Raw genomic sequence first — 230,686 nt, forward strand, 5'->3', positions numbered from 1 at the left:
AGACTTCCTCCACACCTACAACCACCACCGCTGCCACACCGCACTCGAAGGCAAGCCACCGATCAGCCGCGTCAACAACGCTGCGAGTCAATACACCTAGCCGCCGCGGCGCTCTTGTTCCTCGGGCGGCGGCCACCGGTCCGGCGTACTCCCCGGCGCGATCTGGTCCACCACCTCCGCCAGCTCCAGGCACACCCGCTCGATCCTCAGCCGGATGTTCTGCTGCTCGGTCACCACGGCCGCCAGCAACAGACCCGTCAGCGCCACAGACCCGTTGAGCGCCTGCAGATTGACCATGACCTCCAGCAGCGTGTGGTGCGCGAACGGCCCGGCACGGTCGGTCGCCGCCCAGATCGCCAGGACGGAGACGAGCAGCGCACAGGGCGCGCTGCCGCCGAGCTGGAAGCGCAGGGCCGCCCAGATCACGAGCGGGAAGCAGAGGAACAGCAGGGCGAGGGAGCTCCTCGTGGCCAGCAGGGTGACGGAGACAGCGACGATCGCCAGCACCGCGGCCTCCGCCGCCCGCGAGATGTCCTGCGGCGGCCGCGCCCTGGGCAGGACCAGGAGCAGCGGGGTGACCACGATGACGCCCATCGCGTCGCCGGCCCACCACGCGGACCAGACCGGCCAGAACGCGTTCGCCGCCAGGCTGCCGGTCGCCACCAGCACACCGGTTCCGACTGTCGCGCTGATCAGCATCGGCACCAGGCCGCCCAGAAAGACCAGCGACAGCCCGTCCCGCAGCCGGTCCAGTTCGGTGCGGAAGCCCACCGCGCGGAGCATCAGGCAGGCCGCCATCGGCGCGAGGGTGTTTCCCGCGACGATCGCCAGACCGGAGAAACTGAATGAACCGAGCGTCATGATGACGAAGAACGCGCCGAGAGCGATCCCGGGCCAGATCCGCAGGCCCATCCACAGGAGGCAGCTCAGGGCGATGCCCGTGGACGGCCACAGCGGCGTGACGATCGCACCCTCGACCACCACCCGCCGCAGGAGACCGAGCCGTCCGGTCACGTAGTACGCGGCGGTGACGGCGAGGATCCGCAGCAAGGCTCCGGAGAGACGTCGGAAATCCTCGGTGCGCACCTCGTCATCAGACAACAGGGCTCGCCCCGCGAGGGGCCGACACGCGCCTTTCACCCGCCTTCGTCCGCTCGCCCGCCCCTCACCCGTCCGTAGCCCCGTCCCTCACCCGTCCGTCTCCCCGTCATGGCGCAGCACGAGAACCGCGGCGTCGTCCGCGTGGCCGGTGGAATCGGCGACCTTGATCACTTCGGCGGCCAGTTCGCCGGGCTCGGCGCTCACGCCCGCCGCGACCACGCGGGCCACCCGTTCCAGCCCCACCTCGATCGGGAAGGACGGCCCCTCGACGACACCATCGGTGACCAGGACGAACGCCCCCGCCTTCGCCAGCCGTCGCCTGGTCACCGGGAAGGCCGCCCCGGGCACCATCCCGAGCGGCGGACCGCCGTCGTCCTCCTCGACGCCGTGCTCCCCGTCGGCGGTCGCCCAGAGCGCGGGAACATGGCCGGCGCGGGCGCTCGCGAGCTCCCGGGTGGCGGGGTCGAAACAGAGAAAACTGCACGTCGCGAAGAGATCACGGTCCACCGACAGCAGCAGGTCGTTGGCCAGCCTCAGCACCTCGCCCGGATCGCCGGCGGTGGGGGCCACGGCGCGCAGACCGATGCGGACCTGGCCCATGAACGCAGCCGCCTCCACGTCATGGCCCTGCACGTCGCCGATGGAGAACGCCAGAGCGCCCCCCGGCAGGGGGAAGCCGTCGTACCAGTCGCCGCCGACGTCCAGGCCGTGACGGGCGGGCGCGTACCGGGCGGCGGTCCGAAAGCCGGGCAGGCCCGGCAGCGAAGCCGGGAGCATCTCGCGCTGGAGCGCCTCGGCCAGCTCGACCCGGGCCCGCTGCAGCGCGGCCCCTTGCCGCGCCTGGGCGGTGAGGGACCCCAGTCTGGTCAGGAGGTCGTCCGCGCTCTCGGGTCGTAGGGCACGACGCCAGGTCATGGGGCGCTCCGAGCAATGGCTGTTCCGGGGGCCGCCGCGTGAGGTTCCACGACTCATCGTATTTCCGTGGCGCGCCCGCCGCCTCGCGAGACGGCCGGGCGCTCCCCGACGACCCCCTGTGACGGCGCGGGCCCCACCGCTAGCGGGCGGCGGTCTCGGCCTCCCCCTCGGTGTCGACGTGCGGCAGGATCCTGTCGAGCCAGCGAGGCGTCCACCACGCGGACCTGCCGAGAAGGGTCATGGCCGCCGGGACGAGCAGCAGCCGGACGATCGTCGCGTCGATGAGCACGCTGGCGGCGAGGCCCAGGCCCAGCATCTTGACCACGATGTTGTCGCTGAGGATGAAGGCCGCGAAGACGCTGACCATGATCAGCGCCGCGCAGGTGATCACCCGCGCGGTGATCTCCAGCGCGTGCGCGACGGCGGCCTTCGGGTCGCCGGTGCGCAGCCATGCCTCGTGGACCCGGGAGAGCAGGAAGATCTCGTAGTCCATGCTCAACCCGAAGACGATGGCGAACATCATCATCGGTACGTAGCTCTCGATCGGTACGTCGCCGGAGACGCCCAGCGCCGGGCCTCCCCAGCCCCACTGGAAGACGGCCACGACGACGCCGTACGAGGCGGCGATCGACAGCACGTTGAGCACGGCCGCCTTGAGGGCGACGAGCACGCCGCGGAAGACGACGAGGATGACGAGGAAAGCGAGTCCGACGACGACGGCGATGATGAGCAGCAGTCGGCTGGAAACGATGTCCAGGAAGTCGACCTGGGCGGCGGTCGTGCCCGTCACGTACGTACGGGCCTCGGTGCCGGACACGGCCTGGGGCAGGACGTCGTCCACGAGACGGTTGACCAGCCGGGTCGTCCGCTCGTCCTGGGGACTGGCCACGGAGTACGCCGTAGAGAGGAGCGCATCGCCGTCCGACGTGGGGTTGGGCGGGGTGATGACCGCCGCGTCCGGCACGTTGGCCAGGGCGTTGCGCACCGAGGTCGCGAGGGCGGCGCGGTCGGCCTGCGGGACGGCGCTCTGGTCGACGACGAGGGTCATCGGCCCGTTGGAGCCGGGCCCGAAGGCGGAGGCCATCAGGTCGTATGCGCGCCGGTCCGTGAAGGACTTCGGATCGGCGCCGTCGCCGATGTGGCCGAGCTGGATGGAGAACAGCGGGATGGCGAGGACCGCCAGGACCACCACGCCGGACGCCATGAACCACCAGGGGCGGCGCTCCACGCGCAGGGCGTACCGGTGCCAAGTGCCGTGTGCCTCCTGGCCCGGCTCCGCGTCGGTCTCGGCGACGGGCTTGCGGACCCGCAGTCTGTCGATCCGCCGGCCGATCATCGCGAGGACCGCCGGGACCAGGGTGAGCGCGCCGAGCACGGCCGTGACCACGGTGACGGCGGCGGCCAGCCCCAGCTTGCCGATGAAGCTGATGCCGGACACCCACAACCCGGACAGGGCGATGACGACCGTGCAGCCGGAGACCAGCACGGCGCGGCCGCTGGTGGCCGTCGCGAGGCCGGCCGCGGTCACCGGGTCCTGGCCGTTCATGAGGTTCTGACGGTGCCGGGTGATCAGGAAGAGCGCGTAGTCGATGCCGACGCCGAGACCGATCATCGTGGCGAGCGTCGGGGAGACCGTCGCGAAGGTGAACGCCGCCGCCAGCAGCCCGAGGAGACCCAGCCCGCAGATCACCGCGACGAGCGCGGTCACCAGCGGCAGGACCGCCGCCACCACGCTGCCGAAGCCGAGCAGCAGCACGAGGATCGCCACCCCGAAACCGATCGCCTCGCTGGTGCGGTCGTCGGCCTCGGGACGGGCCAGCTCACCGAGTGGCCCGCCGTACTCGACCGTCACATCGGCGGCACGCAGGGGCTGGACGGCCGTGTCCACCCCGTGCAGGTAGTCCGGCTCCAGCGTGGCGGGCTGTACGTCGAACCGGACGGTGATGTAGGCCGTCTTCTTGTCGGTGGAGAGAGGGCCGACGTTCTGGGCCCCGGCAGGGGGCGGGGGCGCGGCGAGCGGGTTCTGCGCGCTGAGCACATGGGGCAGCTTCTGCAGGTTCGCCACCGCGGTCGCCATCTGGCCGCCGACGTCGGTGAGCGGCTTCGCGGTGTCGTGGAGCACGATCTGGGCGCCGTATCCGCCGGCGGCCGGTTCGTGGGCCTTGAGGACGTCGAGCCCGTCCTGGGACTGGGAGCCGGGAAGGGCGAAGTCGTCCGAGTACTCGCCGCCGTACGTGCGGTCCAGCACCTGCAGGCCGACGACGGCGGCCAGCCAGAGGACGATGACGGTCACGAAGTGGCGGCCGCACCACTCTCCGAGGCGCCGGAGCGTTCCCCTGGGCCGCGGCGCGGTCGCGCGCTCGGCTGCGGGCTTGGACACTGTCACGCGTACTCCCGACGGCCGACGACGCACCGGATCAACGCCATTGAAGGTGGCTCCGGCCGCCGCGGCATCCCCACGCGGGGGAACGGGTGACGCGGGGAGTGTCTAGGAGGAGTGATGGGCCAGGGCGCCGTGCGGATCCTGGCCCGCCGCGGGGGCGTGGTCCACATGGACGGTCGCTCCCGCGAGCCTCGGCACGGCGTGCAGCAGCGCGTGCTCCGCCGCCACGGCCACCGCGTGGGCCTGGACCACCGTCAGTTGCGGGTCGACCACGATGGACGTCTCCGCGCGCAGCGTGTGGCCGAGCCAGCGCATCCGTACGGTTCCCACGTCCCGGACGCCCTCGACATGTGACAGCGCGTGTTCGGCGGCGTCGACCAGGGACGGATCGACGGCATCCATCAGCCGGTGCCACATGTCACGCGCCGCGCCGCGCAACACCAGCAGGATCGCGGCGGTGATCGCGAGGCCGACGACCGGGTCGGCCCACCGCCATCCCAGGGCGGCGCCGCCGGCGCCCAGGAGCACCGCGAGCGAGGTGAAGCCGTCGGTGCGGGCGTGCAGGCCGTCCGCGACCAGGGCCGCCGATCCGATGCGCCGCCCCGTACGGATCCGCGCCCGGGCCACCCATTCGTTCCCGGCGAAGCCCACCAGCGCAGCCGCCGCGACCGCACCGAGATGCCCGACGTCCCCCGGCTCGACGAGCCGCCGCACCGCCTCGTATCCGGCGAAGGCCGCCGACGCGGCGATCACCAGGACCACGAAGACCCCGGCCAGGTCCTCCGCACGCCCGAAGCCGTAGGTGTACCGGCGGGTGGCCGCCCGCCGGCCCAGCACGAAGGCGAGCGCCAGCGGCAGCGCGGTCAGGGCGTCCGTGGCGTTGTGCACGGTGTCACCGAGCAGGGCCACGGACCCCGAGAGCCCGGCGACGACCGCCTGGACGGCGGTGGTCGCGGCGAGTACCGCGAACGAGAACCACAGGGTCCGCAGACCCTGCGCCGACCCCTCGAGGGCCCGGTCGATCCGGTCGTGCGTGTGGTGACGATGAGGATGGCGATGGTGGTGTCCACGACCCGTCATGGACACCAACATGGCACTCCAACCCCTTTGCGGCTACTGCCGAGATACGGCCTGTGACCAGCTGCGAAGGGGTCGCGACTACTGCCCCGAGGCGATAACCGGGTAGTGGTCGGAAAGGTTCGTGTACGTGTACTTCGTGCCCCAGCTGGAGACCGTCCAGGGCGCGCTCTGCTCCTTGATCACGGCATTGGCCCACCCGGCGGGCCGGGCGTGGCCGGTGCGGTGAAGCACGTAGTCCAGATCCTCGCGCGGGTCGTCCGGATAGCGCTCGGAGGCTATCGAGTTCTGGTCGGTGTCGAAGGAGTACGGGTGCCCGGTGCGCGCGTCCGCGCCCATCAGTCCGCCGTCCGCCAGCATCGAGGCGTACTCCTGGGTGCGTGAGTCCACATTGAAGTCGCCCGCCACCATCACCTGCTCGGACGCGGGAATGTTCTTCGCGTCAAGGAACGCGTCGATCGCCTTGAACTGGCGGCTGCGCATCTGCGCCGCCTCGCCCGCCGAACAGCCCGGGTCGGTCGACTGCGCGTGGGTCCCGACCACGTGGACCCTGACGCCGTTGACGTTCAGGACCACATACGCGAAGCCCTTGTTGGAGTACCAGTCGGAGCCGCAGGCGTCCTTGTAGACGTACTGCTCCTTGCGCAGGATCGGCCACTTGCTCAGGACGGTGACCCCGCCGTCCTCCGGAGTGGTCGCCGAGTAGGAGCCGCCGGTCGCGTCCCACCCGTCCTTGGCGCGCCCCACCACGGGGGTCTGGTACGGGTACTGGGCCGAGGAGTTCCGCTTCAGCGCGTCCGACGTGGCGTTGTCGAACGCCTCCTGGAGCACGACCACGTCATTGCCCTGGTAGAACGACGTCTTCGGGATCTCGGAGGCCCGGTGGTCCTGGCCCCAGTTCGGGTACAGGGTCTTGCTGAACAGGAACACGTTGTACGTGAGCACCTTCAGCCGCGGGGTCTCCGCGGCGGAGGCGGCCGAAGCCGGCGGCGCGGCCGCGGCCAGGCCGGCGGCGGCGAGCACGGTGGACAGGGCCGTGGACACGACCGCACCGGACATCCGGCGGTGGAGCGGGGCATGCGGCACAGGAACTCCCGTTTCTGGTGGGGGGTTGGACCGGCGCCGCACATCAAATCAGCCACGGTTACCTTCCGGTAGCCTCCGGATGCCGGGAATCTTGCCGGGTCACGTCCGACCCGGGAACTCTTCCTGGCCGGCCCCTCGCATACTGGAGGGGCACGAGCGAGGGGAGCACCGATGACCAGGGCCGAACACCCCGTACCTCCGCCGACCGGCGGGGTCCTGTGGAGCGTCGCCGGAGACGTCCGCGCCCTGCTGATGCTGCCCGCCGCCCTCACCATGCAGGTCGCCCACCCCGCCGTGGGCGCCGGTGTCGACGAATACTCCGTCTTCCGCACCGACCCCTGGGGCCGTGGAGAGCGCTCCCTGCGGTCGGCGCAGCTCTGGGTGTACGGGGGCGAGGCCGCGGCCGAGGAGGGGCGCCGCCTGCGCCGGCTCCACCGGACCATCCGGGGCACCGACACCCGTGGCCGCGCCTACCACGCGCTCACCCCCGCGAACTACGCCTGGGTCCACGCCACCGGCTTCCCCGTCTACCAGCACGGGCTGCGCTACCTGGCCAGGCCCCTCACCCCGGCGCAGGAGCGCCAGTTGTACGCGGAGTGGCTCCAGGTCGGCCGCATCCTGGGCATCCACGACCGCGACATGCCCCAGACGATCGAGGAGTTCTGGCCGTACTACCGCAAGGTCCTCGCCGACGAACTGGAGCCGACCGCCGTCGTCCGGGAGCTGATCGCGACCGACCAGCCCGTGCCCCCGCCCAGCGGGGGACCCCAGCCGGTGAGGCTCCTGCTGAAGGCGCTCTGGCCGCTGATCCTGCCGCCGCTCGCCCGCTTCCGCGCCTTCGTCACCGTCGGCTTCATGCCGCCCGACGCGCGCGAGGCGATCGGGCTGCCGTGGACGGACGGGCAGGAACGCAGACTGCGCCGGTTCGCCCGGGTCGTACGGGCCGTGGTTCCCGTACTCCCCGAGCGCCTGCGCTATCTGCCGCTCGCCCGCGAGGCGCGTCGCCGCGAGCGGCTCAGCCGGTCGGGCCACCCCGCGCGATGACGTCCGCGTACCATCGCGCACTGTCCTTCGGGGTGCGGCGCTGGGATGCGAAGTCCACATGGACGATCCCGAACCGCTTGCCGTACCCGTAGGCCCACTCGAAGTTGTCGAGCAGCGACCACAGGAAGTAGCCCCGGACATCGGCGCCGTCCCCGATCGCCCGGTGCACGGCCGCGAGGTGGGCGTGGAGATAGGCGACCCGCTCCGGGTCGTGCACCGCGCCGGACGGGTCGGCGTAGTCGTCGTAGGCCGCGCCGTTCTCCGTGATCACCAGCGGAGTGCCGGGCAGTTCGTCCCGTAGCCGGGTCAGCAGCTCGTACAGCCCGTCGGCGTCCACCGGCCAGTCCATCGCGGTGCGCGGACCGGGGGCGGGCAGGAAGCGGACATGGTCCTCGGCGGCCGGCCACGGCGAGGGGGTCTCGCAGCTCCCGGCCCCGACGACCGTGGGGGAGTAGTAGTTGATGCCCAGCGAGTCGATCGGCGTGGAGATCACCTCCACGTCGCCGTCCCGGACGAAGGACCAGTCGGTGAGGGACGAGGTGTCCGCCACCAGATCGGCGGGCAGCCGGCCGTGGAAGACGGGGTCGAGGAAGATCCGGTTGCCGAGTGCGTCGATCCGGCGGGCCGCGTCACGGTCCGCGTCGGAGTCCGAGCGAGCCCGTACGGCATGGAGGTTGAGCGTCAGCGAGATCTCGGCGGACGACGGCAGGACCGCCCGCAGTACCTGGGCGGCGCGGCCGTGCGCGAGATTGAAATGGTGGGCCGCGCGCAGGGCGGCCGCGGGCTCGGTGCGGCCCGGGGCGTGGACACCGGAGCCGTAGCCCAGGAAGGCCGCGCACCACGGCTCGTTGAGCGTCGTCCAGGTCGCGACGCGGTCACCCAGCGCCTGCGCCACGATGCCCGCGTAGGCGGCGAACCGCTCGGCGGTCTCCCGGTGCGGCCAGCCTCCCGCGTCCTCCAGCTCCTGTGGGAGGTCCCAGTGGTAGAGCGTCGCGACCGGCCGGATGCCGCAGGCCAGCAGCTCGTCCACGAGCCTTCGGTAGAAGTCCAGGCCCTTCTGGACGGCCGGCCCTCGCCCTGTCGGCTGGACGCGCGGCCACGCGACCGAGAAGCGGTAGTCGGTGACCCCGAGCTCCTTCATCAGCGCGACGTCCTCGCGCATCCGGTGGTAGTGATCGGCGGCGATGTCACCGGTGTCGCCGTTGCGGACCCGGCCGGGTGTGCGGCTGAAGGTGTCCCAGATGGACGGGGTGCGGCCGTCCTCGGCGGCCGCCCCCTCGATCTGGTACGCGGCGGTGGCCGTGCCCCAGCGGAACCCGGCCGGAAAGGCCAGGGTGGGGGCCGCGGGGCGTGCGTCGAGCGCTGTCATCAGGTGGAGGCTCCCAACAGGCGTGAGTAGGAGGGAAGGTGAGGGTCGGTCAGCCCTTGACGGCGCCCTGCATGATGCCGCCGACGATCTGCCGGCCCAGGAGACCGAAGACCAGCAGCACCGGCAGGGTGCCCAGCAGCGTGCCCGCCATGATCACGGACTGGTCGTGGACATAGCCGCCGCCCAGCTGGCGCAGCGCGACCTGAACGGTCGGCTCCTGCGAGGAGAGCGCCACGATGGGCCAGAAGAAGTCGTTCCAGGCCGCCATGAAGGTCAGCAGCCCCAGCACGGCCATCCCGGGACGGGCGATCGGAACCACGATGGACCAGAAGATCCTCGCCGTGGAGGCGCCGTCCACCCGGGCCGCCTCGATCAGCTCGTCCGGCAGCGACTGCACCAGGAACTGCCGCATGAAGAAGACACCGAACGCCGACACCAGACCGGGCAGGATGACCGACTGGAGCTGGTTCACCCACTCCAGCTTCGCGATCAGCATGAAGAGTGGGATCACCCCGAGCTGCGGCGGGATCATCATCGTCCCCACTGTGACCGCGAGCAGCGCGCCCCTGCCGCGGAAGCGCAGCTTGGCGAAGGCGAAGCCGGCCAGCGTGCAGCACAGCACCGTACCGACGGTGATGGACCCGGAGACGATGAGGGAGTTGAGCAGGGCCTTGCCGACGTCCGCCTCCTCCATCACCGCCTCGAAGTTGCGGATCAGATCCGGTCCGGGCAACAGCGTCGGAGGGACCTTCGCCAGATCGGCGTTGGAGCGGCTGGCGGCGACGACCGTCCAGTAGAAGGGGAACGCCGAGACGAGTACGGCGACGGCGAGGAACGCGTACGCCAACTTCCCGCCGTGCAGGGTGCGTCCTGCGCGCGAGGTCATCGGGAGCCCTCCCCACGGTCCTTGGGCGCGCTGTCGCTCAGGGAACGGCGGCGCGCGATCAAAGCGTTGACGCCGACCAGCACCAGGATCAGCAGGAACATCACCCAGGCGATCGCGGCGGCCCGCCCCAGGTGGAAGAAACCCCACCCCTGTTCGTACATGTAAAGACCGAGCGTCTGGTACTGGTGCGAGATGCCGCCCGAGATCGACCCCTCGAAGAGCAGGGGCTCACCGAAGAGCTGGGTCGCACCGATGGTGGAGACGACGGTGGTGAAGACGATTGTGGGACGCAGCCCGGGCAGGGTGACATGGAGGAACTGCCGCCATCGCGAGGCCCCGTCCATCTCCGCCGCCTCGTACAGCTCGGACGGGATCGACTGCATCCCCGCCAGATAGATCAGCGCGTTGTAGCCGGTCCAGCGCCAGACGACGATCGAGGAGACGGCGATCTGGGAGGCGACCGTGCCCGTCTGCCAGTCCACCGGGCCGAATCCCACGAGCCCCAGCAGGTAGTTGATCAGCCCGAAGTCGCGGCCGAAGAGCTGGGCGAAGACGAGCGTCGCGGCGGCGACGGACGTGGCGTACGGCAGCAGCATCGCCGTGCGGAAGAAGGTCCGCCCGCGCAGCTTGTAGTTGAGCAGATGGGCGAGGCCGAGGGCCATCACCAGCTGGGGGACGGTCGAGATCACCCCGATGGTGAAGGTGTTGCGCAGCGCGATCCAGAAGAACTCGTCGGTGAAGAGCGCGGTGTAGTTGCCCAGTCCCCGCCACCGCATGTCACCGGGTGTCTGGAGCTCGACCCGGTAGAGCGAGACGAAGGCGGTGTAGATCAGCGGGAAGAGACCGAAGGCGGCGAACAGGGTGAAGAACGGGGCGATGTAGGCGTACGGCGAGAGCGTGCGCCAGGCGCGGTGTGCGGCGGGCACGTGGCGCACGGGGCGCGGGGGCGGCGAGGTCGCCGCTTCGGCCGGTGCGGTGAGGGTCATCGTGCGGCCCTTCGGGAGTCGGTACGGGGGTGTTCGGGACCGGAGCGGGGAACCGGGGGCCGAAGAGGCCCCCGGCACCCGGGTCAGCCGGTGGCGTTCTCGACACCCTTCTTCGCGTTCGACCAGGCCTTCTCCGGCGAGGTGCCCTTCCGCTCGACCTCGCTGAGGGCGTTGGTGATCTGGTCGGCGACGTTCTTGTCGTGGACGCCGAGAACCTGCACCGGGGCGGTCTTCGCCGCGTCTCCGAAGATCTGCCCGATCGGCGCGCCCGAGAAGTACGGGTCCTTCGCGTCGGCGACCTTGGCGATGGCGCCGGTCGACGAGGGGAAGTTGCCCTGCTTCCGGAAGAGTGCGGCCTGCTGTTCGGGGGCGGTGAGCCACTGGATCAGCTCGTACGCCTCCTTCTTGTGCTTGGCCGCGCGCGGGACGGTCAGATACGAGCCGCCCCAGTTGCCGGCGCCGCCGGGCAGCTTGGCGATGTCCCACTTGCCCTTGCCCGCGTCACCGGCCTGGCCCTTGATGTACCCGAGCATCCAGGCGGGGCAGGGGAGGGTGGCGAAGGAGCCGGAGGAGAAGGCCTGGTTCCACTGTGGTGACCACTGGTCGAGCTTGGCGCTCAGGCCTTCCTCCGCCGCCTTCGCCGAGGCGTCCCAGGCGGCCTTCACCGCCGGGTTCTTCTCGTAGACCAGCTCGCCGGAGGCGTCGTAGTACCGCTCCTTCTGCTGCCCGATCATGATGGTGAAGAGGCTGCCCACGCTGTCGATCCAGGCGCTCTTGGCGGGAGCCTTCGCCTTGTACTGCCTGCCGAGTTCCAGATAGCCGTCCCAGGTCGACCACTTGGCGGCCAGTTGCGCGCGGTCGGTGGGGAGGCCGGCCTGCTGGAACAGATCGCTGCGGTAGCACATGGCCTCGGGGCCGACGTCCGTGCCGAGGCCGAGGACGCGGCCGTCCTTGGTGGTCGCCGCGGACCACTTGGCCTCGGCGAACTCACCCTTGAGCTTGTCGGCGCCGTACTTCTTCAGGTCCTCGAACCTGTCGGCCTGCTGCTGGGTGACCGAGGCGATCCGGCCGACCTCGACGGCCTGGACGTCGGCGAGGCCGCCGCCGCCCGCGAGGCGGGTCTGCAGCGACTTCCAGTAGTCCTGCTCGTCCTCGGTGTCGGTCTGCTTGATGGTGACGCCGGGGTGGAGCTTCTCGTACTGCGCGTAGAGCCCGGCCTCCTTGTAGCCGAACGAACCGAAGAGGTCGACGGTGAGCGTGACCTTGCCGCCCGCGCCGTCGGACGCGCCGTCCGAGGAGCCGGATCCACAGGCGGCGAGCAGGGCCCCGCTGAGGGCGACCGCGCCGAGGCGCACGGCGGCCCTCTTCACGGCGGCTCTCTTGGCGGCTCGGGCTATGGGCATGGGAAGCCTCCCTTGGCTTCGTGCGGGAGCGAAAGCGCGCCCTGACCGGGCGAACAGGGTTTGAGAGCGCTCTCAGGAATGCGTCTGGAGCGTGCCCCGCGCGGCACCCTCCCGTCAAGAGTCGAACGCGTAACGGCTTGGCTTTCGGACCAACTCCCGCTCTTGCCCGGCGTATTGACAGGTGTGTTTCAGGAGTTTTACGTTCCTCGCCATCTGAGAGCGCTCTCGGACGCCCTTTCCCCCACCCCTTCGAGGTGCCGTCCATGCCAGCCAACCGCGCCCCATCAGCCGCCCGCGGCAGACCCACCGCCGCGATCCTCCTGGTCACCGCCCTGGCCACCGCCGGACTGGCCGGTCCCGCCGCGGCCCCGGCCGCCGCCGCAACCGTCCCCGTCGGCTCCGGCAGTTACTCCGACACCCGCCCCGCCGGAACCTCGGGCCCCACCACCAACACCGGCGCGCCCGTCCTCCCCAAGGTCACCCCCGCCGCCCAGGGCAAGCCCGTGCCGACCAACGACTGGTGGTCGTCACTGGCATTCCAGCGCTACGGCGACAATCCGTACTCCACCCCCATGTACGGCCATCCCCTCACCTACCAGGCCACCGCCGCCGGCCTGGACATCGGCTACCCGACCACCGCAGCCGTCGTCGGCGACGGCCGCCAGTACGAGTACGCCCACAAACGCGATCTCACCCTCGGCCTGAGCGGGCTCAACTCCCCGGACACCAGGGCCGACGCATGGTCCGACTGGACCGTCACGCCGTACTGGTCCGACGGCAGCCGTACCCTGCGCACCACCATCGGCCACGGCCTGCCCTTCGTATACGCCAAGGGCACCGGCGGCAGCGCCCAGATCACGACCGCCAGCGCACCCACCGTCTTCGCCGACCAGGGCAACGTCCTCGGCGTCACGGTGGCCGGCCACCACTACGCCCTGTTCGCCCCGACCGGCAGCGACTGGAACATCTCCGGCTCCACCCTCACCGCGGGCCTCGGCGCCAAGGACTACTTCTCGCTGGCCGTGCTGCCCTCCACGGACGCCCTCGCCACCTACCGGAAGTACGCGTTCAGCTTCGTCACCGGGTCGAAGGCGAGCTGGAGCTACGGCGGCGGGCAGGTCGGCGCCACCTACACCCTCACCACCCAGGCCCAGGAGGGCGGCGAGACGGGCACGCTCCAGGCCCTCTACCGCCACCAGTGGCTGCACAGCACCGATGCGCTCACGCCGTACACCTACGTCTCACCGCGCGGCACCATGAAGGTCCGCGCGTCCACCACCTTCACCACCACGCAGAAGGCCGCGGCCGTGCTGCCGGGGCTGCCCGGGCCGGCCGGCACCGACACGGCCCGGCTCAGGGGCTATCTGAACGAGGCAGCGAACGCCGCCGACCCCTTCTCCGGCGCGACCGACACCTACTGGACCGGCAAGGCGCTCGGCCGCCTCGCACAGCTCGTTCCGGCCGCCGACCAGCTCGGCGAGAGCGCGACCCGCGACAAACTGCTCGGACTGCTCAAGGGGCGGCTGCAGGACTGGTTCACGGCGGGCGGCGCGAACGAGTTCTCCTACGACAGGAACTGGAAGACGCTCACCGGCTACCCGGCGTCGTACGGCAGCGACACCGAACTCAACGACCACCACTTCCACTACTCGTACTACGTCTACGCGGCGGCGATCGTCGCCCAGTACGACCCGGCGTGGGCCGCCGACTCCGCCTGGGGCGGCATGGTCAAGACGCTCGTACGGGACGCCGCCAACCCCAGCCGCACCGACACCGCCTTCCCCTTCCTGCGCGGCTTCGACGTCTACGCCGGCCACAGCTGGGCCTCGGGCCACCAGGGCTTCGCGGCGGGCAACAACCAGGAGTCCTCGTCGGAGTCCACCAACCTCAGCGCGGGACTGGTGCTCTGGGGCTCGGCCACCGGTGACACCGCGCTGCGCGATCTCGGTGTGTACCTCCTCACCACCGAGTCCGAGGCGATCGCCCAGTACTGGTTCGACGCCGACCAGCAGGTCTTTCCGTCGTCCTTCGGGCACGACACGGTCGGCATGGTGTGGGGAAGCGGCGCCGCCTACGCCACCTGGTGGACGGCCAACCCCGAGGAGATCCACGGCATCAACGTGCTCCCGGTGACGGGCGGATCGCTCCATCTGGCCAGGGAGAAGGCCGCCATCCGTCGCAATCTCGCCGAAATGGAGCGGGAGAACGGCGGCCCGGCCGTCGAGTGGCGCGACATCCTCTGGGAGTTCCAGGCGCTCGCCGACCCGGCGGCGGCGAAGGCGAAGTGGGACGCCGGAAACGCCGGATACACCCCTGAGCAGGGCGAGTCCAAGGCCCACACCTACCACTGGATCTCCACCCTGGACACGCTGGGCGCCCCCGACGCGACCGTGACCGGTGACCTCGCCACGTCGGCGGTGTTCACCAAGGGCACGGTACGGACGTACGCGGCGCACAACCACGGCTCGACCGCGCGTACGGTCACCTTCTCCGACGGCGCCAGGCTCACCGTGCCGGCCCGCTCCGCGGCCACCGGCACCGGAACCGGCGGCGGCGATCCCGACCCGGGCCCCGGCCCGTCCACCGGCAACACCTTCCAGCTGCGCACCGGCGGTGTCCTCACCACGGCCACCGGCGCCACGGCCGGCAGCGACACCCTCGCCTCCGCCGGTGGCGCGAACTACGACGGCACACCCCACCAGCCCCTGGTCTACGAGGTGAAGAACGTCAACGGCACCCTGAAGGCCGGTACGGCCACCGCCTTCCGCCTCCAGGTCGACGCGGGCTCCACGGTCGGTCTCGGCCAGCAGGCCAGGGTCAGCTACGACCTCACCGGCGACGGCGTCTTCGACCGGACGGAGACGTACCACTACTTCGCGACCGACCCGGTGACGGGATGGGAGGAGTACAACCAGTCCCGCGGCCTGAAGTCGGCGACGGGTGCGCCGGGGGACCTGCGGGGCGGCACCGTACGCCTCGAGGTGTGGCACGCCATCGGCAACGGTACGGCGAAGCTCCAGACCGGCACGGACCGGTCCGTCCTCGTCATTCCGTACCAATAGTCGGCAGCGGCAGCGGTCAGGGGCGGCGGTCAGGGGCGGCGGCCGGCCGGCAGTGACCGGGCACCAATGACCGCCGGCTTCAGGCCGAGGCCCGGCGGATCAGTTCCGTCGGAGTGATCACCGAGCCCGGGGCGCCCGCCCCGGGCTCGTCCTCGTCGCCGTTCAGTACGCGCATCAGCAGCCGCACCATCAACCGGCCCATGCCCTCGATGTCCTGACGGACCGTCGTCAACGGCGGCAGGGCCGACTCCGCGACCGGAACCATGTCGTCGAAGCCGACCACCGCGACATCCTCCGGCACGCGCAGACCGCGCTCGCGCAGCACCCGCAGGGCTCCGCACGCCATCAGGTCGTTGGCGGCGAAGACGGCGTCCGGCGCGGGATCGCGGTCCAGCAGTTCCGCCATCGCCCGCGCGCCGCTCTCCTCGGTGAAGTCACCGTGGGCGATCAGCCCGGAACCGGCGTCCAGGAGGACGTCGCGGTAGCCGTCGATCCGGTCGATCGCGGAAGTCTGGTCGCGGGGGCCCGCGATGTGCGCGATGCGCTCACGCCCCAGGGAGAGCAGATGGCGCACCGCCCGGCGGGCGCCTCCCCGGTTGTCGCAGTCGACGTACGGCACCGCGAGCTCGGCGTCGGCTCCGGGCCACCCCGGCCGGCCACCGAAGACCGTCGGTACGTTGACCCGGCGGATGATCGAGGGCAGCTCGTCGTCGTTGTGGAGGGAGAAGGCGAGCGCGCCGTCGACATGGCCGCCGCCCAGATAGCGGGCGATCCGGTCGTAGTCGCCCGGTCCCTCCACCCAGAGCAGGACCAACTGCGCGTCATGAGCGGTCAGTTCGCGACTGATGCCACGGACCTGCTGCTCGAAGAACGGGTCGGAGAAGATCCGGAACTCGGGCTCCGCGATGATCACGGCGACCGCGCCGTTCCGTCGCGTGACCAGGGAGCGGGCCGCGTGGTTCGGGACATAGCCGAGTTCCTCGACGGCCCGGCTGACCTTCTCCACCAGGGGTCGGCGGACACCCGCGCCGCCGTTCACGACACGGGAGGCCGTCGCCCGGGAGACTCCGGCGCGCGCCGCGACGGCTTCCAGGGTGGGACGGGACCCAGAGGTCGGATCGGACAACGGATGCTCCTCGTCGGGCGCGGCGGGCGGACCGTACGGGCGGCCGGGACCTCCGTACACCAGAGAGGGTATCCGGTTCCGCGTGCGGTGAGAGCGCTCTCACGCCGATGCCCGGCCTCACCCCGCACGCAAGCGCCGCCCGCCCCTGGCGGGGCGGACGGCGCAGGTGGCGTCGGTCCGGACGCCGGCGCGGACCTCAGTGACCGTGGCCGTGCTCGTGGACCGTGTTCGTCGCGGCGATCTTCTTCCACGACTTCGGCGGGACGGGCTTCGCCGACGGGCCGGCCGACGGGCCGGAGCGCGTCGCCGCCCCCGACCCGGCGATCCTCGCCCCGGCGGCAGCCGACGCGGCCGGCTTCTCCGGCTGGTACAGCCAGGTGTCGAAGAGCCCGGCGAGCGGCTTGCCCGACACCTTCTCCGCGTACGTCACGAAGTCGGAGACCTTCGCGTTGCCGTAGGCGCGCTCGGTCGGCCAGCCCTTGAGGATCGCGAAGAAGTCCTCGTCGCCGATCTCGTTGCGCAGCGCCTGGAGGGCGAGCGCTCCGCGGTCGTAGACGGCGATGTCGAACTGCTTGTCCGGACCCGGGTCGCCAGGCTTGACCGTCCAGAACGGGTCGTCCGCCGCCCGCTGCGCGTACACGTACTGGGCGAGCTCCTGGGCCGTGCCCTCGCCCTCCTTCTCCGACCACAGCCACTGGCTGTAGCGGGCGAAGCCCTCGTTGACCCAGATGTCCTTCCAGCCGTCGACGGAGACGCTGTCGCCGTACCACTGGTGGGCGAGCTCATGGACGACCACGGAGACGTTCGCGCCGTTGGCGAACTGGCGCGGGCTGTAGAACGGCCTGGTCTGCGTCTCCAGCGCGTAGCCGCTGGTCACGTTCGGAACGTAGCCGCCGAGCGCGTTGAACGGGTACGGCCCGAAGACCTCCTCCAGCCACTCCGCCACCTCGGTGGTGCGCTCGACGGAGGCGCGCGCCGCGCCCGCGTTGTCGCCGAGGTCCCTGCTGTACGCGTTGAGGACGGGGAGGCCACTCGCGGTCTTGTCGGTGGTGATGTCGAACTTGCCGACGGCGAGCGTGGCGAGATAGGTGGCCTGGGGCTTGTTGGAGCGCCAGTTGTAGCGGGTCCGGCCGAGCTTCGACGACTGCGACTGCAGGGTGCCGTTGCTGATCGCCTGCGTACCGTCCGGCACCGAGACCGAGACGTCGAAGGTGGCCTTGTCCAGCGGGTGGTCGTTGGACGGGAACCACCAGGCGGCCGAGTCCGGCTCCTGGGCGGCGACGCCGCCGTCCGGGGTCCGGTGCCAGGCCGTCCAGCCGTCGATCTTCAGCTCGGAGGGCTTGCCCGCGTAGCGGACGACGACCGAGATGGTCTTGCCCTTCTCGAGTGGGGTCACCGGGGTGACCTCCAGCTCATGGGCCCCGGAGGCGGTGAACGCCGCCTTCTTGCCGTTCACCCGCACCTCGCTGACCTTCAGGCCGAGGTCGAGGTTGAAGCGGGAGAGGTTCTGCTTGGTGGTGGCGACGATCGTCGCCGTGCCCTCCAGCAGATCGGTCTGTGGCTGGTACGTCAGCCGGAGGTCGTAGTGGGATACGTCGTATCCGCCGTTGCCGCTGGCCGGGTAGTAGGGATCGCCGATGCCCGGGGCGCCCGGAACGTAGTCGGCGGCCGATGCCGGGATCGCCAGCAGCAGGGAGGCCGCGAGAGCGCTCGGGACGATCAGTCTGCGGTGCACGGAAGCTCTCCAAGTGGTAGGACCGGAAGATCTCTTGAAGGCTATTCAGCCCCTACGCCCGCAGTCATGTCCATGGTCCCTTCTGTCACGCGATCGCCATTTGGCGGACATGAACCGCCATCGGCCCGGGTGTCCCTTCAGTCGCGATGGTCCGCCGACTGCCCTCTTTTGCACGGGAGTTCACTCCAGTACGTTCCGCCCATGCCGATATCCGTGCGGAGAACCCCGTTGTCGTGCAGAACGCTGGTGGTGGCGGCCGTGGCCGCCCTGATGTCCGCACTGGCCCCGTCGTCCGGCGCGCTCGCCGCGACCGGTGTCCCCCCGGGCCACGCCGGGGAATCCAGGCCCGTCTACTCCTACGGCGACGCCGTCCGTGAGTCCGTCTGGGTGGACACCGGCCTCGACGGGGACGCCGACGGCCGCGCCGACCGGGTCGCCGTCGACATCGTGCGCCCGCGCGAGGCCGCCGCGAGCGGCCGCAAGGTACCCGTGATCATGGACGCGAGTCCGTACTACGCCTGCTGCGGACGAGGCAACGAGAGCCAGAGGAAGACCTACGACAGCAACGGCGACCCCGTGCAGTTCCCGCTCTTCTACGACAACTACTTCGTCCCGCGCGGCTATGCCTTCGTCGCCGTGGATCTGGCCGGAACCAATCGCTCCGACGGCTGCGACGATGTCGGAGGGCCCTCGGACATCCAGTCCGCCAAGGCCGTCGTCGACTGGCTGAACGGCCGCGCACGCGGCTACACCACCCGTACCGGCTCCGACCGCGCGCGGGCCGCGAGCTGGTCCACGGGCAGGACCGGCATGATCGGCAAGAGCTGGGACGGCACCATCGCCAACGGCGTCGCCGCGACCGGGGTCGAAGGCCTCGAGACGATCGTCCCCATCGGCGCCATCTCCTCCTGGTACGACTACTACTTCGCCCAGGGCGCACCGCTCTACGACTCCGGACCCGAGTGGCTCTCCGACTACGTCAACAGCCCGGACGCGCACGGGCGTTGCTCGGCCGTACAGCAGCGCCTGATCGACGGCGCCCCGCGCACCGGCGACCGGACCCCGCTGTGGGACACGCGCGATTACGTGCGCCACGCCGCCAGGGTCCGGGCCAGCGTCTTCGTCGTCCACGGCATGCAGGACCTCAACGTCCGTACCAAGCACTTCGGTCAGTGGTGGGACGCCCTCGCCGGACGGGGCGTCGAACGCAAGATCTGGCTCTCCCAGACGGGGCACGTCGACCCGTTCGACTTCCGCCGCGCCGCGTGGGTCCCGACCCTGCACCGCTGGTTCGACCACTACCTCCTCGGCTACGACAACGGCATCGACCGCGAGCCGATGGCCGACATCGAGAGGTCCCCCGACCGGTGGACCACCGACCGTTCCTGGCCGCCGAGGACCACCGCGGCCACCCCCCTGCGACCCGGTGAGGGAGCCGCCGCCGGTGTCGGCACGCTCGGCCTGGCCCCGGCGAGGCCGGGCGCCGCCGAGACCTTCACGGACGACCCGAGGCTGGGCGAAACCGACTGGGCGGCCGGCGTCGATCTGACGACTCCCTCGAAGGCCGGGTTCATCACCCGCCCGCTGACGAAGGACCTGCGCCTGTCCGGGTCCTCGAAAGTCACGGTCACCGCGACTCCGACCACCACCAGCGCCCACCTCTCCGCCGTGCTCGTCGACCTCGGCCCCGACACGATCCGGGACTACACAGCCTCCGGCGAAGGCATCACCACGCTCCCCGAGCGCACCTGCTGGGGGGCGAGCACGACCGGCGACAGCGCCTGCTTCAAGGAGACGAGGGCCAAGGCCGCCGCCGTCGGTCACACCGTCTTCAGCCGCGGCTGGGCCGATCTCGGCACCTGGGCCGACCCCCGCAAGGGCCGCCCGCTGACCCCCGGCAGGGCCTACACGCTCACCATCGACCTCGCGGCGAGCGACCATGTCGTCCCGGCCGGGCACCGGCTCGCCCTGATCATCGGCGGCACGGACAAGGACCTCATCGACCCGCCCGCCTCCACTCCCACGCTGACGCTGGACCTCGCCCGCACCACGGCGCGGCTGCCGCTGGTCGGCGGTGCGCCCTCCTTCGTACGCGCCACTTCCGGCGCCGCGGCCCCGCGCCCCGGCCGCCTCGACAGCGGCGTGGCCGCACCGCGCTCCCACCGTCCGATCCCCGGAGGAACGCGATGAGGCCCCTCGCCCGCACGCTCGCGCTCGCCGTCACCGCCGCCGCGCTCGCCCTGCCGATGGTCACCGCTCCCGCCCGGGCGGCCGGCTCCGTCCCGCCGCGCACCGGCTTCGAGATCACCGCGGGCGCCCGCTGGACCACCCAGCCCGAGGAGCAGGCCTTCCTCGCGGCCGTCGACCGTGGCAGCGACCGCGTCTCGACGCGGACCATCGGCTCCACCGGCCAGGGCAGGCCGCTCCAGCTCGTCACCGTCGGCACCGCCCGTACCGAGAACGTCCTCCTGCTGATCTGCAGCCAGCACGGTGACGAACCGTCCGGCCGCGAAGCGTGCCTCACCACCGTCCGCGACCTCGGCTACGCCAAGGACAGGGAAACGCGCCGCTTCCTCTCCCGTACGACCGTCCTCGTCGTCCCCACCGCCAACCCCGACGGCCGGGCGGCGGACACCCGCGGCAATGCCGACGGCATCGACATCAACCGCGACCACATCGCCCTCAGGACCGCCGAGGGCCGGGCCGTGGCCGCCGTCATCCGCGACCGACGGCCCGACGTGATCTACGACCTGCACGAGTACGGAGGCACCACGCCGTACTACGACAAGGATTTGCTCGCGCTCTGGCCGCGCAACCTCAACACCGACGACCGTGTCCACGCCGAGGCCCGCACACTCTCCGAGAGTCATGTGCGCCCCGCGGCGAAGGAGGCGGGCTTCAGCAGCGGAATCTACGGAATCTGGACCGACCCGGTCACCGGCGAACCCCTCAAGCAGATCGCGGGCGACGGCCAGGAGCGCATCCTGCGCAACACGGCCGGCGTCAAGCACTCCGTCGGCCTGCTCGTCGAGACCCGGGTCGAGCCCCTGACGGAGGCGGACAAGAAGGACCCGGCGCTCAACAACAAGCGGCGGGTCGGCTCCCAACTGGCCGCCTTGGACGGCGCCTTCTCCTACGTCGACGAGCGGCGGGCCGGGATCGAGGCGGCCACTTCGGCCGCCCGGCGCGCCGGGTTCACCGACAGCGGTCCTGTCTATCTGGGCGGCGCCGACAACGACCCGGCGGAACCCGCCGAGATCCTCCAGGACCCGCCCTGCGGATACCGGCTGGACGCCGCGCAGTACGCCGACGTCAGGGACGAACTCGCGCTGCACGGCGTGATCTCCCGGCCCGCCGGGGACGGGGCGTTCGTACCGCTGCGGCAGTCGCGGCGCGCCCTCGTGGCGCTGCTGCTCGACGAGCGCGCGGCCTACCGTCTCACCACTGGTCAGCCGGTCACCGCCTGTTGAGACGAGTGAGGTGAATCACATGTGGTAGGGGAGTGGAGTAGAAAACTCCGCTTCCCTCTCCATGTGAAAGGTGCCGCTCGTGTCGCAGGAGGAACAGCAGCCGGCCGACCGGGGAAAGCTGCCGGTGACGGCATCTCTTCCGGGGCGTCACCCGCATGAGACCAAGCGCCCCGTGACCGACCGGATCGTGTTCGGCGTCACGGCGGTGCTCACCGTGGCCTTCGTCGTCTGGGGCGCGGTCGCCACCGACTCGCTGGAGAGCGTCTCCAGCTCCATGCTGCACGGCCTGATCCACAACGGCGGCTGGGCGTTCATGCTGGCCGCCTCCGGCTTCGTCGTCTTCGCGCTCTGGCTGGCGATCAGCCGGTACGGACGGATCACCCTCGGTCAGGAGTCCGAGGCGCCCGAGTTCCACACGGTGTCCTGGGTCGCGATGATGTTCAGCGCCGGCATGGGCATCGGCCTCATGTTCTACGGAGTCAGCGAACCCCTCGCGCACTTCGGCACCCCGCCGCCCGGCACCCACCCCGCCGACGCGGCGGACCGGATGCAGACCGCCATGGCCACCACCCTGTTCCACTGGACCCTGCACCCCTGGGCCATCTACGCGGTGGTCGGACTGGCGATCGCCTACTCCACCTTCAGGCGCCGCAGGCGCCAGACGATCAGCGCCGTCTTCGTCCCCCTCCTGGGCGAGAAGCACGCGTACGGCGCCCCGGGCCGCGTCATCGACATCCTGGCCATCTTCGCCACGCTCTTCGGCTCCGCGTGCTCCCTCGGCCTCGGCGCCCTGCAGATCGGCAGCGGATTCCACGAACTGAACTGGATGGAGAAGGCGAGCACCGGCCTGCTCGTCGCCATCATCGCCGTCCTCACCGTCTGCTTCGTCCTGTCCGCCGTCTCCGGCGTCGAGAAGGGCATCCAGTGGCTGTCCAACACCAACATGGTGCTGGCGGTCGTGCTCGCCCTCTTCGTCTTCATCGCCGGCCCGACGATCATCGTGCTCGACCTGCTGCCGACCTCGATCGGCGCCTACCTGGCCGACCTGCCACAGCTCGTCGGGCGCACCGAGGCCACCGGCGGCAAGGCCGTCGCCGACTGGCTCGGCGCCTGGACCGTCTTCTACTGGGCCTGGTGGATCTCCTGGACGCCCTTCGTCGGCATGTTCATCGCCCGGATCAGCCGTGGGCGGACGATCCGCCAGTTCGTGGGCGGAGTCATCCTGGTCCCCAGCACCGTCAGTCTCGTCTGGTTCGCCATCTTCGGCGGCACGTCGATGAAGCTGGCGGAGCGGGGCGAGCTCGCCAAGGAGACGACACCGGAGGGCCAGCTCTTCGGTCTCCTCCAGGAGTTCCCCATCTCCACCGCCATGAGCCTGCTGGTGATGATCCTGGTCGGCATCTTCTTCGTCTCCGGCGCGGATGCCGCGTCCATCGTGATGGGGACGCTCTCCCAGAAGGGCGCGTTCGAACCGGCCCGGCCCGTCGTCGTCTTCTGGGGCGTGGTCACCGGCGCCGTCGCGGCCGTCATGCTGCTGATCGGCAACGGCAAGGGTGACGCCCTGGCCGGCCTCCAGAACCTCACCATCCTCGCCGCGGCGCCCTTCGTGATCGTGATGGCCGCCATGTGCGTCGCGCTGATGCGGGACCTGCGGGACGACCCGCTGATCGTGCGGGGCGAGCGCGCTGAGGAGGCGGTCGAACTGGCGGTGATCGCGGGCCACGAGAAGTACGAGGGCGACTTCCAGCTGCGGATCGAGCCGGGGTCGCCGGACCAGGAGCCCAAGGGAGAGTGACCCGGTGGGCCGCGCCCACCCTCCCGGCGCACCCCCACCCCGCAGCCGCCTAGAATTCGTCCCCTGATGACTGCAACCCTCGTCGCGAAGAACCTCGCCGCCGGCCACGGCGAGCGCTCCCTCTTCTCCGGGCTCGACCTCGTCGTCGCGCCCGGAGACGTGATCGGCCTCGTCGGCGTCAACGGTGCCGGCAAGTCGACCCTGCTGCGGCTGCTCGCCGGACTCGACACCCCCGAGGAGGGCGAGCTGCGGCTCTCCCCGCCGGCCGCCACCGTCGGCCACCTCCCCCAGGAGCCGGAGCGCCGCGAGGGCGAGACGGTACGGGAGTTCCTGGCCCGGCGCACCGGCGTGGCCGCCGCGCAGCGTGCGATGGACGAGGCCACCCAGGGCCTCGTCGACGGCACCCCGGGGGCCGACGACGCCTACTCCACGACCCTGGAGCGCTGGCTCGCCCTCGGCGGCGCCGACCTCGACGAGCGCGCGGAGGAGGTCGCCGGCACCCTCGGTCTCACCGTCGGCCTCGACCAGCCGATGACCTCGCTCTCCGGCGGCCAGGCCGCCCGCGCGGGGCTCGCCTCCCTCCTCCTCTCTCGCTACGACGTCTTCCTCCTCGACGAGCCGACCAACGACCTCGACCTGGACGGCCTGGAGCGGCTGGAGAGCTTCGTCCAGGGACTGCGCGCCGGCACCGTGGTCATCAGCCACGACCGCGAGTTCCTCACCCGCACGGTCACCAAGGTCCTCGAACTCGACCTCGCCCAGCAGCAGATCACCCTCTACGGCGGCGGCTACGACGCCTATCTGGAGGAGCGCGACACCGCACGCCGGCACGCCCGCGAGGACTTCGAGGAGTTCGCGGGCAAGAAGGCCGCGCTGGAGGCCCGCGGCCATATGCAGCGCTCGTGGATGGACAAGGGCGTCAAGAACGCCCGCCGCAAGGCCGGCGACAACGACAAGCTGGGCCGCAACGCACGCAGCGAGGCGAGCGAGAAGCAGGCCGCCAAGGCCCGCCAGACGCAGCGCATGATCGAACGCCTCGACGTGGTCGACGAGCCCCGCAAGGAGTGGGAGCTGCGGATGGAGATCGCCGCCGCCCCCCGCTCCGGCTCGGTCGTCGCCACGCTGCGGGACGCCGAGATCCACCGGGGCGACTTCCACTTCGGACCGGCCTCGCTGCAGATCGACTGGGCCGACCGGGTCGCGATCACCGGCGCGAACGGCGCGGGCAAGTCCACGCTCCTCGGCGCCCTACTCGGCCGAGTCCCGCTCGACGCGGGCCACGCCACGCTCGGATCGGGGGTCGTCGTCGGTGAGGTGGACCAGGCCCGCAAGCTGTTCCACGGCTCGCAGACGCTGCTCGACGCGTTCTGCGCGGCCGTACCCGAGACCGAGCCGGCCGAGGTCCGTACGCTGCTCGCCAAGTTCGGCCTGAAGGCGGAGCACGTGCTGCGCCCGGCCACCACCCTGTCCCCGGGCGAACGCACCCGCGCCGCGCTCGCGCTCCTCCAGGGCCGGGGCGTGAACCTCCTCGTCCTGGACGAGCCCACCAACCACCTCGACCTTCCGGCGATCGAACAGCTGGAGTCGGCCCTCGACACGTACACCGGCACGCTGCTCCTGGTCACCCACGACCGCCGGATGCTCGACGCGGTCCACACGACCCGTCGCGTCGAGGTCGCGGCGGGCAAGGTGACCGAGCACTGATGCTCACGGTCCACTTCGCGTGGGGCCCGGTCGGCGCCCGGCACCTGGCGGGGGCACTGCGCCCGGAAGGCGGACCGTACGACCTCTCACCGGAGGCGGCCGTGGCCGTCGCGGCCTGGGACTCCACCGCGGACCCGGTGCCCGTCCTGCACACCTGCGAGTCGGGCCGCGAGCTGCACGACTACGGCTTCGCGCAGGACGTCGCCGTCGCGGCCGAACTCGACACCTCGACCACCGTCCCGGTCCTGCGGGACGGCGCCTTCAGGGAGCACGCATGATCGACCGGCTGATCCGGCTGCTGGACGACCTCGACGCCGACGTCGACGAGACGATCGACCTCGCCGACGAGATCGCGGGGTCGGGCGACCGCTCCCTGATCCCGCGGCTCGAAGCCGAACTGGACCGCGCCATCGGCGAACGCAACGCCTACGCGCGGGAGCTGCTCGGCGGGGTGCTGGCCGCCATCGCCGGGGCCGAGGCGCTGCCGGTGCTGATCCGGGCCTCGGCGGTCGACCTCGGCGACGACCAGGACGCCCTGGCCGCCGAGATCGTCGACCTGGTCCAGTCGAACCCCACCGAGGCCCGCGCCCAGCTCCAGCCCCTGACGAAGGACCCCGACTTCGCGACGGCCTCCCGCGCGGAATGGTCCCTGCGCTTCCTGCCGGCGCCGTAACCCCCGGGCCCACGAGGGGGGCTGCGCCACGCACGGGTCCTCGCGGTGCCCGGCCGCGATGCCCGGCCTCCACGCGGTCCGAAAGACGGACGTTGCGCCCGGGTCGCCCGCCGCCGGGTCGGGGGCCGTCCCGCGGGGGATGTCGGAAGCGATCCTTCCCCGCCCTGCGGGCCGGTGTCGGCAAGGCCCCGACGGTGAGCCGGAGCCCTGCCGCCGACGGCCGGTGGGCCCCCGCAAGAGGGCCCACTCGCCAAGTACCCGCCAAGCACCAGGCTACGGAGCTACCGCCCCCCGCGTCCCTTCTCGTTCAGCAGACCCGCCTTGCGCAGGGCGTCGGCCATCGCGCTGTTCGAGGGCGCGGGGGCCTGGGCGGCGCGCTCGCGGCCGCCCCCGGAACCGCCGCCGCCCCGCCGCTCACGGCCGCCGCCGCCCTGCCGCTGCTGCGGAGGACGTCCGCCGCGCTCCCGCTCCCGCTTCGGGGCGGCCTCGGCCGCCTCGTCGTCGAGGCGCAGCGTCAGCGAGATCCGCTTGCGCGGGATGTCGACGTCCTGCACCTTCACCTTCACGACGTCACCCGGCTTCACCACGTCGCGCGGGTCCTTGACGAAGGTCTTCGACATCGCCGACACATGGACCAGACCGTCCTGGTGGACGCCGACGTCCACGAAGGCCCCGAACGCCGCCACGTTCGTGACGACGCCCTCCAGGATCATCCCCGGCGCCAGGTCGCCGATCTTCTCGACGCCCTCCTTGAAGGTGGCGGTCTTGAACGCCGGACGCGGGTCCCGCCCCGGCTTCTCCAGTTCGCGCAGGATGTCCGTGACGGTGGGCAGGCCGAACGTCTCGTCCACGAAGGTGTCGGGCCGCAGCGACCGCAGGACCGCCGTGTTGCCGATGAGGGAGGCGACCTCACCGCCCACCGTCTTCACCATCCGGCGCACCACCGGGTAGGCCTCCGGGTGCACCGAGGAGGCGTCCAGCGGATCGTCACCGCCGCGGATCCGCAGGAAGCCCGCGCACTGCTCGTACGCCTTCGGGCCGAGCCGCGCCACGTCCTTCAGCGCCCTGCGGGACCGGAAGGGCCCGTTGGCGTCGCGGTGCGCCACGATGTTCTCGGCGAGTCCCGCCCCGATGCCGGACACCCGCGAGAGCAGCGGCGCGGACGCGGTGTTGACGTCGACGCCGACACCGTTCACACAGTCCTCGACGACCGCGTCCAGCGAGCGGGAGAGCTTCACCTCGGACAGGTCGTGCTGGTACTGGCCGACACCGATCGACTTGGGGTCGATCTTCACCAGCTCCGCGAGCGGGTCCTGCAGCCGCCGCGCGATGGACACGGCTCCACGGATCGACACGTCGAGGTCCGGCAGCTCCTGCGAGGCGAACGCCGACGCCGAGTACACCGAGGCGCCCGCTTCCGAGACCATCACCTTGGTGAGCCTCAACTCGGGGTGCTTCTCGCACAGTTCGGCAGCGAGCCTGTCGGTCTCGCGGGACGCCGTGCCGTTGCCGATGGCGATCAGCTCGACCGCGTGCTCCTTGGCGAGCCGCGCCAGCTTCGCCAGCGACTCGTCCCACTTGTTCGCCGGGACGTGCGGGTAGATCGTGTCGGTGGCGACGACCTTGCCCGTCGCGTCGACCACGGCGACCTTCACACCCGTACGGAAACCGGGGTCGAGCCCCAGCGTCGCCCGGGTCCCGGCCGGCGCCGCCAGCAGCAGATCGCGAAGGTTCGCCGCGAAGACACGGACCGCCTCGTCCTCGGCGGCCGTCCGCAGCCGCAGGCGCAGATCGATGCCGAGGTGGACCAGGATCCGTGTCCGCCACGCCCAGCGGACCGTGTCGGCAAGCCACTTGTCGCCCGGCCTGCCCCGGTCCGCGACGCCGAAGCGCCGCGCGACCATACCCTCGTACGTCGAGGGCCCGGGCGTGTCCGAGGGCTCCTCGGGCTCCAGCTCCAGGGTGAGGACGTCCTCCTTCTCGCCGCGCAGCATCGCGAGGACGCGGTGCGAGGGCAGCGCCGTGAACGGTTCGGCGAAGTCGAAGTAGTCGGCGAACTTCGCGCCCGCCTCCTCTTTGCCTTCGCGCACCTTGGCGGCGAGCCGTCCCCGTGTCCACATCCGTTCGCGCAGCTCGCCGATCAGGTCGGCGTCCTCCGAGAACCGCTCGGTGAGGATGGCCCGGGCGCCGTCCAGCGCGGCCTGGGCGTCCGCGACGCCCCGGTCCGCGTCGACGAAGGCGGCGGCCGCCGCGAGCGGGTCCACCGACGGATCGGAGAGCAGGCCCTCGGCCAGCGGTTCGAGCCCCGCCTCGCGCGCGATCTGCGCCTTCGTGCGGCGCTTGGGCTTGAAGGGCAGGTAGATGTCTTCCAGCCGCGCCTTGGTGTCGGCAGCCCGGATACGCGCCGCCAGCTCGTCGCTCAGCTTCCCCTGCTCGCGCACGGAGTCGAGGATCGCCGTCCGGCGCTCCTCCAGCTCCCGCAGATAGCGCAGCCGCTCCTCGAGCGTGCGCAGCTGCGCGTCGTCGAGCATCTCGGTCGCTTCCTTGCGGTAGCGCGCGATGAACGGCACGGTCGAACCGCCGTCGAGCAGCTCGACGGCCGCCTTCACCTGCCGCTCCCGTACGCCGAGCTCCTCGGCGATCCTGCCTTCGATGGACGTCGTCACGTGTCCCGACTCGCCTTCTCGTGCCTCAAGCATGAGCCTGCATTCTGCCGGTTCGGCGCCGGAAGTGCCGCAAGCCCCCCACCGCGCGGCGCTCAGCCCTTGCCGATGAGGTCTCCCGGGAAGGCGCCCGCGGCCACCGCGGCGCCCAGGAAGCCGCGGCCCAGCTCGGTGAGCCGCTCGACGCCGGTGGCGCCCAGGTGCTCGTACGGGGCGGAGTCCAGCCGGTCCGTGTGCTCCTCGACCTCGTCGCGCAGGGCAGCGCCCTCAGGGGTCAACTCGCCCTCGGCGTCCAGGAGTCCGCGCTCGCGCAGCCGCTCCACCGCCGCCTCCCAGTCGGCGCGTCGCCAGCCGCGGGTGCCGAGGATCCAGCGCGGCGCCATGCCCTTGCCCGTCGCGGTGTGGCTGGCCAGGGCCTCCACCGGGTCGAGCCCGGCGGACAGCAGGGCGACCAGGTGGCCGTCGCCGCGGTGCTCGCGCAGCAGCGTGGTGGCGTGCCAGTAGGCGAGGTGCGGGGCTTCGGGCACCGGCAGATCGGCGTGCGCGGAGTACAGCGGCCTGGCGTGGCGGGTGCACGCCTCGGTGGCGCGCAGGGCGAGACCGGCCGCCTCCTTCATCTCGGCCGACTCCACGGCGTCGCCGAGCAGCCGCCGCAGGGTGGTGTCGACGACCCGCAGCCGCGCCTCCAGGACCGTCGCGGGCGAGGCCGCCTCCCACACGGCCGGCAGATAGCGGGAGAGGAGCTCGTGGTTGTAGTTGTAGAAGGCGGCGGCGACCGTGCCGGGCCCGACCGCCCCCAGCGCGGCGCTGCGTGCGGCGATCCGGGCCGCGGCGGTGTCCTCGACGCCGATCGCGGCGAACTCGCGCTCGCAGTCGGGCGAGAAGTAGTGCGTCGAGTGGAACGGGTTCAGGACGTGGTGGCAGCGGCGTCCGGCACGCGCGGGCAGAGAAGTCATGACCGCACGTTACCGACTGGTCGGTACGGCGGGAACCCCCGGGATCCCCATGGCAGAAAAGGTGGGGTGCTCGTCATTGCGGCCATCCGCCGTCCGGCGAAGGATGAACGGCATGACGCGGCGACCCGTGCTCGTCGTCCTCTTCGAGGGCGTCCAGAGCCTTGATGTGACCGGACCGGTGGAGGTGTTCGCCGGCGCCGGCCGGCTCGGCGGGGACCTCCCGGCGTACCCGATCCGTACCGCCTCCCTCGACGGCGCGCCGGTGCGCACCCAGAGCGGCCTACGGCTGCTGCCGGACTCCGCACTCGCCGACGCGGAGGAACCGCACACCCTGCTCGTCCCGGGCGGCCAGGGCACGCGGTACCCCGACCCCCGGCTGATCGACTGGCTGCGGGAGCACGCCCCGCGCGCCGAACGGCTCGTCTCGGTGTGCACCGGCGCCCTGCTGCTCGCCGAGGCGGGACTCCTCGACGGTCACCGGGCGACCACCCACTGGGTGGTCTGCGACCACCTCGCCCGCTGCTACCCCGAGGTCGACGTGGACCCCGACCCCATCTTCGTACGGGACGGAAAGCTCTCGACCTCCGCCGGGGTGACCGCCGGCATCGACCTCGCGCTCGCCCTGGTCGAGGAGGACATGGGCCGGGAGGTGGCCCTCATCATCGCCCGTCACCTGGTCGTCTTTCTGCGCCGGCCGGGCAATCAGGCCCAGTTCAGCGCCCAGCTCGCCGCCCAGACCGCCCGGCGCGAGCCGTTGCGTGAGCTCCAGGCATGGATCACCGAACATCCCGACGGCGATCTGTCCGTCGACGCCCTGGCCGCCCGCGCCAGGCTCTCACCGCGCCACTTCGCCCGCGCCTTCCAGGCGGAGACCGGCACCACGCCGGGCCGGTACGTCGACCGCGTCCGGCTGGAACACGCCCGCCGCCTCCTGGAGGAGACCACCGACGGAGTCCAGGAGGTCGCCAGGGCGGCCGGCTACGGCACCCCGGAGGCGATGCGCCGGGCCTTCGCCAAGGCGCTCGGCACCGCGCCCGCCGAGTACCGCCGCCGCTTCCACGCACCCCTGCGATCCACGCGCTGACCCGCGATCCACCCACCGAAACGAAAAGGGATCCCATGCAGATCGCCGTCCTGCTCTACGACCGCTTCACCACCCTCGACGCCGTCGGCCCGTACGAGCTGCTGGCCCGGCTTCCCGGAGCCGAGACCGTCTTCGTCGCGAAGGAGGCCGGCCCAGTGCGGGGCGACCAGGGGAGCCTCGCCCTCGTCGCCGACAGGACCCTCGCCGAGGTGCCCGACCCCGACATCCTGCTGATCCCCGGCGGTCCCGGCTCCCGCGAGGCCATGAAGGACGCGGCGATCCTCGACTGGGTCCGCGCGGCCGACGCCGGCAGCACCTGGACTGCCTCGGTGTGCACCGGGTCCCTGATCCTCGCCGGGGCCGGACTTCTCAAGGGCCGCCGGGCCACCACCCACTGGCTCGCCCTCGACGAGCTGGTGCCCCACGGGGCCGAGCCGACCGGCGAGCGCGTGGTCTTCGACGGCAAGTACGTCACGGCCGCCGGGGTCTCCTCCGGCATCGACATGGCGCTCCACCTGCTCGGCCGGATCAGCGGAGACGCGGTCGCCCAGACGGTCCAGCTGCTCACCGAGTACGACCCGCAGCCGCCGTACGACGCGGGCTCGCCGGAGAAGGCCCCGGCCGAGATCGTCGCCCAGTGGCGCGGACAGGCGGAGAAGGTCCTCGCCGAGTAGGACGGTCCCGGCGCGTCAGCCGTCGTAGGTGAAGCGCGGAGCCCGGCGCTCCAGGAAGGCGGCGACACCCTCGGCGGTGTCGCCGCTGCCGCGTGCCCGCTCCGACCAGTACGCGTCCCGGTCCGTGCGGCCCGACGCGAACTCCTTCGCCGCGGCCTGCGTCAGCAGCGAGCGCGACACCAGGACCCGGACGAACTCGGCCACCCGCTTGTCCAGTCCGCCCCCGGGCAGCACCTCGTCCAGCAGGCCGGTCCGCAGCGCCCGCTCACTGTCGATCAACTCACCCGAGAAGAGCAGGTACTTGGCGACCGACGGTCCCACCAGCGACACGAGCCGCCGGGTGGAGGAGGACGGGTAGACGATGCCGAGCTTCGCCGGAGTGACCCCGAAGAGAGAACCTTCCTCGGCGAAACGGAGGTCGCAGGCCGCCGCCAGCTGGCTGCCGCCGCCCACGCAGTAGCCGCGGATCGCCGCGAGCGTCGGCTTGGGGAAGGCGGCGAGGGCCTCCTCGGCCCGAACCGCGAGGGTCTGCTGCTCGTCGCCGGGTTCGCGGAGCGTGGAGATGTCGGCCCCGGCGCAGAAGGTGTCGCCGGCGCCCGTGAGGACCAGGGCGCGTACGGCGTGGTCGGAGGCGAGCGCGGCGAGCAGCTCGGGCAGCGCCCGCCACATGCCCGCCGTCATGGCGTTGCGCTTGGCGGGGTTGCTGATCACGACGGTGGCGACGCCGTCCGCGACGGTGTGCTCCAACTGCGGCTCCATGCGCGGGATGCTATCCGGGCGCCTCGAACGAGGACCGGTGGGGGCGCCGGGTCGCAGCGCGGCGAAGGGACCGCGAAGCCGTCAACAGAAGGGCAGAACCAGTCGCCTATCTGATCCTCTTGTGCGTACTCGGTCAGAATCCATCGATACGTGTCGACTTCTGGTCAGTAGGTCGGTACGGACCAGCCCATTCCCAACACTCGGTCCGTGGCGACAATCGAGCACGAGGGTGGGAGCCGGACTATGGAGAGCGGCGGGAGCGTCCCCGCACGACCGCCGTCGTACGAAGGGGTCTGGCGCTTCACCGCTCCCGCGGTCGACGTCTCGGTGCCGCAGGCCCGGCACGCCGTACGGGACCTGTTGAACCGCCAGGGGGTGCCGGCCCACGACGACCTCGTCCAGGGGCTGCTGCTGATCGTCTCCGAGCTGGTGACCAACGCCGTACGGCACGCGGCCCTGCTCTCCCCGGAGATCGCGGTCGAGGTGGCGATCGGCGCGGAGTGGATCAGGGTGTCCGTCGAGGACAACCACCCGTACCGGCCGAAGGCGCTCGAGGCGGACGACGCCCAGACGGGCGGCCGGGGTCTGCTGCTGGTACGGGAGACCACCCTGGAGGCGGGCGGCACGTGCGACGTCGAGCACACCGCGAGCGGCGGCAAGATCATCTGGGCGGCGCTGCCGCTCAAGGTCGCCGGACCACCCCCTCCGCCCTATCTGGTCACCAGCCCCCGGCCGGCCCCGTGAGCTCCTTGATGGCGGGGCGCGCGGCGTCCAGTACGGTCATGAACCAGGCCGAGAACGGCGCCGCGGCGTGCCGCTCGGCCAGCTCCTGAGCCGTCACGAACGCCGTCTCGCCGACCTCCTCCGGATCCGGCCGCAGCGGGGCCTGGACCATGCCCACGAAGAGATGGTTGAACTCCTGCTCCACCAGGCCCGACGCCGGGTCCGGGTGGTTGTAGCGCACGGTCCCCGCCTCGGCGAGCAGCGACGGCGAGATCCCCAGCTCCTCCTGCGTACGCCGGGCGGCGGCCGCGAACGGCGCCTCGCCGGGGTACGGGTGGCCGCAGCAGGTGTTCGACCAGACCCCGGGGGAGTGGTACTTGCCCAGCGCGCGGCGCTGGAGCAGCAGCCTGCCCGACTCGTCGAAGAGGAACACGGAGAACGCCCGGTGCAGCTGCCCCGGCGCCTGATGGGCGGAGAGCTTCTCCGCGGTGCCGATGGTATTGCCGTCCTCATCGACCAGTTCGAGCATGATCGACGGCTGGATTCCGTTCGACGAGCTGTGCGCCGCGGTAGCTGATGTGGTCGGCATAACCATCCTTCGCATCGGTCCTCGGCCCTGTGGGGCCACCTCAGTCTGCCGTACAAACCCGGCTTGTCCGTACTTCGCCCGCCGGGCATGTCCGCTCCCGTCGCGCCGGAGCGCGGCGGGAGCGGACGTCGGTTCAGACTCCGAAGGCGTCCGGATAGAGGATCGTGCCCTGCGGCCCAGGCCCGGAACCGTCGAGGAACAGCGCCATCATGGCCTCGTCCGGCACCTCGAACGGCGCCCGGATGCCGTATGTCGAAGCCGGTACGAAACCGAACCTCGGGTAGTACTCCGGATGACCGAGTACCAGGACCAGCCGCTCACCCGCGAGCCGGGCTGCGTCCAGCACCGCCCGGACGACCGCCTGCCCCGCGCCGGCGCGCTGATGGGCGGGGGCGACCGCGACGGGGGCCAGCGCCGCGGCGGGCACGCCGCCGACATGGCACCGGGTGATCAGGGCGTACGCCGCGACCGTGCCGTCCGGCGCCTCGGCGACGTACGACAGGCCCGGCAGCCAGGCGGCCGCGTCGGCGCGCAGGGCGTCGACGAGAGCCGCCTCCTGAGCCGTCTCGAAGGCGGCGGCGTTGACCGCCCGTACGGACGGGATGTCCGCCCCGGTCTCCGGCCGGGTGCTCCAGCGGTCGTCCGCCGGCCGCAGCACATAGCCGGTGTAGCCGTACTCGGAGCCGTGGTCACGGCGCATGGCGATCTCCGCCCGGGCGGCGGCGAGCGCCTCGGCCATGCCGGGAACCGACGGATCGGCGGCGTCGGCCCGCTCGCCGAGCGGCCCGTAGTACTCCTCCCAGTCGCTCTCCGGCTGGGGAACGACCCCGAGGACGTGATAGCCGGCCGCGGCCGCCGCCGCCATGTCGGCGGCGGAGGTACGCAGCGGACAGTGCTGTTCCCAGAACGCGCGCGCGTCCGGGCTCGGCTCCTCCACCGTCCACTCGCACTCGGTGAGCACCAGCGTCCCCCCGGGGGCGAGCAGCCGGCGCCAGGAGCGCAGGGCGGTGTCGAAACCGATGCAGTAGGCGGAGCTCTCCGCCCAGACCAGGTCGAAGGACCCGTCGGGGAAGGGAAGATCCGCCATGTCCGCGTTGACGGTCCTGATGGCGTCACTGAGCCCGCGAGCCTCGGCGGCGCGCCGCAGCTCGTCCAGGAACGGCTCGTGGCGATCCACCGCCGTCACCTCCGCGCCGGCCTCGGCGGCGAGCAGCAGCGAGGCACGGCCCGGGCCGCAGCCCAGGTCGAGGACGCGCGCACGCGGCGGCAGCGGCCCGGCGAGGGAGAGCAGCCGACGGGTGGTGTCGTCGGAGCCGGGGCCCTGCCGCGGAAGACCGTGGTGCAGGGTGAAGAAGGCGTCGACGGAGGAAGAAGAGGGAGAAGGGGAGGAGGAGGAAGAGGTGGTGTCGGACAACGTGGGAGACCCTTGGTGTGAGAGGGTCGCGGCCGACGTCTGGGATCAGGTCGGCCGAGGACCCGGGAAGCTGAAGCCGGACCGGGCGCTGCTGTGGGCAGCCTCCATCGCGACGGTCATCGACCCAGCTCCTCTCCACACATCCGAGACCCGAGTGTCTCCGCGAAAAACGTAGCAGCGATCAGTGACAGAGATGGGCCTCATGCGCGGCATGGCCGCTCGGCTCCAGCTGGAACGTGCAGTGCTCGACGTCGAAGTGGTCGCCGAGGCACCCCTGGAGGTCGTGCAGCATCTTCTCGTGCCCTATCGAGTCCAGTACGTCCTGGGCCACGACCACGTGCGCGGAGAGCACCGGCATCCCGGACGTGATGGTCCAGGCGTGAAGGTCGTGGACGTCCTCCACACCGGGCAGCGCCAGTATGTGGGCGCGCATCTCCGCCATGTCGACGCCCTTGGGGGCCGCCTCCAGGAGCACGTCGAGCGTCTCGCGCAGCAGCTTCACCGTACGCGGCACGATCATCAGGCCGATGACCAGTGAGGCGATCGGGTCGGCCGCCTGCCAGCCGGTGGCGAGGATGATGCCCGCGGCGATCAGCACGGTCACCGAGCCCAGGGCGTCCGCGAGGACCTCCAGATAGGCGCCGCGCACATTGAGGCTCTCCTTCTGGCCGCGCATCAGCAGCGAGAGGGAGACCATGTTCGCCGCGAGGCCGACCAGGGCGAAGACGATGGTCGGACCGCCCTTGGTCGCGGCCGGCTCGATGAACCGCTGCACCGCCTCGTAGAGCACATAGCCGCCCACTCCGAGGAGCAGCAGACAGTTCGCGAGCGCGGCGAGGATCTCGGCCCGGGCGAATCCGAAGGTACGGTTCGCGGTCGCCGGGCGGTTGGCGAAGTGGATGGCCAGCAGGGCCATCGCGAGGCCCACCGCGTCGGTCGCCATGTGGGCGGCGTCGGCGATCAGGGCGAGGGAGTCGGCGACGACACCGCCGACGATCTCCACGACCATCACGGAGAGCGTGATGGCCAGCGCGACCCGCAGCCGCACGCGATAGGCGTGGGCCGCGGTGCCGGTGGGCGGCGGCCCGCCGTGCGTATGCCCGTGATCGTGCCCAGCCCCCATGAGGACGCCTCCCGCTTTCTTCGTGGCTCGGTTCGCCCTTTCGCTCGCGCCGCCAAGTGAACTACGGGTGGGGGGTATCTGCAAGCCGGCACTGAACACCGTTGTCATATGCTCTGACCTGCGGTGATGGCTCTCGGTCGAGCCGCAGGCCAGAGCACGTGCCGTCTGCTCGGACTCACCCGGACAGGGTCAGACCCCGGCCCTTGGGTGGTGCAGGCACCAGCCCTCCCACGCCGACTCGACCATCTCGCGCACCCCGCGCGACGCGGTCCAGCCGAGCTCCTTGGCGATCCGCTCCACCGAGGCGACCGCCTTCGCCGCGTCCCCCGGCCGCCGTTCCGAGACCACCGGAGCGTGCGGGGAGCCGGTGACCTCGGCCACCAGGTCCGCCAGCTCCCGCACCGAGACCCCGTCGCCGCGCCCGATGTTGACCGTCAGGTCCCCCGCGCCCCGCTGGGCCGACAGGCGCCGCGCGATCGCGAGATGCGCGTCGGCGAGGTCGGCGACATGGATGTAGTCCCGTACGCAGGTGCCGTCGGGCGTCGGATAGTCGGCGCCGAAGATCCGCGGCGCCTCCCCGCGCGTGATCCGGTCGAAGAACATCGGAATGATGTTGAACACCCCGGTGTCCGCGAGCTCCGGATGCGCCGCGCCGGCCACATTGAAGTACCGCAGACACGAGGTCGCGATCCCGTGGGCCTGCCCGGTCGCCCGGACCAGCCACTCACCCGCCAGCTTCGTCTCGCCGTACGGATTGATCGGCACGGCCGGAGTTTCCTCGGTGATGAGGTCCACGTCGGGCACCCCGTACACCGCCGCCGAGGAGGAGAACAGGAACCGCTCGACCCCGGCCGCGACCACGGCCTCCAGCAGCACCGTCAGCCCGTGGACGTTCTCGCGGTAGTAGAGCAGCGGGCGCTCCACGGACTCACCCACCTGCTTCTTCGCCGCCAGGTGCACCACACCCGTCACGGCGTGCTCGGCGAGCGTGCGGTCGAGCAGTTCCCGGTCGGCGATCGAGCCCCGGACCAGCGGGACACCGGCGGGCAGCCGCCCGGCGACCCCCGACGATATGTCGTCGAGCACGACGACCCGCTCGCCCGCCTCCGTCATGGCTCGCGCCACATGGGCACCGATGTAGCCCGCTCCACCCGTGATCAGCCAAGTCATGACAGTCACCCTAAGGCCCGCGAGCCCTCGCGGTTTGTGGGTCGAGGTGTTGATCACCCATGATGATCCCGCCGGGCCCGGCACGATCCGGCCCGGGCCGGGGGGAAGCGAACGGACCGTGCCGCTCATCGGAAAACCTCGGTGAACTCGACCTTCCGTTCATCCGATAGCCTCAGCCGACGCGCCGCCGCCCGGGCCCCCGGGCCGAGCCGCCGTGCGCCAGCCCTGTCAGCTCCAAGGAGTGAGTTCGTCTGTCGACCGCCATCCTCACCGGCCCGCCGGTACCCGGATCGCCGCTCGAGGGCGATCTGCGGTCGCTGGGATTCGATGTCCGGATCGCCTACGGTCCCTGGGAGATCGGCACGCTGCTCTCCGCCGTCCCCGCCGATGAGCGGGTCGCCCTGGTCGATCCCCGCTTCGTCGGTCACGTCCACGCCCTGCGCCTCGCCCTCACGGACCCCCGATTCCCGGCGGCCTCCGCGAGCGGCGCGCTCACCGCCCAGAGCGAGGCCCGCCCCGCCCTGGCCCGCGCGATGGCCGCGGCTCCGGCCGTGGGCTGGGAGAACGCCCCGGACACCCTCGCCGCCGCCCTCGACGCCGACGGCGTCGCGGTGCACCGTCCCGAGCTCGGCTCGCTCGTCGCCGCCGTGCCCGAGGACGACGAGAGCCGGCGGCGGACCGGCGAGGCCGTCGCCGCCGTCGACGACGAGGCGGTGCGGCTGCGTTCCGCCGTGAAGGCCCACGACGGGTTCTTCACCACCTTCTTCATCAGCCCGTACTCCCGCTACATCGCCCGCTGGTGCGCGCGCCGGGGGCTGACTCCCAACCAGGTCACCACCGCCTCGCTGATCACCGCCCTCGTCGCGGCCGGCAGCGCGGCCACCGGCACCCGGGGCGGCTACATCGCCGCCGGCCTCCTGCTCCTCTTCTCCTTCGTCCTGGACTGCACCGACGGGCAGCTCGCCCGCTACTCGCTCCAGTACTCGACGATGGGCGCCTGGCTGGACGCCACCTTCGACCGCGCCAAGGAGTACGCGTACTACGCGGGGCTCGCGCTCGGCGCCGCGCGCTCCGGCGACGACGTCTGGGCGCTGGCCCTCGGCGCGATGGTCCTGCAGACCTGCCGGCACGTCGTGGACTTCTCGTTCAACGAGGCCAACCACGACGCCACCGCCAACACCAGCCCCACCGCGGCGCTCTCCGACAAGCTCGACAGCCGTGGGTGGACGGTCTGGGCCCGCCGCATGATCGTCCTGCCGATCGGCGAGCGCTGGGCGATGATCGCCGTCCTCACCGCCGTGACCACCCCCCGCGTCGTCTTCTACGCGCTGCTCGTCGGCTGCGCCTTCGCCGCCTGCTACACCACCGCCGGCCGGGTGCTGCGCTCGGTGACCCGCAAAGCCCGCCGCACCGACCGCGCCGCCCGGGCCCTCGCCGACCTCGCGGACTCCGGCCCGCTCGCCGAGCTCACCGGCCGCGCGCTGCGCGGGCTGCGGCTGCCGGCCCGGCCCGTGATCGCCGCCCTGGGCGCGGCGCTGCTCGTGGCCGTGGCCTGGACGCAGCCCTTCGGAAGCACCTGGACCGTCGGCGCCGCCCTGATCTACGCGCTGACCTCTGGCCTGGCCGTCGCCCGCCCCCTCGAGGGCCCCCTCGACTGGCTCGTCCCCCCGGTCTTCCGGGCCGCCGAGTACGGCACCGTGCTGCTGCTGGCCGCCCGGTCCCAGGTGCCCGGGGCGCTGCCCGCGGCTTTCGGCCTGGTGGCGGCGGTCGCCTACCATCACTACGACACGGTGTACCGGATCCGCGGCGGCACGGGGGCGCCGCCCGCCTGGCTGGTGCGGACGATCGGCGGCCACGAAGGCCGGACGCTGATGGTGGCGGTGCTCGCCGCCGTCCTGTCGACACAGAACGACCACTTCACCCTCGGGCTCATCGCACTCGCGGTGGCCGTGGCGATCGTGGTGCTCGTGGAGTCCATCCGATTCTGGGTGTCCTCCGGAGCACCCGCCGTACATGACGAAGGAGAACCCGCATGATCGGCCTCGTATTGGCAGCCGGTGCCGGACGGCGTCTGCGTCCCTACACCGACACGCTCCCGAAGGCCCTCGTGCCCGTCGATGGCGACACCACGGTGCTCGACCTCACGCTCGGGAACTTCGCCGAGATCGGCCTCACCGAGGCCGCCGTCGTCGTCGGCTACCGCAAGGAGGCCGTCTACGAGCGGCAGGCGGCGCTGGAGGCGAAGTACGGCCTCAAGCTCACCCTCGTCGACAACGACAAGGCCGAGGAGTGGAACAACGCGTACTCCCTGTGGTGCGCCCGTGACATCCTGAAGCAGGGTGTCATCCTCGCCAACGGCGACACCGTGCACCCCGTCTCCGTCGAGCGGACCCTGCTCGCAGCCCGGGGCAACGGCCAGAAGATCATCCTTGCCCTCGACACGGTGAAGCAGCTCGCCGACGAGGAGATGAAGGTCATCACCGAGGACGGCAACGGCGTCCGGAGGATCACCAAGCTGATGGACCCGGCGACCGCGACCGGTGAGTACATCGGCGTCACCCTGATCGAGCCCGAGGCCGCCGAGGACCTCGCGGACGCCCTGAAGGCCACGTTCGAGCGCGACCCCGACCTCTACTACGAGGACGGCTACCAGGAGCTCGTCAACCGCGGTTTCCAGATCGACGTGGCACCCATCGGGGACATCAAGTGGGTCGAGATCGACAACCACGACGACCTCGCGAAGGGCCGTGAGATCGCGTGCCAGTACTGACCCGGCTCATCCCGTCCCCGGTCGTCGTCGACATCAGTCGCGGCGCCATGGACGACCTGGCCGGCCTCCTGGCCGACCAGCGGATCTCCGCCTCGGGCAAGCTCGCCTTCGCGATCAGCGGCGGCTCGGGCCAGGCGCTGCGCGAGCGGCTCTCGCCGGTTCTGCCGGGCGCCGACTGGTACCCGGTCGCCGACGGCACGATCGACTCGGCGGTGAAGCTCGCCGACGACATAAAGGGCCAGCGGTACGACGCGGTGGTGGGCCTCGGCGGCGGGAAGATCATCGACGTGGCGAAGTACGCCGCGGCGCGGGTCGGCCTGCCGATGGTCGCCGTCGCCACGAACCTCTCGCACGACGGCCTGTGCTCGCCGGTGTCCATCCTGGACAACGACAACGGGCGCGGCTCCTACGGCGTGCCGACGCCCATCGCGATGGTCATCGACCTCGACTGCATCCGCGAGGCGCCGGTACGGTTCGTCCGCTCCGGCGTCGGCGACGCGATCTCCAACATCTCCGCGATCGCGGACTGGGAGCTCTCGCACCGGATCAACGGCGAACAGGTCGACGGCCTGGCCGCCGCCATGGGGCGTACGGCCGGCGAAGCCGTACTGCGCCACCCCGGCACCGTCGCGGACGACGAGTTCCTCACCGTCCTCGCCGAATCGCTGGTGCTCTCCGGCATCGCCATGTCGATCAGCGGGGACTCCCGCCCGTCGTCCGGCGCCTGCCACGAGATCAGCCACGCCTTCGACCTGCTCTACCCCCGGCGGGCCGCCAGCCACGGCGAGCAGGTCGGCCTCGGTGCCGCCTTCGCGATGCATCTGCGCGGCGCCCGTGAGCAGTCCGGGCTCTTCGCCGAGGTGCTGCGCCGGCACGCGCTGCCGGTGCTGCCCGAGGAGATCGGCTTCTCCGTCGACGAGTTCGTCAGCGCCGTGGAGTACGCACCGCAGACCCGGCCAGGACGCTTCACGATCCTCGAGCATCTCGACCTCTCCACCGACCAGATCAGGGACGCGTACGCCGACTATGCCAAGACCATCAGTAGCTGAACTCCGTCCGGTCGTTCACCCGGCAGGAGTGAAGGACCGGCGTAGCGGAGAGCACTGGGCCGGGCGCATGTACATGCGGGAGATCTCGCTGCGCATCACCCGCCACCTGGTGAACACCCGGGTCACGCCGAACCAGCTGACCTACCTGATGACCCTCGCGGGCGTCCTCGCCGCCCCGGCCCTGCTGGTGCCGGGCGTGTGGGGTGCCGTCCTCGGAGTGGTGGCGGTCCAGCTCTACCTGCTGCTCGACTGCGTCGACGGGGAGGTGGCGCGCTGGAAGAAGCAGTTCTCGCTGTCCGGCGTGTACCTGGACCGGGTCGGCGCCTACCTCTGTGACGCGGCGGTGCTGGTCGGCTTCGGCCTGCGCGCCGCGGACCTGTGGGGCAGCGGCCGGATCGACTGGCTGTGGGCCTTCCTCGGCACCCTCGCGGCGCTCGGCGCGATCCTGATCAAGGCCGAGACGGACCTGGTCGGTGTCGCCCGCCACCAGGGCGGACTGCCGCCGGTCAAGGAAGCGGCGGCCGAGCCGCGCTCCTCCGGCATGGCGCTCGCCCGCCGGGCCGCCGCCGCCCTGAAGTTCCACCGGCTCGTCCTCGGCATCGAGGCGTCGCTGCTCATCCTGGTTCTGGCCGTCCTGGACGACGTCCGCGGGGATCTGTTCTTCTCCCGCCTCGGCGTCGCCGTGCTGGCCGGCATCGCGCTGCTCCAGACGCTGCTGCACCTGGTGTCGATCCTCGTGTCGAGCAGGCTGAAGTGAGTGCCATGAAGCTCGGTGCCGTCATCATCACCATGGGCAACCGGCCCGACGACCTGCGCGCGCTGCTCGACTCCGTGGCCAAGCAGGACGGCGACCCGGTCGAGATCGTCGTCGTCGGCAACGGCGCCCCGGTCACCGGTGTCCCCGAAGGCGTGCGCACGGTCGACCTGCCGGAGAATCTCGGCATCCCCGGCGGCCGCAACGCCGGCATCGAGGCGTTCGGCCCGGGCGGCACCGATGTGGACGCCCTGCTCTTCCTCGACGACGACGGTCTGCTCGCGCACACGGACACCGCCGAGCTGGTCCGCCAGGCCTTCACCGCCGACCCGAAGCTGGGCATCATCAGCTTCCGGATCGCGGACCCGGAGACCGGGCTGACCCAGCGCCGGCACGTGCCCCGGCTGCGCGCCTCCGACCCGATGCGCTCCTCGCGCGTGACGACCTTCCTGGGCGGCGCCAACGCCGTCCGGACCAAGGTCATCGCCGAGGTCGGCGGGCTGCCGGACGAGTTCTTCTACGCCCATGAGGAGACCGACCTCGCCTGGCGGGCACTGGACGCCGGCTGGATGATCGACTACCGCTCCGACATGGTGCTGTTCCACCCCACGACCCCGCCCTCCCGGCACGCGGTCTACCACCGCATGGTGGCCCGCAACCGGGTCTGGCTGGCCCGCCGCAATCTGCCCGCGCCCCTGGTGCCGGTCTATGTCGGCGTCTGGCTGCTGCTGACCCTGGCCCGACGGCCCTCCGGGGCCGCCCTCAAGGCCTGGTTCGGCGGTTTCAAGGAGGGGTGGACCACACCGTGCGGTCCCCGCCGGCCCATGAAGTGGCGTACGGTATGGCGCCTGACCAGACTGGGCCGACCTCCCGTCATCTGACAGGCTCGGATCTGAGAGCATCGGGCGTACTCCGGGATCTGGCGCCACCGGTCCCCGCCGCCCGCCCTGCCGCGCATCTTGAACACGAAAGTTTCAACTTGTGAGTGACACGACCCACGACGGCGCGATCGCCATGAGCGCTCCGCCGTCTCCCGACGACGGCCTGTCCCCGGCGGACCTGGCCGCCAAATACGGCCTGTCGGTGAGCGGTGCCCGGCCGGGGCTCGTCGAGTACGTCCGCCAGCTCTGGGGGCGTCGCCACTTCATCCTGGCGTTCTCCCAGGCGAAGCTGACGGCCCAGTACAGCCAGGCGAAGCTCGGCCAGCTGTGGCAGGTGGCCACGCCGCTGCTCAACGCGTTCGTCTACTACCTGATCTTCGGGCTGATCCTGGAAGCCAGCCGCGGCATGCCGAAGGAGGTGTACATCCCCTTCCTGGTGACGGGTGTGTTCGTGTTCACCTTCACCCAGAGCTCCGTGATGGCCGGCGTGCGCGCGATCTCAGGCAATCTGGGCCTGGTGCGGGCGCTGCACTTCCCGCGCGCCTCCCTGCCGATCTCGTTCGCGCTCCAGCAGCTCCAGCAGCTGCTGTTCTCGATGATCGTGCTGGTGCTCGTCGCGGTCGGGTTCGGCAGCTACCCCTCGCTGAGCTGGCTCCTGATCATCCCCGCGCTGGCGATGCAGTTCGTCTTCAACACCGGTCTCGCCATGATCATGGCGAGGCTGGGCAGCAAGACGCCCGACCTGGCGCAGCTGATGCCGTTCATCATGCGGACCTGGATGTACGCGTCCGGCGTGATGTTCTCCATCCCGGTGATGCTCAGGGACAAGCCGGCGTGGATCGCCGACGTCCTGATGTACAACCCGGCGGCCATCTACATGGACCTCGTCCGGTTCGCCCTGATCGACGGCTACGTCTCCGACAACCTGCCGTCGCACGTCTGGCTGGCGGCCCTCGGCTGGGCCCTGTTCATCGGTGTCGCCGGCTTCATCTACTTCTGGAAGGCCGAGGAGAGGTACGGCCGTGGCTGATCCGAACCAGGGGCGCGTCCCCACCGTCATCGCGGACAACGTGCACATCGTCTACCGCGTCCACGGCGCGGCCGGCGGCAAGGGCAGCGCGACCGCCGCCCTCAGCCGCATGGTCCGCGGCAACAAGGGCGAGTCCCGCGGAGTGCGCAAGGTGCACGCGGTACGCGGTGTCTCCTTCACCGCCTATCGCGGCGAGGCCATCGGCCTCATCGGCACCAACGGCTCCGGCAAGTCGACCCTGCTGCGGGCCATCGCCGGCCTGCTCCCCACCGAGAGCGGCAAGGTCTACACCGACGGCCAGCCGTCGCTGCTGGGCGTCAACGCGGCACTGATGAACGACCTGACCGGTGAGCGCAATGTCATTCTCGGTGGTCTCGCCATGGGCATGTCCCGCGAAGAGATCCGTGAGCGCTACCAGGGCATCGTCGACTTCTCGGGCATCAACGAGAAGGGTGACTTCATCACCCTGCCGATGCGCACGTACTCCTCCGGTATGGGCGCCCGGCTCCGCTTCTCGATCGCGGCCGCCAAGGACCATGACGTCCTCATGATCGACGAGGCCCTGGCCACCGGCGACAACAAGTTCCGGATCCGCTCCGAGGAGCGGATCCGCGAGCTGCGGAAGTCGGCCGGTTCGGTCTTCCTGGTCAGCCACAGCAACAAGTCGATCCGGGACACATGCGACCGCGTCCTGTGGCTGGAGAAGGGCGAGCTGCTGATGGACGGCCCGGCGGACGAGGTCCTGAAGGCCTATGAGCGCGAGACCGGCAAGTAGTCACCGCCGGTGAGACGGGCCCCCGCCGGAACGCTCCGGCGGGGGCCCGTCTCCGTGGGCGCCGGCCCCGGCCCGGGCGGTGACGGGACCCGGAGGGTGCATGTTCCCGCAGTCAACATCGGGCAGGATGCCGCACATGGCAGCGATCTTGGGCGGCAAGTCCGGCTACCACCACGGCGACCTGCGCAACGCGCTCATCGCGGCAGCCGTCGCGCTCGCGACCGACGGCGGACCCCAGAAGGTGGTCCTCCGGGAGGCCGCGCGCCGGGTCGGTGTCTCGCCCACCGCCGCGTACCGGCACTTCGCGGGACAGGGCGAGCTGCTCCGGACCGTGAAGGCGCACAGTCGGCAGGTGCTCGCGGACGCCATGGAGAAGGCCGCCGCCGAAGCCCCGGGGGCGGACGACCCGGGCCGGGCCGCCGAGCTGCGGCTCGGCGCCATCGGCCGCGGCTACGTCGGCTTCGCCCTCGCCCAGCCCGGCCTCTACCGGGCGGCCTTCTGCACCCCGCGCCCGCCCGCCGGGGACGAGCGTGCCTGGATCGAACCGGAGTGCGAGGAGGTGGGTGAGGAACCCCGGGCGCTGCGGCTGCTCTCCGAGGCGCTCGACGACCTCGTCGAGAGCGGCCGGATGGCCGCGGCGACGCGCCCGGGCGCGCAGGCCGCCGTGTGGTCGGCCCTGCACGGCCTGTCGCTTCTGCTGCTCGACGGCCCGCTGGACCATCTGGCCCACGGCGAGCGGGGCGCGGTCCTCGACCGGACCCTGGCCATGGTCGTCTCGGGCGTGCGGACCGGCTGAGCACGGCCCGAACCCCAAGCGTCGGTCAAGTCCCATGACGCAGACGAACGTTGGCGTGCAAAAGGAGTGTTCTTGCCGTGCGGCGAACACCCCGACGCGGCACCCGGCGTTGTACAACGTAAGCTGTACCGGTGCTGATTCGCGGCAAGTGGGGCGATACTCCCCGGCTTTTTCGTCCCCGGCGGGCGCTCCACTTGGGAGGACCGGCGGCGTGTCCGAAATAGGATGTATTGGGTCAGCAGTGTAGAACGGGAGATGTGACGGCAATGACGGAAAGTCTCCAGCTCCGCGAGCGTTCGGCCGTCCCCGCAGCGGGCAGCGCACAGTGACAGGTACCCGGCAGGTGCGCCCCGACGCCTCCTCGCGCGCCACCCTCGACAAGGCCGCACAAGAGAACTTTCCTGTGGCGCCCTTCTTCCTGCCGCGCGCCTGGCGCGACGACCTCATGGCCGTCTACGGCTTCGCCCGTCTCGTCGACGACATCGGCGACGGCGATCTCGCCCCCGGCGGCGCGGACGCCCGCCATCTCGGTGTCGACCCCGGGCGCGCCGACGACCGCATCGCGATGCTCGACGCCTTCGAGGCCGACCTCATGCGCGTCTTCGCCCCGTCCGGCAGCCCGCGCCACCCGCTGCTGCGCGCCCTGGAGCCGACCGTGCGCCGCCACGCGCTGACGCCCGAGCCGTTCCTCGGCCTCATCGCGGCGAACCGTCAGGACCAGCTGGTCGACCGCTACGAGACCTACGACGACCTCGTCGCCTACTGCGAACTCTCGGCCAACCCCGTCGGCAGGCTCGTGCTCGGCATCACCGGCACCGGGAGCCCCGAGCGAATCCGGTGCTCCGACGCCATCTGCACCGCCCTGCAGATCGTCGAGCACCTCCAGGACGTCACCGAGGACCTCGGCCGCGACCGCATCTACCTGCCCGCGCAGGACATGAAGCGCTTCCATGTCACCGAAGCCGATCTGGCCCGGCCGACCGGGGGCGCGTCGGTGCGTGCCCTCATCGCGTTCGAGGCCGCGCGCGCCCGGCAGCTGCTGCATGAGGGCACCCCGCTCGTGGGTAGCGTCCACGGCAGGCTCCGCCTGCTCCTCGCGGGGTTCGTCGCCGGAGGGCACGCCGCCCTCGACGCCATCGCCACAGCCGGACACGACGTACTGCCCAGGCCGCCCAAGCCCACCAAGCCGAGCCTGATGCGCGAAGCGGGCGCCGTCCTGCGACGAGCGCGGAGAGAGGGGTGATCCGGACCGTGGAGGCACAGACGGACATGACCGCGCCGGTACAGGCCGCGTACAGCTACTGCGAGGCCGTCACCGGGCAGCAGGCGCGAAACTTCGCCTACGGAATCAGGCTCCTGCCGACCGAGAAGCGGCAGGCCATGTCGGCCCTGTACGCGTTCTCGCGGCGCGTCGACGACATCGGCGACGGCACCCTCGCCCCTGACGCCAAGCGCGAGCGGCTCGAAACCACCCGGGACCTCCTCGAACGCATCCGCAAGGGCGCGATCGAGGACGACGACACCGACCCGGTGGCCGTGGCGCTCGCCGACGCGGCCCGCCGTTTCCCCCTCCCGCTCGACGGACTCGACGAGCTGATCGACGGCGTCCTGATGGACGTGCGCGGCGAGACCTACGAGACCTGGGACGACCTCAAGGTCTACTGCCGCTGTGTCGCCGGCGCCATCGGCCGGCTCTCGCTCGGCGTGTTCGGTACCCAGCCCGGCGCACCCGGAGCCGAGCGCGCCGCCGAGTACGCCGACACGCTGGGCCTCGCGCTCCAGCTCACCAACATCCTGCGGGACGTCCGTGAGGACGCGGCCGGCGGGCGGACCTATCTGCCGGCCGACGACCTCGCCAAGTTCGGCTGCTCCGACGGCTTCCACAGCTCCACCCCGTCGGCCGGAGCCGACTTCACCGGCCTCGTCCACTTCGAAGTCCGGCGCGCCCGGGCGCTGTTCGCCGAGGGCTACCGGCTCCTGCCGATGCTCGACCGGCGCAGCGGTGCCTGTGTCGCCGCCATGGCCGGGATCTACCGGCGCCTGCTCGACCGCATCGAGCGCGACCCCGAAGCCGTGCTGCGCGGCCGTGTCTCGCTGCCCGGCCGGGAGAAGGCCTACGTGGCGGTACGCGGCCTGTCCGGCCTCGACGCGCGCACCATCTCGCGACAGACCGTCAGGAGGAGAGCCTGATGCGCCCCCAGCACGGCCCGCGGCGACGGGCGACCCTCCGTCCCGGACCCGCGTCCCTGACTGCGACGACCCGTGGGGAGGCCGCATGACGGACAGCGTCTTCGGCGACGACACACCGTCCCGGCACGCAGTGGTCGTCGGCGCGGGACTCGCCGGCATCACCACAGCCCTGCAGCTCGCCGACGCGGGCGTCCGCGTGACCCTGCTCGAAGGACGGCCCCGCCTCGGCGGTCTCGCCTTCTCCTTCCGCCGCGGTGACCTCACCATCGACAACGGCCAGCACGTCTACCTGCGCTGCTGCACCGCCTACCGGTGGTTCCTCGACCGCGTCGACGGCGCTGCCCTCGCCCCGCTCCAGGACCGGCTCGACGTACCCGTCCTGGACGTGGCCCATCCGCGCGGCCCCCGGCTCGGCAGGCTGCGCCGCACCGCCCTGCCCGTACCGCTGCATCTCGCCGCGAGCCTCGCCACCTATCCGCACCTCTCGCTCGCCGAGCGGATCGGTGTCGGGCGCGCCGCCCTCGCGCTGGGCAGGCTCGACCCCGCCGACCCCGCGCTCGACGGCATCGATTTCGCCACCTGGCTCGGCCGCCACGGCCAGTCCGAGCGCGCCGCCGAGGCCCTCTGGGACCTCATCGGCGTTGCCACCCTGAACGCCACCGCCGCCCACGCCTCCATGGGCCTGGCCGCGATGGTCTTCAAGACCGCCCTGCTCTCCGACCCCGCCGCCGCTGACATCGGCTGGGCGCGGGTCCCCCTCGGCGATCTGCACGACGGGCTCGCCCGCAAGGCCCTCGACTCCGCCGGGGTCCGGACCGAACTGCGCACCAGGGCGGACCGCGTCTCCCGTGCCGGAGACGGGCGGTGGAACGTCGAGGTCACCGGCGAGACACTGGAGGCCGACACCGTCGTCCTCGCCGTACCGCAGCGCGAGGCCCACGACCTGCTGCCCGAGGGCGCGCTGGACGACCCCGGCAGCCTCCTGGACATCGGCACCGCGCCCATCCTGAACCTGCATGTCGTCTACGACCGCAAGGTCCTGCGGCAGCCCTTCTTCACCGCGCTCGGCTCGCCCGTGCAGTGGGTCTTCGACCGCACCGACTCCTCCGGGCTGAAGGACGGCCAGTACCTCGCCGTCTCCCAGTCCGCGGCACAGGACGACATCGACAGACCGGTCGCCGGCCTGCGCGCACGTTATCTCCCCGAGCTGGAACGGCTGTTGCCCGCCGCTCGCGGAGCCGTCGTACGCGACTTCTTCGTCACCCGGGAGCGGACAGCGACGTTCGCCCCCACCCCCGGCGTGGGGCGCCTGCGCCCCGGCGCCCATACCCGCGCGCCGGGCCTGTACCTGGCCGGCGCGTGGACCGCCACCGGCTGGCCCGCCACCATGGAGGGCGCCGTACGCAGCGGCTTCAGTGCCGCCGGCGCCGCGCTCTCGGCCCTCGGCCGCCCCCACGAACATCCCCTCAAGGAGGCGGCATGAGCCTGAGCAGTGGAACACGTACGGCAAATAGAGGAGAGACCGTGCCGACTGTGCCCCCGGTGAAACCGGCTGTCGACACCGCGGATGTCACCGCACTGCTGGAGCGCGGGCGGACGATGTCGACGCCCGTGCTGCGCGCCGCGGTCGACCGGCTCGCGCCGCCCATGGACACCGTGGCCGCCTATCACTTCGGCTGGATCGACGCCCACGGCCGTCCCGCCGACGGCGACGGCGGCAAGGCCGTACGGCCGGCGCTCGCCCTGCTCTCCGCCGAGGCGGCCGGCGCCGCTCCCGAGGTCGGCATCCCGGGCGCCGTCGCCGTGGAGCTGGTCCACAACTTCTCGCTGCTCCACGACGACCTCATGGACGGCGACGAGCAGCGCCGCCACCGCGACACCGTCTGGAAGGTGCACGGCCCCGCCCAGGCGATCCTCGTCGGCGACGCGCTCTTCGCGCTGGCCAACGAACTGCTTCTGGAGCTCGGCACCGTCGAGGCCGGGCGCGCCACCCGCAGGCTCACCACCGCCACCCGCAAGCTGATCGACGGCCAGGCCCAGGACATCTCCTACGAGCACCGCGAGCGGGTCACCGTCGAGGAGTGCCTGGAGATGGAGGGCAACAAGACCGGCGCCCTGCTGGCCTGCGCCGTCTCCATCGGCGCCGTACTCGGCGGAGCCGACGACCGGACCGCCGACAAGCTGGAGGAGTACGGCTACCACCTCGGCCTCGCCTTCCAGGCCGTCGACGACCTCCTCGGCATCTGGGGCGACCCCGAGTCCACCGGCAAGCAGACCTGGAGCGACCTGCGCCAGCGCAAGAAGTCCCTCCCGGTCGTCGCCGCGCTCGCCGCCGGCGGATCCGCCTCCGAGCGCCTCGGAGAGCTGCTCGCGGCCGACGCCAAGAGCAATGACCTCGACTCCTTCTCGGAGGAGGAGTTCGCCGCCCGAGCGGCCCTCATCGAGGAGGCCGGCGGGCGCGCGTGGACCTCGCAGGAGGCCCGCAGGCAGCACGCCATCGCCGTCGAGGCCCTCGACGGTGTCGACATGCCGTCCCGGGTGCGGGCGCAGCTCACCGCGCTCGCCGACTTCGTCGTCGTACGGAAGAGATGATCCCGATCACCCTCATATGAGTTCGCAGTCGCCGGCCGGTGCCACTCGGCACCGGCCGACGGCAGACCCGCAGGAGCAGAATCCAACTGCACGAAGGGGAAGCCATGACAGCGACGACCGACGGAAGCGCCGGGGCCGTGGGCCCCCGGGCAGCCTCGGCCAGCGAAACAACCGGCGTCACACCCGTCGCGGAGGACGTGCGCCAGGCCGCCGCGCGGGCCGCGGAGCGCTCCATCGACCATCTCCTGGGGCGGCAGGACGCCGAGGGATGGTGGAAGGGCGACCTGGAGACCAACGTCACCATGGACGCCGAGGACCTGCTGCTCCGTCAGTTCCTCGGCATCCAGGACGAGAGGATCCTCCACGCGGCCGCCCTCCACATCCGGGGCGAACAGCGTGAGGACGGCACCTGGGCCACGTTCTACGGCGGGCCCGCCGAGCTCTCCGCCACCATCGAGGCGTATGTCGCCCTCCGGCTGGCCGGGGACCGGCCCGACGACCCGCACATGGCCCGCGCCTCCGCCTGGATCAGGGGACAGGGCGGAATCGCCGCGGCCCGGGTCTTCACCCGTATCTGGCTGGCGCTCTTCGGCTGGTGGAAATGGGACGACCTCCCCGAACTGCCACCCGAGCTGATCTTCCTGCCCCGCTGGTTCCCGCTGAACATCTACGACTTCGGCTGCTGGGCGCGTCAGACCATCGTCCCGCTGACCGTGGTCTCGGCGAAGCGGCCCGTCCGCCCCGCGCCCTTCCCGCTGGACGAGCTGCACACCGACCCCCTCGTCCCCAATCCCCCCAAGCCCAGCGCTCCGGTGGTCAGTTGGGACGGAGTCTTCCAGCGGCTCGACAAGGCCCTGCACGTGTACCACAAGGTCGCCCCGCGCCGGCTGCGCAGGACCGCGATGAACGCCGCCGCCCGCTGGATCATCGAGCGCCAGGAGAACGACGGCTGCTGGGGCGGAATCCAGCCGCCCGCCGTCTACTCGATCATCGCGCTCCATCTGCTCGGTTACGACCTCCAGCACCCCGTGATGCGCACCGGGCTCGAGTCGCTCGATCGTTTCGCCGTGTGGCGCGAGGACGGCTCGCGCATGATCGAAGCCTGCCAGTCGCCCGTGTGGGACACCTGCCTCGCCACCATCGCCCTCGCCGACGCGGGCGTGGCGCCCGACCACCCGTCGCTCGTCAGGGCCGCCGACTGGATGCTCGGCGAGGAGATCGTCCGGCCCGGCGACTGGGCGGTCCGCCGACCCGAACTGCGGCCCGGTGGCTGGGCGTTCGAGTTCCACAACGACAACTACCCGGACATCGACGACACCGCCGAGGTCATCCTGGCCCTGCGCCGGGTCCGGCACCCCGACCCGGACCAGTCCGAGGCGGCCATCCGCCGGGGTGCCCGCTGGACCCTCGGCATGCAGTCCGCCAACGGGGCCTGGGCCGCCTTCGACGCGGACAACACCAGTCCGTTCCCCAACCGGCTTCCCTTCTGCGACTTCGGTGAGGTCATCGACCCGCCGTCGGCCGACGTCACCGCGCACGTCGTCGAGATGCTCGCCCACGAGGGCCTCGCCCATCACCCCCGTACCCGCAGGGGCATCGAGTGGCTCCTCGCCGAACAGGAGACGACTGGCGCCTGGTTCGGCCGCTGGGGCGTCAATCACATCTACGGAACCGGCTCCGTCGTCCCGGCCCTGACCGCCGCCGGACTGCCCACCTCCCACCCGGCGATCCGCCGGGCCGTGGGCTGGCTCGAATCCGTCCAGAACGACGACGGAGGATGGGGGGAGGACCTGCGCTCGTACCGGCAGCCGGAGTGGATCGGCCGCGGCGCCTCCACCGCCTCGCAGACCGCCTGGGCGCTCCTCGCGCTGCTTGCGGCGGGGGAGCGGGACACCGGGGCCGTCGAACGCGGCATCACCTGGCTCGTCGTGATGCAGCGCCAGGACGGCTCCTGGGACGAACCCCACTTCACCGGCACCGGCTTCCCCTGGGACTTCTCCATCAACTACCACCTGTACCGGCAGGTGTTCCCGCTGACCGCTCTCGGCCGGTACGTCAACGGGGAGCCCGTCCTCGGCCTCGCCGCCGGCAAGGAGGCCCGGTGACAGGGAGGGCGGACCCGCCCGGTTCCGTGCCGCCGCTGCTGATCGCCTGCGCGCTGGGCATCGAGCGGTTCGCCCTGCGCGGGGCAGAGAGCGCGGGGGCCCCGGGGACGGTGACGGTGCTGCGTACCGGCATGGGGCCCGACAACGCGCGGCGCGCCGTGGCGGAGAAGCTCGCCGACCCCCGGCTGCGGGGCGCCGCCGTCATCGCGTCCGGCTTCTGTGCGGGCCTCGCGCCCGGGATGCACCCCGGAGACCTGGTGGTCGCCGAGGAGACCCGGGGCCCGGACGGCAGCACGGCGTGCGACGCCGCCGACCTGCTCGTGAAGGCCCTGAGCCGCGCCCTGCCGGGGCGCACCGTCCACACCGGCCCGCTCAACGGTTCCGACCACGTCGTGCGCGGGCCCGAGCGGGCCCAGCTGCGCGGCACCGGGGCGATCGCGGTCGACATGGAGTCCGCCGCCACGCTCCGCACCGCGCTGAGCACCGGACGGCGTCCGGTTGCGGCCGTACGGGTGGTCGTGGACGCTCCGGAGCATGAACTGGTCCGGATCAGCACGGTACGCGGTGGAATATCTGCCTTCCGCGTTCTTCGTGCCGTCCTTCCTGCTTTCTTCGAATGGCACCGTTCTTTGCTGCTCCCCTGGAGGTGAGCAAGTCATGGCCATGCCGCTTCGTCAGTCCATCCGGGTCGGGACCTATCTCTTCGAGCAGAAACTTCGCAAGCGAGAGAAGTTTCCGCTCATCGTCGAACTCGAACCGCTCTTCGCCTGCAACCTGAAATGCGAGGGCTGCGGAAAGATCCAGCACCCGGCCGGCGTGCTGAAGCAGCGCATGCCGGTCGCCCAGGCGGTCGGCGCGGTGCTCGAATCCGGAGCACCCATGGTGTCCATCGCGGGTGGCGAGCCCCTGATGCACCCCCAGATCGACGAGATCGTCCGGCAGTTGGTGGCCAGGAAGAAGTACGTCTTCCTGTGCACCAACGCCATGCTGCTCCGCAAGAAGATCGGGGACTTCACGCCGTCGCCCTACTTCGCCTTCGCCGTGCACATCGACGGGCTGCGGGAGCGGCACGACGAATCCGTGGCCAAGGAGGGCGTGTTCGACGAGGCGGTGGAGGCCATCAAGGAAGCCAAGCGGCGCGGCTTCCGGGTCACCACCAACTCCACCTTCTTCAACACCGACACCCCGCAGACCATCATCGAGGTGCTCAACTACCTCAACGACGACCTCAAGGTCGACGAGATGATGATCTCGCCCGCCTACGCCTACGAGAAGGCGCCGGACCAGGAGCACTTCCTGGGCGTGGAGCAGACCCGCGAGCTGTTCAAGAAGGCCTTCGCGGGCGGCAACCGGCGCCGCTGGCGCCTGAACCACTCGCCGCTGTTCCTGGACTTCCTGGAGGGCAAGGCCGACTTCCCCTGCACGGCGTGGGCGATCCCGAACTACTCGCTCTTCGGCTGGCAGCGGCCCTGCTATCTGATGAGCGACGGGTACGTCCCCACGTACCGCCAGCTCATCGAGGACACCGACTGGGACAAGTACGGACGGGGCAAGGACCCGCGCTGCGCCAACTGCATGGCCCACTGCGGCTACGAGCCGACCGCCGTCCTCGCCACCATGGGCTCCCTGAAGGAGTCGCTCCGCGCGGCACGCGAGACCGTTTCGGCGAACCGCGGGTGACGTGATGCCGACAGGAGGGATCCGGAAGGGGGCCCGAGCGTGACGATTCTGGAGAACATCCGAGGACCGCGCGACCTCAAAGCGCTGATCGAACCGGAGCTGGACGAACTGGCCGAGGACATCAGGGAGTTCCTGGTCCAGGCGGTGGCCAGAACCGGAGGTCATTTGGGGCCCAACCTCGGGGTGGTGGAACTCTCCATCGCCCTGCACCGGGTCTTCGACTCACCCGCCGACCGGATCCTCTGGGACACCGGCCACCAGAGCTACGTCCATAAACTCCTCACCGGCCGGCAGGACTTCTCGAAACTGCGCGGCAAGGGCGGGCTCTCCGGATACCCGTCCCGCGAGGAGTCCGAGCACGACGTCGTCGAGAACTCGCACGCCTCGACGGTCCTCGGCTGGGCCGACGGCCTCGCCAAGGCGCAGCAGGTGCGCGGCGGCTCCGACCACGTGGTCGCCGTCATCGGTGACGGCGCGCTCACCGGCGGCATGGCCTGGGAGGCGCTGAACAACATCGCCGCGGCCAAGGACCGCCCGCTGATCGTCGTCGTCAACGACAACGAGCGGTCCTACGCCCCGACGATCGGCGGCCTCGCCCGCCACCTCGCCACCTTGCGTACCACCGACGGTTACGAACGCTTCCTCGCCTGGGGCAAGGAGGTGCTCCAGCACACCCCGGTCATCGGGCAGCCGCTGTACGGGTCGCTGCACGGAGCCAAGAAGGGGTTCAAGGACACCTTCGCGCCCCAGGGCCTCTTCGAGGACCTGGGGCTCAAGTACGTGGGGCCGGTCGACGGGCACGACATCGCGGCCGTGGAGTCGGCGCTGCGGCGGGCGAAACGGTTCCACGGGCCCGTACTGGTCCACTGTCTGACCGAGAAGGGCCGGGGCTATCCGCCGGCCCTCCGGGACGAGGCCGACCGGTTCCACGCGGTCGGCGCGATGGACCTGCTGACCTGCGCGCCGCTCGTTCCCGCCGACGGGCCCTCGTGGACCTCCGTCTTCGGCGAGGAGATCGCCGCCCTCGGGGCCGAGCGGCCGGACATCGTGGCGATCACCGCCGCCATGCTGCACCCGGTCGGGCTCACCGCGTTCGCCGAGCGCTTCCCCGAGCGGGTCTGGGACGTCGGGATCGCCGAGCAGCACGCCGTGGTGTCGGCGGCCGGTCTCGCCACCGGCGGGCTGCACCCGGTCGTCGCCGTCTACGCCACCTTCCTCAACCGCGCGTTCGACCAGCTGCTGATGGATGTGGCACTGCACCGGTGCGGTGTCACCTTCGTACTCGACCGTGCGGGTGTGACCGGCGCCGACGGGGCGTCGCACAACGGGATGTGGGACATGTCCGTCCTCCAGGTCGTGCCCGGGCTGCGGATCGCCGCGCCGAGGGACGCCGACCAGCTGCGGGGGCAGCTGCGCGAGGCCGTGGAGGTGGCCGACGCGCCGACCCTGCTGCGCTTCCCCAAGGAACCGGTGGGAGAGGCCGTGCCCGCCGTCGGCCGCATCGGCGGGATGGACGTACTGCGGCAGGCAGAGGACCCCGATGTGCTGCTCGTGGCCGTCGGCGTCATGGCGCCGGTCTGCCTGCACGCCGCCGAGCTGCTGGCCGGGCGCGGCATCCGGTGCACGGTCGTCGACCCGCGCTGGGTGAAGCCGGTCGACGAACAGCTCCCGCCGCTCGCCGCCGGGCACCGGCTCGTCGCGGTCGTCGAGGACAACAGCCGTGCCGGCGGGGTCGGTTCGGCGGTGGGGCAGGCGCTGCGGGACGCGGATGTGGACGTGCCACTGCGCACCTTCGGCATCCCGGAGCAGTTCCTCGCACACGGCAAGCGCGGTGAGGTCCTGGCCGACATCGGACTGACCCCGGTCGAGATCGCGGGACGGATCAGCGCCGCCCTGGCACGCAGGAGGCCCGGCGAGGCCCCCGAGGACCAGGGGGCGCCGGAGCCCACGGAGTACGAGAGGTCGCCGTCCCCGGAGGCCGGCGACATGAAGGAATCCGTGGTGCCGAAGCAGCCGCGGGAGCCCAAGGATCCCGGGGAACCCGGAAAGCCCAAGGAGAACGGTCGATGACGACGCCGATGGGGACGCCGACGGGGGCGCCGACCAGCAAGGATTTCGACCTGGGTCGGCTGCTCGCCGAGCGCGGCGCGGAGCGCTACGAGCTGCACACCCGACACCTCAACCACCAGCTGCCGCGCATGCTCCACACCCTCGGGTTCGACAAGTACTACGAGCGGGCGCAGGGCGCCCACTTCTGGGACGCCGACGGCAACGACTACCTCGACATGCTGGCCGGCTTCGGGGTGATGGGCCTCGGCCGCCACCATCCGGTCGTCCGCAAGGCCCTGCACGACGTCCTCGACGCTTCGCTCGCCGATCTGACCCGGTTCGACTGCCAGCCGCTGCCCGGGCTGCTCGCCGAGAAGCTGCTCGCCCACAGCCCTCACCTGGACCGGGTCTTCTTCGGCAACAGCGGTACGGAGGCGGTGGAGACCGCGCTCAAATTCGCCCGCTTCGCGACCGGGAGGCCGCGGATCCTCTACTGCGCCCACGCCTTCCACGGCCTGACCACCGGCTCGCTGTCGGTCAACGGCGAGAGCGGCTTCCGGGACGGCTTCGCACCGCTGCTGCCCGACACGGCGATCGAGCTCGGAGACCTCGCCGCCCTGGAGCGGGAGCTGCGGAAGGGGGACGTGGCCGCGTTCGTCGTGGAGCCCATCCAGGGCAAGGGCGTGCGCGAGGCCCCGCCGGGGTTCCTGGGCGCCGCCCAGGAGCTGCTGCGCCGGCACAAGGCCCTGCTGATCGCCGACGAGGTGCAGACCGGCCTCGGCAGGACCGGCGACTTCTACGCCTACCAGCACGAGATGGGGGTCGAACCGGACCTGGTGTGCGTCGCCAAGGCGCTCTCCGGCGGCTATGTGCCCGTCGGCGCCACCCTCGGCAAGGACTGGATCTTCAAGAAGGTCTACTCGTCCATGGACCGTGTGCTCGTCCACTCGGCCAGCTTCGGCTCGAACGCCCAGGCCATGGCCGCCGGGCTCGCCGTCCTCTCGGTGATGGAGAACGAGGAGACCGTGGCCCACGCGCGCCGTACCGGTGATCTGCTGCGCTCGCGCCTCGCCGCGCTCGTACCCCGGTACGAACTGCTTCACGACGTGCGCGGACGCGGGCTGATGATCGGGATCGAGTTCGGCAGGCCGTCGTCGCTCGGTCTGCGCAGCCGCTGGACGATGCTCCAGGCGGCCCGCAAGGGACTCTTCGCCCAGATGGTCGTCGTGCCGCTGCTCCAGCGGCACCGGATCCTCACGCAGGTGTCCGGCGATCACATGGAAGTGATCAAGCTGATCCCGCCGTTGGTGATCGACGACGCGGACGTGGACCGGTTCGTGGAAGCCTTCACCGCCGTGATGGACGAGGCCCACGGCGGGGGCGGGCTGATGTGGGACTTCGGCAGAACGCTGGTCAAGCAGGCCGTCGCACAGCGCTGAACCCGGCGGACCGCCGACGGTCGGGTTTGCCTCTGGGGCAAGAAAATTGCCCCAGAGGAAAAACCCTGGCGCAATGGACCCATGAGCGATTCTGCCGCAGGAGCGGACGGGGCGGCGTCGTCCGCGGAACTCCCGGACCGGGCGCCGGGCACTGTGGTGTCCGACGGCGCGGTCGACGACACGTTCGACGGCGACGTGATGCCGGACGCCCTCCCAGACGTGGCGCCCCGGCTGAGGGGCCTGCGCCGGCGCCAGGGGCTCACCCTGGAGACGGCCGCCCGTCGCGCCGGACTCTCCCCGGCCCACCTCTCCCGGCTGGAGACGGGCCGTCGGCAGCCCTCGCTGCCCATGCTGCTCGCCCTTGCCCGCATCTACGGCACCACGGTGTCCGAACTGCTCGGGGAGGTGCCGCCCGAGCGGGATCCCATCGTCCGCGCGGGGAGCGCCGAGCCCGCCGAGGCGGACGGATGGATCTACCACCAGGCCGGCGGGCCCGGACGGGCCATGCAGGCGCTGCGTGTCCAGGTCCCGTACGCCACCCGGGACGACCTGGTCCGTGTCCACCCGGGGGAGGAGTGGCTCCACGTACTGGAAGGCCGGGTGCGTCTCGCCCTGGGCGACGCCGTGCATGTCCTCGAGCCGGGGGACAGCGCGCACTTCGACTCGCTCACCCCGCACCGGATCGGCGCCGCCACGCGCGGCGGCGCCGAGCTGCTCTTCGTCCACACCCTGCTGCAGAGTCCCGCCGCCGAGCTGTGCCTCGGTGGCGGAGCCCCTCGCCGCTGACCCGCCCTCGCCGCCGCCGTCCTCACGAAAAGGACCCTCGAATGTCCGACAAATCAGCATCCGTACCGTCCACCGAGGAGAAGAAGTTCCCCCGGGGGCTGGTCATCCGCCTCTTCGCCTACCTGGTCGCCGGACACCTCTTCGCGGCGTTCCTCTATCTGCTGTTCCTGCTCGGCGGTCAGAACCAGTAGGGCCGGTTCCCCGCCGGTTCTGGGCTCCCGCTAGTCCTGGAGGAGGGCGAAGCGCAGCCGCTCGCGGGTCTCCGGGGCGAGCTTGAGGCCCTCGGAGAGGTACCGCTCGACGCTGCCCCAGTTCGTCTCGATGGTGTCGAAGGCGGCGGAGAGGTACTCCGCGCGCGCGTCGAAGAGGGGGCCGAGCAGTTCCATGACCTCCGGGGACATGGCCTCGGCCGACGTGCTGCTGCGGCGGACCTTGTAACGGCGGTGGGGGTCGTTGGACTTGAGGTAGTCCGTCTCGATCGCCTCGCGCTCGACGCCGACCGCGAGCAGGGACACGGCGATGGAGAGGCCCGCACGGTCCTTGCCGGCCGCGCAGTGCATCAGCGCGGGGACGCTGTCCTCGGCCATGGCGTGCAGGACACGGCTGTGCTCGGCGGTGCGGTCCGTGATGATCTCGCGGTACGTCCGCGTCATGCGGGCGGCGGCCTTGCCGTCGCCGAGGAGGGAGCGCAGCTGGGCGAGGTCGCCACCGCTGACCATCTTCCAGAACTCCTTGCCGTCCGCAGGGTCGTTGAGCGGGATGTTCACGTTCCGTACGCCGGGCAGGGCGACGTCCGGGCCCTCCACCTTCTGGTCGGCGGCGTTGCGGAAGTCGAAGATCGTGTGCAGCCCGAGACCGGCGAGGAAGGCCGCGTCGTCATCGGTGGCGTGGGCCAGATGCCCGCTGCGGAAGAGCCGCCCGTACCGCACGGTCCGCCCGTCCACGGTCGGCAGCCCGCCCACGTCCCGGAAATTCCGGACTCCGGTCAGCTCGGGTTCGGTCGACGGGACCTGCGGCAGCTGCTGCGTCACGAGAGCTCCTGAGGTGTTCTGCCGTCGGCGCTGATCGCCGACGCGGCGCGGCCTCGACGATACGACATCGGTTCCTGAGGCAATCATCTCGGCGGGAGCCTTCCGACACACCGGTTCCTGAGGAACTGGCGGCAATCGGTAGAACATTTGCTGTTGAGTGCAATGCGCATGGAATGACTGTTCTGTCCGTATTAAGTGATTCGAGATGACGTGCCCCGGTAATGCGGGAGATGGGTGCGGGCACGTGAGCAGCGTCATAAACGTGACAGTCCGTGGCGGAACTCGGAAGTCGAATTCCTTGCTCACAACGGAGATCGATGATCCGGAGTCGACGGAGTGTGACCGGAATTCAGCGCCGATATCACAGCGCCCATTGCCGAATGAATGCGATGGCTTGTTAGCGCCGAGCGGCTCGTCTACGGTCACCGTCAATCCGGATGGACCGCCGAATCCTGCCACCGTCCGGAATTCACACCCACCCACGTGTGGCAGGAGCGGGGGACCCAGGTAAGAACGCCGATTCCGGATTTCCGGAGGCGGCTCGGGGTTAAGGCGCGCCACAGCGCGACCGGGCATCTCCAGCCCGAACCCGACAGCTCACCTCGCAGGCGCCGGAGAGGAATTCGCCATGCCCGCGAAGGGTAAGCATCGCCGTCCCAAGGTCAACCCGATCACGCGTGGATTCGTCGCAGCCGGAACGGGTGGCGCCGTCGTCGCTCTGCCGCTCATCGGCGCGACCGGAGCGCACGCCGCCGAGGCGAGCGCCCCGGCCGTGACGCAGGGGACCACCGTCGCCGCCGCCGCGAAGTCCGCGGCACAGCAGGCTGCCGCGCAGTCCGCCAAGGCCGCACCGAAGACGTACTCCGTCGTCGCCGGTGACTGCCTCTCGACGATCGCCGCGGACCACCACCTCGCCGGTGGCTGGAAGAAGCTCTACCAGGACAACCGCCAGGTCGTCGGCGAGAACCCCTCGCTGATCATCCCCGGCATGAAGCTCACGCTGGGCGCGAAGTCCACCGCCAAGGCCAAGCCCGCGCACAAGGCGGCCCCCAAGGCCGCACCGAAGGCGGCTCCCAAGGCGGCCCCCAAGGCCGACGACTCGACGCGCAGCTCCCGCAGCAGTGACCGCGCGTCCGCCCCGTCGACCTCGACCCCGGCGTCCACTCCGGACTCCACGTCGGCCTCCGGCTTCACCGCCCCGGTCAGCGGCCCGAGCGTCACCACCCCGTACCACGCCTCCGGCTCGATGTGGTCCTCCGGCTACCACACCGGCGTCGACTTCGCGGCCTCCACCGGCACGACCGTCAAGGCCGTCGGCCCGGGCACCGTCGTCTCCGCCGGATGGGGCGGCGCGTACGGCAACGAGATCGTCATCCAGCACACCGACGGCAGCTACTCGCAGTACGGCCACCTCTCGTCCCTCTCGGTCTCCTCCGGCCAGAGCGTCACCGGCGGACAGGAGATCGGCCTCTCCGGCTCCACCGGCAACTCCTCCGGCCCGCACCTGCACTTCGAGATCCGTACGGGTCCGGGCTACGGCTCCGACATCGACCCGCTCGCGTACCTGCGTCAGCACGGCGTCTCCATCTGACCCGGCGCACCGCGCGAATCCCGTACCGAGGCCCGGCACTTCTGTGCCGGGCCTCGGTCTATTCCGGCTTGGGCGAATCTTGACCGGTGGCATATGTCACGCCCCGTCAACCACTCCTTACGGTCGCGTAGGTCACATCCGTAAGGGAAGGATGTGGTCCCGTGGCAGACCGTTCGAGAGCAATAGACAGTGGCACAGGCGTATTCGGTTCGTACGCGGCGATCGGCGACAGCTTTACCGAAGGGGTGGGGGACCCGGGGCCCGGGGGAATGTACGTCGGCTGGGCGGACCGCCTCGCGGTTCTCCTCGCCGACCGGCTTCCGGAGCAGGACCACGACGGCTTCCGCTACGCCAACCTCGCCGTACGCGGACGCCTCCTCGACCAGATCGTCGAGGAGCAGGTCCCCCGGGCGAAGGAACTCGCCCCCGATCTGGTGACCTTCTGCGCGGGCGGCAACGACATCATCCGGCCCGGCACCGATCCCGACGAGGTCGCCGAACGCTTCGAGCGCGCCGTCGCCGACCTCACCTCGGCCGTGGGCACCGTGATGGTCACGACCGGTTTCGACACACGCGGTGTGACCCTGCTGCGTCATCTCCGCGGCAAGATCGCCACGTACAACGGCCATGTGCGTGCCGTCGCCGACCGGTACGGATGCCCCGTCCTCGACCTGTGGTCCCTCAAGTCCATTCAGGACAGGCGGGCTTGGGACAACGACCGGCTGCACCTGTCGGCCGAGGGCCATACCCGGGTCGCCCTGCGCGCCGGCCAGGTCCTGGGCCTCGAGGTGCCCGCCGACCCCGACCAGCCGTGGCCGCCGCTGCCTCCCCGGGGTGCCCTCGAAGTGCGCCGCGACGACATCCAGTGGGCGCGCGAGTATCTGGTGCCCTGGATCGGCCGCAGGCTCCGCGGCGAATCGTCCGGCGACCACGTCGAGCCGAAGCGCCCCGATCTGCTGCCGCTGTGACCTCGGGGGCCCGGCGGGGCGCGGACCGCCGGGCCGCAGGGCGCCGGGGCTCGCGCCACGGCGGCTCGGGCCGCTCGGGCTCGAGCCACCGGAGCCCATGCTCTCGGGCTCCTGCCACCGGAGCTCAGGCTCTCGGGTTCGCGCCACCCCCCCGGGCTCAGGAGCTCTCGGGCTCCTGCCACCAGAGCTCCAGGCGCGGGCTCGCGTCGCCGGGGCGGGCGACGGCCCGCCCCGGGCGCGGCAGTCTCAGTGCGAACCAGCGCCGGCCGCCTCAGGGACGCCACCGGTCCCACTGGTCCCACCGTTCGCGCTGGTTCCACCGGCCTCGGCGACCCCACCCCTTGTGGGGGCCTCGCCGATCTCGCAGTGGTCCTTGAAGCCCTGGCTCGTCAGCCCCAGCGCGGCGTTCATCCGCGAGCGCAGGTTCTCCACCGCCACCATCGCGGTCAGCTCCACGAACGCGGCCTCGCCCAGCGCTCCCACCAGCCGCGCGGCGAGTGCGTCCTCGACCGTCGGAGGGTTGGCGGTCATCGCCTCCGCGTACTCGAGGACGTCGCGCTCCAGCGGGGTGTACGCGTCACTGTCGCGCCAGAGCGGGATCTCGTGCAGCTTGCGCGCGTCCATGCCCCGCCGCTGGTTCTCCCAGTGCCCGAAGTCCATGCACCAGCTGCAGCCGATCGAGGCGGCCGCCGCCATCACGGCCAGGGCCTTGAGATCCGCGTCCAGCGTGTTCCACTTCCCGACCGCCAGCTCGAAGCGCAGGTCCGCGCGGAGGACGCGCGGGTTGTGGCTGAGGGCGAGAGCCGGTTCGAGGATCTTGCCGTAGGTCCGCTTGCAGTACCACTCCATCGCACGGAAGAAAAGCGTGCGGGGCGGGGTGAGCGAGATACGGGCCATGACGGGCCTCCCTGGGTGTCGCGTGGTGACGTTTCACCGAGGAGACGGACGAGGCACCGTCAGATGTGACATCGCGGCCGAAAAATCACCGACTGTTTTCCCTCTCCCTGTCCCCCGCCCTGTCACACGGCTCTCACCTGCGACAACGCCACCGGCGGCGTCCGCGGCCATAATGGAACGACCCCGAACACCAGGAGGTGCTGTGACCGGCGCTGGCTCTGTTCATCCGCTGCGTGCCCGGCTTCGCTCGCTGCGGTCCGCGGCCTTCGGCGCGGACCCCACGGGAGAGCGGATGGAGCGGATCCGCCGCTCGCCGAACTTCGCCGACGGGGTCTTCCAGAATCCGGTGGCCGCCAGCCACAGGCCGTCGGGTTCCTCGGTCGAATTCGCGAAGATCTACTTCCAGAAGGAAGCCCGGTCGCGGCGCTCGCCCCTCGGCGTGATCCCCGTGCACACCACCACGCTCGCCGAACTGGCGAAGCCTCCGGCCTCGGGCCTGCGGATCACGTGGATGGGGCATTCCAGCGTCCTCGCCGAGATCGACGGCGTCCGCGTGCTGTTCGACCCGGTCTGGGGCAGGCGCTGCTCGCCCTTCTCCTTTGCCGGGCCCCAGCGCCTCCACCCGGTGCCCGTACCGCTCTCCACCCTCGGCCCGGTCGACGTCGTCGTCATCTCCCACGACCACTACGACCACCTGGACATGCCCACCATCCGCGCCCTGGCCGGCACGGAAACGGTCTTCGCCGTGCCGCTCGGCGTCGGTGCCCATCTGGAGCGCTGGGGTGTCGCCCCCTCCCGTCTGCGTGAGCTGGACTGGAACGAGTCCACCGAGGCCGCGGGCCTGCGCCTGACCGCCACCCCCGCGCGCCACTTCTGCGGCCGCGGCCTGCGCAACCAGCAGCACACCCTCTGGGCGTCCTGGGTCGTGGCCGGACCCGAGCACCGGATCTACCACAGCGGCGACACCGGATACTTCCCCGGCTTCCAGGAGATCGGCGCCGCGCACGGTCCCTTCGACGTCACCATGATCCAGATCGGCGCGTACAGCGAGTACTGGCCCGACATCCACATGACCCCGGCCGAGGGCATGCGGGCCCACCTGGATCTGCAGGGCGGCAGGCCGACCGGAGTCATGCTGCCCATCCACTGGGCCACGTTCAATCTGGCGCCGCACCCGTGGGCCGAGCCCGGCGAGGGCACGGTCGCCGCGGCGGCCGAGACGGGGTCCCGGATCGCCCTGCCCCGTCCCGGTGAGCCTTTCGAGCCCACCGCCGCGAAGGTCCCGGACGCGCCGTGGTGGCGTGAAATCGCGCACGAACCGGCGGGCGGCTGGGCCCCGGCGGGTGACAGCCGGCCCGCCCCGTCCGAGGCCGGTGCGTCCGTGGAATCCGTACCCGGCGAGGGCAGGGACACCCAGGAGACGGCGCAGACACCCTGACCCGCGCCACCCTGGCCGGCGGCTCGCGAGCGCCGACCCGGCGGCGGCGCCGGCCGGCTCGCGGCGCTGACGGTCGAGGAGGCCGGGCGGCCGGTGTTGCTGAGGCCGGTCGAGGTCGACGCGCGGACGGCGGCCAAGGAGGATCCACTGGTCCTCGACCCCAACCGCTGAGCGGGCGCGCGGCGTTGCGCCCCGGGCCGGTGGGAGCGGGCGCGCGGCGGGGATGACGGCGGGCGCCGCGAACGCGGTTCAGCTCCCGTACTGCTCTGCCCCGTCCCGGTGAGCCCACCGGGCCCATCCGCGAAGGTCCCGGACGCGCCATCGTGGCGCGAAGTCGCGCTCGAGCCGGCAAGGGGCCGGGTTCCGGCAGGTGACAGCCGGACCACCATGGCTTCGGCCGGTGCGTCGGTGGAAAGCGCCCGCGACGAGGGCGGACGAACCGGGAAGCCGCGCGCGCCCGCCGACCGGTAGCGCGTCAACGTGGCGTTTTCGCTCTGTCGTACGAGGCCTCATACCAGAGCGGGACGCTTGGTGGGCAACTTTGTCAACTGCCCGCCGCACATGAACGGTTCGCGACTACCGTGTGTGTCCGGTGATCAACGGTGGGCTCATCGGACTCGCTCCGGGCCCATCGATGCGCCGAAGCCGAACACCCGTATGACGCCGATTCCTGGGGCCCACGTACCAAGGACGCTGATGTCTCAACTTCGCGCACCCGTCGCGCGGCCGGACCGCCGCGAGGGCGGGCGGCACGGCCGGCCAGGCGCCCGTTCCCTCTCCAGCTCGGGGAGGCCCGCGCCGCTCGTTCCGGAAGCCCGTATACGCCCCCAACTCCTGCGCACCTCGGTGCTGCCGTCCGTCGTCGTCGCCCTCGGTGGCGCGGCAGCCGTGCTCTTCACCATCCGCTCCACCGGAGCCACTCCGTCGACGGGCCTGTGGGCCGCGCTGACCGGCTCCGCCGCGCTCGCCGTGGCAGGCGTGGCCGCCGCCGTACTGGGAGCGGACCGCGCCGCCAAGTCCGTCCTGGACCGGTGCCACGCACTGCGCCGCTCCAGCGCGCGCGCCCAGAGCGACCTGCGCACCGTCGTCGAACAGCTCCGCCGGGGAGAGGGGCCGCCGGCCCGCTCCCAGACCGCGCCGCCCGCGCTCGGCGGAGACGAGTTCGACCTGCTGGCTCAGGAGCTCAGCCGCTCCCACGACGCCGCCGTGGCGGCCGTGGTGCAGGCGTCCCGGCTCTCCAGCAGTGTCGGCAACGAACAGAAGGTGGAGGTCTTCGTCAATCTGGCCCGACGGCTGCAGTCGCTCGTCCACCGTGAGATCCAGCTGCTCGACGAGCTGGAGAACGACGTCGAGGACCCCGAGCTGCTCAAGGGACTCTTCCATGTGGACCATCTGGCGACCCGTATCCGCAGGCACGCCGAGAATCTCGCCGTCCTCGGCGGCGCCATCTCACGGCGCCAGTGGTCCCGTCCCGTCACCATGACGGAGGTGCTGCGCTCCTCCATCGCCGAGGTCGAGCAGTACCCCCGGGTCAAGCTCGTACCGCCGATCGACGGCACCCTTCGCGGGCACGCCGTCGCCGACGTGATCCACCTGCTCGCCGAACTGGTCGAGAACGCCACGCTGTTCTCGGCGCCGCACACCACCGTGCTGCTCCGGGCCCAGCACGTCACGGCCGGGCTCGCGGTCGAGGTCGAGGACCGCGGCCTCGGTATGCCGGTCACCGAGCAGACCAAGATGAACGCGCTGCTCACCGACCCCGACCAGGTCAATGTGGCCCATCTGCTGCAGGACGGCCGGATCGGGCTCTTCGTGGTCTCCGCGCTCGCCCGGCGCCATGGGATCGCCGTACGCCTGCAGTCGAACATCTACGGCGGAGTGCAGGCCGTCCTCGTCCTCCCGCAGGAACTCCTGGGCGACGAACCGGAGGGACTCGCCCAGGGCGAGGGCCAGACCGGCCAGACGGCCCAAGCGGTTCAGACGGCCCAAGCGGTTCAGACGGCCCAAGCGGTTCAGGCGGGTCAAGTCGGGCACGCGGGGCAGCCGGTGGGGCAGTCCGTACCGGCCGCCGACACCACAGCCGCTCCCATGCCGGCGTACGCGGCCCCCGCGCACGTACAGGCGCGGCCACCCGCCCCCGAACCGGTCCACCGGTCGTTGACGTACACCACGTCGGCCCCCGGCATACCCGTCCAGGCGGCGCCACACCGCGCCGAGCCCCCGGCGGCCCCGCCCGCTCCGCCCGCCCCCGTGAACGGCGGTGCGTACCCCGCGCCGCTTCCCGTCCGCGGTGAGCAGAGCGACCGGCCGAACCCGGCGTCCGCGCTCCCCGGAGCCGGACCGATGCACCGCGCGCCGTCGCCCCTGCCTCCGGACCAGGCGTACCCCCCGGCGGACGATGTCGTGCGCGGCACCATGAGCCGGCCCCAACTGCCCAAGCGGCGCGCCCAGGAGCATCTCGTTCCACAGCTCCGCGACGAACCGGTGGCACGCAGGCACGAGGAGTACGCGGTGCACGACCACGGCCTGATGGCCGCATTCCAGCGCGGCATCGGGCTGGCCGAGTCCCAGCCCGCGCGCGTGGACACCCCCTACGAAGCACCACTCGAACCGCAGCGACACGACGATTCCCACAAGGAGTAGATGCACCATGGCGAGCGATGCGCCGAACGGCCATTCCTCGGATCTCGACTGGCTGCTCAGCGGCCTGGTCCAGCGGGTCCCGTACACCCGCAACGCGGTTCTGCTCTCCTCCGACGGCCTGGTGAAGTCGGTGCACGGGATGGACACCGACAGCGCGGACCACATGGCCGCGCTGGCCTCGGGCCTGTACTCACTGGGCCGCAGTGCGGGTGCGCGCTTCGGCGACGGCGGAGAGGTGCGCCAGGTGGTGGTCGAGCTCGACTCCACCCTGCTCTTCGTCTCCACCGCCGGATCCGGCACCTGTCTGGCCGTACTCGCCGGCCGGGAGGCCGATGCCGCCGTCCTCGGCTACGAGATGGCGATGCTGGTCAAGAGCGTCCGGCCGTATCTGATCACCCCGGCCAGGCAACCGGCCGCCGCCCCCGGCGCGAGGGGGCGCTGAACGTGCCGTCCCCCAAGGACGGGCCGTGGCTCGACGACGCGGCCGGCCGGCTGATCCGCCCGTACACGGTGAGCGGCGGCCGGACCCGGCCGACGGCCGCGTTGGATCTCCTCTCCATGGTGATGGCCACGGGGTCGGCGCCGCAGGCCCAGCTCGGTCCGGAGCACACCCTGGCTCTGGGGCTGTGCGACGGGCCGACCTCGGTCGCGGAGATCTCGGCGCACTTACGGCTGCCCGCGGTCGTCACCAAGGTGCTGCTCTCCGATCTCGTGGACTGCGGGGCGCTCACCGCACGGGCGCCCCGCCTCCACGGCAACCCCACCGACCGTTCCTTGCTGGAGGCAGTGCTCGATGGCCTACGACGACGGCTCTGAGCGCCGAAACGACCACCACGAACCACATCACGACACTCGTCAGCCACACGACGAACACGCGACCGACCTGTTTCCCACCGCGCTGAAGATCCTCGTCGCGGGCGGCTTCGGGGTCGGCAAGACCACCTTCGTCGGGGCCGTCAGCGAGATCGAACCCCTGAGCACCGAAGAGTTGCTCACCCAGATCAGCGTCGGAACCGACAGTCTCGAGGGTGTCGAGTCCAAGACCACGACCACGGTGGCCATGGACTTCGGCCGCATCACCCTGGACGACCGGCATGTGCTCTATCTTTTCGGCACACCCGGCCAGGAACGCTTCTGGTTCATGTGGGACGAGCTGTCGGAGGGCGCGCTGGGCGCCGTGATCCTCGCCGACACGCGCCGCCTCCAGGACTCCTTCTCCGCCGTCGACTTCTTCGAACGGCGCGACATCGGATTCGTCGTGGCCGTCAACGAGTTCGACGGCTCCTATCACTACGAACCGGACGAGGTCCGCGCCGCGATCGACCTCAAGCCCGAGGTCCCGGTCGTCCTCTGCGACGCCCGGATCGCCGGCTCCGGCATCCAGACCCTGGTCACCCTCGTCCAGCATCTGCTCACCACCACCCCGGCCCCGACCCCGGCGCCGAGCTATGGAGCACCGTCATGACGTACGACCCGACCGGTCACCTGCTGCTCACACCCGTCGACCGGGAGGCGCCCGCGCGGGTGCGCCGACTGCGCCAGCTGGGCCTGGGCGAGCGTCCCGACCCGGCTTTCGACGAATTCGCCCACAAGCTCGCGGAGGTGACCGCCGCCCCCTACTCGATGGTCAACTTCATCGACGAGAACCGGCAGTTCTTCGCCGGGCTGCACACACCCGAGGGCACGCACTCCGGCGCCGACCTCGGTGCCGCGGCCGGTGCGGACGTAGGCCGCTTCATGGCCCGGGACCACGGTTACTGCCCGCATGTGGTGGTGCGCCGCAAGGCCCTCGTACTGGAGGACGTCTGCGACTACCCCCGTTTCGCCGGCAATCCGGTGGTCGACGAGATCGGCATCCGCTCCTACCTCGGCGCGCCGCTCATCGACCGTACGGGCACGGCCCTGGGCACCATCTGTGTCGTCGACACCGAGCCGCGTCCCTGGGGGCGGGCCGGCCTGGAGACCATCAAGTCCCTTGCGGCGGAGCTGGTGGAGCAGATCCACCGCCGCGAGGACGGTGGTCTCTGAAGCGGTCGCTTCCCGTCGTCCCATGACGCCCCAGGGTGAAACACCCACCCCTGGGGCGTCATCCGTGTCCGCCGGGCCCCGCGGTGGCCCCTTCGGGCGCGGGTCCCGCCGAGGCCCGGGCCGCTAGAGCGCCGGTGCCATCCTCACCACATCGGCGAGCCGCTCCGACCACTGCCCCTTCGCCGCTCCGAGGGCGACCTCGGCGAGCCGGAGCAGCTGCACGTCGGACGTCCCCGCCGGTGCGAAGATGTGGTGCGCGTCGCGCAGGTACCGTTCGATGGGACGGTCGGTGAAGAGCCCGGCCCCGGCGTGGATCTCCATGGAGTTACGGGCCGAATCGAGCGCCGACTCCACGTTGACCAGCTTGGCGTTCATCAGCTCGGCGTCGCAGGGCAGGCCCTGGTCGAGCAGGTGCACCGCGTGGTACGCGGCGAGCCGGGCGGTCATCAGCCGGGACTGCAGTTGTCCCAACTTGAGCTTGACGGACGACAGTTCGTACAGCGGCTTGCCGTACCGGATCCGCTCGGCGCAGAACGCGGTGGTCTCCTCCACGATCGCCTGATGGATCCCCAGCGACACGGCGGTGAGGTTGGCCCGGCCGTAGAGCACGCTGGAGGAGTACGCGACCGCCAGGCCGTCCCCCTCTTCGCCGAGCCGGTTCTCTGCGGGCACACGGCAGTTGTCGAAGACGAGCTCTCCGAAGCCGAAGCCGTGCAGCCCCATCGCCGGCTGCTGGGCGCCCACCCGCAGGCCCGGCGTGCCGGCTTCGACCAGGAAGGCGGTGAGGCCCCCGGAACCGGGTCCCGTGCGGACCACGACGCCGTGCAGATCTCCGATGTGGCTGTTGCCGACGTACACCTTGCGGCCGTTGAGAACGTAGTTGTCGCCGTCGCGCAACGCCTCGGCGCTCATGCCCAGCACATGGCCGCCCGACTCGGGTTCGGTCACCGCGATGGTCGGCAGGCAGGAGCCCTCGGCGATCGCGGGAAGCCAGGTCTTCTTCTGTTCCTCGCTGCCGAAGTGGACGATCTTGGCGGCTCCGAGCTGCGACGCCTGCACCATGGCGCCCATGGCCGCGCTGACCCGGGACAGCTCTTCGATGATGATCGTCTTGGCGAGGTGACCGGCGCCCATGCCGCCGTAATCCCGGTTGATCGTCGCGCCGAGCCATCCTTGACGCGCGATCAGCCGGGAGAGTTCCCGATGGACGGAACGAGCCGCCTCCATCGAGGGAATGCGTGGCCGAACCTCGCTCTCGGCGAAGTCCCTGACATTCTGGCGCAGTTGATGATGCATTCGACTGGCGAAATAACCGTCCATCCGAGCCCTCCCCTGCGAAACGCCTGCTCGACCTGTTGTTCGAGCAGGTGGTGCACCGGCAGTGGTCCCGTCCTGAACGGGCCGACTACCTCATGATGTTGATCTTTTCGAGGCCCTTCAACGTCGTTCCCAGCTTTGTCCGAAAGTGGAAGCGTTGACGATGTGTAGTCGTCTCGTTTCCGGTGGTAGTGGCCCGTGGGGGCTGTGCGTAGGGCATTCCCACAGTGCTTCTTTCTGCCACATGCCAACGGCAAAGGTTTTGCGGGCATATGGCACGGAGGTGCAATTCCAGACCTCATAGGTGCACAGTCGTACCTCCGAGGTGGCACGGCAGGACCGATTCGGCACCGTTCTCGACCGGAGCGGACGCCTCGTGCCCAGGGCCTGTCCGGCGCGAGGGTGCGCTCCGGGGGGTGACAGGCGTGCGCGAGCGGGCGGGGGAGCGCGCAGGGGCGCGCGCGGGCGGCCCGGCGCCGATCGTCGAGGGGGAAGGCGCTCCGGTGCGTGCGTCACGCAGTGTGGGAGATGCCTCACGAAGCGTCAACGGGTTCGCGCCCCGGCCGCGACGGGAAAGCGATTCGTGACCACCCGGGGAAGTGCGGTATTGTTCTCATGCGCGTGCGGCCAGGGGAATCCCCAGGTCAGACGGGCAACGGGACGTGGCGCAGCTTGGTAGCGCACTTGACTGGGGGTCAAGGGGTCGCAGGTTCAAATCCTGTCGTCCCGACTGTGCGGAAACGCAGGTCGGAGGCCGTTCTCTCATCCACGAGAGGGCGGCCTTTCGTGTATCCGGGTCCGCGAGCCCGGCGGTAGGGCGAAAGCCTTAGACGGGAAGAAGTCGGGCAATCAGGGTGCTGAGCTGGTGGGCGTTGCGGCACGGGTGCATCTCGACCAGCGCCGCGTAGGACAGGGCCGCCGAGTCGCCCGTCGCCCACAGGGACATCTGCTCGGGGTTCAGCCAGTACACCCAGCGGGCCCGGTCCGCGATCCGGCGAAGCGCCGGCAGGTTCGGGTCGCTCATGTTCGTACGGGCGTCGCCGAGGATGAAGACGGCCGTACGGGGTCCGACCGCGTCGAGGTACCGCTCGGCGAACTCACCCAGAGCCGTGCCGTAGTCGCTGCTCCCGTGCCAGCCGGTCACGGCCGCCTCCGTGAGGACACGCTCGCCGAGGCCCGCCGGGTCCGCCGCACCGCGGGAGATCAGGCCCGTGACCTCGTCCACGCGGTTGACGAAGGCGAACACCCGCACCTTGCTGAACTGGTCGTGCAGCGCCTGCACCAGCAGCATCGTGAACTGGGCGAAACCCGCCACCGAACCGGACACGTCGCACAGCAGCACCAGCTCCGGCCGCGCCGGACGGCGACGGCGCAGGACCGGTCGCATCGGCACACCGCCGGTCGACAGGGAGCCGCGCAGGGTGCGACGGAGGTCGATCCGGCCCCTCGCCGCACGTCTGCGGCGGGCCGCGAGGCGCGTCGCCAGCTTGCGGGCCAGCGGGTGAACGGCCCTGCGCAACTCGTCGAGTTGGTCCCGGCCCGCGAGGAGGAAGTCGACCCGGTCGGCCGTGGTCGCGACGACGCGGCGCGCGATCTCCTCCGTCCCCCGCCGTTCGGCGACCCGACGGCGCGCCTCGGTGCGCACGCGGTCGCGGAATTCTTCGATGCGGCGGCGGATCTCGTCGTCGACCAGCCGGTCGGTGAACGCGCTCGCGTCCGCACCCTGCCGCAGGGTGGCACGCACCCGTGCGAGCAGTGTCTGCGGCCGCAGTCGGGAGAGAGTCTGGTGCGACGACCAACCGTCCGAGCCCGGTGAGGAGCCGTAGCCGCCGAGGCTGTCCACGGCCTCGGCCGCCAACCGGCTCAGCAGTGCCTGGTCGTTGGCGGCGAGCGCGGCCGCCAGCCGCTCCCGCAGCGCCGCCGTGTCCGCGTCCGTCCCCGCACGCACGTCCGCGTCCCGAGCGGTCGCCTCCGTCCGGCCGTCGCTCTCCGGGGCGCCGACGCGGAGCGGAAAGTACAGGTCGAAGACGGGGTCGAAGACCGCCCGCTGACCCTCGTGGTGCAGCAGCGTGGCGGCGAGGCCCTCGCGCATCCGCTCCCGGTCGGCGAAGCCCAGCGCCTCCAGGGCCCGCGCCGCGTCCACCGTCTCGCCCGGCCCGATCCGCAGACCGTGGCCCCGCAGCGCCTGGACGAGCCCGGTCAGCCGGTCGGACACCCCGCCCGGCGCGCTCATACGCTGTCCAGGTCCAGCTTCGCGGCAGCCTTCACCACGTCCTCCTGGTGCTTGAGGACCACGCCGAGGGTGTCCCGTACGAGCGTCTCGTCCAGGGTGTCCGCGCCGAGGGCGAGAAGCGTGCGGGCCCAGTCGATGGTCTCCGCCACGGACGGCACCTTGCGCAGGTCCATCGCCCGCAGCGCGCCCGCCACCCGCACCACGGACGCGGCGAGCGTCTCGTTCAGCCCCGGCACCTTCATCCTGACGATCCGGCGCTCCAGCTCCTCCTCCGGGAACCCGATGTGGAGGAACAGGCAGCGGCGGCGCAGCGCCTCGGACAGCTCCCGGCTGGCGTTCGATGTGAGGACCACGAAGGGGCGGCGCGTGGCGCTGATCGTGCCCAGCTCGGGCACGGTGACCTGAAAGTCGCTCAGCACTTCGAGGAGCAGACCCTCGACCTCGACGTCCGCCTTGTCCGTCTCGTCGATGAGCAGGACCTTCGGGTCGCCGCCGCGGATCGCGGTGAGCAGCGGTCGGGGCAGCAGGAACTCCTCGCTGAAGATGTCGGTGCGGGTGTCGTCCCACGACTCGTTCCGGCCCGCGGTGATGCGCAGGAGCTGCTTGGCGTGGTTCCACTCGTACAGCGCGCGGGACTCGTCGACCCCCTCGTAGCACTGGAGCCGGATCAGGCGTGCCCCCGCGACCTGGGCGACGGCCTTGGCGAGCTCGGTCTTGCCGACGCCGGCCGGGCCCTCCACGAGGAGGGGCTTGCCCAGCCGGTCGGCGAGGAAGACGGTCGTCGCGACGGCGGGCGAGGCCAGATAGCCGGTCTCGGCGAGGCGGGCGGAGACGTCGTCCACGGAAGTGAAGTATCCGGTGGCCGGGTGGTCCGCCGCGCCGGCGCCGGTGCCGCTCGCGGCCGTGCGGTTCTCGTCCCCGTGGCCTTCGGCGTCGCCGCGGTGGCCTGCGGCGGTGGGGCCTTCTTCATCGGTGAACAACAGACCTCCAGCGCGGCGGCAGCGGGTGACGGCCCTCGTACTTGATCAGCTCCCCGAGTCACTCCACAACCGGCGGGGCGGTGAATGCGGCGAAGGTCACCCGCCGCGCTGAGAGGCCGGCGCCCCCGGTGAGGTCACCCCTGGGAGGTCGCATCCAACGCCGAGGTCACACCCAGTTGACGTCGGCCCGCGTCAGCAGCGGGTCGTCCTTCAGCTGCCAGAGCGGTACGGCGAAATTGCCCGTGCGGTACCTGCCGCCGAAGTGCAGGCCGAGGACGCGGTGGTCGGCGAGGTCGAAGACCGGGGACCCGCTGTTGCCGCCCAGGGTGGAGCAGTCGTGCTTCAGCGTGAACTGGCCGGGGACGAGCTCCGTCGCCACGCCCGGCTGGAGGCGCTTCACGTTGTAGATGTCCATGAAGATCCGCCGCATGGACTCCGGTTCGTTGCGGCGGCCGTCCCAGGCCGGGTATCCGATGACATAGACGGGACGGCCCACCACGTCGGCCGGCGGTTCGGCCGCGACCGGCAGCGGGGGAGGAAGGGCCTCGCCGTCCGGGGCCGGCGCCACCCGCAGCAGCGCCATGTCGACGTCCGGGTGGATGCCGATCACCTCGGTGACCTCGTACGTGTGCGACCCGTCGGCCTCCGCCGCGCCGAGTTCCTCCGCGGTGTCGACGCAGGCCGTCATGGACTCCTGGAACGTCCAGCTGTCTCCGGCGGTACGGGTGAACTCCGCCGCGACGTGGCGGTTGGTCATCACGACCTCGGGGCCGACGAGGAACGCCGTTCCCAGCCAGTCCAGATCGGGGTGCCCGGAGACCTCCACCCGGCCCACGCGGGTGATCGAGTCCCGGATGCCGGCCCGCCGGCCGTCGAGGACCGACCAGTCGCCCTGCTGCGAGGGGAAGTCCTGTCCTTGGACGAGGATCGCGGGACGGCCCTCGAGAAGGACGATGGCCTCGACACCGAAGTACTCGTCCTCGTCGAGCGCGTCCCCGCGGCCGGCGGCCAGCTTCTCCAGTCCGGTGACGCCGGCCTCCAGGACCCTGGCGCGTTCCTCCTGGGCGAAACGCGAGATCTGTCCGGCCGGGGCCGCGTCGGCGGGGAGCTCCTGCGCCGACTCGGAGATCTCCAGCTCCAGACCCTTGCGTACGCGTTCGGCGACCTCCAGCAGGTCACCGAAGACCTGTCCGGGCCCCGTCGCCACGGGTGATCCGTTCCACATCTCACGCCACCTCCGGCTGCCTTTCCGGTTGTCGCTCCTGGATTCCCTCCGGCCGGCCCGCGGGATGTCCGTCCCGCGAAAGCGCCGACTGGGCCGCCGTGATCTCCGCGTACAGCTCCGGGTTGTGCTCCCGCACGTGGTTCAGCACGCTGCTCATCTGGGTGCCGACGTTGACGAACGCGGTCCTCCTGCCCTGGAAGTTCACGTCCTCGACGCGCCGCGTCCCCCGGTGCAGGGCGACCACCGTCCAGTCGTCGGTGAGGACGGGCGAACCGGAGGAGCCGCCCCGGGTGTCGGTGAAGTAGCGCACATCTCGCTCGTCGGCCTCGTAGACGAGGTTGTTGCGCAGGGCGACGCGCTTGGGCTGACCGCCCGGGTGCTGGATGATGTTGACCGCGACGGGCTCGTCCCTCGTCACCCTCAGGGGCTCGGTGGCGACCCGCAGGACATGGCGCGGGGGCACGCCGGGGGCGAGGCGCAGGATCGCGTAGTCGAGCTCCTCGTCCCAGGCGACGAGTTCACCGGCGCTCGCCTCCTCCGTCTCCGTCTCGTCGGCGCCGTAGTCGAAGCGCGCGCGGGAGTGGTGCGCCTGGAGCCGCAGGTCCGCGGGGTCGACGGTGGGGCGTTCGGTGGTCGTGCGGGTCCGGGCGTTGACCACATGGTGGTTGGTGACGAGCAGGTCAGGGGCGATGAGCCAGCCGGTTCCCGCGTGGGGGAAGCCGTTCGGCTGGAGCGGGGCGCCGGACTGGTACGGCAGCACCTTGAGGCGGGCGACCGCCGTGCCGGCCTCCTCGCCGCCGCGCAGGAACTCGTACGGCACCGTGTCGTCCCGGTGGATGATCTCTTCCTTGGTCTCCCCGGTGAGCGCGGGGGCCGGGATGTCCGGCTCGCCGGCCGCGTCCCGTGCCACTTGGTCCAGGGCATGCTGGAAGACCGCGAGGGGGCCCGCCTCGGCGGTCTGGGCGACGGCGTTGCGCAGCCAGATCTCCAGCGGCACGGAGCCGTCGATGAGCCGCTCCACGTGGTTCATCTCGTTCAGGTCCGAGTGGACCTGCGGCCCGGGGGCCGCGACCAGGGGCAGCGTGCCCCGGTACTTGGGCATGATGCCGTCGAGCAGGAGACGCCGTATCGAGGGATCGGTCAGACCGGCCTCCAGGGCGGCGTCCCGCAGCCGGACGACCTCTTGCGCGGGGAGATAGGTGTCGTGCATGGCTCCTCCGGCCGTGGCGGGCGGCTGCGGTTGCCCGGGCGGTTCCCGGGGCGGTTCCGGGGGCGGTTCATGGGCCGCTTCCCGATGCGGTTCTTCCGGCGCTTCCTGGTGCGGGGTCAGGGTCGGTACGTGGACGGCCGTACCCGCTCCCATCGCGGCGGCCACCCCGGAGATCAGCTCCCCGCTGCCGTCCCGTACGACCAGCAGCCGCTGGGCGAGTTCGTCGAGCGTGCCGAGTTCGCGGGCCTCGCGCAGCATGCCCGCCATGTCGGCGTAGGACGTCCCGTCGGGTCCCGCGCCGTCACTCGGTCCCGCGCCGTCGCTCTGCCCCGGGCCTGCGGGCCGTTCCGGCTGCGGGATCTGCGAGGGCCGTGGCTGCTCGGCGGAGCCGAGGGCGGTGTCGACGATCCTCAACAGGGCGCCCCGCAGCTGGGGTTGGTCGGAGAGCGTGCGGCGGATCGACTCCGCGAGGGTGTCGAGGACGCTCTCGTCGTCCGTCGGCAGCCCCACCACCTTCAGCGTGTGGTCGAGCGCTCCGGGGTCCTGTCGGCCGACTTCGGCGGTGACGGCCCGCACCAGGGCCGGCTGCTGGGCGAGCGCCTCGTCCGGCAGGTGCCGCAGCCGCCGGGCGAGCCTGTCCTCGACCTCGCTCTCCTCGGCGGCGGAGGCGCCGGTGAGCCGGGCGCGGGCCAGCATCGCGCCCATCGCCTCGAAGTCGCGCCCCAAGTGCGTGGCGATGTCCTCCGCCTCCACGAGGTCGTGCTCGGCGGCCTCGACGTCACCGCCCTCCTCCGCGAGCCGGGCGGACAGCAGCAGAAGCTCCAACTGGAGTTCGGGACGGCCCGCGTCCTGCGCGCGGTCCACTGCCTCCTCGGCCACGGTCCGCGCCTCGGTGCGCCGCCCCTGCCGGGCCAGCGTCTCCACCAGCAGCGGATGCAGCGGGCTGCCCGGGGTCCATGGCCTGCGCTCGGCGAGCCGTGCGGCGGCCGCGTCGGTGAAACCCTGCGCCAGCAGGTCCTCGACCTCGCGGGCCGCGATCCGCTCCCAGTCCTCCTGATCGGCCTCGGCCATGACCTGGTCCGGGGTGTGCCCGCCCAGATGTCCGGTGAGGAAGGCCGCCGAGCGCGCCGTCATGTCCTGGGCGGCCTCCTCGAGATAGCGCTCCACACCGGGCGTCCAGCGCTCCTCGACCGCGCGCGGGTTCTGGTTCAGCCGCAGCCGGTGGTAGATCTCCTCGGCGCGGTTCTCCGGCCCTTCGCGCGCGGCGTAGTAGGCCACGGCGCGCTGCCCGACCCTCCGCATCACATCGGTACGGTCCTGCTCGGCCAGGCGCAGCATGATGGCGCGCAGGTCGGAGCGGTGGCGTACGGCCTGCGGCCCGGCCGGTTCCACGAGGTCGAGGCGGGACAGCAGCCCGAAGAGACGGCGGGCGTCGTCGGGGGAGAGCGGTGCCAGCCCGCAGGGCTCGGCGAGGACCTCCGCGATCAGGTCGGGGGTGATGGTCCGCAGCGCCATGCCCGCCTGGGCCAGTTCACGGACGTCGCGGTTCGGGATGTGCTGCAGGATCCGCTCGTAGAGCGTCCCCTGGACGAGCATCTGATCGACCTTGCGGTAGAAGTACCGCCGCCGGGCGGGCAGGCTCTCGACCAGTTCGCGCAGTGACCGGGCCTCGCCGCCGGCGAGTACCGCCGCCCGAGCGGCCAGTTTCAGACTGAGCGGATGGCCGCCGACCCGCTCGGCCAGCGCCCGCGCCACTTCGGCGTCCTCGACGCCGCAGGACGTCAGCAGCCCGACGGCGGCCTGCATGTCGAGGTCGCCGAGGGCGATGGTGCGGGGCGCCATGACCTGTGCGGGGTGGCCGACCGGCGCGCGGCCGGAGACGATGAACCGCAGCCGGGGGCAGACCTCTTGGAGCGCGGCCCAGATGGCCCACATGCGGCCGATCACCGGGGAGCCGCGGTACTGGGCCTCCTCGAACGAGTCCACCGCGATCACCAGGGGCGGCCCCGCCTCACCGGCGGGCGTCGCCACCGCCCGTACGAGGATCCGGCCCACCCGCCGCACGAGATCCGTCTCGCGCGCGCTCGCCAGGACATGGAACCCGGACGACGACGCCCGGCCCAGGGTAGGCCGTGTGGTGGACAGTTCGAACAGCTCATCCACCTTGCTCTGTTCGACCCTCTGTGTTCCGGCCGTGAGCTCGCACTCGTCCGCCACCGCGTCGAACTCGCCCCGGAAGTCCGGGTACTGGATGCCGAGCTGCCGCGCGATCTCCGCGATCAGCGTGGCCGGCTCGTGGATCGAGAGGGTCGGCCGCTCGAAGTCGACGTAGGCGAAGGGGAATGCGGACCTGAAATCGCGCAAACTGTCGAGAAGGAACTTCGCGAGGAGCGTGCTCTTGCCGACCCCGCCGAGGCCGTGGATCACCAGCGGCGGCTCGGGAGTGCGGGTGACGGCCCGCATGATCCCGTGTCTCGTCTGCCGTAGACGGGCGGAGGGGGAGTCCGCGGGCAGCCCCGCATAGGTGCGCAGCTGGTCCAGTTCGTCCGAGCGGCCCTGGAAGGAGCCCCGCACGAGCCGTTCCAGCGGTTGCACCAGCCTCGCCCTCTCCAGGCGCCGCTGGATGTGCTCGACGTCCGGCAAGCCCGTCATCCCGGGGACCAGGGAGAGCCACAGCACCGCCTGGAGCGTGTCGGCGAGCTCGTCGACGCTCTGTCCCTCCACGTCGGGGGGCGTGCCCGACAGAAGGGCGAGGGCGGTGCGTTCGGGGCCCGGGCCCTCGGGGATCTGACCGAGGTTGGCTTCCAGGGCGCGCCGGGCGGCCTGCGGGCCGTCGAGACCGCGCAGCGCCGTCTCCCGTACGCCCGGCTTCAGCACCCAGGTGGTCGTGCGGCGCGTCCCGAGGGAGGTGCAGTCGTGTACGAGTTGCAGCGCCGCGCCCCCTGTCGCAGGCACCTCGTCGGGCAGCCGCAGATGCGTGGGGTCGAACTGGGTGAGCAGACAGGCGGCCTCCCGGTACAGCCTGCGAAGGTCCCGCACCGGCTCACAGGCGGTCGCGGACGCCGCCTGCAGCTCCTGCCGCAGTCTCGTGGTGAAGTCCTCGCCGGGCGCGAGCGAGCGGTGGACCCGTACCGCCTTCTCCGTCGCCGTGCACACCTTGCGCATATAGCTCTCGTCCTCCGGGCCCCCCGGCGCCTCGGCGGCGCACAGGACTGCCGTGACCGCCTCCTCCACAAGACCGGGGATCCGGGAGGGGACCGCGGGCGAGGATTCGGCGAAGAACTGGCCGAAGAAGGCACGCAGATCCTCGGGACCGGCGACCCGGGCCGTGTCCCGGCACTCGTTCTTGCGGATGTCGTAGGGCAGTTGACGCATCGTCGCCGAATAGCCGAGCAGGACCAGCCGGGGCGCGGTCTCCAGGCGCACCGGCGCGTACTCGTAGATCGCCAGGGCCAGTTTGCCGATGCAGTCCCACACGTCGGAGTTGATGTCGAGCTTGTCGCACTCGTCGAGGACGAGCCAGAAGCGCTCGTCCGCGGCGGTCGCGCGGCTGACGACACGGTGGATGGCGTCGTCGATCGACGGCAGTGGATCGTTCAACTGTGTCGGATTCAACGGCGGAATGCCGGTGCGCGGGTCGGTGACGAACTCGGCCAGCCGCTGGATCACCTTCTCGGCCCTCGACGTACGCGACAGCGTGATCCGCACGGGGCGGAACCCGCAGTGCTGTCCCAGGTGACGGATCAGGTTGTAGGTGTACGACCGTCCGCTGTCCGGATCGCCGTCGACGACCAGCACGGTCTTTTCCGGGTCGTGCACGAATTCCCGCAGACTGCCGCGCAGATCACCGCGGTCGATGAATACCTCGGTGCCGTTCTTGAGCACGCTGGTCAGGAAATGGTCCTGTGCGGAGAAATGCACGTCCTCGTCCTCGTGCAGCCTCGCCCTGAATTCCTGCGCCTCGGCGCCGGCCTGCGCCGCGCTCAGGTCGTCGAGCCTGAGCAGGGCGTCGAGGAGGCGCCGCTGGGAGGCGATGTCCTTCCTGGACGCCTGCACGACGGCGATCGCATTCTGGCCGCTCTTGGCCGTCAGGGGCAGGTCGGCGATGAAGTCCTGGGGGAATCCGAACTGTCTGAGCGGCGTATAGGGATCGGGGGTGTCAAGAAAATAGTCCCGCACCCATGTGGTGACGAGTCCCCATTCGGTATCGGTGAGCGGCATACCGCACCTACCCGGCCGCCCCAGGCGGCGTGCGACGGTCCTGACGTATATATGTCATGGTTTCACTCGGTCTGTTCCCTCGCAAGGGCGGCCAGGCGGACCTTCGCGGCTCCCGCCCCCGCTACGCGGCTCCCGCGAGCCCCGCCTTCACCTGGCGGGTGATCTCGTCGGCGAGGACCTCCTCCCGCCCGGACTCCACGGCGTCGAGGGTCTGCCGGGCCACTTCGGCGGGGCTGGTCTTGGGCTGGGTGACTCCGGCCGCCATGTCGGTGTCGATGAAGGCCGCGTGCGTGGCGACCACCAAGGTGCCCTGTGCGCGCAGCTCTTCGCGCACGGCGTTGGTCATCGCCCAGGCGGCGGCCTTGGAGACTCCGTACGAGCCGATCTGCGGCAGCGTGTGCCAGGACAGGACCGAGAGCATGTTGACGAGGGCGCCGCCGCCGTTGCGGGCCAGTACCGGCGCGAAGGCGCGGCACATCGTCAGGGTCCCGAGGTAGTTGGTGTCCAACTCCGCGCGCGCACCGTCGAGTTCGGGGGATCTCAGCAGTGAGTTGCCGCGCAGGATCCCGGCGTTGTTGATCAGGAGCGCGGTGTCGCCGCAGCGCTGGGCGGCGGCGGCGACCTGCGCGGGATCGGTGATGTCGAGCGGTACGGGTACGAGGCCCGGGTCGGTGACGGTGGCGGGGTCACGGACGCCGGCGTAGACGGTGCGCGCGCCCCGTTCGAGCAGGGCGAGCGCGAAGGCGCGCCCCAGGCCCCGGTTGGCTCCGGTCACCAGTGCGGTGCTGCCGGCGATCTGCATGAGAACTCTCCAGGGTGGGTGAGTTGGGAAAGTGAACTCACCCTAACCCTGCGAGTTTGGTTTTCCAACCCACTCGGAGGTGTGGGGCAACGCGGTCGCCAGCTGGGCCCGTGACCGCACGTCCAGCTTCTGGTAGATGCGCGTCAGCCGTGCCTCGACCGTCTTCACACTCAAGTACAGCTTCGCCGCCGCTTCCTGATTGCTCGCCCCCTGGCCCACCAACAGCGCCAGCTTCATCTCCGCCTCCGTCAGGGAGGCCACGGCGTCCCCGGACGCGGGGGCCGGATCGGTGACCCGGGCCGCCGGGGTCTCCGTCGTCAGCGCCAGCCACGGCGCCGCCCCCGCCCGCTCGAAGACCGCCGCGGCCGCCTGCAGCGCGCTCTGCGCGGCGGAGCGTCTGCGGCGCCGGCGCTCCACCCGGGCCAGCGTGATCAGCGCCCGCCCGCGCTCCAGCGGAAGACCCGCCGCCGCGAACCGCTCGGCGGTCCGGCCCAACGACTCGGTCGCCTCGTCGGACCTGCCGGTCGCCGCCAGGTACTGCGCGTACGCGCGGTCGCAGCCGAGGAGCACCGACGTACGCCCCAGCCGCTCCGCCACCGGCCGCACCTCCGCGAGCAGGGCGGCCGCCTCCTCCGGGCAGTCGTTCGCCAGCAGCGCCTCCGCCAGCTCCTCGTGCCAGCGCAGCATCGACGGATCGACCGCCGACTGGGCCCGCTCGTCCGCCTGCACCCGGCGGAGGGTCTCCAGGGCGGTGGCCACATCGCCGTCGACCAGCTGGACCCGGCCGAGGGCGTACAGGCTGCGGGAGAGGAAGACATGGTCGCCCTCCTCCTCCGAGGCCTGGACACTGCGCCGGGCGTAACTCGCCGCCCGGGCGAACGAGCCGCCCGCGGTCTCCGCGAGCGCCAGCGTGTACCAGGCCGGGCCGGGTGACAGGCCCGCCTCCAGGGTCAGGGCGAGGGAACGCCCGGCGTGCGAGAGCGCCGCCGCGCAGTGCCCCTGACGCGCCTCGATCTCGGCGAGCGTGTGGAGCAGCTCGATGGAGTCCTCCACCGTGCCCCGCCGCTCGACCAGCGGCAGCAGGGCGTTCAGCTGATCGCGGGCATCCGTGAGCCGGTCGTCGAACAGCGCGTGCCGGATCGTCAGGATCTGCGCCGAGTTGTGGATGCCCAGCGGCCGCTCCACCATCTCCAGCGCCCGCGCCTCGGTGAGCACCCGCTCCGCGTCCGGCGACCCGAGGGCGCGGTCCATGCGCGCCTGTACGGTCAGCGCCCTGGCGGCCGTCTGCCGGTCGCCCACCGACCCGGCGAGCGCGGCGGATTCGACGGCGGCGGCACGGGAACGCACCGGATCGCCGTCGGCCAGGACGTACTTCACCGCGAGACGCAGCTGCACCGCCGCCCGCAGGGCCGTATCACCCTCGGAGTCCTCCATGGCGTGCACGTACATCTCGTCCAGATCGGTGAGCCCCTGGCCCGCCGTGTCGAGGACCGCGAGACGCGCGCGGACCCGGTCGGCCGGTGTGGCGTCCCGGGCCAGCAGATCCGTCGCGGCGCGCATCGCCAGATCGGCGCGGGCGGCGCGGGCCGCCTCCTCGGCGGCGTCCACGAGGCGGGTGATCCGCTGCTCCCCGTTGTTCACGGGTGTCGACTCGGCGGCGAGCAGCGCCAGCTCGGCGGCGAGCGCGCTGTTGCCGCGGCGCCGCGCGGTCTCGGCGGCCGCCGCGACCTCCGCCGCGAGGTCCTCGTCGGGGATGTCCGTTGCCAGCGCCCGGTGCCGTACGGCCTCCACCGGGTCGTCCACGACCCGGGCCAGCGCCGCGTGGCCGGCACTGCGTTCGGTCCAGCAGGCGTCGTGCACCAGGGTCGAGGGCAGGACGCCGGCGGTGAAGCCGACCGTGCCGTCCTCCTTGAGGGAGATCAGGTTCGCCCGCTCGGCGGCGGCGAGGTCCGCCTCCGCCGTGGGGCGGCCGGTGCGGCGGATCAGCGACGCCGTCGGACGCAGCGCCAGCGCGGCCAGCAGCAGCGTGGAGCGAACGGCGGGCGAGGCGACACCGAGGAGCTGGCGGGCCAGATCGCGGGCCCGCCCGGACAGCGACAGCGCCTCGGCGTGGTGCACCGGCGTCCGCGCGTCGGCGAGCGACCGGCCGACGGCGAGCGCGAGCCGCGGATTGCCGCCGCTCGCCTTGTGGATCCGGCCGGCCATGCGTGACGGCAGCCGGTGGTGGATGAGCAGCTCGGCGATCTCGTCCGCGTGCAGCGGCGGTACGAAGAGCACATCGGCCTCGGACGGCACCCACAGGGGTTCCGGGTCCGCAGGCTCGCCCGTGGCCGACGCCTCCGGGCCGTACGCCGTCGGGGTCTCCACGGCGATCGCGCGCAGCGAGGGCGGGGCCAGGTGCAGGGCGAAGCGCAGCAGATCGGCGCTGTCGGGGTCGATGCGCTGGACGCCGTCCACGACGAGAAGGACAGGGCCGCGCGCGGTCAGCGTCCGAAGGATCTGGGCGAGGGCGAGCCGGAGCGCGATGGGGTCCCAGCCCGTGTCGGGAATGGGTGCTTCGCGGCAGAGCATGGCGACGGCCGTGCGCTGCGGGCCGGGCAGCCCGTCGAGGATGTCGTAGGGGCCGAAGCCGGCCGTGGGGGCGGCGTCGGGCCCCGGGTGGGACGCGGACGCGAAACCGGAGCCGGCGGCGGAACCCGGACCGGACGCGAGGCCGGAACCGGCGACACCCGGCGCGGGGGCGAATCCGGGACCTGAGCCGTGGCCGGCGGCGGTGAGCGAACTGCCGGAAGCGGGCGCCGGCGCGGCCCCCGCCCCTGGGCCCGGCGCTGCGCCGGCCGGGCCGTACCCGGAGCCGGATGCTCCGCCCGGCGCGGGCCGGCCTGCGGCCCATGACGCGGACGCCGACACCGACGCCACCAGCGCGGCGGCGGCCGCGCCCGGTATGCCCCTGTCGGCGGGGAGCGTGGCGAGCCAGAGCACGGTCTCGCCACGGGCTTCGGCGCGTGCGGCGGCGGCCAGCGCCAGTTCCGTCTTGCCGACCCCCGCGGGACCGGTGAGCAGGGCGCGTCCACGGGTGTGCAGGACCCGGTCCAGCCGCCTGATGAGTTCCGCCCGCCCGACGGGCGCGGGACGGTACGCCGCCGACGTCACCTACCCACCACCACCTTCCGGCGTGCGCGGGCCCCCTGCCCGTTCGAGCAGAGGATACGAAGCAAGTGGCTCCCGTCCAGGCCCCTCGTCCGGCATACGGACAGGTACAGACCGGACGGACCGCGGGGCGCGCCCGCGGCATATGCCCGCGAACGCGCCCCTGACCAGCGGTGATGCGTAAAAGGTCCGGTCTCAGAAGGTGAGACTCCAGGAATCGATGTATCCGGTGTCACCCGAGGCCACGTCCCGGACCTGCAGCTTCCAGGTGCCGTTGGCGACCTCGCTCGACGCGTCGACCGTGTACGTCGCGAGGACGTTGTCGGCGCTGTCGGAGGACGAGGAGGCCTTCAGGTTGCGCACGGTCCCGTCCGGGGCGATCAGGTCGATGACCAGGTCACCGCGCCAGGTGTGCTTGATGTCCACGCCGACCTTGAGGGTCGCGGGCGCGTTGCCGGTGCGGCCGGTGACGGCGATCGACGAGGAGACGGTCGCGTTGTCGGAGATCGTCACATCCGTCGCGTTGGTGAAGGTCGTGCCGCCGGTGGGGGTGCCGGTGACGGCGGCGACGGTCTTCGCGGCGTCGGCGATGCCGGTGCCGCAGCCGCCGGTGCAGGTGCCCGGGAGCGGCCTGGCGTTGCTCTTGATCGCCGACTCGATCTCGGCGGGGGTCAGAGTGCTCTTGGCCGACTTCAGCAGCGCGGCGAGCCCGGCGATGTGCGGGGCTGCCATCGAAGTGCCCTGGTAGGGCTTGTAGTTCTCCGTCGACTGGACGGTGGTGCCGGAGTTCAGCGTCGAGAGGATGCCGTTCTCGGGGGTGGTGATGGTGCCCGGCGTGTCGGTGGCGCGGCGGGTCTCGCCGCCCGGGGCGGAGACGTCGATGACGGTGCCGTAGTTCGAGTAGAACGAACGGTTGCCCTCACGGCTGGTGGACGCCACGTTGATGACGCCCGAGCAGTTCGCCGGAGTGAATCCCGAGGCGTTGGCATTGCTGTTGCCGGCCGCGACGACCACGGTCGTGCCGCGCGAAACGGCGCCGTTGATGGCGGTCTGGTAGACGCTCGGGCAGGTCGCGCTGGCGCCGCCGAGGCTCATGTTGATGACCTTGGCCGGGTTCGGGTTCACCGGGACGCCGGGGACGGTCCCGCCGGACGCCCAGGTGATGGCGTCGGCGATGTCCGCCGAGGAACCGCCGCACTTGCCGAGCACGCGCACGGGCTGGATCTTCGCGTCGTACGCGATGCCCGCGACGCCCTTGCTGTTGCCGGTCGTGGCCGCGATGGTGCCGGCGACGTGCGTGCCGTGCCAGGAGGAGTTGCTCGCCTTGGAACCGGTGCCGCACTCGCCGTCGGTGGCGTTCCAGTCGCCCTCGTCCTTGGCGTCGCTGTCACGGCCGTTGCCGTCCCGCGCGTCCGTGGAGGTGGAGATGAAGTCGTATCCCGCGACGACGTTGCCGGCCACGTCCGAGTGGGCCGCGTAACCGGTGTCGATGACGGCGACGGTGACACCGCTGCCGGTGCCCTTGTCCCAGGCGCCCGGGACGTTCATGCCGCCGGTGGCCTCGAACAGGTCCCACTGCTTGCTGTACTCGGTGTCGTTCGGGGTGACCGCCATCGCGTAGGCGCGGATGTCGGGCTCCACGGACGCCACCGAGGAGTCGGCGCGGAAGGCGGCCATGACCTCGGCCACGTCCTGCTTGGAGGCCGCGTCGCCCAGGTCGACCAGGGCCGCGCCACCGGCGAGCCGGCGCTCGAAGGCGAGGCGCTCGCCGGTCTGCTTGCCCTTGGCGGCGGCGTCGCTCTTGGCCGCCGCGTTGGAACCGGCCTCCGGCGTGCTGGACTTGTAGGTGACGATGACCTTCTCGACCGGAGCGGCCGGCAGGCCGGCCATGGTCTGCGAAACCGGAGCCGGCTTCGGCGAGGGAGCCGCCGGGGCGGCGGCGAACGCCACGGTGGAGGTGGCGACGACACCCGCGATGGTGGCACTCGCGGCAGCGACGGATATGAGTCTCCGCCTGGAACCGTTCAAGGTGTTCCCTTTCACTGACGACGTACGTGCGGAGCGCGGGCGGGCGGCGCGGGAAAAGCGGTGCGGTGTGGGGGTGCGATCCGCAGTTCCCTTGGGCCGGGTTGCCCGCGCGCCGCCGCCGACGCGACGGCCCTGGGTCAAGGCCGTCACCGGGGCACCTCGCTCTCCCTCATGCACCTGACAGGTGCCCCTTCGGAGGCTGAAATGCGCCGGTGCGGCAGACAGTAGGGAACGGCGAGATGAACCCGATACGGGGAAAACCCTTGTCACCCCCGCACAGCCCCCGCACAGCCCTCGCACAGCACCGCGCGGGACCCGAGAGGACATGGCCGGGAACGTTCGGCAACGCCGCGGTGCGTTCGGTCGGGCTCCGGCTTCGTTTCGGGCAGGGTTCACGGTGCGTTCGCTCAAGCTCCGGGGTTCGTTCGGCCGGCTCCCGGATACGCGCTCCGGATTCCCGATCGCGATTCTTCATTCCTGTGCGTCATGTCATTGCCGTGGTCGGCGGTCCGCCCTCTGCCAAGCTGCGAAGCACCGTTGACCGATCAGGCAGCCAGGGAGTATGAGCGCCGATGCGGAATCCAATGAAAACGGCGGCCGGGAATGAGGGGCGGCTCCCCGGACGGGGAGACGGACGGGGACACGCACAGGGGCTTGGGCAGGGGCGGGGGAAGGCGTGTCGCACTCTGACGCTGCGCTGCCTGCTCGCCGCCGTGGTGCTGTCGGCGGCCGGGTGCGCCCTGCCCAAGCCGTACGCCCCACCGCGGAACGGCGCCAGCGGCTTCACCTTCTACGTGAGTCCGGACGGTGATGACGACAACGACGGCCTCACGCCCGAGCGCCCCTGGCGGACGCTGGGGAAGGCAGACGCCGTGGTCTTCAAACCGGGCTACCGTTTGCGACTGCGGGGCGGCTCGAAGTACCGGGGCACCCTCTCGATCGGCCCGAAGGAAGCGGGCAGCGAGAGGAAGCCCGTCGTCATCGAGTCGTACGGAAAGGGCCGGGCGACCATCGCCGCGCCCGGGACGGCCGGCATCTCCGTCTTCAACACCGCGGGCGTGGAGATCCGCAACCTCGCGCTGGTCGGCGACGGTCGCTCATACAAGTGGGCTGAGGGAATCCGGTTCCTCAGCGACCTTCCGGGCGACCGCAAACTCCCGCACGTGGTCGTCGACCGCGTCGATGTCTCGCACTTCCGCAACGGCCTTCTCCTCGCCGGCCGCAAGGGGGCCACCGGCTTCCGGAACGTGCGGATCACCGACTCCGCGCTGCACGGCAACCTGGAAGCCGGACTCTCCACCACCGGACCCAAATTCCGCGGTGCCGATCCGACGTACGCGCACGAACGGGTGTCCGTCGCGCGCGTGCGGGCCTTCGCGAACCCGGGCGACCGGACCAAGAGCTGGCGCAACACCGGAAGCGGCATCGTCCTCGGCAGTGTCCGCGACGCGCAGGTGCAGCGATCGACGGCCTATCGCAACGGGGCGGGTTCCTCGCCCGAGGCTCTGGAGGGGCCGGAGGGCATCTGGACCTACGACTCGACGCGCGTGGTGCTGGAGCACAACGTGTCCTACGCGAACCGCACCGGCTCCCATGCCGACGGCGGGGGCTTCGGCCTGGACAACAACGTGTCGTCCTCAGTCATGCAGTACAACCTGTCGTTCGGCAATGACGGGCCCGGGTTCCTCGTGTACACGAGCATCGGGAACGGCGCTCACCGGAACAACACGGTGCGGTTCAACATCAGCAACAACGACGCCCGCAAACTGCCCATGTACGGCGGGATCGTCGCGTACGGCGCCTGGGTCCGTGATCTCGGCATCTATCACAACACGGTCGTGCTGAGGGCGACGGAGGGTCCCGTCCAGGCACCGGCCCTGCGTCTCGAGGCAGGACTGCGGAACGTCACCATCCGCAATAACGTCTTCGTCACGAACGGAGCGCCCCTGGTGGCTTCGAAGCAGGCCTACCGCGCCGGCGTCGTGGCGCTGCAGGGCAACGACTACTTCAGCACGGACACCTGGCAGGTGGTGTGGGGTGCCCGGAACTACCCCACCCTGCGGGAGTGGCGTGCGGGAGGCGGGCAGGAGCAACACGCCACCGGCCCGACCGGTACCGATGCCGATCCCTGTCTGGAAGGCTCGACGGCCCCCATCCGCAGTGCGCAGGGGGCCGCCGGGATGGTACCGGGCTGTGTCGGCGAACTGACGTCGGCGGCGCTGGACCTCACGGCCGTCGGCGTCGACCCGGGCAAGGTCGACTACTTCGGTGAGAGGCTCGCCCCGACGATCGCCGCCGGTGCGGCTCAGCCCGTCTCGGAGGAGTAGACCGGGAGGAGGGCGGAAGCGCAGTGCTGGCTGGGCACGGCGGGCGGCATCGGCCGTCCCAGTGCCCGGAAGGTCCATCCGGCGGACCTCCACAGAGAGGCGTCGAGCGCGTTGCGCGCGTCGAGGATCCTGCGCGCGGGGGTGAGGGCGGCGAGCGCCGCCGGGTCGATCCGGCGGTAGTCGGCCCACTCCGTCAGATGCAGGACGAGATCCGCGTCCGTGCAGGCCTTCTCGATGTCGGGGGCGTATCCGAGCATCGGCAGCACGGCACGCGCGTTGTCCATGCCCTCGGGGTCGTGGAGCCGGACGTCCGCGCCCTCGCGGTGGATCGCGGCGGCGACGGCGAGCGCGGGCGAGTCGCGCACGTCGTCGCTGTCGGGCTTGAAGGTGGCCCCGAGCACGGCGATCCGGCGCCCGGCGAAGTCCTTGCCCACCATGCCCCTGGCGATGTCGACGGTGCGCCGGCGCTGGCGCCCGTTGATCTCGTCGACCTGCTGCAGAAACGATACGGCGCCGCCCACGCCGAGCTCGTCGGCGCGCGCCATGAAGGCGCGGATGTCCTTGGGCAGGCAGCCGCCGCCGAACCCGAGCCCCGCGGACAGGAAGCGGCGTCCGATGCGGGTGTCGTGCCCGAGGGCGTCGGCGAGGGTGGTCACGTCGGCGCCGGCCGCGTCGCAGACCTCGGACATCGCGTTGATGAACGAGATCTTGGTGGCAAGGAAGGAATTCGCCGCCACCTTCACCAGCTCCGCCGTCGCGGGGTCGGTACTGATGTAGGGCACACCGGCAGCCAGCATCGGCGCGTACACCGCGCGCAGCACTTCGTCGGCCCGGGACGAGGAGACCCCCGCCACCAGCCGGTCGGGCCGCAGCGTGTCCTCGACCGCGAAGCCCTCCCGGAGGAACTCCGGGTTCCAGGCGACCTCCACGTCCGTCGTCTCGGGGGCCGTCACGCGCACGCGGGCCGCCAGCCGGGCCGCCGTGCCGACGGGGACGGTGGACTTGCCCACGACCAGGCAGGGGTGACGCAGATGGGGCGCGAGACCGTCGACGACGGCGTCGACGTACCGCAGGTCGGCGGCCTGGGAGCCCCGTTGCTGTGGGGTGCCGACGCACACGAAGTGGACCTCGCCGAACCCGGCCGCCTCCCGCAGCGACGTGGTGAAGCGCAGCCGCCCCGAACCGACGTTCCTGGTGAGGATCTCCTGCAGTCCGGGCTCGTAGAAGGGGGTCCTGCCGTCACCGAGCAGTGCGATCTTCTCCGCGTCGACGTCGACGCCGAGGACCTCGTGCCCGATGTCCGCCATGCACGCGGCGTGCACGGCTCCCAGGTACCCCGTTCCGATCACGGTCAGCCGCATGTCGTTCTGCTCCTGTCTGTGGGTCAGTTCGGGTAGCCGGAAGGATTGAGCTCCTGGAACCGCCACGCGTCCTCGCACATCGCGGTCAGGTCCCTGGTCGTGGTCCAGTTCCACGCGCGGGCCACCGCGCTCGGGTCGGCGACGAGGGCGGCCACGTCGCCCGGGCGGCGGCCGGTGATCTCGTACGGGACCGGTGTCCCGCAGGCCCGCGAGAACGCCGCCACCAGCTCCAGCACGGAGGTGCCGCGACCGGTGCCGAGGTTGAGGGTGCGCATACCGCGCTCGTCGTCCAGGTGCTCCAGCGCGACCCGGTGGCCCTCGGCGACGTCCATCACATGGAGGTAGTCGCGCACGCCGGTCCCGTCAGCCGTCGGATAGTCGTCACCGAAGACCTTGAGCCGGTCGAGCCGGCCCGCGGCGACCTGGGCGAGGTAGGGCATCACGTTGTTCGGTACACCGCTGGGGACCTCGCCGAGCAGGCCCGAGGGATGCGCGCCGACCGGGTTGAAGTAGCGCAGGGCCAGCACCGACAGCTCGGGCAGCCGCCGGCACACATCGTCGAGCACCCGCTCGCACAGCCACTTCGTGGTGGCGTACGGATTGGTCGGGCGGGCCGGGTCCTGCTCGGTCAGCGGCACCTTCGTGGCGTTGCCGTAGATCGAGCACGACGAGGAGAACACCAGACGGCGCACGCCGTGTTCACCCATGGCGCGCAGCAGAGCGGTCGTGCCGCCCACGTTGGTGTCGTAGTACTCCACGGGCAGCTCCACCGACTCGCCGACGGCCTTCTTCGCGGCGAAGTGGATGACGGCGTCGATCCGGTGGTTCTCGAACACCTCGCCGAGCGCACGCCGGTCGAGGAGATCGGCCTCGTAGGCGGCGGCGAGGGGCCGGCCCGCGACCTTGGCGACCCGCTCCAGGGCGCCGGGGGAGCTGTTGGAGTAGTTGTCGACGACCACGACCTCGTAGTCGTGAGCCAGGAGTTCGACGCAGGTGTGGCTGCCGATGAAACCGGCACCACCGGTCACCAGCACGGTGGTGGGACCGGACATGGGTCACCTCTCTTCTTCGCAACACGGGATTTCGGTGGAGCGGCCGGTGTCACCAGCCCATGACGCCGGTCACGTACAGCGGATACAGGGTGATCGCCAGCGCGAGTGGAAGCAGCGTCACCGCCCCGGCGAACAGCGGGAGCCGCGCCGTGACCAGGGCCCGGTAGAAGCGGAGGCCGGACGCCCTGGCCGTCTCGACCACATGGAGCACCGGGACGGAGAGGCTGACCACCGCGTACGACGCCGAGCCGAGGATGCAGAGGAAGACGTAGCCCACCGCGGGCCCGGTGAGTTCGCCGATCACCGCCGCCGACGACAGGACAGAGGTGATGAAGAGGTAGGGCGCGACGAGCCGCAACGGCAGGGGGTCGAGAGCCTTGCGGGTCTTCGGCGTCACCTTGAAGGTGACAGGGCGGCGCGGCCGCATCCTCTGCACCAACGCGGCGGCGATGCCCCAGGCGGCGACGGGCCAGCGGGCCAGGACGAAGAGCGAACCCTCCCAGCTGATGAGGGGCGCGTCGTACGGGCGCAGCAGACCGCGGCGGCGCATCAGGGCGGTGACGAGGAGCCCCCAGAACGACATCAGCCAGAAGTGCCAGAGGAATTCGAAGTAGTTGACGTTGACCCATGACATGTTCGTGACGGCCGCGATCAGCGGCATCGCCGCACCCACCAGTCCCGTCCCCGCGATGAGCGGGTAGTAGAGCAGGATGAACCAGAAGCGCAGGCGCATCCGGCGGGGCATGCGGCCGAAGTGGCTCTGGACGCCTCCGAGGAGGAGCGCGGCGAGGCTGCGCGACCACTGGAATTCCTGCGTGGCCATGGCGGCGAAGGTGAGGGGGCCTTCGCCGTGGGCTTCGGCGTCGATAGCGAAAGCACCGTGCCAACCGGCCGAGTTGAGCAGGAACGTGGTCGAGAAGTCCTCGGCCAGTTCTGGTCCCAGCCCGCCGATGTCGCGCAGGGCGGCGGTGCGTACCGCGTAGTGCGAGCCGATGCAGAGCGGGGCGAGGCCTTCGGAGTGTCCGAGCTGAAAGGCGCCATGGAACATGGCCTCCCGGTTCAGCCTCCCGCGAGCCGCCCATGAGGACTCGGCGTTGGTGTCGCAGACGCTCGGCGCCGCGACGTACCCGATCGCCGGGTCAGCGAACGGTCGTACCACCTCGCGGAGGTACTTCCGGTGCGGGACGTGGTCGCAGTCGAGCTGGGCGACCACGTCGTACTCCGTGTAGCCCCAGTGGTCGTAGAAGTAGGCGAGATTGCCTTCCTTGCACCGCGTCCGCCGCGGCCAGCTCTGCCGGTGGTATTCGGTGACACCGCGCCGGCAGGACACCCGCACGCCGTTCTCCCGGCACCAGAGCAGGATCTCGTCCGAGGGGTCCTCGTCGCACAGCCAGACGTCGTACGGGTGGGGGAAGGACTGGCCGAGCATGGCCGTGAGGGTCGTCCGGGCCACCGACCAGTGCTCGGACGGAGCGCGCGTCACCACGAAGGCGGTCCGCAGCCGGGGAACGCCCACAGCCGGGTTGAAGCGGCGCGCCCGGATGGCCGTCAGCAGGAAGTACGCGGCGAACAGGCAGAGGTACATCAGCAGGGCGCTGTTCATCGCGAAGCCGACCCAGTCGATCCGGTGCTCCGGCTGGAGCCACCACGTCCAGAACCAGACGAAGGAGGCGAGCCAGCCCAACGTCATCAGGAGCACTTTCACCCGGTCGGCGCGGCGCAGCTGGGGGACGAAGCTCCTGGGTCGCGTCGGCAGCGCCCGAGGGGGGAGGGCGAACTCGGGTCCGGTGGGCGGGATGCGGACCACGTTTCCCGCGGAGAGCCGGTGGATCTCGTCCCGCAGTGTCTCCGGGGGGCGGTAGTCGAGTGTGTCGGTCGCGTGGACTAGACGTGGCTCGGCCTGCGTCATGGTGCGTTGCTCCGTGAGGAAATCTGCTGAGGAGGTCTTCGGCGGATGAGAGCGGTCGTCGGGAGGTCCGCCCCGGCAGCCGGCGCGAGCGCCGCGCCGGCTGCCGTGTGGGCGCGGGGCGCTACGGGACGGGGACGGTGTCCGGCTGTCCGCCGCGGATCGCCACCGCGCCGGCGGCGATCTCCTGCGGTCGGCTCATGAACCAGTCCACGGTCCTGCGCAGCCCGTCCTCGACCGTGACCTCCGGGTACCACCCGAGGTGCCGGGTGGCGCGGGTGATCACGGGGCGTCGACGCGTCGGGTCGTCCGTGGGCAGCGGGTGGTATTGGACGTCCGACGTCGAGCCGGTCACCTGGAGCACGAGTTCCGCGAGTTCGGCCACCGTGCGTTCCTCGGGATTGCCGAGATTGAAGGGACCGGTCTCGGGCGAGTCCAGCATCGCGACGATGCCGCGGATCAGGTCGTCGACGTAGCAGAAGCTGCGGGTCTGCTTGCCGTCTCCGTAAATGGTGAGGGGTTCACCGCTGAGCGCCTGGGTGATGAAGCTCGAGACGACACGGCCGTCGTGCGGACGCATCCGGGGCCCATAGGTGTTGAAGATACGGACGATTCCCACATCGACGCCGTGCGTGCGCCGATAGGCGAGAGAGACCGCTTCGGCGTATCTCTTGGCCTCGTCGTACACACTGCGCGGGCCGACCGGGTTGACGTTGCCCCAGTACTCCTCGTCCTGGGGGTGGACCAGCGGGTCGCCGTAGACCTCGCTCGTCGACGCGAGCAGGAAACGGGCGCCGTGGCGGTGGGCCACGCGCAGCATGTTCTCGGTGCCCCGGCTGCCGGCGGCGAGGGTCTCCAGCGGCTGCCGCAGATAGTCGGGAGGGGAGGCGGGGCTGGCGAGGTGTGCGACGGCGTCGAGCCGGCCGGGGATGTCCACGGCGTCGGTCACGTCGGCGCGAATAAAATCGAACGCAGGAAATTCCCGCAGGTGTGCGATGTTCTGGGGCTGCCCGGTGGAGAAGTTGTCCAGGCACACCACGGCGTTTCCGCGCCGCAGCAATGCCTCGCACAGGTGGGAGCCCAGAAATCCGCCGCCACCGGTCACGGCAACGCGCATGGTATTTCTCCAGGGATGCGGGAGTGAAAGGTGAGCGGTTCTCCGGAAAACCGTGTGAAAAGCATATGGGCGGACAGGAGACTCCCTTGAGTGGTAATCCGCATAATCCGCTGTTTGGCCGGTACGGGTAACGGCCGGGAATGACCCGTGTGTTGCACGGTGAGGCCTGTGGCGCGGGTGTCTCGGACCCCGGCTGCTCTCGCGCATAACTGCGGGCGCATCACTCGCCCGTGTGAACTGCTGCCGCGCGCGTCGGCGGACGGAGGCCTCCCGGTGGCCGGACTACCGACCGTGCGGTATGCACTGCGGGTGCCTGGGAGAGTGGCGTGGGTCCCGGGGGTGGTCACGGGGGTCGAGGAACCGGAGGGGGGCTGCGCGCCGGCCCTGGAGCGAGGAGGACCGGCGCGAACCGGATTCTGCCGGGCTCAGCCCAGTTCGAGCGTGGTGATGCCGAAGACGCGGTCGGCCGCGAACGCCCGGACCCGGCCCGTGTACATCCGGGCGGTCGCGAAGGACGGCTCGAGCCCCCGCTCCCCGGCCAGGCGCGCGGCCTCCGGGTTGGACTCCGGCATGTCGACGGCGATCCGTTCCGCGCCCGTCCCGCGCGCATGAGCGGCGAGAGCGTCGAGGAGAGCCCCGGCGTCGTCGGCCGAATCGGCGAACAGTGGACCCACCCGGGCCTCCTCGCGGGCCGGGCGCACCACTCCGTACCCGGTCAGGCGCCCGTCCACGACCCGGGCGAGGGTGCGATGGCCGGGGGCTGTCAGCCAGCGCTCCAGGAAGAGCGGGCGCTCGGCGGGGTAGCAGTGGCTGTCGTACGAGACGAGGGCCGCGAGGCCGACCTCCTCCGCCGGGACCACGCCCGGCGCCGGTGCCGCCCCGCCCGAGGGAACCGGGCCCACGAACCGGTCGCTGCGGTGGGCGAGTTCGAATCCGGAACGGCGGTAGTTGTCCTGCTGCGCCGGAACGCCGTCGAGACCGACCGTCCGGTCGCCGGCGTGCGTGAGCGCCGCCGTCCAGGTGGCGATGCCGTGACCGCGTCCTCGCTGGTCGGGCCGGACGAGATAGAACCCCAGAAAGGCGTAGTCGTCGCTGTAGTTGACGACCGACACCGCGGAGACCGGCTCCCCGTCGACTCGGCCGATGAAGAATCCCCCGGGATCCTGGGCGAAGAAGGACGGGAGGTCGGACAGGCCCGGGTTCCAGCCCTCGGCGGCTGCCCACTCGACGACCGGACGCCATTCGTCGGGGGTCGCGGGTGAGACCGTGAGCCGTGCGCCGGGTGACAGTGTCATGTGATCGCCTCCGCCTGGATCTTCGCAGAGCCGCCCGCGCCGGGCCAAGGGGACAACAGCGCCGAGGGGCCCTTTCGCGACGGACGGGCCTGGGCCTCGCGGTCACGGCGGCGGCGGGGCGGCGCCGTCAGCCCAGCAGGCGCAGGGCCGTGTCGGAGACCCCCAGCCGTACGGTCTGACCCCACGTCAACTCCAGTGCGTCGGATTCCATTCCGTCCCCGAACGCGACCATCCGGTCGGACTCGACCGTCAGCCGCAGCCGCTGCCTGCCCGTCAGGACCCCCTCGACGAGCGAGGTGCCCGTGGCGGGGGAGGGCCATGCCTCCCGTACGAACCAGGCCAGGCGACGGGCTGCGGGGTCCGGCAGCGGAACACCGCCCCCGCGCTCCTGCCACAGGGAGCGCAGCCAGCCCGTCGCCCCCGTTCCGGTGCCGACGAGGACACCCGAGGACGCCTGCGCCTCCGCCGCGTCCCGCGCGTCGTCGGGCGCCAGGCGGTAGCGGGCCGTCTGGTGCCCGGCGCTCCCGAGATAGATCTCGTTCAGCGCCAGGAGGCGCTGGGCGTCGTCGGTCAGCGCCTCCACCATCGTCAGTTCCTCGACGCCGGTCGCCCCGGCGGTCGCCGCCGGAAGCAGCGCCGCCGCGTCGGCGGCCCGGTGGCGGACCAGGACGCCCGGGTTGCGGCCGGGGTCGGTGTCGATGCCGACGACCGGCTGGCCCGTCAGGTACTTGGCGGCGTTGGCGACCAGACCGTCCTGGCCGACGACGACCACCACGTCCTCGGGGCCGAACAGGAACCGGTCGAGGTCGCCGCGCTCCACCCGTGCCTGGCGCCATTGCAGGGGCACGGCCGCCGCCACCTCGGCCAGCGCCCGACGCGCCCGCAGATGCCGCTCGTGCACGTCCTCGATGGACCGGCCCCGGCTGGACAGGAAGAAGGCGGCCTGGCCATGGGTGCCGTGGCGGGCCAGCAACTCCTCGTACTCGGTGGTCCGGTGGACGATCACCGCACGTGCCGCGAGGCTCATGACCGCTCGGCGTCCGGCCGGCCCAGCTTGGCGAGCAGGCCGGTGAGCACGTCGGGGGAGAGGGTGAGGCTGTCGATGCGCGGCAGGTTCTCGGCGGCCCGGGTGGCGGCGAGCGCGTGCAGGGTCACGGGGTCCACTTCACCGTGTACGCGGAGCCAGGCGGCCTGCGCCTGGGCCTTCGCCTCGCCGACCTCGCGCGCCGCCTCGGCCTCGGCCCTCGCCAGCCGCACGGTGCGCGCCGCCTCGGCCTCGGCCCGTACCGCGTCCGCGGCGGCGTTCTCCTCTGCCTCGCGGCGCGCGTTGGTGCCCCGCTGCTCGACCAGGTCCTCCTCGCGACGGGCGAGTTCGATGCGGCTGGCCAGTTCGTTCTCGGCGATGGCCCGCTCGCGTTCGACGGCGACGGCTCGGCGCTCATAGGTCGCGCGGTCCGCCTCCTGCTGGATCTGCTCCCTCGCCGGGGTGCGCAGCGCGCGCTCGACCTCCGGTTCGGGGCGGATGGCGACCACCCGGACCGCGACGACCTCGATCCCGGTCGCGGGCAGCCGCGGCTCGTCGGCGAGACCGGCGGCGATCCGTTCCCTCACCGACGCGACCCCGTCGACCAGGGCCGCCGCCAGGGTGGTGCGGGCCAGGGTGTCGAGCGCGTGCTGCTGGGCGCTCTCGGTGAGCAGGGTGGAGATCTGCTCCAGTGGAGCGCCGCGCCACACGCCCGTGTCGGGATCGACGGAGAAGTCGAGGCGGGCGGCGGCCGTGCCCGGTTCGCTGATGCGGTACGTCACTGTCGACTGCACGCTGACGTCCTGGAAGTCGGACGTGCGGGCGTGGAAGGACATCGTCAACTCTCGGTCGTCCACCGGGACTTCGGAGAGCGCGGCGGTCAGCGGCCGGAACCAGAAGCTCAGCCCCGGACCGTCGTGCACCAGCTTGCCGCGCCGGTGGTGGCGGACATGGGAGGTGTGGGCGGAGCGGAGATGGCGCCAGCCGTACCGGCGGGTGATGTCGGCCATGAGAGAGACCCCCTTTTCGTCAGTGCGACGATAGTGGGCTTCGCTGCTTGTCGTCAAGATGACGAAATGAAGATGCCGGCGGGGTGCCCCTCCTTCGTGCGGTCTTCTGACGGGGTGTCAGCTCGCCAGACCCGCCGGAGACGGGACGGGAGCCCCGGTCGGGGCGGAGGGTGAGGCGGGGGTTTGGCCGGGGAGTGAGGCCGTGCCCTGGGGTGACGCGCCTGGGGCCGGCATCTGAGCCTTCCTCGTACGGGCCGTGGACACCCCGGCCGTTCCGGGACCGGAACCGGGCGCGCCCTCCGGTACCGGGTCCGGCCCGTCGCCGCGGCCGGCCGTCAGCAGTACGACCCCCCGGGCCGCCAAGGCGGACGCGGCCCCGGCGATCAGCCAGCCCCACACCCCGGCGCGGAAGCTCTCCCCGAGCAGCGCCACGCCGATGACCGCGGCCGCCGCGGGGTTGGAGAGGTTCACGACGGCGAGGGGTGCGGCGAGGCCGCCGCGATAGGCGGTCTGCGAGAGCAGCAGCCCGCCGACGGCGAAGCCGGAGATGAGGACGGCGAGCAGCGTCGTCTGCCACCAGGTCGCCCCGCCTCCTGGGAGTTCGAGGGCCAGCGAGGCGGTCAGTGTCTGGGTGAGTGCCGACGCGACGCCGGAGGCGATGCCGGACGCGCCGGCGTGCCCGAGGCCCCCGCTGCCCGCACTGGAGCCGGAGGCGCGCCGCGCCAGCGCGGCGATGAGCATCGCCGTCGCGGCGGCGACCATCAGCGCCTCGCGCAGGGACAGCGCGTCGCCGGTCGTGGCGGGCCCGGTCACGGCGACGAGCCCCACCAGTCCGGCCAGGGTCGCCAGCGCACCGCGCCACTCGCGCCGGGTCACCCGGCGCCGCGCGCGGTACGCCCCCAGGGGCAGCGCGGCGACCAGGGTCAGCGCGCCCAGCGGCTGGACCAGGGTCAGGGGTCCGTAGTGCAGCGCTCCGACATGGGCGAGCGCCCCGGCCGCGTTCAGGCCGACGGCCCACCACCACAGGGGCCGGGCCAGCAGGCCTCGCAGCCCGCCCCGATCCGGCCGCGCGCTCGCGGCCTCGGCCAGCCGTGCCTGGGTGACCGCCGCGAGCGCGTAGCCCGCCGCGGAGACGAGCGAGAGGAGGATCGCGATCACCGTGCCGTTCACCGTGACACCCCGACCACCGGCTCGGCCGTCGCACGGCGCGGTGCGATGTGGCGGGTGGTGGTACGCGCCGCGCCCGGAGCGCGTACGAACGAGAGGGCGGCGCCCAGCAGCGCCGCGGCCACCAGCGCGTCGAGCCAGTAGTGGTTGGCGGTCCCGACGACGACCAGCAGGGTCAGCAGCGGGTGCAGCAGCCACAGCCATCGCCAGGAGCCCCTCGTCGAGGCGATGAGGCCGACCGCGACCATCAGGGCCCAGCCGAAGTGCAGGGACGGCATCGCGGCGAACTGGTTCGCCATGGCGTCCGTCTCGGGCGTCGCGCCGTAGACGGACGGCCCGTAGACCCGCGCGGTGTCCACCAGGCCGGAGACGGTGAGCATCCGGGGCGGGGCCAGCGGTACCAGCAGATGGAGGGCGAGGGCGGCGGCGGTGACGAGGGCGAGGACCCGCCTGGACCACACGTAGTGGGCGGGCCGCCGCCAGTACAGCCAGGCGAGGAAGGCGACGGTGGCCGGGAAGTGCACCGCCGCGTAGTAGGTGTTGGCGCCGTGGACCAGCGGCTCGCTGTGCAGCAGCGCCTGCTGGACGGAGCCCTCCGCCGGCAGATGGACGGACCGTTCCACGTGCCAGACCTGGCCCGCGTTGTGGAACGCGCGGGTCTCATGACCGTTCGCGAAGAGCCGTCCCACCTTGTAGACGAGGAAGAGCGCCGTCACCAGCAGCAGCTCTCGCACGAGAGACGGCCGGCTCGGGGCGGTCGCGGCGCTCGGGGAAGCGGTCACCTCCCGTCCTGCTGGACGTGCTCCGCGTATCCCGGCAGCCATGTGCGCGGCCCCTTTTATCCCTCAATCGGCAGCAAACGGATGCAGCCTAGATCCGATTTCATCGAGACGCAAGCGTATCGATACGTTTGCGTCTCGTTTGTGCGCCCCCTACTCTCGTATGTGCAGAAGGCTCTCGTCCGCCCCCCCGGAGGAAGTGCATGTCCACGCAGGCCGCCACCGCCGCCGCGCGCCGCAGCAAGATCACGCCCGAGCGGGAGCGCGAGCTGTACGAAGCCGTGCTCGACCTGCTCCGCGAGGGGGGCTACGACGCGGTGACGATGGAAGGCGTCGCCGCCCGCACCAAGTGCGGGAAGGCGACCCTGTACCGGCAGTGGAAGACCAAGCCCCGGCTGGTCACGGCCGCCCTGGACAAGAGCCGCCGCTCCTTCTTCACCGGAATCGATACCGGCTCGCTCGCCGGAGACCTTCGGGAGGCGGCGCGCGCCGCGGCCTCCCGCTGCGAGCGCGACACCGCCCTCGTCGAAGCCGTGAGTCAGGCGTACATCCAGTACCCCGATCTGCGTGAAGCGCTGCGCGAGACGGTCCTCACCCCGGAGGTCGCCGCCCTGGACGCGATGGTGCGGCGCGGCGTGGAGCGCGGCGAGGTCGACGCCGGCAACCCGGCCATCGGGTTCGTCGCCCCCTGCTTCCTCGGCGTCCTGCGGGTCGAGCGGCTCTTCGAGGACCGCCTCGCGGAAGCCGGGGCCCTGCCGGTCTTCGTCGAGTCGGTGCTCTTCCCCGCCCTCGGGATCAGCGGAGAGCCGACGGGGTGACCGCCCCGGGCCGGGCCCGCACGCCCGTGGCCCGCGGAGCGACGCTCCGCCAGGACACCCCTTCCGTTCAGAATTTCGACGGGTGATCGTCAACCGGTGTCCCCGCACCCGCCGTGCTCACTGCGCCAGAGTGGGCGGCGCCAGAGGAAGACGGGGGAGCGGGAAACCGGAGGGACGCGTCGAATGTCCAGTGCAACGCAGTACCTGGGCCGCTCCGTCGGCCGCCGCCGCGGCGTCGACCGCGGTGTCGAGTTCGAACTGGGCGTCGCACACTTCATGGAGTACATCGTCGGCGGCTGTTCCTTCGCCACGGCCGAGAGGGACCTCAAGCAACGCGGCTGGTCGGCTTGGCGCCGCTACCGGGCCCTGTGCGAGGCGCAGCGCCGCCACGTGGACGACACGACGCTCGAGGACGACTGACCCGGATCGCCCCCGCCGCCCGGGTCGTGCACCCTGGGCACATGCAGCGATCCACCCCTGACGTCCGCGTCCGCAGGATCTACGACCCGCCCGGCCCCGACGACGGCGCACGCGTCCTCGTCGACCGTCTCTGGCCGCGCGGCCTCACCAAGGTGGACGCCAGGATCGACGAGTGGCCGAAGGCCCTCACCCCCTCGACGGAGCTGCGCCGCTGGTACCACGGCACGGAGGGGCAGTACGAAGAGTTCTGCCGGCGCTACGAGAGCGAACTCGCCGCGCCCGAGGCCGCCGAGGCACTCGCCCGGCTGAGAACCCTCGCCGCCGAGGGAACCCTTACCCTTCTCACCGCCGCCAAGGACCCGGACCGCAGCCACACCTCCGTACTCCTGAGGCACCTGACGCGGCGCGGCTGACCCGGCGGGCCTCTCCTGACGCGGCGCGGCTGACCCGGCGCGCCTGTCTGCCTGCCTGCCTCCCGGCCGTTCTTCGCCGCCCCCCGCCGCCCCGGCCCCCTCCCGCAGGTCCGGCGAACCGGTGTCACGGGGCAGCTCCCCTTCCGGACCCGGCAGTTCAGGCCGAAACCGCGACGGAGGCGTAGCCATCGCCCGCCGGACGCGGTCACGATGGCCGGACCGTCCACCTCACCGCACCACTCCCCGTCCGGAGGCGCCGCGTGGAAGCCGAGGAGCATGACCTGCTCGACGAGCTGCAGCGAGACCCCTACCCCCTCTACGAACGTGCCCGGCGGACGCAAGGGCTGACCTTCGTCCCCGAGTTCGACGCCTGGCTCGTCGCCAGGGACGCCGACGTACGCGAAGTGCTGCTCAGGGCCGACGACTTCTCCTCGGTCGGGTCCCTGCGCCCCGACGTCCTGCCCTCGCCCGCCGCCCTCGCCGTCCTCGCGCAGGGCTTCGGCAACCGGCCGACCGTCGTCTCCACCGACGGCGTCGCCCACCGGCGCCACCGCGCGCCCCTGAACAACGCCCTGTCCTCGGCCCGGATCGCCGCACTCGTCCCCTTCGCCGCCGAACGGGCCGAGGCGCTGACGGACGCGTTCGCCGACGACGGCCGCACAGAGCTGATGGAGTCCTACGCGCGGCGGTTACCGGGCGCCGTCGTCGGCCGGCTCGTCGGACTCGACCCCGAGGACGTCCCGGCCGCCGTGCACGGCGGACACCGCGCCGAACAGCTGCTGTTCCGGCCGATGGCCGGGGAGGACCAGATCGCCGCCGCGCGGGACGTGGTCACCCTCCAGCACTTGCTGGACCGCTACGCGCGCGCCGCCCGGCGCGACCCACGCGGCGACCTCTGCTCCCTCATGGTCGCCGCGCTCGCACCCGGGAGCGGCGACCTCACCCTCGATCAGCGCCACGAGCTCGTGGCCAACCTGCAGAACTTCCTGATCGCCGGGCACCTCACCACCACCGCGATGCTCGGCACCACCCTCCTCCAGCTCCTGCGCCACCGCGCCCAGTGGATGCTGCTGTGCAGGCGGCCGGATCTGATACCCGCGGCGGTCGAGGAGGCCGCCCGTTACGACACCGCCGTGCAGGGCTTTCGTCGCACCACCACCCGGCCCGTCACCGTCGCCGGCACTCAACTGCCCGCCGGGGCGACCGTGTTCGTCGCCTACGGCTCTGCCAATCGCGATCCGGCGCGCCACGAGCGGCCCGACGCCTTCGACATCACCCGTACCCGCGCCCGGCACGTCGCCTTCGGACACGGCGTGCACGGCTGTCCCGGCTCCCAGCTGGCCCGCGAACAGCTCCGGCTGACGCTGGAGATCTTCACCCGGAGGTTCCCCGGCCTGCGGCTCGACGAGGACCACGAGGTCGTCATGCGGCCCACCCTCATCCATCGCTCACCCGAAGAGCTCCATCTCACGTGGTGAACACCGGACCCCTGGGCGCGGAGCGGGGCGGAGATCGCCACGGGTCCTACCCCGCTCCGGATCCCCGGCATATCCTGCGGCCATGCGCGTCGCCCTCTTCGTCACCTGCGTCAACGACGCCGTGTATCCGTCCACCGGAGTGGCCACTGTCCGCATTCTGGAACGACTGGGCGTCGAGGTCGACTTCCCGGCCGCCCAGACCTGCTGCGGCCAGCCCTCGTACAACACCGGCTACCGACGCGAGACCGAGCCGCTCGTCCGGCGCACGGTCCGGGCGTTCGAGGGGTACGAGTACGTGGTCACCCCCTCCGGGTCGTGCGCGGCGATGGTCCGCCACCACTACGCCGGATTCGGCGACGAGGCCGCCGCGCTCGGGCCCCGGACGTACGAACTCACCGAGTTCCTGGTCGACATCCTCGGGGTCACCGATGTCGGTGCGTTCTTCCCGCACACGGTGACATACCACCCGTCATGTCATGGGCTGCGCGCCCTTCGCCTGGGCGAGAGACCCCGCCGCCTCCTGGAAGCCGTCAAGGGACTGGAACTGCGCGAACTCCCCGGAGCGGAGGAGTGCTGCGGTTTCGGCGGCACCTTCGCCGTCAAGAACGCCGACGTCTCCACCGCCATGGGCCAGGACAAGGTCCGCCATGCCACCGGGACCGGAGCGGACGTCCTGTGCGGCGCCGACAACTCCTGCCTGATGCACATCGGCGGCATCCTGCGCCGCCAGGGCGCTCCCCTGCGCGCCCTGCACATCGCCGAGATCCTGGCGAGCACCGAAGAGGAGCCCCTGCTGTGAGCGGCACATATCTCGGAATGCCCGCCTTCCCGGACGCCGCGAAGAGCGCCGTGCGCAATGTGACCCTGCGCGCCAATCTGCGCCACGCCACCCACACCATCCGCGACAAGCGCGCGGCGGCGGTGGCCGAACTCGAGGACTGGGACCGGCTGCGCGAGGCCGGCAAGCAGATCAAGGACCACACGCTGCGCCATCTCGACCGGTACCTCGAGCAGTTGGAGAACGCCGTCACCGCGGCGGGCGGCACCGTCCACTGGGCCGCCGACGCCGAGGAGGCCAACCGCATCGTCACCGGCCTGGTCAAGGCCACCGGCGAGACGGAGGTCGTCAAGGTCAAGTCGATGGCCACCCAGGAGATCGGCCTCAACGAAGCCCTGGAGGCCGAGGGCATCGCCGCCTACGAGACCGATCTCGCCGAGCTCATCGTGCAGCTCGGCGAGGACCGCCCCTCCCACATCCTCGTCCCCGCCATCCACCGCAACCGCGGCGAGATCCGCGACATCTTCACCGAGAGAATGGCCGCCTGGGGCAGGCCCGCACCCGAAGGCCTGACCGACACGCCCGCCGACCTCGCCGAAGCCGCCCGCCTCCACCTCCGCGAGAAGTTCCTGCGTGCCAAGGTCGGCATCTCCGGCGCCAACTTCATGGTCGCCGAGACCGGCACCCTCGTCGTTCTCGAATCCGAGGGCAACGGCCGCATGTGCCTGACCCTCCCCGAAACCCTGATCTCGGTCGTCGGCATCGAGAAGGCCGTCCCCACCTGGCGCGACCTGGAGGTCTTCCTCCAGACCCTGCCCCGCTCCTCGACCGCCGAGCGCATGAACCCGTACACGTCGATGTGGACCGGCACCGCCGACGGCGACGGCCCCACGACCTTCCACCTCGTCCTCCTCGACAACGGCCGCACCGCGACCCTCGCCGACGAGGTCGGCCGGCAGGCTCTGCGCTGCATCCGCTGCTCCGCCTGCCTCAATGTCTGCCCGGTGTACGAGCGGGCCGGCGGACACGCCTACGGCTCGGTCTACCCCGGCCCCATCGGCGCCATCCTCAGCCCCCAACTCCGGGGCATCGGCAGCGAGATCGACGCGTCTCTGCCCTACGCCTCGTCGCTGTGCGGAGCCTGCTACGACGTCTGTCCGGTCGCCATCGACATCCCCGAGGTCCTCGTCCACCTCCGCGAGAAGGTCGCCGACCGGGGCGGCAGGGGGCACCGCCTGGAGAAGGCGGCCATCAAGGCAGCGGGCTGGATCCTCGACCATCCGGCGGCGCTCGGCGCGGCCGAACGCCTCGCGTCGATGACCCGCGCCGCGCACCCGTCGAAACCGCCCGGTGCGAGCGCCTGGACCGACAGCCGGGACCTGCCCGAACTGCCCGCGGAACCCTTCCGCGACTGGTGGAAGAGGAACCGCTCATGAGCACCGGCTCCTCGCGCGACCGCATCCTCGCCCGGATCCGCGCCGCCGTCGCCGACGCGCCTCCCGCCCCCGGGCCCGCCCGTGCCCACCTCCCCAGCCACACCCCCGACGACCCGGCCCTGATCCTCGATCTGCTCCAGGAGAACCTCACCGATTACCGGGCCCACGTCCATCGCGCCACGGAGGCCGAACTCCCCGCGCTGATCGCCCGGTTGCTGGCCGCTCGCGGAGCCCGGTCCGTCGCCGTGCCGCCGGGCCTGCCCGACGCCTGGCCGGCGGCCACCGATGCGGAGCTGCGCGAGGACTCCGGTCCTCTCACGCCGTACTCACTCGACACCACCGACGCCGTGGTGACCGGCTGCGCCCTGGCCATCGCCGAGAGCGGCACCCTCGTCCTCGACGGGGGGCCGGGGCAGGGCCGCCGCGCCCTCACCCTCGTGCCCGATCTGCACATCTGTGTCGTACGGGCCCGGGACCAGGTCGTCGCGTCCGTACCGCAGGCCATGGCGCGCCTGGACCCCACCCGCCCGCTGACCTGGATCTCCGGACCGTCCGCGACCAGCGACATCGAACTCGACCGCGTCGAGGGGGTCCACGGCCCCCGCCGCCTGGAGGTGATCCTGCTGACGCCGTGAGCCGGGTCCTCCGCACGGTGTCGCCCTCGACCTCGAAGCCGATGCGTTCGGGCACGGGCCGGAACCTCAGCCCGCGAGCCGGGGTGCCTCGGCCGCCGCGTCCACCGCCTTGCCCGGCTCGCTCTCCAGCCGCGCCGCCAGCTCCCGCGCCCACGCCACGAGTCCGGGCAGATCGATGCCGTACGGCTGTGGCCGCCCCGCCAGATGCCCCGCCCCGCGCAGCAGCAGCCGCGCACCGCCCGCCGTATTGCCCCGTGCGGCGTGCGTCAGCCCCACGGCGAGCTGAGCGAGCCCCCGCCACAGGGCCTGCTCGCCCTCGGGCCCCGACTTCCAGGCGTCCTCGAAGACCTCGTGCGCGTGGAACGGCATTCCCTCCGCGAGCAGCCGCTGCGCCTCCGCCAGCGTCTCCCAGGGGGTCCGCGCCACGCCCTCGGGCTGCCGCTCGACGCCCGGCGCGCCGTACGGCAACGGCCGGCCGAGCCCGTCCCGGGGCCGCGCGTTGCGCGCCCGCCCCTCCTCGTCCCGGTCCCTCGGCGGCTTGCCCGGAGTGCTGTTCATGCCCTCATTGTGACCCGCCCGCGGGAACGACAAAGAGGTCGTGTCGGACTTCTCCGATACGACCTCTTGCTCGCGACTCCGAAAAGTCGGGACGACAGGATTTGAACCTGCGACCCCTTGACCCCCAGTCAAGTGCGCTACCAAGCTGCGCCACGTCCCGGTGCGCTTCAGCCGGGGCTCTCCCCGGTGTCGGCGCGCAAGAGAACATTACCTCACTCCACGGGAAGGACGGACGCACGGTCACACGCTGTACGGGGCCGTGGCGGGCGTCTCCCCATGCCCGTCGCCGGCCAGTGACTGCTCCACCCAGATGGTTTTGCCGGTGGAGGTGTAGCGCGTGCCCCACTGCTGGGTCATCTGCGCGACGAGGAAGAGGCCCCTGCCCCCTTCGTCGTCCATGCCGGCGCGCCGCAGATGCGGAGAGGTGTGCCCGGTGTCGGACACCTCGCAGATCAGACTGCGGTCGCGGATGAGGCGCAGCCGGATGGGGCCCGAAGGGGCGTACCGGATGGCGTTGGTGACCAGCTCGCTGACCACCAGCTCGGTGGTGAACGCCAGATCCTCGAGGCCCCACGCGGCGACCTGGCTGGTGGCGACGCTGCGGGCGACGCCCACCACCTCCGGGTCGGCGTGCAGGGACCACTGCGCCACCTGATGGTTTCCCAGCTTGTGGGTACGGACGAGCAGCAGCGCGGTGTCGTCGTCCACCGGGCCCGGCAGCAGCGTGTCGACGACCCGGTTGCACAGCTGCTCCAGCGGACGCCGGTGATCGGCGAGAACGGCGCGGAGGCTGTCGAGCTGGTCGTCGAGGTCTCGCTCCCGGCTGCGGACGAGACCGTCGGTGAACAGGGCGATCAGGCTGCCTTCGGGCAGGGTCAGGTCCGCCGTTTCGAAGGGCAGCCCGCCGAGGCCCAGCGGTGGGCCGGCCGGCAGGTCGGGCAGGGTGACCGAACCCGTCCCCGGGTGGACGACGGCGGGAAGGAGGTGGCCGGCCCGGGCCATCCTGCACTGGCCGGACACCGGGTCGTACACGGCGTACAGGCAGGTCACGCCGATCGCCTCGTCGTACGGCTGCTCCTCCTCCCCCGGTTCCGCGCCGCTCTCGCCCCGGACGGTCTCGCGTTCGTTGGCCTCCTGGCCGACGGCCTCGTCCAGCCGCGCGAGGAGTTCGTCGGGCGCCAGGTCCAGCCGGGCGAGCGCCCGTACGCTCGTCCGCAGCCGGCCCATGGTCGCGGCGGCACGCAGCCCGTGGCCCACCACATCGCCGACGACCAGACCCACCCGCGTGCCCGAGAGGGCGATGACGTCGAACCAATCGCCGCCGACGCCCGCCTTGTTGTCCGCGGGCAGATACCGGTACGCCACGTCGACGCCGCTCAGCCGCGGCAGGTTCCGGGGCAGCAGGCTGCGCTGCAGCGTCAGCGCGGCGGAGTGCTCGCGGGCGTAGCGGCGGGCGTTGTCGATGCACACGGCGGCCCGCGACACCAGTTCCTCCGCCACGGCCAGCTCGTCCGCGGCGAAGGGCTCGAGCCGGTGGTGCCAGGCGAAGGTGACCACGCCCAGCGTGCCGGCCTCCGCGCGCAGCGGCACGGCCAGGCGCAGCGGCGCCAGGGGGCCCTCCGGGCACTGCTGCACGGGCCGGCCCGAGGAGAGGCTGCGGGCCTGCGGTGAGTCGGGGGCGTACTCGACCGTCCTCTCGGCGGTGTCCGGCGCGTCCGCGCTCATCCGGACCAGGCGCCCGGCGGAGGCCGTGCCGGGACGCGGCCGCTTCCCCTGCCGTACGGACTCCAGCAGGTCCACCGTGACCTCGTCGGCGAACTGCGGCACCGCGACCGCGGAGAGTTCCTCGGCCGTGCGCGCCATGTCCAGGGTCGTGCCGACCCGGGCGCCGGCCCGCACCAGCAGGTTCAGCCGCTGTTGAGCGAGATACCGGTCCGTGATGTCCACCGTCTCCTCGCACACTCCGAGGGAGACACCGGAAGCGGCCTGGAGCCGGTAGTAGGAGCACGACCAGACGTGGTCGTGGTCCGGGTCCACGGGCGGGCGGCCGCGATAGTGGAGCTCGATCACGGGCTCGCCGGTGACGAGCACCTCCCGCATGATCTCCTCCAGCGTCGCCGGGTACCCCTCGGAGAGCACCTCGCCGCGGCTCACCATGTCGTCGGGGCCGAGACCGGCGTACTGGGAGTTGCCCATCTCCTCGTCGAGCGCGGCGTTCGTCCACACCACCCTCAGGTCGTGGTCGTAGAGGGCGAGCCCGACGGGGGACTGGGTGGCCAGGCCCCGGAGCATCGACCGCAGGGACTCCCACTGTTCGGTCTCCGCGGCGTCGGCGACCGCCAGCAGCCGGGCGGGCCCGGCGACGGATGTGGTGATCGCCCGCGTGGCCGCCATGACCCGGACGATCCGGCCGTCGCGGTGGCGCAGGCGCAGCACCTGGCGGCCGAAGCGGGCGGCGCCGGGCAGATCCGCCTCCGTGCTCCCCTCGCGTTCCACCAGCAACCCGCCGATCGGCCGTCCCAGCACGTCCTCGGGGGGATACCCCAGCAGCTCCTCGGCCGCCGGACTCCAGCCGACGAGGGTGCCCGCGGTGTCCAGCACGGCCGTCGCCGCCCGGGAGACGTCCAGGGGACCGAGGAAGTCGAGGTCCTTGGTGACCTCCCCGCCGCTCATGATCCCTCCGCCCAGCGGGCGGCCAGCAGCAGCGCGATGTCGTCGGGCCGGTCGGTGGCCTGGCGGGCCCTGCGGATCAAACGGTCCGCCGAGTCGGCGAGCGCGGCCGTCGGGTCGATCGCGGACAGCGCGTCGCGCAGCCGCTCGATGCCGAGGTCGATGTCGACGCCCGGGAGTTCGACCAGTCCGTCGGTGAAGAGGGCCAGTACCGCCCCCGGTTCCAGGACCAGTTCGGTGACGGGGTACGTCGCCCCGTCGTCCACGCCCAGCACGATTCCGCCGGGGAGTTCCACGACCTCCGTGGTGCCGTCGGGATGCCGCAGCAGCGGCTGCGGATGCCCCGCCCGTACGGCCTGTGTGACGCCGGTCTCCGGGTCGAGCACGATGTAGCAGCAGCTGGCGATCTGACCGGGGTCGAGGTCGATGAGGAGCCGGTTCGTACCGCCGACCACCTCCTGCGGCTGGTGCCCGCTCAGGGCGAACGCCCGTACAGCGCTGCGCAGTTGACCCATGGTGGCGGCGGCCGCCGCGCCGTGCCCCTGGACGTCGCCGATGACCAGGGCCAGCAGGCCGCGCCCGGTCTCGATCACGTCGTACCAGTCGCCGCCGACGTCCATGCCCTGGGTTCCGGGGAGGTACTGGCCGACGGTGTCGACATGGTCGCGCACCGGGAGCCGGTGGGGGAGCAGGGCGTCCTGAAGGCCGCGGGCGAGGGCGACCTCGGTGTCGTAGCGCTGGGCCCGCTGGAGTGCCTGCGCGATGAGCCCGGCCAGAGCGGTGAGGACCGTGCGCTCCTCGGGGCTGAAGCCGCGCGGCTGGTCGAAGCCGAGGATGCAGGAGCCGACGGGCCGACCGGAGGCGATCAGCGGCAGGAAGGCCCTGGCGCCGGTGTCGGCGTCCATCGGGATGCCCGGATAGGCGGCGGCCAGGTGCTCCATGGACTCGAAGAAGAGGGGACGGCCGGTGGTGAGGGTCTCGACACCGGGCAGATGGGCCTCCAGTCCCACGCCGTCGAAGCGGTCCAGGAACCCCTGCGGGAATCCCGTCTCCCAGGCCAGATGGAGGTGCCGTTCCGCGAGGAGGTAGATCGCCAGCTGACGGCCGCCGAACGCGGGCAGCAGCTCCTCGGTGACCACGGCGGACACCTGGCGCGCGGTGACCGCCTCGGTCAGGGCGATGGCCAGCGCGACCGGGCGGTAGAGCGCGGAGGCGCGGTCGGCCGGGGAGCCGAGGCCCGCCGCCGGGCGGGTGACCGACCCGGGCGCGTACGCGGGGGGCTCCGCGGGGGTGAGCAGCACGGTCACCCCGTCGTGCCCGGGATAGAGGGAGACCGACAACCACTCCTGGGCCGTGCGGCGGGCCAGGAAGTGCACGGGTTCGTCGGAGAGCAGCGCCGCCCGCAGGTGCTCCTCGTAGGCCGGGTGCCCGAACCAGACCAGGGCCTCCCACAGCACCCGCCCGGCGAGCTCGGACCTGGAGGACCGGAGCAGCTCCTCCGCCTGGCGGTTGACGTACGTGATGCGCCCGAGCCGGTCGATGGAGAAGACGGCCCGGGGGAGCCGGTCCGTCGCCTCGGCCACGACCGGACCCGTGCCGAGATCCACCAGGAAGCCGGCCAGCTTCGACCCCGGCCCGGCGCCGGGCGGATCCGCGCTGGCCGAGAGCTCCAGCAGGTGCGGCCGGCCGTCCGGGCCGCGCAGCCGCATCCGGCGCGAGGCGGGCAGGCCCGACTCCGCCGACTGGCGGGCGACGGCCCACAGACCGTAGGCGTCCTCCGGCGCCAGTCGGGCCGCCAGGGCCTCGATGGTGCCGGGGAAGCGCGCCGGATCGGTGCCGAGGATGGAGCAGAGCCCCTCGTCGGCGGCGACCGACCCGGTGCCCAGGTCCCAGTCGAAGTAGCCGATCCGTACCGGCGGGGTGGTGACCGCGGGTAGCTGCACGCACACCGGTTCGGTCTCCCACTCGACCGGCGTGCCCTGCGCGACCAGCTCGGTGAGCAGAACGGCGGTCCGGTGCGCCGCCGCGTCCAGCGCCTGGCGGTGGGCCGCGCTCACTGGGGTTCCCGGGGTGGCGGGCCGGAGCACCACCAGGACCCCGTACTTCGCGTCACCGTCGCTCACCGGCGCGTACAGCGAGCCGAAGGGGAACGGCAGACCCGCCATGAGCTGCGGAAACCGCCGCATGGCCTCCTCGGCGTCGGCGAGGTGGACCGCCTGCCCCGAGCGGTGGGCCTCGGCCACCGGGTAGGGGCGGTTCACATGCATCCGCCACCAGGGGCGGAAGATCTGCCCCGGGAGGCCGGCGAGGACCCCCATGCGCAGCAGGCCGGGCGTGCGCGAGCGCAGATATACGCCGCCGGCGTACCCGCCGACGGATTCGATCCCGTTCACCGTGCCCTGGGCGAGCGCCAGGGTCAGTTCGTCCGGTACTCGCCCGTCGCTGTGCGGTCTTCCGGGCGTTGTCGCCTTCTCGGTCGGCGGGGCGGGCCCGACCGCGCCGTACGAGGTCACACTGCCAGCATGCTCCCGGGCCGCCGTGGAGCGCATCTCGGAGCGGCGGCGGAGCACGGTCAGAACTCCAGCGTGACGAAGCCGTCCTCATCGGCATCGGACGGTGCGACCACGCCGTATCCGAACCGGTCCCTGAGGTCGTCGACGTCCCACAGCGCCGCTCGCCCCCGGTAGTTGAAGAAAAGGGTCTTCTCGGGGCCGCCGTGCTTCAGGATCCGCGCGATGGCCGTGTCGTCCGGATGCCGGTGCCGGGCGCCGTTGGTGGAGATCAGATAGCGGTCGCAGTCGAGAAGACCGAGCAGCTCACTGGAGATGTTGAAGCGGCTGCCGTGGTGGGCGACCTTGAGGGCGTCGAGCCGCATCCGGCCGCCCTCCGCCTCGGCGCGCGGGCGGAGCGAGGCGACCAGCCGGCGGTCGTCGGCGTCACCGGTGAACACGAGGCGCGTGCCTTCGAACTCGAACAGCAGCCCTATGCTCGTCCGGTTCGGCTTGGAGGGGTCGCGCTTGAAGGGTGAGTCCGCGAGCGCGTCGATGTCGACCGGCCCGAAGCTCTCGATGTCGGGCAGGAGCATCTCCTCGACCGGGTCCACGCCCGGGATCAGCCCGTGCAGCGCGCACTCCGCCACCCAGTCGTCGATCAGGTTCTCCAGCAGCGTCCGGTCGGGGGACAGCACCTCCATCGTGGAGCCGTCGTCGAACCAGTCCAGCGGGCGTCCGACCTCGATGCTCCGCCCGCCGAAGGCGTCGTTCCACGGGATCCGCTGCTCCAGGAGCGCGGTGGAGAGCAGTTCGCCGTCCTGCGGTCCGAAGCCCTCGGAGTCGCGCAGCTGGTCGAATCCGTTGAACCACACGTCACCGAACTCCACCGACCGGTCGGGATCGTTCAGCAGGGCCAGGACGCCCATGATGTGGTCCTGGTCGACATGGGTGACGACCAGGACGTCGATGAGCCCGTCGAGCCCGGCGAGCGTGGGCTTGATCCGGGAGTACGTACCGGTCCGCCCGCCGTCGATGAGCACGCGCCGCAGGAAGTCCCCGTCGCCGTACTCCAGGAGCAGACAGTCGCCGTCCTCGCCGGGCAGCATGGTGAGCCGTATCATCCCGGCCTCCTTCCACCGATGTCGACAATCACGAACGGCTCGCGCATGTCCACGCGCCACGACAGCCTGCGGGCCGACTCCAGCCTCCGTACGCACTCGGGGTCCTGCGGAAACTCGGACAGCCCGTCCATGAGCCAGCTCAGGCCGAGCGTGTAGAACGGCACACCCCGGTCGAAGGCCTCGACCAGCCCGTCCCGTGCCCGCCCGACGTCCGCGTCGGTCGTCGCGCGGCGCAGCTGCCGCGTCGCCCACAGGACCGATCCGTCACTCATCCATCCGAAGCGCCTCCGCAGGTGCTCCAGCCAGGGGTCCCAGTACGCCGGCTCGTCCGTGAGGTCCGTTCCCACCAGGACGTAGGCCCCGGCCGCCGCCGCGAGCGGGTTGCGGGCCTTGTAGAGCAGCGACCCGACGTCGGTGAACAGGGCGGCCGCCGTGTCCAGCGCCCCCTGGGCCATGTATCCGAGACCCGCCCCGACGGCGGGGTCGCGCACGGTCACGGCGACGGCGCCGCCGGTCGGGCTCTGGCGGGTGTTGACGAGGACCTCGATCACCGCCGACCCCCAGGGCGCGGGCAGGGTGACGAGCCGGGCGAGACCGGCCGAGGTGACCACCAGGAACTGGTGGTGGCCGACAGCGCCGTCCGGCGCCGCCACCGGCCCGTCCGCGCCGAAGCGGTACAGCGGTGACGAGCCGTCGGGGGAGACATCGGGGGCCGGGAGGTTCCGGGGCGGCGACTGCGCGAGGGCCTGCGCGACCGACCTCGCGAACTCACCCTCCGGCGCCCCCGTCGGACCGGGGGCGACCGACACCGGCGCGAGCAGCGAGTCGAAGGACCGGCTCGTGGGCTTCCCGTCGCCGACCCACACGGCCTCGACCGGCATGTCCGCCGCGCTCTCCTCGATCAGCCCGCCGTCGGTCTCGGCGCGCACCGCGCCCATGCTCCGCGCGCCCAGCGAGCGCGGCACGGGAACACCCTCACGGTCGTCGTGGTAGGCGGGGGCCGGCTCGATGTTGCCCATGAGGTACTGCCAGGCGTGCGTCTCGTACGGCGAGTCCGAGGCGTCGAGAGCGACGGTCGTGTCCTCGCCCTCCCGCGCCTCGGCGTCCTCCATCAGGACCGCCCCGGACGGCAGGGTGGCCGAGACGGTGTAGCGCCCCGGTTCGACCTCGTAGCGCAGCGGGGCGACCGCCGTCCCACAGGGGATCTTGATGTTGCGCCTGGCGGGACCGGTGGCGCCCGCCGGGCGGATGTCGCCGACGATCAGGGCGCCGTCGGCGAGGTCGTCCTCGCGGGTGGTCAGGACGACGCTGACGGAGAGGGTCGCGCTCATGGCCTGGCCAGTTCTATGCGGCGGAAGGGGGGCCGGGCCTCGACGGACCTGGTCCGTACGTCCTGGGGGCCGACGGCCGCCTCCATCTCGTAGATCCCGAACGACAGCTCCAGGGACCACTCGCCGGTCAGGTCCTCGTCCTCGTCGGCCTCGGGCGGCGGGCGCCGCAGGTCCTCCTGGCCGGGGCGCCGGCAGGTGAAGGCGGCGAGGGCGTTGTCCTCGCGCGGCCTGCAGCCGACATAGACGGGCACCACCGGATCGCCCGGCAGCTGATGGAGGTCGAAGACGGGCAGTTCTCCGACGGCCGGCACCTGGACTCCGGTGATGGTGCCGGCGAACTGGGGCTGTTTCATGAAGTGGTCGATCGCCCGGTGCAGGGTGGAGGTGTCGACGCGCCAGATGCCTTCGGGGTTGTCGCTTCCCGGCCCGCGCAGGCTCTTCAGCAGGGCCTGCGTGAACAGGCTGACCTGGCCGGGGCGCGCGTGCGACTTCTCCCCGGCCAGGGTGGCGTAGTAGGGAAGGTGCAGCCGGCGGGCCAGTCCCAGCGGCCTGGTCCCGGCGGCGATGGGCACCTGGCCGGCGAAGTTGCCCGCCTGCTCGATGAGGACGTCCGAGTTCGACCGGCACGCGTCCACGAAGAACACCTGCTGACTCGCCTTGCACTTCTTCAGCCCGTTCATCAACTCACGGAAATTCAGCGCGCCCTGGAGGGGGTTGTCCTCGTCGGCGAAGACATCGGCGGCGAGCAGGGCCATGTCGTCGCCCTGCGAGACGCCGTGTCCGCAGAAGTAGAAGACGAGCCGGTTGTCCTCGTGGGTGTCGCCGCGGTGCTTCCACTCCTTGACCGCCTCGACGATCCGGTCGATGGTCGCGGTCTCGACCTGATGGGAGACCCCCGTCCGCGGATTCACGAACGGCTCGGGAGTCTCCTCGCTCAGCAGCAGGGCGAGGCTCCCGAGCGGCTTGTCCGGACCGTCGTACTCCGCCAGGAGCCAGGTCGCGAACGCACGGGCGGAGACCGGCGGCGAGGAGAGCTGCCGCATCCCGTCGGAGTCGGCCGCGGGGCTCTCGCCGCCCGTGAGATGCGGGTACTTCCCCACGCCGATGACCAGCGCGTGGGTGCGAGGAGCGACGGCGTCCGGGGCGGCGTTCTCCTCCAGGTGGACCGTGGAACCAGCCATGGGCCCCTCCGCTCGCGCAACGGGCTCGCACAACGACTCGGGCCGCCCGCACCGGCCGTCCGGTCGATCCGGCAGTCCGGTTGGTCGCCGGGCCAGTTGGAGGCATTGCTTCTATTATATGAGGAGATGTGAGAAGTGTCCTGGCCGCTCGGCGGCGACGCGGAGGCCATGATGGCAAAGAACATCGTCATCTGCCTGGACGGGACGGGCAATCAGCTCAGGGCCGGCGGAAACACCAACGTCGTACGGCTCTACGAAATGCTGGACCTGCGCGACCCGGCCCGGCAGATCGCCTACTACGACCCCGGCGTCGGCACCTTCTCCGCCGCCGGCGCCTGGACCGCCCCCGCCCGCCGCCTGTCCAAGCTCGCCGGGCTGGCCTTCGGCTCCGGCCTGAAGCAGAACCTGGCCGAGGCCTACACCTATCTGATGCACCACTACGAACCGGGCGACCGGATCCTCGTGTTCGGCTTCAGCCGGGGCGCGTACACGGCCCGTGCGCTCGCGGGCCTGCTCAAGGCGGCCGGGCTGCTGCGTCCCGGCAGCGAGAACCTGGTCCCCTACGCCATCGCCGTCTACGCCAGGAACAAGACCTGGACCAAGGACGACTGGGCCCAACTCCACCGCTTCGCCGAGGCGTTCAGCAAGCCGGTCGAGGGACGGTTCGGCATTCCCGTCGCCTACATGGGGCTGTGGGACTCGGTGAAGGCGGCCGGGATCCTCCGCTGGAACCTGCGCTGGCTCTACACCAGGAAGATCCCCAACGTGCGCAGGGTCCGCCACGCGGTCTCCATCGACGAGAAGCGCCGGCCGTACGCCGAGTACCTGGTCACGCCCACCACGCCGACCGGGACCGCGCCCGCGCCGCTGGTCGAGGAGGTGTGGTTCGCCGGGGTGCACTCCGACGTCGGCGGCACCTTCGACGACGATCCGAGGCTGCCGGCCGTCGCCCTCAAGTGGATCGTGGACGGGGCGCTCGACGAGGGGCTGCTGCTCCTGCCCGAGGCATACCACGAGACCCTGTCGCTCGACCCGGACCACGCCCTGGGCGAAGTCCACCGGATGGGCTGGATCTGGGCGCTGCTCACCTTCCGCCGCCGACGCGTGCCCGCGGAGGCGACGGTTCATCAGAGCGTGCGGCAGCGCGTCGAGAGCGACCCGGCGTACGGGGAGCGGATCCCTCAGGGCGTGTCCTGGGCGGACCGGGAATGGCTGACGGCCCACCCCGCCACCGAGCACACCGCGGGCCCGCGCGCGGCGGCGTGAGGTCCCGGCCCGAGCGCGACCGCCGCCCCGCACGTGGCCGCCCCCGTCCCGCGCCGGAGGGTGGGCGGCGCGGGGCCCCCGACGCACCCGCGAGACGTGGTGGCTACCGTGGGCGCGATGCCTCCCGGGCCGGCCGAGGAGGCCCGCCCGCAGGAGCCAGCGCATGTTCATGTTCACCGCCCGGGACGGTCTCACCCTCCATGTCCACGCGTGGCAGCCGGCCGACCCGCCGCGCGGAGTCGTCCAGATCGCCCACGGCATGGGCGAGCACGCCGCCCGCTACGCGCCGCTCGCCGAGCGGCTGACCGGACTCGGCTACGCCGTCTACGCGGCGGACCACCGCGGCCACGGACTCAGCATGCACGCCGAACCCGGAGACCTCGGTGAAGACGGCTGGAACCTGCTCGTCGAGGACATCGCCGCCCTCACCCGCATCGCCCGCGAGCGCCACCCCGGACTGCCCGTCGTGCTGCTCGGCCACAGCCTCGGCTCGTTCGCCGTCCAGCAGTACGTCCTGGACCACGCGGGCCTGGTCGACGCCGTCGCCCTGTCCGGCACCACCGCCGTGGACGCGCTCTTCGAAGCCCTCGCGGACGTGGCGCGCAAGGCTCAGGAGGCCGGAGACACGGAGGGTGACGTGTTCGCCGCCTTCAACCGGGCCTTCGCGCCGGTCCGGACCGAGGCGGACTGGCTCAGCCGCGACGAGCGACAGGTCGATCTCTACCTCGCCGACCCGCTCTGCGGCTTCACCGCCGACGACCGGGCCATGGCCGGCCTCGCCGCCGCGCTGCCCCGGCTCGCCGCGCCGCGCGGCATCCCGGCGGATCTGCCGTTCTATGTCTTCGTCGGCGACCGGGACCCGCTCAACGGCGGCCTGGCCCTCAGCGACCTCCTGGTCTCCCGCTACCGCGAGGCAGGGCTCACCGACCTCACGTACCGCTCGTACCCCGGGGCCCGCCACGAGGTCCTGAACGAGACCAACCGCGACGAGGTCGTCGCCGACCTGACGGCATGGATCGAGCGCGTGGCCGGATGACGCCCGTACGGCCGCCGCACCGTCCCCGGGACGGGCGGAGGCCTGCGATGATGGGGCGACACGTCGTACATATGATGACCCGGGGGGGCCATGGGAACTGTGGGAACCGCTCTGTCCGAGCTGAGATCTGCCCAGAAATCGTCGAAGGGCGTCTCGCTCTACTCACGTTTCGTGAACCGCCCGGTGGGCCGCTACCTGGCGGCCGCTGCGCACGCAGGCCGACTGACGCCCAATCAGGTCACCCTGATCAGCGCACTGTTCAGCTTCACGGCGGTCGCGGGGCTGGCGTGGGGGACGCCGTCCTGGACCCTCGGTCTGCTCGTCTGGCTGGGCCTCGCCGTCGGCTTCGCCTTCGACTCCGCCGACGGGCAGCTCGCCCGCCTGCGAGGGGGCGGGAGCCCCGCGGGGGAGTGGCTCGACCATGTGGTGGACTGCGCCAAGATCACCGCACTGCACACCGCCGTCCTGCTGACCTTCTACCGCAACCCGGAGCATTTCGGGCTCTCGGGCGACGGCTGGCTGCTTGTGCCGCTGGGCTTCCAGTTCGCCGCCGTGGTCACCTTCTTCGGCGGACTGCTCACCGAGAAGCTCAAGCCCAAGCCGGCGCCGGGCGCCCCGGCCCCCGCGCCGTCCACACTGCGCGCGGTGGCCCTGCTCCCGGTCGACCACGGCGTCTTCTGCCTGGTCTTCCTCCTGCTCGGCGGCGGAGGCCTGTTCCGCTGGGGCTACAGCGCCCTCGGAGTCGCGGGCGCGCTGTTCCTGCTGGCGTTCCTCACGAAGTGGTTCCGGGAACTGAGCGCAGTTCGGCGCTGACGTCGAGGCGGGGCTCGGCCTCCTGCGTCAGGAGGTCGAGCGCACGCCGCAGCTGGGTGCTGGAGGTGTGGACCGTGTAAGGGAAGTAGACGATCTCCACGCCGACGGCCGCGAAGTCCCGCTCCAGCTTTTCCCCCTTCGGCGTCCCGCGCCAGTCGTCGCCCTTGAACAGGACGTCGAAGCGCACCTGCTTCCAGGTCTCCAGCTTGTCGGGCACGGTCTCGACGAACGCCGCGTCCACGTACTTCACGCTGCGCACGATCTCCAGCCGCTCGACGAGCGGAATCATCGGACGCCGGCCCTTGGCCAGCTCCGCCATCTCGTCGGACACCACCCCTGCCACCAGGTAGTCGCACTGACTCCGGGCGTGGCGAAGGATGTTGAGGTGTCCGATATGAAACAGATCGTAAGCTCCGGGCGCATATCCGACGCGATACGGTCTGCTTGCGGTCATGTGTACCCCCCTGTGTGTCGCGCTCCCCAGCGCGACAGAGACACCGACCATAGCGTGCACATTCCGTTGAGAGTGAGTGAACGATTAGGGTAAAGGCCGGTTTCAGGTACGGGGAGAGGGATCACACGCGTGACGGAATCCAGGGACACCCGGGAAACAGCGGGCACTTCGCGCCGCCGGTTCCTGATGGTGTCGACCAACTACGCGCCCGAGCACGCCGGAATCGGCCCGTACGCCACCCAGATCGCCGAGCACTGGGCGAGCCTCGGTCATGAGACGCACGTCCTGGCCGGAATGCCCCACTACCCGTCCTGGTCGCTCGACCCCGCCTACGCGGGCGCCTGGCGGCGGACCGAGGAGCGCGCCGGAGTCGTCGTCCACCGCCGCCGCCACACCGTCCCGCCCCGGCAGACCGCCCTCAAGCGCGGCGCCTTCGAGGCGTCCGTGCTGCTCCACGGCCTCGTCGCGCCGCCGCGCATCGCCCCCCCGCACGCCGTGCTCTCGCAGATGCCCAGCCTCGCCGGAGGCGTCATAGGCGCCCGGCTCGCCGCCCGCTGGCGCGTCCCGTACGTGCCGGTCGTCCAGGACCTGATGGGCGCCGCCGCGGCACAGAGCGGCATACGCGGAGGCGACCGCGCCGCCGCGCTCGCCTCCAAGGCCGAGACCTACGCACTGCGCGGCGCGACCCTGGTGGGCGTCATCCACGAGACCTTCGTCGACAAGGTCCGCGCCATGGGCGTCGACCCCGGCCGCATCCGGCTCGTACCCAACTGGTCGCACGTCTCCGGGCCCTCCGAGCCCCGTGAGAAGACCCGCGCACGGCTCGGCTGGGCGGACGGCGAGACGGTCGTCCTGCACTCCGGCAACATGGGCCTCAAGCAGGGCCTGGAAGTCCTCGTCGAGACGGCCCGCCGCGACCCCGCCGTCCGCGTGGTCCTGCTGGGCGACGGCAACCAGCGCGAGCATCTCGCCACGCTCGCCGCCGGCGTCCCCAATCTGAACTTCCTGCCCCCGGTGAGCGACGACGAGTTCCCGGACGTCCTCGCGGCCGCCGACGTCCTCGCCGTCACCCAGCGCGCCTCGGTCCTCGACATGAGCGTCCCTTCCAAACTGACCTCGTACTTCGCGGCCGGCCGGCCCGTCGTCGCCTCCGTCGCCTCCGAGGGCGGCACCGCCCAGGAGGTGCGCCGCTCGGGAGCCGGAGTGCTCGTCGAACCGGAGGACCCCGACGCGCTGCTCGCCGCGGTCCGTAGACTCGCGGACGATCCGGCGGCCGCCGAGGCGCTCGGCGCCCAGGGACCGCGCCATGTCGAGGCCCATCTGACCAAGCGGGCCGGCCTCGCCCGGATCGATGCTCTGATCGAGGAAGCCATGGGGGTACGGGGCACGTGAGCACCACGTACGCAACATCGGTGGAGAACGACGAACCGGAGATGCTCCGGGACCAGTTCCGCCAGCTGCTGCGCTATCGCAGGATCATCGGAGCGGGCATAGGCGTGGGGCTGCTCGGTGGTCTGTGGCTCGGCATAGCCAACGCCGACACCTACGTCGCCACCAGCCAGGTCGTGCTGCGCGCACCGACCAGCGACCCGTTCAACCCCAGCATCTCGCAGGACAAGACCGTCAACATGGGCTCCGAGCGGCAGACCGCGCTCAGCACCAGCGTCGCCGAGGGAGCCGCCAAACGACTCGGCTGGACCGGCACGCTGGGGAAGCTCCAGAAGGACCTCCAGGTCACCAACCCGCCGCAGTCGATGGTGCTGCAGTTCACCTACACCGCCGACGACCCCCAGGCAGCGGCGGACCGGGCCAACGCCCTCACCCAGTCCTATCTCGACCTGCGCAAGAAGCAGTCGACGGACCTGCGCGACGCGATGCTCGCCGGGGTGAAGAAGCAGCTCGACGAGGTCGCCCGCAAGCACGACGAGCAGGTCAAGAAGGTCGACCGGATGAGGGAGGGGGCGGCACGCGACGCCGAGGTCGGCGCCAAGGTCCAGCTCTTCAACCGGGTCACCGAACTCGAGGGCCGCCTCAGTGGCTACAAGGCCCTCGACATGACCCCCGGCAACGTCATCAAGACCGCGACCCCGCCCGGTTACAGCGACGGCCCCGGCATCCCCATGAGCCTCGGCCTCGGCGGACTCGTCGGCGTCGCGCTGGGCCTCCTCGCCGCCTGGGTCCGGCTCGTCTTCGACCCCGCCCCGCGCTCCGCGGGCGACGTCGCCCGCGCCGTGCGCGCCCCCGTCCTCGGCACGCTGCCACGCGGCGCCACCGACAACCTGCTCGCCGGAGACCACGCCGATCCCCGCATCAGCGAGGAATACCGTTCCGTCGCCTTTCGGCTCGCCTACGACAAGCGCTTCGGCGACCGCCGCAGGCTTCTCGTCGTCGCGCCCCGGGGCGACAACGACGGTGCCGTCGCCGTCGCCACCAACCTCGCCGCCGCCTTCGCCGAGACCGGCAAGGACGTGCTGCTCATCGAGGCCGACCTGCGCACCCCGACCCTCGCGGGCCGGCTGCGGGCCAACGCCACCGGCGCACCGCGCTGGAGCCAGCCCATCGACATGGCGGGCATGGAGGACGCCGGCTGGCCCGGCCAGCGCCATCTCTCCGTGGACGCCGGCGAGTCCGGCTCCTTCGGTCTCGTACCGGGCGAGCGGGTCCGCAACGTGGCGGGAGCCCTCACCTCCCCACGAGCCTCCCGGCTCATCGCCGAGGCCGACTCGCCCAACTCCACCGTCGTGGTTCTCGCCCCGCCCGTCCTCGCCTACGCCGACGCGCTCGCGCTCGTCGACCGGGTGGACGGCGTCCTGGTCGTGTGCGACCTGCGCAGCGCCCACCGCACCGACCTCCAGCGCATCCGCGAACTGATAACGGGAGCCGGCGGAACGGTGCTCGGGGCCGTCACCCACCCGCCCTCGGGGCGGGGCAGCAAGCCCCCCAAGCAGCCCAAGCGCGGTGGCACCCGGGGCCGTTCCGACCGGCCCGCGCCGCCGAACGAGCCCTCCGAGCCGGAGCAGGTCATCCAGGGCGACGGCTCCGACACCGTGGCGCTGCGTTCGATCCGCCTGGGTGATCGGTGAGACGTTCGGTCACCGTCGCCGCCTCGGTCCTCGACCAGGCGGCATCCAGTCTGACCAACATCGCGGTCCTGGTGATCGCGGCGAGGGCGTCCACCGCGGACGGCTTCGCCGCGTTCTCCCTGGTGTACGTCACCTTCACCGTCCTGCTCGGCCTCAACATGGCCTTCGTCGGACAGACGGTCGTCCTGGAGCGCGGCGAGGACCACGAGGTCGGATCCGCCGCCCGCTCCGCCCTCACGTTCACCGCGGCGGCCTCGGCCGCCGTCGCGGTGCCGCTCGCGCTGGGCGGCGCCGTCGCGGGCGGCAGCAGCGGCCACGCCTTCCTCGCACTCGGTCTGGTCCTGCCGGTCGTCCTCGTCCAGGACGGGCTGCGCTACTGCTTCTCCGCGCTGCGCCAGCCGCACCGCGCGCTGGCCGCCGACGTGCTGCGCCTGGCGTGCGTCGTCCCCGCGCTGCTGACCCAGCCGCACCACGCCTCACCGGGGCGCCTCGTCGCCGTCTGGGGCCTCTCCGCGCTGCCCGCGGTCCTCCTCGGCCTCGCGCTGCTGCGGCCGTTCGTCGCGGGCCGCCCCGGGCCCGTACGCGGCTATCTGCGCCGTGGCCACCTGGGGCGCCGGTTCGTGGTGGAGTTCGCGGTCGGCAACGCCTCCAGCCAGCTCGCCGTCCTCGGGCTCGGACTCTTCGCGAGCCCCCTGGCGGTCGGCGCGCTGCGCGGCGCCTCCACGCTCTTCGGCCCGCTCAACGTGCTCTTCACCTCCGTCAACGCCTTCGGACCGCCGGTCCTCGGCCGGCTCGGCTCCAAGCGCGCCACCAGCCGCGCGGCGGCCGCCCTCGGCGGCGTCCTCGCGACCGTCGCGCTCTGCTGGGCCGCCGTCCTGTACGCGCTGCCCCACCACCTGGGCCGCCAACTCCTCGGCGCGACCTGGAACTCCGCGTCCTCGCTCCTGCCGGCGACCGGCACCCAGTACGCCGTGATGGCGCTCGGCACCTGCGCCCTGGTCACCCTGCGCGTGCTCAGCCCGCGCTCCACCCTGTCCGTCCAGGTCGTCTTCTCGGCCCTGGCCGTCGCACTGATGCTCGCCGGTTACCTCCTCGGGGGCGCGCTCGGCGCCGCCTGGGGGCTCGCCGCGGGCTCCGCGCTCAAGGCCTTCGCCGCCTGGCTGCGGGTCGTCCGGACGGCCCCCGAAAGCGAGCCGAGTGACGCTCAGCGCAGTACGGCGCCCTTGTCCTGACGCCAGGTGGTGATGAGCGCGACGCAGATCAGCGCGATCGCCACCCGGCCCGAGGCCTGGAGCAGCGGACCGCGCAGCAGAATGAACGAATAGCCCGCCACCAGCGGCACCACTATCGAGATCAGGCTGCCCGGTGGCGCGCGCCGGGTGCCCCGGGCGGCGAACCGCCGGTCCACGCGCGCCGCGGCGTATCCCATCGCCGCCATTCCGCCGGCCATGCCCAGCGGACCGAAGTCGATCCACAGCTCCGCCCAGATGGGCGAGGACAGGTTGGTGTTGACCGCCCCCATCCACTGGCCGACCATCACGCCGGTGTCGCGCGGCTTGCCCGGCCAGACCGACCGGGGCACCGCGAAGAGCACGGATCCGGCGAGCTGACGTCCGTACCGGTGCCGGGCCCCCGAGTCCACGAAGGTGATGGTGTTCGCGAACATGCCGACCTGGTCGTAGTCCTTCATCGCCAGCGGTTCGAGCAGCGAGGTCGACTCGACGGGCTTGTAGTTCTTCTCGTCGTACCGGAAGCGGTCGGAGATCGGGAAGACGACCAGCGCCATGATGACGCCCAGACTCAGCGCCGACCGGTACATCGCCGCGCTCACCGGGAATACGGTGAACAGCAGCGCGAACATGACGGTGAGGAACCAGTAGCGCGGATTCGATATGGGGTTGTTGACCACCAGGTTGAGCCCGACCAGCGCCAGGAAGACCCCGATGACCACCGGGGAGCGGCGTGCCCGCCAGGAGGTGACCAGCCAACGGCTGTACGCCAGCAGCGCGATGAGCGCCGGGACCGTACCGAAGCCGCGCAGGAGCGCCTGACCGGCCTGCGAGTCGGCCTGGGAGACTCCGGCCTCCTCGATCCCCGCGATGATCTCCTGGCGACTGCTGAAGAACACCGCCGGGCCGCCCAGTTTCATCACGAACAATCCACTGCACGCGAAGGCGATCAGCACCAGCAGGTGGAGCCTGCGGCGGTGCGCCAGCGCGGGGCGCCGCGCCCCGCGTCCCGTCCCGCCCGGCCGCCCGCGGGCGAGCAGCGAACCCACGTCGAAGGCGGCGCAGCCGACGAGGACGAGCGCCACGGCCATGGTCAGGTCCGAACGCGGTCCGACGACCGGAGTCGGCACCCGGCCGAGGACGGCCTGCGCGAGCGGCGCCACACCCATCGCCATGTAGACGAACAGCCAGAACGAGCCCTGCAGGAGCTTGCGCCGGTTGGTGAGGATCATCGCCGAGAGGCGGGCGCCCGCGTACATGGTCAGCGCGATTTGAAGGTAGTACGCCGCGTCACGGACGCCCGAGCCGGGCTGGACCGCGACCAGCAGGGGCATGAAGACCGTCAGACCCAGTGCCAGCGGCACCGAAGCGGCGCGGGAGAGGAGCGTTCGCGGTGACGCCGGCGGAGCCAGCAGTATCGGCGGCGGGGGCACGGGCGGGGAGCCGCCCCCGGCCGCCGATGGCCCCGCCGTACCGCGTACATCCGTTGCCACTGCCGCCCCCTGAAAAGTCACCCCGCGGCAGTCTACCGACGCCCTCACCGTCACCTTCGGTCAACCGTTAGTCTGAACGTTCGGGCGCCAGGGGAGGCGCCGGTGGGGTGGATGATGCGCAATCTCACGGCCTTCACGCTGGCCGGATACGACAAGGGCCGAGGCAAGCTGACGCAGGCCCTCTGGTTCGCGGTGATGAACACCGTCTTCATGGCCTGGTTCTGCCCGGCCCGGCTCAGGGTCGCGCTGCTGCGCGCCTTCGGCGCCCGGATCGGCGAAGGGGTCCTGATACGCCACCGCGTGCGGGTCCTGTGGCCGTGGAAGCTGACCGTCGGTGACCACACCTGGATCGGCGAGGGCGCCTGGCTCCTCAATCTGGAGCCCATCACTCTCGGCGCCCATGTCTGCGTCTCCCAGGAGGCGCTGCTGTGCACCGGCAGCCACGACCACCGTGCAGTCGACTTCCGCTACCGCAACGCGCCCATCACCGTGGCGGACGGCGCCTGGGTCGCCGCGCGCGCCACCGTGCTGGCCGGTGTCACCGTCGGCCCTCACGCGGTCGTCGCCGCGGGCACCACGCTCCACCGCGACCTGCCCGAACTCACCCTGCACACCGCCGACGGCCGCCGACAGATCGAGAAGCCCGCATGAGAGTCCTGCACGCGGTCACCCTGCACAGCCCGACCCACGCCTTCGGCGGGCCGGTGCGTGTCGCCCTCAACCTCTGCCAGGGGCTGGCCGAACGCGGCCACCAGGCCCGCCTGGTGGCCCTCGGAGACGGCTTCGACGGCCCCCTGCCCACCGACGTGGAGGGGGTGCCCGCACGTCTCTTCCAGGCCCGGAACATCCTGCCGCTCGGCTTCAGTGGCATCACGTCCCCGGCGCTCCTGGCCGGCGCGAGCCGGCTGGTGCGCGACGCCGATGTGGTCCATGTCCACCTCGCCCGCGACCTGGTGACCCTGCCGATCGCGCTGGCCGCGCTGCGCGCCGGCCGCCCGCTGGTCCTGCAGACCCACGGGATGGTCGACCCGAGCGAGAAGCTCCTCGCCAAGGTCCTGGATGCCGTGGCGGTCCGCCGGGTGCTGCGCCGTGCCTCGGCCGTGCTGTATCTCACCGGGCATGAGCGGGGCGGCCTCGACGCGGTCGTCGGGCACCCGCTGGAGCACGCGGTACGGCTCGTCAACGGCGTCCCGGGCCAGGATGCGAGGCCCGCCCTCAGCGGCCCGCCGCGGATCCTCTATGCCGCCCGGCTCCAGGCCCGCAAGCGCCCCCGGGACTTCGTGGCCGCGGTGCCGGAGATCCTGCGCGCCCACCCGGACGCCGAGTTCGTGGTGGCCGGGCCGGACGAGGGCGAGCGCGCGTCCGTGGAGGCGCTCATTGCCGAACTGGGCGTCGGCGACCGGGTCACCTGCCCCGGGGCGCTGTCGTCCGAGCGGATGCGCGAGGAGCTCGGCCGGGCACACGTCTATGTGCTGCCCTCGGTCGACGAGCCCTTCCCCATGTCCGTACTGGAATCACTGTCGGTGGGCACGCCGGCGGTCGTGACCACGTCCAACGGCCTCGCCCGGGACATCGAGAACGCGGGCGCCGGGCGGGTCGTGGCCGACGCGTCCGGTCTCGCGCCCGCCGTGCTCGACCTGCTGGAGCCGGCCGCAAACGACAGCGCCTCCGCGGCGGCCCGGAAGCTGGCCACGGAGGCGTTCTCGATGGAGGCGGTGCTCGACACCCTCCTCGGGGTGTACGAACGGGCCGCGCGGCCCTGACCCCTCGGGGACGTACGAACGGGCCGCGGTGTAAGAACGGGCCGCGCGCCCCCGAGAGGGACGCGCGGCCCGCTGGTTCAGACGGCCCGCCGCATCAGACGGGCAGCCAGGCGTAGCACCCGGTGGAGACGAACTCCCGGGTGCCGGCCGGCACCTTGGCGGTGATCCTGCCGGTGGCGCCGGTGGTGGGACCGGAGGCGAGCACCTTGCCGCCGCTGCCCATCGCCCGCCAGGTGCAGGCGGAGTTGGTGGTCAGAGCCCGGTAGGTCCCGGCGGCCGGCTTCTTCTCCGTGCCGTCGGGGAAGCCCTTGGCGGCCGCCGTCACCAGCGGCTTCTGTGCCTTGCACAAATGCGTGGTGGCGGCCTCGGCGTCGGGAATCTCGCCCGCGATGATCGCGCCGATGGCGGCGTCCCGGTCTCGCTTCGCGGTGCGTTCGAGACGCTGGCAGGACTCCTGCCCGGTCTGGAGCACCGCCGCCGGGTCCATGTCGGCGGGCACTCGTCCGCTCAGGAACTTCTTCTGGGCGGAGGTGAACGACCCCGTGGCCGGGGTCAGCTTCGGGTCCGGGAGCACCGCGCCCTTCTTGGAGGCGCCGGCGCTGGGGGTGGGAGTGGCCTCGGCCTCGTCCAGCGCGTCGGCCGCGCCGCGCGAGGCGGCGGGTGGGCGCGGGGAGGCCGACGCGGTCGGCTCGCTGTCGGAAGAGCAGGCGGCCAGGGAGAACAGAGCGGCGGTCAGTACGACCGCGGCCGCCGCCGGACGCCGGTGGAAGGCACGCATGAAAGGGCTCCTGTGCTACGGGAGATGCGGGGCCCGGATGTCCGGGCCCCGCATCCTGTTGTCACTGACTCGGCGTGGGTGTTACGGGGCGCCGAAGGTCAGCACCAGCTGCGGAGTACCCTCCGCGGCCGCGGCCTCCGTCGACCAGAGCCACAGCGGGTCCGTGCCGGTGCTCTTCAGCGCGAGGCTGTACGAGCCGCCGAGCTGACCGGCGAGGGCCGCCGGGTCCAGTACGGCGGAGTAGACGGTCGAGCCGTCCGTGGCCCCGCTGAGCGTTCCGACCGGCGAGGTGCCCAGTGCCGGACGGTTGTTGTACGTGACGGCGGACTCGGTCCACGCGCCGGTGACCGGGACGACGCTGACGTCGTCCGTCGTGCCGGCACCCGTCATCGTGGTGGTCTTCACCGCGAGGCGGGCGTTCTTGAGGACCGTGCCGGCCGGGGCCTGCGGCAGGGTGAACCGCAGGTAGGACTCGTACGCCGAGGTGCCACGGACCGCGAGCGAGCCCGAGGTGCCGTAGTTGGTCGCCGCGGCGCCCGCGTTGACGTAGCTGTCCTCCGTGGCGGTGACGGTGGCCACCGTGTCCGCCGGGGCGGAGGCCAGGGAGTAGTGCTTGGCCACCTGCTGGGCGGTGAGAGCGGTCGGGTAGACGGCGCTCTCGTCGATCTGACCGGCGAAGAACGTGCTCGACGGGCTCAGCGGCCAGCCGGAGAGGTTGTCCGCGCCCACGTGCCAGTAACCGGAGTACTGCTGGCTGCTGCCGACGGTGTTGGACGAGATCCGCTTGCCGTCGACGTACAGGGTCATGCCGTTCGGGCTCTGGGTGCCGACCACGTGGTGCCAGGCACCGTTGTTGTAGGTGCCCAGGGTCGTCAGCGTCCGGGTGCTGCCGCTGTACACACCGAACACCAGGTTGCCGGAGTTCGTCATGTACAGGTGCTTGTCGTAGTTCTTGCTGCTGCGGACGGTGTTGTTGCCGAAACCGATCAGCTTGCCACCGCGGTTGGTGGTCGTCTTGAACCACGTCTCGATGGTGTAGGAACCGGGCGAGTTGATCCGCCGGTCGCTGTAGATCTGCTCGTCCGTGCCGTTGAGCGCGACCGCCGTGCTGGCGCCGGTGACGGCCGGCGGCGTCTGCCGCAGCGTCGGGGCGTTCACGTACAGGCCGTTGTTGTTGGCGTTGGACGAGTCGGCGGCGAACGGCGTCGTCGTCTCGTCGTAGCGCCAGTACAGGTTGGCGCCGTCGGCGATCACCTGGGTCGGGTAGGCCGCCTCCGAGGTGGTGACGGTCACCGTCGCGTTGCCGGACAGCGCGCTGGTGTTGCCGTCGGCGTCCGAGGCGGTGACCCGGTAGCTGTAGGTCTTGCCGGCCTCGACCGAGGTGTCCTTGAAGGAGACCTGCGGGCGCGCCCAGAGCAGCGACTCGCCCTCGACGGTGTGGATCGGCGTGGCGGAGCCGTTGCGGTAGACCCGGTACGTCAGCTTGCTGTCGTCGAGGTCGATGCTGGAGCGCCACCGGACGTGGACCTGGTTCGGCGCGATGCTCGCGGCGCTGACCTGCGGCACGCTCGGCGCGCCGGTGTCGGGTCCGCTCGCGAACCGGGTCAGACCCTGCTGGTCCGAGCCGTTGGTGGTGGTGAATTCGCCGCCCACCCACAGGTACTTGGTGGCGCCGGAACCCGAGATGGCGAACGCGCGCGGGCCGATGCCCTCACCGAGGCCGTCGTTGGTGTCCGGGAACCAGCCGAGCTTGCCGGTGCTCGTGGTGGGCTGCGCCAGCAGGTGGTGCCTGGCGCCGTCGGGGAACTCGCCGACGGTGGAGCAGTCGTGCGCGTGCGAGGCGCTGTAGAGCACGTCCTGGTACGACTTCACAGCCTGCGTGGCGCCGAGGCAGGTGTCGCGCCAGCGCTGCTCGAAGTCGCTGAGGTTGAAGGCGATACGGCCGTCGAAGACGCCACCGCCCGTGCCCTCGTTGCCGGTGTAGAAGCCGGTGCCGTCGGTCTCGATGTCCTTGACGACGGAGTTCGACGGGATGAAGCCGTTGGGGTACGCCTTCGTCACCGCGCCGGAGGTGGCGTCGACCACGGCCAGTGCGTGCGAGTTGGAGCCGTTGACGCTGAAGAAGTCGCCGCCGAGCAGCACCTTCTTCCCGTCCGGCGTGACCTCGATGGCCCGGCCGGGCTCGTCCGCGTTGGCGGTGAACGGCAGCAGGGCGCCGGAGGTGCTCACCGCCGCGAACCGCTCGCGGGTCTGGCCCTCGACCGAGCCGAAGTCGCCCGCGGCGTACACGGTGGTGTCGGTGACGGCCAGGGCGCGCACCGTGGCCGGGAAGCTCGGCGTGAAGCTCGCCTTCGGCGTGCAGGTGGCGATGTCGATCGCCGCGAGGCTGCTGACCGGCGTGCCGTTGACCGCGCCGAAGTAGCCGCCCGCGTAGAGCGTCTTCTGGTCCGGCGAGACCACCAGGGTGCGAACGGTCGCGCTGCCTTCGGCGACCGTGAAGGAGAGGGTGCAGGAGGTGGGAGCCCCGGTCGCCGCGTTCATGGCGGCGAAGTTGACGGCGCTCTTGGGGGTGCCGGTGGCACCCTCGGGCGGGCGGACCTCGGAGAAGGTGCCGCCGACGAAGACGGTGTCGTTCGTCTGGGCCAGCGCCCAGACGATGCCGTTGGTCTGCCAGGTGGGCAGATCGTCCGCGGTGAAGGCCACGGGCGGAGTGACTGCCTCCGCCTGCGGTGCCAGGGCCCACCCTCCGACCCCGGCCGCGCCAACCGTCAGGACGAGGGCAGCGGCGAGCCCCCAGGATTTACGCATGTTCCCCCCAGGCGTGAGCCCAGTTCAATGTGGCGAGAATTCGTGCACATTCGATGTGTGAATGCGAACTGTACGATGAAATGACGGGCCCGGCGCCACACTTGACCAATCCGGTATCTCGGATGAGCGCGGGGGCCCGCTGAGCGGCCGCCCCAGGTGCCCCGAGTCGGCCGCGTGCGAGAAATGGCAGGTCAGCGGTCGATGCGCACGGTGACGCCGGCCAGCTGATCGTTCACCTGGCGGATGTCCGCGTCGACCATGATCCGTGCCAGCTCCTCCACCAGGACGGTGGGCTTCCAGCCAAGAAGATCGTTCGCCTTGCTCGCGTCGCCGATCAGGGCGTCGACCTCGCTCGGACGCTCGTACTTGGGGTCGTAGCGCACGTACTCCGCCCAGTCCAGGTCCGCGTGGGAGAAGGCCGTCTCGACGAACTGCCGCACGGTGGCGGGGACGCCGGTCGCGACCACGTAGTCGGTCGGTTCGTCCTGCTGGAGCATCCGCCACATCGCGTCCACGTACTCGGGGGCGTAGCCCCAGTCACGTACGGCGTCGAGGTTGCCCATGTAGAGGCGGTCCTGGAGGCCGGCCTTGATCCGGGCGACGGCGCGCGTGACCTTGCGGGTGACGAAGGTCTCGCCGCGGCGCGGGGACTCGTGATTGAAGAGGATGCCATTGACGGCGAACATGCCGTACGCCTCGCGGTAGTTCACCGTCGTCCAGTACGCGAACACCTTGGCGGCGCCGTACGGGCTGCGCGGGTGGAACGGCGTCCCCTCGTTCTGCGGGGGCGGCGTGGCGCCGAACATCTCGGAGGACGACGCCTGGTAGATCCGGGTGTCGACACCGCTCGCGCGGATGGCCTCCAGGAGCCGCAGCGCGCCGAGGCCGGTCACGTCGCCCGTGTACAGCGGGGCGTCGAAGGACACCCGGACATGGGACTGCGCGCCCAGGTTGTAGACCTCGTCGGGCTGGATGTCACGCAGCAGGTTCACCAGCGCGACACCGTCGGACAGGTCCGCGTGGTGGAGCACGAACGAGCGGTTCGCCTGCTGCGGGTCCTGGTAGATGTGATCGATGCGCTCGGTGTTGAAGCTGGACGAGCGCCGCACGAGCCCATGCACCGTGTAGCCCTTGGAGAGCAGCAGCTCCGCGAGGTACGAACCGTCCTGTCCCGTGACGCCGGTGATCAGTGCTGTCTTGCTCATGCGGGTTTCCCCCAGAAAGAGAGTGTCATTCGTACAAAAAAGCGGGGTATGCCCCCGGCGGCGGAACGGGGCCTGGCATGATCCCGTCCATGACTGCATCGCTGCCGTACCTGCCCGCGCACGCCCGGATCTTCGTGGCGGGCCACCGAGGCCTCGTCGGATCCGCCGTCGCCAGGCGGCTGACCGCCGACGGCCACGAGGTGATCACCCGGGGCCGCGACGAGCTGGACCTGCGCGACGGGGCCGCGACCGAGGCGTTCCTGAAGGACGTCCGGCCGGACGCCGTCGTCCTCGCCGCCGCCAAGGTCGGCGGGATCATGGCGAACAGCACCTTCCCGGTGCAGTTCCTCGAGGACAACCTGCGCATCCAGCTGAGCGTGATCTCGGGAGCGCACGCCGCTGGTGTCGGCCGGCTGCTGTTCCTCGGCTCGTCCTGCATCTATCCGAAGCTGGCGCCCCAGCCGATCAGCGAGGACGCGCTGCTGACCGGACCGCTGGAGCCGACGAACGAGGCCTACGCGCTGGCGAAGATCGCCGGCATCGTGCAGGTCCAGTCGTACCGGAAGCAGTACGGCGCGTCCTACATCTCGGCGATGCCGACGAATCTCTACGGACCCGGCGACAACTTCGACCTGGAGACCTCGCACGTCCTGCCCGCCCTGATCCGCCGCTTCCACGAGGCTGCGACGGAGGGGCGCGAGCAGGTCGAGCTCTGGGGCTCGGGCACCCCGCGCCGGGAGTTCCTGCACGTGGACGACCTGGCGGCGGCCTGCGCCGTGCTGCTGGGCTCCTACGACGGGAACGAGCCGGTCAACATCGGCTGCGGCGAGGACCTGACGATCCGCGAACTCGCCGAGACCGTCGCCGAGGTGACCGGCTTCACCGGAACGCTCGCCTGGGACACGACCAAGCCCGACGGCACCCCGCGCAAGCTGCTGGACGTGTCCCGGCTCACCGGCCTCGGCTGGAAGCCCGGCATCCCGCTGCGGGACGGCATCGCCTCCACCTACGCCTGGTGGCTCGAGCAGAACTGACCTCATGCGCACGGCCCGTCAGTACGCGCCGCGACCGTCGACGACGGCGCGGAGCGTACGGGCCATCACATCGACATCGCTGGTGAACGACCAGTTGTCCACGTAGTGGAGGTCAAGGGAAATCGTTTCGTCCCACGACAGGTCCGAGCGCCCGCTGATCTGCCACAGGCCGGTCATACCGGGCCGGACCGTCAGCCGCCGGTGCTCCACCTCGTCGTAACGGGCCACCTCTTCGGGCAGCGGCGGGCGCGGGCCGACGAGCGACATCGAACCGCACAGCACATTGATCAGCTGGGGAAGCTCGTCGAGCGACGTGCGCCGCAGCAGCCGGCCGACCCGGGTGACCCGCGGATCGCGCCGCATCTTGAACATCAGCCCGTCGTGCTCGTTGGCCTGCGTCAGCTCCGCCTTGCGCGCGTCGGCGTCCAGGAACATCGTGCGGAACTTCCACATCACGAAGGGCACACGGTCCTGGCCTATGCGCACCTGGCGGTAGAAGACCGGGCCCGTCGACGTGAGCCGTACGGCGGCCCCTATCGCGAGGAACAGCGGCGACAGCAGGATCAGGCCCAGCGCGGCGCCTGCCCGGTCCATGAGGGACTTGAGGAGCGGCTGTACTCCGCCGCGCACCGGCGGCGCGACCCGCAGCAGCGCCATCCCGGCCGCCGACGTGGTCTCCAGCCGCTTGACGGAGAACTCCACCAGTCCCGGCGCGAGCGCCAGTTCCGCCCCGGCGTCGTGCAGACCCCAGGAGAGCCTGCGCAGCCGTTCGCCCGCCATGAGGGCGCCCGCGGCGACCAGGACGACATCCGCTTCCAGCTCGCGGGCGGCGGCCAGTACCGGAGCGGTGTCCGCCTCCAGCGTGCCGGGCATCGCGGGACTGAGCCGGGCGGCGACGGGCGCACCGGTCCGCACCGGGCCATCGCCGATGGCGACGATGCCCACCACCACGTACGGATGGTCGGTGCGTCCGGCCAGATGCTCGGCCACGTCGCCCGCGGCCGTCGGCTCGCCGAGCAGCAGGACCCGCGTGACGACCTGCGCCTCGCGCCGCGCCGCGACCAGGTGGTGATAGGTCGCCTTGCGGCAGACGAGCGTCAGGACGGGCGCGGGCAGCAGCGCCAGCAGGCAGAGCAGCGGCGGTTGGTGCAGATCGGCGGCGGCCCGCAGCACGGCGAGCACGCCCAACAGGATGAGCCAGTCGTGCAGCACGGGCAGGCTGCCGCGCGACTCGCCGAGCTCCCTGCGGACATATCGGTCACGGACGAGGCGTACGAGGCCCCAGGCCGTGGCGGCCGCGAACGCGCAGACAAGCGCGTGCGGCTGGTGCTCTGCGCGCAGGATCAGCGCGACGGGCAGTCCCACACCGGCGATGTCCACCGTGAGCGCGGCGGGCATGTACCAGCGCGCCTTTGCGCGTGGATGTGGGTGAACCGGCCTGGACCTGGTCTCTCCAGGCGCAGCGGTCTCAGTTGTACGGGCATGCCACATGTACCCCCCCGGCACGTGTTGACGTTCGACATCCTGTTCATCAACCCCCTGATCGATGAACATCTGTCGCAACGCGGAACAGTACGACAAACACACGTACCTCCGCTGCTGTTTGCATGAAAGATGCCATTGAGTGATGGCGTGTTCATCTCGCACTACGGGGGCCGGTGTGATCACGGCTAATCGCATGATACTTCTGTCGCACCGGGGGTTACGCAGGTGAGTCCCCTTTGCGGGAGGGGGCGCAGGTGCGCAAGGGGGACGAGCCGGGCACGCAGACGGAGGCCGCCGATGTGGCGCAAACCGCGCCTCCTGGTCGCCGAAAGGTCAGACCGGGACGCGTCCTGCTCGGCGCGTGCGTCCTCCTGGGTATCGGCGTGCTGATGGTGGGCGGCGCCGGATGGTGGGCCGTCGGCCACTACACGGGCCGCGTCGAGCGCATACCGAACGTCTTCCCCAGCCCGGCGCCCGGCGCCGAGCGGCCGCCGCCCGGCAAGGGCGGCGAGACGTTCCTGCTCGTCGGCGTCGACAGCCGGTCCGACCTCCCGACCACCGGCAGGGACGCGAAGGCACCCAGCTGGAAGTACGGAGCCCAGCGCAGCGACACGATGATGCTGGTCCACCTCCCGGCGGACCACTCCAACGCCTATGTCGTCTCCCTGCCCCGTGACTCCTGGGTCGACGTCCCCGGCCACGGCAGGGCCAAGCTCAACGCCGCGTTCTCCTGGGGCGGCCCGCCCCTGCTCATCGACACCGTCCAGCGGCTCACCGACGTACGCGTCGACCATCTCGCCGTCATCGACTGGGACGGCTTCAAGAACCTCACCGACTCCGTCGGCGGCGTCGACCTGACCGTCGACGGCGAGGTCCGGCACATGAACGGCACCCAGGCCCTCACGTACGTCCGTGAGCGCAAGCACCTCGCCAGAGGCGACCTCGACCGCACCCACCGCCAGCAGAACTTCCTGCGCGCGGTCCTCGCCAAGGTCATGACGCCGCGCAACCTCACCAACCCCGTCAAGGCCACCGAGCTCCTCGACGACCTCACCGCGAGCGTGAGCGTCGACGACCGGCTCAGCGACGGCGACCTGCGCGACCTGCTGTGGAGCTCCCGCGAGGTCCGCCCCGGCCGCATGGTCTTCATGAACGCGCCCGTCGCCGGAACCCCCACCATCAAGGGCCAGTCCGTCGTCCTCCTCGACGACAGGAAGGCCGGCGCGCTGTGGGCCGCGATGCGGAACGACACGCTGGACACCTACGTCGCCGGTCACCGCACCGACCGGCTCGGAAGCGGTACGCGGTAGCGACTTCCGCGCAGGCGGGGCGTGTTGTACGGGTGCGCCGGATCGGTTCTACTACTGGCACGCCCGCGGGGTTCCGCGGTGGTTCACGCAGCCCGGAAGGAACGCCATGACGGACATGCCCGCAGGCCCGCCGACCCCGCGCCGCCACCGCGCGCGCGGCCGGCGCCGGCTGCTGCCGGGGCTGCTGCTCGGCGTACTCCTCCTCGGCGCCTGGGCCGGCAGCTCCATGGCCCGCACCCAGGCGCCGCCGCCCCCGCAGCACCCGCCGGCGGCGGGCAAGCCCGGCACGGAGCTGCCCTTCGACCTTCCCGGCGCCCGGGAACTGCGCGGCTCCTCCCGGCTGGTCTTCGCGCACTACTTCACGCCCTACCCCCTCTCGCTGGACAACCGGCCGGCGAAGGACGACTACTACAGCCGCAACTACCTCAATCCCGACGGCGAGAAGGGCAAGCACGAGGCCTACGGCGGTCTCCTGCGCGACCGTCCCCTACCCGTCGCGCCCAAGAACGGCGACTGGGAACTGGCCAACCTCCGCCAGGAGGTCCGCACCGCCCGCGCCGCCGGACTCGACGGCTTCAGCGTCGACCTTCTCTCCCTGACGGGCCGCAACCGGGAACGGGTGGACCTGCTGCTCGACGCCGCCCGCGCGGAGGACCCCGGCTTCAAGATCATGCTGATGCCGGACATGACCTCCCTGAACACCGATCCGGCGACGCTGGCCACGGCGCTCGCCGAACTGGGCCGCCATCCCTCCGCCCACCGCCTCGCCGACGGCCGACTTGTCGTCTCGCCCTTCAAGGCGGAGGCCAAGGACCCGGCCTGGTGGACCCGTACGGTCTCCGAGCTGCGCGGCCGGGGCATCCGTACCGCCCTGGTCCCGCTCTTCCTCAACCTGCGCGGCAACGCCGAGCGGTTCGCCGCCATCAGCCACGGCTTCTCCGAATGGGGCAGCCGCAGCCACACCGGCCAGGCCGGAGCCACTGCCGACACGCGCCTCGCCCACCGCCTCGGCAAGATCTGGATGCAGCCGGTCTCCGTCCAGGACGCCCGCCCCAACCAGCGCGTGTACGACGAAGCCGGCAACACCGCGACCCTGCGGGCCAGCTGGAACCACGCGATCGACGACGGCGCCGACTGGGTCCAGCTCACCACCTGGAACGACTACTCCGAGGGCAGCCACTTCGCCCCCTCGCTCCACAACGGCTACGCCTATCTCGACCTCTCCTCCTACTACCTGACCCGCTTCAAGACCGGACAGTGGCCGCGGATCGTCCGCGACACCATCTACCTGACCTCGCGGGTCCAGTGGGCGAAGACCCGGCCGCCCGCCCGCGAGCAGAAGATGACGATGAGCCCCCGCCGCGGAACGGCGGAGCCGCGCGACACCGTCGAGGTCCTGACCTTCCTCACCGGCCCGGCGACCGTCCACACCGTGACCGGGACGGAACCGGACACCCACCGGGCTCCCACCGGGGTCCATGCCGAGCTGCTGCCGCTGCGCACCGGATTCAGCGGCGCCACCGTCGAACGCGGCGCCGCCGTCACGGCGGAGGTCAGGAGCCGTTATCCGGTCGAGAGCCGCGTCGACGTCCAGGACCTCCAGTACTACGCGGTGACCAGCGGCCGCCCGGGCAAGGGCGGCTGGTCCGGGGACTGACGCCCGCGGGGGCGACCGCGCGAGGGCGTTGTCAGTGCCTCCCCCTAACGTTTTCGACATGGACGCGCGGATCGGCCGCGGTGTCCGACCCGGGGAGGGCTCTGCCTTGTCGACGACGTATCTGGAGCTGTCACAGGACGACGGCGCCGCGCACAAGTTCTACGAAGTGACCGTCGACGGCCTGGTGGTGTCGGTCCGTTACGGCCGGATCGGCGCGAGCGGCCAGACCCAGACCTCGACCTTCCCCACCGCCGCCAAGGCGCAGGCCGCCGCGGCCAAGAAGGTCGGCGAGAAGGTCCGCAAGGGGTACGCGCCGGCGATACAGGGGCAGCGGGCGGCCCGCGCGGTCACCCGCCGGCAGGTCTCCTCGGCGCCTTCGACCGCCCGCGCGGTGGCACCGGTCCTGTGGCGTTTCCGCACCGGCTCCTCGGCGTTCGGAATCCACGTCGACGACGACCGCTGCTGGGTCGGCAACCAGTCCGGCGACGTCTACACCCTCAGCCACATCGGCGAGGTCCTCGCCCGCTTCAGCCTGCCGGACGGCGTCAAGTGCCTGGTCGCGGACGACTTCTGGATCTACGCCGGGTGCGACGACGGCCGGGTGTACGACCTCTCGTCGAAGCTCCCCTTCGCGGCGTACGACATCGCGGCGGACGTCGACATCTTCTGGCTCGACATCCACGAGGGCGTCCTGAACGTCGCGGACCGCGCCGGACGGCTGACCGTCATCGACCACGAGGACGAACACCAGTGGGCCCGGCGGAGCCAGGGCGAGCACGCCTGGATGGTCAGGGCCGACGACCGGGCCGTCTACCACGGACATCAGCGAGGCGTGACGGCCTACGCGCCCGACGGCGGCGGCGAGTTGTGGCACACCGCCACCCAGGGCGGGGTCCTCTTCGGCTGGCAGGAGGACGACGCGGTGTACGCGGGCACCGCGCGCCACGCCGTGCAGCGGCTCTCCAAGGACGACGGCGCGATCGAGGTGACGTACCGCTGCGACAGCCCCGTCTACTCGTGCGCGACCTCGCCCGGCGGCCGCTTCGTCTTCGCCGGGGACTCCGCCTCGTCGGTGTACTGCTTCGACCGGGACGGCACCCGGCTCTGGAAGCTCGGCACGGGCGGTGGCTCGGCGCTCTCCATGCAGTACCGGGACGAGCGGCTCTACCTCGTCACCACCGACGGCTCCCTGGTGTGCGTCGACGCGAGCGAGGCCGCGATCGCGGCGGCGCAGCGGGGGACGGTCCCGGTCGCCCGCGATGTGAAGCTCGCCGCCGCGCTGCCCACCTACGCGCCGGCCACGGCGGCGGCGTCCGTCGCCTCCGTGACGACGGCGCCGGCGGGCGCGGTGATCGTGGAGTGCGTCCAGGAGGCCGGCCGGGTCCGCGTCCACGTGGTCTCGGAGGGATACGAGCCCAGTTGGAACGTCCAGTTCCCGCGCGCGATACGGGAGACGGGCGCACGGTACGTCGTCGACGCGCTGCACGCCGCGTCCGGCGGCTTCTACCGGGTGCGCGGCGACATCCGGAGGCTGCTGTGAGCGGTGACGCGTTCGAGGCCGCGACCGGGGAAGGACCGGCCCCGCCGCCCGGCGAGGCCGCCCACAGAGCGGCTGAAGTGCGCGTGGCCTTCGACGGGCTGCTCCAGATCCGGCGGCTCACGGGCACACGTGCCGACGGCCCGGGCGTCGGGGACCCCGGCGCTCGCGCGCCCGTCTCGGTACCGGCCGCCTGGGAGCGTACGCGCCCGGTGCGGGCGGTCGCCCTGGCCCTGGAGGCCGAGGGGATCACTCCCTCGGCGGTCGACCAGGACGGGCAGCGGACGGCCACGGGGTACCGGGTGAGTGCCGCCGACAGGCAGGGAACGGTCCTGGTCGAGTGGCTGGGGCCGCCGGGCAGCGGCGCCGCGCAGGAGGAGGAGCGGGAACTGGGCGCCTGCGCCCGGGTACTGGAGGCGCTGGGCTGGGAGGCGCTGCTCTACCGGGGCCCGCGCAAGCGCCGCTTCCTGGAGGTCGATCCCATGAGGGAGCCGAGTCCGTGAGCACGCCGAGTCGGTGAGCACGCCGAGTCGGGGGTGCGCCGGGCCCAGGAGAGGGGGAAGCCTGCGAGGGGCGGGCGGGGTGGGTCGGCGGGGGCAGCGCGGCTCGCCCCGGCTCGAGCTCGGCCCTCAGGCGATGGAGGCCGAAACGATCGCGGCCACCGCGATGTTGCACGACGCCGTCACCCACACCGCCGGGTGCGGCTCCTGCTCCACCAGCGTCGCGCCCAGTTTTCCGGGCGTGACGAGATCGACGAACCAGAAGGCCACCGCCATCAGCACCAGACCCAGCAGACCGAACGCCGCGGTGGACACGAGGCCCTTGCCGAAGTGGTCGTAGGTCGTCCAGATCGAGGTGAAGACGATGCCGCCGATCCCGAGCAGCGCGGAGCTCAGCAGAACCGCGGCGTTGCGGTTGCGCTCCTCCCAGATCTGCCGCCCGAGCTTGCCCGGCGTGAGCGCGTCGACGAGGACGATGCCGAGGAGCAACAGCACGACTCCGAGAGCGCCGTAGGCCGTCGTGCGGCCAAGTCCATTGACGATGTCGCCTATGTCGCTCATGGGGATGCTGGCTCCGTGTGCAGAAGAGATCGATCGTGAGTGAAACGATCGTGGTCAGGGAGAGGCAAAATCTAGCGCACGGATCGGACGGCCGGGCCTCGGGCTCGGGCTCGGGCTCGGGCCCGGGGTGAGGACGGGGACCGGGCTGGGCTGGGACTGGGGCGTTCAGACGCCCGACCGCAGATGCCTCACCCGCGACCGGACCTGGAAGGCCGTGACGATCTCGACGACGCCCAGGGCCAGCAGCCAGCAACCGCCCACCAGCGTCAGGACGGCCACCGACGCGAACGGCGACACGCTCAGTACGAGCCCGGCCAGCGCGCTCAGCACTCCGAGGAAGACCTGCCAGCCCCTGGCCGGCGCCCCCGGATCCGACGCCGCCGCGATCACCTGGGTGATCCCGCGGAACAGCCACCCGATACCGATCCACAGGGCGAGCAGCAGAACCGACTGCATCGGGCCCCGGAAGCAGAACAGCCCCAGCAGAATCGACAGGGCGCCGCTGATGAACGCCATCACCCGCAGCGCGGTGGAGACATGGGTGCCGAACGCGGCGACGAGCTGCGTCACCCCACTCGCCAGCAGATACAGACCGAACAGCACACCGGCGGCGACCAGCGATGCGCCCGGCCACAGCAGGATCAGGACGCCCAGGACCAGTGCGGCGATCCCTGCGAGGAGCAGGACCTGCCAGGCGCGGTGGGCCGGCAGCCCGAGGAGCCCGAACGGCTCCTGCGGCGGCGTCGTGGGCGACGGCCCGCCGTCGCCGGGCGAGGTGGGCGACTGAGGGGATGTGGTGTCGGGCCCGGAACGCGGGTCGCGCGGAAACGTCTCGTGCCTGCTGCCGTGAATGTCGCTCATGAAGGATTGTTCGATCGGGGACCCCGGCAGCGCCACCGCTCAAGTCCGTCGGAGCGCCGCGGCGGGCAGCCGCGCATACCCATGTGGACCAGCAACGCACCAGCCCCGCGAGCAGGGCGGCGGAGAGTGGAAGCCGTACGCCCACGCCTCCAGCCCCGGGAGACCCCTCATGGCACCCGCACCTCTGAACCGACGTGACCTCGGCCTGCTCGTCCTACGGACCGGCACCGGCGCGGTCCTCGCCGCGCACGGCGCCCAGAAGCTGTTCGGCTGGTTCGGCGGTGGCGGCCTGGAGGGCACGTCCAAGGCCATGGAAGCCATGGGCTTCCGGCCCGGGCGGGTGAGCGCCGTCGCCGCCGGCGTCGGCGAGGCCGGCGGCGGTCTGCTGCTCGCGCTCGGTCTGGCGACCCCGGCGGCCGGCGCCGCCGCGGCCGGAGCCATGGCAGGCGCTGTCTCCGTTCACGCTCCGGCCGGGTTCTTCGCCCAGGGCGGCGGCTTCGAATACCCCGCGTTTCTCGGCTTCGCCGCGGCCGCCGTCGGCATCACGGGCGCCGGCCGCTACTCCGTCGACCACGCCACGGCCCACCGCTTCGACCAGCCGTGGACCGTGGCCGTCGCCTTCCTGGGCAGCGCGCTCGCGGCGGCCGTCGTGGTCGGCCGACGCGCGAAGGAGCAGGCGGCTGCCGCGGACGACGCATGAGCGCTGGAGACGCGTACGGGCGACCGGGCCTGCTCGGTCTTCCGCCCCGCACCCGCGCCCGCCGAGGCCCCCTGCGCGCCGGGGCCCGGTGCCACGGGCTGTTGTGTTACGGGCCCTCGCGCCCGGGTCCCCGTCGCCCCGCCTCGCCGTGTCACGGGCTCGTGCGCCAGGCCCGCCCGCGCCCCGGACCCCTCCGCCACGACCCGCCGCGCCACGGGCTTGTACGCCCGGGGGTCCGGCGCCATGACCAGCCGCTTCACGGGCCCTCGCGCCCGGGCCCCCGTCGCCCCGCCTCGCCGTGTCACGGGCTCGTGCGCCAGGCCCGCCCGCGCCCCGGACCCCTCCGCCACGACCCGCCGCGCCACGGGCCTCTCCGCCGCGACCCGCCGCGACACGGGCTTGTACGCCCGGGGGTCCGGCGCCACGACCAGCCGCTTCACGGGCTCCTGCGCCCCTGGCCCCTCCGCCACGATCAGCCGCGTCACGACCCCCTGCGCCACCGGCTCCTCGGGCGAGGGCACGCGTGCCGAAGCGGGCACGAGGTCCGCTGCCCGAGCGGATCGTGGTCCGCCTCCGTGGGCGGGGGTGACTGCGCATGGCCGGCGTGGACGCGGACGCGGTCGTAAAGGAGCTGTACGGACTGCCCCCGGCGGAATTCACCGCCGCCAGGGACGCTCGGGCCGCCGAGGCCCGCAAGGCCGGGGACTCGGCCGCGGCCAAGCGGATCGCGGGGCTGCGCAAGCCGACGCGCGCGGCGTGGGCGTCCAACCTCCTCGTACGCCGGAGACCAGCCGAGACCGAGCAGCTCCTTGAGCTCGGCCGGGCGTTGCGCGAGGCCCATCAGACGCTGGACGGGGCGCAGTTGAAGGAGCTCGGGCATCAGCAGTACGCGGTGATCGCGGCTCTCGCGCGCGAGGCGAGCAAGCTGGCCCAGGAGGCCGGCCAGACCGTGAGCGACGATGTGCGGCAGGAGGTCGAGCAGATCCTGCGCGCGGCGCTCTCCGATCCGGCCACCGCCGAGGAGTGGGCGGCCGGGACGCTGTCGAAGACGCCCGAGGCGCCCGTCGGCTTCGTCGGGATCGACCCCGACGCGCTGCCGCCCCGTAGGCCGGCCACCACCATCGGCACCCCCGCGAAACCGTCCACGAAGACACCCCCGCACGGCCCGGAATCCGGTGAATCCCCGGAACCCACGGCGAAAGCACCCGCGAAGACGGTCTCCCGTGAGGAGGAGCGGCGACGGGCCCGCCTCGACAAGGCCCGTACGACGGCCGAGGAGGCGCGACACGACGCGGAGACACGGGACGAGACGCTGCGAGCTGCCGAGGTGACGCACCAGCAGGCGCACGCGCAGGCGGACGAGTTCGACGAGCGGGTCACCGAACTCCAGCGGCTGCTGCGCGAGGCGAAGGAGGAGCAGCGCGGCGCACGCGGGGAGGCGAACAGGGCCGCGGAGCTGCTGCGTGACGCCGAACGCGCGGCGAAGAAGGCGCGCCGGGCCGCCGACGCGGCTGCCGTCGAGGTCCGGCGGCTCGGGGGAGGCGACGCATGACCCGCCTCCCGCCCCGCCCCGCTCCCGCCCCCGCGTCCGTGCGTCAGGACAGACGCTCACGGGTCCCAATGAGCGTGTGGATGATCGCGCCGGACGCTTCGGACCGTCCGGCGCTGGATAGTGTCTGCTTCTCAGAAGTCGGCGGACAGGGGATCACACCATGATCGGACCGAAGGAACCGACGCGATGAGCGACGACGGCAAGGAACCCATCGGGCAGATCACGGCCATGCTCACGGACGACGACGGCCGTATCTTCATCCCTGCCGACGAGGCCGTCGACCTGGTACGCGGCCTCGGGAGGGCGCTCCTGGCGGCTGCCGCCGACCCGGGCGAGCTGGACGCGCCTACCCTGGAGGCAGTGGCGGCCAGCGTGGAGGAGCTCGCCGACGCGATGGACGTCGACTTCATCGAACAGGCAACGGAGGACCAGGGCTGAGCCGGCTGTCGATAGCCGGGCCAGGGTCAGGGCCGAACAGGCCGTACCGAAGCGCAGGCGCACCTGCCGTGACTCCCCGTGACCAGGCGGCCGGAGATGTCGCCACACCGTGATGTACGGGCCGGGAATGACGGGCAGAATTGCTGAAGGAGCCCGTCCGCCGTCCTGGGACGGACCCGCTGCCGCGTGCCTCGCGTGGAAGCCGCGTGCCTCGCGTGGAAGGGGACATCTCGTGCCATCGGATCGGCCGGGGGGCGAGCCGGCTCCGGGGCCGCTCTGGTCGGAGCCGGGAACGCTGCTGGAGCACGTCTCCGTGGCCGTCTTCGGCCTCGACGAGGACGAGCGGATCTGCTACTGGGGGCCCGGCGCCCAGCGGCTCTTCGGCTACGAAGCGGCGGCGGTGCTCTCCCAACCCGCCGCCGTCCTCTTCCCCGGGCCGCCGAAGGGCGAACCCACAGCGGCCGCACAGCTGGCGGAGCGGGGCCGGACCCTGGGGTACTGGCGCGTCCGCCTTCCGGCGCTGTACCGGGACGGCACGGTCTTCGACTGCGGCTTCCGGGTCTTCCCCGTCACCGGCGGCAGCGGCCGTTCCGTGATCGTGGGCCTGGCGAGCCGCGGTGACGAGCTCGACCGGGTGAAGACCAACCTCGCCTTCCTGGACGCCCTCTTCGAGACGTGCCCCATCGGCCTGGTGATGCTCGACGAGGACCTGCGGTACGTCCACCTCAATCAGGCGCTCGCCGACATGGACGGCAGCCCGATCGAGGACCACATCGGGCGGCGGATGGACGAGTTCATGGTCACCTCCGACGGCGGCGAGTACCAGCGCATGCTGCGGGCCGTCGCCGCGGAGGGCCGCCCCGTCGTGAGCACACTGGTGGGACTGCGTACTCCCGGCCGTCCTGACCTGGACCAGGTGCGGTCGGTGAGTCTCTTTCCGCTGAGCCAGGCCGTCGGCACCAGGCCGGGCGTGGGCGGCCTGCTGGTGGACGTAACCGACCGGGAGCATGCCATCGTGGAAGCGACGGCCGCCCGGCAGCGGCTGGCGTTCCTCGACCGGGCCGCCGCCCGGATCGGCACCACCCTGGACATCGACGTCACCGCTCGCGAACTGGTCGACGCGGCGGTGCCGGACTTCGCCGACGCGTCCGTGGTGGAAGTCGTCGACTGGATGGACGAACCGGAGGTGTTCGACCCGGACGCGCCCCTGGTCACCCACCGGATCGCCTCCGGCACCAGCCTGCCCCCTCCGGCCCCCGAACTCGTCGGCGGAGTGGAGACCGTCACCTACCCGGCGGGCTCCAGCATCCATCAGATGCTCCACACGGGACACGCCGTGTCCGTCCCGGTGAACGACGAGTTCATGACCCGGACCGTCATCCACCGGACGCGCGCCCAGCTGTTGATCGACAGCGGGCTGACGGACCTGCTCCTCGCCCCGCTCATCGCCCGGGGCACGGTCCAGGGCATCATCATGTTCGGCCGCTCCGCCGCCCGGCCGCCCTTCACCGAAGACGATCTGAGCCTCGCCGGCGAGCTCGCCTCCCGCGCCGCGCTCTGTCTGGACAACGCTCGTCTCTACAGCCGGATCCAGGACATCGCGCTGACTCTGCAGCGCGCGCTGCTCCCCACCGCGCTGGGGACCAGCCCCTCCGTACGGGTCGCGCACCGCTATCTCCCGGGCAGCCACCACACCGAGGTCGGCGGCGACTGGTACGACGTGATCAATCTGCCCGGCGACCGGGTGGCACTCGTCGTCGGCGACGTGATGGGGCACGGGGTGCCGGCCGCCGCCGCCATGGGCCGGCTGCGCATCACCGCCAAAGCGCTGGCACGCCATGTCCAGGACCCCGCCGAGCTGCTCACCGAACTCGACACCTGCGCCCAGGAGGCCGGCATCGAGCTGGCGACCTGCCTCTATCTCCTCTACGACCCCGCGACCGGCCGGGCCCGCCTCGCCAACGCGGGTCATCCCCCGCCGCTGGTACGCCACCCGGACGGCACGGTCACGGTCCTCGGAGACGTACTGGGAGTGCCCCTCGGTATCGGAGGCGTACCCTTCCGGACGACCGACATCGACCTGCCGGACGGCGCCGTCCTTGCCCTCTACACCGACGGTCTCATCGAGTCGCGCGGCCAGGACATCGATGAGGGGATGGAGGCGCTCCGCGCCCAACTCCGCGTCTTGCCTGAGGAATTGGAGGCGGCAGCGGACCGGATCCTGGCGAACCTGCTCCCCGAGTCACCGACCGACGACACGGTGATCGTCCTGGCCGAGGTCCGCCGCGCCCCGCCACCCGCTCGGTGAAGCAGAGGCCGCCCGGCGGGTCGGCCAGCCCCTGGTCGAGGGCGGCGCCTCCATCGGGCCCCGCGCCGGCGGACGTGTCGTCGCTCCCGAACGCACTGCTCTGGTCAGTTCGCCCCGGTCTCCGTGCGTGGCGAGGGAACGCCCCGGTCGTTCTGCAGCTCCCAGAGTTCCCGGAAGAGGCCGGGGCGCGTGACGAGATCATCGAACGTGCCCTGCTGGATGATCCGGCCGTGCTTCATCACCACGATGCGGTCGGCCACGGCGACGTTGGTCAGCCGGTGGGTGACCAGCACCACGGCGCGCTCCTGGCCGATCTTGCGCAGCCCGGCGAAGATCCGGTGCTCGGCCCTGGGGTCGAGGGCGGAGGTCGGTTCGTCGAGGACGAGGAGCCCCGCCGGGCGGTGGAAGGCGCGGGCGAGGGCGAGGCGCTGCCACTGGCCCCCGGACAGTTCCACGCCGCCCCACCACTGCCGGGCGAGCAGCGTGTCCAGGCCGCTGCGCAGCTCGTCGACGACCTCATGGGCGCCGGAGCGGGCGGCGGCCTCCAGGACGGCACGGTCGCCTCCGGCGGTGGGTTGCCCGAGGGTGATGTTCTCGCGCGCGGTCAGCGGCCAGTGCGCGTAGTCCTGCGGTACGACGGCGGTCTGCGCCCACATCGCCTGCGGGGCCAGCTCGCCGACGGGTGTCCCGTCCCAGGAGACGGTGCCGCTGGTGGGCAGGTACAACCCGGTGAGCAGCTTGCTGAGCGTGGTCTTGCCCGAGCCGTTCTCCCCGACCAGCGCCAGGACCTCGCCGCGGCGGACCTCCAGCGTGACGCCGTCCAGGGCGGCGGTGTCGGAACCGGGGTAGCGGTAGACCAGGTCCTCGACCCGCACGACGTCCGGCGGGGCGGGGACGAGAGAGCCGCGTTCCATGCGGTGGCCGCCCGCCTCCTCGATGAAGTCCGCCCAGTCGTCCAGGTACAGGCCGGTGCGGAACAGACGGGTGCCGTAGCCGACGATGCCCTGCAGTGAGGAGCCGACGGTGCGCAGGGCGAAGACGGCGGTGCCGCCGGCGGCGATCGTCATGTGCCCGGTGGCCAGCAGGGCCAGGAGCGCGGCCCATACGAGCCCCGCCGCCACGCCGCCGATCACCGCGCCGAACAGGGCGTAACGGGCACCCCGGTGGACGGCCTGGTCCGTGGCCCGGTCGACCCGCTCACCGATCGACCGGTAGCGGGCCAGCAGGAATTCGGCCATGGTCCCCGAACGCAGCTGGTCGGCGATGTCCTTGTCGACCATGTACCAGCGCAGCAGCGCAAGGGTGCGGCGCTCGGCCGACACGGCCCGGCTGGTCTCGTACTGCACCCGGGCGCCCTTCATGCCGGCGATGCCCTGCGGCAGGGCTGCCAGCACCAACAGGGGCAGAAGCAGCGGATGCAGCACGGTGACCACGCTCGCGGCGGCCAGGAGGGAGGCCACGCACGCCATCAGCTGCTGCGCCTCGGTGAGGAGGTCCTGAGCGACGTCGGCGCCCCGGTCGGCGGCGTCCCATCGGTCGTTGAAGCCGGGGTTGTCGTACGCGGCCAACTCGGCGTGGATCGCGGCGTCGAGCATCGCCATCTCCGCCTCCCGCGAGATCCGCGGGGCGAGGCGGGAGGAGATGTTGGTGACCGCGATGCCGAGCAGGGCCCGCAGCCCGGCCGCGGCGGCGAGGACGGCGATGGAGGGGAGCGCGTCCCACAGTCGGTCGGTGATGTCGCCCGAGGCGATCAGCGCCGAGATGGTGGAGGTGGTGGCGAGCAGCCCGAAGGCTTCGAGGAACGCGGACAGCGCCTGGCAGGTGAGCAGGGCGACGACGGCCCTGCGGTCCACCTTCCACGCCAGCGCGAGTGCCCGGCGTACGAGTTGGGGGAGCCGGCGTGCCATGGAGCGGGTGGTGATCGGCTGCCGGTCGAACACCGAGACGGCGGGGGAGCGGAAGCGCAACTCCTCGGTGTGGGTGGGCTTTTCCCCTGGTTGATCCGTGCTCCGGTCGGTGCTCCTGACGGTCACGAGGCCCCCCTCGGTCGTGTGGCGTGCGGAGCGTTCCACAGTGGTGGGCCGGTCGGGGCGACGCGCCGGATTCGAAGGAGGTTCGCCCGAGTGAGGGAGAGGCGTCCACAGCAGTGGTGCCTGTTGACGCACTCTCACCGGGCAGACCCCGCGACCGCGGCAGGAGCGGGCGCAGGGCCCGACGGCTCCGGGCTACGCGGTCCGGGCTTCGTCGTACGCGGTGCGGGCGGCCAGTACATCCGGGGTGCGGCGCTCGGTCCAGCGGGCGAGTGCCCAGACCTGCTCCGTGGCCTCGCGGCCCAGCGGGGTGAGCGAGTAGTCGACGCGTGGGGGGATCACGGGCTGGGCGTCCCGTACGACGAAGCCGTCCCGCTCCAGCGTCTGCAGGGTCTGGGCCAGCATCTTCTCGCTGACGCCGCCGACCTCCCTGCGCAGCTCGCTGAACCGGTAGGAGCGCTCGACCAGCGCGGCGAGGATGAGCACCCCCCAGCGGCTGGTGACGTGCTCCAGCACCCCACGTGAGGGGCACATCGGCTCGCGTACCGCGGGCGGCATCGGCTTGACCTGGTTGCTTACGTCCACGCCAGTACCTTACTTCAAAGTGGGTACTTACGAATCCACAGCGCTCTCCGTAGGGTGGTTTCACGCTGACCGACCCACCAAGGAGAAGAATCATGAGCATCGTCGTCACTGGAGCCACCGGAGCGCTCGGCCGCCTCGTCGTGGAGGAACTGCTCGCCCGGGTTCCCGCCGGGCAGATCGCCGCCGTGGTCCGGGACACCACCAAGGCCGCGGATCTGGCGGCCCGCGGGGTCGAGGTCCGTCCGGCGGACTACGACGACCCGGCGAGCCTGGCCGGTGCCTTCCGCGCCGGTGACCGGGTCCTGCTGATCTCCGGCAACGAGGTCGGGCGCCGCGTCCCGCAGCACATCGCCGTGATCGAGGCCGCCAGGGCCGCGGGCGTGGCACAGCTCGCCTACACCGGTGTCCTCGGGGGCCCCGCGGCCGACTTCGACCTGGCCGCGGAGCACAAGGCCACCGAGCAGGCGATCCTGGACGCGGGTCTGCCGTACACGTTCCTGCGCAACGGCTGGTACCACGAGAACTACACGGCCCAGCTGGGCAGCGTCCTGGAGCACGGTGCCGTCGTGGGCAGCGCAGGCGAAGGCCGGATCGCGTCCGCGGCGCGCGCCGACTACGCGGCCGCCGCGGCCGCGGTGCTGACCGGCGAGGGCCACCTGAACAAGGCGTACGAACTCTCCGGCGACACCGCCTGGAGCCTCGCGGAGTACGCGGCCGAGGTCGCCGCGCACGCCGGCCGCGCCATCACCTACACCGAGGTCCCGGCGGACGCTCACCTCTCCATCCTCACCGGCGCCGGCCTGCCCGAGGGCTTCGCGGCGATCCTCGTCGACGTGGACGCGGCCATCGCCCGCGGCCGGCTCGCGGGTACCAACGGCGACCTGGCCCGCCTCATCGGCCGCCCGACCACCCCGGTCACGGAATCGATCAAGGCGGCCCTGGCGTCCTGACACCCGGGGCCTTCCGCAGTTGTTGGCGCCGGTGGGAGTGACGGCTGCCAGGTCGGCGACCTCTTGCGCCGACCACCTTCGGCACTTGGGCTGACGGATGCGCGGCCCCGTACGGCCGAGGCCGGGCGTGCGGCCGAATCCCTCGGCGGACAGGCGGTCACGGCCGTCCGTGTGGCGTAGCAGGCGCGGGCCTGCGCGGTCACCACCGGCGTGAAACCGAGGCGCCGGCGAGTGCCCAGGAGCTCCCTGCTAAGGACCCGGCCGCACCCGAGACGGATCCGCCTGGCCCTGGTCGGTCTCGGGCAAGAGGACAGCAGCGGCTGCGGCGACGGGTGAGCGTGAAACCTGCCCGCGGTCGACGGTCGCTGCGCGGGCCGAACCGACCCGAATGCGCCCTGCCACAAGGCTGTCAGTGCTGCCGGGTACCCTCGACTCATCGTCAACGCGGCCCGACGGGCTTCCGCTCCACCCCGGTGGAGTTTCGAAGGACATGCCCCCACCCGCACGAGTCTCTTCGTGCTGCCCGGGGGAAGTCCTTGCTGTTCCGCGCGTCCGCGAAAACGGTCGCCGTCATGGCGCTCGACGGTTCGCTGTTCCTGCACCTCACCGACAAGTTCGTCCACATGCACGGCTACCGACCCGGCACCTCGGAGGTGCGCTCCTGGGAGCGCAGCATCCCCGTCCTCGCCACTGCGCTCAACGACGCGGGCCTGGGCGACGTGGAGGTCATGCTGGAATACGGGCTCCCGCTGAACAGTAAACGGGCCGACGTCGTCCTTGCCGGAGTCCACCCGGCCACGGGGGAGCCGTCGTACGTCGTGGTGGAACTCAAGCAGTGGAGCCAGGCGGTTCCCCATGAGGACGACCCCACCCTGTGCCTCGTCGACGCCTACGCTCACCCGGTCCTCAACCCGATCGAGCAGGTGCGCCGCTACTGCGAGTACCTCGTCAACTTCAACGGGGCGGTGGCCGAGCACGGCCACCGGGTCAACGGGGTGGCGTTCCTGCACAACGCCACCGAGTTCGGTGTGATCGGGCTGAGGGAGATCGAACGGGACGGCCACGGCCTGCTCTTCACCGGGGAGCGCCGCGGTGCCTTCCTGGACCACCTCCGTACGAGGCTGAGCGACAAGCACCCGGGGTCAGGGGCGGCGGACGAATTGTGCGCAGGCGTTGCCGTGCCGTCGAAGCAGCTGATGTCCGTGGCCGCCGAAGAAGTGCGGGAGCGCACTCAGTTCGTGCTCCTCGACGAGCAGCAGGTGGCCTACCGCATGGTGCTCAACGCGGTGCAGAGGGCGAAGAACGCCGACCGCAAGGAAGTCGTCATCGTCACGGGAGGCCCCGGCACCGGAAAGAGCGTGATCGCCCTCCAACTGCTCGGAGAGCTGTACCGACGCGGCATACCGGCGCTGCACGCCACCGGCTCCCAGTCCTTCACCAAGACGATGCGGAAGATCGCCGGGGCCCGCAAGCGTGAAGTCCAGGACTTGTTCAAGTACTTCAACAGCTTCATGACCGCCGAGAAAAACAGCCTGGGCGCCCTGATCTGCGACGAGGCCCACCGCATCCGGGAGACCTCTGCCAACCGCTACACCCGCGCCGAGCACCGGACCGGCAGGGCTCAGATAGACGAACTCCTTGACGTCGCCTACGTGCCCGTCTTCTTCCTCGACGAGCACCAGGTCGTGCGTCCCGGCGAGCTGGGCACCGTCGCCGACATTAAGGAGGCGGCGGCGAAGCGGGACATCCCGTGCCACGTCGTACCCCTGGACAGCCAGTTCCGCTGCGGCGGCAGCGACGCCTACCTGCGCTGGGTGGTCCGACTCCTCGGACTGAAGCCCGGCGGACCGGTCACCTGGGAGCCCGACGGCCGCATGCAGCTCCTGGTTGCCGACAGCCCTCAGGAGATGGAGGCGTTCCTGGAGGCCCGGCGAGCCCAGGGCTACGGCGCCCGTATGTCCGCCGGCTACTGCTGGCGCTGGTCCCCGGAGCCCGGGCCCGGCGAGCCGCTGCCGCCCGACGTCGTCATCGGCGACTGGGCCCGCCCCTGGAACCTGCGCGGCGACCGCTCCGTCTCCGGCGCGCCTCCGGCCGCCCTGTGGGCCACCGACCCGGCCGGCTTCGGCCAGGTCGGCTGCGTCTACACCGCCCAGGGCTTCGAGTACGACTGGTCCGGCGTCATCATCGGCCCCGACCTGCTCTGGCGCGGCGACCGCTGGGTCACCGAACGCACGGCGTCCAAGGACCCGGTGTTCAAGCGGTCCACCTGCGACGCCGACGTGGACCGCCTGATCCGCAACACCTACAAGGTGCTGCTGACCCGGGGCATGGTCGGCACCGTCGTGTACTCGACCGACTTGGAGACGCGGGAGAAGCTCAGGGAACTCGTCGGCAGTTCAGCGCGGGAATCGGCTCGGGTACAGGCGTGACAGCGGAACGCTCGGCTGGAGAACGCCCTCGTCGTGAATCGGCCAAGCCATTCCGTTGAACAGGCCGAAATGCGTTCGCCGTGCCCAGGACGAGTCGGTGCTTGTCTAAGATCACTGACACCGGTCGCGGCCCGACGGGCTTCCTGCGTGGACACGCCCCCACCCGCACGAGTTACTCGTGCCCTGGGGGAACCTCCTCGTGTCCATGCTCCTGCTGCGATTGTCGGCACGGGACCTGCTGGCTCTGCACGCACGGCGCCGCTTGGTGCCGCACCTGGCCGCCCGCTGGGTGCACTTCGGGCGAGGCGAGTCCTCCGATGGCGAGCGCTCCGCGTGGGCCAGGAGCCTTGTCTCCCTCGCCGAGGACCTGGTGGCCGCCGAGCGGGGCAACGTCGAGATGATCGTCGAATGCTCGCCAACCGTGGACGAATCCGAAGGTTCGGCCGAAGGCGGGCAGATCGACGTTGTTCTCGTGGGCAGGCACCCCGCGGAAGGCACCCTTTCCGTGCAGCTCGTCGAGTTGAAGCAGTGGTCGGCGGTGACGAGGGTAGAGGCTGCGACAGCTGATCTCGTCTACGTAGACGGGATCGACGATCCGGTCAAACACCCTGCCCTTCAGCTCAGTGAATACCACGCACTGTTCACCGGCCCCACAGGTCCGCTGAACGGGCTGCAGTTCGAGTGTGGTGGGTTCGCGTATCTGCACAACGCCACGGATGAATCCGTCCGGCCACTGCTCAGTGTCGACGCGCCTACCGGTCCCTATGCGCACACGTACACGAGTGACACCCGGGACAGGCTTCTCGACGACCTGCGGCGCCACTTCACCGCCGAGGACGACTACTCGGCGGCCGAGTACATACTGCACCGGATGAACCTCCGGAATACGCCGCTTCTCGACGCCATGGTCAACTCATGCGGAGAGGACACTGTCTTCACCTTGCGGGGGCGTCAGAGGAAGGTGGCCGATGACGTACTCGCGGCTTCGGAGCTGATTCTGGACAGTCCGAACCGAGAGGCGATCGTGCCCCGTCCGCAGCGTGCCGTCTTTCTGATCACCGGAGGACCCGGCACCGGGAAAAGCGCCATCGGGTTGCAACTACGAGCCGATCTCGAAGCCGCCGGTCGAACAGTGAAGTACGCCAGTGGTTCGCGGGCCTTCAACGCCGCGATCAAGGAGAACGTCGGATACACCGAGGCCGCGTTCCGGGAACGTTTCGCTTACTTCAGCAGTTTCGTGAAAGCGCCGAGTCCGCCGCTGGACGTTCTGATTTGCGACGAGGCGCACCGGATACGGGACAAGACCACCAACTGGCGCCTCCCTGCCGAGAAGCAGGGCACGAAGGCACAGGTGGACGAACTGCTCGACGCATCACGTCTGACCGTCTTCTTCCTCGACGCCGGGCAGACCGTTCGCCCGCACGACGTCGGCACCGTGGAACTCATCGAGGAGGCCTCGCGACATCGCGATGTGATCGTCCGTCGCTACCATCTGACCGAGCAGTACCGATGCGGAGGAAGTGACGCCTATCTCCGATGGGTCCGAGCGTTGCTCGGCGTTTCGGCGCAGGAGCCGCACGAATGGGTCCCGGACGGACTCATGCACATCGAGGTCGTCGATACGCCCGACGAGATGGAGCACATCGTCCGCACGGAGTTCGAGGCAGGTGCGACCGCCCGGATGGTGGCTGGATACTGCTGGCCCTGGAGCAAGCCGGACGAGAACAAGAACCTCCAGAGGGACGTGCGCATCGGTGGCTGGCACCGCCCGTGGAACGCGTCCAGCGAGTCCTTCTGCGCCAACGGTGAGCCGCCGTCGAGAATCTGGCCCGTACACGATGTCGGCATCGGGCAGATCGGCTGTGTCTACACCGCACAAGGGCTTGAGTGGGACTGGTGCGGGGTGATCATGGGCGATGACATGGTCTGGCGTACCGACCGCTGGGTCTTCCGGCGTGGGAAGCAGCGCAAGGACCCGAAAGCCGACGTGATGCGGGTCGCGAAGCCGGGGTCGCTCGATCCGAAGGTTCGGACCAGCACCCTCGACGACGACGAATTCGCGCGCTGCGTCCGTCACGCCTACCACGTCCTGCTGACCAGAGCGAGCCGGGCGACCGTCCTCTACTCCACCGACGCGGAGACCCGGCGTCACCTCAGGAAGCTGGTCGGGGAGACCGACGTGCAGGGGCTCCGGCCGACTCAGTCGACCATCCCGCCCGAACTGAGGATCGCGCGGCGCAGCGGGGCCGCACGGAGCCGCAGGGCCCGACGAGCACAGAACAAAGCCAAGTTGAAGAACGAAATGATGTTGTTCTGAGCCCTGCGCTCAAGGTGGAGTGGCGGACCCCCCGGGTGCCCGCCACCCGCCTGCTTCAGAAGAGCAGGTGCGCTGTCGACATCATCGCGGCCACCAACAGGTTGGCGACGATATTGATGGCGACGTCCACCAGGACCTTACGGAGCCGGGCGAAACGCGCAGGCTTGTACTCGGCAGGGTTCATTGGTGACCACTCCTTGGCGGTGAGACAGGAATGGTGGGGGGACGGCCCACCGGGCATCCACTCACACGCCGCGCGAATCCACGCGGCGATTCACCATCACTGCTCACATGCCGCCGACTGGCGCATGAACTCCGCGCTCGTACCCCTCCGGGAGGATGCGCAGCCCGAGTAACTTTACGGCACGCGCAATTGTGTAGTCACATGAACGAGGAACCGCGTCTGCGCGTGTCGGTAGCCCGTCTGCCGGCGATGGACGACGTGCGCGCTCAACGCAGCCATGCGTGCGGCATTTCAACGGACGTCAGGACGCCGGCGGCAGCCACCGTGCAGCCTGCTCGCGGCTGACCTTGGCGGCGTCCACGTACCACTTTCGGCGCCTGGGATCCCACCGGGCGCCGAGCTGCTCCTTGGCCTCGTTCCTGTCCGCGCAGGGGACTTCGAGATAGAGGCGCTCTCCGTCGGTGCGGCCCGCTCCGCCGGCCTTCCCCGCGCCCGACGCTCGTGGGTTCCACGCCTCCTTCTCCTTGCGGGCACGCTCGATGACCCGTCCCACTCGCTCGCACGCCACCGGATCGGTGAGCCGCATCATCAGGTCGGTGGGGCCATTCTTGGCCAGGGGGTTCAACGAGCCATGCCACAGCACGCTGCCGTCCAGGATCAGTACCTTCTCGTGCATCCGCTCGCGGAACTCGACCCTGCAGCCCACCCCACGCAGTTCGTCGACCAGGTCCTGGACACGTTCCGCCGACGCACCGGTCGTCGGCTCCTGCGGATTCCTGGTGGTGACCGTCACCTGCACGCCGTCCACTATCCGCTTCGCAAGGTGCGCCGACCATGCGCGGACCGACTGGCGGTCGAGGAACGGTGACGCCGCGGGCTGCCCCGGCCGACCATCCACCCGGCGCTCTCCAGCCGCACCGGGTGTTCGGGCTGGCCCACTGTTCCGAGGCGTTCGGCGAGTGTGCACCACCCGGCCGCGTCGTCCTCACGGATCTGCACGTTCGCCGGGGAGTTGCCCAGGTCCACAGCGGTGGTCAGCCGCACGCTGCCGTCGCTGCGCAGCTCGGCAGCGATCTCCAGTCGGACCGCGGCCGGCAGCTCGTCCACTGGATACGGCCCGGTTGACTCCTGCGCCATCTCCACCTCCGAGGTGATCGGCTCATCGCCATGGCATGTGCCCAGGCCTCACATGCCATGGCGAGCCTACGTACACCGAGGTGGGGCAAGTGCGTTTCCGGTCAGCACTGGTTCTGGGGCTGCCTCCGGCCTGCCGTCATCGATGTCGCCGAGAGCGCTAGTGTGTCCGCTCCGACACGGTCCGTAGAACGGGAGGGGGACCCGTGAAGCTCACCTATCTCTGCTTCGAGGGCACACCGCATGAGCTCGATGCACCCAAGGTGGTCCGTGAGCTTGTGCAGCAGCAGCCCGGCACGGTCGACACCGCTCGCCGGAGGCCTCAGGTGGTCGCTGACCCCGATAGTGATGACGTCGTGGACTTCCGATGGCAGGTCGAGGGCGACGTGCCGGGGGTGGCGGACGAGGGGCAGGAGACGGTGAAGGCGCAGCTCGCCTTCAACCCCGCTGCGCAGCAGTTCATCGACTTCATGGCGGAAGCTGGCTCCTGGGAGAGCGTCGGAGTGCACGGCATCAAGCGCAAGACGTGGCAGGAGGGCGATCCGCTCGACTATTCCGGGTACCTCCGCCTCCGCCGCAAGGGCGGCCAGTTCGGCGGCTTCGCCTATGTTTTCGCGTCCACGGGCTTGATCAACTTTCGTCTGCAGCACAATGATGAGATCGCGGAGCTGGCACCGGACGCCTATCCGCTCACAACTGGCCACCCTCGATACAGGGTGAACATTCAGATTCGTGATGAAAACACCCTGAAGCAGGCTCTCGCTCTGGCTGAACTCGCTTACGACGCGACGTGAAGGGCGTTTTGCTCGCGTATGTCATTGATCGGGGCTCTTGTCGCCTGTATCGGCAAGAGGCGGCGCGAGCATCCAGCCCGCGTGGGCTGAATGTCCTATAGTCCCGTCCTTCACGGACTCTTCCCATGTACCAGGCAACCATTAGGATCTGCGACAGGCTCGACCTCGGGGAACGGCGGGCCTGAGAGGAACGAAACGAGTGGGGACAGGCATGCGGGAAGGCCGGTGGATCACGGTCACCGAGTCCGAGTTCGATCACGAACACCGCGGCCTGGAGGCGATCCGCGAGAAGCTGCCGGACTCCGACCCCTGGCGCGCCTGGTCGAACTTCACCTTCACCGCGAACACGGGGCACGTCCGCGAGGTCGACCTGCTGGTCGTCGCGCCCGGCGGAATGTACATGATCGAGCTGAAGGACTGGCACGGCTCGGTCACGTCCGAGAACGGGACCTGGGTGCAGACCACCCCCGGCGGCCGTCGGCGCACCCACGGCAACCCCCTGCACCTGGTCAACAAGAAGGCCAAGGAACTGGCGAGCCTGCTCGGCCAGGGCCAAGGAGCCCGCCGGGTGTGGGTCGGCGAAGCCGTCTGCTTCACGGACGACGCCCTGCGCGTACGCCTGCCCGCCCACGACCAGAACGGCGTGTACACGGTCGCCGAGTTGGTCGACATGCTCACGCAGCCCCCGCGTGACGAGCGGCGCCGCATCACCGCGATCGACTCCCGCGAGATCAAGACCGCGCTGGAGCGCATCGGCATCCGCCGTAGCGAGGCCCAGTACAAAGTCGGCCCCTACGAGCTGGAGCGCACCCCCTTCGACTCCGGCCAGACCTGGGCCGACTACAAGGCGGGCCACACCGAGCTGCCCGAGCGTGCCCGCGTCCGTGTCTACCTCAGCGAGCGCGGCTCGGACGCCTCCCTGCGCCAGTCCGTGGAGAACGCCGCCCGCCGCGAGGCGGCCGTTCTCCAGCGCTTCCGGCACCCCGGCGTCGTCTCCTACCGGCAGTACTTCCCGACCGGCCACCCCTCCGGCCCCGCCCTCGTCTTCGACTACGACGACCGCACCATGAAGCTGGACGAGTACCTGGTCCAGTACGGGGAGAAGCTCGACATCCTCGGACGGATGGCCCTGGTCCGGCAGCTCGCCGAGACCATGCGCTCCGCGCACGCCCGCCGCATCCACCACCGTGCCCTGGCCGCCCGCTCCATCCACGTCCTGCCCCGCCCCGACGGCGGCCCCGGCAAGGCCGTCGGCGAGGAGGCAGCCTGGCTCAGCCCCCGGCTGAAGATCTCCGACTGGCAAATCGCCACCCAGCGCACCGGGGACTCCTCCCAGGGACAGGGCGCGACACGGCTCGCGCCGACTGCCCTGTCCGCAATGCACCTCGCCGACGACGAGGACCCCTACCTGGCCCCCGAGCTGACCGCCCTGCGCCCCGACCCCGTCTCCCTCGACGTCTACGGCCTCGGCGTCCTCACCTACCTGCTGGCCACCGGCAAGGCCCCGGCCGCCAGCCAGGCCGAGCTGCGCGCCCGCTTGGAGGCTGGCGAGGGCCTGCGCCCCAGCTCCTTGGTGGACGGCTTGTCCGAGGACGTCGACGAACTGGTGCAGGCGGCCACCGCCTACAACCCGGACCAGCGCCTGCACAGCGTCGACGACTTCCTGGAGATGCTCGAGGTCGTCGAGGACTCCCTCACCGCCCCGGCCGCCGAGACCGTCGCCGAGGCGGCCGACGCCCCGGAGAAGGACCCGCTGGACGCCGTCCCCGGCGATGTACTCGCCGGCCGCTGGGAGATCCGCCGCCGCCTTGGCACCGGCTCCACCAGCCGCGCCTTCCTCGTCCGCGACCTGGAGGCGGAGGCACGCAGGACGCGTCCGCTGGCCGTGCTGAAGGTCGCCCTGTCCGACAACCGCGGCGACATCCTCATCCGCGAGGCCGACGTGATGGGCCGCCTGCGCCCCCACTCGGGCATCATCCGCCTCGTCGAACCGGAGCCGCTGAGCATCGCGGGCCGTACCGTCCTTGCGCTGGAGTACGTCGGTGACGAGCGCGACGACAGCGTGGACGCGGCGGGCGAGCGGAAGGCCCCGCGCCGCCGCGAGGAGACAGTGGCCCGCCAGCTCCGCGACGACGGCCGGCTCCCGGTCGACCAGCTAGAGGCGTACGGCGACTACCTCTTCGGCGCCGTCGACTTCCTGGAGGGCGAGGGCGTCTGGCACCGCGACATCAAGCCGGACAACATCGCCATCCGCATCCGCCCCAACCGCACCCGCGAACTGGTCCTGATCGACTTCTCGCTCGCCGGCTACCCCGCCAAGAGCACCGACGCGGGCACCGAGGGCTACCTCGACCCGTTCGTCGACGTCATCACCCGCGGCTCCTACGACTCCCACGCCGAGCGGTACGCCGTCGCCGTCACCCTGCACCAGATGGCCAGCCGCGAGCTGCCCAAATGGGGCGACGGCAGCGTCCTGCCCAGGATGACGGACGCGAAGGAGTGGCCGTACCCGACGATCGCCGCCGAGGCGTTCGACCCGGCCGTACGGGACGGGCTCGTCGCCTTCTTCCAGAAGGCACTGCACCGGGACGCGAGCAAGCGGTTCCCCGAGCTGAAGCCCATGCGGGACGCCTGGCGCAAGATCTTCCTCGACGCCTCGCAGACCGTCCCGTCCAGCCACCGCACGCGCCACACGGCGACCTCCTCCGAGGCGGGGGCTGACGGCGAGGCGGTGCAGCGCGGCGCCATCGCGGACGCCGAGCCGGAGACCGCCGAGCAACAGCGCGACCGCCTGGCGGCCGAGGTCGCCCTCGACACCCCGCTGAGTGTCTCCGGCCTCACGGGCGCCGCTCAGTCCTTCCTGTACGGCCTCGGCATCACCACGGTCGGCGGGCTTCTGGACTACAGCCGCCGCAAGCTCGTCAACGCCCCTGGCCTGGGCGCCAAGACCCGCAACGAGGTGCAGAAGCGCCAGCGCGAGTGGGGCGAGAAGCTGCGTGAGATGCCCGCCTCGCCGCTCACACCGGAGGGCCGGGCGGAGGCTAAGGAGGAGCTGGACCAGCTCACCGCCGCCGAGTCCGCCCTCGCGGACACCCTGGCGACGAGCGACGCGGCCGGCGGTCTGTCGGCGCGCGCCCTGCGCTCGATCAGCCTCGATGCCCTGGCCACGATCTTCGTCCCGGTCGTCAACAACAACGGCTCCAACCGCAACAAGGCCGAGATGGTCCGGTTGCTGCTGCGCCTGCCCGACGAACACGGGCTGCTGCCGGAGATCGGCGTCTGGCCGAAGCAGAAGGACGTCGCCGCGGCGCTGAACCTGAGCGCGGGCCGCATTCCGCAGATGCTCAAGGAGGAGCGCAAGCGATGGAAGGCCGACCGGGCGGTCCAGGCCCTGCGCTCGGAGATTATCGAACTGCTGGCGGGCATGGGCCGGGTCGCGTCGGCGGTGGAGATCGCGGACGCCCTCGCCGTCCGGCGCGGCAGCCAGCTCGCTGGGCGTGAGCAGCGCCGGGCGCTGGCGCTGGCTGCCGTACGGGCCGTCGTCGAGATCGAGCAACTCGTCCCGGACGAGGCCGAGTTCCAGCACCAGCCCAACCGCAAGGCGACGGAGGAGTCGCTGGGCGCCGGCCTGCTGGCCCTGGACGTCCGCGAGGACGACGCCCCGGACACCCCGACCGCGCCGGGCCTGCTGGACTACGCGAGCCGCCTCGGCCGTACGGCGGACCGGCTGGCCCGGCTGGACACCTTGCCGACGGCCGCCACCGTGCTGGCGGAGCTGGGCGCCCTGGAGATGCCGCCCGGCACCGTCGACTGGGACGAGCGTCGCATGGTCGAACTGGCCGCCGCGGCCTCCGTGAACGCGGCGGCGACCCCGCGCCTGGAGATCTACCCGCGCGACCTGTCGCTGGTACGGGCGCTGCGGCTCACCCAGGCCGGTCTGGTGCGCTGGATCCCGGGCAAGCCGGAGGCGACGCAGCCGGGCCTGACCGGTGAGGAGGTCCACGAGCGGCTGCGGGCCCGCTTCCCCGAGCTGACGGTGCCCGACGGTCGCGGCGGGCTGACCCACGACCTGCCGACCGCCGGCCCGCTGACCAAGGCGCTGCGCGAGGCCGGCTTCGAGCTGTCGCTCGGCACGCGGGAGGACACGAAGACGCTGCGCTACCTGCCGACGCGGGTGGACGACGCGTCCAGCTACCTCACGACGGGTGCCTGGCGGCAGTCCACGCATACGGGCGCGGTGACGCGGTACGCCGACGACCCACTGCTCGCGAGCGCGGTGCGCGCGGAGGAGCGGCTGGCCGCGTCCGCGCGGCGGGACGGCTACCGGGTGCTGACCGTGAGCCAGCGGCTCGTGCGGGACGCCATACGGGAACTGGGCGCCGAACGGCTTGGCGCCGAGGCCGTCTCGGTGACCGAGCTGTTCATCGAGGCCTTGCACGCCCAGGTCACGCCGGGCACCAAGCCGACGTGGGAGACGCTGCTCAAGGCGGACGTGGCCAAGCCGGGCTCGACGGGTGCGCTGCGGTTCGCGGACTACGCGCAGACGGCGTGGGGTGCGGTCGCGCCGCGCATCGAGGAACGGCTCGGCGCCGGGACTGGGCCGGTGCTGCTGACGGAGGCCGGGGTGTTCGCCCGGTACGACGCGATGGGCGTCCTGCATCGGCTCGCTTCGGTGGCCCGGCGGGGTGGTCGGGGACTGTGGTTGCTCGTTCCCCAGAGCGACCCCGCGCGCGAGCCACGGCTCGGGCAGGTGGCCGTGCCGTACCAGGCCGGCCTGGGGGAGTGGATTCAGCTTCCGGACACGTGGGTGGACAACGTCCACCGTGGGTCCGGCAAGGTAGTGGTGCGTAGTGTCGAGGGAGATGCGAAGTGATCGACCGCAAGGCTCTGTTGAACGACCTGAAGCAGCAGGTCAAGGCGGTCGAGACCGACCTCGGCAAGCAGGTGAAGGCGCTGGGGGACGTCGGGGCGCGGCTGCGCGCCGAGTACGACCAGGCGCGCAAGCTGGGGCGTACGGCGGCGACGTGGAACTCGTGGCTCGACGAGCGGGTCACCCAGGTCGCGGTGGCGTGGGTGCTGGGGACTGTCTTCGTGCGGTTCTGCGAGGACAACCGGCTGATCCCGGAGCCGTACCTGACGGGAGCGGACGGGGACCGGCGGGAACTGGCGGAGGCGCGGTACGACGCGTATGTGGAGGCGGAGGAGGATCCGACCTACCGCGGGTGGCTGGAGAAGGCGTTCGACGAACTGGGCGCGGGCCAGGCGGGTCGGCTGTTGTTCGACAGGCGGCACAACCCGCTGTACCAGATTCCGCTGTCGCACGACGGTGCGCGGGAGTTGGTCGAGTTCTGGCGGGGGAGGGACGAGGTGGGCGTCCTCGTCCACGACTTCACGGACCCGCTGAACGAGGACGGCACGGGGGGCTGGGACACGCGGTTCTTGGGTGACCTGTACCAGGACCTAAGTGAGGCTGCGCGGAAGACGTATGCGCTGCTTCAGACGCCGGAGTTCGTGGAGGAGTTCATCCTCGACCGGACGATGAACCCGGCGGTGCGGGAGTTCGGGTACGAGGGCCTGAAGATGATCGACCCCACGTGTGGGTCGGGGCACTTTGTGTTGGGGGCGTTCCGGCGGTTGGTGCGGCTGTGGGCGGAGGGCCAGCCGGGGCGCGATGTGCATGAGCGGGTGGGGGAAGCGCTGGACTCGGTGCACGGCGTGGACGTCAACCCGTTCGCGGTGGCTATTGCGCGGTTCCGGTTGTTGGTTGCGGCTATGGCGGCCAGTGGGGTATGGACGCTGGCGGAGGGGGCTAAGTATGAGTGGCCGATCCATCTGGCGGTGGGGGACTCCCTCATCAAAGCTCGACAGATGGGGTTGTTTGATGGTTTTGAGGGGGAATCGGACGAGCTTGTGACGTTCGCATACGCTACGGAGGACGTGCACGAGCACCCCGGGATTTTGGAGCAGGGCCGGTACCACGTGGTGGTGGGCAATCCGCCGTACATCACGGTGAAGGACAAGAGTCTCAACGTGCTGTATCGGGAGCTATACGACGCCGCTGCGGGTACGTATGCGCTGTCGGTACCTTTCGCGCAGCGGTTCTTCGAACTGGCCAAGCGCGGGGATGCCGAGGGGCGAGGATACGGGATGACCGGTCAGATCACCGCCAACTCCTTCATGAAGAGAGAATTCGGCACGAAGCTCATTGAAGACTATTTCGCCCATAAGGTCGAACTGACCGAGGTTATTGACACGTCGGGTGCATACATCCCGGGGCACGGCACACCGACTGTCATTCTGGTTGGCAAGCGCCGGGCCGGGAAGGGGCGTGTGGCAACGATTCGTACAATTCGGAGTGTGCAGGGCGAACCTTCTGCGCCAGAGAATGCCGAAGAAGGCCTGGTTTGGAATGCCATCGTAGAGCAAATCGATAAGCCTGGGTCGGTGAGTCAGTGGGTGTCCGTGGACGACCTGGACCGCCAGAGGTACTTCGGCAAGCAGCCCTGGATTCTTACTGACGGTGGATTGGAGATGGTTGATCAGCTTGGGCGAGTGAGCGACCAAGTGCTCAAGTCGGTTATTGAGCCCCCAATCGGCCGGGCTGTTCGAGTTGGTGCTGACGGTGCTTATCTTCGACCGATCCGGGCTACATATCAGACTCGTGCCGACCGTCGGGGTCTACTGCCGTTCCTCACTGGTGACGTGGTTCGGGATTGGGCTTCCCGTCCTGACGAGGCGATCTGGTTTCCTTATCTGCCAGGCCTCGATGTCGCGAGCCTTGCGCAGGAACTCTGGCCGATGCGTCGATTGCTTGAGGCCCGAAGTACCTTCCAAGGGGACATGGCGGCAGCAGGCCTGAAGTGGTGGGACTATATGCAGTACACGGCGTCAGCTTACAAGACGCCCCTTTCCATCATGTTTGCATTCGTGGCAACTCATAACCATTTCGTACTGGATCGCGGCGGCAGAGTGTTCAATCGTCATGCGCCAGTGATCAAGCTGCGAGAGGGAGCGAGTGAGGAGGAGCATCTGCGGTTGCTCGGGCTTCTCAATAGCTCGACAGCCTGTTTTTGGCTTCAGCAGGTGTCTCACAATAAGGGTGAGGGCGGCGGTGCTCGTGTAGACGCTGGATACTCGGCCATGGGTAGCGAGGCGTGGAAGAATTCATTCGAGTTCACTGGCACGAAACTCCAGGAGCTCCCTATCCCTCCCGAGTATCCGACGAAGCTTGGCAGGGCTCTTGATGGTCTCGCCCAGCAGCTTGCCGCCACTTCCCCCTCGGCCCTTGCTGAGAAGGAGACCCCTACCGCTTCCGTGCTCCGTGAGGCCAAAGTGCGCTGGGACTCTCTCCGCGCCAGGATGATCGCCCTGCAGGAGGAGTTGGACTGGCAGGTCTATTTCTTGTACTCCCTGCACAGTGAGGACCTGCGGGCCCCCGAGGACTCTGTGCCCGAACTTGCCCTTGGGGAGCGGACGTTCGAGATTGTGCTGGCTCGCCGGGTCGCTACTGGCGAGGCGCCCGATGAGTGGTTCCGACGCCATGGTTCCACCCTGACTACGGAACTCCCCGCTGACTGGCCCGAGCGGTACAAGGCAGCGGTGCGTAAGCGGATCAACGCCATAGAGCAGTCCCGGGCTATCCGGACGTTGGAACGACCGGAGTACAAGCGTCGTTGGAAGACGGATGGATGGGAGGCCCTCCAGGAGAAGGCCCTCCGCTCCTGGCTGCTCGACCGCATCGAGAACCGCGACCACTGGTTTGACGAGAACGGTCAGCCGACCATCCTCACCCTCTCCCGCCTCACGGACGCCCTCTCCCGCGACGAAGACTTCGTCTCTGTGGCCAAGCTCTACGCGCCACGCAAGGACCTCCCCAAGGTCGTCGCCGAGCTGATCACCGATGAGCACGTGCCGTTCCTCTCCGCCCTGCGCTACAAGCCCTCCGGGCTGAAGAAGCGCGCCGACTGGGAAGAGGTGTGGGACCTCCAGCGCAAGGAGGACGCCGCGCCCGACGAGCCGGCCAAGCGGAAGATCCGGGACTCCATCCCCGTGCCGCCGAAGTACACCTCGGCCGACTTCCTGCGCCCCTCCTACTGGAAGGCGCGCGGCAAGCTGGACGTACCCAAGGAGCGGTTCATCTCCTACGGGCAGACCAATGCCGCCACGCCCGAGCTGTACGGCTGGGCGGGCTGGGACCACCGCGAGCAGGCGCAGGCCTTGGCGACGTATTTCACGAACACCGCCCTGACCACCGAGGAGATCACGCCGTTCCTCGCCGGCCTGCTGGAACTGCAGCCCTGGCTGTATCAGTGGCACAACGAGTTCGACATGCTCTACAGCGGCTCCCCAGCTGACTTCTTCGCCGGTTACCGCCAGCAGTTGCAGGGCGAGCACGGTCTCACCGACGATGACCTGCGGGCCTGGCGTCCCCAGGCCGCCACCCGAGGACGCCGCGCCGCCCCGAAGAAGTAGCCCAGGAGGCGGCAGCCACTGAGCCTCGGCCGCCGCCTCCCGCCAACCCGTCCTTCCCGCAGCCCCGTCCCGCGCCGCACCCGTAAGGAGAGCGAGACACACCATGGCCCAGCAGCCGCTCCTCCGCGATGTCATCGACATCAAGGAGTCCATCTCCACCTCGGACTTCGTGCTGTCCCTCGCCGAGGCCACGACACCGGGCGGCGCCGAGCACGCGCTCAAGGACTACGTCGTCACGGAGCGGCTGCTGGAGAACTTCGACGAGGCCCTCGACCTCATCAAAGCCGCTCTGGACGGTGACCGTTCGAAGGCCGCCTACCTGCACGGTTCCTTCGGTTCCGGTAAGTCGCACTTCATGGCTGTGCTGTATGCGCTGCTCAGCGGCAACCCGGCCGCCCGCGCCCGTACCGAGTTCGACTCCGTACTCACCAAGCACGAGTGGCTCGGCACGGACGGCAAGAAGTTCCTGCTCGTGCCGTACCACATGCTCGGTGCCAAGGCCCTCGAACAGCGCGTGCTCGGCGGCTATGTGCGTCATGTCAAGCGGCTGCACCCCGATGCGCCCACTCCGCAGGTGTACCGGACGGACGGCCTGTTCGACGACATCCGGGCCGACCGCGCCAGCTACGGCGATGCGGCCGTCATTCAGCGCCTCAGCTCCGGAGAGTCCGACGACGATGACGAGGACGAGTGGGGCGTTAGTTTCACCTGGACCCCGGACCTCCTCGACACGGCGCTGACCGCAGAGGAGGTGCACGAGGCAGGTGAGGTCCTCAATCTGGTCAGCCCCTCCACTCCCTCCGAGCTGCGAGCACGCCTCGTTCAAGACGCGATCACGCGCCTCTCGCCCAGCTTCGCCAAGAACGCCGCCGAGGACGAGCACGGGTTCATCTCCCTCGACGCCGGTCTCTCCGTCATCGCCGAGCACGCCAAGTCGCTCGGTTACGACGGCCTGATCCTCTTCATGGACGAGCTGATCCTGTGGCTCGCCACCCTCATCCACGACGAGAAGTTCGTCGCCCGCGAAGCCAGCAAGATCACGAACTTCGTGGAGGGTGGCGACGCCCGCCGCGCCATCCCCGTCGTGTCGTTCATCGCCCGCCAGCGCGATCTGCGCGAGCTGGTCGGCGAGGAGGTGTCAGGGGCGGCCGAGTCGTCCATTCAGGACACCCTCAACCTGGCCTCCGGACGGTTCGACAAGATCACGCTGGAGGACCGCAACCTCCCGCAGATCGCGCACGCCCGTCTCCTCAAGCCGAAGAACGCCGAGGCGGAACGCCTCATTGACGCGGCCTTCGAGCAGACCAAGCGGGTCGGCACGCAGGTGTGGGACACCCTGCTCGGCTCCGACAAGGGCACGACCGGCGCGGACGCGGAGTCGTTCCGGCTGACGTACCCGTTCTCGCCGGCGTTCATGGACACCCTCGTCCACATCTCGTCCGCGCTGCAGCGCTCCCGTACCGGTCTGAAGCTGATGGGTCAGCTCCTCGCCGACCACCGTGACGAGATCCGGCTCGGCCAGCTCATCCCGGTCGGCGACCTGTACCCGGTGATCGCGGAGGGCGGCGACAAGCCGTTCACCGACAGCCTCAAGGTGGTCTTCGAGGCCGCCGACAAGCTGTACAAGACGAAGCTCCGGCCGTACCTGCTCAGCTCGTACGACATCACTGAGGACGACGTCGAGCAGTACCTGAACCGGCCCGACACCCTCGGTGACCCGCAACTGGCCAACCGTTGCCGCCTGTTCGTCGGCGACAACCGGCTGGTGTGCACGCTACTGCTGTCCGCGCTCGCGCCCAGCGTGCCCGCGCTGTCCGAGCTGACGATCCGTCGGCTCGGCGCGCTGAACCACGGGTCGGTCATGGCGCCGATCCCGGGCAGTGAGGTCGGCATCATCAAGAACAAGGTCGCCGAGTGGGCGGCCCGGTTCCCCGAGATCAAGGAGACCGGCACCGACACCAACCCGGGTGTCCGGCTGGAGCTGTCCGGCGTCGATGTCGACTCCGTCATCGCCAACGCTCAGGTCAACGACAACCCTGGCAACCGCGTCGCCCTCGCCCGGCGTCTGCTGTCGGAGGAACTGGGCGTCGAACATGGTCAGTTCGCCGACGAGCTGAGCTTTGTCTGGCGCGGCACTGCCCGCACCGCCGAGGTCGTCTTCGGCAACGTCGCCGACGAGGACGAGCTGCCCGACCACGACCTGATGCCGCAGCAGGACGGCTGCTGGCGGATCGCCATAGACCTTCCCTTCGACGAGGGCGAGTGGGGGCCCGTCGAGGACGCCAACCGTATGCAGCGGCTGCGTGAACGCCAGCAGGGCGAGCGGTCCCGCAGCATCGCCTGGCTGCCCGCGCACCTGTCCGCGCAGCGCCTCGCCGACTTCCGGCGGCTCGTGGTCATCGACAAGGCCCTCGCTGACGAGCACCGCTTCGACACCCAGTACGCCGGACACCTCAATGCCGACAACCGAAGCCGCGCCAAGGGCCTGCTGGAGACCCAGCGGGACGCTCTGCTCAAGCAGGTCAAGGGCGCGTTCAAGCAGGCGTACGGGCTCGCGCAGAAGCAGGCCGCCGACGTGGTGGTCGACTTCGACGACCACCTGGTGGCACTGCCCGACGTCGACGACCTCACCCTGTCCTTCGGGCAGTCCCTGCACGACGGCATCCGGCACGTGGCGGGGAAGTTGCTCGCCCACCAGTACCCGGCTCACCCCAACCTCGACCCCGACGCGGCCGGCACCGCCGTCAAGCCCGTCGACGCGCGCAAGGTGTTCACCCACGTACGGGCCGCCGCCGAGGCGCGCGACGGACGCGTCGAGGTTCCGGCGGGTGACCGCAAGCTGATGCAGCGCGTCGCCGGACCGCTACGCCTTGGACAGCAGAAGGAGGCGTACTTCGAGCTGTCCCGCTACTGGGCCGACCACTTCCGGCAGCTCGCCAGCGCCCAGGGCGCCACCGGCGACCTCACGCTGATCACGCTCACCGACTGGACCGACCAGCCCGAGCCGCGCGGCCTGCCCGACTTCCTCGCCCGGCTCGTCGTCGCCTCGTTCGCCGAGATGGATGACCGGGTGTGGGTGCGCGGCGGCACGGTCCTCGACCCCGCGCCCGAACTCTCCGCCATCAAGGACCACGACGCCCTGCGCAGCCAGCCCCTGCCCAGCGAGGACGACTGGGCCACCGCACGGCAGCGCTACGAGACGATCTTCGGGCAGAAGGCGCCCACCCTGCGCCGCGGGCGCATGGTCAACCAGTTCGCCCGCCAGATCCTCGAGTCCGCCCGCTCCCTCAAGGAGGACGCCGCCGAACTCGTACGGCGGTTGGAGGAGCACGCCACCTTCCTCGGCCTCGACGAGACCGACGACACCGGACGCCTCGCCCTCGCCCGGCGCTCCCTCCAGTTCCTGGAGACGCTCACCTGCGGCGCGGCGCAGGGCGGAGCTGGGGCCAAGAAGACCGTGGAGGCCCTCGTTGCCTTCGACCTGGGCGAGGTCAGCGCCGACCGGTACGGCACCTCCGTCAAGCAGGCCGGCAGCGTCGCCCGCGCTGTGACCGAGGCGTCCTGGCACACCCTCGAACTCGGCATCGGTCTCGGTGTGGAGGGCGCGGCCCTGCTCGACTCGCTGCGCAATGTGGCCCGCGGCGACCAGCGCACCGCAGACCTGCGCGAGGCGCTGAAGCGCACCGAGCGGGAGATCCTGGCCCTGATCAAGCGCAACCAGGCGGCGGCCGCCCCGCCGCCCGCCCCCGTCACGCCTCCCGCGGCCACGGACCCGGTCAAGCCCGACGACCTGTCCCTGAACACGCCGACGAGCGACCCGCGTATCCCCTTCACCCAGGAGCCCACCTCCACCCAAGGCACTGGCACGGCAGGGCAGTCCGCAGGCCGCCGCACCACCACCGCCCGTCAAGCGGTCAAGGCGCTGGAGTCGGAACTGACCGAGCTGGCGAAGAGCAACCCGGAAGCCACCATCGAGATCACTTGGCGGGTCGTCGACTGATGACCACCACCGCTCCCGCCACCGACTCCGCCGCCGTACCGGGCGCGGTCCGGCTGAACACCGCGACCGTCACCCAGTACCTCTCCTCCCAGCCGCAGCTCGTCGCCTCCCTTCGGCCGGGAGGGGAGGACCGGCGCAGGGCCGTCCTGCTGCGCTCCGCACCCCAGTGGGACGGACCCGCCGAGCCCGCCTGGGCCGAGGGCCGCACCGCGCGCGTCACAGCCGCGCCGTCTCCGCTCGCCGTCCACGAACTGGTCCTCGACCACCTCGCGGGCCGCGCCCCCGGACCCGCCGTCCTCGTCGTCCTCACCGACCGCGAACAGCACGAACTCGACCCCGCGATCCTCGCCCGCGTCCACAAGAAGGCCATCGACACCGTTGACGGCTGGGACGTGGTGCGGGAGGCCTTCGGCGCCCGGCAGATCGACCCGCGTCTGAAGGACGCCAACTGGGCCGCCGAGGCCCTGCTCGACGCCACCCCGCCCGGCGGCTGGCCGCCCGTCTCCGGCGGCTGGCTCTCCCGGCAGTACGCCCTCACCGCCCTCGCCCAGCGCCGCCTCCGCCTCGGCCGCTACGACACCGACAGCACCATCGCCCCCGCCCAGCGGCCCGGTGACGAACGGCTCGACGCACAGGCCCTGCTGGACTGGTCCACGCGCGCGGGCGGCCCCGAACGGCTCCTCGGACTGCGCGGCCCCGAACGGACCGGACTCGCCGCCTTCCTTGGCGAGGACGACCAGGCCGGACTCGCCGGGCGCGCCCTCCTCGCCCTCGTCGACGCCGAACGCGGAGCCGACGCGGTCGCCTTCGGCCTGGTGTGTGCGGCTCTGTGGGAGCACGCCGAGCCCGCTCCCGAGACATATCAGGCCCGCGGCCGAGCCGAGCGCTACTTCGGAGACCGGCCTCCGGCCACCGGTGACCAGCTGGACACGCTGGTGTCCGTCTTCGGCCGGGCCGCCGAGAAGTACGTCGTCGCCCTGCTCGCCACCGGCCACCGGACCGCCGGCACGACGGACCCGGACCGGGCGCGCGAGGCCCGCCGCCTGATCGGCATCGTCCTCGACCGGGCGGCGGCCCTGGCCCGGCAGTTCGGTGCGGAGAAGGCCGTCGAGTCCAGCCCGGTGATGACCGGTGGGCTGGAGGCCCGGTTCACCGCCGTGGGACGTGCCCTCGCCATTGCCATCGACACTGACGCGGTGACGGACGCCGTACGGCACCTGGCGGAGCACGAACTCGCCGGTGACCCGGAGGAGTCCGCCCGTATCGAACGGGCCCGGATGGGCCAGCGACTCGCCCGCTGGCTGGCCACTGAATTGCCCGCCGAGTCACCCACCGTGGGCGACGCCATAAAGCGGCACGTCTCCGAGACCGGCTGGGTCGACCTGGCCCTCGAACACATCGAGGCCGGCGGCGACCCCGACCCGGTGCTGAAGGCCGCGTATGATGCTCTCGGCACCCGGGTCCGTGAACGACGCCGCGCGATCGACGCCTCCTTCGCCCGCGCGCTCGCCGTCTGGACCGAGTCCGGCACCCAGCCAGGCGCGATGCTGACCGTGGAGACTTTCCTCGACCAGGTGGTGAAGCCCGTTGTCCACCACGGCGAGGGACGGCGCGTGCTGCTCCTCGTCCTCGACGGCATGAGCGCCGCCATCGCCAACGAACTCGCTGAGGAACTGCGCCGTACCTGGGCCGAGTTCGACCCGCTGCCCCATGGCGGGCCGCAGCGTCGTGCCATGGCTGCCGCACTGCCCACCCTGACCACCGTCTCCCGCACCTCGCTGTTCGCGGGTCGGCTGATGAAGGGCACCCAGGCCGACGAGAAGCGGTTGTTCCCGGCGCACAAGCTATGGGGCGGCGCTCCGGCCGCCGTCTTCCACAAGGACGACCTGCGCGCCGAGCAGGCCGGGGACACCTTCGGTCCCGCCCTCACCGAAGCGCTCACCGACGGCAAGACACACGTCGCGGTCGTCCTCAACACCATCGACGACCGGCTCGCCAAGGAGCAGAAGCTCGGCGACGGCGCCTGGCACGTCGATCATGTCGCCGGGCTTCGTGACCTGTTGCGGGTGGCTGCCGCCCAGGGCATGGCGGTCATCCTCACCAGCGACCACGGGCACGTCGTCGACCGGCATGGTCTGCGGGTGGAGGCGGCGGAACCGCCGTCCGCCCGGCACCGTCTCCCCGGCGGTGGCCCGCTCGCCGAGCAGGAGATCACGCTGTCCGGTCCCCGGGTCGTCTGGCCCGAGCCCGGTGCGACCATCGTCGCCCTGTGGGACGCCGACTCCCGCTACACCTCGCTCAAGGCCGGCTACCACGGCGGCGCGTCGCTCGCCGAGTTCACCATCCCGGTACTGGCCTTCCTGCCCTTCGGCGCGGAACCGCCCCGGGGATGGCGCGAGTTGGGGGAGCAGCGGCCCGAGTGGTGGTCCACCGGCACGCGGACCGCTGATCCTGTCGCGGCCAGTCCGGTGGCCCCGGCCGCTGCCCCGGCGAAGAGGACGACGGCCAAGCCGAAGAAGGAACAGGCCGAACTCGCGAAGACCCACGACGCCCTCTTCGACGTGGCCGTCACTGCGGGGGGCGACGACACGCTCGTCACCCCCACCGTGGTCTCCCCGGACGAGACCTTGGTCAACGGCCTCCTCGCCTCGGAGACCTACCAGGCCCAGCTCGGACTCCTGGCCCGCAAGCCGCCGCAGGAACAGATCAGGAAGGCCCTCGCGACCCTCGTCGACGCGGGCACCCTCCCGGTCACCGCCCTCGCCCAGCGCGTCGGCCTGCCGCCCACACGGGGCGACGGCTTCGCGGCCGTCCTGCGGCAGCTCCTCAACTACGACGGGGTCCAGGTCCTGGAAACCCTCCCCGACGGTCGCACGCTTCGGTTGCACACGGCCCTGCTGAGGGACCAGTTCGAGCTGCAGTAAAGCTGAGGCGGTCCGCCTGCCTGCACGGAGGAGACGTTCGTCAGAAGGCGGATTCATGCCCGGCGTAGGCAGCGAACGCGGCCCACTGCTCTGCGGAGAAGGTAAGCGAGGCCGCCAGGGGCTTCTTTGAGTCCCGGATGTGAACGGTGGCGGATGTGGTGGCGAATTCTGCGCGGTCGCCGCCCCCCGAGCCGCTGTAGCTGCTCTTGCGCCAGTGGAGCTGGCCCTCCGCCGCACCCGGTGTGAGCATCAACGTTCATGCTGTGGTCTCCCCCGCCAGTCCCCTGAGGAAGCGTACGGATTCCTTGGGGTTCAACGCCTGCGAACGCGATCACTCACGGCCGGCTGCCCGGCCGGGACTTCCGTCTGTCGCTTGCACGTCTCCCGGGCGACGTCCGTATCGAGGTCGTGGACACCCGCCCGGAACGCCTCCCGAAGGCGGCCGCCACGCCCATCAGCCCCGACGCGCTGGAAGCGGAGACGGGCCGGGGCCTGCTCCTCGTCGCCGCGTACGCCGACAAGTGGGGCTGCCAGACGCGAGACGCCCACACGAAGACCGTGTGGGCGGAGATCACGCACCCGACGTGAGCCTGCTGATCCGGCGGGGACTGCGCGATCAGGAGACGAACGCCCGCAGCAGCGCGGCGAAGGCGGTCAGCTCCTCGATCATCTGCTTGGGGAGCGGCTTCTCGTCGAAGTGGGCGATCCGGTTACGGATGTCCTTCACCCGCTTCAGACGGCCGATGAACTGCTCACGGGGCATGTTCGGCCACTTCAGGGACTCCCAGTTGAGATCGGCGCGCTCGGCCAGCGACTGCTTCGTCTGGTCGCCGTCCAGGAGCCTCAGGTAGTCGCCGAACATCAGGTCCGACACCTGGCCGGTGCGGTGTTCTGGCTTCTTGTTCGTCTGGACGGCTTTGACGGACTCCTCGTCCAGGGCCGCGCCCAGACAGCGGCGCAGCAGGGACTCGATCTCCCCGACGATGAAGAAGGGCCTTGCCGACCCCTCGAAGCGCTCCGTGACGTCCGCGGCGGTGACGATGCCCGACAGGCAGCCGTCGTCGCCGCGCACGAGCAGGTAGCCGTGCTCCTTGACCACCGGGAGAGCCGCGAAGAGTTCCTGTCGCGCGTCAGCGACCGGGAGGGAGTCCTTCTCCATGGCGTTCTCCAGTGTGGCGGACTTGCCCGCCTCGTACATCCTGGCCACGGAACCCCAGGTGACCACGCCGTGGATCTGCGCCATGCCGGTGGTCACCGGCACCTGGGAGAAACTCTCGGTACGCATCAGGAAGGTGGCGTGTGCCAGGGAGTTGCCCAGGGTGACGCCGCGCACGCCCCGCTTGGCCGAAGGAATGTCACCGAGCAGCAGCCGCTGGGGAAGCGAGGGGAGGGCCTCGTCCGCCTCCTCCCCGGCGTCGCTCTCGACGGGCCCGGGCTGCGCGGGGACGGAGGCGATGGGGACCACGTCGACACTGTTGCGCAGTCCGCAGACCGCGAAGTCCGGCAGCGTCGTCAGCCCCGAGTCCGCCAGCGCCTGCGAGATCAGGTGCACCGTGCGGTGGTCGCGGACCCGTACCTGGAACAGGTCGAGGATCTCCTGCACGGGCACGGTGCTGCCCTTGAGCGCTGCGAGATCCTTCTCACTGGGCCTGGTGGTCATCGGGCGTCGCCCTCCGACAGGTCACGGAGCATGGTGCGCTTGCCCATGGCGGACTGCACCAGGTCCTGCAACTGCCGGGAGCGATCGGTGTAGAAGCGCTTGTAGTCGCTCTCGCGCAGCGTCTCCGGATCGATCAGGTGGGTGGCGACCACGTCGTCGAACCACTCGGGGCGCATGTCGGAGGCGGCGATCAGGGTGGAGAGGTAGGACGACGGTGCCCCCATCATGTCCATCGTGGCACGGTAGGACAGCGGGGTCTTGTTCACGATGGAATTCGTCGGCAGACCTTGGCTGTTGCCCCGACGGAACCAGGCCTTGGGGAAGATCTGCCGGACGTCCACGCTGTACTCGTCGAGCCGCCCGGGGCTGAGCGGGGCGTCCGTGTAGTGCCAGTCCACCGCGCCCTGCTTGATCAGCAGTGCGTAGATCCCCTTGTAGGCGGCGCTGTTGCGGGTGGTGAGGCCGTCGAGCCGCTCGGCGAAGAAGAAGGCGTCCGTGACCGTGTCGGGTGCGCGGTCCTCCTGCCGGATCCAGTCGACGAGCTGCTCGACGTCCCGGGTGAAGCGCGTCTCGGTCGAGCCGCCGTACATCTCACCCAGTACCCCGCACCAGTACCACTGCTCGATCTTCTCCTCCGGCCCCAGGCCCTCCATTTCGTCGCCGCCGAGAATGGCGCGGACGGCCGCGAGCGGAACGAGCTGTGTCTTGTACGGCAGGTCGTTGGGCCGGACGATGCACTGCCGCTCCAGGAAATCGCCCACCCAGGCGAAGGCCTCGGCCAGTTCGGGCGCCAGGCGGACGAAGTCGGCCAGCGGGAGGTCCAGCAGGTCGCGCCGCTTGCAGGACACCGCGGCCCCGACACCCGCCTCCTTGCGCTCCCAGGTGCGTACCAGGGCGATGGCCTGCAGGAAGTCGATGCTGCTCAGGCCGTTCTCCAGGCCGCTGTCCAGCCGGCCGAAGACCGGGTACTTCGACGCCAGCGCCTGCTTGATCTCCCGCCACACCTCGGGAAGCTGGTAGTAGTCGCCGGTCCGTTCCACGTACTCGGGGTCGCCGGCGTAGGTGGCGGTGAGCAGTTCGAAGACATTCAGGGGCACGCCGCCGGTGTTGACGCGCTCGAACACCGCGCAGACGGCGTCCATGGAGGTGGAGGCGGCCAGCCGGATCATCGGGACTTGGAAGGCACGGACCTGCTGGAGGACGAGGTCGTCGAACTGGCCCCAGCGGTCCCAGTTCCGCTCCTCGTCCGCTTTGATGTAGTTCCTCTTCCACTGGTTGACACGCTGGGCGTCGAAGACGAGGTGCAGCGGGAAGAGACCCGCCGCGCACTCGGCCTCCTCGGTGCGCAGATCCAGGACCACCGTGCGGTTGAAGTCGGTGCGGAGAACCTTGTCCGCCGGGACGGACAGGATCGCCTCGTCGCGGTCGGCGGACGGTCCGACGGCCTTCTCGATGTCGACGTAGTACCAGCGCTCGATGGGCTTGCCGCGGGAGTCCGACGTCTCCACCGGGGCGTCCAGCCACAGTGCCTGGAAGAGTGAGGTGAGGCGCTGCTGTCCGTCCAGCAGCAGGAGGTCCGCCTTGGGATCGCCCTCGGGGCGGGCCCCGGTGAGCGTGCGGGAACGGAAGCGGGTGGCACCACCGGTCTGCAGCGTCATCACCACGCCGAGCGGGTAGTCAAGCGTCACCGTCGCGATGATCGCCCTGATCCGGTCGTCGTCCCACTTCCAATTCCGTTGGAAGTCGGGCAGTTGTAATGCCCCGGATGCGACATCCGCGAGTACGTCCTTGAGTTTCACGTTGTCCAGTGCCGCCATGTGTCTCTCTTCTCGCCCTGCCGCGCGTACGGAGAGTGATTCCAGCAGCGCTCTGCGGTGACCGTCAACCTGTTCGCCGAAGAACGAGATCACTGCGAGCACCGTCCAGCTGAGGTTGCATGCCAACGGCTTCAAGGAGAGGGGCAGGAGGCTCGCCGCGGCCTGTGGCAAATGCTGCAGGGCCGAGGCGTGCAGGTTTCGCTGAAGGGCCGCGATGACCTCACTGGCGGCGGTTGCCGTCACGACGAACTCCGTTGATCCCGCAGTGGTTGAGTACGGGGCTCTCGGCGGCGCGGGCGACGACGGAGAGGACACGCGGCCAGTTGCCGACGCGGGCAGCTTCGACCGGCTCGTCCCGCTCTGCCGCGTCGTCCGAGTGGACATACTCCCGGTGTATGTGGCCGTTTTACTGCGGGATGCGTTCGAGCTCCTAGATCATGCGAATGAGTGTGTGTTGGTGACCGGCCTTTCTCGAGGGAAGTGTTGCTTCTCGGCAACCTGAAGGTGCCGGTGCGGTCGACTTCGGACATCGACCCCCGCACTGCGGCTCACCCACGTGTCGGCTGGATGGTAGGCATCGTGGACCCGGCGTTCACAGTAGAAAGGGAGAACCCCAATGAGCACTTACGCCGACCCACTCGTCGACGGTGCAACCCCGATGAGCGAGTACGAGGGGCAGGTGTGGGACACGCTCAACGAGCACTGGCAGCGCCGCAACGACCGCCGTGGTCTGCCGACCTGGGCGAGTACCGCGCTCGGTCGCACCGGTGAGGTCACGGGAAACGCCGTGAGGCGGGTCAAGGACGCTGTGCCGGAGGCGGTCACGGAACCGATCCGTCGCGCAGGCGACGCGGTCACCGACAAGGCCATGCGGCCGGCGCTCGCAGGCGCGGCAGCGTTGCTCGAGCTGGTCAACGACTCGGCCCTGGAGCTGAACGACCCGAAGAACGTCGAGAAACTCGCCCGCAAACGAGGCCTCGAACTCGACAGTTTCACCGAACTACGGCAGCAGGACCTCAAGGTCTGCGACCGGCTGCTGACCCGCAACACCCTCAAGTGGCGGGCCGCTGGCGCAGTCGAAGGCGGCGCCATGGGCCTGTTGGCCATGGTCCCCGTCGCCGGTGTCCCCGTCGCGATGACAGCGGACATCCTCGTCGTTCAGGTCCTGAGCACGTCGATCGCAGCGCGCATCGCGTACTCCTACGGCTACGACGCCAAAGATCCCAAGGAGCAGGACTTCATCCAACGCCTGGTGCAGTGGTCCTTCATGGCACAGGCCGTCAAAGCCAAGCCGTTGCGTGAGACTGCACGGGCGGCGAACGCGGTCAAGGGCCGCATAAACTGGTCCCAGAAGCTCCGCCAGGACCACCGCCTGCTGGCCTCCCTCGAGAAGTTGATGAAACAACTGGGCCCGGCCGGCTCCAGGGTGCCGGTCAAGAACGTCGCCAAGGTCGTGCCCATCGTGGGTGTCCTCATCGGCGCCGGCATGAATTCCGCAATCCTCGGCAGGGTGGCCGCCGACGCCCAGCGCTACTGCCAGACCCGATTCCTGTGCGACAAGTACGGGCTGCCGCTGCCGGCCGCACTGGCGACCGACTGGGACGACGACCCCCAGACCGACGCCACGTGAGTACTGCTCGGCAGCATGACAGGCTGCGGCGTCGACCTGCACGTGATCGTCCCGAACGGCGAGGTGGCGGCGAGTACGGTGATGCCCTCGAACTAACATGCTGACAAAACGGACATCATGATATCTCGCTGAGGTCCTGGTGCACCGAGAGATGGAACACTGGTCCCCGTGAGCACCACCGGATCGAGGCGCCCCGCCCAGGTCAGCGCCGCCCGTCGCCGTATCGTCATCGACGCCCTGCGTCGCGGGGCCGTGCCCGAGCGCGGGCTCGACCTGCTCGCCACCGGACTCGACCGTTTTGAGACGGCTCTGGACGCGGAACTGGACGCCGTCGCGTCCGGTGGGTCCGTGTTCAAGGCGGTGCGCGGTGAGTACGGGTCCGGCAAGACGTTTTTCACCCGGTGGCTGGGGGAGCGGGCCAAGCGGCGCAACTTCGCCGTGGCCGAGATCCAGATCTCGGAGAACGAGACCCCGCTGCACAAGCTGGAGACCGTCTACCGGCGGCTCACTGAACGGCTCACCACGCCCAGCTTCCCGCCCAGCGCGCTGCGGCCGGTCGTGGATGCCTGGTTCTACGCGCTGGAGGAGGACGCCCTCGCGGCCGGGGCGACCGAGGAGGAACTGCCAGGAGAGGTCGAGAAGCTCCTCGTCGCCCGGCTCGCCGAGGTGTCCCGGCACGCGCCGTCCTTCGCCACCGCGCTGCGCGGCTACCGGACGGCGCTCGCCGAGGGAGACGAGGCCACCGCAGCCGCCGTGCTCGCCTGGCTGGGCGGCCAGCCGCACGTGGCCGCCGCTGCACGCCGGTCCGCGGGTGTGCGCGGCGACCTCGACCACTTCGGCGCGCTCGGCTTCCTGCAGGGCCTACTCACCGTGCTCCGCGACTCCGGAAACACCGGTCTCTTCGTCGTCCTCGACGAGGTGGAGACCCTGCAGCGGGTCCGGTCCGACGCACGCGACAAGGCGCTCAACGCGCTGCGGCAGCTCATCGACGAGGTCCACTCGGGGCGCTTTCCCGGCCTGTACCTGGTCATCACCGGCACGCCGGCCTTCTACGACGGTCAGCAGGGCGTGCAGCGCCTCGCTCCGCTCGCTCAGCGGCTCGCCACCGACTTCACCACCGATCCGCGCTTCGACAACCCCCGCGCCGTGCAGATCCGGCTGCCCGCGTTCAGCCAGGACTCCCTGGTCGGCCTCGGCATCACCATCCGCGACCTGTACGCGGACGCCGCTGAGGCGCCCGAGCGCGTGAAGACGGTCGTCGGCGACGCCTACGTCGCCGACCTCGCGCGGGCCGTCGGCGGGGCGCTGGGGGGGAAGGTCGGTGTGGCACCCCGGCTGTTTCTGAAGAAGCTCGTCGGTGACGTCCTGGACCGGGTGGACCAGTTCGACGACTTCGATCCCCGGCAGCACTACCGGCTGACGGTCGCGAGCGGCGAACTCACCGACGTCGAGAGGAACCTGGTCGCCTCCGTCTCCGGCGGTCCCGCCTCGGCCGACGACTTCGACCTGGAGCTGTGATGGCGGAGGACGGCAGCCTCGTCGGCGGCACCGCGAACGGGGACGGCCCGGCCGACGTACTGGACCGGCTCGATCCTGTCGTCCTGCACCACATCGTCAACACCCTCGGCTGGCCCGACCTGCGCCCCCTCCAACGGGCGGCGATCACCCCCCTCATGGGCGGCGAGGACGCCGTACTGCTCGCGCCCACGGCGGGCGGCAAGACCGAGGCGGCCTGCTTCCCCCTGCTGTCGGCCATGACTGAGCAGAAGTGGACCGGCACTTCGGTGCTGTACCTGTGCCCGCTCAAGGCGCTCCTCAACAACCTCGTCGGCCGCGTCGACGCGTACGCCCAGTGGCTGGGGCGGCGTGCCGCGCTCTGGCACGGCGACACCAAGGAGTCCCAGCGGCAGCGCATCCGCACCGAGGCGCCGGACATCCTGCTCACCACGCCCGAGTCGCTCGAGGCGATGCTGATCGGCGTCAAGACCGACCACGCCCGGCTGCTGGGCGACGTACGGGCCGTCGTCGTCGACGAGGTGCACGCCTTCGCGGGCGACGACCGGGGCTGGCATCTACTGGCCGTACTCGAACGACTGGAACGGCTCACCGGCCGCCCCATCCAGCGGATCGGACTCTCGGCGACCATCGGTAACCCCGATCAGTTGCTGCACTGGTTGCAGGGGGCGGGCGCCGGAAACCGTATCGGCCACGTCGTCGCCCCCGGAGTGCAACTGCCGCCCGCTCCCGGCTCGTCCGGACACGGTGGCGCGGCACCGGCCGGACAACTTCCCAAGCCTGCAGGAGATGTGGAGCTCGATTACGTGGGCTCCCTGGACAACGCCGCCAAACTCATCGCGGCCCTGCACCGGGGAGAGAAACGGCTCGTCTTCTGCGACTCGAGGGCCCAGGTCGAACAACTGGGTGCCGCGCTCCGGGCCCGCGAAGTGACCGTCTTCCTGTCCCACGCCTCCCTCTCCGTCGACGAACGCACCCGCTCCGAAGAGGCCTTCGCCGAGGCCCGCGACTGCGTCATCGTCTCCACCTCCACCCTCGAACTCGGCATCGACGTCGGTGACCTGGACCGTGTCATCCAGATCGACTCACCGGCCTCTGTCGCCTCGTTCCTGCAACGCATCGGCCGCACCGGCCGACGCTCCGGCACTGTGCGCAACTGCTTGTTCCTCACCACCCGCAAGGACACGCTGCTGCAGGCGGCCGGAATCCTGCTGCTGTGGTCGCGCGGCTGGGTCGAACCGGTCCTCCCGCCGCCCGAGCCGCGCCATCTCGTCGCCCAGCAACTCCTCGCCGTCACCCTCCAAAAGCACAAGCTCGGCGACCAGTTGTGGGACCGGCAGTGGAACGGACTCGCACCCTTCGACCGGTCCGCCGCCCCCATCCTGCGCCACCTCGCCGAGGAGGGCTTCCTTGACGACGACGGCGGCATGCTGTTCGTCGGGCCCGAGGCGGAACGTCGCTTCGGCAGGCGGCACTTCATCGAACTCACCGCGTCCTTCACCGCACCGCCCCAGTTCAACGTGCTGTCCGGACGCACGGAGATCGGCCGCACCGACCCGAGCGTGCTCACCGAGGAACGCCCCGGGCCCCGGCGCCTGCTGCTCGGCGGACGCAGCTGGCAGGTCACCTATATTGACTGGCTGCGCAAACGGGTTTTCGTCGAACCCGCAGACAGCGGCGGCATCGCCAAGTGGATGAACGGTGGCGTCGCAGGGCTTTCGTACGCCCTCACCCGCGCCATGCGCGAGGTGCTGCTCGGGGCGGACCCGCCCGTGTCGGTCACGCGCCGTGCCCAGGCGTGCCTGGCCGAACAGCGTGAGAGCGACGCCCCCGACACCGTGCACCCGGGCGCCACACTGATCACGCGCGTCGGTAGCGACGTGCGCTGGTGGACCTGGGCCGGCTACCGAGCCAACGCCACCCTCGGGGCAACTCTGCAGTCGGTCACGGACCCTCTGCAACGCCCCACCGACTGCTGGATGCGCCTGCGCGAAGACCTCACCCCGGCCGACTGGCGTGCGGCTCGCGAGAGGGTCGGCGAGAGCCTGGTCCTACCCGACGTGGACCAGCGGGCCGTACGCGGCCTCAAGTTCTCTGCCGCCCTCCCGGAACGCCTCGCCGTCGCTACGGTCGCGGCCCGTCTGGCCGACTTCGAGAGCGCTCGCGCGGTGTTGTCGGAGCCTGTGCGTCTTGTCGGCTGAAGCGGTTCCGGCTCAGGCCTGAGACAACGCCATGACGTAATTCCTGGCAACGGCCCGACCTCCGAGTGCCCGATGGCCTTGAGCGTCGACGCCTACGAGGTGCGCATCTGGCACCTGGCCTCGGGCAAGCAAGTCGGCGGGTCCTTCCCGGTTGGGTGCGTGGAGACGGCGGCCATCAGGGTGCTCCTCGGCCGCCCCGCCGCGCTCCTCGCATACGCTGGCCATGGGCCGGTCGAGGTGTGGAATCTGTCCCCTCAGACATCTGTACCTGGCGCTGATCGGCCACGAAGCGACTGTGCGATGCGGCGGCATTACCGGTCACCCGCCCCGCGGCGAGGTAGATGTCTCCCGCCCGGGTACGTCTCGACAGGTCGTCGTCGCGAAAGGGAGTCGGCGGATACGAGCGAGCCTCCGATCTGGCTGACGGTGCGTCGGAATGGTCAGCCGCAGGTCAGGGTGAGTCCTGAAAGACCCGGGGGAAGCTGAGCGAACATGCGAATCGTTTGGTGCCTCACCGGACCGGGTTCGTACCGTGGCTCGCGCCGTTTCGGCGTCGCGCTCCACAAGATGTGCGACGAGCGTTTCGTGGCCCTTGCCCGACGCGGACGTCGTCAGCGAGAACGACCAGTCGCCCAGACCCGCGGCGGGGCGCCAAGCCGCCGGGTTCACCGGCGAGGACGGTGTGCCGTCGCCCCTCGCACGGGCGTACAGGACGTGCTCGCCGATGCCGATGCCGATGCCGAAGCCGAGCCCGGGATCCCGGAACCATTCGCTCCCCGACCGCACCCATGAAAAGAATCCGGCGATCGACGCGACGGACCCGCCCCCTCGCCCCGTAGAGCAGGTGGCAGAAGTGTCGCGATAGGGAGGGGACCGAGGGATGGCGGGGCGGATTTCAGGGCGGCGGATACGGAGAGGCGTGGTGGCCGCGGCGGTCGCCGCGACGGCCATGGCGGCGCTGACCGGCTCACAGGCGCCGGGCCTCGCGGGGCGGGCTGCCGCCCCCGAGGCTGAAACGGCACCGGATCAGGACACTTCGGGTGATGGGTCCTATCTGAGGGAGCTGCCCCCGCTGCGGGTGCACAACCCCGTCGGCACGTCGCCGGCCCGCGCCCTCTTCGTGGCGGACGCCGACCGTGGGGCGCTGCCCGCCACGGTCTTCGCCGCGTACCGGCGGGCGGAAGCGGCTCTCGCGCGGAGCACCCCGGGCTGCTCTCTGCGCTGGCAGTTGCTCGCGGCGATCGGGCAGGTGGAGTCCGGCCAGGCGCGCGGCGGAAGGGTGAAGGCGGACGGCACGACGTACACGCCCATCATCGGACCGCAGCTGAGCGGCCGGGGCTTCGCCCTGATCCGCGACAGCGACGGTGGCGCGTACGACGGCGACCCGTCCTATGACCACGCCGTCGGCCCGATGCAGTTCATTCCCTCCACCTGGGCCAGGTGGGGCGCCGACGGCAACGGCGACGGGAGGGCCGATCCCCACAACGTCCACGACGCGGCGCTCGCGGCCGGGCGCTACTTGTGCGCGGGCGGACGCGACCTCTCCCGGCCGCAGGACCTCTACCGCGCGATCCTCGCCTACAACCGGTCCCAGGAGTACCTGAGTATCGTTCTGTCCTGGTACGGCTACTTCCGGGACGGACACCGGGTGGTGCCGGATCAGAGCGGTACCGATGTCGCTGCGGACTCCGGTACGGGTACCGCGTCCGGCTCGTTCCCGGGCACGGCGCGGACCAGGACGGCCGACCCCGAGCCGCGTCCCAGTGCGTCGCCCTCCGGGGCGGCGTCCACGCCCTCGCCCGCTCCCGGACCGACGCGGAAGCCGATCTCCAAGCCCTCGCCGACCCCGGCGCCGACGAACGCGCCGGAGCCTCTGCCCTCCGTGGTCACGAGCCCTGGCCCCGGCGTCGGACTTCCCGGTGACGGTGTCCTTCCCGACGCCGGGCAGCTTTCCGGCAACGGTTAGGACTCACTCGCCCGCCGCCCTCTCCCCACCACCGGATACCCGGCGGTAACGTCCCCGGTCATGACGACGGACACGCATCCTGCCCACTCGACCGGACCGGGGGACCAGGCGGCCCACCTGCGGTGGCAGCGCATGTGGAGCCATCGCGAGCAGCTGCTCAAGGTGGCGCGCCGCAGGTCCATGAGCGTCGAGGACGCCGAGGACGCCGTCCAGGAGGCGATGCTGCGCGGCGCGCAGAACACGCACCTGGACGAGGCGCGGCTCGGCGCGTGGCTGACGACGGTGACCATGCGCCTGTGCGTCGACCGGTACCGGCAGGTCCACCGCGAGGCCGAGGTGGGCAGCGCTCCGAAGCTCACCGCTCCTGGCCCGGTGCCCGTCGAGGAGGTGGTGTGTGACCGGGCGGAGGCGCGGTGGGTGGCGTTCCGCAGCAGGGAACTGCCCGCCCGTCAGGCCGAGGCGCTCAGGCTGAAGGCGGAGGACCGGGACGTCGACCAGATCGCCCGGGAGATGGGGCTGAGCTACCAGGCGGTCGAGTCCCTGCTGGCCAGGGCACGTCGTACTCTGCGCAACTCGCTGTCCGGCACCCTGGCGCTCGGCCTGTGGCTGATCGGGCGCGGCCGGGACCAGGCGGGCCAGGCGGGTATGCCCGCCCAGGCCATGGTCGCGACCTCGGCGGCGGCGACCCTGGCCGTGGTGGGCCTGATCATCCCGTTCGCGTACGAGACGGATGCGGCGCGCCCCGCCCGCCCCGCCTCGGAGGCGGTGGAGGTGGGGGAGAAGGCCGGTTACGAGGTGCCGGCCGCCGCCCCCTCCGCACAGCCGGCGCCGCCGTCCGCCGAGGCCTCGCCGTCGCCGACCGCCCTCCCGCGGAAGCCCTCTCCGGCGCTGGTGACGGTGACGGTGCCCGAGGTGGCCCTGCCGGAAGTCGCCGTGCCGGAAGTCGCCGTGCCGGAAGTTGCCGTGCCGGAAGTTGCCGTGCCCGAAGTGTCCGCCCCCTTGCCGTCCCTGCCGGCCGCCCCCGCAGTATCGGCACCGCCGCTTCCGCTCCCACTCCCCGACGCCGGTGCCGCCGCGGAGGCCGTCTCGGACGCCGTGTCCCACACCCCGGTACGCCCCTGATGTCCGCCGTGTAAAAAATCTTCGATTCTCCGCGACGGACCCGCCACCCCTCCCCGTAGAGCAGATGTACGAGCTGCTCCCCGCTGAAGGGTGAACCGGATGGGTGTCGAGATCTGCGTGGAAGGGTTGACCAAATCCTTCGGCCACCAGGTCATCTGGCAGGACGTGTCACTGACGCTGCCCGCCGGCGAGGTGTCCGTCATGCTCGGTCCGTCGGGCACCGGTAAGTCGGTGTTCCTGAAGACACTCGTCGGCCTGCTCAAGCCGGAACGCGGATCGATCCGGATCGCCGGGCAGGACATCACCAAGCTCCGCGAGCACGACCTGTACGAGGTGCGCAAGCTCTTCGGCGTGCTGTTCCAGGACGGCGCCCTGTTCGGGTCGATGAATCTCTACGACAACATCGCCTTCCCGCTGCGCGAACACACCCGAAAACCGGAGAGCGAGGTCCGACGGATCGTCCTGGAGAAAATGGACATGGTCGGTCTGATCGGGGCGGAGGAGAAGCTGCCCGGCGAGATATCCGGCGGTATGCGCAAGCGGGCGGGCCTGGCGCGGGCGCTGGTGCTCGACCCGGAGATCATTCTGTTCGACGAGCCGGACTCGGGTCTCGACCCGGTGCGGGTGGCCTATCTCAACCAGCTGATCGTGGACCTCAACGCGCAGATCGACGCGACCTTCCTGATCGTCACCCACGACATCGCCTCGGCCCGCCAGGTCCCGGACAACATCGGGCTGCTCTTCCGCCGCGAGCTGGTGATGTTCGGCCCGCGCGAGCAGCTGCTCACCAGCGACGAGCCCGTCGTACGGCAGTTCCTCAACGGCCGTATGCAGGGGCCCATCGGCATGGCCGAGGAGAAGGACGCCGCCCAGGTCGAACAGGAGCTCGCCGACCTCGGCGATGGCGACCAACCCGCCCCCGCCATGACCCCGCGCCTGCTGCCGAGCCCTGGGATCACCCGGCCGCCGCGCTGGCAGGCGATCGCCGACCGTGAGGCGAAGCTCCGCGCACCGGAGGCGGCCGACGCATGAGCCTCTCCCCGACAGGAGCCCTCCGCCACTCCGGCAGCCTCTTCGCCATGGCCCTCGACGTTCTGCGGACCTTCCCCCGACGCCCCTTCCAGGTACGGGAGTTCATCCAGCAGGCGTGGTTCATCGCGAGCGTCACCATCCTCCCCACCGCCCTGGTGTCCATCCCCTTCGGCGCCGTCATCGCGCTCCAGATCGGCGGCCTGACCCGGCAGCTCGGCGCCCAGTCGTTCTCCGGCGCCGCCTCCGTACTCGCCGTACTGCGCGAGGCATCCCCCATCGTCACGGCGCTGCTCATCGCGGGCGCCGGCGGCACCGCGATCTGCGCCGACCTCGGGGCGCGCAAGATCCGGGAGGAGATCGACGCGATGCAGGTCCTCGGCATCGACCCGATCCACCGCCTCGTCGTGCCCCGGGTACTGGCCACCATGCTGGTGGCGGTGCTGCTCAACGGCCTGGTCTCAGTGGTCGGCGTCGCCGGCGGCTACTTCTTCAACGTCGTCCTGCAGAACGGCACTCCCGGCGCCTATCTGGCCTCCTTCACCACCCTCGCCCAGCTGTCGGACCTGTGGGCGGCCGAACTGAAGGCGCTCGTCTTCGGCGCCATCGCCGCGATCGTCGCCTCGTACAAGGGCCTGACCGCCAAGGGCGGTCCGAAGGGCGTCGGCGACGCCGTGAACCAGTCCGTGGTCATCACCTTCATGTTGCTGTTCGTGACGAATTTCGTGCTGACCGCCGTGTACTTCCAAATCGTCCCGCAGAGAGGTTAGTTGTGCGACGACTTCTCGACCGCCCACTCCACTCCCTGGAGGAGCTGGGCACGCAACTGGTCTTCTACGGCCGCTCCCTCGCCTGGACCGGCCGCACCGTGCGCCGCTACAAGAAGGAAGTCCTCCGCCTGCTGGCCGAGGTGAGCTTCGGCCGTGGTGCGCTGGCCGTCGTCGGCGGCACGGTCGGCGTCATCGCCTTCCTCTCCTTCTTCACCGGTACCGAGGTCGGCCTCCAGGGCTACGCCGCCCTCAACCAGCTCGGCACCTCCAACTTCGTGGCCTTTCTCTCCGCGTACTTCAACACCCGCGAGATCGCCCCACTCGTCGCAGGGCTCGCACTCTCGGCGACGGTCGGCGCCGGATTCACCGCCCAGCTCGGCGCGATGCGGATCAGCGAGGAGACCGACGCGCTGGAGGTGATGGGCGTCCCCTCGCTGCCGTTCCTGGTCACCACCCGGATGATCGCCGGCTTCGTGGCGGTGATCCCGCTGTACGTGATCGGGCTGCTGTCCTCCTACTTCGCCGCCCGGACCATCACCACCGGCTACTACGGCCAGTCCAGCGGGACGTACGACCACTACTTCCAGCAGTACCTGCCGCCGGTCGACGTGCTGTGGTCCTTCGGCAAGGTCATCGTCTTCGCCCTCGTGATCATCCTGGTCCACTGCTACTACGGCTACTACGCGAGCGGCGGCCCGGCGGGCGTCGGCGTCGCGGTCGGACGCGGTGTACGGACGTCCATCGTGGCCATCAACGTCCTCGACTTCTTCCTCAGCCTGGCGATCTGGGGCGCCCACACGACCGTACGGATAGCGGGGTAGGGGCCGATGCGTCGCACCATCAGACTGAGGCTGTACGGGATCGTCTTCATCGTCGTCGTCGCCCTGCTGCTCTCGCTGTCCGTCGCCGTCTACCAGCAGGCGTTCACCTCCGTCGTACGGATCACCCTGGAGGCAGACACCCTCGGCAATCAGCTGGAACCGCGCGCCGACGTCAAGCTGCGCGGGCTGCTCGTCGGCGAGGTGCGCGAGGTGCGGGCCGACGGCGAGAAGGCCACGCTCGGCATCGCGCTCAAGCCGGAGCACGTCTCCCTCATCCCGGCCGACGTCCACGCACGGCTGCTGCCCAAGACCCTGTTCGGCGAGAAGTACGTCGACCTGATCGCGCCGGCCACGTCGTCCACCCGGCCCATCCGCGCCGGTGACGTCATCACCCAGGACCGCACCACGGTCGGCATCGAACTCCAGCGGCTGATGAACGACCTGCTGCCGCTGCTCCGCACCGTGCAGCCCGCGAAGCTGAACGCCACCCTCTCCGCCTTCTCCACCGCGCTCGAAGGGCGCGGCGAGGACATCGGCGACAACCTCACCCGCCTCGACGCCTACCTGCGCCGGCTCAATCCGCACCTGCCCTCCCTCAAGGAGGACATCTCCCGGTTCGCCGACGTGGCCGAGGTGTACGGCGAGGCCGCCCCCGACCTGCTGCGCATCCTGGACAACACTCTCACCACCAGCCGGACGATCGTCGAGAAGCAGGAGCAGCTCTCCTCGCTCCTCACCCGGACCGCCACCGCCGCGAAGACCACGGAGGGCGTACTCGACGAGAACTCCGCCCGGCTCATCACCCTGGGTCGCGTCTCCCGCCCCACGCTTGCGCTGTTCGCACGCTACTCGCCGGAGTACCCGTGTCTGCTGGCCGGTCTCGTGCGCCAGGAAGCGGCGTCCGAAGAGGCGTTCAGGGGCGGGAAGATGCGCATCACCCTGGAGTTCGTCCGCCCCCGACCCCCCTACCGACCCGGCGAGGAACCGCGCTATGCCGACCGCTCAGGTCCGAACTGCAGAGGTCTGCCCCACCCCCACGTCCCGGCACCGCCGGTCAAGCTCGACGACGGTACGTCGGCACAGAGTTCGGCCGGCCCTGTATCCGGGACAGCGGCCGAACAGCACGCCGTCGCCTCGCTCGTGGCCCCGGTCATGGGCGTGCCCGCCGACGAGGTACCGGCCGTCACGACCCTGCTCTTCGGACCGCTGGCACGAGGAACGGCGGTGAGCCACGCATGAGTCCCATGACGCGTACGAACGCCCGCTCCACAGCACCCCAGTTGATCAAGCTGGGCATCTTCGCGGTGGTGACCATCGCGGCGACCGCCGTCCTCGCGGCCACCATCGTCAACCTCTCCTTCGCCCCACGGGAGACGTACACCGCCGTGTTCAGCGATGTCACCAGCCTGGAGGAGGGCGACGACATCCGGGTCGCGGGCGTGCGGGTCGGGGAGGTGGAAGAGATCCGGATCACGGACCGGGCGCTCGCCGAGGTCACCTTCAGCGTCTCCCGCGACCGGCCCCTGCTCACCAGCACCCGCGCCGTCATCCGCTACCGCAGCCTGGTCGGGCAACGGTACGTCGCCCTCACCGAGGGCGCGGGGAACGGGAAGCGGCTCGCTGCCGGAGGCCGGATCCCCCTCTCCCGTACCGAACCGGCGCTCGATCTCAACGCGCTGCTCAACGGGTTCAAGCCACTGTTCGCCGCGCTCAGCCCCGAGGACGTGAACCAGCTCGCCACCGAGATCGTCAAGACCCTCCAGGGCGAGGGCGGTACGGTCCGCAGCCTGCTCGCGCACACGGCCTCGCTCACCACGACCCTGGCCGAACGCGACAAGCTGATCGGGTCCGTGATCACCAACCTCAACACCGTCCTGAAGACGGTGGACCAGCGCAGTACCCGCTTCTCCGGCCTGATCACCCAGCTGCAACGGCTGATCTCGGGTCTCTCGGCCGACCGCAAGCCCATCGGGGAGTCGCTGGCGGGCATCAATGGCCTCACGGAAGCCACCTCAGGCCTCCTCAAGGACGCCCGGCCGCCGCTGAAGACCGATATCGCCGAGCTGGCCGAGCTCACCGGAACGCTGAACGGCCACGAGAAGACCGTGGAGGGTGTCCTGCAGCGGCTGCCGAACAAGCTCGACAAGCTGACCGGCACCGCGTCGTACGGCTCCTGGTTCAACTTCTACCTCTGCGACTTCGACGGCCGGATCGTGCTGCCGAAGACGAACGAGGTCATCACCCCCGAGCTCCACGTCGCCCGGGCGAGGTGCGGCCGGTGATCCCCTTCCGCGAACGTAATGCTGTGACGATCGGGGCGGTCGGCCTCACCACCCTCGCGCTGCTGATCGCCGCCGCGTTCAACGTCGAGAGCCTTCCGCTGATCGGCGGCGGCGACACCTACAGCGCGGCCTTCTCCGAAGCCGGCGGGCTGCGGCCCGGCGACGAGGTACGGATCGCCGGCGTCAAGACCGGAAAGGTCGAGGATGTCGAGCTGGCCGGCGACCACGTCAAGGTGACCTTCCGGGTCGACGGAGACCCGGAGCTCGGGACCAGCACCGGCGCGTCCATCCGCATCAAGACGATCCTGGGCGCCAAGTACCTCGCCCTTCAGCCGGAAGGCACCGGCCGGCTGAAGCCGGGCAGTGAGATCCCGCTGAGCCGGACCGTCCCGGCGTACGACGTGGTGGAGGCCTTCAGCGACCTCACCACCACCACCGAACAGATCGACAAGCAGCAGCTGGCCACGGCCCTCGACACCCTCTCCACCACCTTCGAGGACTCGCCCGCCGAGGTCAAAGCCTCCATCCAGGGGCTTTCGAAGATCTCCCGCACCGTGGCTTCCCGCGACGAGGCGCTGCGCGAACTCCTCGACCACGCGAACGGCGTCACCGGTGTACTCGCCGCGCGGAAGGGGGAGTTCAGCAAGCTGATCAAGGACGGCGACAAGCTGTTCAAGGAGATCGACTCCCGGCGAAAGGTCATCCATGCGCTGCTCACGAGCTCCGTCGCCCTCGGCATCCAGCTCTCGGGCCTCGTCGAGGACAACCGCGCGGCGATCGGGCCGGCGCTCACCCGCCTGAACACCGTGGTCAAGATGCTGGAACGCAACCAGGCGAGCCTCGACCGCAGCGTGCAGCTCCTCGCCCCCTTCGCCAGGGTCTTCACCAACACCCTCGGCAACGGCCGCTGGTTCGACAGCTACATCCAGAACCTGGCCGCCCCCACACCGGTGACCCCACGGACAGGAGGATCACGATGAACAAGCGGATCATCCGCGGTATCGCGCTCGGCACTCTCCTCGTCGTGGCCGCGGTTCTCGCCGTCGTGTACCTGCCCCAGGAGCCCATGGTCCGGGTGACCGCCTACTTCCCCCGTACGGTCGGCATCTATCCCGGCTCCGACGTGCGCGTACTCGGCGTCCGCATCGGCGAGGTCAAGGAGATCAGGCCGGAGGGCGACCGCGTGCGCGTCGAGCTGGAGTACGCGGCCGAGTACAAGGTGCCGCCCGACGCCAAGGCCGCGATCATCAACTCCTCGGTGGTCAGCGACCGTTACCTCCAACTGCTGCCCGTCCACCGCGGCGGCCCGGCGATGAAGAGCGGCGCCGTCATCCCCCTGCACCGCACGGCCGTGCCCGTCGAACTGGACCGCGTCTTCGACAGCCTCCGAACGACCTCGGACGCGCTCGGTCCCCAGGGCGCCAACAAGGACGGTTCGCTGTCCCGGCTGCTCGCCGTCAGCGCGGACAACCTCCAGGGACAGGGCACGCAGCTCCACCAGACGGTCGAGGACCTCTCGCAGGCCGTCACCACCCTGTCCGACGGGCGGCAGGACATGTTCGGGACCGTACGGAACCTCCAGGTCTTCACCGCCGCGCTGGCGGCCGACGACGCCTCGGTCCGGTCGTTCAACGTCAGCCTGGCCAAGGTGGCCGAGCAGCTGGCCGGGGAGCGCAAGGACCTCGCCGCGGCGATCACGCACCTGGCGGCGGCACTCGCCGACGTGTCCGACTTCGTGAAGAAGAACAGGAAGGCACTGACCGCCGATGTGAAGGGCCTCTCCAAGGTGACCAAGGTGCTGGTCACGCAGCGCGCCGCCCTCGAAGAGCTCCTCGCCGTCGTCCCCGCCGGTCTCTCCAATCTGCAGAACGCGTACAACCCGGCCTCCGGCACCCTCGACACCCGCAGCAATCCCGAGCAGCTCCAGGACCCGGCCGCGTTGCTGTGCTCCTTGTTGAAGACGACCGGAGAGAAGGGCACGGACTGCCGGAACCTGAAGAAACTGTTCGACTCCCTGCCCGAGCTGCCAAAGGGCGACCCGGTCACTGGAGCCGCGCTTCCTGTGAGCGGAGCGCCCTCGATGGACAAGACGCTCGGCGGAATCCTGGAGGCCCGTACATGAGAGCTCCCCGCAAGGCCGCGCTGTGGGTCGCCGCCGGCTCACTCCTGCTGACCACCGGCTGCGAGTTCAACGGCCTCTACGACGTTCCGCTGCCAGGCGGCGCGGCCGCCGACGGCAACAGCTACCGGGTCACGGTCGAATTCCGGGACGTCCTCGATCTCGTACCGCAGTCCACGGTGAAGGTGAACAACGTCACCGTCGGCGCCGTCGAGAAGGTCGAACTGGTCGGCTGGCATGCCCGCGTCCGGCTGCGCGTCGCAGACTCCGTCAAGCTGCCCGGCAACGCGATCGCCGAACTGCGGCAGACCAGCGTGCTCGGCGAGAAGTACGTGTCGCTGTCGGCACCGACAGCCGAGAAACCGGTCGGCAGACTTGACGACGGCGCGAGGATCGCGCTGTCCCGCTCCGGCCGCAACCCGGAGATCGAGGAAGTTCTGTCGGCCCTGTCGGCCCTGCTCAACGGCGGTGGCGTCGCTCAACTCAAGACCATCACCACGGAGCTGAACAAGGCGCTGGAGGGCCGGGAGGACCGGGTCAAGTCCCTGCTCGGCGAGCTGAACACCCTCATCGGTGGCCTCGACGCCCAGAAGAAGGAGATCGTCCGCGCACTGGAGGGCATCGACAAGCTGTCCGCCACCCTCGCCAAGGAGAAGAAGACGATCGGCCAGGCCCTCACCACTGTGCCGCCCGCGCTGAAGGTGCTTGCCGACCAGCGGACCAAGCTGACCGCCATGCTCACGTCGTTGTCCGAGCTCGGCAAGACCGGTACGAAGGTGATCAACGCGTCGCGCGCCGACGTGATCGCCAATCTCCGCGCCCTTCAACCGACCCTCCGCCAGTTGAACAAGGCGGGCGCCGATCTGCCCAACGCCCTTGAGCTCCTGACGACTTATCCCTTCCCACGGAACGTCGCCGACGCGATCAAGGGGGACTACGTCAACCTCAAGGTCACCGCCGATCTCGATGTGCGCAGCGTCTACGGCAATCTGGCCGACGAGCCCACGAAGCCCGGAGAGCAGCCCAGAAGCCCCGCGACTCCCCGGCTGCCCGGGCTCCCCACCACTCCCTCGCTCCCCGGCGTCCCCACCCCCGCGCCCCCCAAGGTCCCTCTCCCCTCGAGGACCCCCAGCGCTCCGGAAGCTCCCCGCGGCGACGCCGATCTCGAGTGCCTGCCGCTCTGCACACCGGCCGATCCCGTCTCGTACCACCGTCAGGGCGACAACCCCTTCCCGCCCGGCGTCAACCTGGCCCTCGCCGAGCTGCTGATGAAGGGACTGGTGCCGTGATCACCCGTACGGTCAAAGCCCAGTTGCTCGCCTTCGCGCTCATCACCGCCGTCGGCGTGTCCTACGTCGGTGCCGAGTACACCGGCCTCGTCGACCGCCTCCTGAACCGCGGTTACACCGTACGGGCCGAATTCGCCGACTCCGGAGGCATCTACTCCGGCGCCGAGGTCACCTACCGAGGGGTACCCGTGGGCCGCGTGGGCGAGCTGCGGCTGACCGCGTCCGGCGGCGTGTCAGTGGCGCTCCGTCTGGAGGACTCACCCACCATCCCGGCGGACAGCCTGGCCGTGGTGGCGAACCGCTCGGCCGTCGGCGAGCAGTACGTGGATCTGCAGCCGCGCTCCGCGAACGGCCCCGAACTGCGGGACGGCAGCACCATCCCGCGCCGGAACACCCGGGTGCCGGTGCCCACCACCGAGATGATCCTGAGCCTGGACCGGCTGGTCGAATCGGTGGACAAGCAGGACCTTCGGATCTCTGTCGACGAACTCGGCAAGGCGTTCTCCGGCACCGGCCCGCACCTGACCCGGCTCGTGGACTCGGGCAACGCTCTCGTCGAGTCGGCGTCCGGCGCGCTTCCCGAGACGATCGCGCTGATCGAGGACTCCAGGAAGGTCCTCAAGACGCAGGCCGACCAGGGCTCCTCGATCACCTCCTTCTCCCGCGATCTGGCGCTGCTCACCGCACAGTTGAAAGCGAGCGACGGGGACCTCCGCGCCCTGACGGCAAGCGGCACCTCCGCCGCCCGGGAGGTCGACGCGCTGATGAAGGACAACAGGCCGCACCTCCCGGTCCTCCTCGGCAATCTGATCAGCGGCGGCCAGATCACCCTCGCCCGGCTGCCCGGCGTGGAACAGACCCTGGTCACCTTCCCCGTGGTCGTCGCGGGCAGCTACACCGTGGTCCCCGGCGACGGCACCACCCACTTCGGCATGGTCGTCAACGCCGACGACCCGCCGCCCTGCCGTCAGGGATACGGCACCACCCAGCGCCGCGACCCCGCCGACACCTCCGACCGGCGGGCCAACACCGACGCCCACTGCGCGGCCCCGCGTGGCGGCAAAACGTCCGTACGCGGCGCCCAGAACGCTCCCGCTCCCGGAAGGTCCGTCCAGATCGGCTCGACGGGCGGAGCACAGACCGTATTCGGAAAGGACTCCTGGCAATGGCTGCTCGTGGGACCCATGGCATGAACGGCATGACCGGTGTACTCCTCACCCACGCGGCCAGGCCGCTGCGCCACCGGTGGGCCGGGGCGGTACTGGCCGTCCTGGTCGCCGTCCTGACGGCCGCCTCGGGCTGGCTGGGTGTTCGGCTGTACGAGCGCCACGAGGAGGACCGGCGGCACCAGGACATCCTGGCCGCCGCCCGCCAGTCGGCGCTCAACTTCACCTCGCTCGACTACCGGCACTACGACCGTGACAGCAAGAACGTCCTGAATGGCGCGACCGGGGACTTCAAGAAGCAGTTCGCGGCCCAGACCACGCAGCTGACGAAGATCGTCGCCGACAACAAGTCGGTGTCCGATGGGCAGATCCTCGACGCGGGCATCGCGCGGGCCGACGAACGCACCGCCCGCGTGCTGGTGGTGGCCGACAGCAAGGTCACCAACGTCGCGGCCCCCGGGGGCACCTCCCGAAACTACCGCCTTCAGCTCGACCTCGTCCTCGAGGACGGGCAGTGGCTGACGTCCAACGTCGAATTCGTCGGCTGACAGGAGACAGAACCGTGGCGAACACGACCCTTCGAGCGGCGACCCTCCGCGCCGCCGCCAAACGCGCCGAGAGGGCCGCACGGCAGCCGAACGAGCCCGAGGCCACCCCGGAACCCAAGCCGACCTCCCGGACGGGCGGTCACCCCGGCCGGCTCGGCGCGGTTCTCGCCGTCCTGGTCGTACTGGCCGTGGCCGCCACCGCCGTGCTCGGCTGGAAGTACCGAGAGGCCGAAGACACGGCCCAGGCACGCACGTCCGCGCTCACCGCGGCACGCAATGCTGCCCCGGCTGTCCTGTCGTACGACTACCACCACCTGGACCACGACTTCGCCGCGGCCCGCTCCCACCTCACCAACCCGTTCCTCGACGAGTACGCCAAGACCACCCGGACCGTGGTCGCCCCCACCGCCAAGCAGTACCGCGGCGTGGTCAGGGCCACGGTCGCGAAGCCCCCGAGCGGCGACGCCGCCCCGGCGGCGTCGGTGGTGTCGGCCTCCCCGGAGAAGGTCGTCGTCCTGCTCTTCGTGAACCAGCTCACCACCAGCACACAGGTCTCCACCCCGCGCCTCGACCTCAACCGCGTGCGGATGACCCTCGTCCCCACCCCCCAGGGCTGGAAGGTCAGCGCCCTGGACGCGCTGTAGCCCGAAGAACCTGGGGGACCGGGCGGTCGCTGCCCCGGTCGTCGCCGACGTGACAGGGCTCTCGACAACGGGCCCGACGCGCGTCCGGCGCAGTACTGCGCGGAGCGGCCGTCACGCGGGCGGGGCGCCTCGCCGCCAGGGGGCGCCCTCTCGCGTGACTAGTCCTCCTTCACGTCCTCGGCATTGCGCCAGATCGTGAGGTCGAGCTTGATGTACGTGCTCGACTCCTTCGCGCCGGACTTGCCGTGGTAGGTCGCCACCGAGATGTGGCCGGCCTTGCTCAGCACGCAGATCTGCGATCCGTCCGTGAGCTGGTCGAGGCCGATCTTCTCGGTGAATCGGGTCACCGCGCGACAGGTCTTCAGCGAGCCCTTCTCCGAGTTGTCAAGCAGGACGAGCTTCCCGTTCGCGGAGCCCACGTTCTCGTCCCCGAAGAGGGTGTCCCGGTAGTAGTAGAGGTCCGCGTGTCCGTACATCACGCCCGCGCCGCTCGGCTCTTCGGCCGGGCGCGGTGGGTTGTCGGCCAACTTCAGCTCGTGGTTCTGCGGCACGTCGATGCCCTGGTACGAGACCGGTTTCGGGTCGGCCCGCTTCTGGGCCGCTCCCGGCGAAGCGCTGCCGCCCGTCGCGCCGCTACTGGAGGCCTTGGAGTCGCCGGCCTTGTCCTTGTCGTCCGGCAGCAGGGAGCCGATGACCGCGAGCCCGATCACCGCTGCCACGATGGACCCGGCGACGATCAGCCCCGTCCGCTTGCGGCGGGGCGGCTGCGGCGGCGCGAGTCCCGGGGCGTGGAAGGCCGGCGGCGTGCTGTAGCCCGGCGCGTGCGTGGGCTGCGTCCGTGAGGGCTGCGGGTACGGAGGCTGCCCGTAGGGGGGCGGCGTCCGGTAGCCGGGCGGCACCGTGCCGGGAGCGGGCTGCGCCGGAGCGGCCTGTGTCGGTGCGGCGGCCACACCGGCCGGCGTGTGCGGGGACGCGGCGGCGGGCGCCGGAGGCGTGCTCGGGGCCGGCGGCTGCGGGGAGACCTCGGTCGGCGTGGGGGGCGTACCCGGCGCCGCGGTCGGCGGCTGCGGCGGCGGTGTGGGCGCTGGGGCGGGCAGTTGGAGCCGCTCGGTGATCGAGCCGGCGACGGCCCGAGGCAGCCAGTCCTCGCCCTGGCGCAGCGGTTCGTCCGCGGCCCCGTGGCACAGCTCGATGATCTCGGTCAGGGTCGGGCGGTCGGCCGGGTCGCGGCTGAGGCAGCGGGTCACCACGGGCCGCAGTTCCCCGGGCAGCCCGCTGAGGTCGGGGTCCTCGTGGACGATTCGGTAGAGCACCGCGTGCGAGGGCCCGTCGCCGTAGACGGAGGCCCCGATGGCGGCGAAGGCCGCGATCTGGCCGAGGGCGAAGACGTCGGTGGCCGGGGTGACCGTACCCGCCGAGGCCTGTTCGGGCGCCATGAACGCCGGGGTGCCGACGCTGACGCCGGTATTGGTCAAGGCGGTGCTGTCGGCCGCCCGGGCGATGCCGAAGTCGATGACGCGCGGGCCGTCGGAGGCGAGGAGGACGTTGGCGGGCTTCAGGTCCCGGTGGACGATGCCCGCGCCGTGGATCACGTGGAGGGCCTCAGCTACGCCGACGATCAGCAACAGCACGCTGCGCGTGGGCAGTCCGCCGTGCAGGGCCACGGCGTGGGCGAGCGAGGGGCCGGGCACGTAGGCCGTGGCCAGCCAGGGCTGGGGGCCCTCGGTGTCCGAGTCGATGACCGGCGCCGTGTAGAGGCCCTGGACCCGCTGCGCGGCCCGCACTTCCTGCTGGAAGCGGCGCCGGAACTCGGGGTCCTCGCTGAACTCGGCCCGGATCACCTTGATGGCGATGGGCCGGCCGCCCGGCGTGTAGGAGAGGTACACCTTGCCCATGCCGCCCGCGCCCAGGACGGCTGCCAGGCGGTAGCCGCCCACGACGGCCGGGTCGTCGGGCTTGAGCGGTTGGAAGAAGTCGGCCGAAGGTGCACTGCCCATAAGGAACCATCCCCCTGCTAGCGGCGATTCGGCTCCCACCGACGCCCGAAGTCAACCGCGAGGGTACCCAATGCCCGGCCCGCCCGGTGCGCCGCAACCGGTGCCGGCGCCCGGAGCCCGGCGGTGGTTGACGAACTCGCTGAGCTCGCCGGCTGACAGGGGCAGGGCGCCTCCCGTTGGAGTGAGCCTGCTCCGGTGCTCGTTCGGTTGATTGGGCGTCTGCGGATCTATGGGCGAGGATCTCTTTGGTTTTGCGGCCACACCGATCCGGAATGGATCGGTCTGCGGCCTGGCGGGTTACCGCGGCAGGGCAGGTGCCCCGGATGGCGTCTGCCCGGCTGCGGGGAGTGGGGGCCGATGCGCTGAGGGCCGCTGCGCGGGCAGGTGCCGACGTGTGCTGACCGTCGGCCCGTCGCCGTGGATCCGGTCACAGTGGCGGTGGTCCTGGTCGGCTGCCGAAGGTTGTTGCGTAGGCTGGCGGCGTCGTCGTGGCGGGGGAGCGGGTGAGGTTGCTCAGCCCCTCCGAAATCAACTGACGATGCGTCGGAAAAGTCCGGTCGCTCCTCAGCGTTCTGCTGCGTCACGTCTGCTCCTCCAGGGGGGCCAGGATGGGCCGGAAGATCGTATCGACGCCCAGCACGCCGATCAGTGGAAGAGCGGGATGCAGTCAGGCAACCCGGCTATTCCGACAGGCACCACGCTCGCGCAACCCTTCCAGTCGGCCGCCTCTATGACCTCCTCGTGGGCGTCGTAGGGGTGGCCGTCGACGGCTATGCGGTGGACGCCGTTGGAGCGGTAGCCGAACTTTCGGGACACCGCCCGGGAGGCGGCGTTGTCGGCGAAGGCGGTGGAAGTGACGCGAGCGGCGCCGAGGCCGTCGAAAGCGAGGGAAAGGGCGGCGGCGCGCATCTGTGTGCCGAAGAGCATGAGCAGCGCACGGCCGCGCGAGTGGACGTTCACCCACGGCGGGCCCGACCTATGCTCCTCGGGGTGGTAGCCGCCGTCGATGTGCCACCCGGCGTCGCCTGGATCCCGAGGGTGCGGGAACCGGATCGGGATGGTGCCGATGCTCTCGCGTGGCAGCCACCGGCCCGGCCCGACGAGCTGATCGAAGGCTTCGTGAAGTCGAGGCGTGTTCGCGGCCTGACGGAAGGGCTCCTGAGCGCAGTTGCTGAGCCGGATCACCGGCTCGGTCCATGTCTCGGGATCGTCCGGGTCGCAGCCCGTCCCTTGCCAGCATGGCACGGCAATCGGCAGCCACCTCGGAGGGGAAGGCTTCCTCCACTCGGATGAAGCCGTTATCGACGAACTCCTCCACTTGCAGTGCGGAAAGTCCTCTGCTGGACATGACCGTCCTTCTCGACGGGAGTAAGTGCCTTGCAAGAGAAGCCGATTGTCGACTCGCTGTCGAGCCAATTTCGGGTGGCATAACGTCAACCTGTCTGGCTTCGTGACGGGGCGGATGGGCAGCTCGTCCGGGTCCTGCTCACCGCTTCTGACGCCGCCGGCGAACGGTTGGCGGGCCGGGAGCTTGGCTCGGAGCTAGAGAAGGAGCATGAGGGCAGCGTCAAAGGAGTGCACCTCCTCGACGAGCAGGCACCTGCGGACACATACAGATAGTTACCGGCGGCCGATCGGGTCCTAGCGATCGCGCGCGAGGTGGTGCCAGCCACCCGGTTGATCAGCCCAGACTCGGACTGGAAATCCGTCGCACAGAGGCTCGGATTCCCTCACTCTTGCAGAATGCCGAACATCGTCACCCCGCGCCTGCAGTACGCCTCCACCGCCGCACGCCCGCGCTGGGGAGACCTTCCACAGGGCGTTCGCCGGCTGATCTCACGGCACCTGGGCGGGGCAGTGGACGCAGGGGCAAGCGCAGGGAGCGGCTTCACCAGTGGCTTCGCCGCGGTGGCCCACGGGACCAGCCGCACACAGTTCATCAAGGCGGCCAACGGCAAGACGAACGCCGTGATCGCCAACTGCTACCGGCGAGAGGCACTGATCAACCAAGCGCTCCCCGAGGAGGTCCCAGCACCACGCCTCCAGTGGATCGAGGAACAGGACGACTGGGTTGTCCTCGGCTTCGACGCCGTCGACGGTGGCCGCATGCCAGCCGAACCCTGGCAGCCCAACGAGTTGGGCGCCACCCTGAACGCCTACGCCACGACGGCCGAGGCGCTCGCCGCCCCCTCTCCGCAGATGCTCGCACTCGGTCTCAAGCCAGTTGACGACGAGGGTGACTTCACGGACTGGCGTGACCTCCAAGCGGGCAAGACGAAACCGGAAGTCCTGCCTTCATGGGTACCGTTGCGGCTCACGCCACAGCTGGCCGAGTTGGAGAACCAATGGCGGAAGGCCACAGCGGGCAACGCCGTCCTGCACCACGACCTGCGCCAGGACAACGTGCTCATCGACACCAGTGATGCCGCGTGGATCTGCGACTGGAACTGGCCGTGCCTTGGCGCAAGTTGGTTCGACCTTGTTCTACTCCTCGCCACGGCGTTTGCCGACGGCCACGATGCCACCACCTTGTTCGCGGCACATCCCATCACCCACGGAGTCGCTGACGAACAGCTCGACGCAGCCCTTGCCGCGCTCTCTGGCTTCTTCCTGGTCTCCGGCGCGCAGCCCCCGGCGGACTGGTCACCGCATCTTCGTCAGCATCAGACGTGGTGTGGCGAAGTCACTCTGCGATGGCTCGCTGACAGGCGCAGATGGACACTCTGAGGCCGAACGACCAGCGCAACCACAGGTGCATGCTACGCGTGGACCAGACGCCCTCGATTTGGACTTGTGAACGCGATGTCCGAAGACCTGGCCGTGGAATCACGCCCGTACCGTCAGATGAGTGCACAGCAGTACGGGCGTGAGGGATCCGGTCAGGCGCCCTCGGCGCCGCCGAAGCGCTCGCGGTAGGACTCCAGGTCCTCCTCCGTGATCTTCGCGAAGAGGACGGGCGGCACGGTGAACGCGGTGCCGGCCGGGACAGTGTCCAGAGCCTTGGCCTGGTCGGCGGTCACCCAGGTCGCGGTGTCGTTCTCCAGGGCGAAGGCGCCGCGCATGGCGGCGGCCGTGGTCGGGATGAACGGCTCGGACACGACCGCGTACAGGTGAATCAGGTTCATCGCGGTACGCAGGGTCAGCGCCGCGCCCTCCGCGTCGGTCTTGATCTCCAGCCAGGGGGCCTTCTCCTCCAGGTAGGAGTTGCCCGCCGACCACAGCGCGCGCAGGGCGGCCGCGGCCTTGCGGAACTGGAGCGCCTCCATCTGCTCCTCGTACTCGGCAAGCAGGCGCGCGATCTCCTCGCCCAGCTTCGCCTCCGCGTCGCCGGCCGCGTGACCGGCCGGGACCTCGTCGCCGAACCGCTTCCGGGAGAAGGACAGCACGCGGTTGACGAAGTTGCCGAGGGTGTCGGCGAGGTCCTTGTTGACCGTGGCGGTGAAGTGCTCCCAGGTGAAGGAGGAGTCGTCGGACTCGGGGGCGTTGGCGATGAGGAAGTAGCGCCAGTAGTCGCCGGGCAGGGTCTCGAGGGCGGCGTCGGTGAAGACGCCGCGCTTCTGGGAGGTGGAGAACTTGCCGCCGTAGTACGTCAGCCAGTTGAAGCCCTTGACGACGTCGACCTTCTTCCACGGCTCGCGCACGCCGAGTTCGGTGGCCGGGAACATCACCGTGTGGAACGGGACGTTGTCCTTGGCCATGAACTGCGTGTAGCGGACGGTGTCGTCGGCCTCGTACCACCACGACTTCCAGTCGCGCGCCTCGTCGTCGGCGGCGGCGTCGGCCCACTCCTTCGTCGCGCCGATGTACTCGATCGGGGCGTCGAACCAGACGTAGAAGACCTTGCCCTCGGCCGCGAGCTCCGGCCAGGTGTCGGCCGGGACGGGCACGCCCCAGTCGAGGTCGCGGGTGATGGCGCGGTCGTTGAGGCCCTCGGCCAGCCACTTGCGGGCGATGGACGTGGACAGGTGCGGCCACTGGGCGCTGACGGAGGCGATCCACTCCTCGACCTCGTGCTGCAGCTTGGACTGGAGCAGGAAGAGGTGCTTGGTCTCGCGGACCTCCAGGTCCGTGGAACCGCTGATCGCCGAGCGCGGCTCGATGAGGTCGGTCGGGTCGAGGACGCGGGTGCAGGTCTCGCACTGGTCGCCGCGGGCCTTGTCGTAGCCGCAGTGCGGGCAGGTGCCCTCGACGTACCGGTCCGGCAGGAAGCGGCCGTCGACCGGCGAGTACACCTGGCGGATCGCCCGCTCCTCGATGAAGCCGTTCTCGTGCAGCTTGCGCGCGAAGTGCTGGGTGATCTCGACGTTCTGCCGCGAGGAGCTGCGCCCGAAGTAGTCGAAGGCCAGCTCGAACCCGTCGTACACGGCCTTCTGCGCGTCGTGCGCCTGCGCGCAGAACTCGGCGACGGAGAGCCCGGCCTCCTTGGCGGCCAGCTCGGCCGGGGTGCCGTGCTCGTCGGTGGCGCAGATGTAGAGGACGTCGTGACCGTGCTGGCGGAGGTACCGGGAGTACACGTCCGCCGGAAGCATCGACCCGACCATGTTGCCCAGGTGCTTGATCCCGTTGATGTAGGGAAGCGCGCTGGTTACCAGGTGTCGAGCCATCCTTGGATGCTCCATTTCGTACGTACGGCGCCGGTGGCGCTGCCACGGCGGCCCAGGTCGGGAGGCTGCAGCCGACGCGACCACTTGGGTCGCGCAGTTACCGTCACCCATGGTGACGGGATTAGCTGCAAGCGATGGCCAGCGTATCGAAACCGATGAACCAACCATCCGGGATTTCGGGCCGCAGAGACTGAGATGAAGGCGCACTCGGCCGTGCAGGACAGGCGGCCAAGCGAGTCCCGTACGGCCGAGGCACTCAATATTCTAGTGGCGCCCGACTACTGCCCGTGATGCCTGCCTACGGGGGTGTTGCCCGTCGTCGGCGTGGTGACACTGTGCGCGGCTGGCTCCTCACTGAGTCCGGTCGGCCGGCAACTCTGGCATGTCCGGGAGGTTCGCCTTCGGCATCGATGAGGAAGGACCCTATGTGGCCTCCGAGCTCCGTCGAGTACGGCTCCACCAGCCTTCACCTTCCGTAGACCACTGCCAAATGGCTGGAGCCAGCTGAGTGTGGACGGACATGCCGAACGGCAAAGTGCTCCTCGGCCCTTGAGGCCGATGAGCGTGCCGGCGATCAGGACGCGCGGATCTGAGTGCTGAGCACGGTGGTGATTGCCTCGACGTTGTCGGCGGTGAACTCGGCCAGCTCCGGCGGCATCAGGTTGAGCTGCCGGATCGCCTCCGCGGTGAACGGAACCCGTACGACGTCGTAGGCGCCGCGCTCGGGTTTGTCGAACTCTGTGCCCGTCCGCGCCGCGATGTCCATCCGCTCCAGGCGCGCGGCGAAGATGTGCTGGACCCCTACGCAGCCCTCCAGCCGGTCGGTGATGAGGTGCACGAGCTCCGCCCTGCTGAGCTCGCCACCGAGTTCCTCGAACACCTCGCGCTGCAGGGCGTCCTCGATGCTCGCGTCGTCGGCCTCGACGCCGCCGCCCACCGTCACCCAGTACGGGGCCTGGCCCGGCTTGGTCCGTTTGATGAGGACGAGCTCCTCGCCGTCCAACAAGATGGCCCTGGCGCTGCGCCTGGTGATCGACATTCCTCATATCCTTCGTCCGTCAGGATGACTGTTGCGATGCCGGATCGACGCGCCTCACTGGCGTCCCGGGTGCTTTCCAGGGGGAGCCTCGGCTCGCTCACACTCGAGTTCCTCGGCCGTGCGTGTGGTGACTTGGGGATCGTCGCCGAGGTCGTACAGGTCGAGGGACTCACGGATGGCCGGATCAGCTCCGCCAGCCGGTCCTCCTGCATCTGCGTCACGTACGGCTGACCCGTCAGCACCGTGACATCGATCCGCAGCGCTCGCGCTACGGCCGCGACGAAGTCCGAGGACGCCGGCCGGGCTCCGCACTCGACCTGGGTGAGCCAGCTGTACGAGTACGGAATCCGGTCGGACAGCTCCCGCTGCGTCAGCCCCGCCAGCCTCCGCTGCTCCTTGATCCGCGTACCGGTGTGGTCCCCGTCCCGCGTCGGCATACCGGACTCCCGTCTCTGACCCGTCACCCGGCACGCTACGCGCTGCTCTCTGCCGCGAGAGGCGGATTCACAAGGGACTCGGCCGAGTTGGCGGCGGCTCGGCTGTGATCGGATACCCTCATGACCACTTCGACCCTGTACCTGTTCAGCAGCGCGGCCCCGCCCGTCTTCGACGTCGCTCGCGTCATCGAGGAAGCGCAGGCCGACGGCTGGGACGTATGCCTCGGTCTCACCCCGACGGCCGCCCGCTGGCTCGCCGACTCCCTCGACGGCCTCGCCGCCCTCACCGGCCACCCCGTCCGCTGGGACTACCGCCTCCCCGGACAGCCGGACGTGTGGCCGAAGCCGGACGCCGTCATTGTCGCGCCGGCGACTTTCAACACGATCAACCAGTGGGCGCTCGGGATCACGGACAAGTGGCTCGTCGGCGTAGTTGCCGAGGGCATCGGCAAGGGCATCCCCATGGCGATGATGCCGTGCGTGAACCGAGCATACGTCGCGCACCCGCAGTTCGAGCGCTCGATCGACGCCCTTCGCGCAGCCGGGGTCCGGGTGCTGTACGGCGAAGGCGGCTTCATCCCGAACGAACCAGGCCAGGGCAATCCCGCCACGTACCCGTGGCGGGCCGCCCTGGATGCCGTCGCCGACAACCTCGGCCCGATCTCCATCGCCTAGCTAGAGGCTGCCTTCGGGCGGAATCCTGACGGCACAACCATGGACCACTCGCAAAAGCCCGAGTCTGCAGATGGTCAAGGAGACAGGGCCTACCTACAGGCCGTCACGAAAGTCCATGCGTCACGTCCGGGCGGGTCCGGGGAGGAGCTTCCTGCCGTGGAGCAGTTCCCCCGAGCGCCCCAGCACCTGGTCGGCGGTGGTGCCGCAGGTCGCCCAGCACAGGATACCGGTCGCCTCCAGGGGGCCGGTACGGAGAGCTTGGCGCAGTCGGGCCACCAGCGTCTCGGCGGGCGCCTTGTCCAGGCCCGGGACGAGGACGACGAACTCGTCTCCTTGGATCCGGGCGAGGACTGCCGGCTCACGGTCTCCCCCATCACCCCGCTCGCGGTCCAGCTCGCTCCCGAGCCGGCCGGCGATCTCCACGAGCGCGGCGTCCCCGGCGGCCCGGCCGTGGCGCGCGTTGTACGGCTTGAACCCGTCGACGCCAAGGTGCAGCACGGTGAGCGTGGGGTTCGGGCCGATCGGCAGGCCCCGGTGCCTGTGGGGCGGGTACGGTTCGAGGCCGTATGGATCGTTCGCCCCGGGGGCCGCGTCCGGTGTGTCGCACAACGAGCGGGCCAGGCGGATCCGTAGCTCCGACTCCGTGCAAAGGCCGGTGAGCTCGTCGAGGGTCGCCCGACGCTCCAGCTCGGACTCGCGCTGTTTCCGCTCGTCCACGTCAATGACATGGGTAAGGAGGAAGCGGGGCCCGTCGGCGGTGTCGGCGACGACGGAGTTGGATACCGAGACCCAGACGTAGGTGCCGTCCCGGCGGGCGAGCCACAGCTCGGCGCTGCCGCCCTCGGCGGAGGTACGGAGCAGGACGCCGAAGTCCTCGGGGTGGACGAGGTCGCTGAACGAGTAGCGGCGCAGCACGGACGGGGGCCGCCCGAGGAGGCGGCACGGCGCATCGTTGACGCGCAGCAGCCGCCCGTGGCTGTCGCCCGGACCGCGGCGGCGATCACGATGGAGGATCTTCACGTGGATCCTGTGCGGCTTCGCCAAATGCCGGTACCGCTGAGCAAGACCTCGACGGCTTGTGGGGACATTGCCTAATGGATCTTCTGCTGCTCCAGCCACTTGAAGATCTCGGCCTTCTTGTACAGCACCTTGGCGTTCCTGCCTCGGCCGAGCTTGTAGCCCTTCAAGCCCAGTTTCGATGCCTCCTTATAGACCCAGCTCGTGGACATGTTGAGCATTGTGGCGACCTCAGAAGTGTCCATAAGGACGGGCTCGACGCTGCGGCGCCTGCCCGACGAGTTGATAGCGGTGCGGGTCTCGTCGGAGTGCGACTGCGGTTCCACGAGCAAGATGCCTCCTTGAGGCTGGCCTGAGCCTGATCGCGGCATCGACTCGCGCTTTGCTCTGGCCGAATTCCAAATGTCCTTGACGCCCGCCCTGTGCCACCGCCAGGAGTCACCGGACGAGCTATAGCCATGGTCATGAGAATCGCCGGTTTGGCTATCCGGCGATCCGCGGCTATGTTGCCGCGCCGCTTCGGCCCCTCGGATTCCTGTTGAACCATTGGGGCCTCTTCCTTTGAGGGGGTGTGGAGGGGCCTGGGCCGGCTGACCCAAGGCGGTGCGCAACCCGGATCCCTGGTGACCGCCCTCGCTCCTGACCTCGGTCCAGACCGCCAGAGTGACGGTGATCACGGACACCCTTCGGGAGGTGGTGCGTAGGCTTGTGCAGTCGTCGCGGTGGGTCCAGGAGGGCGGGCGAAGCTCTCCCGCAATCACCTGGCGGCACGTCAGGAAAGTCGGCAAGTGGTCAGCATCAGTCCTGGAGAACCCGGGAACGCTGTCCGGACATGCGACTCGTTGTAAGGTAGGGAAACCGCCCTTGACCTGCATAAATGCAGGCAGGGAGCATGAATCCAGGAGTACCTCGATGCTGCGTACCATGTTCAAGTCCAAGATCCACCGGGCCACCGTGACCCAGGCCGACCTGCACTACGTCGGATCTGTCACCGTCGACGCCGATCTCATGGAGGCCGCCGACCTCCTCCCCGGCGAGCTCGTCCACATCGTCGACATCGACAACGGCGCCCGCCTGGAGACGTATGTCATCGAGGGGGAGCGCGGCTCCGGGGTCATCGGGATCAACGGCGCCGCCGCTCATCTCGTCCACCCCGGTGATCTGGTGATTCTCATCAGCTACGCCCAGGTCGAGGACGCCGAGGCGCGGGCGCTCGTGCCCCGTGTGGTGCACGTCGACGGGGACAACAAGATCGTGGAGCTGGGAGCCGACGCGTCCGCGCCGGTGCCCGGAAGCGACACGGCACGCAGCCCGCACGCCGTTCCGGCGTCGCGGGTCTGAGAAACGGCCCGGCAGGGCCGCCAGGCACGAGGGGGGACGGTATGGCAGATCTCGACATCCGCGACGACCGGGCGAAGGGGCGGCTGGAGGCGTACGAGAACGACACCTATGTGGGCGGCATCGTCTACTTCGTTCTCGGCGCCGAGCCGCACGCGCTGGTCGCCGTCCACACGGTGGTCGAGGAGGGCAACGAGGGCAAGGGCATCGCCGGGTCCCTGGTGAGGGAGTTCTACCGGATCGCCGCCCGCGAGGGCGTCCCCGTCGTGCCGCTGTGCCCGTACGCCGCCGCGTGGGCCGAACGCCATCCCGACGAGGCCCCGCGGCCGGCCGACGACGTCGCCCAAGCCGCCAGGAGCGAGCTGAAGGCGTCACCGGAGCTCCGGTGACGCTCGCGCTGCTGCACACCTCACCGGTGCATGTGCCGGTCTTCGACGCCCTGCGCGACCGGGAGCATCCCGGGCTCGTCCTGCGGCACCTCGTCGCCGAGGAGCTGCTCGTACGCGCCCGGGAGTGCGGCCCCGGCGCCGTCGGGGACCAGGTCGCGGCGGCGCTCGCGGGCGCCGTGGCGGAAGGGGCCTCGGCGGTGCTGTGCACCTGCTCCACGATCGGCGGGGTGGCGGAGGCCGCCTCGCCCGGGCTCGGTGTGCCCGTGCTGCGGGTGGACCGGCCGATGGCCGAGCGGGCCGCCCGAGCGGGCCGGATCGTGGTGGTCGCCTCGGTGGAGAGCACGTTCGGGCCCACGGTGGCCCTGATCCAGGAAGAGGCGGGCAGGCGCACGCCGGCGGACCGCACTCGGGGAACCAGGCCCGCGCAGGTCCGCACTCCGCGCATCCGCACCCTGCTGGCCGAGGGGGCCTGGACGCTGTTCGAGGCCGGTGACCGGGACGGTTATCTGGACGCCGTGGCGGCCGCCGTCGACTCCGTGCCGCCGGGGGAGGCCGATGTCGTCGTCCTGGCGCAGGCCTCGATGGCGGACGCGGCAGGCCGGGCGCGCACCACCATCCCCGTGCTGTCCAGCCCGCGCCTCGGTCTCGCGGCGGGGGCCGAAGCCGTACGCCGATGAGTGGAACCCGGCGAGCCGGGGAAGCCGCAACGGGAGAACCTGGAGATGCACGGCCTGCCGAGAGACGTGGCCGACCAATCTGAGGGGCCTCTCATGACTCAGCCCGACCCCAACCCCATGCCCCCGTCGCCCGTCCCGCCTCCGGGACCGGTTCCCCCCGGCCCCACGCCGGGACCGGTGCCGCCCCCGCCCACCCCCGGGCCGCCGACCCCCGGGCCGCCGACCCCCGCGCCCACTCCGCCGCCGAAACCGGGTCCGCCGACGCCCGGGCCCGTGCCGACGCCCACCCCGCCGCCGGTACCGACGCCCGACCCGATTCCGCAGCCGCCGGAGCCGACCCCCGTCCCCGAACCCGAACCCACCCCCACTCCCTCGCCCGCTCCCGAGCCGTAACGGTCGCCGCGCCCCGGCGGCGACCGGCGCGGAGGCGGGGCGGCGGAGGCCCTCCGGGCCCAAGGACGCACAGACGGACGGAGCCTGACGCTCCGTCCGCCCCCTTGTCATGGCCCGTTCCGAGCGCCTAGGTTTGGCGGCTGCCGAGGCGTAATAGGGGGGTCCCAATGGCCTTACGCGGACGACACCGCCGGTACCAGCCGAGCCGTATCAACCGGGCGTCGCTCACCCTCACCGCGGGTGGTGCGGGTATGGCGCTTCCCCTGATCGGCGCGGGCACCGCCCACGCCGCGTCGGTGGATGTCTGGGAGAAGGTCGCGGCCTGCGAGTCCACCAACAACTGGAAGATCAATACCGGCAACGGCTACTACGGCGGTCTCCAGTTCAGCCAGTCCACCTGGGAGCAGTACGGCGGCACCCACTACGCGCCCCGTGCCGATCTCGCCTCCAAGGACCAGCAGATCGCGATAGCCGAGAAGGTCCTCAAGGGGCAGGGGCCACGCGCCTGGCCGGTCTGTTCGACGCGCGCCGGCCTCACCCGCGGCGGGGGCGCCCCCGAGATCGCGCCCGAGAAGCGCCGCGGGACCACATCGGTGCCGCGCCAGACGCGCTCGGGCAGCGCCGCACCGCCCAAGAGACCCTCCGCGACCCCGCCGCCGGCGACGCCGACCACCGTGCCGACCGTCCGGCGGAGCTACACCGTGGCGCCCGGTGACTCGCTCTCCGCCATCGCCGAGAGGAAGCGGGTCGAGGGCGGTTGGCAGCCGCTGTACGAGGCGAACCGGACCGTCGTCGGCAGCGACCCCGATCTGATTCACCCCGGCCAGAAGCTGACCCTGAGGATCGCGGCGCCCCGGCCGCCCGTGCCCGGCACCGGCACCACGCCGCCCGCGACCAGGCCGACGCCGAAGCCGAAGACGACCACGAAGCCGCCCACGAGCACCAAGCCCGTGACGAAGCCGGTCACGCAGACCCGGCCCGTCACCAAGCCCGTGACCAAGCCGGCGCCGCAGAAGCCCCGGGAGACACACCGGACCGGCTTCAGCGCCCCCGTCGACGCGCGCGCCGGAACGCCCTACCACAAGAGCGGTTCCTCCTGGTCCAGCGGCTATCACACCGGAGTCGACTTCCCCGTCCCCACCGGCACGTCGGTCAAGGCCGTCGCCCCGGGCCGGGTGGTCTCCGCCGGCTGGGGCGGAGCGTACGGCTACCAGATCGTCATCCGGCACGACGACGGCAAGTACAGCCAGTACGCGCATCTGTCGGCGCTGGCCGTCCGTGCGGGACAGACGGTCAACAGCGGGCAGCGGATAGGCCGTTCAGGTTCCACCGGCAACAGCACCGGACCGCATCTCCATTTCGAGGTGCGGACGGGTCCCGGATACGGGTCCGACATCGACCCCGTCGCCTATCTCAGGTCGGGGGGCGTCTCGCTCTGAGCCGGCCCGATCACCGAAGGGTGTCCTGGCGGGCGCGTCGCGGGGTGCGGAGAGCCGTTCCGTCGTGAGCAGGACCAGCCCGCTCGCCGCGACCACCCCGAAGCTCAGGGCGATCACGCTGCCGCCCGATCCGTAGCGGAAGTCCTCGCCGAACAGGGTCAGGCCGATCGCCGCGGCCACCACCGGGTTGACGACGGTGACGGTGGCCAGGGGGGCGGCGAGTCCGGCGCCCCGGTAGGACGCCTGGGAGAGCAGCAGGCCCGAGACCGCGAAGCCGGCCGTCGCCAGCATGCTCGGCCACTGCTCCAGGGGGGCGCGCGCCGTCCAGTCCACCGCGACGATCTTGGTGAACACCGAGGCGTTGCCGAAAGCCACGCCCGCCGCGCCGGCCAGGATCACGCTGCGCAGCACCGGACGGCGCGTGCGCAGCGCGGCCAGGAAGAGCAGGCCCACCGCCGCGAAGGCCGAGACGGCCAGTACCAGCCGCTCGTCGCCGCCGAGCGTGTGCGAGCGGGAGGGGCCGGTCAGGGTCAGCATCCCGGCGAGGCCCACGGTCGCCATGACCGCGCCGCGCCAGGCGGTGGCGCCCGCCCGGCGCCCGACGAAGAGCGCGGCCATCGGCAGCGCGAACACGATCGTCAGGGCGCCGAGCGGCTGGACGACGCTGAGCGGCCCGTAGGCGAGCGCCGCCACGTGCAGGGCCGCTCCCACTCCGTTGAGGAGGACCGACACCCACCAGAAGCCGTTGCGCAGGGGCGCGTACGCCCCACTGCCCGCGGTGGCCGCGACGCGCTCCTGGACGATCGCCCCGGCCGCGTAGGCGACCGCGGAGACCAGGGCGAGAAGCACGGACAGCGCGAGGGGGCTCATGGGTCAACTGTGACGCGTGACGCGCCCGGACGTCGTCGTCCCTGAGCACGCAATCGGTCGTACTGCCGTAGGAGTACGGGACTACGACCGGGGATGGGGGTGCGGCGCGGGGCCGAAGGCGACCCGGCCGGTGTCGAGGTCGAAGCGGGCGCCGACCACGACCGCGCCGTCGAACGCGCGATCGGATTCCAGTCGCCGCTGCACCCGGGCCACATTGGCCCGCACTGTGTTCTCCACCCAGTCGCCGGGCAGGTTCCGGGTCTCCCGGGCGGCCGGGGCTATCTCCTCCACCACCCGCGCCAGATGGCCTTCGACGGGTATGCCGGTACGCACGTACTCGACGGCGGCGGCCGCGGCGCCGCAGCGCTCGTGGCCGAGGACGACGACGAGCCGTACGGCGAGCTCCTCCACGCCGAACTGGACACTGCCAAGGACCGCTTCGTCCAGGGCCTGTCCCGCGGAGCGGACGACGAGCAGATCGCCGAGCCCCTGGTCGAAAACGAGCTCCGGCGGGACGCGCGAGTCGATGCACCCCAGGACGATCGCGAAGGGGTGCTGGGCCGTCGCCACCTCGCGGCGCCGGTGGGCGTCCTCGTGCGGATGGCGCTGGCGCAGGGCGGCGAAGCGGGCATTGCCCGCCCGTAACGCGGCGAGCGCGCGGGCGGGATCGGCTCCGGGGGCGCCGGACGGCGTGGCCCGGGGTGTCGTGTGCGCCGGGGCCGCCGCCCGTGCGGCGGGCACGGTGGCGGCGAAGGCGGCGGTGGCGGTCATGGTCAGGACGGAACGTCGGCTGCGATGATTCACGCCGTCAGCGTCACGGTCCGCCGGTGTCCGGATGTCAGGCTTTGGCCTGGCCTTTACCGGATCGTTATCGGACGCGCGTCCGGCTCGCGGGGAGGGTGAACGAAGTGCAGGAGATGGATCTCGCGGAGACGGCCTCTGTCGGCGGCTTCTTCGTCCTCCGCACGACCCCTCCGAAGGACGGCACCCATGTCCCGCTGTCGGAGGTCTACGCGCCCGCGTCCGGCGCCCCCGCCACCGGCGAGCCGGAGGGTGCGCCGCCGGGCATCGCGTTTGGCACCGGGTCGCTTGCCGCGCCGGGCATCTCATCCGGCATGCCGTCCGCCATCCCGCCGGGGCACCCCGCGTCCGGCCCCCTGGCCGACCGTGTCGCCACCGTCGTCGACCGGCTGGACGTCCCCGAGCGTCGCGTCGGGGCCTCGCTCGCACACCTCGGGCTCGCTGCGCGCCTCTGGTCGCTCGCTCTGGGCTCCGCGGCGCTGCACGGTGTCCTTCCCGCCCTCGAGCCGGACACCCTCCACTGGGACGGGCGGCTCACCTCGCCGGACGACCTGTGGTGGTCCGGCCGGGGGAGCAGGCCCGGGACCGCCGAGGAGATCCGCGCCGTGGTCCAGTACGGCCATCTCGTGCCGCTCGGGGAGGCCCTGCGGCGCGACGGCCGGATCTCGCCCCGGCTGCTGTGGGGCAACGCCGGCTCCGCCCTCGCCGGATCCGTACGGGAGCTGACGCGCTGGGCGCGTGCGCGAAACCGCCCGCAGGTGGCCGAGCGGGCCGCGTCGCTCGCCGCCGAGCTGTTCGCCCACCCGGATCTGGCCGGTACGGTCCAGGGCCCCGCCCTGAGGCGCACGACCTGCTGCCTCTACTACCGCAGCCCGGCCGGCGGGCTCTGCGGCGACTGCGTCTTCGACCGGCCGCCGCGCCGCACACCCGCCTGAACGCGCCGCTGGGCCTGCCGGAACCCGGGTCCTGCTTTCCGTTTGGCGTCCAGGGCCCCCGCTCACGTAAAGTTCCGCTTTTGAAGTGTGTGATGTGCGCACGTACGAGTGATCGAGGAACGCGACAGCCATGACGGTGACAGAAGAGACCCAGGTGTACGGGCCGGGCATCGACCCCGAGCGCCTGGCCGTCTGCCTGAGCGTCCTCGACGAACTCGACAAGCTCGACGTGGACCACCCCGACGCGATCGCCGTCCGCCGCGCCACCGCCGGTATCTACCGGACCGTGAAGCAGCGCCGCCGCCAGGAGCGCCGGGCCGCCAAGACAGCCCACGACAAGGCGGTCACCGAGGCCACCGCGACCGGCTCCGCCGAGCGCATCGACGACGAGACGCAGGGGCTCCTGCCGTCCTCCTCCGTGCTCGGCGAGATCGCGGGCATACTCCAGCGCCCCCGGTCCTGCTACATCTGCAAGACCCGGTACGTCGAGGTCGACGCCTTCTACCACCAGCTCTGCCAGGACTGCGCCGCCGAGAACCGCGCCCGCCGCGACGCCCGTACCGACCTCGTCGGCAAGCGCGCCCTGCTCACCGGCGGCCGCGCCAAGATCGGCATGTACATCGCGCTGCGGCTGCTGCGCGACGGCGCCCACACCACGATCACGACCCGCTTCCCCAACGACGCGATCCGCCGCTTCAAGGCGATGCCGGACAGCGACGAGTGGATCCACCGGCTCAAGATCGTCGGTATCGACCTCCGCGACCCCGCGCAGGTCGTCGCCCTCGCCGACTCGGTCGCCGCCGAGGGCCCCCTCGACATCCTGATCAACAACGCCGCCCAGACCGTACGGCGTTCCCCGCAGGCCTACAGCGAACTGGTGGCCGCCGAGTCCGCGCCGCTGCCCGCCGGTGAGCTGCCGCCCGCGCAGATCATCGGTACGTTCGGAAGCGGCACCGTGGACGCCGTGGCGGCGCTGCCGTCCGCCCGCCGCGGCGACGGCCTCACCGCACAGGACGTGACCGAGCTGGCGCTCGTCACGGGGTCGGCCTCGCTGGAGCGCATCGCGGCCGGTACCGCGATCGACGCCGGCGGTCTGGTCCCCGACCTGCACGACACCAACAGCTGGATCCAGACCGTCTCCGAGGTCGACCCGGTCGAGCTGCTCGAAGTGCAGCTGTGCAACTCCACCGCGCCGTTCATCCTCATCAGCCGCCTGCGCCCGGCCATGGCCGCCTCGGGCGCCAAGCGGACCTATGTGGTCAACGTCTCCGCGATGGAGGGCGTCTTCAGCCGCGGCTACAAGGGCGCCGGCCACCCGCACACCAACATGGCGAAGGCCGCGCTCAACATGCTCACGCGCACCAGCGCGCAGGAGATGTTCGAGTCCGACGGCATTCTGATGACCGCCGTCGACACCGGCTGGATCACCGACGAGCGCCCGCACCCGGACAAGATGCGGCTCGCCGAGGAGGGCTTCCACGCCCCGCTCGACCTGATCGACGGCGCGGCGCGCGTCTACGACCCGATCGTGCGCGGCGAATCCGGCGAGGACCTCTACGGCTGCTTCCTCAAGGACTACGCGCCCGCGAACTGGTAGGCCCGCCCGGTCCCGGAAGGGGCCGGCGGCTCCGCGCGGACACACCTGTGCCCCGGCCTTCCGGCCGGGGCACAGGTGCGAAGCGTGCGACTCAGTCGATTCCTGGCAGGATGTGCGGCTCAGCGAGGTCGTCCTCGTAGCCGGCCAGCCGGATGGGTGCGGATCTGGCCCACACCTCGAGGCTTCCCAACTCACCGGACGCCTTCGTCCGCTCCCGGCGTTCCGCCGGGCGCTGTTCCTGCTTCGTCAGTTCTGGTGTCACCGCGCACTCCTTCGTGTCGCGTACCAATGGGGAAGGGACCGTTCGGTCGCGGTGGCGCCGGTCTTCGGGCGGGACCGCGACCTGGTTGGAGGTCTGTCCCCAGGCCGGCTCAGGGGCGTTTGTGGATCCCTGTTGGCCGACCGTACGCCCCAGAGTAACCAAATGAGCGCCGTCCCGCTCGATGGGGCCCATTTCTGGGGTGCATTCCGGACACGGATCCGCCTGTAAGGGGGATCCTGTTCGACAGTGTGCGCCCTGTGAACGAATACCGCCCTTCGGTGACATCAGGGGCCCCTCCAGCCCCGGGTGCCACGTCGGCGCCGCCGCTGGCGCGGCCCTCAGGTCCGCTCGCGTGTGGCGTCCTCGGCCCGGGCGCTGAGCCGGGTCGCCGGCATGTACTCGCGCAGATGGGTCCGGTGCCACCAGGCGCCGGTGGCGCGCAGTTCGCTCCAGGTCGTGTACCGGTAGCGGTACAGCCGGGCGCGGACCATCACCGGCGGGCCGTCCGGGAAGGGGTTGTGGCGCAGCAGCCGCAGAGTGTCCCGGTCGCCGTCCAGCAGACGTTCGACGAACGGCCCGAACCAGTCGCGCGCGTAGACCGGGGAGAGCGCCGCGAACCACATCATCCAGTCGAGCCGCAGGTGGTACGGGGCGAACTGGCGCGGCAGGCGCCGCACATCGCCCGGTTTGCCCTTGAACTCGTACTCCCGCCACACCGTCCGCGCGTCGTACACCGGTTCGTCCGTGCCCTCGATGACGATCTCGTCGCGGATCCGGCCGACCGTGCCGAATGCTCCGTAGGTGTTGACGAGGTGGAGGGGGTCGAAGGAGCGGTTCATCGCCTGCCGCCGGGAGAGCAGATTGCGGGCCGGGCGGTAGCTCAGGACCAGGATCAGCGTGGTCAGGGCGGCGACCAGGACCACGTACCAGAGAGGGGGGCCGGGCAGCGCGGGGGCGGCGACGAGGCGCGAGCCGTCGACGGCGGAGAGGGCCAGCACGATGGTCAGCCAGTTCAGCCAGGAGAAGTTGCCCGAGAGCACCAGCCACAGCTGGGTCGCCACGATCACCCCGGCGGCTACGCTCGCGACCGGCTGCGGGGTGAACAGCAGGACCGGGACCAGGAGCTGGACCACGTGATTGGCCCCCGCCTCCACCCGGTGCAGAGGGCGCGGCAGATGATGGAAGAACCAGCTCAGCGGGCCCGGCATCGGCTGGGTCTCGTGGTGGTAGTACAGGCAGGTGAGATTCCGCCAGCACTGGTCGCCGCGGATCTTGATCAGCCCCGCTCCGAACTCCACCCGGAACAGCAGCCAGCGCAGCAGCCACATCACCAGGACGGGAGGAGCGGTGCGTTCATTGCCGAGGAAGACCGCGAGGAAGCCCGTCTCCAGGAGCAGTGATTCCCAGCCGAAGCCGTACCAGGTCTGCCCCACGTTGACGATCGACAGGTACAGCACCCACAGCGCGGCCCAGAGCAGCATCGCGACCGCGAGCGGCACCTCGTCACCCGCGCCGGCGACGAGCGCGAGCGAGACCACCACCCCGGTCCAGGCGCAGAGCGCGAAGAGCCGGTCCGAGTAGCGCAGCCGGAAGAGCGTCGGCGCCTGGCGTGCGGGGACCCGGCGCAGGTACTCCGGCACCGGGAGCATGCCGCGCTCGCCGATCAGGGCCCGGAACTGGAGGACGGCGCTCAGGAAAGCGACCAGGTAGAGGCCCGCGAGAGCGCGCTGGAACACGATCCTGCTCAGCCAGTACTCGGGTGCGGTGAACCACTCCATCTCGTCCAGTATCGGTCGCGGCGGCTCCCGCGTCGCCTCTCAGCCCGCGGCGATCCGGGTCAGCGTGCGGCCCAGGTGGCGGGCGTACGCGCGCTGCAGCGGGGGCACCAGAGGGCCGGCGAGACGCGCGTACCAGGCCGCGGGCCGGCTGAACGCCGTGACCGTGAACCAGACCGAGCCGTCCTCCAGGATGTCCACGATGAACGACTCCTCGCCCGACTCCGGGTGACCGGTCAGGGTGCCGTAGGCGAAACCGGCGCGGTCCTTCCCGTACGCCGTCCAGATGACCTCGCACGGGGCGGTCACGCGCACCGGGCCGAGGCCGAGCGAGACCTCGAGGGTGACGCCGGGGTCGGCTCGCACGGCGGCCGCTCGTATCCGCACGCCCGACCGTCGGTGCATCCGCCAGGTGGTGACGGCGGCGCCCGCGGCCTCGAAGGCGGCCCGGCCCTGACCGATCCGGGACATGTGGTGGAGGTGGTGGTAGCCCCGGGGCAGCGGCGTGCGGGCGGTCGCACCCACGTGGGGGTAGCTGAGCACCGGCTTCACCGGGGTGGCGGACTGGGTCGCCCTCCGTATGGCCGGGAAACCTGGGGCGCCGGTCCGGCGCAGCCCGGCCCGGACGATGACCAGCATGCCCAGCGTCACGATAAGTCCGACCAGTACGGACATGCGAACCACTCCAGGATTGAACGCGTTCAACTCGATGCCCAGAGCGTAGAGGGTTGCTTGAACACGTTCAAGAGTGGAGTGGGGCGGCCCGTCTCCGTTTGCGGGGCGGCGCAGCATCCGGCAGAGATGGGAGGAACAACTCAAGGTGGAAGGCGGGAGATTCTGGTGCGCTCACCCACACGCCGTCGCCATGCCCTCCTCGCCACGCTTGTTGCCGCGGCCTTGGTCTCGGGCTGCGGCGGAGGCGGCGGCGACCGGGAGAAGACGGGGACGGAAGCGAAAGAGGTCTTCCTCGAGCCGGTCGCGGCCCAGGGATCCGACCCCTTCACCGCCTCCACCGTCGCTCCCTCCGCGACCGCCACCCCACCGGCCCGGCCGCTCTCCGCGCCGCAGGCGTCGTCCAACAACCCCGCGACGCGCGCCGTCACCGGCTCCACACCGGGCCTGTACGGCGGTACGCGCACCCTCTCCAGCTGTGACATCGAGCGCCAGGTCCGCTTCCTCACCGACGACGTCGTCAAGGCCCGCGCCTTCTCCCAAGCCGCCGGGATCAGCGAGGCCAACCTCGCCAACTGGCTGCGCGGCCTCACCCCCGTGGTCCTGCGCGTCGACACCCGTGTCACCAACCACGGCTACCGGTCCGGCGCCGCGATCGCCTTCCAGTCCGTCCTGCAGACGGGAACGGCCGTCCTCGTCGACCAGTACGGCGCTCCGCGCGTCCGCTGCGCCTGCGGTAACCCGCTGCGCAATCCGGTCTCCTTCGACGGGGCGGTCCACCGGGGCAAGCCCTGGCCCGGCTACGACCCCGCCCGGGTCGTCGTCATCAACCCCACCCAGATGATCATCAACAGTCTGGTGATCGTGAACGCCTCCGACCGCACCTGGATCGAGCGGAAGACGGGCACCGGCGGAGAGGCCGACACCAGGCCCGCCGTGGATCCGCCGTGCGATCCCGACGAGTGCCATCTGATCGCGTCCGCACCCCCGCCCGACTCCCACGCTTCCGGGGACGGCACCCGTCCGCCCCGCTCCACCTCACCCGACCGCTCCGAGCCGGGAACCCCCGATTCACCCGGCCGGGAGGAGACGACGACCGATCCTCCGCCGCCCGCCGCCGACTGTCCGGGCATGGATTTCACCTCCCCCGTGCCGGACGGCCCGTCCCCGCTGGTCCCGCCCGGCTGCCCCGCCCCGGACTGGACGGCCCCCGACACCGGCGATCTCGTCCCGCCGCTGCCGCCGACCGAGCCCGAGTACCCGACCGAACCGGAGTACCCGACCGAACCGCAGCTCCCGCCCGGTGAGGAGCTCCCGCCCGGTGATGTGCTCCCGCCAGAACCGGAGCCGGAGTACGAGCAGGCCCACACGTCCGACCGGCCCGAGACCTTCGAGGGCTGAGGTCCGCCGCGTACCCGCCCCGCCCCCGATCTCGACGCGAGGCCCGGGGGCGGGGCCCTCGCCCGCCGGTGCCTGGCGGCCCGCCTGGCGTCGCCCGCATGCGCCCGCCCGGGGCTCCGCCTAGCGTGGGGCCATGGATGCGGGTTCAGGGGGCGGCAAGTCGGTCGAGTCCTGCGACTGCGGGCCGTCGGCGGGCATGAACTGCCGCTTTCTCGCGGAGTTCGGGCCCCAGTTCCACATGGGCCGGTTCGACTGGGACCTCGACAGCGGCCTGATGGAGATGGACCCGTCCGCCCTCGGGGTGTTCGACATGGAGCCCGCCGACTACGACGGAAACCCCGCCACGCTCGCCCCCCGTGTCAGCTCCGACGAGGCCACCCGGCTGGACTCGCTGGTCACCCAGGCGCTCAAGGACGGCAGCTCCCATTACGGCGCGTACTTCCGTGTCCGCTGCCGCGACGGACGCGTGCGCTGGACCCACACCCAGGGCATCATCCGGCGTGACGGGACCGGCCGGCCGCGCCGCATCCTCGGCGTCGTCCGCGACGCCACCGACGAGCTGGCCGACTCGGCCGCCCGGCTCGGTCTCGACGAGGAGCGCCGCAGACGCACGAGCGTCGTGGAGTCGACCACGGCCGCCCTCGCCCACGCCCGTACCGTCCAGGACATCATCGACCTGCTCAATGACCAGCACGGCCTGGAGTACTTCGGCGCCACCAGCCTCGTCATGGGGCTCCTGGAGGCGGGCCGCATCCACCTGGTCGCCGAAGGGCCCGACGACGCCTTCGTGCCCGGCACCCGCTTCACCCGGGTGGACGAGGCGTACCCGATGAGCGAGGTCGTGCGGACCCTGGCGCCCCGCTTCATCGAATCGCCCCGCGACTTCGCCGAGTCCTACCCGGCTCTGTGGCCGCACATCAGCGGGCTCGGGATCACCGCCGCCGCCTATCTCCCGCTGATCGCCCAGGCCCGGCCCATCGGCGCGCTCGGGCTGCTCTACAACGACCGGACGGGATTCACCGCCGACGAACGCAATGTGCTGGTGGCGCTCGGCAGCAGCATCGCCCAGAGCCTCCAGCGCGCGATGCTCTTCGAGCAGGAACACGACCTCGCCGAGGGGCTCCAGCAGGCGATGCTGCCCCGCCGCATCCCCGAGGTGCCCGGCGCGCACATCGCCGTCCGCTACCGCTCGGCGCGGCTCGGCCGGGACATCGGCGGTGACTGGTACGACGTCATCCCGCTGCCCGGGGGCAGGGTCGGCGCGGTCATCGGAGACGTCCAGGGGCACGACACCCACGCGGCCGCCGTCATGGGGCAGCTGCGGATCGTGCTGCGCGCCTACGCGGCCGAGGGGCACACCCCGGCCACCGTGATGGCGCGCGCCTCGGTCTTCCTCCACGAGCTGGACACCGACCGCTTCGCGACGTGCACCTATGTGGAGGCGGACCTCGTGACCGGGGTGGCGCAGGTGGTGCGGGCGGGTCATGTCGAACCGCTCCTCCAGGACACCGACGGCAGCTGCCGGCGGCTGCCCGTGCCGGGCGGACTCCCGCTGGGTCTCTCCGCCGAGTTCGGCCGGCTCGACTATCCGGTCAGCACACTGGAGGTCGATCCCGGCCAGACCCTGCTGCTCTTCACCGACGGCCTGGTCGAGACGCCCGGGTCGGACCTCGACGACGGCATGCAGTGGCTGGCCGCGCTGGTACGGCGAGGGCCCCGGGACCTCCAGCAGCTCGCCGACCAGCTGTGCGAGGTCGTCGACGAACGGGGCGGGGACGACGACGTGGCCATCCTGCTGCTGCGCCGCCGGGGCGCGTACTTCCCGCAGGCGGGCGGCCGCCTCCAGCAGCACGTCGGGCAGAGCGACCCCGAGGCGCTGAGGTCCGCCCGGCACATGATCCGGGCGGCCGTACGGGCCTGGGGCGCCAAGGAGCGCGCTGACGAGATCGAACTGGTCGCGGACGAGCTGATCACCAACGCCCTGTTGCACACCGACGGCGGGGCCATCGTGACTCTCCGGATGCTGAACGGCCCCGAGCGGCGGCTGCGGGTGGAGGTCGAGGACCGTTCCAGCGCGCTGCCGCGCCGTCGTGAGGCGGGGGAGTCGGGCCTCTCGGGGCGGGGACTGCTGCTGGTCGACCAACTGGCGGACGCGTGGGGTGTGGAGTCGCGCGGCAGCGGCAAGTGCGTCTGGTGCGAGTTCATGGTGCCCAGCCGGGAGTGACGGCAGGACGACCCGCCGGCACAACCGCTGTTAACTGTGCGTGAACTGATCGTACTTGACCGTAACCGACCGCAAGCGATTGACTGCGGGTCCGACAGTTCTTCAGTGCTCCGCGGAGGGCCTCCGACTGCCCCTGCTCAAGAGCGCCGACGAGCCCTCCAGAACATGAGGATCCTTTGAGCAGCGAGCTCCTCGACCCGCTTGATCTGGCCTTCTGGCACCTCGAATCCGCCGACCACCCCATGCATCTCGGCGCGCTCGCCCACTTCGGGCCGGCGCCGGCCGCGGGCGCCCCCGCCGACCTTCTGGGGCTCCTCGCCGGCCGCGCCGCGGCCATTCCCCGGCTGCGGATGCGCGTACGCGACGTCCTGCTGCCCGTCGGCGGCGCGGCCTGGTCCCTGGACAAGGACTTCGACGTGCACCGCCACGTCCGCGAACTGCGGCTGCCCGGCGAGGACTTCGCCGCCGAGACGGCCGCGCTCGCCGGAGAACTCATGGAGCGGCCCATCGAACGGGGACGGCCGCCCTGGGAGATGTACCTGCTGACCGGCCCCGCCGACGGCTCGTTCGCGGTCCTGGTCAAGCTGCACCACGCGCTCGCCGACGGACTGCGCGCCGTCGCCATCGGCGCTGGGATCTTCGACGAGATCGCCGCGGCCCGCACCGCCTCCCCCCGCCGACGGGCCCGGCCGGTGCCGCCCTCCTCCTGGCTGCCCGGCCCGCACCGGCTCGTCGGCGCCGCCCTCGACCGCCTCGAGGACATCGGCCGGGCCGTGGGCGTGGGGGCCTCGGTGGTGCGCGCCAGCCGTCTCGATCCGGGCGACGCCACCGCCCTCGCCGCCCACTCCAGCGGGACCCGCAGGGTCGCCACGGCCACCCTCGACCTGGACGTGGTCCGGCGCATCCGCCGGACCACCGGAGGAACCGCCAACGACGTGCTGCTCGCGACGGTCACCGGCGCGCTGCGGCGCTGGATGGAGGAGCGCGGCGGGCAGCTGCCCTCGGCCGACCCGCGCGCCCTGGTCCCCGTGTCGCGGCGCCGGCCCGGCAGTCCCTCGGGCTCGGGCAACCGGTTCTCCGCGTACCTGGTCGACCTGCCCGTGGGTGAGGCGGATCCGCGGGAGCGGCTGGACTCCGTACGCACCGCCATGGACCGCAACAAGGCCGCCGGTCCGCTGCGCGGCGCGGGAGCGGTCGCCGTACTTGCCGATCAGCTGCCTCCGCTCGCCCACCGGTTCGGCGCCTCGCTCGCCGGGGGCGCCGCCCGGATGCTCTTCGACATCCTGGTCACCAATGTGCCGCTGCCCCGCTCCGCGCTGTCGCTCGGCGGCCGTCCGCTCAGTGCCCTCTTCCCGATGGCGCCGCTCGCCCGGGGGCAGTCGCTGGCCATCGCCATGTCACCGTACGGCGGCGACGTGCACATCGGACTGGTCGCCGACGGCGAGGCCGTACCCGATCTGGACCGGCTCGCGAAGTGCCTGGCCCGGGAACTCGCGGCCCTGGTCGACGCCGTCGGCGTACCGGACTGATCCAGGCCGAAGGCGTGGGAGGGGCCCGGGTGCGAAGGGCCCGTGAACGCGCGGCTGTCGGACCCGTGCGGCAGGGTGGAGACATGCCCGAACTGCCCGAAGTCGAAGCGCTGAGAGAGTTCCTCGACGAACACCTGGTGGGCAAGGAGATCGCCCGTGTCCTGCCCGTCGCGATCAGCGTGCTCAAGACCTACGATCCGCCGCTCACCGCGATCGAGGGCGAGACCGTCACCGCCGTCGCCCGCCACGGCAAGTGGCTCGCCATCAGCGCGGGCGTCGGCGACGGCGCCCTCCACCTGGTGATCCACCTCGCCCGGGCCGGCCGGCTCCAGTGGAAGGACGTCCTGCCCTCGGGAGTGCCCCGCCCCGGCAAGGGCCCGCTGGCGCTGCGCGCCGCGCTCACCGGCGGCGACGGCTTCGACCTCACCGAGGCGGGCACCACCAAACGCCTCGCCGTCCATCTGGTCCGCGACCCCGCCGATGTGCCGGGGGTCGCCCGGCTCGGCCCCGACCCGCTCGCCGCCGACTTCGACCGGGACGCCTTCGCCGCGCTGCTGGGCGGGGAACGACGGCAGATCAAGGGCGCGTTGCGCGACCAGAGCCTGATCGCGGGCATCGGCAACGCGTACAGCGACGAGATCCTGCATGTGGCCCGGATGTCGCCGTTCAAGCCGGTGGGGAACCTCACCGAGGAGGAGATCAGCACGCTGTACGAGGCGCTGCGCACCACGCTGCGGGACGCGGTGGAGCGCTCGCACGGGATCGCGGCCGGGCGCCTGAAGGCGGAGAAGAAGAGCGGCCTGCGGGTGCACGGGCGCACCGGTGAGGCGTGCCCGGTGTGCGGCGACATCATCCGCGAGGTGTCGTTCAGCGATTCGTCGCTGCAGTACTGCCCCACCTGCCAGACCGGCGGCAAGCCGCTCGCCGACCGGAGACTGTCGCGGCTGCTGAAGTAGGGGGCTTGGGGGATCCGGTCGGCTGCTGAAGCAGCGGGAGCCGGGGCAGGATCCGGCCGCTGCCGTAAGGGGCCGACGCCGGAACCGGGCAGGAACCGGCCGCCGCTCCGGCCGCCGCTTCGAGGGGCCGACGCCGACGAGGGGGCTGCCGCCGCCAACGGCGTCCAGCCGGGCCGCTCCGCGAACGGCCGGCCATCCTGGCCCGCTGCCCAGGGAGCGAATCACGAGCGGGCCGCCGCCAGCGGCCAACCAATCGGACCGCCGCCGTCGGCGGCCACCCCCCGGCCGCGCTGCCGCTAAGGGGCGGGGGTGACGATCGGGTCGTCGCCAACGGCCTCCAGCCTGGCTGCCGCCCGTCAGCGGCCGCCCAACCGGGCCGCCGCCGCCAGCGGCCGACCCTCGTGGCGCGCCGTCGCTAAGGGGCGAGGGTGACGAGGGGGCTGCCGCCCCGGGGGCGCACCATCAGGTGGTCGATCTCGTCGCTCCGAAGCGCCGTGCCGCCCTCCACCAGTGGCGCCGAGCGCTCATCAGTCGTCACCGACCAGCTGAGGACCGGATGTTCCCTGCCGTCCCTGCCGACCACGACCAGCTCGCAGACACGGGGACCACGCACCCCTGACACCCGCAGCTCGACGGCGGTCCCCCACGGCTCGTCCCGCAGGGCGGCCGCCGCCGAGACGCCCGTGGCCGGGTTGGTCGCCGAGATGACGGCGGCGGCCGGCGCGTCGTCGTGCAGGACCAGCGAGGCGGCGGGCACGGCGAGCGCCACGGCCGCGACGGCGGCCGCCGCGACGAGCCGCAGCCGAAGCCGTGGTCCGCGCCGGGCGCGAGGGGCCGCAGGGGGCGCAGGGGCCACCGGTCGGGGCCCTCCGGGCGGTTCCTTCAGTTCGGCGAGGCACGCCGTGACCCAGGTGAAGTCCGCGAGCCGCCGCGCGCAATGCGGGCAGTCCGACACATGTTCCTCGCAGCGGAACGCGTCGGCCGGTTCCAGGGCACCCAGGGCGTAGGCCGCCACATCCCGGTGCCGTTCCAGCAGACTCATGGACCTTCCTCGCTTCCGGTGTACTGCCCTCCCTTACGTACGGAAACCACCCCCGTGCTCAACCGGCGGGCCCCGGCCTACACTCCGCACCATGCTGCGCGTACTGGCCGTCGACGACGAAGAGCCGGCTCTCGGGGAACTGCTCTACCTGCTGCGCTCCGACCCCCGCGTCCGGAGCGCGGAGGGAGCCACCGACGCGACCGGGGCGCTGCGCCGCATCGGCCGCGCGCTGGACGCCGGGCCCGACGGCGAGGAGGCCATCGACGTGGTCTTCCTCGACATCCACATGGCCGGGCTCACCGGCCTCGACGTGGCCCGGCTGCTCGCCGGGTTCGCCCAGCCGCCCGCGATCGTCTTCGTCACCGCCCACGAGGGTTTCGCCGTGCAGGCCTTCGACCTCAAGGCCGTCGACTACGTCCTCAAGCCGGTCCGCCGGGAGCGCCTCGCCGAGGCCGTCCGCCGCGCCCGGGACGTGGTCATGACGGCGCGCGAGACCCGTACGCCCGAGGCCCCGGCGGCGGAGACGGTCGCACCCGTCCCGCCGAGCACCACGGCCGATCAAATCCCCGTCGAGCTCGCCGGGGTGACCCGTTTCGTGCCGATCGACGACATCGCCTATGTCGAGGCCCAGGGCGACTACGCCCGGCTGCACACCGACGACGGCAGCCACCTGGTGCGCATCCCGCTCTCCACGCTGGAGGAGCGGTGGGCGGCGCGCGGCTTCGTACGGATACACCGCAGCCATCTCGTCGCGCTCGGCCGCATCGACGAACTGCGCCTGGACGCGGGGGCGACGACCGTGCGGGTGGGCCGGGCGGAACTCGCCGTCAGCCGCCGGCACGCCCGCCAGCTGCGGGAGCTGCTGATGCGGCACGCCCGGGGCTGACCCGCGCGGGAGGGGCCCCGTGTCCTCGACCGGGGCTGGCCCACGGGGGAGGGGCCCCGTGCCCCCGACGGGGGCTGACTCATGCGGGAGGGACCCCGTGCCCCGACGGGGGCTGGCCCACGGGGGAGGGACCCCGTGCCCCGACGGGGGCTGGCCCACGGGGGGTGGGACCCCGTGCCCCCCGACCGTGGCCGCCGCGCGCCCTGGGGTGACCCGGGCCCTGACCGCGCCGCCGCGCGCCCGGGGCTGACCCACGCCCCCGATCGCGCCGCGGCGCGCCCCCATCCCGTGGTGAACAGGCCGGCCCCGCCGACCGTTCGCCGCCCCGCGCCCGCCGCTCACCGTGCCGGGCGGGCCGTACGCCGACCCCCGGCCGGTTTTCGCCCGGCCGCCGCTCCGCCCCGCCTACCCTGATCGTGAGAGGGGGGCCGCCGACCGATGCCGGAGACCGACGCACCGCTGGACACGCTCCTCGACGAGCTGCGCTCGCTGCGCGCCCTGCCCGGCCTGCCGCCCACCGGGGCCGCCGACGTGGAAGCCGTGCTCGCCCGGGTCAGAAGCGCCGCCGCGCGCTGGGCCGATGTGCTGTACGAGATCCGGGAGTCGGCGCAGGAGCTCGTGGGACCGGCCACCGCGGTCGCCCTGGAGATGGCGTTCCGGCGCGCGGAGGAGTCGTACGTCGAGCTGGAGATCGCGCTGGGCGCCACGGGAACACCTGGCCAGAGCGTCTACCGTCGGTAATCGCTTCTGCGTAGACTCCGCACCGATGTCCGCAGAGCAGGGGTCCGACCCGCAGCGCCGCCCCCGGCGCGAGACCGTCACCGGAGTGCCGCGCTCCGCCCGCCGGCCGCCCGGCTACGCGCCCGCGCGCTTCGAGATCAGCGAGCAGACCACCCTCGGCCACACCTATGTCCGCTCCCTGATGCGCAGCCAGCTGCGGACCGCGCTCTCCGCTCTCGGTGCCCTCGCCCTGCTCGTCGGCTCGCTCCCGCTGCTGCTCGCCCTCCCCGCCGCGGTCGGCGGCGCCGCGCTCGACTCCGCACCCTTCGTCTGGGCGGCCCTCGGCGCAGGGGTCTACCCGGTCATCTGGGGCATCGCGCGCTGGTACGTCCGCAGGGCCGAGCGCAACGAACGCGACTTCACCGGCCTCGTGGAAGGACGGTGAACCAGACCTACGCGGTGGCCGCCGTCACCGCCGTCGTCCTCACCACGGTCCTCATCGGCGCCCTGGGGCTGCGCATATCCCGGACCACCTCCGACTTCTACGTGGCCTCCCGCACCGTCAAGCCGGCCCTCAACGCGGCCGCCATCAGCGGCGAGTACCTCTCCGCCGCCTCCTTCCTCGGCATCGCCGGACTGGTCCTCCTCCAGGGCCCCGACATGCTCTGGTACCCCGTCGGATACACCGCCGGCTATCTGGTCCTGCTCGTCCTCGTCGCCGCCCCGCTGCGCCGCTCGGGGGCGTACACCCTCTCCGACTTCGCCGAGGAGCGCCTCGAATCCCCCCAGGTGCGCAGGCTCGCCAGCCTCTTCGTCGTCGGGATCGGATGGCTCTATCTGCTGCCCCAGCTCCAGGGGGCGGGGCTCACCCTGGAGATCCTCACCGGCGCGCCCGGCTGGGTCGGCGGACTCGTCGTCGCGGTCGTCGTGACCGGCGCCGTCGCGGCCGGCGGCATGCGCAGCATCACCTTCGTCCAGGCCTTCCAGTACTGGCTCAAGCTCACCGCGCTGCTCGTGCCCGCGCTCTTCCTGGTCACCGCGTGGGTCGGGGACGACGCGCCCCGCGCGCGGTTCGACGCGCCCGCCGTCTTCCGGGAGCACACCGACGTCCGCGTCGGCGACACCGTACGGATCGACCTCGACGCACCGCTGACGCTCACCGTCGCCGGACGCGTCGACTCCGCCGCGTACGACGGACAGCGGGTGACGCTCGCCGAGGGCAGCCACCGGATCGAGTCCGGCACCACCCTGCGCTTTCCCCCCGGCGCCCGGGTCCCCGAGCGCGCCGCCACGGGGACCGATCCTCCCCCGGCCTTCGGCCGGGGGCACCCCCACGGCTGGTCGCAGCCGCTGGCCGGAGGCCGTGACGGCCACCAGCTGTACGCCACCTACGGGCTGATCCTCGCCACTTTCCTGGGCACTATGGGGCTTCCCCATGTCGCCGTCCGCTTCTACACCAGCCCCAACGGCCGCGCCGCGCGCCGCACCACCGTCGTCGTTCTCGGTCTGGTCGGCGTCTTCTATCTGCTGCCGCCGGTCTACGGCGCGCTCGGCCGTGTCTACGCCCCCGAACTGGCCCTCACCGGCGCCGCCGACGCCGCCGTCCTCGTCCTGCCCGACCGGATCATCGGCGGGGTCGCCGGGGACCTGCTCGGCGCACTGCTGGCCGGCGGGGCGTTCGCGGCGTTCCTCTCCACGGCGTCGGGGCTCACCATGTCGGTCGCCGGTGTGCTGACCCAGGACGTGCTTCCCTCGCGCGGCGTACGGCACTTCCGGCTGGCGACCGTGCTCGCCATGGCGGTGCCCCTGGGCGTCAGCGTGGTGGCCACCAATGTGCCGGTGGCCGACGCCGTGGGGCTCGCGTTCGCCGTCTCCGCGTCGTCGTTCTGCCCGCTGCTCGTGCTCGGTATCTGGTGGCGGCGGCTCACCCCGCCCGGGGCGGTGGCCGGGCTCGTCGTCGGCGGCGGGTCCGCGCTCACCGCCGTCATGGCGACCCGGGCCGGGCTCGCCCCCGCCGGCTGGCCGCACACCCTGATGGCCTGGCCGGCCGTCTGGTCCGTCCCGCTCGGCTTCCTCACCATGGTGTCGGTGTCGCTGACCACCGCACGCCACATACCCGCCGGAACCCCGGCGATCCTCGCGCGGCTCCATCTTCCCGAGGACCTCGCCGACCGACCGCAGCCGGAAGGGGCCGAGCGGTGAGCGGGGCGGACCTCGCGACGCTCACCGCCGCCGGGATCGTGCTCCTCGCCGCGGGAGTCGCGCTCGGGCGCCTCTCCGTCCGGCGCGGCGGCAAGCCGGACCTCGACCTCGGCACACCCGTCGAACGGGCCACCTTCCAGACCCTGCACACCGCCTCCCTCGCCGCGCCACCGCTGCGCGCCGGGCTCACCGAGGACACCGCCCGCAAGGCCGCCCGCAGGCTGCGCTCCCTCCTCGGCACCGAGGCGCTCTGCCTCACTGACCGCGAGTCGGTGCTCGCCTGGGACGGTCCGGGCGGCGACCACCACCGCGCCCAGGTCATGGAACAGGTCGCCGGACTCCTCGGGTCCGGCCGCGCCCAGAGCGCCCACATCGAGTGCGCCGATCCGGAATGCCCGCTGCGCTGGGCCGTGATCGCCCCGCTCACCGGCGAGGAGGGAGTGCTCGGCGCGCTGGTGGCGTACGGCTCGCGCGAGTCGGCGGTGCTGGTGCGGGCCGCGACCGAGGTGGCCCGCTGGGTCTCCGTCCAGCTGGAGCTGGCCGAACTCGGCCGCTCCCGCACCCGGCTCATCGAGGCGGAGATCCGGGTCCTGCGGGCTCAGATCTCCCCGCACTTCATCTTCAACTCGCTCGCCGCCATCGCGTCGTTCGTCCGCACCGACCCCGAGCGGGCCCGTGAACTTCTCCTGGAATTCGCCGACTTCACCCGCTACTCGTTCCGGCGCCACGGTGACTTCACCCACCTCGCCGACGAACTCCGGTCCATCGAGCAGTACTTGGCGCTCGCCGGAGCCCGGTTCGGCGACCGGCTCAAGGTGACGCTGCAGATCGCGCCCGAAGTGCTCCCCGTGACGCTGCCGTTCCTGTGCCTCCAGCCCCTGGTGGAGAACGCCGTCAAGCACGGTCTCGAGGACTCCACCGAGGCGTGCGCGGTCACGATCGCCGCCCGCGACGCGGGCTCCGAGGCCGTGGTCACCATCGAGGACGACGGGGTGGGCATGGAGCCGGACCTGTTGCGGGCGATCCTCGCGGGCGAGCGGCCCGCGTCGTCCGGCATCGGCCTGTCCAATGTCGACGAGCGGCTGCGCCAGGTCTACGGGGACGACTACGGCCTGGTCGCCGAGACCGGCGTCGGCGCGGGGATGAAGGTCACGGTGCGGATCCCGAAGTACCGCGCGGGCGTCCACCGGACCCCGAACCGCCCGGGCCGTCAGTAGAGGTGGATGGCCAGGTGTCCCAGGGGGAGGCCCAGCTGCCAGGCGGGCGTCCAGACCCGGTCCGCCTCCTCGATGGAGGACCCGGTCCCGCCGGGGGAGCGGCCCGCGAGATCGGTGGCGAGCATCTCGGTCGCCTCCAGCCTCCGCCAGGCCTCCAGGGCCAGCAGGAGGTCGGCCCCCGGGCCGTGGCGCCGGTCCCGCACGGCCCGCTCGGCGAGGCGCGCGCGGACCCACTGCGGCCAGGGATGGTCGTACGACGTGCGCGAGAGCCACTCCTCCGGCCGGGCCGCGGCCCGGGCCCCGGCGCGCGCGTCCGCGTCGTCGCAGAGGTAGATGGTGAGCGCCAGCGTCTGTCTGCCGGCCTGGTACTCCAGCGAGCCCGGGTCCACGAGCCGGCCGGTGCGCAGCAGCTCGTCGGCCAGGGACTCGGCGGACCACCAGGCCATGGGGACGGCGCAGGGGTCCTCTCCTCCGCCGGTGCCGTTCGTGCTCTCGGGCAGCAACGCTCCCACCTTCTCCCGGACGTCTTCGGGGCGGGCCCTCGTCGGGCCACACCGACCTAGACGACGAGCCTCCACCGTGAGACACGGGCGCGGGCCGCTCTTTGCTCAACTCGCGGGTGTGGTTTCGGATACGTTTTCCGGCCGCGTCGTGGCGGGTGGGAAGCGGGGCGACGGCGGTGACGTACGGGACCTGCGGGACGCCGCAAGGGCCCTTTTCTGACGCCTATATGACGAGGTGTCAGCCCAGCAGGGCGTACACGGCGGTCGCGTGTGCGGCCGTCTCGTCCGAGTTCTCGGCGCGCATGGTGATGTCCGCGAAGGCCATGCGCCGGCCGGTCTTGGTCAGCCGGGCGTGTACCAGGACGTCGGCGCCCAGCACCGCCCGCTGGTAGGTGATCGACTGTTGCACGGTCGTCATGGGGACGAAGCCGCCGCGCGCGGCCGACACCGCCACGACCGTCGCCGTGTCCGCGGCGGCCATCAGGGCCTGGCCGCTGAGCCCGCCGCCCTCTCGGGCGAGCCGGTCCGACCACGGGAGGCGCAGGACGGCTTCCTGCTCACCGGTGTCGACCACGCGGAGGCCGAGATCGAGGACTCAGGGGGCGAAGTTGTCGGCGAGGATCTTTTCGGCGGCGGCGAGAGTCAGCGTCACAGGGGCATTGTGCGGCGGTGGCTGCGCGGGAGGGAAGAGCGCGCGGGCGGCGGTTCGTGGCCGGCCGGCGGAGCCGATGCGCTCATAGGGGGTCTTTGGGGCGTTCACCGGCCTTGTTCCTTGACGGGGGCTTTTCTCCCCTGTGTGGTCAGACGGTCCGATCGTCGTACTCATGCATTCGGAGCTGGGCTGATGACCAAGTGGACGCGTCACGGAGCGGTGGCCGTCGCGGCCGCCCTGCTCACGGCGGCGACCGGCTGTTCGGGCACCAGGACGAACGCGGAAGGCGCGCTGCCCCGGGGGGACTCCGGGCGCCCGACCGCCCCCTCGGCGGTCGACGGCGGTGCCTCGACACCGGCCGGATTCACCCTCGTCGCCTCGGGGGACGTCCTGCCGCACGCCTCGATCATCCGCCAGGCCGCCGCCGACGCGGGCGGCTCGGGCTACGACTTCCGGCCCATGCTCGCCGGCGTCGCGCCGGTCGTCTCCGGGGCCGACCTGGCGATCTGCCACATGGAGACGGTGTACGGCGAGGAAGGCGGCCCCTTCACCGGCTACCCGGCCTTCGTCTCGCCGCCCCAGGTCGCCACCGCGCTGCGGGCGACCGGCTACGACTCCTGCTCCACGGCCTCCAACCACAGCCTGGACGACGGCGCCGCGGGCCTGCGCCGCACCCTGGACGCCCTCGACAAGGCGGGCGTCCGGCACGCGGGCTCCGCCCGGACCGCCGCCGAGGCCGCCCGCCCCACCCTGCTCAAGGCGGGCGGCGCGACCGTCGCACAGCTCGCCTACACCTACGACACCAACGGCTATCCGCTGCCCGAGGGACAGCCCTGGGCGGTCGACCTCATCGACCAGAACAAGATCATCGCCGATGCCAGGGAAGCCCGGAAGGCCGGCGCCGATGTCGTCGTGGTCAGCATGCACTGGGGCACCGAGTGGCAGACCGACCCCGACGAGCGCCAACTGACCCTCGGCAGGGCGCTCACCGCCTCCAGGACCGGCACCCGGCCCGACATCGACCTGATCATTGGCACCCACGCCCACATCCCGCAGGCGTACGAGAAGGTCAACGGCACCTGGATCATCTACGGCATGGGCGACCAGATCGCGGGCGACATGTACAACTACTCCGGGGCGTTCGACCCCCGGGGCAACCAGGGCACCCTCGGCCGCTTCACCTTCATGCCTCCCCGCACTCCCGGAGCGCGCTGGGAGGTCACCAAGGCCGAGTTCATCCCACAGATGTTCGACCCCGGGTCCGGCCGCGTGCTCAACCTCAACGCCGCCATCGACGCGGGCGCGGGCCTCGCCGACGTACGCGACGGGATCCGCGCGACCGTCCTTGCCCGGGGAGCGGCCAAGGACGGTCTGGTGATGGGGAAGTAGCGGCCGGGTGAGGGGAAACGGGGGGCCGGTCAGCCGCGGGGCGGCGGCGCCGGGGCCTCCTCCTCCGTCCTGGCCAGCTCGGACTTGCGGTACGAGTAGCCGAAGTACACGACCAGACCGATCAGGAACCAGACCGCGAACCGCACCCACGTCTGCCACTGCAGGAACGTGATCAGCCAGATCGAGAAGACCACGCCGAGCGCGGGCACCACCGGCATCCCCGGGCAGCGGAAGGTGCGCGGCAGCTCCGGCCGCTTGTAGCGCAGCACGATCACCGCGACGCACACCACCACGAACGCCAGCAGAATGCCGATGTTGGTCAGCTCGGCCGCCTCGCCGATCGGCAGGAAGCCGGCGATCACCGCGGAGGCGAAGCCGACGATCCAGGTCACCCGGGTCGGCACATGGCGCGTCTCGTGGGTCTTCGCGAACCACTTCGGCAGCAGGCCGTCGCGGCTCATGCTGAACCACACCCGGGTGACGCCCAGCATGAACGTGAACATGACGGTCAGGATGCCGATGATGGCGCCGACCGCGATCACGTCCGCGAGCCCGCTGAGCCCCACCGCCTTGAACGCCGAGGAGAACCCGCTCTCCTGGTCGATGTCCTTGTAGTTCTGCATCCCCGTCAGCACCAGACAGGCCAGGACGTACAGCACCATCGAGATGGCCAGCGAGTACAGGATCGCCTTCGGCATGTGGCGCTGGGCGTCCTTGGACTCCTCGGCCGCCGTCGACATGGCGTCGTACCCGAAGACCGCGAAGAACACCGTCGCCGCGCCGGTGAACGCGCCGCCGACGCCATAGGGGAAGAACGGGTTGTAGTTCGAGGTGTCGATGTGGAAGACACCCACACCGATCACCAACAGCACCACCAGCACCTTCAGCACCACCACGACCGTCTCGAAGCGGGCCGCGTTCTTGATGCCGAGCGTGAGCAGATAGGCGATCAGCAGACACAGCAGCGCCGCGAAGAGATCGACCCGGTGACCGTCGCCGGTGCCCGGCGCGCCCAGCATCCAGGCGGGCAGCTCGGCACCCATCTCCTCGATCAGGAAGCTGAAGTAGCCCGAGATCCCGATGGCGACGACCGCCACGATCGCGGTGTACTCGAGCAGCAGGTCCCAGCCGATGAACCAGCCGACCAGCTCGCCGAGGACGGCGTAGCCGTACGTGTACGCGGAACCGGCCTTCGGGATCAGCCCGGCGAACTCCGCGTAGCTGAACGCCGCCGCCGCGCTGGCCACGCCCGCGATCAGGAACGACAGCAGCACCGCGGGCCCGGCCGTGCCATTGGCGACGGTGCCGGCCAGCGTGAAGATACCGGCGCCGATGATGCCGCCGACGCCGATGGCGGTCAGCTGCCACAGACCCAGGCTCCGGGTCAGCCGCTGGTGGACGTCGGTCTCTTCGATCTGCTCGATGGGCTTGCGGCGCAGCACGCCGTGTCCCATCCGGAATCCGGCCATGGACGTCACCTCTTCGCAGACGGCATCGGCTGACGGCGGATCATGATGGCCCACCGGCGCCCCCCACGGAAGACGGCGCTCAGGCGATCGTCACGCACGCGCGGCGACCACGAGCGCCGACACACAGTCCGCGCGCGGGTCAGGGCACTACGGTCACCGGCCAGCGCCCGGCCTTCACCAGCCGCACCGCCACGGATCCGACGAACCGGTGGCCCGCCGACTCCGAGGCTCCCACCACCACGGCATCGGCCTTCAACTCGTCGGCCGCCCTCACCAGACCCGTGTACGGATCGCCGCGGAAGGTGTGGAACTCCCAGCGGACCTCCCAGATCTCCCTGACCCGCTCGGCCGCCTCCCGGATCTCGGCCACCAGCTCCTCGGCGATCTCGCCGGTGGTGTCCGCCACCGGCGCCCCGAGCGCCGCGCCGGCCGGCATCACCGGCTGGACGTACACCAGGGCCAGCAGCGCGTTCTGGCGGCGGGCCAGACCGGCCGCGTAGGCCGCCGCGCGCAGCGAGGACTGCGATCCGTCGACGCCGGCCACGATCACCTTCGGACCGTCCGTACCCCGCTCGAACCGCTCTGGCTGCCGCTGATCACTCACACCACCGAGGCTACGGCCTGTCTTTCGGATCGTGCCGGGCCGCCCCCTTCCCACCCGACAGGCGACCCCAGCGGCGGCTCCCTACAGTCGGAGCATGAGTGTCAGCGTGGGGCAGCCCTCTCCCGCACCCTCTTCCGCCCGTGCGCCCGGCGCGGGCCGCCGCGACCGCCTGAGCAAGGTTCCGAACGCCTTCGCCGTGTTCTTCTCCGGGCTCGGGCTGTTCTGCGTGCTCCTCTCCCTCGTCCCGCCCCTGCGCGCCGGCCTGGGGCCGGTCGTCCGGTTCCTCGACCGGGTCGCCGTCCCCGTGAGCGCCAACCTCGCCTACGCGGTCTTCCTGCTGCTGCTCGCCGCCGCCATCGGCGCCCGCAAGAAGGCGGCCTGGTGGCTGGTCGTCGCCTATCTGGACCTGCTGCTCCTCTCCGACGTCCTGCTGCTCGCCTTCGATCGCGACTGGATCTGGATCCCCAACCTCGTCGTCAGCGCCGCCGCGCTGACGGTGCTGGTCCTGGCCCGGCACGAGTTCTACGCCAGGACCCGGCGCGGTGCCCTGCGGCGGGCGCTGCTCGTGCTGGTCCTCGGGCTCGCCGCCGGGGTGCTCGTGGCATGGGGTCTGATCGAGCTGTTCCCGGGCACTCTCCCGCGAGGGCAGCGGCTGCTGTGGGCGGCCAACCGGGTGCTCGGCGGGCTGGTGTCCGGCGAGCAGTTCGAC

At 71.2% G+C, this 230,686-nt stretch carries 182 protein-coding genes, 2 tRNA genes, 4 pseudogenes and 1 riboswitch (1 of these 189 cut by a window edge); of the genes and pseudogenes, 110 read left to right on the top strand and 78 right to left on the bottom strand.

What is annotated here, in order from left to right; translation table 11 throughout:
* A pseudogene (locus tag ACZ5VC_RS22085) lies at positions 1 to 100 on the top strand (IS481 family transposase); the annotation flags it as partial.
* On the opposite strand, the gene ACZ5VC_RS22090 reads toward ACZ5VC_RS22085, so the two are convergent.
* The 5 genes from ACZ5VC_RS22090 to sph all read right to left on the bottom strand — a co-directional run bounded on the left by ACZ5VC_RS22090 (position 97) and on the right by sph (position 6,535).
* Positions 97 to 1,086, bottom strand: a complete 990-nt coding sequence (locus tag ACZ5VC_RS22090) for an MASE1 domain-containing protein (RefSeq protein WP_469121744.1) — start codon at positions 1,084 to 1,086, stop codon at positions 97 to 99. The pseudogene ACZ5VC_RS22085 and the gene ACZ5VC_RS22090 overlap by 4 nt on opposite strands.
* A 102-nt stretch (positions 1,087 to 1,188) precedes the next feature.
* Positions 1,189 to 2,016: a PP2C family protein-serine/threonine phosphatase gene (locus ACZ5VC_RS22095; protein ID WP_469121745.1), complete on the bottom strand. Its 828-nt coding sequence runs from the start codon at positions 2,014 to 2,016 to the stop codon at positions 1,189 to 1,191.
* A gap of 139 nt (positions 2,017 to 2,155) precedes the next feature.
* Positions 2,156 to 4,402, bottom strand: a complete 2,247-nt coding sequence (locus ACZ5VC_RS22100) for an MMPL family transporter (RefSeq protein ID WP_469121746.1) — start codon at positions 4,400 to 4,402, stop codon at positions 2,156 to 2,158.
* Positions 4,403 to 4,504: 102 nt separating this feature from the next.
* Positions 4,505 to 5,479 carry a cation diffusion facilitator family transporter gene (locus tag ACZ5VC_RS22105; protein WP_469121747.1) on the bottom strand — a complete coding sequence of 325 codons (975 nt, stop codon included), beginning with the start codon at positions 5,477 to 5,479 and terminating at the stop codon, positions 4,505 to 4,507.
* A 78-nt stretch (positions 5,480 to 5,557) separates the two neighbouring features.
* Positions 5,558 to 6,535: a sphingomyelin phosphodiesterase gene (sph, locus tag ACZ5VC_RS22110; protein WP_469122116.1), complete on the bottom strand. Its 978-nt coding sequence runs from the start codon at positions 6,533 to 6,535 to the stop codon at positions 5,558 to 5,560.
* Between the two features lie 198 nt (positions 6,536 to 6,733).
* Here sph and ACZ5VC_RS22115 point away from each other — a divergent pair, with 198 nt between their 5' ends.
* Positions 6,734 to 7,606, top strand: coding sequence for an oxygenase MpaB family protein (locus ACZ5VC_RS22115; protein ID WP_469121748.1), 873 nt, complete (start codon positions 6,734 to 6,736; stop codon positions 7,604 to 7,606).
* Here ACZ5VC_RS22115 and ACZ5VC_RS22120 read toward each other — a convergent pair.
* From ACZ5VC_RS22120 to ACZ5VC_RS22135, 4 genes are all read right to left on the bottom strand, one after another.
* Entirely contained in the window at positions 7,578 to 8,975 is a 1,398-nt protein-coding gene (locus ACZ5VC_RS22120; protein WP_469121749.1) for a GH1 family beta-glucosidase, read from the bottom strand. The genes ACZ5VC_RS22115 and ACZ5VC_RS22120 overlap by 29 nt on opposite strands.
* Positions 8,976 to 9,024: 49 nt before the next feature.
* Complete coding sequence (locus ACZ5VC_RS22125; RefSeq protein WP_469121750.1) at positions 9,025 to 9,861, bottom strand: carbohydrate ABC transporter permease; 837 nt, start codon at positions 9,859 to 9,861, stop codon at positions 9,025 to 9,027.
* Positions 9,858 to 10,847 carry a carbohydrate ABC transporter permease gene (locus ACZ5VC_RS22130; protein WP_469121751.1) on the bottom strand — a complete coding sequence of 330 codons (990 nt, stop codon included), beginning with the start codon at positions 10,845 to 10,847 and terminating at the stop codon, positions 9,858 to 9,860. The genes ACZ5VC_RS22125 and ACZ5VC_RS22130 overlap by 4 nt, the downstream gene beginning before the upstream one ends.
* 83 nt (positions 10,848 to 10,930) lie before the next feature.
* On the bottom strand, positions 10,931 to 12,250 hold the full coding sequence (locus tag ACZ5VC_RS22135) for an ABC transporter substrate-binding protein (RefSeq protein WP_469121752.1): 1,320 nt from the start codon (positions 12,248 to 12,250) through the stop codon (positions 10,931 to 10,933).
* Positions 12,251 to 12,513: 263 nt separating this feature from the next.
* On the opposite strand from ACZ5VC_RS22135, the gene ACZ5VC_RS22140 reads away from it, so the two are divergent.
* Complete coding sequence (locus tag ACZ5VC_RS22140) at positions 12,514 to 15,312, top strand: glycosyl hydrolase (RefSeq protein ID WP_469121753.1); 2,799 nt, start codon at positions 12,514 to 12,516, stop codon at positions 15,310 to 15,312.
* A 79-nt stretch (positions 15,313 to 15,391) separates the two neighbouring features.
* On the opposite strand, the gene ACZ5VC_RS22145 is transcribed toward ACZ5VC_RS22140, so the two are convergent.
* On the bottom strand, positions 15,392 to 16,438 hold the full coding sequence (locus ACZ5VC_RS22145; protein WP_469121754.1) for a LacI family DNA-binding transcriptional regulator: 1,047 nt from the start codon (positions 16,436 to 16,438) through the stop codon (positions 15,392 to 15,394).
* Between the two features lie 196 nt (positions 16,439 to 16,634).
* Positions 16,635 to 18,173, bottom strand: coding sequence for a M1 family metallopeptidase (locus tag ACZ5VC_RS22150; protein ID WP_469121755.1), 1,539 nt, complete (start codon positions 18,171 to 18,173; stop codon positions 16,635 to 16,637).
* A 201-nt stretch (positions 18,174 to 18,374) separates the two neighbouring features.
* On the opposite strand from ACZ5VC_RS22150, the gene ACZ5VC_RS22155 reads away from it, so the two are divergent.
* The 6 genes from ACZ5VC_RS22155 (at position 18,375) to ACZ5VC_RS22180 (ending at position 25,815) form a co-directional block, all read left to right on the top strand.
* Positions 18,375 to 20,363, top strand: coding sequence for a Xaa-Pro dipeptidyl-peptidase (locus ACZ5VC_RS22155; protein ID WP_469121756.1), 1,989 nt, complete (start codon positions 18,375 to 18,377; stop codon positions 20,361 to 20,363).
* The gene (locus ACZ5VC_RS22160) at positions 20,360 to 21,643 is read left to right on the top strand and encodes a M14 family metallopeptidase (RefSeq protein ID WP_469121757.1); all 1,284 of its coding nucleotides are present in this window, start codon (positions 20,360 to 20,362) and stop codon (positions 21,641 to 21,643) included. Before ACZ5VC_RS22155 ends, ACZ5VC_RS22160 begins: the two co-directional genes overlap by 4 nt.
* 70 nt (positions 21,644 to 21,713) lie before the next feature.
* Entirely contained in the window at positions 21,714 to 23,438 is a 1,725-nt protein-coding gene (locus ACZ5VC_RS22165; RefSeq protein ID WP_469121758.1) for a BCCT family transporter, read from the top strand.
* Between the two features lie 66 nt (positions 23,439 to 23,504).
* Positions 23,505 to 25,142 carry an ABC-F family ATP-binding cassette domain-containing protein gene (locus ACZ5VC_RS22170; protein ID WP_469121759.1) on the top strand — a complete coding sequence of 546 codons (1,638 nt, stop codon included), beginning with the start codon at positions 23,505 to 23,507 and terminating at the stop codon, positions 25,140 to 25,142.
* Entirely contained in the window at positions 25,142 to 25,420 is a 279-nt protein-coding gene (locus tag ACZ5VC_RS22175) for a 2-phosphosulfolactate phosphatase (protein ID WP_469121760.1), read from the top strand. Before ACZ5VC_RS22170 ends, ACZ5VC_RS22175 begins: the two co-directional genes overlap by 1 nt.
* Complete coding sequence (locus tag ACZ5VC_RS22180) at positions 25,417 to 25,815, top strand: hypothetical protein (protein WP_469121761.1); 399 nt, start codon at positions 25,417 to 25,419, stop codon at positions 25,813 to 25,815. The genes ACZ5VC_RS22175 and ACZ5VC_RS22180 overlap by 4 nt, the downstream gene beginning before the upstream one ends.
* A gap of 281 nt (positions 25,816 to 26,096) precedes the next feature.
* Here the strand turns inward: ACZ5VC_RS22180 and ACZ5VC_RS22185 are convergent, their stop codons facing one another.
* A complete protein-coding gene (locus ACZ5VC_RS22185; RefSeq protein ID WP_469122117.1) occupies positions 26,097 to 28,481 on the bottom strand; it encodes a Tex family protein in 2,385 nt (794 codons plus the stop codon).
* Between the two features lie 92 nt (positions 28,482 to 28,573).
* Entirely contained in the window at positions 28,574 to 29,434 is an 861-nt protein-coding gene (locus ACZ5VC_RS22190) for an SCO6745 family protein (protein ID WP_469121762.1), read from the bottom strand.
* A gap of 112 nt (positions 29,435 to 29,546) precedes the next feature.
* On the opposite strand from ACZ5VC_RS22190, the gene ACZ5VC_RS22195 reads away from it, so the two are divergent.
* Together ACZ5VC_RS22195 and ACZ5VC_RS22200 are read left to right on the top strand one after the other, a co-directional pair.
* The gene (locus ACZ5VC_RS22195) at positions 29,547 to 30,518 is read left to right on the top strand and encodes a GlxA family transcriptional regulator (RefSeq protein ID WP_469121763.1); all 972 of its coding nucleotides are present in this window, start codon (positions 29,547 to 29,549) and stop codon (positions 30,516 to 30,518) included.
* A gap of 35 nt (positions 30,519 to 30,553) precedes the next feature.
* A complete protein-coding gene (locus tag ACZ5VC_RS22200) occupies positions 30,554 to 31,192 on the top strand; it encodes a DJ-1/PfpI family protein (RefSeq protein ID WP_469121764.1) in 639 nt (212 codons plus the stop codon).
* 15 nt (positions 31,193 to 31,207) lie between these two features.
* Here ACZ5VC_RS22200 and ACZ5VC_RS22205 read toward each other — a convergent pair whose 3' ends face one another.
* The gene (locus ACZ5VC_RS22205) at positions 31,208 to 31,951 is read right to left on the bottom strand and encodes an enoyl-CoA hydratase/isomerase family protein (RefSeq protein ID WP_469121765.1); all 744 of its coding nucleotides are present in this window, start codon (positions 31,949 to 31,951) and stop codon (positions 31,208 to 31,210) included.
* A 243-nt stretch (positions 31,952 to 32,194) separates the two neighbouring features.
* On the opposite strand from ACZ5VC_RS22205, the gene ACZ5VC_RS22210 reads away from it, so the two are divergent.
* Positions 32,195 to 32,695, top strand: a complete 501-nt coding sequence (locus ACZ5VC_RS22210; protein ID WP_469122118.1) for an ATP-binding protein — start codon at positions 32,195 to 32,197, stop codon at positions 32,693 to 32,695.
* Here ACZ5VC_RS22210 and idi read toward each other — a convergent pair.
* From idi to ACZ5VC_RS22235, 5 genes are all read right to left on the bottom strand, one after another.
* Positions 32,670 to 33,263, bottom strand: a complete 594-nt coding sequence (idi, locus tag ACZ5VC_RS22215; RefSeq protein ID WP_469121766.1) for an isopentenyl-diphosphate Delta-isomerase — start codon at positions 33,261 to 33,263, stop codon at positions 32,670 to 32,672. The two genes, ACZ5VC_RS22210 and idi, sit on opposite strands and share 26 nt — an antisense overlap.
* Before the next feature lie 133 nt (positions 33,264 to 33,396).
* Complete coding sequence (locus ACZ5VC_RS22220; RefSeq protein WP_469121767.1) at positions 33,397 to 34,677, bottom strand: GNAT family N-acetyltransferase; 1,281 nt, start codon at positions 34,675 to 34,677, stop codon at positions 33,397 to 33,399.
* 181 nt (positions 34,678 to 34,858) lie between these two features.
* The gene (locus ACZ5VC_RS22225; protein ID WP_469121768.1) at positions 34,859 to 35,800 is read right to left on the bottom strand and encodes a cation diffusion facilitator family transporter; all 942 of its coding nucleotides are present in this window, start codon (positions 35,798 to 35,800) and stop codon (positions 34,859 to 34,861) included.
* A 189-nt stretch (positions 35,801 to 35,989) separates the two neighbouring features.
* Positions 35,990 to 36,970, bottom strand: coding sequence for a UDP-glucose 4-epimerase GalE (gene galE, locus ACZ5VC_RS22230; protein WP_469121769.1), 981 nt, complete (start codon positions 36,968 to 36,970; stop codon positions 35,990 to 35,992).
* A 125-nt stretch (positions 36,971 to 37,095) separates the two neighbouring features.
* Complete coding sequence (locus tag ACZ5VC_RS22235; RefSeq protein ID WP_469121770.1) at positions 37,096 to 37,404, bottom strand: hypothetical protein; 309 nt, start codon at positions 37,402 to 37,404, stop codon at positions 37,096 to 37,098.
* Between the two features lie 99 nt (positions 37,405 to 37,503).
* Between ACZ5VC_RS22235 and ACZ5VC_RS22240 the strand changes: the two genes are divergently transcribed.
* The 19 genes from ACZ5VC_RS22240 to ACZ5VC_RS22330 all read left to right on the top strand — a co-directional run bounded on the left by ACZ5VC_RS22240 (position 37,504) and on the right by ACZ5VC_RS22330 (position 58,057).
* Positions 37,504 to 39,006 carry a DUF5941 domain-containing protein gene (locus ACZ5VC_RS22240; RefSeq protein ID WP_469121771.1) on the top strand — a complete coding sequence of 501 codons (1,503 nt, stop codon included), beginning with the start codon at positions 37,504 to 37,506 and terminating at the stop codon, positions 39,004 to 39,006.
* Positions 39,003 to 39,740: a phosphocholine cytidylyltransferase family protein gene (locus tag ACZ5VC_RS22245; RefSeq protein ID WP_469121772.1), complete on the top strand. Its 738-nt coding sequence runs from the start codon at positions 39,003 to 39,005 to the stop codon at positions 39,738 to 39,740. The genes ACZ5VC_RS22240 and ACZ5VC_RS22245 overlap by 4 nt, the downstream gene beginning before the upstream one ends.
* Positions 39,728 to 40,789 (top strand): iron-containing alcohol dehydrogenase family protein, encoded by a 1,062-nt coding sequence (locus ACZ5VC_RS22250; protein ID WP_469121773.1) that lies wholly within the window; start codon positions 39,728 to 39,730, stop codon positions 40,787 to 40,789. The genes ACZ5VC_RS22245 and ACZ5VC_RS22250 overlap by 13 nt, the downstream gene beginning before the upstream one ends.
* Positions 40,767 to 41,546: a CDP-alcohol phosphatidyltransferase family protein gene (locus ACZ5VC_RS22255; RefSeq protein ID WP_469121774.1), complete on the top strand. Its 780-nt coding sequence runs from the start codon at positions 40,767 to 40,769 to the stop codon at positions 41,544 to 41,546. The genes ACZ5VC_RS22250 and ACZ5VC_RS22255 overlap by 23 nt, the downstream gene beginning before the upstream one ends.
* A gap of 5 nt (positions 41,547 to 41,551) precedes the next feature.
* Positions 41,552 to 42,424, top strand: a complete 873-nt coding sequence (locus tag ACZ5VC_RS22260) for a glycosyltransferase family 2 protein (RefSeq protein ID WP_469122119.1) — start codon at positions 41,552 to 41,554, stop codon at positions 42,422 to 42,424.
* Positions 42,425 to 42,524: 100 nt separating this feature from the next.
* A complete protein-coding gene (locus ACZ5VC_RS22265; protein WP_469121775.1) occupies positions 42,525 to 43,454 on the top strand; it encodes an ABC transporter permease in 930 nt (309 codons plus the stop codon).
* Positions 43,447 to 44,229, top strand: coding sequence for an ABC transporter ATP-binding protein (locus ACZ5VC_RS22270; RefSeq protein ID WP_469121776.1), 783 nt, complete (start codon positions 43,447 to 43,449; stop codon positions 44,227 to 44,229). Before ACZ5VC_RS22265 ends, ACZ5VC_RS22270 begins: the two co-directional genes overlap by 8 nt.
* A 136-nt stretch (positions 44,230 to 44,365) precedes the next feature.
* Positions 44,366 to 45,025, top strand: coding sequence for a TetR/AcrR family transcriptional regulator (locus ACZ5VC_RS22275; protein WP_469121777.1), 660 nt, complete (start codon positions 44,366 to 44,368; stop codon positions 45,023 to 45,025).
* Positions 45,026 to 45,350: 325 nt separating this feature from the next.
* Entirely contained in the window at positions 45,351 to 46,268 is a 918-nt protein-coding gene (hpnC, locus tag ACZ5VC_RS22280; RefSeq protein ID WP_469121778.1) for a squalene synthase HpnC, read from the top strand.
* Positions 46,265 to 47,215: a presqualene diphosphate synthase HpnD gene (gene hpnD / locus ACZ5VC_RS22285; protein ID WP_469121779.1), complete on the top strand. Its 951-nt coding sequence runs from the start codon at positions 46,265 to 46,267 to the stop codon at positions 47,213 to 47,215. The genes hpnC and hpnD overlap by 4 nt, the downstream gene beginning before the upstream one ends.
* An 85-nt stretch (positions 47,216 to 47,300) precedes the next feature.
* Positions 47,301 to 48,698, top strand: a complete 1,398-nt coding sequence (hpnE, locus tag ACZ5VC_RS22290; protein WP_469121780.1) for a hydroxysqualene dehydroxylase HpnE — start codon at positions 47,301 to 47,303, stop codon at positions 48,696 to 48,698.
* Complete coding sequence (locus ACZ5VC_RS22295) at positions 48,695 to 49,807, top strand: polyprenyl synthetase family protein (RefSeq protein ID WP_469121781.1); 1,113 nt, start codon at positions 48,695 to 48,697, stop codon at positions 49,805 to 49,807. Before hpnE ends, ACZ5VC_RS22295 begins: the two co-directional genes overlap by 4 nt.
* 104 nt (positions 49,808 to 49,911) lie before the next feature.
* Positions 49,912 to 51,912, top strand: coding sequence for a squalene--hopene cyclase (gene shc / locus ACZ5VC_RS22300; protein ID WP_469121782.1), 2,001 nt, complete (start codon positions 49,912 to 49,914; stop codon positions 51,910 to 51,912).
* On the top strand, positions 51,909 to 52,562 hold the full coding sequence (locus tag ACZ5VC_RS22305; RefSeq protein WP_469121783.1) for a phosphorylase family protein: 654 nt from the start codon (positions 51,909 to 51,911) through the stop codon (positions 52,560 to 52,562). The genes shc and ACZ5VC_RS22305 overlap by 4 nt, the downstream gene beginning before the upstream one ends.
* Before the next feature lie 7 nt (positions 52,563 to 52,569).
* Entirely contained in the window at positions 52,570 to 53,592 is a 1,023-nt protein-coding gene (gene hpnH, locus ACZ5VC_RS22310) for an adenosyl-hopene transferase HpnH (protein ID WP_469121784.1), read from the top strand.
* A 39-nt stretch (positions 53,593 to 53,631) separates the two neighbouring features.
* Positions 53,632 to 55,662, top strand: coding sequence for a 1-deoxy-D-xylulose-5-phosphate synthase (dxs, locus tag ACZ5VC_RS22315; RefSeq protein ID WP_469121785.1), 2,031 nt, complete (start codon positions 53,632 to 53,634; stop codon positions 55,660 to 55,662).
* Positions 55,659 to 57,080 (top strand): aspartate aminotransferase family protein, encoded by a 1,422-nt coding sequence (locus ACZ5VC_RS22320; protein WP_469121786.1) that lies wholly within the window; start codon positions 55,659 to 55,661, stop codon positions 57,078 to 57,080. The genes dxs and ACZ5VC_RS22320 overlap by 4 nt, the downstream gene beginning before the upstream one ends.
* Before the next feature lie 198 nt (positions 57,081 to 57,278).
* Positions 57,279 to 57,866: a helix-turn-helix domain-containing protein gene (locus tag ACZ5VC_RS22325; RefSeq protein ID WP_469122120.1), complete on the top strand. Its 588-nt coding sequence runs from the start codon at positions 57,279 to 57,281 to the stop codon at positions 57,864 to 57,866.
* 41 nt (positions 57,867 to 57,907) lie between these two features.
* On the top strand, positions 57,908 to 58,057 hold the full coding sequence (locus tag ACZ5VC_RS22330; RefSeq protein WP_469121787.1) for a DUF6126 family protein: 150 nt from the start codon (positions 57,908 to 57,910) through the stop codon (positions 58,055 to 58,057).
* 30 nt (positions 58,058 to 58,087) lie between these two features.
* Here the strand turns inward: ACZ5VC_RS22330 and ACZ5VC_RS22335 are convergent, their stop codons facing one another.
* Complete coding sequence (locus ACZ5VC_RS22335; protein WP_469121788.1) at positions 58,088 to 58,897, bottom strand: tyrosine-protein phosphatase; 810 nt, start codon at positions 58,895 to 58,897, stop codon at positions 58,088 to 58,090.
* A 466-nt stretch (positions 58,898 to 59,363) separates the two neighbouring features.
* Positions 59,364 to 59,523, top strand: a riboswitch (cyclic di-AMP (ydaO/yuaA leader).
* 2 nt (positions 59,524 to 59,525) lie between these two features.
* Between ACZ5VC_RS22335 and ACZ5VC_RS22340 the strand changes: the two genes are divergently transcribed.
* Both ACZ5VC_RS22340 and ACZ5VC_RS22345 read left to right on the top strand, forming a co-directional pair.
* Entirely contained in the window at positions 59,526 to 60,488 is a 963-nt protein-coding gene (locus tag ACZ5VC_RS22340; protein WP_469121789.1) for a M23 family metallopeptidase, read from the top strand.
* Between the two features lie 161 nt (positions 60,489 to 60,649).
* Complete coding sequence (locus tag ACZ5VC_RS22345) at positions 60,650 to 61,456, top strand: SGNH/GDSL hydrolase family protein (protein WP_469121790.1); 807 nt, start codon at positions 60,650 to 60,652, stop codon at positions 61,454 to 61,456.
* Positions 61,457 to 61,702: 246 nt separating this feature from the next.
* On the opposite strand, the gene ACZ5VC_RS22350 is transcribed toward ACZ5VC_RS22345, so the two are convergent.
* Positions 61,703 to 62,353: a carboxymuconolactone decarboxylase family protein gene (locus ACZ5VC_RS22350; protein ID WP_469121791.1), complete on the bottom strand. Its 651-nt coding sequence runs from the start codon at positions 62,351 to 62,353 to the stop codon at positions 61,703 to 61,705.
* A gap of 202 nt (positions 62,354 to 62,555) precedes the next feature.
* On the opposite strand from ACZ5VC_RS22350, the gene ACZ5VC_RS22355 reads away from it, so the two are divergent.
* The 6 genes from ACZ5VC_RS22355 to ACZ5VC_RS22380 all read left to right on the top strand — a co-directional run bounded on the left by ACZ5VC_RS22355 (position 62,556) and on the right by ACZ5VC_RS22380 (position 68,462).
* Complete coding sequence (locus tag ACZ5VC_RS22355; RefSeq protein WP_469121792.1) at positions 62,556 to 63,791, top strand: MBL fold metallo-hydrolase; 1,236 nt, start codon at positions 62,556 to 62,558, stop codon at positions 63,789 to 63,791.
* Between the two features lie 696 nt (positions 63,792 to 64,487).
* Positions 64,488 to 66,434 carry a sensor histidine kinase gene (locus ACZ5VC_RS22360; RefSeq protein WP_469121793.1) on the top strand — a complete coding sequence of 649 codons (1,947 nt, stop codon included), beginning with the start codon at positions 64,488 to 64,490 and terminating at the stop codon, positions 66,432 to 66,434.
* A 7-nt stretch (positions 66,435 to 66,441) separates the two neighbouring features.
* Positions 66,442 to 66,876 carry a roadblock/LC7 domain-containing protein gene (locus ACZ5VC_RS22365; protein ID WP_469121794.1) on the top strand — a complete coding sequence of 145 codons (435 nt, stop codon included), beginning with the start codon at positions 66,442 to 66,444 and terminating at the stop codon, positions 66,874 to 66,876.
* Positions 66,877 to 66,878: 2 nt separating this feature from the next.
* Positions 66,879 to 67,250 (top strand): DUF742 domain-containing protein, encoded by a 372-nt coding sequence (locus ACZ5VC_RS22370; RefSeq protein WP_469121795.1) that lies wholly within the window; start codon positions 66,879 to 66,881, stop codon positions 67,248 to 67,250.
* Positions 67,228 to 67,899, top strand: a complete 672-nt coding sequence (locus ACZ5VC_RS22375) for a GTP-binding protein (RefSeq protein ID WP_469121796.1) — start codon at positions 67,228 to 67,230, stop codon at positions 67,897 to 67,899. The genes ACZ5VC_RS22370 and ACZ5VC_RS22375 overlap by 23 nt, the downstream gene beginning before the upstream one ends.
* Complete coding sequence (locus ACZ5VC_RS22380) at positions 67,896 to 68,462, top strand: GAF domain-containing protein (RefSeq protein ID WP_469121797.1); 567 nt, start codon at positions 67,896 to 67,898, stop codon at positions 68,460 to 68,462. Before ACZ5VC_RS22375 ends, ACZ5VC_RS22380 begins: the two co-directional genes overlap by 4 nt.
* 123 nt (positions 68,463 to 68,585) lie before the next feature.
* On the opposite strand, the gene ACZ5VC_RS22385 is transcribed toward ACZ5VC_RS22380, so the two are convergent.
* Complete coding sequence (locus tag ACZ5VC_RS22385) at positions 68,586 to 69,782, bottom strand: acyl-CoA dehydrogenase family protein (RefSeq protein ID WP_469121798.1); 1,197 nt, start codon at positions 69,780 to 69,782, stop codon at positions 68,586 to 68,588.
* 653 nt (positions 69,783 to 70,435) lie between these two features.
* Here ACZ5VC_RS22385 and ACZ5VC_RS22390 point away from each other — a divergent pair.
* Positions 70,436 to 70,509: transfer RNA gene (locus ACZ5VC_RS22390), tRNA-Pro, on the top strand.
* Between the two features lie 96 nt (positions 70,510 to 70,605).
* Here the strand turns inward: ACZ5VC_RS22390 and ACZ5VC_RS22395 are convergent.
* The 7 genes from ACZ5VC_RS22395 to ACZ5VC_RS22425 form a co-directional block, all read right to left on the bottom strand.
* Positions 70,606 to 72,012: a vWA domain-containing protein gene (locus ACZ5VC_RS22395; protein WP_469121799.1), complete on the bottom strand. Its 1,407-nt coding sequence runs from the start codon at positions 72,010 to 72,012 to the stop codon at positions 70,606 to 70,608.
* Positions 72,009 to 72,854 (bottom strand): AAA family ATPase, encoded by an 846-nt coding sequence (locus ACZ5VC_RS22400; RefSeq protein ID WP_469122121.1) that lies wholly within the window; start codon positions 72,852 to 72,854, stop codon positions 72,009 to 72,011. Before ACZ5VC_RS22400 ends, ACZ5VC_RS22395 begins: the two co-directional genes overlap by 4 nt.
* A gap of 304 nt (positions 72,855 to 73,158) precedes the next feature.
* The gene (locus tag ACZ5VC_RS22405; RefSeq protein ID WP_469121800.1) at positions 73,159 to 74,217 is read right to left on the bottom strand and encodes a trypsin-like serine peptidase; all 1,059 of its coding nucleotides are present in this window, start codon (positions 74,215 to 74,217) and stop codon (positions 73,159 to 73,161) included.
* A 1-nt stretch (position 74,218) separates the two neighbouring features.
* A complete protein-coding gene (locus ACZ5VC_RS22410; protein WP_469121801.1) occupies positions 74,219 to 79,648 on the bottom strand; it encodes a trypsin-like peptidase domain-containing protein in 5,430 nt (1,809 codons plus the stop codon).
* 121 nt (positions 79,649 to 79,769) lie between these two features.
* Positions 79,770 to 80,450 carry an SDR family oxidoreductase gene (locus tag ACZ5VC_RS22415; RefSeq protein ID WP_469121802.1) on the bottom strand — a complete coding sequence of 227 codons (681 nt, stop codon included), beginning with the start codon at positions 80,448 to 80,450 and terminating at the stop codon, positions 79,770 to 79,772.
* Positions 80,451 to 80,492: 42 nt separating this feature from the next.
* The gene (locus ACZ5VC_RS22420; protein WP_469121803.1) at positions 80,493 to 83,603 is read right to left on the bottom strand and encodes a helix-turn-helix transcriptional regulator; all 3,111 of its coding nucleotides are present in this window, start codon (positions 83,601 to 83,603) and stop codon (positions 80,493 to 80,495) included.
* Between the two features lie 192 nt (positions 83,604 to 83,795).
* Positions 83,796 to 85,490 carry a S8 family serine peptidase gene (locus ACZ5VC_RS22425; RefSeq protein WP_469122122.1) on the bottom strand — a complete coding sequence of 565 codons (1,695 nt, stop codon included), beginning with the start codon at positions 85,488 to 85,490 and terminating at the stop codon, positions 83,796 to 83,798.
* Positions 85,491 to 86,341: 851 nt separating this feature from the next.
* Here ACZ5VC_RS22425 and ACZ5VC_RS22430 point away from each other — a divergent pair.
* Positions 86,342 to 87,955 carry a right-handed parallel beta-helix repeat-containing protein gene (locus tag ACZ5VC_RS22430; RefSeq protein WP_469121804.1) on the top strand — a complete coding sequence of 538 codons (1,614 nt, stop codon included), beginning with the start codon at positions 86,342 to 86,344 and terminating at the stop codon, positions 87,953 to 87,955.
* Here ACZ5VC_RS22430 and ACZ5VC_RS22435 read toward each other — a convergent pair.
* From ACZ5VC_RS22435 to ACZ5VC_RS22475, 9 genes are all read right to left on the bottom strand, one after another.
* On the bottom strand, positions 87,934 to 89,316 hold the full coding sequence (locus ACZ5VC_RS22435) for a UDP-glucose dehydrogenase family protein (protein ID WP_469121805.1): 1,383 nt from the start codon (positions 89,314 to 89,316) through the stop codon (positions 87,934 to 87,936). The genes ACZ5VC_RS22430 and ACZ5VC_RS22435 overlap by 22 nt on opposite strands.
* Before the next feature lie 23 nt (positions 89,317 to 89,339).
* Complete coding sequence (galE, locus tag ACZ5VC_RS22440; RefSeq protein WP_469121806.1) at positions 89,340 to 90,368, bottom strand: UDP-glucose 4-epimerase GalE; 1,029 nt, start codon at positions 90,366 to 90,368, stop codon at positions 89,340 to 89,342.
* A 49-nt stretch (positions 90,369 to 90,417) separates the two neighbouring features.
* Positions 90,418 to 92,277: a glycosyltransferase family 2 protein gene (locus tag ACZ5VC_RS22445; protein WP_469121807.1), complete on the bottom strand. Its 1,860-nt coding sequence runs from the start codon at positions 92,275 to 92,277 to the stop codon at positions 90,418 to 90,420.
* Between the two features lie 121 nt (positions 92,278 to 92,398).
* Positions 92,399 to 93,391 (bottom strand): UDP-glucuronic acid decarboxylase family protein, encoded by a 993-nt coding sequence (locus tag ACZ5VC_RS22450; protein WP_469121808.1) that lies wholly within the window; start codon positions 93,389 to 93,391, stop codon positions 92,399 to 92,401.
* 425 nt (positions 93,392 to 93,816) lie between these two features.
* Positions 93,817 to 94,686, bottom strand: coding sequence for a GNAT family N-acetyltransferase (locus tag ACZ5VC_RS22455; RefSeq protein ID WP_469121809.1), 870 nt, complete (start codon positions 94,684 to 94,686; stop codon positions 93,817 to 93,819).
* A 127-nt stretch (positions 94,687 to 94,813) separates the two neighbouring features.
* Positions 94,814 to 95,713, bottom strand: coding sequence for a hypothetical protein (locus ACZ5VC_RS22460; protein WP_469121810.1), 900 nt, complete (start codon positions 95,711 to 95,713; stop codon positions 94,814 to 94,816).
* A complete protein-coding gene (locus ACZ5VC_RS22465) occupies positions 95,710 to 96,720 on the bottom strand; it encodes an SPFH domain-containing protein (protein ID WP_469121811.1) in 1,011 nt (336 codons plus the stop codon). Before ACZ5VC_RS22465 ends, ACZ5VC_RS22460 begins: the two co-directional genes overlap by 4 nt.
* Before the next feature lie 117 nt (positions 96,721 to 96,837).
* A complete protein-coding gene (locus ACZ5VC_RS22470; RefSeq protein WP_469121812.1) occupies positions 96,838 to 97,890 on the bottom strand; it encodes a DMT family transporter in 1,053 nt (350 codons plus the stop codon).
* Positions 97,887 to 98,711, bottom strand: a complete 825-nt coding sequence (locus tag ACZ5VC_RS22475; RefSeq protein ID WP_469121813.1) for a phosphatase PAP2 family protein — start codon at positions 98,709 to 98,711, stop codon at positions 97,887 to 97,889. Before ACZ5VC_RS22475 ends, ACZ5VC_RS22470 begins: the two co-directional genes overlap by 4 nt.
* 158 nt (positions 98,712 to 98,869) lie before the next feature.
* Between ACZ5VC_RS22475 and ACZ5VC_RS22480 the strand changes: the two genes are divergently transcribed.
* From ACZ5VC_RS22480 to ACZ5VC_RS22510, 7 genes are all read left to right on the top strand, one after another.
* Positions 98,870 to 99,484, top strand: a complete 615-nt coding sequence (locus tag ACZ5VC_RS22480; RefSeq protein ID WP_468703367.1) for a TetR/AcrR family transcriptional regulator — start codon at positions 98,870 to 98,872, stop codon at positions 99,482 to 99,484.
* 183 nt (positions 99,485 to 99,667) lie between these two features.
* Positions 99,668 to 99,904 (top strand): hypothetical protein, encoded by a 237-nt coding sequence (locus ACZ5VC_RS22485; protein WP_469121814.1) that lies wholly within the window; start codon positions 99,668 to 99,670, stop codon positions 99,902 to 99,904.
* A gap of 41 nt (positions 99,905 to 99,945) precedes the next feature.
* Positions 99,946 to 100,317 carry a DUF488 domain-containing protein gene (locus ACZ5VC_RS22490; protein ID WP_469121815.1) on the top strand — a complete coding sequence of 124 codons (372 nt, stop codon included), beginning with the start codon at positions 99,946 to 99,948 and terminating at the stop codon, positions 100,315 to 100,317.
* Positions 100,318 to 100,577: 260 nt separating this feature from the next.
* A complete protein-coding gene (locus ACZ5VC_RS22495; RefSeq protein ID WP_469121816.1) occupies positions 100,578 to 101,795 on the top strand; it encodes a cytochrome P450 in 1,218 nt (405 codons plus the stop codon).
* Positions 101,796 to 101,877: 82 nt separating this feature from the next.
* Complete coding sequence (locus ACZ5VC_RS22500; protein WP_469121817.1) at positions 101,878 to 102,594, top strand: (Fe-S)-binding protein; 717 nt, start codon at positions 101,878 to 101,880, stop codon at positions 102,592 to 102,594.
* The gene (locus ACZ5VC_RS22505) at positions 102,591 to 104,009 is read left to right on the top strand and encodes a LutB/LldF family L-lactate oxidation iron-sulfur protein (RefSeq protein ID WP_469121818.1); all 1,419 of its coding nucleotides are present in this window, start codon (positions 102,591 to 102,593) and stop codon (positions 104,007 to 104,009) included. The genes ACZ5VC_RS22500 and ACZ5VC_RS22505 overlap by 4 nt, the downstream gene beginning before the upstream one ends.
* A complete protein-coding gene (locus ACZ5VC_RS22510) occupies positions 104,006 to 104,644 on the top strand; it encodes a LutC/YkgG family protein (RefSeq protein WP_469121819.1) in 639 nt (212 codons plus the stop codon). Before ACZ5VC_RS22505 ends, ACZ5VC_RS22510 begins: the two co-directional genes overlap by 4 nt.
* A 66-nt stretch (positions 104,645 to 104,710) precedes the next feature.
* Here the strand turns inward: ACZ5VC_RS22510 and ACZ5VC_RS22515 are convergent, their stop codons facing one another.
* The 7 genes from ACZ5VC_RS22515 to ACZ5VC_RS22545 form a co-directional block, all read right to left on the bottom strand.
* Positions 104,711 to 105,202 (bottom strand): DUF309 domain-containing protein, encoded by a 492-nt coding sequence (locus tag ACZ5VC_RS22515; protein ID WP_469121820.1) that lies wholly within the window; start codon positions 105,200 to 105,202, stop codon positions 104,711 to 104,713.
* Between the two features lie 86 nt (positions 105,203 to 105,288).
* Positions 105,289 to 105,362, bottom strand: a tRNA-Pro gene (locus ACZ5VC_RS22520).
* 80 nt (positions 105,363 to 105,442) lie between these two features.
* Positions 105,443 to 107,875, bottom strand: coding sequence for a SpoIIE family protein phosphatase (locus ACZ5VC_RS22525; RefSeq protein ID WP_469121821.1), 2,433 nt, complete (start codon positions 107,873 to 107,875; stop codon positions 105,443 to 105,445).
* Complete coding sequence (locus tag ACZ5VC_RS22530) at positions 107,872 to 110,421, bottom strand: SpoIIE family protein phosphatase (protein ID WP_469122123.1); 2,550 nt, start codon at positions 110,419 to 110,421, stop codon at positions 107,872 to 107,874. The genes ACZ5VC_RS22525 and ACZ5VC_RS22530 overlap by 4 nt, the downstream gene beginning before the upstream one ends.
* A gap of 23 nt (positions 110,422 to 110,444) precedes the next feature.
* On the bottom strand, positions 110,445 to 111,485 hold the full coding sequence (locus ACZ5VC_RS22535; protein ID WP_469121822.1) for a ComEC/Rec2 family competence protein: 1,041 nt from the start codon (positions 111,483 to 111,485) through the stop codon (positions 110,445 to 110,447).
* On the bottom strand, positions 111,482 to 112,816 hold the full coding sequence (locus tag ACZ5VC_RS22540) for a hypothetical protein (RefSeq protein WP_469121823.1): 1,335 nt from the start codon (positions 112,814 to 112,816) through the stop codon (positions 111,482 to 111,484). The genes ACZ5VC_RS22535 and ACZ5VC_RS22540 overlap by 4 nt, the downstream gene beginning before the upstream one ends.
* Complete coding sequence (locus tag ACZ5VC_RS22545; protein WP_469121824.1) at positions 112,813 to 113,997, bottom strand: caspase family protein; 1,185 nt, start codon at positions 113,995 to 113,997, stop codon at positions 112,813 to 112,815. Before ACZ5VC_RS22545 ends, ACZ5VC_RS22540 begins: the two co-directional genes overlap by 4 nt.
* A gap of 135 nt (positions 113,998 to 114,132) precedes the next feature.
* On the opposite strand from ACZ5VC_RS22545, the gene ACZ5VC_RS22550 reads away from it, so the two are divergent.
* The 3 genes from ACZ5VC_RS22550 (at position 114,133) to ACZ5VC_RS22560 (ending at position 117,112) form a co-directional block, all read left to right on the top strand.
* Positions 114,133 to 115,263, top strand: a complete 1,131-nt coding sequence (locus ACZ5VC_RS22550) for a DUF2235 domain-containing protein (RefSeq protein WP_469121825.1) — start codon at positions 114,133 to 114,135, stop codon at positions 115,261 to 115,263.
* A 163-nt stretch (positions 115,264 to 115,426) separates the two neighbouring features.
* Entirely contained in the window at positions 115,427 to 116,299 is an 873-nt protein-coding gene (locus tag ACZ5VC_RS22555; RefSeq protein ID WP_469121826.1) for an alpha/beta fold hydrolase, read from the top strand.
* A gap of 90 nt (positions 116,300 to 116,389) precedes the next feature.
* Positions 116,390 to 117,112, top strand: coding sequence for a CDP-alcohol phosphatidyltransferase family protein (locus ACZ5VC_RS22560; protein WP_469121827.1), 723 nt, complete (start codon positions 116,390 to 116,392; stop codon positions 117,110 to 117,112).
* Here ACZ5VC_RS22560 and ACZ5VC_RS22565 read toward each other — a convergent pair.
* Positions 117,072 to 117,566: an FAD synthase family protein gene (locus ACZ5VC_RS22565; protein WP_469121828.1), complete on the bottom strand. Its 495-nt coding sequence runs from the start codon at positions 117,564 to 117,566 to the stop codon at positions 117,072 to 117,074. The two genes, ACZ5VC_RS22560 and ACZ5VC_RS22565, sit on opposite strands and share 41 nt — an antisense overlap.
* A 186-nt stretch (positions 117,567 to 117,752) precedes the next feature.
* Between ACZ5VC_RS22565 and ACZ5VC_RS22570 the strand changes: the two genes are divergently transcribed.
* The 3 genes from ACZ5VC_RS22570 to ACZ5VC_RS22580 are packed head-to-tail and all read left to right on the top strand — an operon-like array spanning position 117,753 to position 121,881.
* Positions 117,753 to 118,958 carry a glycosyltransferase family 4 protein gene (locus ACZ5VC_RS22570; RefSeq protein WP_469122124.1) on the top strand — a complete coding sequence of 402 codons (1,206 nt, stop codon included), beginning with the start codon at positions 117,753 to 117,755 and terminating at the stop codon, positions 118,956 to 118,958.
* 41 nt (positions 118,959 to 118,999) lie between these two features.
* On the top strand, positions 119,000 to 120,649 hold the full coding sequence (locus tag ACZ5VC_RS22575; RefSeq protein WP_469122125.1) for a tyrosine-protein kinase domain-containing protein: 1,650 nt from the start codon (positions 119,000 to 119,002) through the stop codon (positions 120,647 to 120,649).
* Positions 120,646 to 121,881, top strand: a complete 1,236-nt coding sequence (locus ACZ5VC_RS22580) for an MATE family efflux transporter (protein WP_469121829.1) — start codon at positions 120,646 to 120,648, stop codon at positions 121,879 to 121,881. The genes ACZ5VC_RS22575 and ACZ5VC_RS22580 overlap by 4 nt, the downstream gene beginning before the upstream one ends.
* Here ACZ5VC_RS22580 and ACZ5VC_RS22585 read toward each other — a convergent pair.
* Positions 121,854 to 123,311, bottom strand: a complete 1,458-nt coding sequence (locus ACZ5VC_RS22585; RefSeq protein WP_469122126.1) for a hypothetical protein — start codon at positions 123,309 to 123,311, stop codon at positions 121,854 to 121,856. The two genes, ACZ5VC_RS22580 and ACZ5VC_RS22585, sit on opposite strands and share 28 nt — an antisense overlap.
* 174 nt (positions 123,312 to 123,485) lie before the next feature.
* Between ACZ5VC_RS22585 and ACZ5VC_RS22590 the strand changes: the two genes are divergently transcribed.
* Positions 123,486 to 124,022 (top strand): WcaF family extracellular polysaccharide biosynthesis acetyltransferase, encoded by a 537-nt coding sequence (locus ACZ5VC_RS22590; RefSeq protein WP_469122127.1) that lies wholly within the window; start codon positions 123,486 to 123,488, stop codon positions 124,020 to 124,022.
* Positions 124,019 to 125,134 (top strand): glycosyltransferase, encoded by a 1,116-nt coding sequence (locus tag ACZ5VC_RS22595; protein ID WP_469121830.1) that lies wholly within the window; start codon positions 124,019 to 124,021, stop codon positions 125,132 to 125,134. The genes ACZ5VC_RS22590 and ACZ5VC_RS22595 overlap by 4 nt, the downstream gene beginning before the upstream one ends.
* Before the next feature lie 94 nt (positions 125,135 to 125,228).
* Here ACZ5VC_RS22595 and ACZ5VC_RS22600 read toward each other — a convergent pair whose 3' ends face one another.
* From ACZ5VC_RS22600 to gmd, 3 genes are all read right to left on the bottom strand, one after another.
* Entirely contained in the window at positions 125,229 to 125,912 is a 684-nt protein-coding gene (locus tag ACZ5VC_RS22600) for a hypothetical protein (RefSeq protein ID WP_469121831.1), read from the bottom strand.
* Between the two features lie 81 nt (positions 125,913 to 125,993).
* Positions 125,994 to 128,720 carry a CBM96 family carbohydrate-binding protein gene (locus tag ACZ5VC_RS22605; RefSeq protein WP_469121832.1) on the bottom strand — a complete coding sequence of 909 codons (2,727 nt, stop codon included), beginning with the start codon at positions 128,718 to 128,720 and terminating at the stop codon, positions 125,994 to 125,996.
* Between the two features lie 191 nt (positions 128,721 to 128,911).
* Positions 128,912 to 129,925 carry a GDP-mannose 4,6-dehydratase gene (gene gmd, locus ACZ5VC_RS22610; RefSeq protein ID WP_469121833.1) on the bottom strand — a complete coding sequence of 338 codons (1,014 nt, stop codon included), beginning with the start codon at positions 129,923 to 129,925 and terminating at the stop codon, positions 128,912 to 128,914.
* A gap of 89 nt (positions 129,926 to 130,014) precedes the next feature.
* Here gmd and ACZ5VC_RS22615 point away from each other — a divergent pair, with 89 nt between their 5' ends.
* A complete protein-coding gene (locus ACZ5VC_RS22615; RefSeq protein ID WP_469121834.1) occupies positions 130,015 to 130,959 on the top strand; it encodes a GDP-L-fucose synthase family protein in 945 nt (314 codons plus the stop codon).
* An 18-nt stretch (positions 130,960 to 130,977) separates the two neighbouring features.
* On the opposite strand, the gene ACZ5VC_RS22620 is transcribed toward ACZ5VC_RS22615, so the two are convergent.
* A complete protein-coding gene (locus ACZ5VC_RS22620; RefSeq protein WP_469121835.1) occupies positions 130,978 to 132,357 on the bottom strand; it encodes a sugar transferase in 1,380 nt (459 codons plus the stop codon).
* A gap of 341 nt (positions 132,358 to 132,698) precedes the next feature.
* Here ACZ5VC_RS22620 and ACZ5VC_RS22625 point away from each other — a divergent pair, with 341 nt between their 5' ends.
* The 4 genes from ACZ5VC_RS22625 to ACZ5VC_RS22640 all read left to right on the top strand — a co-directional run bounded on the left by ACZ5VC_RS22625 (position 132,699) and on the right by ACZ5VC_RS22640 (position 137,451).
* On the top strand, positions 132,699 to 133,754 hold the full coding sequence (locus tag ACZ5VC_RS22625; protein WP_469121836.1) for an LCP family protein: 1,056 nt from the start codon (positions 132,699 to 132,701) through the stop codon (positions 133,752 to 133,754).
* A gap of 106 nt (positions 133,755 to 133,860) precedes the next feature.
* Positions 133,861 to 135,411 (top strand): glycoside hydrolase family 71 protein, encoded by a 1,551-nt coding sequence (locus ACZ5VC_RS22630; protein ID WP_469121837.1) that lies wholly within the window; start codon positions 133,861 to 133,863, stop codon positions 135,409 to 135,411.
* A gap of 106 nt (positions 135,412 to 135,517) precedes the next feature.
* Complete coding sequence (locus ACZ5VC_RS22635; RefSeq protein ID WP_469121838.1) at positions 135,518 to 136,951, top strand: WGR domain-containing protein; 1,434 nt, start codon at positions 135,518 to 135,520, stop codon at positions 136,949 to 136,951.
* Positions 136,948 to 137,451 (top strand): hypothetical protein, encoded by a 504-nt coding sequence (locus ACZ5VC_RS22640; protein WP_469121839.1) that lies wholly within the window; start codon positions 136,948 to 136,950, stop codon positions 137,449 to 137,451. Before ACZ5VC_RS22635 ends, ACZ5VC_RS22640 begins: the two co-directional genes overlap by 4 nt.
* 126 nt (positions 137,452 to 137,577) lie before the next feature.
* On the opposite strand, the gene ACZ5VC_RS22645 is transcribed toward ACZ5VC_RS22640, so the two are convergent.
* Together ACZ5VC_RS22645 and ACZ5VC_RS22650 are read right to left on the bottom strand one after the other, a co-directional pair.
* Positions 137,578 to 138,000 carry a DUF350 domain-containing protein gene (locus tag ACZ5VC_RS22645; RefSeq protein ID WP_468704772.1) on the bottom strand — a complete coding sequence of 141 codons (423 nt, stop codon included), beginning with the start codon at positions 137,998 to 138,000 and terminating at the stop codon, positions 137,578 to 137,580.
* 174 nt (positions 138,001 to 138,174) lie between these two features.
* On the bottom strand, positions 138,175 to 138,870 hold the full coding sequence (locus tag ACZ5VC_RS22650; RefSeq protein ID WP_469121840.1) for an HdeD family acid-resistance protein: 696 nt from the start codon (positions 138,868 to 138,870) through the stop codon (positions 138,175 to 138,177).
* Positions 138,871 to 139,039: 169 nt separating this feature from the next.
* Between ACZ5VC_RS22650 and ACZ5VC_RS22655 the strand changes: the two genes are divergently transcribed.
* The 4 genes from ACZ5VC_RS22655 to ACZ5VC_RS22670 all read left to right on the top strand — a co-directional run bounded on the left by ACZ5VC_RS22655 (position 139,040) and on the right by ACZ5VC_RS22670 (position 143,868).
* Complete coding sequence (locus tag ACZ5VC_RS22655) at positions 139,040 to 139,570, top strand: DoxX family protein (protein WP_469121841.1); 531 nt, start codon at positions 139,040 to 139,042, stop codon at positions 139,568 to 139,570.
* Positions 139,571 to 140,165: 595 nt separating this feature from the next.
* Positions 140,166 to 141,122, top strand: coding sequence for a hypothetical protein (locus tag ACZ5VC_RS22660; protein WP_469121842.1), 957 nt, complete (start codon positions 140,166 to 140,168; stop codon positions 141,120 to 141,122).
* Between the two features lie 186 nt (positions 141,123 to 141,308).
* Positions 141,309 to 141,560: a hypothetical protein gene (locus ACZ5VC_RS22665; RefSeq protein WP_469121843.1), complete on the top strand. Its 252-nt coding sequence runs from the start codon at positions 141,309 to 141,311 to the stop codon at positions 141,558 to 141,560.
* A 232-nt stretch (positions 141,561 to 141,792) separates the two neighbouring features.
* Entirely contained in the window at positions 141,793 to 143,868 is a 2,076-nt protein-coding gene (locus tag ACZ5VC_RS22670) for a SpoIIE family protein phosphatase (RefSeq protein WP_469121844.1), read from the top strand.
* Between the two features lie 104 nt (positions 143,869 to 143,972).
* Here the strand turns inward: ACZ5VC_RS22670 and ACZ5VC_RS22675 are convergent, their stop codons facing one another.
* Together ACZ5VC_RS22675 and ACZ5VC_RS22680 are read right to left on the bottom strand one after the other, a co-directional pair.
* Complete coding sequence (locus tag ACZ5VC_RS22675) at positions 143,973 to 145,901, bottom strand: ABC transporter ATP-binding protein (protein WP_469121845.1); 1,929 nt, start codon at positions 145,899 to 145,901, stop codon at positions 143,973 to 143,975.
* A 192-nt stretch (positions 145,902 to 146,093) separates the two neighbouring features.
* Complete coding sequence (locus ACZ5VC_RS22680) at positions 146,094 to 146,456, bottom strand: winged helix-turn-helix transcriptional regulator (RefSeq protein WP_469122128.1); 363 nt, start codon at positions 146,454 to 146,456, stop codon at positions 146,094 to 146,096.
* A 119-nt stretch (positions 146,457 to 146,575) separates the two neighbouring features.
* Between ACZ5VC_RS22680 and ACZ5VC_RS22685 the strand changes: the two genes are divergently transcribed.
* The 3 genes from ACZ5VC_RS22685 to ACZ5VC_RS22695 all read left to right on the top strand — a co-directional run bounded on the left by ACZ5VC_RS22685 (position 146,576) and on the right by ACZ5VC_RS22695 (position 152,179).
* Entirely contained in the window at positions 146,576 to 147,433 is an 858-nt protein-coding gene (locus ACZ5VC_RS22685) for an SDR family oxidoreductase (RefSeq protein WP_469121846.1), read from the top strand.
* Positions 147,434 to 147,969: 536 nt separating this feature from the next.
* A complete protein-coding gene (locus ACZ5VC_RS22690) occupies positions 147,970 to 149,862 on the top strand; it encodes a DUF2075 domain-containing protein (protein WP_469121847.1) in 1,893 nt (630 codons plus the stop codon).
* Positions 149,863 to 150,067: 205 nt separating this feature from the next.
* Complete coding sequence (locus tag ACZ5VC_RS22695) at positions 150,068 to 152,179, top strand: DUF2075 domain-containing protein (RefSeq protein WP_469122129.1); 2,112 nt, start codon at positions 150,068 to 150,070, stop codon at positions 152,177 to 152,179.
* Between the two features lie 55 nt (positions 152,180 to 152,234).
* On the opposite strand, the gene ACZ5VC_RS22700 is transcribed toward ACZ5VC_RS22695, so the two are convergent.
* From ACZ5VC_RS22700 to ACZ5VC_RS22710, 3 genes are all read right to left on the bottom strand, one after another.
* Positions 152,235 to 152,363 (bottom strand): DUF6408 family protein, encoded by a 129-nt coding sequence (locus ACZ5VC_RS22700; protein ID WP_469121848.1) that lies wholly within the window; start codon positions 152,361 to 152,363, stop codon positions 152,235 to 152,237.
* 301 nt (positions 152,364 to 152,664) lie between these two features.
* Positions 152,665 to 153,162 carry a DUF5710 domain-containing protein gene (locus ACZ5VC_RS22705; RefSeq protein WP_469121849.1) on the bottom strand — a complete coding sequence of 166 codons (498 nt, stop codon included), beginning with the start codon at positions 153,160 to 153,162 and terminating at the stop codon, positions 152,665 to 152,667.
* Positions 153,163 to 153,170: 8 nt separating this feature from the next.
* Entirely contained in the window at positions 153,171 to 153,500 is a 330-nt protein-coding gene (locus tag ACZ5VC_RS22710) for a hypothetical protein (RefSeq protein WP_469121850.1), read from the bottom strand.
* Positions 153,501 to 153,703: 203 nt separating this feature from the next.
* Between ACZ5VC_RS22710 and ACZ5VC_RS22715 the strand changes: the two genes are divergently transcribed.
* From ACZ5VC_RS22715 to pglZ, 5 genes are all read left to right on the top strand, one after another.
* The gene (locus ACZ5VC_RS22715) at positions 153,704 to 154,291 is read left to right on the top strand and encodes a hypothetical protein (protein WP_469121851.1); all 588 of its coding nucleotides are present in this window, start codon (positions 153,704 to 153,706) and stop codon (positions 154,289 to 154,291) included.
* 211 nt (positions 154,292 to 154,502) lie between these two features.
* The gene (pglW, locus tag ACZ5VC_RS22720; protein WP_469121852.1) at positions 154,503 to 159,164 is read left to right on the top strand and encodes a BREX system serine/threonine kinase PglW; all 4,662 of its coding nucleotides are present in this window, start codon (positions 154,503 to 154,505) and stop codon (positions 159,162 to 159,164) included.
* A complete protein-coding gene (gene pglX, locus ACZ5VC_RS22725; protein ID WP_469121853.1) occupies positions 159,161 to 162,763 on the top strand; it encodes a BREX-2 system adenine-specific DNA-methyltransferase PglX in 3,603 nt (1,200 codons plus the stop codon). The genes pglW and pglX overlap by 4 nt, the downstream gene beginning before the upstream one ends.
* 103 nt (positions 162,764 to 162,866) lie before the next feature.
* Entirely contained in the window at positions 162,867 to 166,763 is a 3,897-nt protein-coding gene (gene pglY, locus ACZ5VC_RS22730) for a BREX-2 system ATPase PglY (protein WP_469121854.1), read from the top strand.
* Entirely contained in the window at positions 166,763 to 169,687 is a 2,925-nt protein-coding gene (pglZ, locus tag ACZ5VC_RS22735; protein WP_469121855.1) for a BREX-2 system phosphatase PglZ, read from the top strand. The genes pglY and pglZ overlap by 1 nt, the downstream gene beginning before the upstream one ends.
* Positions 169,688 to 169,727: 40 nt before the next feature.
* On the opposite strand, the gene ACZ5VC_RS22740 is transcribed toward pglZ, so the two are convergent.
* The gene (locus ACZ5VC_RS22740) at positions 169,728 to 169,937 is read right to left on the bottom strand and encodes a DUF397 domain-containing protein (RefSeq protein WP_469121856.1); all 210 of its coding nucleotides are present in this window, start codon (positions 169,935 to 169,937) and stop codon (positions 169,728 to 169,730) included.
* Positions 169,938 to 170,017: 80 nt separating this feature from the next.
* Between ACZ5VC_RS22740 and ACZ5VC_RS22745 the strand changes: the two genes are divergently transcribed.
* Complete coding sequence (locus ACZ5VC_RS22745) at positions 170,018 to 170,275, top strand: ATP-binding protein (protein WP_469122130.1); 258 nt, start codon at positions 170,018 to 170,020, stop codon at positions 170,273 to 170,275.
* A gap of 28 nt (positions 170,276 to 170,303) precedes the next feature.
* Here the strand turns inward: ACZ5VC_RS22745 and ACZ5VC_RS22750 are convergent, their stop codons facing one another.
* Positions 170,304 to 171,347 carry a CBS domain-containing protein gene (locus tag ACZ5VC_RS22750; protein ID WP_469121857.1) on the bottom strand — a complete coding sequence of 348 codons (1,044 nt, stop codon included), beginning with the start codon at positions 171,345 to 171,347 and terminating at the stop codon, positions 170,304 to 170,306.
* Positions 171,344 to 173,164, bottom strand: a complete 1,821-nt coding sequence (locus tag ACZ5VC_RS22755; RefSeq protein ID WP_469121858.1) for a GmrSD restriction endonuclease domain-containing protein — start codon at positions 173,162 to 173,164, stop codon at positions 171,344 to 171,346. Before ACZ5VC_RS22755 ends, ACZ5VC_RS22750 begins: the two co-directional genes overlap by 4 nt.
* A 214-nt stretch (positions 173,165 to 173,378) precedes the next feature.
* On the opposite strand from ACZ5VC_RS22755, the gene ACZ5VC_RS22760 reads away from it, so the two are divergent.
* From ACZ5VC_RS22760 to ACZ5VC_RS22840, 17 genes are all read left to right on the top strand, one after another.
* Positions 173,379 to 173,666 (top strand): hypothetical protein, encoded by a 288-nt coding sequence (locus ACZ5VC_RS22760; protein ID WP_469121859.1) that lies wholly within the window; start codon positions 173,379 to 173,381, stop codon positions 173,664 to 173,666.
* Positions 173,667 to 173,780: 114 nt separating this feature from the next.
* Positions 173,781 to 174,794 carry an EcsC family protein gene (locus ACZ5VC_RS22765; protein ID WP_469121860.1) on the top strand — a complete coding sequence of 338 codons (1,014 nt, stop codon included), beginning with the start codon at positions 173,781 to 173,783 and terminating at the stop codon, positions 174,792 to 174,794.
* A 168-nt stretch (positions 174,795 to 174,962) separates the two neighbouring features.
* The gene (gene brxD / locus ACZ5VC_RS22770; RefSeq protein ID WP_469121861.1) at positions 174,963 to 176,312 is read left to right on the top strand and encodes a BREX system ATP-binding protein BrxD; all 1,350 of its coding nucleotides are present in this window, start codon (positions 174,963 to 174,965) and stop codon (positions 176,310 to 176,312) included.
* A complete protein-coding gene (locus tag ACZ5VC_RS22775) occupies positions 176,312 to 178,510 on the top strand; it encodes a DEAD/DEAH box helicase (RefSeq protein WP_469121862.1) in 2,199 nt (732 codons plus the stop codon). Before brxD ends, ACZ5VC_RS22775 begins: the two co-directional genes overlap by 1 nt.
* A 922-nt stretch (positions 178,511 to 179,432) precedes the next feature.
* Positions 179,433 to 180,476 (top strand): lytic transglycosylase domain-containing protein, encoded by a 1,044-nt coding sequence (locus ACZ5VC_RS22780; RefSeq protein ID WP_469121863.1) that lies wholly within the window; start codon positions 179,433 to 179,435, stop codon positions 180,474 to 180,476.
* 60 nt (positions 180,477 to 180,536) lie between these two features.
* Complete coding sequence (locus ACZ5VC_RS22785) at positions 180,537 to 181,598, top strand: RNA polymerase sigma factor (RefSeq protein WP_469121864.1); 1,062 nt, start codon at positions 180,537 to 180,539, stop codon at positions 181,596 to 181,598.
* Positions 181,599 to 181,697: 99 nt separating this feature from the next.
* The gene (locus ACZ5VC_RS22790) at positions 181,698 to 182,630 is read left to right on the top strand and encodes an ABC transporter ATP-binding protein (RefSeq protein ID WP_469121865.1); all 933 of its coding nucleotides are present in this window, start codon (positions 181,698 to 181,700) and stop codon (positions 182,628 to 182,630) included.
* Positions 182,627 to 183,397 carry an MlaE family ABC transporter permease gene (locus ACZ5VC_RS22795; RefSeq protein ID WP_469121866.1) on the top strand — a complete coding sequence of 257 codons (771 nt, stop codon included), beginning with the start codon at positions 182,627 to 182,629 and terminating at the stop codon, positions 183,395 to 183,397. The genes ACZ5VC_RS22790 and ACZ5VC_RS22795 overlap by 4 nt, the downstream gene beginning before the upstream one ends.
* A gap of 2 nt (positions 183,398 to 183,399) precedes the next feature.
* Positions 183,400 to 184,218 (top strand): MlaE family ABC transporter permease, encoded by an 819-nt coding sequence (locus ACZ5VC_RS22800; protein WP_468703271.1) that lies wholly within the window; start codon positions 183,400 to 183,402, stop codon positions 184,216 to 184,218.
* 6 nt (positions 184,219 to 184,224) lie between these two features.
* Positions 184,225 to 185,457: an MCE family protein gene (locus tag ACZ5VC_RS22805; protein WP_469121867.1), complete on the top strand. Its 1,233-nt coding sequence runs from the start codon at positions 184,225 to 184,227 to the stop codon at positions 185,455 to 185,457.
* A gap of 5 nt (positions 185,458 to 185,462) precedes the next feature.
* Complete coding sequence (locus ACZ5VC_RS22810) at positions 185,463 to 186,500, top strand: MCE family protein (RefSeq protein WP_469122131.1); 1,038 nt, start codon at positions 185,463 to 185,465, stop codon at positions 186,498 to 186,500.
* On the top strand, positions 186,497 to 187,480 hold the full coding sequence (locus tag ACZ5VC_RS22815) for an MCE family protein (protein ID WP_469121868.1): 984 nt from the start codon (positions 186,497 to 186,499) through the stop codon (positions 187,478 to 187,480). The genes ACZ5VC_RS22810 and ACZ5VC_RS22815 overlap by 4 nt, the downstream gene beginning before the upstream one ends.
* Positions 187,477 to 188,622, top strand: a complete 1,146-nt coding sequence (locus ACZ5VC_RS22820; RefSeq protein WP_469121869.1) for an MCE family protein — start codon at positions 187,477 to 187,479, stop codon at positions 188,620 to 188,622. The genes ACZ5VC_RS22815 and ACZ5VC_RS22820 overlap by 4 nt, the downstream gene beginning before the upstream one ends.
* A complete protein-coding gene (locus ACZ5VC_RS22825) occupies positions 188,619 to 189,908 on the top strand; it encodes an MCE family protein (RefSeq protein WP_469121870.1) in 1,290 nt (429 codons plus the stop codon). Before ACZ5VC_RS22820 ends, ACZ5VC_RS22825 begins: the two co-directional genes overlap by 4 nt.
* On the top strand, positions 189,905 to 191,101 hold the full coding sequence (locus ACZ5VC_RS22830) for an MCE family protein (RefSeq protein WP_469121871.1): 1,197 nt from the start codon (positions 189,905 to 189,907) through the stop codon (positions 191,099 to 191,101). Before ACZ5VC_RS22825 ends, ACZ5VC_RS22830 begins: the two co-directional genes overlap by 4 nt.
* Positions 191,074 to 191,622 (top strand): hypothetical protein, encoded by a 549-nt coding sequence (locus ACZ5VC_RS22835; protein WP_469121872.1) that lies wholly within the window; start codon positions 191,074 to 191,076, stop codon positions 191,620 to 191,622. The genes ACZ5VC_RS22830 and ACZ5VC_RS22835 overlap by 28 nt, the downstream gene beginning before the upstream one ends.
* Positions 191,623 to 191,636: 14 nt before the next feature.
* Complete coding sequence (locus ACZ5VC_RS22840; protein ID WP_469121873.1) at positions 191,637 to 192,266, top strand: hypothetical protein; 630 nt, start codon at positions 191,637 to 191,639, stop codon at positions 192,264 to 192,266.
* Between the two features lie 158 nt (positions 192,267 to 192,424).
* Here ACZ5VC_RS22840 and ACZ5VC_RS22845 read toward each other — a convergent pair whose 3' ends face one another.
* Together ACZ5VC_RS22845 and ACZ5VC_RS22850 are read right to left on the bottom strand one after the other, a co-directional pair.
* On the bottom strand, positions 192,425 to 194,263 hold the full coding sequence (locus ACZ5VC_RS22845) for a serine/threonine-protein kinase (protein WP_469121874.1): 1,839 nt from the start codon (positions 194,261 to 194,263) through the stop codon (positions 192,425 to 192,427).
* Between the two features lie 645 nt (positions 194,264 to 194,908).
* Positions 194,909 to 195,508 (bottom strand): GNAT family N-acetyltransferase, encoded by a 600-nt coding sequence (locus ACZ5VC_RS22850; RefSeq protein ID WP_469121875.1) that lies wholly within the window; start codon positions 195,506 to 195,508, stop codon positions 194,909 to 194,911.
* A gap of 498 nt (positions 195,509 to 196,006) precedes the next feature.
* On the opposite strand from ACZ5VC_RS22850, the gene ACZ5VC_RS22855 reads away from it, so the two are divergent.
* Positions 196,007 to 196,990 carry a phosphotransferase family protein gene (locus ACZ5VC_RS22855; protein WP_469121876.1) on the top strand — a complete coding sequence of 328 codons (984 nt, stop codon included), beginning with the start codon at positions 196,007 to 196,009 and terminating at the stop codon, positions 196,988 to 196,990.
* Positions 196,991 to 197,142: 152 nt separating this feature from the next.
* On the opposite strand, the gene metG is transcribed toward ACZ5VC_RS22855, so the two are convergent.
* The 3 genes and pseudogenes from metG to ACZ5VC_RS22870 form a co-directional block, all read right to left on the bottom strand.
* The gene (gene metG / locus ACZ5VC_RS22860; protein ID WP_469121877.1) at positions 197,143 to 198,867 is read right to left on the bottom strand and encodes a methionine--tRNA ligase; all 1,725 of its coding nucleotides are present in this window, start codon (positions 198,865 to 198,867) and stop codon (positions 197,143 to 197,145) included.
* Positions 198,868 to 199,441: 574 nt separating this feature from the next.
* Complete coding sequence (locus ACZ5VC_RS22865; RefSeq protein WP_469121878.1) at positions 199,442 to 199,906, bottom strand: NUDIX hydrolase; 465 nt, start codon at positions 199,904 to 199,906, stop codon at positions 199,442 to 199,444.
* A 105-nt stretch (positions 199,907 to 200,011) separates the two neighbouring features.
* Positions 200,012 to 200,343: pseudogene (locus ACZ5VC_RS22870) on the bottom strand (helix-turn-helix domain-containing protein); the annotation flags it as partial.
* Positions 200,344 to 200,463: 120 nt separating this feature from the next.
* On the opposite strand from ACZ5VC_RS22870, the gene ACZ5VC_RS22875 reads away from it, so the two are divergent.
* Positions 200,464 to 201,018, top strand: a complete 555-nt coding sequence (locus tag ACZ5VC_RS22875; RefSeq protein ID WP_468710172.1) for a flavoprotein — start codon at positions 200,464 to 200,466, stop codon at positions 201,016 to 201,018.
* 120 nt (positions 201,019 to 201,138) lie between these two features.
* Here the strand turns inward: ACZ5VC_RS22875 and ACZ5VC_RS22880 are convergent.
* Both ACZ5VC_RS22880 and ACZ5VC_RS22885 read right to left on the bottom strand, forming a co-directional pair.
* Positions 201,139 to 202,002: pseudogene (locus ACZ5VC_RS22880) on the bottom strand (sensor domain-containing diguanylate cyclase); the annotation flags it as partial.
* 107 nt (positions 202,003 to 202,109) lie between these two features.
* Positions 202,110 to 202,961: a helix-turn-helix domain-containing protein gene (locus ACZ5VC_RS22885; protein WP_469121879.1), complete on the bottom strand. Its 852-nt coding sequence runs from the start codon at positions 202,959 to 202,961 to the stop codon at positions 202,110 to 202,112.
* On the opposite strand from ACZ5VC_RS22885, the gene panD reads away from it, so the two are divergent.
* From panD to ACZ5VC_RS22905, 4 genes are all read left to right on the top strand, one after another.
* Complete coding sequence (gene panD, locus ACZ5VC_RS22890) at positions 202,948 to 203,376, top strand: aspartate 1-decarboxylase (protein ID WP_469121880.1); 429 nt, start codon at positions 202,948 to 202,950, stop codon at positions 203,374 to 203,376. The genes ACZ5VC_RS22885 and panD overlap by 14 nt on opposite strands.
* A gap of 41 nt (positions 203,377 to 203,417) precedes the next feature.
* Positions 203,418 to 203,762 carry a GNAT family N-acetyltransferase gene (locus ACZ5VC_RS22895; protein ID WP_469121881.1) on the top strand — a complete coding sequence of 115 codons (345 nt, stop codon included), beginning with the start codon at positions 203,418 to 203,420 and terminating at the stop codon, positions 203,760 to 203,762.
* Positions 203,759 to 204,439, top strand: a complete 681-nt coding sequence (locus ACZ5VC_RS22900) for an aspartate/glutamate racemase family protein (RefSeq protein WP_469121882.1) — start codon at positions 203,759 to 203,761, stop codon at positions 204,437 to 204,439. The genes ACZ5VC_RS22895 and ACZ5VC_RS22900 overlap by 4 nt, the downstream gene beginning before the upstream one ends.
* 560 nt (positions 204,440 to 204,999) lie before the next feature.
* Positions 205,000 to 206,271 (top strand): transglycosylase family protein, encoded by a 1,272-nt coding sequence (locus ACZ5VC_RS22905; protein ID WP_469121883.1) that lies wholly within the window; start codon positions 205,000 to 205,002, stop codon positions 206,269 to 206,271.
* Here ACZ5VC_RS22905 and ACZ5VC_RS22910 read toward each other — a convergent pair.
* Positions 206,152 to 207,141: a DMT family transporter gene (locus ACZ5VC_RS22910; RefSeq protein ID WP_469121884.1), complete on the bottom strand. Its 990-nt coding sequence runs from the start codon at positions 207,139 to 207,141 to the stop codon at positions 206,152 to 206,154. The genes ACZ5VC_RS22905 and ACZ5VC_RS22910 overlap by 120 nt on opposite strands.
* 81 nt (positions 207,142 to 207,222) lie before the next feature.
* Positions 207,223 to 207,912, bottom strand: a complete 690-nt coding sequence (locus ACZ5VC_RS22915) for a carbonic anhydrase (protein ID WP_469121885.1) — start codon at positions 207,910 to 207,912, stop codon at positions 207,223 to 207,225.
* A gap of 146 nt (positions 207,913 to 208,058) precedes the next feature.
* On the opposite strand from ACZ5VC_RS22915, the gene ACZ5VC_RS22920 reads away from it, so the two are divergent.
* Complete coding sequence (locus ACZ5VC_RS22920) at positions 208,059 to 208,877, top strand: (2Fe-2S)-binding protein (RefSeq protein ID WP_469122132.1); 819 nt, start codon at positions 208,059 to 208,061, stop codon at positions 208,875 to 208,877.
* 130 nt (positions 208,878 to 209,007) lie between these two features.
* Positions 209,008 to 210,474, top strand: coding sequence for an SDR family NAD(P)-dependent oxidoreductase (locus tag ACZ5VC_RS22925; RefSeq protein ID WP_469121886.1), 1,467 nt, complete (start codon positions 209,008 to 209,010; stop codon positions 210,472 to 210,474).
* Between the two features lie 91 nt (positions 210,475 to 210,565).
* Here the strand turns inward: ACZ5VC_RS22925 and ACZ5VC_RS22930 are convergent, their stop codons facing one another.
* The 3 genes from ACZ5VC_RS22930 to ACZ5VC_RS22940 all read right to left on the bottom strand — a co-directional run bounded on the left by ACZ5VC_RS22930 (position 210,566) and on the right by ACZ5VC_RS22940 (position 213,186).
* Complete coding sequence (locus ACZ5VC_RS22930) at positions 210,566 to 210,736, bottom strand: hypothetical protein (RefSeq protein ID WP_468710155.1); 171 nt, start codon at positions 210,734 to 210,736, stop codon at positions 210,566 to 210,568.
* Positions 210,737 to 211,074: 338 nt separating this feature from the next.
* Entirely contained in the window at positions 211,075 to 212,514 is a 1,440-nt protein-coding gene (locus ACZ5VC_RS22935) for a lipase maturation factor family protein (RefSeq protein ID WP_469121887.1), read from the bottom strand.
* Positions 212,515 to 212,553: 39 nt separating this feature from the next.
* A complete protein-coding gene (locus tag ACZ5VC_RS22940) occupies positions 212,554 to 213,186 on the bottom strand; it encodes a DUF1990 family protein (protein WP_469121888.1) in 633 nt (210 codons plus the stop codon).
* 165 nt (positions 213,187 to 213,351) lie between these two features.
* Between ACZ5VC_RS22940 and ACZ5VC_RS22945 the strand changes: the two genes are divergently transcribed.
* The 4 genes from ACZ5VC_RS22945 to ACZ5VC_RS22960 all read left to right on the top strand — a co-directional run bounded on the left by ACZ5VC_RS22945 (position 213,352) and on the right by ACZ5VC_RS22960 (position 219,293).
* Complete coding sequence (locus ACZ5VC_RS22945) at positions 213,352 to 214,584, top strand: DUF6777 domain-containing protein (RefSeq protein ID WP_469121889.1); 1,233 nt, start codon at positions 213,352 to 213,354, stop codon at positions 214,582 to 214,584.
* 238 nt (positions 214,585 to 214,822) lie between these two features.
* On the top strand, positions 214,823 to 216,808 hold the full coding sequence (locus ACZ5VC_RS22950; RefSeq protein WP_469122133.1) for a SpoIIE family protein phosphatase: 1,986 nt from the start codon (positions 214,823 to 214,825) through the stop codon (positions 216,806 to 216,808).
* Positions 216,809 to 216,984: 176 nt separating this feature from the next.
* Positions 216,985 to 218,337, top strand: a complete 1,353-nt coding sequence (locus ACZ5VC_RS22955) for a wax ester/triacylglycerol synthase family O-acyltransferase (RefSeq protein ID WP_469121890.1) — start codon at positions 216,985 to 216,987, stop codon at positions 218,335 to 218,337.
* A gap of 83 nt (positions 218,338 to 218,420) precedes the next feature.
* Positions 218,421 to 219,293, top strand: a complete 873-nt coding sequence (locus tag ACZ5VC_RS22960) for an Fpg/Nei family DNA glycosylase (protein WP_469121891.1) — start codon at positions 218,421 to 218,423, stop codon at positions 219,291 to 219,293.
* Between the two features lie 415 nt (positions 219,294 to 219,708).
* Here the strand turns inward: ACZ5VC_RS22960 and ACZ5VC_RS22965 are convergent, their stop codons facing one another.
* Positions 219,709 to 220,335 (bottom strand): anti-sigma factor, encoded by a 627-nt coding sequence (locus ACZ5VC_RS22965; protein ID WP_469121892.1) that lies wholly within the window; start codon positions 220,333 to 220,335, stop codon positions 219,709 to 219,711.
* A gap of 91 nt (positions 220,336 to 220,426) precedes the next feature.
* On the opposite strand from ACZ5VC_RS22965, the gene ACZ5VC_RS22970 reads away from it, so the two are divergent.
* The 5 genes from ACZ5VC_RS22970 (at position 220,427) to ACZ5VC_RS22990 (ending at position 225,360) form a co-directional block, all read left to right on the top strand.
* On the top strand, positions 220,427 to 221,221 hold the full coding sequence (locus ACZ5VC_RS22970; protein ID WP_469121893.1) for a LytR/AlgR family response regulator transcription factor: 795 nt from the start codon (positions 220,427 to 220,429) through the stop codon (positions 221,219 to 221,221).
* 438 nt (positions 221,222 to 221,659) lie between these two features.
* Positions 221,660 to 221,962 carry a hypothetical protein gene (locus ACZ5VC_RS22975; RefSeq protein ID WP_469121894.1) on the top strand — a complete coding sequence of 101 codons (303 nt, stop codon included), beginning with the start codon at positions 221,660 to 221,662 and terminating at the stop codon, positions 221,960 to 221,962.
* 25 nt (positions 221,963 to 221,987) lie between these two features.
* Positions 221,988 to 222,386, top strand: a complete 399-nt coding sequence (locus ACZ5VC_RS22980) for a hypothetical protein (protein WP_469121895.1) — start codon at positions 221,988 to 221,990, stop codon at positions 222,384 to 222,386.
* Positions 222,383 to 224,143: a sodium/solute symporter gene (locus ACZ5VC_RS22985; RefSeq protein ID WP_469121896.1), complete on the top strand. Its 1,761-nt coding sequence runs from the start codon at positions 222,383 to 222,385 to the stop codon at positions 224,141 to 224,143. The genes ACZ5VC_RS22980 and ACZ5VC_RS22985 overlap by 4 nt, the downstream gene beginning before the upstream one ends.
* Positions 224,140 to 225,360, top strand: coding sequence for a sensor histidine kinase (locus ACZ5VC_RS22990; protein ID WP_469121897.1), 1,221 nt, complete (start codon positions 224,140 to 224,142; stop codon positions 225,358 to 225,360). Before ACZ5VC_RS22985 ends, ACZ5VC_RS22990 begins: the two co-directional genes overlap by 4 nt.
* Here ACZ5VC_RS22990 and ACZ5VC_RS22995 read toward each other — a convergent pair.
* Together ACZ5VC_RS22995 and ACZ5VC_RS23000 are read right to left on the bottom strand one after the other, a co-directional pair.
* The gene (locus ACZ5VC_RS22995) at positions 225,354 to 225,863 is read right to left on the bottom strand and encodes a hypothetical protein (protein WP_469121898.1); all 510 of its coding nucleotides are present in this window, start codon (positions 225,861 to 225,863) and stop codon (positions 225,354 to 225,356) included. The genes ACZ5VC_RS22990 and ACZ5VC_RS22995 overlap by 7 nt on opposite strands.
* Before the next feature lie 238 nt (positions 225,864 to 226,101).
* Positions 226,102 to 226,515: pseudogene (locus ACZ5VC_RS23000) on the bottom strand (PaaI family thioesterase).
* A gap of 192 nt (positions 226,516 to 226,707) precedes the next feature.
* Between ACZ5VC_RS23000 and ACZ5VC_RS23005 the strand changes: the two are divergent.
* Entirely contained in the window at positions 226,708 to 227,904 is a 1,197-nt protein-coding gene (locus ACZ5VC_RS23005) for a CapA family protein (protein WP_469121899.1), read from the top strand.
* A 29-nt stretch (positions 227,905 to 227,933) separates the two neighbouring features.
* On the opposite strand, the gene ACZ5VC_RS23010 is transcribed toward ACZ5VC_RS23005, so the two are convergent.
* Complete coding sequence (locus ACZ5VC_RS23010) at positions 227,934 to 229,373, bottom strand: amino acid permease (protein WP_469121900.1); 1,440 nt, start codon at positions 229,371 to 229,373, stop codon at positions 227,934 to 227,936.
* A gap of 139 nt (positions 229,374 to 229,512) precedes the next feature.
* The gene (locus tag ACZ5VC_RS23015) at positions 229,513 to 229,977 is read right to left on the bottom strand and encodes a universal stress protein (RefSeq protein ID WP_469121901.1); all 465 of its coding nucleotides are present in this window, start codon (positions 229,975 to 229,977) and stop codon (positions 229,513 to 229,515) included.
* Positions 229,978 to 230,071: 94 nt separating this feature from the next.
* Between ACZ5VC_RS23015 and lysX the strand changes: the two genes are divergently transcribed.
* Positions 230,072 to 230,686, top strand: the 5' portion of a protein-coding gene (gene lysX, locus ACZ5VC_RS23020) for a bifunctional lysylphosphatidylglycerol synthetase/lysine--tRNA ligase LysX (RefSeq protein ID WP_469121902.1). 2,691 nt of this gene lie beyond the right edge of the window; the window shows 615 of its 3,306 coding nt (coding positions 1–615); it begins with the start codon at positions 230,072 to 230,074; the stop codon falls past the right edge of the window.

It is taken from the genome of Streptomyces sp. NPDC033174, from assembly GCF_055577795.1.

Coding starts and splice junctions, on each gene's coding strand:
- ACZ5VC_RS22095 (WP_469121745.1), bottom strand. CDS start 2,016: ATGACCTGGCGTCGTGCCCTACGACCCGAGAGCGCGGACGACCTCCTG.
- ACZ5VC_RS22105 (WP_469121747.1), bottom strand. CDS start 5,479: ATGACGGGTCGTGGACACCACCATCGCCATCCTCATCGTCACCACACG.
- sph (WP_469122116.1), bottom strand. CDS start 6,535: ATGTCCGGTGCGGTCGTGTCCACGGCCCTGTCCACCGTGCTCGCCGCC.
- ACZ5VC_RS22115 (WP_469121748.1), top strand. CDS start 6,734: ATGACCAGGGCCGAACACCCCGTACCTCCGCCGACCGGCGGGGTCCTG.
- ACZ5VC_RS22120 (WP_469121749.1), bottom strand. CDS start 8,975: ATGACAGCGCTCGACGCACGCCCCGCGGCCCCCACCCTGGCCTTTCCG.
- ACZ5VC_RS22125 (WP_469121750.1), bottom strand. CDS start 9,861: ATGACCTCGCGCGCAGGACGCACCCTGCACGGCGGGAAGTTGGCGTAC.
- ACZ5VC_RS22130 (WP_469121751.1), bottom strand. CDS start 10,847: ATGACCCTCACCGCACCGGCCGAAGCGGCGACCTCGCCGCCCCCGCGC.
- ACZ5VC_RS22135 (WP_469121752.1), bottom strand. CDS start 12,250: ATGCCCATAGCCCGAGCCGCCAAGAGAGCCGCCGTGAAGAGGGCCGCC.
- ACZ5VC_RS22140 (WP_469121753.1), top strand. CDS start 12,514: ATGCCAGCCAACCGCGCCCCATCAGCCGCCCGCGGCAGACCCACCGCC.
- ACZ5VC_RS22155 (WP_469121756.1), top strand. CDS start 18,375: ATGCCGATATCCGTGCGGAGAACCCCGTTGTCGTGCAGAACGCTGGTG.
- ACZ5VC_RS22160 (WP_469121757.1), top strand. CDS start 20,360: ATGAGGCCCCTCGCCCGCACGCTCGCGCTCGCCGTCACCGCCGCCGCG.
- ACZ5VC_RS22170 (WP_469121759.1), top strand. CDS start 23,505: ATGACTGCAACCCTCGTCGCGAAGAACCTCGCCGCCGGCCACGGCGAG.
- ACZ5VC_RS22175 (WP_469121760.1), top strand. CDS start 25,142: ATGCTCACGGTCCACTTCGCGTGGGGCCCGGTCGGCGCCCGGCACCTG.
- ACZ5VC_RS22180 (WP_469121761.1), top strand. CDS start 25,417: ATGATCGACCGGCTGATCCGGCTGCTGGACGACCTCGACGCCGACGTC.
- ACZ5VC_RS22190 (WP_469121762.1), bottom strand. CDS start 29,434: ATGACTTCTCTGCCCGCGCGTGCCGGACGCCGCTGCCACCACGTCCTG.
- ACZ5VC_RS22195 (WP_469121763.1), top strand. CDS start 29,547: ATGACGCGGCGACCCGTGCTCGTCGTCCTCTTCGAGGGCGTCCAGAGC.
- ACZ5VC_RS22200 (WP_469121764.1), top strand. CDS start 30,554: ATGCAGATCGCCGTCCTGCTCTACGACCGCTTCACCACCCTCGACGCC.
- ACZ5VC_RS22205 (WP_469121765.1), bottom strand. CDS start 31,951: ATGGAGCCGCAGTTGGAGCACACCGTCGCGGACGGCGTCGCCACCGTC.
- ACZ5VC_RS22210 (WP_469122118.1), top strand. CDS start 32,195: ATGGAGAGCGGCGGGAGCGTCCCCGCACGACCGCCGTCGTACGAAGGG.
- idi (WP_469121766.1), bottom strand. CDS start 33,263: ATGCCGACCACATCAGCTACCGCGGCGCACAGCTCGTCGAACGGAATC.
- ACZ5VC_RS22225 (WP_469121768.1), bottom strand. CDS start 35,800: ATGGGGGCTGGGCACGATCACGGGCATACGCACGGCGGGCCGCCGCCC.
- galE (WP_469121769.1), bottom strand. CDS start 36,970: ATGACTTGGCTGATCACGGGTGGAGCGGGCTACATCGGTGCCCATGTG.
- ACZ5VC_RS22240 (WP_469121771.1), top strand. CDS start 37,504: ATGGCCGCGGCTCCGGCCGTGGGCTGGGAGAACGCCCCGGACACCCTC.
- ACZ5VC_RS22245 (WP_469121772.1), top strand. CDS start 39,003: ATGATCGGCCTCGTATTGGCAGCCGGTGCCGGACGGCGTCTGCGTCCC.
- ACZ5VC_RS22255 (WP_469121774.1), top strand. CDS start 40,767: ATGCCAAGACCATCAGTAGCTGAACTCCGTCCGGTCGTTCACCCGGCA.
- ACZ5VC_RS22260 (WP_469122119.1), top strand. CDS start 41,552: ATGAAGCTCGGTGCCGTCATCATCACCATGGGCAACCGGCCCGACGAC.
- ACZ5VC_RS22275 (WP_469121777.1), top strand. CDS start 44,366: ATGGCAGCGATCTTGGGCGGCAAGTCCGGCTACCACCACGGCGACCTG.
- hpnE (WP_469121780.1), top strand. CDS start 47,301: ATGACGGACAGCGTCTTCGGCGACGACACACCGTCCCGGCACGCAGTG.
- ACZ5VC_RS22295 (WP_469121781.1), top strand. CDS start 48,695: ATGAGCCTGAGCAGTGGAACACGTACGGCAAATAGAGGAGAGACCGTG.
- shc (WP_469121782.1), top strand. CDS start 49,912: ATGACAGCGACGACCGACGGAAGCGCCGGGGCCGTGGGCCCCCGGGCA.
- hpnH (WP_469121784.1), top strand. CDS start 52,570: ATGGCCATGCCGCTTCGTCAGTCCATCCGGGTCGGGACCTATCTCTTC.
- ACZ5VC_RS22320 (WP_469121786.1), top strand. CDS start 55,659: ATGACGACGCCGATGGGGACGCCGACGGGGGCGCCGACCAGCAAGGAT.
- ACZ5VC_RS22325 (WP_469122120.1), top strand. CDS start 57,279: ATGCCGGACGCCCTCCCAGACGTGGCGCCCCGGCTGAGGGGCCTGCGC.
- ACZ5VC_RS22330 (WP_469121787.1), top strand. CDS start 57,908: ATGTCCGACAAATCAGCATCCGTACCGTCCACCGAGGAGAAGAAGTTC.
- ACZ5VC_RS22340 (WP_469121789.1), top strand. CDS start 59,526: ATGCCCGCGAAGGGTAAGCATCGCCGTCCCAAGGTCAACCCGATCACG.
- ACZ5VC_RS22350 (WP_469121791.1), bottom strand. CDS start 62,353: ATGGCCCGTATCTCGCTCACCCCGCCCCGCACGCTTTTCTTCCGTGCG.
- ACZ5VC_RS22360 (WP_469121793.1), top strand. CDS start 64,488: ATGTCTCAACTTCGCGCACCCGTCGCGCGGCCGGACCGCCGCGAGGGC.
- ACZ5VC_RS22365 (WP_469121794.1), top strand. CDS start 66,442: ATGGCGAGCGATGCGCCGAACGGCCATTCCTCGGATCTCGACTGGCTG.
- ACZ5VC_RS22375 (WP_469121796.1), top strand. CDS start 67,228: ATGGCCTACGACGACGGCTCTGAGCGCCGAAACGACCACCACGAACCA.
- ACZ5VC_RS22380 (WP_469121797.1), top strand. CDS start 67,896: ATGACGTACGACCCGACCGGTCACCTGCTGCTCACACCCGTCGACCGG.
- ACZ5VC_RS22385 (WP_469121798.1), bottom strand. CDS start 69,782: ATGGACGGTTATTTCGCCAGTCGAATGCATCATCAACTGCGCCAGAAT.
- ACZ5VC_RS22395 (WP_469121799.1), bottom strand. CDS start 72,012: ATGAGCGCGCCGGGCGGGGTGTCCGACCGGCTGACCGGGCTCGTCCAG.
- ACZ5VC_RS22405 (WP_469121800.1), bottom strand. CDS start 74,217: ATGTGGAACGGATCACCCGTGGCGACGGGGCCCGGACAGGTCTTCGGT.
- ACZ5VC_RS22410 (WP_469121801.1), bottom strand. CDS start 79,648: ATGCCGCTCACCGATACCGAATGGGGACTCGTCACCACATGGGTGCGG.
- ACZ5VC_RS22415 (WP_469121802.1), bottom strand. CDS start 80,450: ATGCAGATCGCCGGCAGCACCGCACTGGTGACCGGAGCCAACCGGGGC.
- ACZ5VC_RS22425 (WP_469122122.1), bottom strand. CDS start 85,490: ATGGCCGGCCTGCCGGCCGCTCCGGTCGAGAAGGTCATCGTCACCTAC.
- ACZ5VC_RS22435 (WP_469121805.1), bottom strand. CDS start 89,316: ATGCGGCTGACCGTGATCGGAACGGGGTACCTGGGAGCCGTGCACGCC.
- galE (WP_469121806.1), bottom strand. CDS start 90,368: ATGTCCGGTCCCACCACCGTGCTGGTGACCGGTGGTGCCGGTTTCATC.
- ACZ5VC_RS22445 (WP_469121807.1), bottom strand. CDS start 92,277: ATGACGCAGGCCGAGCCACGTCTAGTCCACGCGACCGACACACTCGAC.
- ACZ5VC_RS22450 (WP_469121808.1), bottom strand. CDS start 93,391: ATGCGCGTTGCCGTGACCGGTGGCGGCGGATTTCTGGGCTCCCACCTG.
- ACZ5VC_RS22455 (WP_469121809.1), bottom strand. CDS start 94,686: ATGACACTGTCACCCGGCGCACGGCTCACGGTCTCACCCGCGACCCCC.
- ACZ5VC_RS22460 (WP_469121810.1), bottom strand. CDS start 95,713: ATGAGCCTCGCGGCACGTGCGGTGATCGTCCACCGGACCACCGAGTAC.
- ACZ5VC_RS22465 (WP_469121811.1), bottom strand. CDS start 96,720: ATGGCCGACATCACCCGCCGGTACGGCTGGCGCCATCTCCGCTCCGCC.
- ACZ5VC_RS22475 (WP_469121813.1), bottom strand. CDS start 98,711: ATGGCTGCCGGGATACGCGGAGCACGTCCAGCAGGACGGGAGGTGACC.
- ACZ5VC_RS22480 (WP_468703367.1), top strand. CDS start 98,870: ATGTCCACGCAGGCCGCCACCGCCGCCGCGCGCCGCAGCAAGATCACG.
- ACZ5VC_RS22485 (WP_469121814.1), top strand. CDS start 99,668: ATGTCCAGTGCAACGCAGTACCTGGGCCGCTCCGTCGGCCGCCGCCGC.
- ACZ5VC_RS22490 (WP_469121815.1), top strand. CDS start 99,946: ATGCAGCGATCCACCCCTGACGTCCGCGTCCGCAGGATCTACGACCCG.
- ACZ5VC_RS22500 (WP_469121817.1), top strand. CDS start 101,878: ATGCGCGTCGCCCTCTTCGTCACCTGCGTCAACGACGCCGTGTATCCG.
- ACZ5VC_RS22510 (WP_469121819.1), top strand. CDS start 104,006: ATGAGCACCGGCTCCTCGCGCGACCGCATCCTCGCCCGGATCCGCGCC.
- ACZ5VC_RS22515 (WP_469121820.1), bottom strand. CDS start 105,202: ATGAACAGCACTCCGGGCAAGCCGCCGAGGGACCGGGACGAGGAGGGG.
- ACZ5VC_RS22525 (WP_469121821.1), bottom strand. CDS start 107,875: ATGAGCGGCGGGGAGGTCACCAAGGACCTCGACTTCCTCGGTCCCCTG.
- ACZ5VC_RS22530 (WP_469122123.1), bottom strand. CDS start 110,421: ATGCGCTCCACGGCGGCCCGGGAGCATGCTGGCAGTGTGACCTCGTAC.
- ACZ5VC_RS22535 (WP_469121822.1), bottom strand. CDS start 111,485: ATGATACGGCTCACCATGCTGCCCGGCGAGGACGGCGACTGTCTGCTC.
- ACZ5VC_RS22540 (WP_469121823.1), bottom strand. CDS start 112,816: ATGAGCGCGACCCTCTCCGTCAGCGTCGTCCTGACCACCCGCGAGGAC.
- ACZ5VC_RS22545 (WP_469121824.1), bottom strand. CDS start 113,997: ATGGCTGGTTCCACGGTCCACCTGGAGGAGAACGCCGCCCCGGACGCC.
- ACZ5VC_RS22555 (WP_469121826.1), top strand. CDS start 115,427: ATGTTCATGTTCACCGCCCGGGACGGTCTCACCCTCCATGTCCACGCG.
- ACZ5VC_RS22560 (WP_469121827.1), top strand. CDS start 116,390: ATGGGAACTGTGGGAACCGCTCTGTCCGAGCTGAGATCTGCCCAGAAA.
- ACZ5VC_RS22565 (WP_469121828.1), bottom strand. CDS start 117,566: ATGACCGCAAGCAGACCGTATCGCGTCGGATATGCGCCCGGAGCTTAC.
- ACZ5VC_RS22570 (WP_469122124.1), top strand. CDS start 117,753: ATGGTGTCGACCAACTACGCGCCCGAGCACGCCGGAATCGGCCCGTAC.
- ACZ5VC_RS22575 (WP_469122125.1), top strand. CDS start 119,000: ATGCTCCGGGACCAGTTCCGCCAGCTGCTGCGCTATCGCAGGATCATC.
- ACZ5VC_RS22590 (WP_469122127.1), top strand. CDS start 123,486: ATGCGCAATCTCACGGCCTTCACGCTGGCCGGATACGACAAGGGCCGA.
- ACZ5VC_RS22595 (WP_469121830.1), top strand. CDS start 124,019: ATGAGAGTCCTGCACGCGGTCACCCTGCACAGCCCGACCCACGCCTTC.
- ACZ5VC_RS22600 (WP_469121831.1), bottom strand. CDS start 125,912: ATGCGTGCCTTCCACCGGCGTCCGGCGGCGGCCGCGGTCGTACTGACC.
- ACZ5VC_RS22605 (WP_469121832.1), bottom strand. CDS start 128,720: ATGCGTAAATCCTGGGGGCTCGCCGCTGCCCTCGTCCTGACGGTTGGC.
- gmd (WP_469121833.1), bottom strand. CDS start 129,925: ATGAGCAAGACAGCACTGATCACCGGCGTCACGGGACAGGACGGTTCG.
- ACZ5VC_RS22615 (WP_469121834.1), top strand. CDS start 130,015: ATGACTGCATCGCTGCCGTACCTGCCCGCGCACGCCCGGATCTTCGTG.
- ACZ5VC_RS22620 (WP_469121835.1), bottom strand. CDS start 132,357: ATGCCCGCCGCGCTCACGGTGGACATCGCCGGTGTGGGACTGCCCGTC.
- ACZ5VC_RS22630 (WP_469121837.1), top strand. CDS start 133,861: ATGACGGACATGCCCGCAGGCCCGCCGACCCCGCGCCGCCACCGCGCG.
- ACZ5VC_RS22650 (WP_469121840.1), bottom strand. CDS start 138,870: ATGAGCGACATTCACGGCAGCAGGCACGAGACGTTTCCGCGCGACCCG.
- ACZ5VC_RS22655 (WP_469121841.1), top strand. CDS start 139,040: ATGGCACCCGCACCTCTGAACCGACGTGACCTCGGCCTGCTCGTCCTA.
- ACZ5VC_RS22660 (WP_469121842.1), top strand. CDS start 140,166: ATGGCCGGCGTGGACGCGGACGCGGTCGTAAAGGAGCTGTACGGACTG.
- ACZ5VC_RS22665 (WP_469121843.1), top strand. CDS start 141,309: ATGAGCGACGACGGCAAGGAACCCATCGGGCAGATCACGGCCATGCTC.
- ACZ5VC_RS22680 (WP_469122128.1), bottom strand. CDS start 146,456: ATGCCGCCCGCGGTACGCGAGCCGATGTGCCCCTCACGTGGGGTGCTG.
- ACZ5VC_RS22685 (WP_469121846.1), top strand. CDS start 146,576: ATGAGCATCGTCGTCACTGGAGCCACCGGAGCGCTCGGCCGCCTCGTC.
- ACZ5VC_RS22695 (WP_469122129.1), top strand. CDS start 150,068: ATGCTCCTGCTGCGATTGTCGGCACGGGACCTGCTGGCTCTGCACGCA.
- ACZ5VC_RS22700 (WP_469121848.1), bottom strand. CDS start 152,363: ATGAACCCTGCCGAGTACAAGCCTGCGCGTTTCGCCCGGCTCCGTAAG.
- ACZ5VC_RS22710 (WP_469121850.1), bottom strand. CDS start 153,500: ATGGCGCAGGAGTCAACCGGGCCGTATCCAGTGGACGAGCTGCCGGCC.
- pglW (WP_469121852.1), top strand. CDS start 154,503: ATGCGGGAAGGCCGGTGGATCACGGTCACCGAGTCCGAGTTCGATCAC.
- pglY (WP_469121854.1), top strand. CDS start 162,867: ATGGCCCAGCAGCCGCTCCTCCGCGATGTCATCGACATCAAGGAGTCC.
- pglZ (WP_469121855.1), top strand. CDS start 166,763: ATGACCACCACCGCTCCCGCCACCGACTCCGCCGCCGTACCGGGCGCG.
- ACZ5VC_RS22740 (WP_469121856.1), bottom strand. CDS start 169,937: ATGCTCACACCGGGTGCGGCGGAGGGCCAGCTCCACTGGCGCAAGAGC.
- ACZ5VC_RS22750 (WP_469121857.1), bottom strand. CDS start 171,347: ATGACCACCAGGCCCAGTGAGAAGGATCTCGCAGCGCTCAAGGGCAGC.
- ACZ5VC_RS22755 (WP_469121858.1), bottom strand. CDS start 173,164: ATGGCGGCACTGGACAACGTGAAACTCAAGGACGTACTCGCGGATGTC.
- ACZ5VC_RS22760 (WP_469121859.1), top strand. CDS start 173,379: ATGACCTCACTGGCGGCGGTTGCCGTCACGACGAACTCCGTTGATCCC.
- ACZ5VC_RS22765 (WP_469121860.1), top strand. CDS start 173,781: ATGAGCACTTACGCCGACCCACTCGTCGACGGTGCAACCCCGATGAGC.
- ACZ5VC_RS22775 (WP_469121862.1), top strand. CDS start 176,312: ATGGCGGAGGACGGCAGCCTCGTCGGCGGCACCGCGAACGGGGACGGC.
- ACZ5VC_RS22785 (WP_469121864.1), top strand. CDS start 180,537: ATGACGACGGACACGCATCCTGCCCACTCGACCGGACCGGGGGACCAG.
- ACZ5VC_RS22790 (WP_469121865.1), top strand. CDS start 181,698: ATGGGTGTCGAGATCTGCGTGGAAGGGTTGACCAAATCCTTCGGCCAC.
- ACZ5VC_RS22795 (WP_469121866.1), top strand. CDS start 182,627: ATGAGCCTCTCCCCGACAGGAGCCCTCCGCCACTCCGGCAGCCTCTTC.
- ACZ5VC_RS22805 (WP_469121867.1), top strand. CDS start 184,225: ATGCGTCGCACCATCAGACTGAGGCTGTACGGGATCGTCTTCATCGTC.
- ACZ5VC_RS22810 (WP_469122131.1), top strand. CDS start 185,463: ATGACGCGTACGAACGCCCGCTCCACAGCACCCCAGTTGATCAAGCTG.
- ACZ5VC_RS22820 (WP_469121869.1), top strand. CDS start 187,477: ATGAACAAGCGGATCATCCGCGGTATCGCGCTCGGCACTCTCCTCGTC.
- ACZ5VC_RS22825 (WP_469121870.1), top strand. CDS start 188,619: ATGAGAGCTCCCCGCAAGGCCGCGCTGTGGGTCGCCGCCGGCTCACTC.
- ACZ5VC_RS22835 (WP_469121872.1), top strand. CDS start 191,074: ATGGCTGCTCGTGGGACCCATGGCATGAACGGCATGACCGGTGTACTC.
- ACZ5VC_RS22845 (WP_469121874.1), bottom strand. CDS start 194,263: ATGGGCAGTGCACCTTCGGCCGACTTCTTCCAACCGCTCAAGCCCGAC.
- ACZ5VC_RS22855 (WP_469121876.1), top strand. CDS start 196,007: ATGCCGAACATCGTCACCCCGCGCCTGCAGTACGCCTCCACCGCCGCA.
- metG (WP_469121877.1), bottom strand. CDS start 198,867: ATGGCTCGACACCTGGTAACCAGCGCGCTTCCCTACATCAACGGGATC.
- ACZ5VC_RS22865 (WP_469121878.1), bottom strand. CDS start 199,906: ATGTCGATCACCAGGCGCAGCGCCAGGGCCATCTTGTTGGACGGCGAG.
- ACZ5VC_RS22875 (WP_468710172.1), top strand. CDS start 200,464: ATGACCACTTCGACCCTGTACCTGTTCAGCAGCGCGGCCCCGCCCGTC.
- panD (WP_469121880.1), top strand. CDS start 202,948: ATGCTGCGTACCATGTTCAAGTCCAAGATCCACCGGGCCACCGTGACC.
- ACZ5VC_RS22885 (WP_469121879.1), bottom strand. CDS start 202,961: ATGGTACGCAGCATCGAGGTACTCCTGGATTCATGCTCCCTGCCTGCA.
- ACZ5VC_RS22895 (WP_469121881.1), top strand. CDS start 203,418: ATGGCAGATCTCGACATCCGCGACGACCGGGCGAAGGGGCGGCTGGAG.
- ACZ5VC_RS22905 (WP_469121883.1), top strand. CDS start 205,000: ATGGCCTTACGCGGACGACACCGCCGGTACCAGCCGAGCCGTATCAAC.
- ACZ5VC_RS22910 (WP_469121884.1), bottom strand. CDS start 207,141: ATGAGCCCCCTCGCGCTGTCCGTGCTTCTCGCCCTGGTCTCCGCGGTC.
- ACZ5VC_RS22915 (WP_469121885.1), bottom strand. CDS start 207,912: ATGACCGCCACCGCCGCCTTCGCCGCCACCGTGCCCGCCGCACGGGCG.
- ACZ5VC_RS22920 (WP_469122132.1), top strand. CDS start 208,059: ATGGATCTCGCGGAGACGGCCTCTGTCGGCGGCTTCTTCGTCCTCCGC.
- ACZ5VC_RS22925 (WP_469121886.1), top strand. CDS start 209,008: ATGACGGTGACAGAAGAGACCCAGGTGTACGGGCCGGGCATCGACCCC.
- ACZ5VC_RS22935 (WP_469121887.1), bottom strand. CDS start 212,514: ATGGAGTGGTTCACCGCACCCGAGTACTGGCTGAGCAGGATCGTGTTC.
- ACZ5VC_RS22940 (WP_469121888.1), bottom strand. CDS start 213,186: ATGTCCGTACTGGTCGGACTTATCGTGACGCTGGGCATGCTGGTCATC.
- ACZ5VC_RS22950 (WP_469122133.1), top strand. CDS start 214,823: ATGGGCCGGTTCGACTGGGACCTCGACAGCGGCCTGATGGAGATGGAC.
- ACZ5VC_RS22960 (WP_469121891.1), top strand. CDS start 218,421: ATGCCCGAACTGCCCGAAGTCGAAGCGCTGAGAGAGTTCCTCGACGAA.
- ACZ5VC_RS22965 (WP_469121892.1), bottom strand. CDS start 220,335: ATGAGTCTGCTGGAACGGCACCGGGATGTGGCGGCCTACGCCCTGGGT.
- ACZ5VC_RS22970 (WP_469121893.1), top strand. CDS start 220,427: ATGCTGCGCGTACTGGCCGTCGACGACGAAGAGCCGGCTCTCGGGGAA.
- ACZ5VC_RS22975 (WP_469121894.1), top strand. CDS start 221,660: ATGCCGGAGACCGACGCACCGCTGGACACGCTCCTCGACGAGCTGCGC.
- ACZ5VC_RS22980 (WP_469121895.1), top strand. CDS start 221,988: ATGTCCGCAGAGCAGGGGTCCGACCCGCAGCGCCGCCCCCGGCGCGAG.
- ACZ5VC_RS23005 (WP_469121899.1), top strand. CDS start 226,708: ATGACCAAGTGGACGCGTCACGGAGCGGTGGCCGTCGCGGCCGCCCTG.
- ACZ5VC_RS23010 (WP_469121900.1), bottom strand. CDS start 229,373: ATGGCCGGATTCCGGATGGGACACGGCGTGCTGCGCCGCAAGCCCATC.